Genomic DNA, 230,686 nt, shown 5'->3' on the forward strand with positions numbered 1-230,686 from the left:
TTTTTCGTCTTGCGACGTTAAGAATCCGTATCTTCGAGTGCCCACACAGATTGTCTGATAAATTGTTAAAGAGCAGTGCCGCTTCGCTTTTTCTCAGCGGCGCGGGGTGTGCATATTACGCCATCCCGCTACAGAGTCAAGCATTTATTTTTGCTTTCTCTGCCGGCGTTCTCAGTGGAACCCCGCTGACCCGGCGGCTTGCGTGCCGTTGTTCCGTGTCAGTGGAGGCGCATTATAGGGAGTTATTTCAGGCTGACAAGCGGAAATTTAAAATAACTTTCTGACTGTCTCTTTTTTCACCAAAATGGCCATTAAGATGCCACAAAATAAGCAAATTGTCGTTTTTGCAGCCGCAATCACACTTCCTGGTGGCATACTAAAGAGTGAGAATTCGAGAAAGGAAGACCATTCATGCCTTTAAGCGCACAACAGTTAGCCGCACAGAAAAATCTTTCCTATGTTCTGGCCGAAAAGCTGGCGCAGCGGATATTAAAAGGTGAATACGCCCCCGGCACCATTCTGCCCGGTGAAATAGAGTTAGGTTCACAATTTGGCGTAAGTCGTACCGCAGTGCGTGAAGCCGTGAAAACGTTAACCGCCAAAGGCATGGTTTTACCACGTCCGCGAATTGGTACGCGGGTGATGCCGCAGGCGAACTGGAATTTTCTCGATCAGGAGTTGCTCACCTGGTGGATGACAGAAGAAAACGTCCATCAGGTCATCGAACATTTTCTGGTGATGCGCATTAGCCTGGAGCCTCAGGCATGTTTACTGGCAGCAACGATAGGTACAGCTGAACAGAAGGCATATCTGAACGCATTAATGGAAGAGATGGTCGCGCTGAAAAAGAACTTTAAGCGTGAGCGCTGGGTTGAAGTCGATATGGCCTGGCATGAGCACATCTATAAGATGAGTGCTAATCCCTTTCTTATCTCTTTTGCGACCTTATTCCATTCTGTCTACCACACCTACTTTACCTCTATTACCTATAACGACGTGGTGAAGCTTGATTTGCACCAGGCCATTGTCGATGCGATAGAAAAAAGCGATGGCGATCTCGCCTTTAAGGCTTGTCAGGCATTACTCATTGCGCCAAACGAGCAACCAGACAAATAACGAGATACTGAATGTCAGAAAAAAAAGCGCGCAGTATGGCTGGGTTGCCGTGGATAGCAGCCATGGCCTTTTTTATGCAGGCCCTGGATGCCACAATCCTTAATACTGCCCTCCCCGCCATTGCGCAGAGCCTTAACCGTTCCCCGCTGGCGATGCAGTCTGCCATTATCAGCTACACCCTAACAGTCGCAATGTTGATTCCGGTGAGTGGATGGTTGGCAGACCGTTTTGGCACCCGCCGCATTTTTATGATTGCCGTCAGTTTATTTACGATAGGCTCTCTGGCATGCGCGCTTTCGGGATCGTTAACCGAATTAGTCATTTTTCGCGTGATACAAGGGATCGGCGGCGCAATGATGATGCCGGTCGCCCGTCTGGCATTATTGCGGGCATATCCTCGCAGTGAACTGCTCCCGGTACTCAACTTTGTTACGATGCCAGGCCTGGTCGGTCCAATCCTCGGTCCCGTGCTGGGGGGAGTACTGGTAACCTGGGCAAGCTGGCACTGGATCTTCCTGATTAATATTCCTATTGGCGTGGCCGGTATTTTGTATGCACGCAAATACATGCCTAACTTTACGACGCCACGTCGCCGCTTCGATATGACCGGTTTCTTTCTTTTTGGCTTGAGCCTGGTGTTATTTTCCAGCGGAATGGAGTTGTTTGGCGAGAAGATTGTCGCAAGCTGGATCGCACTGAGCATTATTGCCTGCAGTGTTGTATTGCTACTGACGTATATCCGTCATGCTCGCCGCCACCCTACTCCTTTAATCGCCCTACCTATTTTCAAAACGCGAACCTTTTCTGTCGGTATTGCAGGAAATCTCGCAACGCGCCTGGGTACAGGCTGTGTTCCTTTCTTAATGCCGCTCATGCTGCAGGTGGGGTTCGGTTATCCGGCGCTGATTGCCGGTTGTATGATGGCGCCGACGGCGTTGGGGTCCATTCTGGCTAAATCTACCGTTACGCAGGTGCTGCGTCGCCTTGGATACCGGAAAACACTGGTGGGTATTACGGTATTTATCGGCCTGATGATTGCTCAGTTTTCTCTGCAATCCCCCGCGATGCCAGTGTGGATGCTAATTCTGCCGCTGTTTGTGCTGGGGATGGCGATGTCTACCCAGTTTACCGCCATGAACACTATCACGCTTGCCGACCTGACCGATGACAATGCCAGTAGCGGGAATAGCGTACTGGCTGTCACACAACAACTGTCGATCAGTTTAGGCGTCGCCATCAGCGCCGCCGTGCTGCGCATTTATGAAGGAATGGAAGGCACCAACACGGTTGAGCAGTTCCATTATACCTTTATGACGATGGGCGCGATTACCGTGGTATCCGCACTGATGTTCATGCTGCTAAAAACCAAAGACGGTAGAAATCTGATCAAAGAGCGGCATACGTCTAAACCGACCCCCGCACCATCAAAACCGGAGTAAGCTGCAAACGCTGCTGTTGCAATGCGGGCTGAGCCATACGATGAATTAACACATCGATGGCCAGTTCGCCCAACTCATCTTTGGGTTGATGGATCGTGGTGAGCGGTGGCGTCATATAACGCGCCAGTTCAATGTCGTCATAACCAATCACCGCCATATCCTGCGGAATACGCAACCCAGCCTGATATAACGCCTGATAAGCACCAACGGCCATTGCATCATTACCGGTGAAGACCGCTTGCGGTCGTTCCTGATGTGACAGCAGTGTTTGCATCGCTTCAAACCCGCCGCCAAACTCAAAATCACCGGTGATCTCGTAACCTTCCGGGATAGTCAGTCCGGCACGGTTCATTGCCGCCCGATAGCCTTCCAGTCGCAAACGCGCCGGCGTTTTATCCAGCGGCCCGGTAATACACGCGATACGTGTAAAGCCTTTATCGATCAGGTACTGCGTCGCTAAATCCCCACCTAACAGCGAGTTATCCTGAATCAGATCGCTTTCGCCTTCACCATCAAAGGGGGACCAGTCCATCATGACTGTCGGAATGGAAGGATAGCGCTGCATGATCTCTCTGGAAGGCTGATGTGTTTCGGTACAAAGCAGCAGTAAACCATCGACCCGCTTTTGCATCAGCGTTTCCAGATTACGGTTCATACGTTGCTCATCGCCTTCGGTATTACATAACACCAGGCTATAGCCCCGCTCAAAGCAGCTACGCTCAACGCCGCGAACAAGTTCTGAATAAAAAGGGTTGGTACTGGCTGTGATCAGCATACCTATCGTGCGGGTCTGATTTAACTTCAGGCTACGCGCCAGGGCAGAAGGCGCGTAGTTTAATTCTTTAATTGCTGCTTCGACTTTCCCGGTAATGGTCTCGCTAACAAAGCGATCCTTATTAATTACGTGAGAGACTGTCGAAGTAGAAACGCCCGCCAGGCGGGCAACATCCTTCATTGTAGCCAAGCGTTACCTCTGCTGACCCAAAAACGCCTCAATCTCTTCGCGCCACGGAACAGAGGGCTGCGCACCTTTACGCGTTACCGCAATGGCGGCAGCGGCATGCGCAAAGCGAATGGCTTCAGGCAACGGAGTCTCTTCCAGTAACGCGGTAATCAGTGCGCCGTTAAAGGTATCTCCGGCTGCAATCGTGTCGACAGCGTCGACTTTAAAACCAGGAACCCGCTGACCTTCTCCATCCACACTGGCCCAGACACCACGGCTTCCTAATGTTATCAATACGGTATGAATACCTTTGGCATGCAGCGCCTGAGCAGCCTTCGCGGCATCTTCATCGTTTTCTACCCGAATACCGGTCAGCTTCTCAGCTTCCGTTTCGTTAGGCGTAATAATGTCCACCAGCGCCAGCAGTTCGTCGGAAAGTTCACGAGCTGGTGCCGGGTTAAGCGCCACAGTGGTTTTATGCTGATGGGCAATTTTGGCCGCCGCCAATACGCTTTCAATGGGAGACTCCAGCTGCATCAATAATGCAGATGCCTGGGCAATTCGCTCGCGTTGTGCATCCACCAGCTCAGGCGACAGCGCCGCATTTGCCCCCGCATGGATGGCGATGACGTTTTCCCCTTCGCCATTGACGAAAATCAGCGCCACTCCCGTAGCTTCACCCTTGATCACGCTAATTGGCGTGATATCGATATTGTCGCTGGCTAGCTGTTTGCGAACGCTTTCGCCAATATCGTCATCGCCCGTACAGGCAATAAACGCAATATTTGCACCACTACGGCCCGCAGCAACCGCCTGATTGGCGCCTTTTCCACCAAACGCCACCTGATAGTGGTTCCCTGTTACGGTTTCGCCTGGGGTTGGAAAGGATTTTAGATTAAGGATGTGATCGGCATTAATGCTGCCAAGAACAACGAGGTTGCCTGCGGTTTTCATGTTCGGAATGTCCAGTAAAGTGCGCCACCGTATTAGGGTGGCGCGTGCCCTGCTTTTCTTTTTACGCTTTCATCTTCAGAATGTTTGTACCTTCTGAGGATGGCGTATTTATGTCGCCATCAGGCAGTAAACTGCCTGAATCGCTTATTACTGCTTGATGACCAGCTTCAGGTCAACCGGATATTTAGCCTGAACCTTCTCACCTTTCAGCACTTTATCAGCGGTCTCAACACCTTTAGCACCGATTTGATCCGGCAACTGAGCAATGGTCGCAGCCAGTTTGCCATCATTTACTGCTTTTTCGCCATCCGGCGTGCCGTCAAATCCAACCACCATCACATCAGATTTACCTGCGGTTTGCAGAGCGCGCAGCGCACCGAGCGCCATTTCGTCGTTCTGAGCAAATACGGCCTGTACATCCGGATGCGCGGTCAGCAGGTTCTGCATCACGTTCAGACCTTTGGTACGGTCAAAGTCAGCCGGCTGGCTGGCAAGCACATTGAATTTGTGAGCCGCAACGGCCTGCTGGAAGCCTTCACCACGCTCGCGTGCGGCGGACGTCCCCGCAATCCCCTGCAGTTCAATAACTTTCGCGCCTTCACCCGCTTTCTTCGCGATGTAATCACCCGCAATCTTACCGCCCAGTACGTTATCTGAAGCGATATGGCTGACCACCTCGCCTTTAGACGCTACACGGTCCAGGGTGATGACCGGGATTTTGGCCTGGTTAGCCATCTTCACCGCATTACCTACCGCGTCGGAATCGGTTGGGTTGATCAACAGAATTTTGGTGCCGCGTACCGTTAAATCCTGCACGTTCGCCAGCTCTTTTGCCGGGTTATTCTGCGAATCCAGCACCACCAGGTTATAACCCAGTTTATCGGCTTCTTTCTGAGCCCCCTCTTTCAGGGTGACAAAGAACGGGTTGTTCAAAGTGGAGATAACCAACGCAATGGTGTCTTTTGCCATCGCATTCGCGCTCACGGTGGCGCTAAGCGCAACAGCAGATACCAGGGTAGCCAGTTTTTTCATGTTCATATTTAAGATGTCCTGTGGTCGTTGTTACTGCTTTTTGTTGTCTACCAGTACCGCCAGCAAAATCACCACCGCTTTGACGATCATCTGGTAATAGGAGGAAACACCTAACAAATTCAAACCATTATTAAGGAAGCCAAGGATCAGTGCGCCGATCAATGTCCCCACAATACGTCCTTTGCCACCAGCAAGGCTGGTACCGCCCAGAACGACTGCAGCGATGGCATCCAGCTCATATCCCGTACCTGCCGTGGGTTGCGCTGATGAAAGACGAGCCACTTCGATAATGCCCGCTAGTGATGCCAGTAGCCCACATAATGAATAGACGATAATTTTGACTTTGCTGACGCTGATACCGGACAAGCGCGTTGCCGCTTCGTTGCCGCCCAACGCGTAGATATAGCGACCCAGGCGGGTATGGTGCAGCATGTACCACGCCGCAAGGAAGACAATCCCCATAATCCAGACCGGCGTTGGGACGCCCAACGGACGACCAATCCCGAACCAGCCGAACAGATCCGCATTATCCGTAAATCCGGTATTTACCGGGCTACCGTTGGTATACACCATCGTGACACCACGCAGCAGCAGCATCATCACCAGCGTGGCGATAAACGCCTGAACGCGACCTTTCGCGACAATTACCCCGGTCACCGCGCCAATGGCGGCACCTAACGCCAGGGCCGCGGCAACGGCCACCAGCGCGTTAACTTCAATTCCGACAATCGACGCCGCAACAGCACCGGTGAGCGCCAACAGAGAACCGACAGACAAATCGATACCCGATGTCAGAATGACCAGCGTCATCCCCACCGCCATAATGGCGTTGACTGAGGTTTGCTGAAGAATGTTAAACAGGTTATTAACGGTAAAAAAGTTAGGACTCATCGTGGAAACAATCGCGATCAGCACCAGCAGGGCTATGAGCGACTTCTGCTCCATCAGCCACGCTTTGGTGAAATAACGGCGACCAGAAACAGCCTGGGTAGTCATCTTTTTTACTCCTGATTCACGCGATTAAGCTTGCCCACTGCGGCAGCCATTAATACTTCCTGGGTGGCCTGCTCGCGAGTGAATTCACCGCCGAGATGCCCTTCATGCATGACGATGATGCGATCGCTCATGCCTAATACTTCTGGCATCTCAGATGAGACCAGAATGATGCTCAGCCCATCGGCCTTAAACTGGTTAATAAGCTGATAAATCTCTTTTTTAGCGCCCACATCCACGCCACGGGTCGGCTCATCGAGGATCAGCACTTTTGGACGCGTCATTAAACCGCGGGCAATCGCCACCTTCTGTTGGTTTCCTCCGGAGAGTAAGCCAATCGCCTGTTCCATTGACGGCGTTTTCACGTTGAACAGGCGGATGAAATCACTGACCGCCTGTTGTTCATCTTTGTGTTTAAGGCTACCGCCAGTACGACTGAAGTAACCTAACGCGGTCAACGACATGTTCTCTTTCACCGACATACCAAGCACTAAGCCGTCACGCTTACGGTCTTCAGAAATGTAGACGATACCGTTCGCCAGGCCATCCTGCGGTGAGCGCACCACCACTTCATGACCGTCGAGAGTGACATAGCCACTGGTGCGAGGAAGCGCACCATACAGCACCTTCATCAGTTCGGTACGCCCGGCGCCCATCAAGCCCGAAATCCCCAGGATCTCGCCCTTGCGCAGCGTAAAGGAAACATCATTAACGCCGGGACCGCACAGATTATCCACTTTCAGGCGGACTTCTCCCGGCGCGTTATTCAGGCGCGGGTATTGATCCTCAAGCTTACGACCGACCATCATTTCGATGAGTGAATCTTCGGTCAAAGAGGCCACTTCACGCTCGGCAATAAATTGCCCGTCACGAAAAACGGTCACGTCATCGCAAATGTCGAAGATCTCTTTCATACGATGAGAAATATAGACAATCCCGCGCCCCTGCGACTTCAATTCGCGAATAACGCGGAACAGAGATTCCGTTTCGGTATCGGTAAGCGCATCCGTTGGTTCATCCATAATGATGACTCTGGATTCAAAGCTCAGCACTTTGGCGATTTCCACCATCTGCTGATCGCCAATCGACAGTTCGCCCACCAGCCTGTCGCTTTTAAAGCGCAGGTTGAGCTTTGAGAGCAGGACGTCGGCTTCGGCATACATCTTTTTCCAGTCGATTTTGCCAAAGCGATTCACAAACTCACGACCCAGAAAAATATTCTCGGCGATAGTGAGTTGCGGGATCAGGTTCAGTTCCTGGTGAATGATGCCGATCCCGGCTTCCTGAGAAGATTTAGGGCCGGTAAAGGTGGTCTCTTTTCCCAACCACAATAAAGAACCCGCATCACGTGAGTAGATGCCGGTTAACACTTTCATCATGGTGGATTTGCCCGCGCCGTTCTCGCCCACCAGCGCCATGACGCGACCTGGATAAACATTCAACGCGGCGCCGGATAGCGCTTTTACGCCCGGGAACGCTTTATCGATCCCTTTGAGTTGCAGTAATGCGTCCATGATGGCCTCAGAACGTGACGCCAGCACAGAGAATAATATTCGCGTACGGAGAACACTCTCCGCTGCGAATGACCGCCTGACTGTCTGCGGTTTGTTTTTTGAATTGTTCGTGCGTGGTGTAACGAATTTCTATGGTATTTCCCTGGTGTTGTTGCAGTTGCTCAATGTGTTTGAGCAACGTTTCGTGGAGCTGCGGATTATGTTGTTTGATTTCCGTCGCGAGAATAGCCGACTCGACCTGCATTTCACGGGTGACGACATCCAGTACCTGCATAAACGAAGGCACCCCCTGGGTTAATGCCATATCAATACGCGATGTGCTGCCCGGAATGGGTAAACCCGCATCACACACCACCAGCGTATCGGTATGCCCCAGACGGGAAATCACCGATGAAATTTCAGAATTGAGTACCGTGCCTTTCTTCATTTTCTTACCCCACTAGCGAAACGTTTCGCTGACGATAAGTTTAGTCGCAATAATGCTCAGATAACCACCTTGAGGTTATTGAAATGTGATCGGCATCGAAACGTTTCGCAAACCGCGTCATGGTGAGGAATAAAATCTGAGAAGGGATATACAAAACGCCCCCTTTCATCATGAAAGAGGGCGTTGTGGGGTTTAAATCTCGACCTGGGTACCCAGTTCAATAACCCGGTTAGGCGGGATCTCAAACTGATCCGGCGCACGCAGCGCATTACGCTGCAACAGCAGATACAGTTTGCCGCGCAAACGGAGATACCACGGGCGTTTTCCGACAATTAACGATTCGTGTGACATAAAGAAAGAGGTTTCCATCATTCGGCAGCTTAATCCTTCCAGACCGCAGCGATGGAAAACTTCCTCAACGTTCGGCGTTTCGCGCCAGCCGTAACTTGCCACCACGCGCCAGAAGGTTGGCGACAGTTGCTCAATCTGCACACGACGCACGTTGTGTACGTAAGGCGCATCTTCTGTGCGCAGCGTCAGCAGGATCACCCGCTCATGCAGTACCTTGTTATGCTTAAGGTTATGCATCAAGGCAAACGGGATAACGTTCAGTGCGCGCGACATATACACCGCGGTGCCTGGCACACGGACCGGCGGTGATTTCTCCAGTGAGGCGATCATCGCTTCCAGAGAGTTACCGTGCTCATGCATGCGCCGCAGCAGACGGAAACGCTCACTTTTCCAGGTCGTCATAATAGTAAACATCACCAGACCCAGGGTTAATGGCAACCAACCGCCTGAAAGCAGTTTATCGAGGTTCGCCGAGAACAGCGGTATATCAATACACAGGAACGCCACCAGAATCAGCGCGACGAAGTATTTGTTCCAGTGCCAGTTTTTACGCGCAACGGTAGTCGAGAGGATTGACGTCAATACCATTGTTCCCGTCACTGCAATACCGTATGCCGCCGCCAGATTGCTGGAGTGCTCGAAGCTGATAATCACAATCACCACAGCGACGTAGAGCATCCAGTTTACAAAAGGAATGTAGATCTGCCCCGACTCCATCTCTGAAGTGTGGATAATGCGCATTGGCGATAAATAGCCAAGGCGCACAGCCTGGCGCGTCAGAGAGAAAACGCCAGAGATGACGGCCTGCGAAGCGATAACCGTCGCCAGCGCGGCGAGAATCAGCAGCGGAATCAACGCCCAATCCGGCGCCAACAGGAAGAACGGGTTTTTGATGGCTTCCGGGTGTTTGAGCAACAACGCCCCCTGACCGAAATAGTTCAGCACCAGAGAAGGCAATACCACGGAGAACCACGCCAGGCGGATAGGCAGCTTACCAAAATGGCCCATATCGGCGTACAGCGCTTCGACACCGGTAATAGACAGCACCACAGCGCCTAATGCGATAAAGGATAAGGTTTTAAATTCCAGAAAGAAATGCACAGCCCACAGCGGATTTAAAGCTTGTAACACTTCTGGGTTGGCGATAATGCTGCGCAGCCCCAGCCCGGCAAGCACCAGGAACCAAATCAGCATGATTGGTGCAAACAGCTTACCCACCATCCCGGTACCATGCTTCTGAATCATAAACAGCAGGGTGAGGACGATAATAGAAAGCGGGACAATCCAGGTATCGAGCTGCGGCGCAATGATTTCCAAACCTTCAATCGCCGACATGACCGAGATTGCTGGAGTGATCACCACTTCACCATAGAAAAAACTCCCCCCGATCAGTCCGATAATGACCAACGCGGAAGTTGTTCTTGCCGATGTATTCCGCCCGGCTAGCGACATGAGTGTCAGGATCCCGCCTTCACCGGCGTTATCTGCACGCATGACAAACGTCAAATACTTGATGGAGACAACAAAAATCAACAGCCAAAAAATCAGCGACAGAAAGCCAAACACAGCGTCGCGCTCAACGCCAAAGCCGAACTGACCGGACAAACATTCGCGAAGCGTATATAGCGGGCTGGTGCCAATATCACCATAGACAACCCCAATCGCCGCGAGGGTAATCGCAGACAATGATTGCTTATTATCAGTGCTCATAGACTAGTCTTTCGTTTATATATGAAATGTGTGCGTAGTCCCTTGGCCCACAAAAAGCGCAAGTATGCACGATTAATCGCAAAATCGTACCCCTAAATTGCGGCAGATTAATCTGGCGCAAAGAAAATGAAACAGCACTTCAGTCTATTAATGCCCCTGGAGCGAAACGTCTATACTCGCTGTTTACATGGTACAACTGATGAAAGGACGCCACTCTATTATGGCTCACCCACATTTATTAGCGGAAAGAATTTCCCGTCTGAGCAGTGCTTTGGAAAAGGGACTTTATGAACGCAGCCATGCCGTACGCTTGTGTCTGTTGGCCGCGTTGAGCGGAGAGAGCGTTTTTTTACTCGGCCCCCCTGGTATTGCCAAAAGCCTGATTGCCCGTCGACTCAAATATGCTTTTCAGCACGCCAGAGCCTTTGAATATCTGATGACCCGTTTTTCCACGCCCGAAGAAGTCTTTGGCCCACTCTCCATTCAGGCCTTAAAAGATGAAGGGCGCTATGAGCGATTAACCACCGGATATCTGCCCGAAGCTGAAATCGTCTTTCTGGACGAAATATGGAAAGCCGGTCCGGCAATCCTCAATACATTGCTGACGGCCATCAACGAACGTCATTTTCGCAACGGCGCATACGAAGAAAAAATACCCATGCGTCTGCTGGTGGCGGCATCAAACGAACTGCCGGAAGCAGACAGCAGTCTTGAAGCGCTATATGACCGTATGCTGATCCGCCTGTGGCTGGATAAAGTGCAGGACAAAGCCAATTTCCGCTCAATGCTGATAAGCCAGTTGGATGAAAGCGAAAACCCCGTTCCGGCCACGCTACAGGTCACCGATGACGAATATAACCAATGGCAAAAAACCATTGGCACTATTTCGTTGCCCGATCACGTATTTGAACTGATTTTTACCCTGCGCCAACAGCTTGATGCGCTGCCAAATGCGCCCTATGTCTCGGATCGACGCTGGAAAAAAGCCATTCGCCTGTTACAGGCCAGTGCCTTCTTCAGCGGCCGCGAAGCCGTCGCGCCTATCGACCTGATTCTGCTCAAGGATTGCCTGTGGTACGACGTACAAAGCCTGAATCTGATGCAGCAACAGTTGGAAATATTGATGACCAGTCACGCCTGGCAGCAGCAGGCGATGCTGACGCGACTGGGTGGCATCACTCAACGCCGTATTCAGATACAACAACAGCAAAGTGACCAAACCGCGTTCACCGTTGTGCGTCTGGGGGGCATGTTCAGCCGTCGTCCGCATTACGATTTGCCGCCAGACGTCAGTGCCACCACCCTGACACTGCTTCTGCAAAAACCGTTGAAGCTGCACGATATGGAAGTGATCCATATTACGTTTGATCGTGGCGCCCTGGAGCTATGGCTATCGAAAGGCGGGGAGATCCGGGGCAAACTTAATGGGATCGGTTTTGCCCAAACGCTGAATATGGAAGTCGACAGCTCCCAGCATTTGGTTGTTCGCGATGTCAGCTTGCAGGGCACTCGCCTGGCACTTCCAGGTTTATCCGAAGACAATATGCCCAGCGAAATCAAACAACAGCTGGAAGCGCTGGACAATGACTGGCACCAGCAGCACAACCTGTTTAGCGAACAACAAAAATGTCTCTTTATCCATAGCGACTGGTTAGGTCGTATCGAAGCCAGTCTGCAGGATGTAGGCACTCAAATTCGTCAGGCACTGCAATGCTAACCCTTGATATGCTCAATATCATGCTGGCTGTCAGCGAAGAGTGGATCATCGAAGAGATGATCCTCGCGCTGCTTGCATCGCCAAAACTGGCGGTATTTTTTGAACGATACCCCCGGTTAAAAAATGCGATTACTGATGATTTGCCGCGCTGGCGCGAAGCGCTACGCAGCCGAATTAAGGAAACGCTTGTTCCCCCTGAATTGACGGAAGAGGTGATGAGCTATCAGCAAAGCCAGCTTCTCTCTACACCGCAATTTATTGTACAGCTCCCGCAAATATTAGCGCTGCTGCACCGGTTACACTCGCCCTACGCCGGACAGGCGCAACAGCTGGTGGACAGCAATAGCGTCTTTACCCCCTCTTTGCACACCCTTTTTCTACAACGCTGGCGTTTGAGCCTCGTGGTTCAGGCCACCAGCCTAAACCAGCAGATGCTGGAGGAAGAACGCGAACAATTGCTGAGTGAAGTCCAGGAACGCTTGACGCTGAGTGGACAACTGGAACCAGTACTGGCGGAAAACGACACCGCAGCGGGTCGCCTGTGGGACATGAGCGCAGGTCAGCTCAAACGCGGGGATTATCAGTTAATTGTTAAGTACGGCGATTTTCTGACTGAACAGCCCGAGCTCAAAAAACTGGCGGAACAATTAGGCCGATCGCGGGAAGCCAAATCCGTGCCGCGCAAAGATGCGCCGATGGAAACGTTCCGCACACTGGTTCGCGAACCCGCCACGGTGCCAGAGCAGGTGGACGGCATACAGCAAAGCGACGACATCCTGCGCTTACTCCCGCCAGAACTGGCAACGCTCGGCATCACCGAACTGGAATATGAGTTCTACCGGCGACTGGTGGAAAAACAGTTGCTCACCTATCGACTGCACGGTGAAGCATGGCGCGAGAAAATCACTGAACGTCCGGTGGTGCATCAGGATTTCGACGAACAACCCCGCGGCCCGTTTATCGTCTGTGTAGATACCTCCGGTTCAATGGGCGGGTTTAATGAGCAGTGCGCCAAGGCATTCTGTCTGGCGCTAATGCGTATTGCGCTCGCCGATAACCGTCGCTGCTTCATCATGTTGTTTTCCACCGAAGTGGTGCGCTACGAGTTGTCTGGCCGGGAAGGCATTGAGCAGGCTATTCGTTTTTTGAGCCAGAGTTTTCGTGGCGGTACGGATATTGCCAGTTGTTTTCGCGCCATTATTGAGCGCATGCAAGGCAGGGAATGGTTTGACGCAGATGCGGTGGTGATTTCCGATTTCATCGCTCAGCGGCTGCCAGACGATGTAGTGAGTAAAGTGGGAGAGTTACAACGGGTGCATCAACATCGCTTTCATGCGGTGGCGATGTCAGAACATGGAAAGCCCGGTATCATGCGTATTTTCGATCATATCTGGCGCTTTGATACCGGGATGCGTAGCCGCCTGCTGCGACGCTGGCGGCGTTAAATTCTTAGAGCAGAGAAGAGACGCTTTCACGCACCTGCGCTGGCCATACGCCGCATTGTACCTGACCAATGTGCGGCAGTTGCAGCAGTAGCATAGTCAGGCGTGACTGACCGATACCACCGCCGATCGTTTGCGGCATCTCGCCACGCAGCAGCGCCTGGTGCCACTCCAGACTCAATCGGTCTTCGTCACCGGTCAGCGCCAACTGATGTTTCAGCGCATCGGCGTCGACACGAATCCCCATCGAAGAAAGTTCAAACGCATCTTCCAGTACCGGGTTCCAGACCAGGATATCGCCGTTCAGACCGGCATAGCCCAGTTCGGAGGCGGAACTCCAGTCATCATAATCCGGCGCACGAACGTCATGACGGTGTCCGTCGCTCAGTTTACCGCCGATCCCCACCAGGAAAACGGCACCCAACTCTTTAGCGATTGCACGTTCACGGCCTTTCGCATCCAGATCAGGATAACGGGAAAGCAGATCCTGGCTATGAACAAAGTGGATCTGATCCGGCAGGAACGGTGCCAGGCCAAATTCTTTGCTTACTGCAGCTTCAGTGGCTTTAATTCCTGCCCAGATCGCCTCTACTGTGCTTTTCAGGGTAGAAAATAGGCGCTCACCGTCGCCCATTACGCGTTCCCAGTCCCACTGATCAACGTAGACCGAATGGAGCGGAGAAAGACGGTCTTCATCGGGGCGAAGCGCTTTCATGTGCGTGTACAGCCCTTCGCCCGCGCTGAAGTCGTGTTGTCCCAGAGTTTGCCGTTTCCACTTTGCCAGAGAATGCACCACTTCGAACTGGGCATCTGGCAATGCTTTCACTTTTACCTGTACCGCTTTTTCACAGCCCGACAAGTTATCTTGCGTGCCATCCCCAACACGGCTGAGGATCGGTGCCTGAACTTCAATCAGACCCAGACGCTCCTCCAGTTGACGAGAAAAGTGGGATTTCACGAAGCTAATTTGGCGTTGTTTGGCAATGTAAGCGGTTTTCATTATTTATACTCCTGCGTCCTGTTGGTTATGATTAAGCAACAGAATGCAGGTGATTTTCAATAATCATCAAACAAAAAGGCCGCTTAGGTTTTGATTCATTAATATAAGAGGCTAAAATAGAGTGAATCTCTAATCTACATAAGAAAAACCAATGGAAAATTATCAGATCGACAATCTGGACCGCGGCATCCTTGAGGCATTAATGGCAAATGCGCGTACGGCATACGCTGAACTGGCCAAACAATTTGGCGTCAGCCCTGGCACCATTCACGTTCGCGTAGAGAAAATGAAACAAGCGGGGATCATTACCGGAGCGCGTATTGACGTCAGCCCGAAACAGCTGGGATACGACGTCTGCTGTTTTATCGGCATTATTTTAAAAAGCGCGAAAGACTATCCATCGGCATTAGCCAAACTGGAAAGTCTGGATGAAGTGACGGAGGCGTATTACACCACCGGTCACTACAGTATCTTTATTAAGGTCATGTGCCGCTCGATCGACGCGCTGCAGCAGGTACTTATCAACAAGATCCAAACAATTGATGAAATTCAGTCCACTGAAACGCTGATCTCTTTGCAGAACCCGATCATGCGGACTATCCGCCCATGATCATTTTTTTAAATCCCCTGCTTTTCCACAGGTAGATCCCAGCTCGCTCACAGCGTACAATAGCCCATCTTTATCAGGATGGGCTCGTATGGCGGACATAACTCTTATTAGCGGCAGCACCCTTGGCGGTGCCGAATACGTTGCAGAACATCTGGCTGAAAAGCTGGAAGATGCGGGTTTTTCAACAGAAACCCTACACGGTCCGCTGGTAGAGGATCTCCCCACTTCAGGGATCTGGCTGGTAATAAGCTCTACGCACGGCGCGGGAGACATTCCAGACAACCTTCTTCCTTTCTATGAAGATCTCCAGTCTCAAAAAACCGATCTGTCCCAGGTGCGTTTCGGCGCCATTGGCATTGGTAGTCGCGAATACGACACCTTCTGTGGTGCTATCGATAAAATAGAGGCAGAACTGAAGCGTTCCGGAGCAAAACAGATAGGCGAGACACTCAAGATCAACATCCTTGAACACGATATTCCGGAAGATCCGGCAGAGGTTTGGCTGGGATCCTGGATTAATTTACTCAAAATAGTGTAAAGATCGTGCGATCAACTGTGGGTAAGTCTGGTGAAAAGCTTGGATCAACCCGTAGTTATCCAAAGAATAACTCTTGTTCAGTTTTTGAGTTGTGTATAACCCTTCATTCTGATCCCAGCTTATACGGACCAGGATCACCGATCATTCACAGCTAATGATCCTCTGCAATGTGTTGATCTTAATGACCGGATCCTGGTTATCCACAGATACTGGCGATCCTAATAAGAGATCACAATAAAACAGATCTCTAAATAAAAAGATCTTCTTTTTAATACCCAGGATCCCGGGGTCTTTCTCAAGCCGACAAAGTTGAGTAGAATCCACGGCCCGGGCTTCAATCCATTTTCACACCGCCGTAATGCGAGGCAATTACCATGTTTTATCCGGATCCTTTTGACGTCATCATCATTGGCGGGGGTCATGCAGGCACTGAGGCCGCTATGGCCGCAGCGCGTATGGGTCAACAAACCCTGCTTTTGACACACAATATCGACACGTTGGGGCAAATGAGCTGCAACCCCGCTATTGGCGGTATTGGGAAGGGACATCTGGTAAAAGAGGTGGATGCGCTCGGTGGGCTGATGGCCAAAGCAATCGACCATGCAGGCATTCAGTTTAGGATACTAAACGCAAGCAAAGGTCCAGCCGTTCGTGCAACCCGGGCACAGGCGGATCGCGTGCTCTATCGTCAGGCGGTACGCACCGCACTGGAGAACCAACCAAACCTGATGATCTTCCAGCAGGCGGTTGAAGATCTGATTGTCGAAAACGATCGTGTTGTTGGCGCAGTGACTCAAATGGGTCTGAAATTCCGCGCGAAAGCCGTCGTACTGACTGTCGGAACCTTTCTGGATGGCAAAATTCATATCGGGCTGGACAACTACAGCGGTGGCCGTGCTGGCGATCCGCCGTCGATCCCGCTCTCCCGACGTCTGCGTGAATTACCTTTGCGTGTGAGCCGTCTGAAAACCGGTACACCGCCACGTATCGATGCGCGCACTATCGATTTCAGCGTGTTGGGTCAGCAAAATAGCGACAATCCGCTGCCGGTCTTCTCATTCCTGGGCAACGCGTCTCAGCATCCACGTCAGATGCCGTGCTACGTCACCCACACCAATGAGAAAACCCATGACGTGATCCGTAATAACCTCGATCGTAGCCCGATGTATGCCGGTGTGATCGAAGGGATCGGCCCACGTTACTGCCCATCGATCGAAGACAAAGTGATGCGCTTTGCCGACAGAAACCAGCACCAGATCTTCCTGGAGCCGGAAGGGCTGACGTCTAACGAAATTTACCCGAACGGTATTTCCACCAGCCTGCCCTTCGATGTGCAGATGCAGATCGTCCGCTCCATGCAGGGGATGGAAAACGCGAAGATCGTTCGCCCGGGTTATGCTATCGAGTATGACTTCTTCGATCCGCGTGACCTGAAACCAACGCTGGAAAGCAAATTTATCCACGGTCTGTTCTTCGCCGGGCAAATCAACGGTACGACTGGTTACGAAGAAGCTGCCGCGCAGGGTCTGCTGGCCGGTCTGAATGCTGCCCGTCTGTCTGCGGACAAAGAAGGCTGGGCGCCAGCGCGTTCCCAGGCGTATCTGGGGGTATTGGTGGACGATCTGTGCACCCTGGGTACCAAAGAACCGTATCGCATGTTTACCTCCCGCGCGGAATACCGTTTGATGCTGCGTGAAGATAACGCCGATCTCCGCCTGACCGAAATGGGCCGCGAACTGGGCCTGGTGGATGATGAGCGCTGGGCTCGTTTCAATGAGAAGCTGGAAAACATTGAGCGTGAACGTCAGCGTCTGAAATCAACCTGGGTGGCCCCTTCCTCCGAATCTGCGGGCGAAGTGAATGCTCACCTAAGCGCGCCGCTCTCGCGTGAAGCGAGTGGTGAAGATCTGCTGCGCCGCCCTGAAATGACCTATGAACAACTGACCGCGCTGACGCCGTTTGCTCCATCTCTGGACGATGTTCAGGCAGCTGAGCAGGTTGAGATTCAGGTGAAGTACGAAGGGTACATCGCCCGTCAGCAGGATGAGATCGAAAAACAGCAGCGCAACGAAAATACCATTCTGCCCGCGACGCTGGATTACCGTCAGGTTTCGGGTTTGTCGAATGAAGTTATCGCCAAGTTGAACGATCATAAACCGGTCTCAATTGGCCAGGCATCGCGCATCTCCGGCGTTACGCCTGCGGCGATTTCTATTCTGCTGGTCTGGTTGAAAAAACAAGGCATGTTGCGCCGTAGTGCGTAAATGCGCAGCTTTGGCGGGTGACGCTTCGCTTACCCGCTCTACAGGTTCGTAAGGCCCGGTACGCGCTAGCGCCACCGGGCAAATTTTATAGACAGGTAATCACCGTGCTCAACAAACTCTCTCGTCTGCTGGATCAAGCAGGTATTTCGCTCACCGATCACCAGAAAAATCAGTTGGTCGCGTATGTTGATATGCTGAACAAGTGGAACAAGGCCTATAACCTGACCTCTGTCAGAGATCCCGGTGAGATGCTGGTCCGCCATATTCTGGACAGTATTGTTGTCGCACCGCATCTGCAAGGGCAACGTTTTATCGATGTTGGTACAGGACCGGGTTTGCCGGGAATTCCTTTGTCGATTGTACGCCCTGAGTCGCATTTCACCCTGCTGGACAGTTTGGGCAAGCGCGTGCGTTTTCTGCGCCAGGTTCAACATGAGCTTAAACTGGATAACATCACGCCCGTTCAGAGCCGGGTTGAGGAGTTTCCTTCCGAGCCGCCGTTTGATGGTGTGATCAGCCGTGCGTTCGCCTCACTCAATGATATGGTCAGTTGGTGTCATCATCTGCCGGGTGAGAATGGTCGCTTTTACGCGCTGAAAGGGCTGTTACCAGAGGATGAAATTGCCTCGTTGCCTGCTGAATTTAGTGTGGAATCGGTCGTTAAACTGCGGGTTCCACAACTGGAAGGTGAACGTCACCTGGTCGTCGTTAAGGCAAACAAAATTTAATATTTGTCAAAAAAAATAGAAAAAAAACGGGACCTCACGTGTTAAAAATCGTGGGGTATCGTGCCGTTATAACTGGTTACACTTAACGACAGCGTCACTATTTGTTTTCATTTCGACAAAGACCCTTTTTTTGTTAATGACAAAAGTAGTCAACATTGAAAATATCAGTCTGCTAAAAATCGGGTTTGCAAATCACTCTTTGATGTTAAATATTTATTATGAATGTCAATGGGGTGTTTTTATGTTGTAGTTCGATGTTTTTAAAATGGTGAGTGACTTTACTCTTAAATATCAAAAAGTTGAAAAGGCACCATTTGCCAAGTAAATAAATACTGTCAGGGCGAATATGCTCAATATGTGATCTGAAGCACGCTTTATCGCCAGTGTTTTCGCGCTATTTGCAGTTTTGCACGATCGTTCACACTTTGACTAAAAGTTAAAAATGCGGGGCAGAGAGAAATATTTAAACATTTATTCACCTTTTAGCTACTTATTGTTTGAAATCACGAGGACGCACCGTATAATTTGACCGCTTTTTGATGCTTGACTCCAGGTCTTAAAGAACGTTTTATACGACACGCGGCATACCTCGATGGTAGCAGGAGTAAAAACGTGATGTCTGTGTCGCTCTTGAGTCGAAACGTTGCTCGTAAGCTTCTGTTCATTCAGCTACTGGCTGTAATGGCAAGTGGATTGCTGTTTAGCTTCAAAGACCCCTTCTGGGGCATCTCCGCGATATGTGGAGGGATGGCAGTGTTTCTGCCTAATATGTTGTTTATGATATTTGCCTGGCGTCACCAGGCGCAGATTCCAGCAAAAGGCCGTGTGGCCTGGTCGTTCGCCTTCGGCGAAGCGTTTAAGGTGTTAGCGATGCTGGTTTTACTGGTGGTGGCGCTGGCGGTTTTGAAGGCGGTGTTTTTACCGCTGATCGTTACGTGGGTTTTGGTGCTGGTGGTTCAGATACTGGCGCCGGCTGTAATTAACAACAAAGGGTAAAAGGCATCATGGCTTCTGAAAATATGACGCCGCAGGATTACATAGGACACCATCTGAATAACCTTCAGTTGGACCTGCGTACATTCTCGCTGGTGGATCCGCATAACCCCCCAGCCACCTTCTGGACGCTCAATATTGACTCCATTTTCTTCTCGGTGGTGCTGGGTCTGTTGTTCCTGCTTATGTTCCGTAGCGTTGCGAAAAAGGCAACCAGCGGCGTACCAGGTAAATTTCAGACCGCGATTGAGCTGGTGATCGGCTTTGTGCATGGTAGCGTGAAAGACATGTACCATGGTAAAAGCAAGCTGATCGCACCGCTGGCCCTGACGATTTTCGTCTGGGTGTTCCTGATGAACATGATGGATTTACTGCCTATCGACCTGCTGCCGTACATCGGTGAGCATGTTCTCGGCTTGCCTGCACTGCGTGTGGTTCCGTCTGCTGACGTGAACATCACCCTGTCTATGGCTCTGGGCGTATTTATCCTCATTCTGTTCTACAGCATCAAAATGAAAGGCCTCGGCGGCTTCGCGAAAGAGCTGACGCTGCAGCCGTTCAATCACTGGGCGTTCATCCCTGTCAACTTAATCCTTGAAGGGGTAAGCCTGCTGTCCAAACCGATTTCTCTCGGTCTGCGACTGTTCGGCAACATGTATGCCGGTGAGCTGATTTTCATTCTGATTGCTGGCCTGTTGCCGTGGTGGTCACAGTGGATCCTGAATGTGCCCTGGGCCATTTTCCACATACTGATTATTACGTTGCAAGCCTTCATCTTCATGGTTCTGACGATTGTCTATCTGTCGATGGCGTCTGAAGAGCATTAATTTACCAACACTACTACGTTTTAACTGAAACAAACTGGAGACTGTCATGGAAAACCTGAATATGGATCTGCTGTACATCGCTGCCGCTGTGATGATGGGTCTGGCGGCGATCGGTGCTGCGATCGGTATCGGCATCCTCGGGGGTAAATTCCTGGAAGGCGCAGCGCGTCAGCCTGATCTGATTCCTCTGCTGCGTACTCAGTTCTTTATCGTTATGGGTCTGGTGGATGCTATCCCGATGATCGCTGTAGGTCTGGGTCTGTACGTGATGTTCGCTGTCGCGTAGTAAGCGTTGCTTGAATTAAGAGCAATATCAGAACGTTAACTAGATAGAGGCATTGTGCTGTGAATCTTAACGCAACAATCCTCGGCCAGGCCATCGCGTTTGTCCTGTTCGTTCTGTTCTGCATGAAGTACGTATGGCCGCCGTTAATGGCTGCCATCGAAAAACGTCAAAAAGAAATTGCTGACGGTCTTGCTTCCGCAGAACGAGCACATAAGGACCTTGACCTTGCAAAGGCCAGCGCGACCGACCAGCTGAAAAAAGCGAAGGCGGAAGCTCAGGTTATCATTGAGCAGGCGAACAAACGCCGCTCTCAGATCCTGGACGAAGCCAAAACTGAAGCAGAGCAGGAACGTACTAAAATCGTGGCGCAGGCGCAGGCGGAAATTGAAGCCGAGCGTAAACGTGCCCGTGAAGAGCTGCGTAAGCAAGTTGCTATCCTGGCTGTTGCTGGCGCCGAGAAGATCATCGAACGTTCCGTGGATGAAGCTGCTAACAGCGACATCGTGGATAAACTTGTCGCTGAACTGTAAGGAGGGAGGGGCTGATGTCTGAATTTATCACGGTAGCTCGCCCCTACGCCAAAGCAGCTTTTGACTTTGCCGTCGAACACCAAAGTGTAGAACGTTGGCAGGACATGCTGGCGTTTGCAGCCGAGGTAACTAAGAACGAACAAATGGCAGAGCTTCTCTCTGGCGCGCTGGCGCCGGAAACGCTCGCTGAGTCGTTTATCGCAGTCTGCGGTGAGCAGTTGGACGAAAACGGCCAAAACCTGATTAAGGTGATGGCTGAAAATAATCGTCTGAACGCGCTCCCGGATGTTCTGGAGCAGTATATTCAACTGCGTGCAGCCAGTGAGTCTACCTCTGAGGTAGAAGTCACTTCTGCGACCACGCTGAGTGAAGCACAGCTTGCGAAGATCAGCGCTGCGATGGAAAAACGTCTGTCACGCAAAGTTAAGCTGAATTGCAAAATCGATAAGTCTGTAATGGCAGGCGTTATCATCCGTGCGGGTGATATGGTCATTGACGGTAGCGTACGCGGCCGTCTTGAACGCCTTGCAGACGTCTTGCAGTCTTAAGGGGACTGGAGCATGCAACTGAATTCCACCGAAATCAGCGAACTGATCAAGCAGCGCATTGCTCAGTTCAGTGTTGTGAGCGAAGCTCACAACGAAGGTACTATTGTTTCTGTAAGTGACGGTGTTATCCGCATCCACGGCCTTGCCGATTGTATGCAGGGTGAGATGATATCCCTGCCGGGTAACCGTTACGCTATCGCACTGAACCTGGAGCGCGACTCCGTAGGTGCTGTTGTGATGGGTCCGTACGCTGACCTTGCCGAAGGCATGAAAGTTAAGTGTACAGGTCGTATTCTGGAAGTTCCGGTTGGCCGTGGCCTGCTGGGTCGTGTGGTGAACACTCTGGGTTCCCCTATCGACGGTAAAGGTCCTGTTGATAACGATGGCTTCTCGCCAATCGAAGTTATCGCACCGGGCGTAATCGAACGTCAATCCGTCGATCAGCCGGTCCAGACCGGTTATAAATCCGTTGATGCCATGATCCCAATCGGTCGTGGTCAGCGTGAATTGATCATCGGTGACCGTCAGACCGGTAAAACCGCGATGGCAGTCGATGCGATCATCAACCAGCGCGATTCCGGCATCAAGTGTGTGTACGTAGCTATCGGCCAGAAAGCGTCCACCATTTCTAACGTGGTGCGTAAACTGGAAGAGCATAATGCTCTGTCCAACACCATCGTTGTTGTGGCGACCGCGTCTGAATCCGCTGCTCTGCAATACCTGGCGCCATATGCTGGTTGCGCAATGGGCGAATACTTCCGTGACCGCGGCGAAGATGCACTGATCGTTTACGATGACCTGTCCAAACAGGCTGTTGCTTATCGTCAGGTTTCCCTGTTGCTCCGTCGTCCGCCAGGACGTGAAGCATTCCCGGGCGACGTATTTTACCTCCACTCCCGTCTGCTGGAGCGCGCATCCCGCGTTAACGCGGAATACGTTGAGAAATTCACCAACGGTGAAGTTAAAGGTAAAACCGGCTCCCTGACCGCTCTGCCGATTATCGAAACCCAGGCGGGTGACGTTTCTGCGTTCGTTCCGACCAACGTAATTTCCATTACCGATGGTCAGATCTTCCTGGAAACTAACCTGTTTAACTCCGGTATTCGTCCGGCGGTTAACCCGGGTATCTCCGTATCTCGTGTAGGTGGCGCAGCGCAGACCAAGATCATCAAGAAACTGTCCGGTGGTATTCGTACCGCACTGGCACAGTATCGTGAATTGGCTGCGTTCTCTCAGTTCGCTTCCGACCTGGATGACGCTACGCGTAAGCAGCTGAGCCACGGTCAGAAAGTAACTGAACTGCTGAAGCAGAAACAGTATGCCCCAATGTCTGTTGCACAACAGGGTGTGGTGCTGTTTGCGGCTGAACGCGGTTACCTCGAAGATGTGGAACTGGCGAAAATCGGTAGTTTCGAAGCTGCTCTGCTGGCTTACGTCGACCGTGACCACGCTCCGCTGATGCAAGAGATTAACCAGTCCGGTGGCTATAACGATGAAATCGAAGGCAAGCTGAAAGCTATCCTCGATTCCTTCAAAGCAACCCAGTCCTGGTAACGTCTGGCGGTCTGTCTTAGGGCAGACCGCAAGGCATTGAGGAGAAGCTCATGGCCGGCGCAAAAGAGATACGTAGTAAGATCGCAAGCGTCCAGAACACGCAGAAGATCACTAAAGCGATGGAGATGGTCGCCGCTTCCAAAATGCGTAAATCGCAGGAGCGCATGGCGGCCAGCCGTCCTTATGCAGAGACCATGCGCAAAGTGATTGGTCACCTTGCGAACGGTAATCTGGAATATAAGCACCCTTACCTGGAAGAACGCGACGTTAAACGTGTGGGCTACCTGGTGGTGTCGACCGATCGTGGTCTGTGTGGCGGCTTGAACACTAACCTGTTCAAAAAACTGCTGGCAGATATGAAAGCATGGTCCGAAAAAGGCGTTCAGTGCGAACTCGCAATGATCGGCTCTAAGGGCGTGTCTTTCTTTAGCTCCGTTGGCGGTAATGTGGTTGCTCAGGTAACCGGTATGGGGGATAACCCTTCCCTGTCCGAACTGATCGGTCCGGTTAAAGTGATGCTGCAGGCCTATGATGAAGGCCGTCTGGACAGACTGTACGTTGTCAGCAACAAATTTATTAACACCATGTCTCAGGTGCCTACTCTCACTCAACTGCTGCCATTACCGGCATCGGAAGATGAAGAGTTAAAACAAAAAGCCTGGGATTACCTGTATGAACCCGACCCGAAACCGCTGCTGGATACCCTGCTGCGTCGTTACGTTGAATCTCAGGTTTATCAGGGTGTGGTAGAAAACCTGGCCAGCGAGCAGGCCGCACGTATGGTGGCGATGAAAGCCGCGACCGACAATGGCGGCAGCCTGATTAAAGAGCTGCAGTTGGTATACAACAAAGCTCGTCAGGCCAGCATTACTCAGGAACTCACCGAGATCGTCGGTGGTGCATCCGCGGTATAACCAGGTTAATTCGTAGAGGATTCAAGATGGCTACTGGAAAAATTGTCCAGGTAATCGGCGCCGTGGTTGACGTCGAATTCCCTCAGGATGCCGTACCGCGCGTGTACGATGCTCTTGAGGTTATGAATGGTAATGAGAGCCTGGTGCTGGAAGTTCAGCAGCAGCTCGGTGGTGGTATCGTACGTACTATCGCCATGGGTTCTTCCGACGGTCTGCGTCGTGGTCTGGAAGTTAAAGACCTCGAACACCCGATCGAAGTCCCGGTAGGTAAAGCAACCCTGGGTCGTATCATGAACGTCCTGGGTCAGCCGATCGACATGAAAGGCGACATCGGCGAAGAAGAACGTTGGGCTATTCACCGTGCAGCACCTTCTTATGAAGAGCTGTCCAGCTCTCAGGAACTGCTGGAAACCGGTATCAAAGTAATGGACCTGATCTGCCCGTTCGCTAAGGGTGGTAAAGTTGGTCTGTTCGGTGGTGCGGGTGTAGGTAAAACCGTAAACATGATGGAGCTGATCCGTAACATCGCGATCGAGCACTCCGGTTATTCCGTGTTTGCAGGCGTAGGTGAACGTACTCGTGAGGGTAACGACTTCTACCACGAAATGACCGACTCTAACGTTCTGGATAAAGTATCCCTGGTTTATGGCCAGATGAACGAGCCACCGGGAAACCGTCTGCGCGTTGCGCTGACCGGCCTGACCATGGCTGAGAAGTTCCGTGACGAAGGTCGTGACGTTCTGCTGTTCGTTGATAACATCTATCGTTATACCCTGGCCGGTACTGAAGTATCCGCACTGCTGGGCCGTATGCCTTCAGCGGTAGGTTATCAGCCGACCCTGGCGGAAGAGATGGGTGTTCTGCAGGAACGTATCACCTCCACCAAAACCGGTTCTATCACCTCCGTTCAGGCGGTATACGTACCTGCGGATGACTTGACTGACCCGTCACCAGCCACCACCTTTGCTCACTTAGATGCAACCGTGGTACTGAGCCGTCAGATCGCGTCTCTCGGTATCTACCCGGCCGTTGACCCGCTGGACTCCACCAGCCGTCAGCTGGACCCGCTGGTCGTTGGTCAGGAACACTACGACACCGCGCGTGGCGTTCAGTCCATCCTGCAGCGTTACCAGGAACTGAAAGACATCATCGCGATCCTGGGTATGGACGAACTGTCCGAAGAAGACAAACTGGTGGTAGCACGTGCGCGTAAAATTCAGCGCTTCCTGTCCCAGCCATTCTTCGTTGCTGAAGTCTTTACCGGTTCTCCAGGTAAATTCGTATCGCTGAAAGATACTATCCGTGGCTTTAAAGGCATCATGGATGGCGAATACGATCACCTGCCAGAGCAGGCGTTCTATATGGTTGGCACCATCGAAGAAGCTGTCGAGAAAGCCAAAAAACTTTAACGCCTTAATCGGAGGGTGATATGGCAATGACTTACCACCTGGACGTCGTCAGCGCAGAGCAACAAATGTTCTCTGGTCTGGTCGAAAAAATCCAGGTAACGGGTAGTGAAGGTGAACTGGGTATTTACCCGGGCCACGCCCCGCTGCTCACCGCCATTAAGCCTGGTATGATCCGCATCGTTAAACAGTTCGGTCATGAAGAGTTTATCTACCTGTCCGGCGGCATTCTTGAAGTGCAGCCTGGCAACGTGACCGTACTGGCTGATACCGCGATTCGCGGACAGGATCTCGATGAAGCGAGAGCCCTGGAAGCGAAACGTAAGGCTGAAGAGCACATTAAGAGCTCTCATGGTGACGTGGATTACGCTCAGGCATCTGCGGAACTGGCCAAAGCGATCGCGAAACTGCGCGTTATCGAGTTGACCAAAAAAGCGATGTAACACCGGCTTGAAAGCATAAAAACCAGTCTGAATTCAGGCTGGTTTTTTTTTGCCTTTTCTTCGGTTTCCCGCTTTTTAAGCCCTTTCTTATCCTTTATTCATGGATCAAAAAAAGAGCAAAAACATTAGCCTAAAGACTTAATGAGAGGTATGTCTTACTTTTCAGAAGACAAAAGGCGCGACGATGGACGAAAATGTCTCATTATCTTGTGGGGAAAGTCCCCTGATGAGCATTTTATCTACACCCCATTTCACGGCGAAAAAAATGTAGTATTTTCAATGTGAAACGGTATAAATTCGTTCTCTTATCACAGTCAGGATGCGTATGTTGAACAGTGCTATGAGCGTAGTGATCCTTGCCGCAGGTAAAGGCACACGCATGTATTCCGATCTTCCTAAAGTGCTACATACTCTCGCGGGAAAAGCGATGGTTCAGCATGTCATTGATGCAGCTAATGAAGTTGGCGCATCTCACGTTCATCTGGTCTATGGCCACGGTGGCGATCTGCTTAAGCAGACACTGAAAGAAGACAACCTGAATTGGGTTCTGCAGGCCGAGCAGTTGGGTACAGGTCATGCGATGCAGCAGGCTGCGCCATTCTTTGGCGACGACGAAGACATTTTAATGCTCTATGGCGACGTACCGCTGATTTCGATCGACACATTGCAGCGTCTGCGTGATGCAAAACCGCAGGGCGGCATTGGTTTGCTGACGGTGAAGCTGGATGATCCAAGCGGCTATGGTCGTATTACGCGTGAGAACGGTAAGGTCACCGGCATTGTTGAGCACAAAGATGCAAGCGACGAGCAACGTCAGATCCAGGAAATTAATACTGGCATCCTGATTGCCAACGGCGCAGATATGAAACGTTGGCTGTCAAAACTGACCAATAACAATGCTCAGGGCGAGTATTACATCACCGACATTATTGCGCTGGCATATCAGGAAGGTCGCGAAATCGCGGCCGTTCACCCTGACAGACTCAGTGAAGTGGAAGGTGTGAACAACCGCCTGCAACTCTCTCGTCTGGAACGCGTTTACCAGTCTGAGCAGGCTGAAAAGCTGCTGCTGGCGGGCGTTATGCTGCGTGACCCTTCGCGTTTTGATCTGCGCGGTACGTTAACGCACGGGCGAGATGTCGAAATTGATACTAACGTTATCATCGAAGGCAACGTTACGCTCGGTCATCGTGTGAAGATTGGCGCGGGCTGCGTTATCAAAAACAGTGTGATTGGCGATGATTGTGAAATCAGCCCATACAGCGTAGTGGAAGATGCACATCTGGCAACGGCGTGTACAATTGGCCCGTTCGCGCGTCTGCGCCCTGGTGCCGAACTGCTGGAAGGCGCACACGTCGGTAACTTTGTCGAGATGAAAAAAGCGCGTCTGGGTAAAGGCTCGAAAGCCGGTCATCTGAGTTACCTGGGGGATGCTGAAATTGGCGACAACGTGAACATTGGTGCAGGAACGATCACCTGTAACTACGATGGCGCGAACAAGTTTAAAACCATTATTGGCGATGATGTGTTTGTCGGCTCTGATACCCAACTGGTGGCGCCAGTGACGGTGGGTAACGGTGTGACAATCGCGGCGGGTACCACCGTTACCCGTGACGTTGCTGATAACGAACTGGTGATAAGCCGTGTACCGCAGGTCCATAAGCAGGGCTGGAAGCGTCCGGTGAAGAAGAAGTAAATTCAATTTTTGTAGGCCGGACAACGCGTTTACGCTGCCTTCCGGCAAACAGGGATGAGGGGATAACATAATCCCCCGCCCAAAAAGCAGTACTTATAAAAATAACCCCACTCTCTACAAGGCTCGGGGCGCCCGAAAATACGGGCATACAGGTTGACCGACAACGACTGGCATATCGCCAAAATCGGAATTAAAAACTATGTGTGGAATTGTTGGCGCTATCGCGCAACGTGATGTAGCAGAAATCCTTCTCGAAGGTTTACGTCGTCTGGAATACCGCGGCTATGACTCTGCGGGCATGGCTGTGGTCGACAACGAAGGGCACATGACCCGTCTGCGTCGCCTCGGTAAAGTTCAGATGCTGGCACAGGCAGCGGAAGAACACCCGTTGCACGGCGGTACAGGTATTGCTCATACCCGTTGGGCAACCCACGGCGAACCTTCAGAAGCGAATGCGCATCCGCATGTTTCTGAGCACATTGTGGTGGTGCATAACGGCATCATCGAAAACCATGAACCGCTGCGCGAAGAACTGAAAGCGCGTGGTTATACGTTTGTTTCTGAAACTGACACCGAAGTGATTGCTCACCTGGTGCATTGGGAACTGGAACAAGGCGGCACTCTGCGTGAAGCAGTGCTGCGTACTATCCCACAACTGCGCGGCGCGTACGGTACGGTGATCATGGATACCCGTAAACCGGATACTCTGCTGGCGGCGCGCTCTGGTAGCCCGCTGGTGATTGGTCTGGGTATGGGTGAGAACTTTATCGCTTCCGATCAACTGGCGCTGCTGCCAGTCACCCGTCGCTTCATCTTCCTGGAAGAAGGTGATATTGCGGAAGTGACCCGTCGTTCCGTCTCTATTTTCGATAAAACGGGCGCGGAAGTGAAACGTCAGGATATCGAATCCAATCTGAAATACGACGCTGGTGATAAAGGTATTTATCGCCACTACATGCAGAAAGAGATCTACGAACAGCCTAACGCTATCAAAAACACCCTGACCGGACGTATTACTCACGGTGAAGTGGATCTGAGCGAGCTGGGTCCGAAGGCGAACGAACTGCTGGCTCAGGTTGAGCACATTCAGATTATCGCCTGCGGTACTTCCTACAACTCCGGTATGGTATCCCGCTATTGGTTTGAATCTCTGGCAGGGATCCCGTGTGACGTGGAAATCGCGTCTGAATTCCGCTATCGCAAATCCGCCGTGCGTCGCAACAGCCTGATGATCACCCTTTCGCAGTCTGGCGAAACGGCAGATACGCTGGCTGGTCTGCGTTTATCGAAAGAGTTGGGTTATCTGGGTTCCCTGGCGATTTGTAACGTTCCAGGCTCTTCCCTGGTTCGTGAATCTGACCTGGCGATGATGACCAATGCCGGTACCGAAATCGGTGTTGCCTCCACGAAAGCGTTTACCACTCAGTTGACCGTTCTGCTGATGCTGGTGGCGAAACTGGCGCGTCTGAAAGGTCTGGATGCCTCTATTGAGCACGACATCGTTCACGGCCTGCAGGCGCTGCCGAGCCGTATTGAGCAGATGCTGTCTCAGGATAAACGCATTGAAGCGCTTGCTGAAGATTTCTCTGACAAACACCACGCGCTGTTCCTGGGGCGTGGCGATCAGTATCCGATTGCGCTGGAAGGCGCGCTGAAACTGAAAGAGATCTCTTATATTCACGCAGAAGCCTATGCCGCAGGTGAACTGAAGCATGGCCCGCTGGCGCTGATTGATGCAGACATGCCGGTTATTGTGGTGGCTCCGAACAACGAACTGTTGGAAAAACTGAAATCCAACATTGAGGAAGTTCGCGCGCGCGGTGGTCAGCTGTATGTCTTCGCCGATCAGGATGCCGGATTCACCAGTAGCGATAACATGCACATTATTGAAATGCCGCATGTGGAAGAGGCCATTGCGCCAATCTTCTACACAGTACCGCTGCAATTGCTGGCGTATCACGTGGCGCTGATCAAAGGCACCGACGTGGATCAGCCGCGTAACCTGGCAAAATCGGTTACGGTTGAATAATCTGTGTAATGCCCTGCGAAAGCGGGGCATTTTTTATCCCCGTTTTTTTGAACAATTCCCCCTCCGTTTTTATGTGACAAAGCGTCATATTCAGCTACTGTTTCAGTGTCATAAAAAGAAAATCTCTGCGAAATATTAGTGCCATAAAAACACGTAACGCATTGTTTCTTTATGATGTTTTTTAGAAACTGAACACCATTTCTTTCTCTGTCATAAAACTGTCATATTTCGTACATTTAACTGTCACCTGTTTGTCCTATTTTGCTTATCGTAGCCACTTAACAATGATTTACGAATCTTGCAGGAGACATTATGAAAGTTATGCGTACCACTGTCGCAACTGTTGTCGCCGCGACCTTATCCATGAGCGCTTTCGCTGTAAACGCAGCGGCAAGCCTGACAGGTGCAGGTGCAACTTTCCCTGCGCCAGTGTATGCCAAATGGGCAGATACCTATCAGAAAGAAACCGGTAATAAAGTCAATTACCAGGGTATCGGCTCCTCCGGTGGTGTTAAACAAATTACTGCAAATACGGTTGATTTCGGCGCATCCGATGCCCCGCTGTCTGATGAAAAGCTGGCTCAGGAAGATCTGTTCCAGTTCCCGACCGTGATTGGTGGTGTGGTGCTGGCGGTGAATATCCCTGGTCTGAAGTCTGGTGAGCTGGTGTTGGATGGTAAAACACTGGGTGACATCTATCTCGGCAAAATCAAAAAGTGGGACGATGAAGCCATCACCAAACTGAACCCAGGTCTGAAACTGCCTTCCCAGAATATTGCCGTTGTGCGTCGTGCTGATGGCTCCGGTACTTCCTTCGTCTTTACCAGCTATCTGGCGAAAGTGAACGAAGAGTGGAAATCGAAAGTCGGTTCCGGCTCGACAGTAAACTGGCCGACCGGTCTGGGTGGTAAAGGCAACGACGGTATCGCTGCGTTCGTACAGCGTCTGCCGGGTTCCATTGGTTACGTTGAATACGCGTATGCCAAGCAGAACAGCCTGGCCTACACCAAATTGATCTCCGCCGATGGTAAGCCGGTAAGCCCGACTGAAGAGAACTTCGCCAACGCGGCAAAAGGCGCTGACTGGAGCAAATCGTTCGCGCAGGACCTGACGAACCAGAAAGGTGAAGAAGCGTGGCCAATCACCTCCACGACCTTCATCCTCGTGCACAAAGTGCAGAAAAAACCTGAGCAGGGTGCTGAAGTGCTGAAATTCTTCGACTGGGCATACAAAAATGGCGGCAAACAGGCTAATGACCTGGATTATGCCAGCCTGCCAGACAGCGTGGTTGAGCAGGTTCGCGCTGCATGGAAAACCAACGTGAAAGACAGCAACGGTAAAGCGCTGTATTAATAGAATATCTTTGACGAAATGGCGGATGGCGCTACGCTTATCCGCCCTACGGTTCAGACTGTAGGCCCGATAGGTAAGCCGGATAAGCGTAGCGCCATCCGGCTTGGGCAACTTCGTAAACGCGTTCAACGGAAAGAGTAATTTATGGCTGCAACTAAGCCTGCTTTTAACCCACCGGGTAAAAAGGGTGACATGATATTCAGCGCGCTGGTAAAACTGGCTGCGCTGCTTGTGCTATTGATGCTGGGGGGCATTATTGTCTCTCTGATCATCTCCTCCTGGCCAAGTATCCAGAAGTTTGGCTTTTCGTTCCTGTGGACCAAAGAGTGGGACGCGCCAAACGATATCTACGGTGCGCTGGTCCCCATTTATGGCACGCTGGTGACCTCTTTTATCGCATTGCTGATCGCCGTTCCGGTGAGTTTCGGCATTGCCTTATTTTTAACGGAGCTGGCGCCAAACTGGCTGAGACGTCCGCTGGGGATCGCGATTGAACTGCTGGCCGCGATTCCAAGTATCGTTTATGGCATGTGGGGCTTGTTCATTTTCGCCCCGTTGTTTGCGACCTGGTTTCAGGAGCCGGTAGGGAACGTCCTTTCCAACATTCCATTTGTTGGTGCACTGTTCTCGGGTCCGGCTTTTGGTATCGGTATTTTAGCCGCTGGCGTGATCCTCGCCATCATGATCATCCCGTACATTGCGGCGGTAATGCGTGATGTATTCGAACAGACCCCTGTGATGATGAAAGAGTCGGCCTACGGTATCGGCTGCACCACCTGGGAAGTTATCTGGCGTATTGTTCTGCCCTACACCAAAAATGGGGTGATTGGCGGCATTATGCTGGGCTTAGGTCGTGCGCTGGGCGAAACCATGGCGGTAACCTTTATCATCGGTAACACCTACCAGCTCGACAGTGCCTCGCTGTATATGCCGGGCAACAGTATTACCTCTGCGCTGGCGAACGAGTTTGCCGAAGCAGAATCGGGTCTGCATGTTGCCGCGTTGATGGAACTGGGCCTGATCCTGTTCGTCATCACCTTTATCGTCCTGGCGGCGTCTAAATTTATGATCATGCGCCTTGCTAAGAACGAGGGGGCACGTTAATGGCTACGATCGAAATGCAATCTACCGCCGCACTGGCGGAATCCCGCCGCAAAATGCAGGCGCGTCGTCGCATGAAAAACCGCATCGCGCTGACGCTCTCCATGGCGACAATGGCGTTCGGGTTGTTCTGGCTCATTTGGATCCTGTTCTCTACTGTGGTACGCGGTATCGACGGAATGTCGCTGGCGCTGTTTACCGAAATGACGCCGCCGCCTAATACAGCGGGTGGTGGTCTGGCAAACGCCCTGGCCGGTAGTGGTTTACTCATTCTGTGGGCGACCGTATTGGGTACGCCGCTGGGCATTATGGCGGGGATTTATCTGGCGGAATATGGCCGCAAATCCTGGCTGTCTGAAGTCATTCGCTTTATCAACGACATTCTGCTTTCTGCGCCGTCGATTGTGGTCGGTCTGTTCGTCTACACCATTGTGGTCGCGCAGATGGAACAATTCTCCGGCTGGGCAGGTGTGATTGCGCTGGCGTTGCTGCAGGTGCCTATCGTTATTCGAACTACAGAGAACATGTTGAAACTGGTGCCGGATAGCCTGCGTGAAGCGGCGTATGCGCTGGGTACGCCAAAGTGGAAGATGATCTCTGCGATTACCCTGAAGGCGTCAGTCTCCGGCATCATGACCGGTATCCTGCTGGCGATTGCGCGTATCGCGGGTGAAACCGCCCCGCTGTTGTTTACCGCGCTCTCGAACCAGTTCTGGAGCACCGACATGATGCAGCCGATCGCCAACTTGCCGGTGACCATCTTTAAATTTGCGATGAGTCCGTTTGCTGAATGGCAGCAACTGGCCTGGGCTGGGGTGTTGATTATCACCCTTTGCGTTCTGCTGCTGAATATTCTGGCGCGCGTCATTTTTGCGAAGAATAAACACGGTTAATTATTTACGCATTGCCGGATGGCGGCGTACGGATTGTACATATTTGTAGGCCTGATATGCGTAGCGCCATCAGGCACAATTTTGCGGCGCGGCGAATGCGGCGTCGAATGAGGAAGAGATTGAAATGAGTATGGTTGAGACAGCCCCAGGTAAGATTCAGGTTCGTGATTTGAACTTCTACTATGGCAAATTCCATGCCCTGAAGAACATCAACCTGGATATCGCGAAGAACCAGGTTACGGCATTCATCGGTCCGTCTGGCTGTGGTAAATCCACGTTGCTGCGCACCTTTAACAAAATGTATTCGCTGTACCCCGATCAACGTGCGGAAGGCGAAATTCTGCTGGATGGCGACAATATTCTCACCAATACCCAGGATATCGCGCTGCTGCGCGCTAAAGTGGGCATGGTGTTTCAGAAGCCGACACCGTTCCCGATGTCCATTTACGACAATATCGCGTTTGGCGTGCGCCTGTTTGAGAAGCTCTCCCGTGCCGACATGGATGAGCGTGTTCAGTGGGCTTTGACCAAGGCCGCATTGTGGAACGAAACCAAAGATAAATTGCACCAGAGCGGGTACTCTCTCTCCGGTGGTCAGCAACAGCGTCTGTGCATCGCGCGCGGTATCGCTATTCGTCCGGAAGTGTTGCTGCTGGATGAGCCATGTTCAGCGCTGGACCCTATTTCCACTGGGCGCATTGAAGAGCTGATCACCGAGCTGAAGCAGGATTACACCGTGGTTATCGTAACGCACAACATGCAGCAGGCGGCGCGTTGTTCCGACCACACGGCGTTTATGTATTTGGGCGAGTTGATTGAGTTCAGCAACACGGACGATCTGTTCACCAAGCCCGCTAAAAAGCAAACAGAAGACTACATCACCGGTCGCTACGGCTGATTCAGGAGTGCAACATGGATAACCTCAATCTCAATAAACACATTTCCGGCCAGTTCAACGCTGAACTGGAGAGCATTCGCACTCAGGTGATGACCATGGGCGGAATGGTGGAACAGCAACTGTCTGACGCCATTACCGCCATGCACAACCAGGACGGTGAACTGGCAAAGCGCGTGATTGAAGGCGACAAACAGGTCAACATGATGGAAGTCGCGATTGATGAAGCCTGCGTGCGCATCATCGCCAAGCGTCAGCCAACGGCCAGCGACCTGCGTCTGGTGATGGCGATCATCAAAACCATCGCGGAGCTGGAACGCATTGGCGACGTTGCCGATAAAATCTGTCGTACCGCGCTGGAGAAGTTCTCTTCTCAGCATCAGCCGCTGTTGGTGAGCCTGGAATCGTTGGGTCGCCATACCGTACAGATGCTGCATGATGTTCTGGATGCGTTTGCGCGTATGGATCTGGACGAAGCGGTACGTATCTACCGTGAAGACAAAAAAGTCGACCAGGAATATGAAGGCATCGTGCGTCAGCTGATGACGTACATGATGGAAGATCCGCGAACCATTCCGAGCGTGCTGACGGCGCTGTTCTGCGCACGATCGATTGAACGTATCGGCGACCGCTGCCAGAACATTTGTGAATACATCTTCTACTTCGTGAAAGGGCAGGATTTCCGTCACGTCGGGGGGGATGAGCTGGATAAACTGCTGGCGGGTAAAGACCCAAAAGAGTGATATTTGTGCTTTCTGTAGGCCCGGTAAGCATGCGCCACCGGGCAATTAGCCGGATGGTGCTAACGCTTATCCGGCCTACACTGAATTGACCATTCCGACGAAATTAACGCGTAATATCCCATCCGCGCGCCTTCCACAATTCCGGCAATTGCGCCAAATCGGTAAAGGTCGTTACTTTTGGATGATCGATCGGTTTGTTGTGCGGATCGGCGCAGAAGTAAAACACCTCCATACCCGCATCAATTCCTGACTGTGCGCCAGCTGAAGAGTCATCCACCAGAATGCAGTTCTCCACATTGACGTTCATCGCTTTCGCTGCGTGGAACATCAGCGCCGGATCAGGCTTCCAGCGTTGAATATCGTAGCCGCTGAACAGTTTTTCCGGGAAGTGGTGCAACATGCCCAGTTTTCCCAGCGAATGCTGCATTTTGCTGACCGGCCCGTTAGAGACTACGCAGATTGGCACCGCCATGCTGTCCAGCAATGCGTTTGCACCCGCGATCACCTCTAGTTCCGTGTCGAACAGGCGTGCGACCTCGGCGCGGAAGACGCGTTCCAGCTCAGTTTTCGCCAACTGAATATGATGCTCTTCGTTGATGATGTCGATGATCTCGTAGAGTTTTATGCCCTTAAAGCGTTCAAACACCTCTTCAAGATCGAGCTTTATGCCAAACTCCTGGAACATGGCGACATACGCACGGGAACAGATCACTTCGCTGTCGACCAGCGTACCGTCGCAGTCGAAAAATACCGCTTCAATCTGGGACATGCCTTTCCTTTTTTACAAGTTTAACGTTTACGTAATGCTGAATTGAGAGACGCAATCGTTGACGTATTAGTAAAATCAAAGAAAAAAAGTATCTCGCAACCGCCCCTATTGTCGCATTTTGGTATAGGATAGCGACGGATTTTTCCCTCCTTGTTCGGAAATTGATTATGAGTCAACAACACACAACCCAGGCTTCTGGTCAGGGTATGCTGGAACGCGTGTTTAAACTGCGCGAACACGGCACGACGGCCCGCACCGAAGTGATCGCCGGTTTCACGACCTTCCTGACGATGGTCTATATCGTTTTTGTTAACCCACAAATTCTTGGCGTTGCTGGCATGGATACCAGTGCTGTCTTCGTCACCACCTGTTTGATTGCTGCATTTGGTAGCATCCTGATGGGCCTGTTCGCCAACCTGCCGGTCGCGCTGGCGCCTGCAATGGGTCTGAACGCCTTCTTCGCGTTTGTTGTGGTTCAGGCAATGGGCCTGCCGTGGCAGGTGGGAATGGGCGCCATTTTCTGGGGCGCTGTTGGTCTGCTGTTGTTGACCATCTTCCGCGTACGTTATTGGATGATCGCCAATATTCCGGTTAGTCTGCGTGTAGGTATCACCAGCGGTATAGGCCTGTTCATTGGTATGATGGGGCTGAAAAATGCCGGTGTCATTGTCGCGAATAAAGACACGCTGGTGGCGATTGGAAATCTGACGTCGCACAGCGTTCTGCTGGGCGTGCTGGGGTTCTTTATCATCGCTATTCTGGCATCGCGCAACATTCACGCTGCGGTGCTGGTGTCTATCGTGGTCACAACGTTGCTGGGCTGGATGTTGGGTGATGTGCACTACAACGGTATCGTCTCTGCGCCGCCAAGCGTCACTACTGTAATTGGCCATGTGGATCTGGCTGGTTCGTTGAATCTGGGCCTGGCCGGCGTCATTTTCTCTTTCATGTTGGTTAACCTGTTTGACTCCTCCGGTACGCTGATTGGCGTGACCGACAAAGCGGGTCTGGCCGATGAGAAAGGGAAGTTCCCACGCATGAAGCAGGCGCTGTTTGTCGACAGCGTATCATCGGTGGCGGGTTCGTTTATCGGTACCTCTTCCGTGACGGCGTATATTGAATCTTCTTCCGGTGTTTCTGTCGGTGGACGTACCGGTCTGACGGCAGTAGTCGTGGGTTTGCTGTTCCTGCTGGTTATCTTCCTGTCGCCGCTGGCGGGAATGGTGCCGGGTTATGCGGCCGCGGGTGCGCTGATTTATGTCGGTGTATTGATGACCTCCAGCCTTGCACGCGTGAAGTGGGACGACTTGACGGAGTCAGTGCCCGCCTTTATCACCGCCGTGATGATGCCGTTCAGTTTCTCTATTACTGAAGGTATCGCGCTGGGCTTTATCTCTTACTGTGTGATGAAAATCGGCACCGGCCGCTTGCGCGATCTCAGCCCTTGCGTGGTCGTTGTGGCGTTGCTGTTCATTCTGAAGATTGTGTTTATCGACGCGCACTAAGGTGCGGCTTGTGGTGTCAGGTGGCGCTAACGCTTACCTGACCTACAGAAGAACGTAGGCCTGATAAGCGAAGCGCCATCAGTCATAACCACATTAATCATTTCAAATCAAAGCCCGGCAGTGTGCCGGGCTTTTTCTTTTACGCTTTCACGCGCTGAATGTAATCGCCAAACGCGGTCAGTTGACCGGTCAGATGATCCAGGGTGCTTTGGTCAATCACTTCACCGTTTTGCGGGTCCACTTTGTTTTGAATCACGCCGCCCATAAATTCAGGCTTATTCATTACCATGGCATCGAGGAAGACCAGAATCTGACGCAGATGATACTGACAGCGCGCGCCGCCGATAGCTCCCATTGAACTGGTCTGGATCAGCACGGGTTTTCCGGACAGTGGCTGGTCGGGTAGGCGGGACAGCCAGTCGATGGCGTTTTTCAGGCCACCCGGCACGGAGTAGTTATATTCCGGCGTCACAATGACCACCCCATCCGCTTGACGAATTTGATCCGCCAGCGCTTCTACGCTCTGCGGAAAACCTTCCTCTTGTTGCAGATCGGCGTCATACAATGGGATGTTGCCAATGGACGGCAATGGGTTGACTTCCATGCCTGTCGGGGCAATTTTTGGCAGAGTACGGGCAACCATCCCATTAAATGAGCCTTTGCGCAGGCTTCCCAGTAACGTAACAACCTTCAACGTTTCAGACATGATTACTCCTTTTTCATCATGATGGCCGGGATGTGGCCGGGTCAGTTATGTGTACAAGATTTAACGGTGGATAATTGGGCGAATCGCATCAGGCGACCGGTGGGTGCATTGGCGCGAGTCTGGATATCGGGCAGGCTTTTCCACCCCTGATGACTATCAAACTCCCAAACCTTCAGCTTTTCAATGGAGGGCGAGACGGCAACCGACCATACCAGCACATCTTCCGCATCACAGAGGGCTTCGATCTGCGCAACATGGGCACACTTAAGACGACCGGCAACGGGGATCAACTGGAGCTCTCGTGGGTCATCGTTGAGGACATCGCCAGTGAGTTTCAGTACGCTCTGGCGCAAGGTGATGAGCTGCGCACGTGCTTCATTAGGATCGTTTTGATTGTTGATCCACAGGGTTTCATTGCTGGAGAACACCGGGTTTCCTGCTGAATGTGGGCTGTGAAAGCCACGGGTTGCGCGTTGCAACTCCATGTCCAGACCGCATTCGCCTTCGGTTGTCAGCGCAATGCCGACCATATTTCCGGCGTACGCGATGGAGAAATCGGGCAGGTTGCGATCGCGAAACGTGGGTTTGCCTTTCGCCTGGATAGTGATCTCTGGTAGTTCGCTGATGCCATAAAGCATAAACATCAGTTCAGCGAGTAAGGCCCGGGAGGCAAGGAACCGCGTGCGGCGATGAGTGGGAAGATTGCTGGCCTCAATATGACATTGAGAAGGGAGCCGGACTGAAACCAGATGTCCCTCCGTAAGAATCCCTCTGGCAAAATGTGTCGCCATTTTTCGCTCCGTGATTAATGGTCCGTGATTATTACGAGAGTAACATTTACATGAATTATGGACAGACTTAACAGCTCAAAAGTTCGACTGAATCAGAATACCTTACGCGACATTTACATTTCCCTTACCTAAGTGGTGAATTTAGCGTCAGGAAAGGGGGCTGTAGAGGGCTTTAAGAGTTTCTCTTAACCAGACAATTTTCGGGTTATGGCTGTTGCGTTTATGCCAGAGGAGGGTGAACGGCACCATGAGTTTTTCCCGCTGTGCGGCGTCAAAAGGCAAGGGACGCGCAACTAACGGGAGTTGGTGGAGTTGGTTATAACGCTGGCAATAAAGCGGCGCGGTCGCCAGAAGCGAGTGATCGGGTTGTGCCGCCATAAACAACGATTGTTCAAATCCAGGCAGACTTAAGGCGATGTTGCGTTTACGCCCCATCTCCTGCAGCACGTCATCGAGCGCCCAGGTATCGCTTTGTTCCCAGCAGATGCTGATATGCGGATAGCGCAGGAAGGTCTCAAGATTCCACTCTTCCCGCAGCGCCGGATGATCTTCCCGCAACCATACCCACGGTAAGTCGGTGAACAGCACTTCAAAATCGATCGATAAAGGCAGCAGACTCAGTAACTCTCGCGAACGTGGATGGCTCTCACGCCCGGTAAAACCAATATCTACCTCACCGCGCGTGATGGCGTCCAGCGAGTCGTAATCCCAGTTGCGTACTTTAATGGAGGCCTGCGGATAGCGCTGATAGATCTGCTGCGACAACGTATTGAACATGATCATCATCAGGGGCGTCTCGGCGACCAGATCGAACTTCAGCCCTCGTGGCGTTTCGTTATGCGGCTTATCCAGCAGCTGATTGCCCATCTGCATCCAGTCTGCCAGATTCTGCTCCATACTCAGCATCAGCGGCGTTGGCGTCAGCCCGAGCGGCGTATTCACGAACAGCGGGTCGTCGAACCATGCCCGCAACTTCGACAGCGATTTGCTCACCGCCGAAGGGGTAACGCTCATCCGTTTCGCCGCTTTGGTTACGCTGCGCTCCTGCATCAGAAGCTGCAGGCATAACAACAAATTAAGATCGAGACTGGTGATGGATTTCTTCATGGTCGGGTGCAGACCTGTTGGGTGCGACGAGCATAATCAGCAAGAGGCTGACTATGCTACAACCAATCAGAATCCCGATCAGCATATTCAACGCATTGATGCCGACAATGGCTGCCAGCCAAATCCACAGCGACGAACCGCAGACCTGTGCAATACCCAGCGCTGAACTGGCGACACCAGCCCGCAAAGAAAAGGGACCCAGCGCCTGGCTCATTGCCACGCCAAAGCCGACCGAGAAACCCGCGCAGATAAGCGTCAGACCAAACAGTGTCACCGCGTTGCTGGTGGCGAGGCTGAGCACCACGCCTGCCGCCAGAAACAGCCCCTGTGAGGTAACCATTAATGTACGTGGCTTAAACACGCCTAACGCAAATGGCGTTGAGAACGAAACGGCCATACTGACACCTGCGGTCAGTGCCATGGTGGTGGCATATTCACCGCGATCAAACCCCATCACTTCCATCAGCAGAACCGGTGAGGTATTCACAAAAGTGAGGATCACGGAGACGCTCAGTGTGGTGATCGCCAGACGGCTGAGGAAAAAACGATTGATTAGCGACTCGGCACTCTGTGGCGAACATGAAGACGATGAATGTGTGGCTGGACGCGTTTCCCGCAGGATGAACAGCGACAGCAGACACACCGCGATGCCCATCGCAATCATGGTGTAAAACAGACTTTGCCATGGAAATCTGAGCATGATCAGATGTCCCAGAACCGGCGCCAGCACCGGGACAATACAGGTGATCCCGTTAAGCAGTGACAGCACTTTCGCCCGGCGGCGGTCGTCCAGGGTATCGCGCAAGATGGCAAAAGCCACCACATAACAGCTACCTGCGCCAATGCCCTGAATAAAGCGTCCGGTTAAAAACATCGAACCGTCCTGCGCGAACGAACAAAGCGTTGAGGCAAAAATGAATATCACCGCGCCGACAATAGCCACAGGTTTACGCCCGGAGCGGTCGGCCACTTTCCCGGCAAACAGCATGGCGGTTGCCATCCCGGCCAGATAGACGGAAAACGCAATATGCAACTGCGCTTCACTGGCATTCAGATCGGCGGCAATTCGCGGTAAACCCACCAGATACATATCAATACCGGCGGGATAGAGTAAAACCAGGGCAAAACTGCAGATTAGAAAGCGGGTCATAGCGTCCTCACGATAAGCGTGACGCTAAGCATACGGGGAGGTGTTCTGTGAGACGAGTTGCCATTTGGACAACAGTGATTTCCTGTAAGGAAATCGCCTATTGCCAGGTAACGCTTCGATTACTGAGCAATAGGCGTAGGGGAGGCCGGATAAGGCGTTAGCCGCCATCCGGCAATACTGCTTACTTGCCGATACAGAAGCTGGAGAAGATCCGCCCCAGCAGATCGTCGGAGGTAAACTCCCCGGTAATCTCACTCAACGCCTGCTGCGCCAGGCGCAGTTCTTCTGCCAGCAGTTCGCCAGCCCATGCGCCTAACAGTTGCGCTTTACCCTGCTGGAGATGCTCAGCGGCTTCGGCCAGCGCCTGCAAATGACGACGACGCGCCAGGAAGCCGCCTTCCATGTTGGTTTCAAAGCCCATGCTTTGCTTGAGATGGTTACGCAGTACGTCCACGCCTTCACCTGTCCGTGCAGAGAGGCGAACCAGTGAGTGCTCGTTCACTTCGCTAATACCCAGCGTCTCGCCGGTAATATCCGCTTTGTTGCGCACGACAGTGATCGGCAGCTTAGCAGGCAGACGAGCGATAAAGTCCGGCCAGATCTCTGTCGGGTCAGTCGCGGCGGTCGTTGTGCCGTCCACCATAAACAGCACGCGGTCGGCTTGTTCAATCTCCTGCCACGCGCGCTCAATACCGATACGTTCTACCTCATCATTAGCATCGCGCAGACCGGCGGTATCGATGATGTGCAGCGGCATACCGTCAATGTGAATATGCTCGCGCAGTACGTCGCGCGTTGTCCCGGCTATATCGGTCACAATCGCGGCTTCACGCCCCGCCAGCGCATTCAGCAGGCTCGATTTACCCGCGTTAGGGCGACCAGCAATAACCACCTTCATCCCTTCACGCAGCAGGCTGCCCTGACGCGCTTCAGCACGCACGGCATCGAGATCGGCGATAACGCCATTTAGCTGCGCTTCAATTTTGCCGTCCGACAGGAAATCGATCTCCTCATCCGGGAAATCGATCGCCGCTTCCACGTAGATGCGCAGGTGAGTGAGTGCTTCCACAAGATGATTTACACGCGCGGAAAACGCCCCTTGCAGAGAGTTCAACGCTGAACGCGCCGCTTGCTCTGAGCTGGCGTCAATCAGGTCGGCAATCGCCTCTGCCTGGGCCAGATCGAGCTTATCGTTGAGGAACGCCCGTTCGGAGAATTCACCGGGTTTTGCAATGCGCAGACCAGGGATCGTCAGAATGCGTTTTAACAGCAGGTCGAGAATCACCGGGCCGCCGTGCCCTTGCAGTTCCAGTACGTCTTCACCCGTGAACGAGTTCGGACCGGGGAACCACAGCGCGATCCCCTGGTCGAGCGCGGTGCCATCAGCATCTTTAAACGGCAGATAGTCGGCATAACGCGGTTTTGGCAGCTTGCCCAGTACAACTTCGGCAACCTCACGCGCCTTGAGGCCGGAGATACGCAGGATGCCGACGCCACCGCGTCCCGGTGGGGTAGCCTGGGCGACGATAGTGTCGTTGTGGCTCATGATATGTCTCGTTGAATACAAATAAAAAAGGCGGTCATTTGACCGCCTTCCATAGAGCTATGACTTACTGTCAGGAGCTTTTCTTCTCGCGGCTATGCAGGCCACGTTTCTCCAGACCACGGTAAATCAGCTGCTGCTGGATAATGGTCACCAGGTTGCTGACGATATAGTACAGCACCAGACCTGACGGGAACCACAGGAAGAACACGGTGAAGATGACCGGCATAAAGGTCATGATCTTCTGCTGCATCGGGTCGGTCACTGTGGTCGGCGACATCTTCTGGATGAAGAACATCGTCACGCCCATCAGGATCGGCAGGATGTAGTACGGGTCTTGTGCAGACAAGTCGTGGATCCACAGGGCGAACGGCGCATGACGCAGTTCAATGGAGCCCATCAGCATGTAGTACAGCGCAAGGAAGATTGGCATCTGGATGATCAGCGGGAAGCAGCCGCCCAGCGGGTTAACCTTCTCAGCTTTGTACAGTGCCATCATTTCCTGGCTCTGACGCTGTTTGTCATCGCCCAGACGCTCGCGCATTGCCGCAATTTTCGGCTGCAGCATACGCATCTTCGCCATGGAGGTGTACTGCGCTTTGGTCAGCGGGTACATGATGCCACGAACGATAAAGGTGATAACGATGATGGAGAAGCCCCAGTTACCCAGGAAGCTATGGATCCATTTCAGCAGCTTAAACAGCGGCTGAGAGATGAACCACAACCAGCCGTAATCCACGGTCAGATCCAGGTGCGGTGCAACGGCCGCCATTTTATCCTGAATTTCCGGGCCGACCCACAGGGTGCTGGTCATCGCGCCAGTCTGACCTGGCTGTACCAGCACCGGCTGAGATTTATAGCCGATGGCAGCAATGCCGTTACCCAGATTAGCGGTATAGAAGTTGTTGGTGCCGTCATTACGCGGAACCCATGCCGTTGCGAAATACTGTTGCAACATTGCCACCCAGCCGTTGTGTGCGCTGACGTTCAGGTTTTCGTTTTCGGCAATGGTCTCGAATTTGTATTTCTCATACTTCTCATCAGGCGTGGAGTACGCTGCGCCACGGAAAGTATGCAGCGCAAAGTTGCTGCTACCGGTGTCGCGATGAGATGGCAGATTGATGGATTGCTTCAGCTGACCAAAGGTGGAAATCTCCAGCGGTTTCTCGCCGGCGTTCTGCACGCTGTAGTTCACATTGACAGCATACTCACCGCGCTTCAGAACAAACGTTTTAGTAAACGTGTTGCCAGCGGAGTCAGTGTAGGTCATCGGGATCTGCAGTTCGTTCTGACCATCCGCCAGTACAAAGGCGTCTTTTTCGACGTTGTACTGTGGACGTGGGCCGTTAGCCGGGTTATCCGGACCGTCACGACCTGTCAGGCCGCTTTGTGCCTGATAAATGAACTGCGGAGTTGTTTCCAGTAACTGGAACGGCTCTTTAGAACCGAGCTCTTTCGGGTAAGCCGGCAGCTGGGCCTGCTCAACATCACCACCACGGGTGTTGATGGTCAGATCAAGCACGTCGGTTTTAACCGTAATCAGTTTCCCCTGGCCACTGGCCGGTACGCCCTGGTCTGCGGCGCTACCCGCTGCGGTGGTCGTTGTCTGCGTGGTCTGTTGAGTCTGAGGTTGCGGATTTTTATCCTGCTCCCAGGCTTGCCAGATCATGAAAGACACGAACAGCAAAGCGATGACTAAAAGATTGCGTTGCGAATCCATCGTTAGTGTTCTCTGGTATCAAATGGTCCGGGTGGGACGGGATCGTCACCACCAGGGTGTAAAGGGTGGCATTTTAATACGCGTTTCACCGTCAACCAACTGCCTTTTATCACTCCAAACCTGCGCAATGCCTCAATTCCGTAGCTTGAACAGGTTGGCGTGAAACGACAATGCGGCCCAAGCAGCGGACTGATCAGGCGTTGATAGACCCTAATAAGGGCTATCAGGACCCGCGAGCCAGGCGACAGTGGCGGCGCCATAATTTTTCCAACGCTTCCGAGAGAGCACGGTTATCGAGGTCAGCAACCCCTTTTTTCGCCACGACCACGAAATCCATTGCTGGAAGCTCGTGCTGACGCAGACGGAAGCTTTCACGCGTCAGACGTTTAATCCGATTGCGTTCATGGGCGCGTCGAACGTTTTTCTTGGCGACGGTAAGACCGATACGGGGATGCCCCAGCGAATTCAGGCGGCCGAGGATGGTGATTTGCGGCGTGCCAGCCCGTTGTGGCTGCTGGAAGACGAATGTGAAATGATTGGGAGTTAACAAACGTAACTCCCTGGGAAATGCGAGCTTAACCACTCAGGGGTTAGCTTTATTACTTGGAAACGGTCAGACGAGAACGGCCTTTAGCACGACGACGTGCCAGAACCTGACGACCATTTTTAGTAGCCATACGAGCACGGAAGCCGTGAGAACGGTTGCGCTTCAGTACAGACGGTTGAAAAGTGCGTTTCATGGCGATTTCTACCTAAACTTGAATAAATTCAATGGCTTTTACAGATATCCGAGCAAACATCGAACGACGGACGTCGAAGCCATGGGTGATTAAAGAGGCCGGATTGTAATAATTGTACACTCCGGAGTCAATTCTCTTTCCTTAAATCCCTGCGTTTTTCGCACGTTTTCGCGTGGAAAATGAGCAGCGTTAACGCCGTGATTACGGGCATTACGCGCCGGGGGGAAGATTATAAAGGCTGCCGGGCAAAGCGCAAGGATCGAGCGGGATCTTTATTAGATCGTTTAAGCAGTAAAGTGGCTTTACTCATTAATTTTTCCAATATGCGTGCGAAATCCTGCAGCACTTCCCCAGGATCGTTTACACTTACCCGCTTCTGGATCATCCTGTGGATAAATCGGGAAGAATCTGTGAGAAACAGAAGATCTCTCGCGCAGTTTAGGCTATGATCCGCGGTCCTGATCGTTTCAAAGGATCCTGGTCAGGCTTTAACGCGACATTCTTCAGGTGCGCCATGGTGTCGCCTTTAGGATCCCGTGTATAACCGCAGAAAGCGGTTCGTGCGTCACCCTCATGCAGGGTCTTTTCGACGTGCGCCAACAATCATGAATGTTTCAGCCTTTGTCATTATCGACTTTTGTTCGAGTGGAGTCCGCCGTGTCACTTTCGCTTTGGCAGCAGTGTCTTGCCCGATTGCAGGATGAGTTACCAGCCACAGAGTTCAGTATGTGGATACGCCCGTTGCAGGCGGAACTGAGCGATAACACGCTGGCTTTGTATGCGCCAAACCGTTTTGTGCTCGACTGGGTAAGGGATAAATACCTCAATAACATCAATGGACTGTTGAATAATTTTTGCGGCGCAGATGCCCCGCAACTGCGTTTTGAAGTGGGAACAAAACCCGTTACTCAGACGCTAAAGACGCCTGTTAATCATGTTGTTGCGCCGGCGCATGTTGCGCAAGTACAGCCACAACGCGCAGCGCCTGCGGCGCGCCCGGGTTGGGACAACGTACCGGCCCCGGCGGAGCCAACCTATCGCTCCAACGTCAACGTTAAACATACCTTTGATAACTTCGTGGAAGGTAAATCCAACCAGTTGGCGCGCGCGGCGGCACGTCAGGTCGCGGACAACCCAGGCGGCGCCTATAACCCGTTATTCCTTTATGGCGGTACTGGTTTAGGTAAAACGCACCTGTTACATGCAGTGGGTAACGGCATTATGGCGCGCAAGCCTAATGCAAAAGTGGTGTATATGCACTCCGAGCGTTTTGTACAGGACATGGTAAAAGCCCTGCAAAACAATGCGATCGAAGAGTTTAAACGCTACTACCGCTCCGTTGACGCGTTGCTGATTGACGATATTCAATTTTTCGCCAATAAAGAACGATCCCAGGAAGAGTTTTTCCACACCTTTAACGCCTTGCTGGAAGGTAATCAGCAGATCATTTTGACGTCAGATCGTTATCCAAAAGAGATCAATGGCGTTGAAGATCGTCTGAAATCCCGCTTCGGTTGGGGGTTAACGGTCGCGATCGAACCGCCGGAACTGGAAACGCGCGTCGCGATCCTGATGAAAAAAGCGGACGAAAACGACATTCGTTTGCCTGGCGAAGTGGCGTTCTTTATCGCCAAGCGTCTACGCTCTAACGTACGTGAACTGGAAGGCGCGCTGAACCGGGTTATCGCCAACGCGAACTTTACCGGCCGCGCTATCACCATCGATTTTGTGCGAGAAGCGCTGCGCGATCTGCTGGCGTTGCAGGAAAAACTGGTCACCATCGACAATATTCAGAAGACGGTGGCGGAGTATTACAAAATCAAAATTGCGGATCTGCTTTCTAAGCGTCGATCTCGCTCGGTAGCGCGTCCGCGTCAGATGGCTATGGCGCTGGCAAAAGAGCTTACTAACCACAGTCTGCCGGAAATTGGCGACGCGTTTGGTGGGCGTGACCACACTACCGTTCTTCATGCCTGCCGTAAGATTGAGCAGTTGCGTGAAGAAAGCCATGATATTAAAGAAGATTTCTCCAATTTAATCAGAACATTATCTTCGTGACGCTATGAAATTTACCGTTGAACGTGAACATTTATTAAAACCGCTTCAGCAGGTCAGCGGCCCGCTAGGTGGTCGTCCTACGCTGCCAATTCTCGGTAACCTGTTGCTGCAGGTTGCAGACGGTACGCTTTCTCTGACCGGCACCGACCTTGAAATGGAAATGGTGGCGCGCGTTGCGTTAATTCAGCCTCATGAAACAGGCGCAACCACCGTCCCGGCGCGGAAATTCTTTGATATCTGCCGTGGTTTGCCGGAAGGGGCTGAAATTGCCGTTCAGCTGGAAGGCGATCGGATGCTGGTGCGTTCAGGCCGCAGCCGCTTCTCGCTTTCCACATTGCCTGCCGCCGACTTCCCGAACCTGGATGACTGGCAGAGCGAAGTCGAATTCACCTTGCCGCAGGCGACGATGAAGCGTCTGATTGAAGCGACCCAGTTTTCCATGGCGCATCAGGACGTTCGCTATTACTTAAACGGTATGCTGTTTGAGACTGAAGGCGAAGAGCTGCGCACCGTGGCCACTGATGGTCACCGTCTGGCGGTCTGTTCCATGCCGGTCGGACAATCTCTGCCGAACCATTCGGTGATCGTGCCGCGTAAAGGCGTGATTGAACTGATGCGTATGCTTGATGGCGGCGATAACCCGCTGCGCGTGCAAATTGGCAGCAACAACATCCGTGCGCACGTCGGCGATTTTATCTTTACATCCAAGCTGGTTGATGGCCGTTTCCCTGATTATCGCCGCGTATTGCCGAAAAATCCGGACAAACATCTGGAAGCGGGCTGCGATATTCTGAAACAGGCGTTCGCCCGTGCGGCGATCCTCTCGAATGAGAAGTTCCGCGGCGTGCGTCTGTATGTGAGCGAAAACCAGCTCAAAATCACCGCCAATAACCCGGAACAGGAAGAAGCGGAAGAGATTCTGGACGTCACTTATCCGGGCACCGAAATGGAGATCGGTTTTAACGTCAGCTATGTGCTGGATGTTCTGAATGCGCTGAAGTGCGAAAACGTGCGCATTATGCTGACCGACTCGGTTTCCAGTGTGCAAATTGAAGATGCGGCGTCTCAAAGCGCAGCCTATGTTGTTATGCCAATGCGCTTGTAGTGTTGAAAGGGGCTGGTTTACTTGCCATTTCGCCTCCCGGCAGTGCTCAAAATGCTCACGTACTTCGTGTACGCTCCGCTTTTTGCGCGCTGGCGGCAGACGAACTGCCTGCGACACCGACGCCCCTGGAAAACGTACTGATATATGTCACTGACGCGATTACTCATCAAAGATTTCCGCAATATCGAAAACGCGGATCTCGCTTTATCTCCCGGCTTTAATTTTCTGGTGGGCGCGAACGGCAGCGGCAAAACCAGTGTGCTGGAAGCCATCTATACACTCGGCCATGGCCGGGCGTTTCGCAGTTTGCAGATTGGCCGCGTGATTCGCCACGAGCAGGAATCGTTTGTTCTTCATGGTCGTTTGCAGGGTGAAGAGCGCGAGACCGCCATCGGTCTGACCAAAGACAAGCAGGGCGACAGCAAAGTCCGTATTGACGGCACTGACGGCCACAAGGTCGCTGAACTGGCGCATCTGATGCCGATGCAGTTGATTACGCCAGAGGGGTTTACTTTACTCAATGGCGGCCCCAAATACAGAAGAGCGTTCCTGGACTGGGGATGCTTTCATAATGAGACCGGATTCTTCACCGCCTGGAGCAATCTCAAGCGTTTGCTTAAACAACGCAATGCGGCGTTGCGCCAGGTGAGTCGATATGAACAACTGCGTCCGTGGGATAAAGAGCTGATCCCGCTGGCGGAACAAATCAGCACCTGGCGCGCGGAGTACAGCGCCGGTATCGCTGCCGATATGGCGGATACCTGCCAGCAATTTTTACCCGAATTTTCACTCTCTTTCTCTTTTCAGCGAGGCTGGGAAAAAGAGACGGATTATGCCGAGGTGCTGGAGCGGAGCTTTGAACGCGACCGCATGTTGACCTATACCGCGCACGGGCCGCATAAAGCGGACTTCCGCATTCGCGCCGACGGTGCGCCGGTTGAAGATACCTTATCGCGTGGGCAGCTAAAGCTGCTGATGTGCGCCTTACGTCTGGCGCAAGGGGAGTTTCTGACTCGTGAAAGCGGGCGGCGCTGCCTCTACCTGATAGATGATTTTGCCTCTGAACTTGATGATGCGCGTCGTGGGCTGCTGGCCAGCCGCTTAAAAGCGACGCAATCTCAGGTCTTTGTCAGCGCAATCAGCGCTGAACACGTTCTTGACATGTCGGACAAAAATTCGAAGATGTTCACCGTGGAAAAGGGTAAAATAACGGATTAACCCAAGATAAAATGAGCGAGAAACGTTGATGTCGAATTCTTATGACTCCTCCAGTATCAAAGTCCTGAAAGGACTGGATGCGGTGCGTAAGCGCCCGGGTATGTATATCGGCGACACGGATGACGGCACCGGTCTGCACCACATGGTATTCGAGGTGGTAGATAACGCTATCGACGAAGCGCTCGCGGGTCACTGTAAAGATATCGTGGTGACGATTCACGCTGACAACTCCGTGTCCGTTACCGATGATGGCCGTGGTATCCCAACCGGTATTCACCCGGAAGAGGGCGTATCTGCAGCTGAAGTTATCATGACCGTTCTGCACGCAGGCGGTAAATTCGATGATAACTCGTATAAAGTGTCCGGCGGTCTGCACGGCGTAGGGGTTTCCGTAGTAAACGCCCTGTCGCAGAAACTGGAACTGGTGATTCGCCGTGAAGGTAAAGTCCATCAGCAAACTTACGTGCACGGTGTACCGCAAGCACCGCTGGCGGTGACCGGTGAGACTGAAGTGACCGGAACCCAGGTCCGTTTCTGGCCAAGCCATGAAACCTTTACCAACGTCGTTGAATTTGAATACGACATTCTGGCTAAGCGTCTGCGTGAACTCTCCTTCCTGAACTCCGGCGTTTCTATTCGTCTGCGCGATAAGCGCGACGGTAAAGAAGATCATTTCCACTATGAAGGCGGCATCAAGGCGTTTGTTGAGTATCTCAACAAAAACAAAACGCCGATCCACCCGAATATCTTCTACTTCTCCACCGAAAAAGACGGTATCGGCGTTGAAGTGGCGCTGCAGTGGAACGATGGCTTCCAGGAAAACATCTACTGCTTCACCAACAACATTCCGCAGCGTGATGGCGGTACTCACCTTGCAGGCTTCCGTGCGGCGATGACCCGTACCCTGAACGCCTACATGGACAAAGAAGGTTACAGCAAGAAAGCGAAAGTCAGCGCCACCGGCGACGATGCCCGTGAAGGTCTGATTGCCGTCGTTTCCGTGAAAGTACCGGATCCGAAATTCTCCTCCCAGACCAAAGACAAGCTGGTCTCTTCTGAGGTGAAATCGGCGGTTGAACAGCAGATGAACGAACTGTTGGCTGAATATCTGCTGGAAAACCCTTCCGACGCCAAAATTGTGGTTGGCAAGATTATCGACGCAGCCCGTGCGCGTGAAGCGGCACGCCGTGCCCGTGAAATGACCCGTCGTAAAGGCGCGCTGGACTTAGCTGGTCTACCGGGCAAACTGGCGGACTGTCAGGAACGCGACCCAGCCCACTCTGAACTGTACCTGGTGGAAGGGGACTCGGCGGGCGGCTCTGCGAAGCAGGGGCGTAACCGTAAGAACCAGGCAATTCTGCCGCTGAAGGGTAAAATCCTTAACGTTGAGAAAGCGCGTTTCGACAAGATGCTCTCTTCTCAGGAAGTGGCGACGCTGATCACCGCGCTCGGTTGCGGCATCGGTCGCGACGAGTACAACCCGGATAAACTGCGCTATCACAGCATCATCATCATGACGGATGCGGACGTCGATGGTTCACACATCCGTACGCTGCTGCTGACGTTCTTCTACCGTCAGATGCCGGAAATCGTTGAGCGCGGTCACGTCTACATTGCACAGCCACCGCTGTACAAAGTGAAGAAAGGCAAGCAGGAACAGTACATTAAAGACGATGAAGCAATGGATCAGTACCAGATCTCTATTGCTCTGGATGGCGCGACTCTGCACACCAACGCCCACGCTCCGGCGCTGGCGGGCGAAGCACTGGAAAAACTGGTTTCTGAGTACAACGCCACACAGAAAATGATTGGTCGTATGGAGCGCCGCTACCCACGCTCACTGCTGAAAGAGCTGGTCTACCAACCGACGCTGGCCGAAGCCGATCTGGCTGACGAAGCTAAAGTTACAGCCTGGGTTTCCCAGCTGGTTAACGTGCTGAATGAAAACGAAATGCACGGTAGCACCTGGAATAGCCTGGTTCGTAAAGACGCTGAGCTGAACCTGTTCGAACCGATCATTCGCGTGCGTACCCACGGCGTCGATACCGACTATCCGCTGGATCACGAGTTTGTGACCGGTGGTGAATACCGTCGTATCTGTACCCTTGGTGAAAAACTGCGTGGTCTGATCGAAGACGACGCGTTTATCGAACGTGGCGAGCGCCGTCAGCCGATTGCCAGCTTCGAGCAGGCGCTGGACTGGTTGGTGAAAGAGTCCCGTCGTGGCCTGTCTATTCAGCGCTATAAAGGTCTGGGCGAAATGAACCCGGAACAGTTGTGGGAAACCACGATGGATCCAGAGAGCCGTCGTATGCTGCGTGTAACGGTAAAAGATGCGATTGCTGCTGACCAACTGTTCACTACGCTGATGGGCGACGCCGTTGAACCGCGTCGTGCGTTTATCGAAGAAAACGCCCTGAAAGCAGCGAACATCGATATTTAACGTGTACCCAGGCCTGCTCCTGTAGGCCTGATAAGCGAAGCGCCATCAGGCAGTTCGTTAACGTTTGCCGGATGGCGGCTTAGGCCTTATCCGGCCTACAACCGATCTACAAAAGGGGAATCCCGATTCCCCTTTCCATCCCCCTTTTCGTTGCTGTTTTTTGAGCGGAATCGCGTTAGCATGAGGACAGACTCATCTAATCCGGGGAACTCATGGCTATCAAACTCATTGCTATCGATATGGATGGCACACTTCTGCTGCCCGATCACACCATTTCACCCGCGGTCAAAACGGCAATTGCCGCTGCACGCGCGCGAGGCGTTAACGTGGTACTGACCACAGGCCGACCGTTTGCGGGCGTTCACAGCTACCTGAAAGAGCTTCACATGGAACAGCCCGGTGATTACTGCATTACCTATAACGGTGCGCTGGTACAGAAAGCGAGTGATGGTAGTACTGTTGCGCAAACAGCGTTGAGCTATGACGACTATCGCTATCTTGAGCAACTCTCCCGTGACGTCGGTTCCCACTTCCATGCACTGGATCGCAACACGCTGTATACCGCAAACCGCGACATCAGCTATTACACGGTTCATGAATCTTTTGTCGCGACCATCCCGCTGGTGTTCTGTGAAGCGGAGAAAATGGATCCGGCAACGCAGTTCCTGAAAGTGATGATGATTGATGAACCCGCCATCCTCGATAAAGCCATCGCCCGCATTCCGGCAGAGGTAAAAGAGAAATACACCGTGCTGAAAAGTGCGCCGTACTTCCTCGAAATTCTGGATAAACGCGTGAATAAAGGCACGGGTGTGAAATCGCTGGCCGATGCTCTGGGTATTAAACGCGATGAGATCATGGCCATTGGCGATCAGGAAAACGACATTGCGATGATCGAATTTGCTGGCATGGGCGTGGCGATGGACAACGCAATTTCGTCGGTAAAAGAGGTTGCCAACTTCGTCACCAAATCTAACCTGGACGATGGCGTGGCGTACGCTATTGAGAAGTTTGTGCTGAACTAATCATTCATTGCCTGATGGCGCTACGCTTATCAGGCCTACCCAACAGTGTCATTATCGTCCAGATAAGGCGCAGTCACCCTCCGGCAAAAACACGCTTCCTGACCCGCATCTGCTGCGGGTTTTTTTATCCTGGGCGCAGGTCTACATCTCCGCTGCTGTATTGGCTGTCTGCTTGCATGGATTTCTGACGGGCTGCTGCCCGTGATTCTGCGGGATATGTGCGACACCGCTTTGCATAATCCATTTTCTGGTCAATGCCGAGGTTAACATCCGACTCTTGATAATCTTACCGTAGAGCTTCACGCGCAGTTTTCGGGTGGCGCTTCGATAGGCGTCATTCAGATTCTCCGTATCCCGCATAAAGACGGATTTCAGGATCTCCGCGCTGTCCAGAGCGTAGCTGATTCCCTCCAGCGAACTGGCGCTGATAAATCCCGCCGCTTCACCAATCAGAAACGCATTGTCTTTTCCGCAAACAAAATCCGCCCAGCGCGAAGGGAACAGCACGGTGCATTTTTCGCTTTTTAGCGGTTTGCCAAACTGAAAATGGAAGGCTTCCATTTTTGCTTTTAGCGCGTCAAAGCGCGCCTGCCCGTCTTTCATCGGGTAGGCACCGCCAAAGATAAAATAACCGTCTTTGCTGATACTCCATGAGTAGCAGTCCGTGACATCGTTATCAAAAATGCAGGAGTAAAATGGCTGAGGATGTTTTTCAGCGAACCATTGCTGAAGCGCGACGTATTTACGGATCTGATGCTCAGGATACAGATGGCGGCGAACCAGCGAATTTGCCCCGTCGGCGCCAACCAGATAGCGCGCGGTAATGTGTTGCTCCCAGCCGTCAGCGCGAAAAATCACGTGCCACATGTCGCCTTCTCGCCAGATTTTCCTGCACAGACTGTCGTGGTAAACCGCGACCTCATCAGGGATGAGTGATTTCATCCATAAATCAAACGCGTGGCGGTTGATATTGATGTAACTGCGTTGATAGTTACGCGTCAGCGCTGCTGCCACATCTACTGTTTTAACGCTGAAAATCTGCGGGTTCGCGATCACATCGACCGGTAAGGTGATGCCATCGCGAATAAACGAACGCTGGGCATCCGGAGCCAGCAGGCCGCCGCAGGGTTTGGTGAAGCCTTCCGTTCCGCACTGGCGCTTTTTATCCAGCGCAATGACACGCCTCTTTCCACTCAAATGCCGTGCCAGCGCCGCTCCTGCCGGGCCTAAACCGATAATTGCCACGTCAAAGTGTTCCATCTTTTTTACCCGCCGTCATTGAGATGGAGGCATGCTAAAACCTGAAAGTGAAGCCCTTGTGAAGTATGATGGCCGGAATTGTCTCGCATCAGGGTTCTTGCAATGAAACAAATCACCTTTGCGCCACGTCATCACCAGCTTACCAATATCAATACCTGGACTCCGGATAGCCAGTGGCTGGTGTTCGATGTACGCCCGTCGGGGGCCTCTTTTACCGGGGAAACCATTGAGCGGGTAAACGTTGAAACTGGGGCCGTCGAGGTGATTTATCGCGCCACGCAGGGTGCGAATGTGGGTGTGGTGACCGTTCATCCACGAGAGAATAAATATGTGTTTATTCATGGGCCTGAGAATCCAGATGCTGCGTGGTACTACGATTTTCACCATCGTCGGGGGGTCATTGCGCATCAGGGGAACGTTGCCAACCTGGACGCGATGGATATCACCGCCCCATACACACCCGGCGCGCTGCGCGGTGGTAGCCATGTGCATGTCTTCAGCCCGAACGGCGAGTTTGTCAGCTTCACCTATAACGATCACGTCCTGCATGAGCGAGACCCGGCGCAGGATTTGCGCAACGTCGGTGTCGCGGCACCATGGGGACCGGTCACGGTGTCGGGTCAGAATCCCCGTGAATACAGTGGTAGCCACTGGTGTGTGCTGGCCAGTCAAACGACACCCACCCCGAGGCCTGGCAGCGATGAGATTAATCGTGCCTATGAAGAGGGCTGGGTTGGGGATCATGCGCTGGCCTTTATCGGCGATACGTTGTCGGTGAAAGGCGAAAAGGTGCCGGAGCTGTTTCTCGTCGACCTGCCGCGTGAAGAAAGCGACTGGAAACAGGCGGGAGAAACGCCTCTGGCAGGAACAGAATCATTGATGCCCGCACCGCCAGTCGGCGTGACCCAGCGTCGTCTGACGTTTACTCAGGGTCGCGCTTACCCCGGACTGGTGAATGCGCCGCGTCACTGGGTGCGTAGCAATCCGCAGGCCACGGAGATTGCATTTTTGATGCGTGACGAGCGCGGTGTTGTTCAGCTCTGGCTGATCGCTGCGCAGGGGGGAGAGCCGCGTCAGCTTACCCATCACGCAACGGATATTCAGTCGGCGTTTAACTGGCATCCATCGGGAAAATGGTTGGGGTATGTGCTGGAGAACCGAATTGCCTGCTGTGACGCACACAGCGGAGATGTCTGTTTCCTGACGTCGGAGCATAGTAATCCGCCTTCTGCGGATGCTGTTGTTTTCTCACCGGATGGGCGACAAATTGCGTGGATGGAAGACGTACAGGGTTTCCGTCAGCTGTGGGTGACGGAAACCGGGCGTTAAATCAGGGCGTGGACATTTCTGCCGGGGGGATAACGGCGTTCGTTATCTGCGTTCTCTCCTCGCTTCTTTCGACGCGGGATCTGACGGAGTTATCTTTGCGGAAGAGATCCCATGGCAGGAGTAGGGTGTCCATTACGGCGGTGAACGGCATGTCGAGTATTGCCAGAGACTTTGTACCCCAGTTTGTATCACTCTCACTGATCATCGTAGCGCTGGCGCGTGTGCCAGGATAAGTCCCTTCTTTGCCGCCAGTATGTGACATTACGCTTGAGCAACCACCCAGTAAAACCATTCCGCCGCACATCACTAGCGGTAACAACACATTTTTTATCATGATTCATTCATCTGTTGATCAACGGTGTTTGCATGATGAGTTATAGCGTTCCATTGCCCGGAAGAATACCCTCAGCATGTCGCACTGTGGTGCTTATCGCACTTTAACGATCTGTGCTTCCCCCCCAGTCTATGCCATAGACAGCAAACTGCAAAAAAAGTCCCCATTAAACGCTTGAAAAGTTCATATCAGGACCCATTTTTAGGGTAAGGACAAATGAAGAACATGCCTGAGGGGTGTTCTGTCCGCCTGGCCTGTCCATGATGGAAGGTCTCATATTCTCGCTGATTTCAGGAGCTATTGATTATGCGTAATTTTGATTTATCCCCGCTGTACCGTTCCGCTATTGGTTTTGACCGTTTGTTTAACCTGCTTGAAAACAACCAGAGCCAGAGTAATGGCGGCTACCCTCCGTATAACGTTGAGCTGGTGGATGAAAACCATTACCGCATTGCGATTGCCGTGGCGGGGTTTGCGGAAAGCGAGCTGGAAATTACTGCCCAGGATAATCTGCTGGTGGTGAAAGGCGCTCATGCTGATGAGCAAAAAGAACGTACTTACCTTTATCAGGGCATTGCCGAGCGCAACTTTGAACGCAAGTTCCAGTTAGCAGAGAACATTCATGTTCGTGGCGCAAACCTGGTGAACGGTCTGCTGTATATCGAACTTGAGCGTGTGATTCCGGAAGCGAATAAACCACGCCGTATCGAAATCAATTAATTCTGTCGGGCCGCGCTGCGCGGCCTGTTATCCCCATGCTCGCCGTCAGGGAGCATATGCAAATCTGCGGATTTGCAGGTACTCACTCGCTTCTTAGAAGGAGATTATGATTATGCGTAACTACGATTTATCCCCGCTGCTGCGTCAATGGATCGGTTTTGACAAACTGGCCAACGCCTTGCAAAACACCGGTGAAAGCCAGAGCTTCCCACCCTATAACATCGAAAAAAGCGACGATAACCACTATCGCATTACCCTTGCGTTGGCCGGTTTCCGTCAGGAAGATCTGGATATTCAACTGGAAGGCACGCGCCTGACGGTGAAAGGTAGCCCGGAGCAGCCGGAGAAAGAGACCAAATGGTTGCATCAGGGGCTGGTCACACAACCGTTCAGTTTGAGCTTCACCCTCGCTGAACATATGGAAGTCTCTGGCGCGACGTTCACTAACGGATTACTGCACATTGATTTAACACGTAATGTGCCAGAAACCCTCGCCCCGCAGCGTATCGAGATTCAGGAACGACCTGCGTTAAATAGCTAATTTGCTGTTTGCCCTTGCCCCGCCAGAAATGACGGGGCTTTTTTGTGCTTTACCACCCATACATACCGCCTGTTCTCTGCGAAAATCCGGTTAAAATAATAATGTTATTCACAGGGAAACGAAGATGAGTGAGATAGCATTAACGGTTAGCGTTCTGGCGTTGGCGGCGGTTGTTGGATTATGGATCGGCAACATCAGGGTTCGTGGGGTAGGGCTGGGCATTGGAGGCGTGCTGTTTGGCGGGATTCTTGTCGGACATTATGCTGACCTGCTAGGCATCTCCCTTAGCGGCGAGATGCTGCATTTTATTCAGGAATTTGGCCTGATCCTCTTCGTTTACACCATTGGTATTCAGGTCGGTCCTGGTTTTTTTGCGTCGCTGCGCGTTTCAGGTTTACGTCTGAATCTCTTTGCTGTTCTGATCGTCATCATCGGCGGTCTGATCACCGCTATTCTGCATAAAGTGTTTGCGATTCCGTTACCGGTGGTATTGGGAATATTCTCCGGTGCGGTGACCAATACCCCGGCATTGGGGGCTGGCCAGCAAATTCTGCGCGATCTGGGCACTCCTGTAGAGGTGGTTGACCAGATGGGGATGAGCTATGCCATGGCGTATCCTTTCGGTATTTGCGGCATCTTACTCACCATGTGGCTGATGCGTATGATTTTTCGCGTCAATGTCGAGGAGGAGGCGCAACAGCATGAATCCACGCTCTCCCGCGGTCACTCGCTCATCCAGACCATGAACATCCGTGTTGAGAACCCGAATCTCAATAACATGGCGATTCAGGATGTGCCCATCCTCAATAGCGACAAAATCATCTGTTCACGACTTAAACGCGATGAAACGCTGATGGTGCCCTCGCCTGGGACGATTATTCAGGTTGGCGATCTGCTGCATCTGGTGGGGCAGTCAGGGGATCTGCACAATGCGCAGGTGGTGATTGGCCAGGAGGTGGACACCTCGCTTTCTACTCGCGGCACGGAGTTGCGTGTTGAACGTGTGGTCGTCACCAATGAAAAAGTGCTCGGAAAGCGCATTCGCGATCTGCGCCTAAAAGAGAACTATGATGTGGTTATCTCGCGGCTTAACCGTGCGGGTATTGAGCTGGTGGCAAGCGGTGAGATGAGTCTGCAGTTTGGCGATATTCTCAATCTGGTCGGACGGCCCTCTGCCATTGAAGCGGTCGCCAATGTCGTGGGCAACGCCCAACAAAAACTGCAACAGGTACAGATGTTACCGGTGTTCATTGGTATCGGGCTGGGTGTGCTGCTTGGGTCAATTCCGCTGTTTATACCGGGGTTCCCGGCGGCGTTAAAGCTGGGGCTGGCGGGCGGGCCGCTGATCATGGCGCTGATTCTGGGGCGTATTGGCAGCATTGGTAAGCTGTACTGGTTTATGCCGCCGAGCGCCAACCTGGCGCTGCGCGAGCTGGGAATCGTGCTGTTTCTTGCCGTGGTGGGGCTGAAGTCTGGCGGTGATTTTGTCGATACCCTGATGCAAGGCGAAGGCCTGAGCTGGATTGGTTATGGCATCGTTATCACCGCAATTCCGCTCATCACGGTGGGTCTGCTGGCGCGTATCTTCGCGAAGATGAACTATCTGACGTTGTGCGGGATGTTGGCCGGGTCGATGACCGATCCACCTGCGCTGGCATTTGCGAATAACCTGCATGCCACCAGCGGGGCGGCGGCGCTCTCGTATGCGACGGTATACCCGCTGGTGATGTTCCTGCGTATTATCACTCCGCAGCTGCTGGCAGTGATTTTCTGGGGAATAGGCTAGAAGAAATAATCCTGCTGACCGGCATCCTGTGGGTGCCGGTGATGATGTATCAACACTACTGACGGCGCATAATCCCTGCTTTGCTGAGAGTCTACCTTCACCTGACCCACGCAATCCCCTTCCTGCTTTCGTCGCGATAAGGCCAACTCAAGCTGGGCAGGGCGACCCTTTCAGCACAATCCGTGGGGCCTGCACCCGCGTTCGGTGGCACGAGACTGCGTACGCAAAGTGTGAACGTTGAGGGGAAAAAGCCGACGTTCTGATGCACTATTGTTATTTCTTTCTCTGATCCTCTGAATAGGGAATGTCATTAAAAGGAGCCCTGATGAAGATTTCTCGCCTTGGAGAAGCGCCGGATTACCGCTTCTCGCTGGCAAACGAGCGTACTTTTCTGGCGTGGATCCGCACCGCGCTAGGGTTTCTGGCGGCGGGGGTTGGTCTTGACCAGTTGGCTCCGGACTTTGCCACGCCCGTGATTCGTGAACTGTTGGCGTTGTTACTGTGTTTGTTTTCCGGTGGTCTGGCGATTTACGGCTACCTGCGATGGTTGCGTAATGAAAAGGCGATGCGTCTGAAAGAGGACCTGCCATACACCCACAGTTTGCTGATCATCAGTCTGATTTTGATGATCGTCGCGGTGATCGTTATGGCGCTGGTACTGTATGGCGGATAGCCGTAAAGCGCGCCGCATTGCCGATCCGGGACTTCAGCCAGAGCGCACGTCGCTGGCCTGGTTTCGCACGCTGCTGGGCTATGGCGCGCTAATGGCGCTGGCGCTGAAACATCACTGGCACCAGGCGGGATTCTTGTTCTGGGTTTCTATTGGCGTGCTGGCGATTGTAGCGATCATTCTCTGGCGCTATACCCGCAGTCGTAACCTGATGGACGTCGCCCATCACGATTTTTCTCAATCTCGCGCGGTGCGTGACAAATTTATGATCTCCCTCGCGGTGTTATCCCTCGCAATACTGTTTGCTGTAACGCATATCCGCCAACTTATCGCATTTATCGGGGATTTTGCATGACGGGAAATGAAAACAGGGATGTCCGTGAGGAGGCGTATCAGATCGTTGTCAATCGCCAGAATAGTCAACAAGCGCAAGAACTGTATCGAAACCTACAGCAGCTTGGTATCAGGGCCGTACAGTTTATTCCCCACATCGAGTTTGATAGGAATGGCCATTTATCCGCAGAGTCGGTAACCGCAGAAGGGTGGGGCCAGTTTTTAAATGCGGTATTTACTCTCTGGGTACGGGAAGATGTTAACCGGATATCCATTCAGCTTTTTGATAAGACCTTAAAGCAGTGGTGTGGTCGTGCGGATGCGGTGAATTTACAGGATATTTCGCATATCGGCGCGGAATGTCGGAGCTGTTACGTATTGCACTTCTGTGCTGGTGAATGCCTGAAACATCGTGATAGCAGCGGAAAAAGCGTGCTTTGTGCCGGGTATAAAACCTTTTTTAACGACTCTTCGCCGTACATGCGGGTGATGCGTGATCTTATTAAACAGCATCGCTCACCGATGGAACTGATGGCGATGCTGCGTCAAACTTAGCGACCTTTAGCCAGGTACTGCGCCATTTCGGCTTCCGGTACCATTCCGCCGCCCGTCGCCCATACCAGATGTGTGGCGTGGTTTAACTGCTCAGCAGTAAACCCATGCATTTGTTGGTATGCCGCTGAACCGCATACGCGCTGAGGTCCGCTCATCCCCGCCAGTGCAGATGGCTCCAGGCGAATACCGTCTTCCTGCGCCAGCCAGCCCAACATGTCATACATGGTTTGATCGTCAAGGGTATACAGCCCGTCCAGAAAACGCTCCATAGCCCGGCCCACAAAACCCGATGCACGTCCCACCGCCAGCCCGTCCGCCGCTGTCAGGTTATCAATGCCAATCTCCTGAACGGAAATAGCGTCGTGCAGGCCAGTGTAAACACCGAGCAGCATGCAAGGGGAGTGGGTCGGTTCGGCGAAGAAACAGTGAACGTTATCGCCGAACGCCAGCTTCAGGCCAAAAGCCACACCGCCAGGACCACCACCGACGCCGCACGGCAGATAGACAAACAGCGGATGATCGGCATCCACCACGCGCCCCTGCTGTGCGAACTGCGCTTTCAGGCGCTGTCCGGCCACCGCGTAGCCTAAGAACAAGGTGCGGGAGTTTTCATCGTCGATAAAGAAGCAGTTTGGATCGGATTCCGCCGCCTTACGCCCTTGCTCCACCGCCACGCCGTAATCTTCTTCGTACTCGACTACCGTCACACCGTGGCTGCGCAGCTTGGCTTTTTTCCACGCACGGGCATCGGCAGACATGTGTACGGTGACCTTAAAGCCGATGCAGGCGCTCATGATACCGATCGATAAACCCAGGTTGCCGGTCGAACCTACCGCGATGCTGTACTGGCTGAAGAACTGTTTGAATTCAGGTGAGAGCAGCACGCTGTAGTCATCTTCAGTGGTAAGCAGCCCGGCGGCCAGCGCCAGTTTCTCTGCGTGGGTCAGCACTTCATAGATGCCGCCACGGGCCTTAATCGAGCCGGAGATAGGCAGATGACTGTCTTTTTTCAGCAGAATTTCACCGCAGATAGACTGCCCGTACTCTTTTTCCAGCCGTTTTTGCATCGCAGGAATCGCGGCCAGTTCGGATTCAATAATCCCGCCGGTGGCGGCAGTTTCCGGGAAGGCTTTCGCCAGATACGGCGCAAAGCGGGTCAGGCGAGCATGGGCGTCCTGAACATCCTGTTCCGTCAGGCCGACATACGGTAAACCTTCTGCCAGAGAGGTCGTGGCCGGGTTAAACCAGGTCGTTTCTTTGAGAGCGGCCAGATCCTCCACCAAAGGATACTGGGCGATGAGATTTTGAATGTTTTCCATAGTACGTCTCTTTGCGCTTAGATAATAAAGGAAAGCAGGAATGTGCAAGCCAGTGCAATAACCGACGCGATAAATGTCGCGGTCGTATAGTATTTAAATGTTTCACTCAGGGTGGCGCCGCAGTATTGCTTCACCAGCCAGAAGAGGGAATCTGTCACAATCGTGCAGCCAATTGCGCCAGAACCGATGGCAATGGCGATGATCTCTGGGCTGACGTTGGGATAGAGCGGCAGCATCGGCGCGACAATCGCCGTTGCACCCATCATCGCGACAGTTGCCGAACCGACCGCTGCGTGCAGAATAAGCGCCACCAGCCAGGCCAGCAGGATGGGGTGCATATGCATATTGGAGAGGATCACCGCGAGGGTATCCGCCAGGCCGCTGCTCTTCAGGATGGCGTTGAACGCGCCGCCCGCACCGATAATCAGCAGAATGTTAGCAATGGAACCAAAACCGTTTTCGGTATGGGTGAGCAGCGTACCCATGCCGATATGCTGACGCAAACCGAGAATGTAATACGCCACGAAAACCGCGATAAACATGGCAGTAATCGGGTTGCCGATAAACTCCAGCAGGGTGTACAGCGTACTGCCTTTCGTCATGTTCAGTTCAGCGACGGTTTTCGCCAGCATCAGACCAATCGGCAGCAGGACGGTAAACAGGGTTGCGCTCAGTGATGGCAGCGTTTTTTCGTCACGGACTTTAAGGTCAGAAAACTCAGCGGGTACTGCTTTATACGGCAGACGGTTGCCGAGTAACTTCAGGAACAGCGGTCCGCCGATAAGCGACGCCATCAGCCCTACCAGCAACCCATAGACGATAACGGAACCCAGATCGGCGCCCAGTTTATTGGCGACGAACAGTGCGGCCGGATGAGGTGGCACCACGCAGTGCACGGCCATCAGGGCGGTACATAACGGGATCGCCAGTTTCAGCAATGAAGTATGGGTCTTTTTGGCGATGGAAAACGCCAGCGGAATTAACAACACCACGCCCACTTCCACAAACAGCGTGATACCGCAAATCAGCCCCACCAGCACCATAATGACGTCAGCGGAGAGCCAGCGACAGCGCTGGAGCGTTAAGCCAATACGTTCTGCCGCGCCGGAAACTTCCATCATTTTGCCAAGAATGGTTCCCAGGCCGATAACAGCTGCGAGGAAACCCAGCGTGCCACCGATACCACTCTCAATGGCATTGACCATCTCCAGCGGGCCCATGTCCATCATCGTGCCCACAAAGAAACTGGCTAACAGCAGCGCCAGAAACGGGTGGAATTTGAACTTCACGATGGTCAAAACGATTAACACGATGCTTATCAGCAGCGTGCTCACAACCCAGATTTGAGAGTGCATATCTCACCTTGCCCTGTGATTAACGTGGTTATATTGGACAAAAAAACGACGTAGGCTGACAAACGATATAATTCCCATTTCACATGAGCTAGATTGAATCAAAATGGTGATATGTGTCTAAAAATGACTATTTTATGCAATATGGTTCACGCTGATTCATCTTTGTGCTGATTTTTTCAGCGTCTTTTTTTACACTGCGGGCCATAGTCAGAGGTCTCAGAGGTGGTTATGGATCCCCTACGCGAAGTCAGAAATCGTCTACTCAACGGCTGGCAGTTATCAAAGCTCTACACTTTTGAAGTGGCGGCGAGGCATCAGTCTTTTGCGCTGGCCGCAGATGAGCTGTCATTAAGTCCCAGCGCCGTCAGTCATCGTATTAACCAGCTTGAAGATGAGCTGGGTATTCAGCTGTTTGTTCGCTCACACCGAAAAGTGGAATTAACGCACGAAGGGAAACGGGTGTTCTGGGCGCTGAAATCGTCGCTGGATACGCTGAATCAGGAGATCCTCGACATTAAAAACCAGGAGCTCTCCGGTACGCTCACGGTTTACTCGCGGCCTTCCATCGCCCAGTGTTGGCTGGTGCCTGCATTAGGTGATTTCACACGCCGCTACCCGTCTATTTCGCTGACCATATTGACCGGTAACGACAACGTGAATCTCCAGCGTGCGGGTATTGATCTGGCGATCTACTTTGACGACGCACCCTCCGCGCAACTGACGCACCATTTCCTGATGGATGAGGCAATCCTGCCAGTATGCAGTCCGGACTATGCCCGCCGTTTTGACCTGCAGGGTGCGTTGGTTAACCTGCGTCACTGTACGCTGCTGCACGATCGCCAGGCGTGGAGCAACGATTCCGGAACGGATGAATGGCACAGTTGGGCGCAACACTTTGGGGTTGATTTGCCGTTATCATCGGGGATTGGCTTCGATCGTTCGGATTTGGCGGTGATTGCCGCAATGAACCATATTGGCGTTGCGATGGGGCGTAAGCGGCTGGTGCAAAAACGACTCGACAGCGGGGAGCTTGTCGCGCCTTTCGGTGAGATGGCGCTGAAATGTCACCAGCATTACTACATGACCACGCTGCCTGGCAGGCAGTGGCCGAAAATTGAGGCTTTTATTGGCTGGCTACAAGAGCAGGTGTGATGAGATTTATTACGTTTTCACTCTACACCTGATGTCGGAGATTATGCTAAATACGTGATATCCCTCCCGGTTAATGACTGAGGACAACTGTGTTAAAACCGCTCATCTCTCTCCTGTTGCTCGCCAGCGCTGTCGTGTGCGCCGCTGAACGGCCACTCACGGCTTTGCAGTATGCGCAGCTATTGGGGGCAGGAATGGATGTCGACTGGGCGCGAACCGAAAGGGGCATCCGCGAATTTGATCCGCTGGTGGTCCGCGATTTCAGGGCAAAGGGATTAACCCATGTGCGTATCCGGGTCGCGGGCGAGCCAACGGAAGCGCGGTTGATTCACCTGCGTAAACTGGTTGAAGCCTGTAACCAGTATGGCGTGATCCCCATTATCGCGTATCAGGCCGATGAGTATAAAAACGATCCCAGCCCCGGAAACGAAAAAGAGGTGGAGAACTGGTGGATAGCCGTGGCGCACTATTTCGCGCAAAGTTCGCCGTTGCTGGGTTTTGACCTGATCGATGAACCGGCGGAGAAACTCAACCATAATCAGGCTTCCCTCAATCGGGTATATGAGAATACCCTGCGCGTGATCCATGCCATTGACCCGCAGCGCATGATTTTTATTGCCCCACGCATGCGCGCCGCCCCGGAGGCGTTGTCGGGTCTTAAACTGCCGCCGGGAAGCCAAAACTACGTGCTGGCACAATGGCATATCTTCCCGCGGGGTCCGCTAAAGAGTAATGGGAAATACCCCTGGACCTCCGGTACCGCGGCGGAAAAAACCGCCATCCGTGCGCGGATAAACGCCGCCATACATTGGCAGCAGAAAACCGGTCATGTCAGTTGGGTCGGGGGCTGGTCGCCGGGAGAAACCATCAAAAATGCGCCATCTCCGTCGCAGTTAGCCTTTGCCAGTTTTATGGCCTGTGAGCTGAAGAAAGCGAAAATTCCGTATGCTATCAACGCCGATACGCAGTTTTATGATGGGGAAGAGGGGGCGTGGCGGCCAGCGCTGGAACCGTTGTTGAACGCGATGATATCGCCGAAGTGTGAACAGCCCGGCGATAAGCCGGGCCATCATCTGATTAAACCGCCTGCTCCTGATGGGAGACACGAGACGCCAGCGGGAGCCAGCACAGTAAAATCAATAGCCCCATAAAGGTCATCAACATCCCAAGACTGGCTTGTCCGGTTTGCGGCATCATCGCGGAGAGCCACGCCAGCACGCCTGAGCCGATGTTTTGCAAGCCGCCCACCAGCGCGCCTGCAGTTCCGGCCAGGAACGGGAAAGGTTCCATCGCCCCGCTGGTTGCCAGCGGAAACAGCATGCCTGCGCCAAAGAAGAACAGGGCTGCCGGGATCAACAGCGTCCAGACGTTCATCACGCCGAACCAGCCTGGCACCCACATCATCACGCCTGCCAGCAGGCAGCTGACCACCGACTGCCACATCAGCGTGGAGAAGCGTTTATTGGGACGACCGGCAAACCATGCGCCGAAAAACGCCGCCGGGATCGGCAGAATAAACAAGACGCTCACCACCATGCTGCTTAAACCTAATACGGCACCCATCAGTACGCCGGAGCAGGCCTCGAAGACGGCAATCCCGGCCAGGCCGCCGATCAGCATCAGCAAATAACAGGTAAACGCGCCGTTGCCGAACAGGGTTTTGTAGCTGGTGATAAGCCGTGTGCGCGGTGCGCCCGTCGGACGGGTTTCTGGCATCCAGCGCGCCATGCTAACGGTGACGCCTGCGCAGAGGATCAGCAGAAAGATGTAACAGGCGCGCCAGTTCCACATAGTGTCCAGCAGACCGCCGATCAGCGGAGCCATCAACGGGCTGACCAAAATCCCCATATTCAGCAAGCTGTTGGCGTGGCGCAGTTGTGTGCCTTCATACAGATCACGCGGTAAGGTCCTCGCCATCACCCCGCCAACGCCGGTCCCCATGCCCTGCATCGCACTGGCGGCAATCAGCACCGTCAGGCTGTGGGTGGTGATGGCGACCAGCGTGGCCAGCATAAAGATGGACATGCCGACGAGGATCACCGGGCGACGCCCGACACGGTCAGAAAGCGGGCCGTAAACCAGCTGTGACAGACCGTACGTCAGCAGGTAGGCGGCCATCACGCTTTGTACGGCCCCTTCGCGGACATTCAGTTCACGCGCCATATCGGCAATTGCCGGGATATAGATGGTTTGCGCCATCTGACCCACTGCGACAAGTAATACCAACATCAACAACAAATTGACGCTTTTCTGCCTTTTCATTTCGCTGATTACTTTTTAAAAAGAGAAAAAAATAAGAATAAGTGGCTATGTATTGCCATAAATTAGAGTGAAATCTACCACACCAGTAAAAGAAGGCCAGATAGACGACTGGAATGGTGTGTCGGCGAACGGCAGGATATGTAAACAAAAAACGGCAACAAATGTTGCCGGATTGCATCATGCCAGGCGAAGCAGCATGGCGCCAGCGGCAATACCGCCTGCGGCGACGAGGCGCAACCCGACGACCCGCTCTTTGAGCAATAGCCACGCGATAAGCGCGCCGAACAAAATAGAGGTCTCGCGCAGCGCGGCGACCACCGCCAGGGGGGATTGCGTCATCGCCCACAGTGCCAGTCCGTAAGAACCCATAGTGCCGATGCCGCCAAAAATCCCCTTCTTCCAGTGCTGCACCAGGTAGCGTGCGGCCTCCTGGCGTCGGGCAATCATCGCCCAACTCAACAGGCAGGAGCCATTGAGGAAGAATGTCCACAACGTGTATCCCAGCGCAGTTTCTGACAGTCGTACACCTGTCCCGTCCACCAGGGTATATCCGGCAATAAAACAGGCGTTAATCAGGGCCAGAACCACGCCCTGCCGGGAACTGGCGTGGCCGTTGAAGGCCATACCGAGGATGGCAATGCAGATCACCACAATACCAATCCAGGCCAGTGAGGAGAGGCTATCGCCGAGAAACAGTACGCTGATTATCGCAACCAGTAGCGGAGCGGAACCGCGCATTAAGGGATACGTTTGGCTCATATCCGAAACCTGATAGGTTTTGGCGACCAGAACGGTATAGACCACCTGTAACACGGTAGAGGCGGCTAAAAAGGGGATGCTGGCAACGGCAGGCTGCGGGGAAAAAGGTAAACAAACCAACGCCATTAATGCCGCAGAGCCGCTGACGCCAATCGCCGAGTAGAGCTTGTCGTTTCCTGCTTTCACGATGGCGTTCCAGCTGGCGTGCAGCAGCGCGGCGAACAGCAAAATGCAGAAAACGGAAAGGGTCATGGCGACAGGTGTCTTAAGGGATGTAATAAAAATGTAACATACTCTTGAGGTACACGCACCAGGCAGAGGGTGAAAGGGGAGCGGTTGCCCGCTCCCCTTTAGTGCGGCTTGAATCTGAATCACTTGAGGTATTTCAGAACTGCATCAAGCAGTTGCAGTGCAGCAACAATGAGTTTCAGGATAAGAATAGCGATATCCACGAGGCTCATACGCGTCTCCTGTGGTGAAGGAGCACCGCCAGCTGACGTACCTTTCCGCTGCCTGTTGCCAGCTGCTGCGCACGCGATCTCTCTTGCGAGAAATGTTGTGCTTGTTGACGTAACACAGTGTGCTCACACGGGGTTAAGGCGCTGACGGCACCACCCGTTTCAGCCAGGGCTTTGTTGCGCCGGTTTACGATGCGGCCCCGCATAACACATTGCGTACAGTGATATTATAGATGAATTACTGTATAAATAAACAGTAATTTTTAGACAAAACACCCTCTCTGTACCATACTCAAAAGCGTCAAAATTCGTGCCGAAATTGCGTGTTTTTCGTGGAATGCGTATACTTCTGGTGTTGACATAACACAGTGTGCTTTGCGGTTACCAGCCGCATAACGCTGATAAAAACCTCGCTTCGGCGGGGTTTTTTGTTTTACATCGTTATCAGTGATAATGTGATCGTTGACGCATTTTTGCACAGATGAAATTTTTTCCATTGTCACATCTAAAAAGCTGTGCTTGTATAAATCCTGTTAATCAATAAACAGACAAGGTCCCTAATGAACCCTTCCATGCTAACTGCGACCCTACTAAAAACTGCGCAACCTGCCGCAGTGGTCGTCGTGCGTGTGGTGGTGGTCGTCGGCAATGCGCCGTAGGGTCCGGAACACACGATTCCAAAACCCCGCCGGCGCAAACCGGGCGGGGTTTTTCGTTTAAGCGACCCTCCCGGAGCCTCGGCCCAGAATAAAAGGACTGGAGCATGGCAAGTTCGGGCACAACATCCACACGTAAGCGCTTTACGGGCGCAGAATTGATCGTTCATTTACTGGAACGCCAGGGCATCACCGTGGTGACCGGGATCCCGGGCGGTTCGATTCTCCCCGTCTACGACGCCTTAAGCCAAAGCACGCAAATCCGTCATATCCTGGCACGCCACGAACAAGGCGCGGGGTTTATTGCGCAGGGTATGGCGCGAACTGATGGAAAACCCGCTGTTTGTATGGCCTGTAGCGGACCGGGGGCGACGAACCTGGTCACCGCCATCGCCGATGCGCGTCTCGACTCCATTCCATTGGTGTGTATTACCGGTCAGGTACCGGCCTCCATGATTGGCACCGACGCCTTCCAGGAAGTGGACACCTACGGCATTTCTATCCCCATCACCAAACACAACTATCTGGTCAGAGATATTCACGAATTGCCGCAGGTGATGAGTGATGCTTTTCGCATTGCCCAGTCGGGACGCCCGGGGCCGGTGTGGATAGACATTCCTAAGGATGTTCAGACCGCCACGATCGAGCTGGAAGAACTGCCGCCTGCGGCAGAGAAATCACCCTCGCCGGAATTCAGTGCTGAAAGTATCCGAGACGCCGCCGCGATGATTAATGCGGCAAAGCGCCCGGTGCTGTATCTCGGCGGCGGTGTCATCAATGCACCTGCCCGTGTGCGCGAACTGGCGGAAAAAGCGCAGTTACCGACCACCATGACCTTAATGGCGCTGGGTATGTTGCCAAAAGCGCACCCGCTGTCGTTAGGCATGCTGGGTATGCATGGCGCACGCAGCACCAACTTTATCCTGCAAGAGGCGGATTTGCTGATTGTTCTGGGCGCGCGTTTTGATGACCGGGCGATTGGTAAAACGGAGCAGTTCTGCCCGAACGCCAAAATTATTCATGTCGATATCGACCGCGCGGAGCTGGGGAAAATCAAGCAGGCGCACGTGGCGATTCAGGCCGATGTGGATGATGTTCTGGCCCAGTTGATCCCATTCATTGACGTGCAACCGCGTGAGGAGTGGCACCGGACGGTGGCGGATTTGCAGCGTGAGTTTCCGGGTGCGATCCCGCAAGAGTGTGATCCCCTCAGCCATTATGGGCTGATTAATGCCGTGGCGGCCTGTGTGGACGACAGCGCGATTGTCACCACCGATGTGGGGCAGCATCAGATGTGGACGGCGCAGGCGTATCCGCTCAACCGTCCTCGCCAGTGGCTGACCTCCGGTGGCCTGGGCACCATGGGCTTTGGTCTGCCGGCGGCGATTGGCGCAGCGCTGGCGAACCCTGACCGTAAGGTATTATGTTTCTCTGGCGACGGCAGCCTGATGATGAATATTCAGGAGATGGCGACCGCCAGCGAAAACCAGCTGGATGTGAAAATCATTCTGATGAACAACGAAGCGCTGGGGCTGGTCCATCAGCAGCAGAGTCTGTTTTACAAGCAGGGCGTCTTTGCCGCCACCTACCCAGGGATGATCAACTTTATGCAGATTGCTGCCGGATTTGGTCTGGAAACCTGTGATTTAAATAACGAAGCTGACCCGCAGGCGGCGTTGCAGGCGATTATCTCCCGTCCGGGACCGGCGCTGATTCATGTGCGTATTGATGCGGAACAAAAAGTGTATCCGATGGTGCCGCCGGGCGCGGCAAATACAGAGATGGTGGGGGAATAAACCATGCAGAAACAGTCACATGAAAACGTCATTCTGGAACTCACCGTGCGTAACCATCCCGGCGTAATGACCCACGTCTGCGGCCTGTTCGCCCGTCGTGCCTTTAACGTGGAAGGCATCCTCTGTTTGCCGATCCAGAACAGCGACCAAAGCCGTATCTGGCTACTGGTCAATGACGATCAACGTCTTGAACAGATGATTAGCCAGATAGATAAACTGGAGGATGTCGTGAAAGTCATTCGTAACCAGTCAGATCCGACCATGTTTACTAAGATTGCCGTCTTTTTCGAATAACAGCTCAAGGCTTGAACAGCAACGCGCGGGTACACAAAATCATTCAAGCTGCATCAAGGCGGCAAGTCTGAGACAAATTCGTAGGAACGAATTTGAACAGCCGGAGGCTGCCTTCGGTGTGGGACATGGATGTCCCACATTAATCCCCAGGAGCTTACTCAAGTAAGTGGCTGGGGTGAGCAGATGTAGCCAACGCAGAGGCAGCTTGAAGGATGAAGTGTATGTCGTTAAGGTAAGTGCGTTTTATTACCCGCCAGGACAGAACCATGATCACCGTTGCCCTTATTGACGATCACCTGATCGTCCGCTCCGGCTTTGCACAGTTGCTGGGGCTGGAGCCTGATTTGCAGGTTGTAGCCGAGTTCGGATCGGGACGAGAGGCGCTGGCGGGACTGCCGGGGCGGGGCGTGCAGGTCTGTATTTGCGACATTTCCATGCCGGATATCTCCGGGCTGGAGTTGTTAAGCCAACTGCCAAAAGGGATGGCGACCATCATGCTCTCTGTTCACGACAGTCCGGCGCTGGTGGAGCAGGCGTTGAATGCAGGCGCCCGTGGTTTCCTCTCCAAACGCTGTAGCCCTGATGAACTGATTTCTGCGGTCCATACGGTGGCGACAGGCGGTTGTTATTTGACGCCGGATATCGCGGTAAAGCTGGCGGCAGGGCGTCAGGATCCGCTAACAAAACGCGAACGTCAGGTGGCGGAAAAACTGGCGCAGGGTATGGCGGTCAAAGAGATTGCCGCTGAACTGGGGCTGTCGCCGAAAACAGTACACGTGCATCGCGCCAATCTGATGGAAAAACTGGGCGTCAGCAATGACGTTGAACTGGCTCGCCGTATGTTTGATGGCTGGTGATGAGCACCTTTTTCTCCCGGTTAATTACCGTTATCGCCTGTTTTTTTATCTTCTCCGCCGCGTGGTTTTGCCTGTGGAGCATCAGCCTGCATCTGGTTGAGCGCCCGGAAATGGCGGTGCTGTTGTTTCCATTTGGTCTGCGTCTGGGGTTAATGCTGCAGTGCCCGCGCGGCTACTGGCCGGTGTTGCTGGGTGCAGAATGGCTACTTGCTTACTGGCTGGCGCAGGAAGTGGCGCTTGCTCATCTTCCCCTTTTGATGATCGGAAGCGTGCTGACGCTGCTTCCGGTGGCGTTAATCTCCCGCTATCGCCATCAACGCGACTGGCGCACGTTGCTTTTGCAAAGCGCGGCACTTACGGCTGCGGCATTGTTACAGTCTTTACCGTGGATGGGTCAAGGCGAAGCGGCCTTTACCGCGCTGCTGTTGACGCTCACGGGCGGACTGACGCTGGCCCCCATTTGCCTGGTGTTCTGGCATTACCTCACCAGCACCACCTGGCTGCCGCTCGGTCCGGCGCTGGTTTCGCAGCCGGTAAACTGGCGCGGTCGCCATCTGGTCTGGTATCTGCTGCTGTTCACCGTCAGTCTGTGGCTGCAGCTTGGGCTGCCGGACGAACTTTCCCGTTTTACGCCGTTTTGTCTGGCGCTGCCGATTATCGCGCTGGCCTGGCACTACGGCTGGCAGGGGGCGCTGATCGCGACCCTGATGAATGCCATCGCATTGATTGCCAGCCAGACCTGGCACGATCACCCGGTGGATTTATTACTCTCATTGCTGGCGCAGAGCCTGACCGGGTTGCTACTCGGCGCGGGGATCCAACGCCTGCGCGAGCTTAATCAGTCGCTGCAAAACGAGCTGGCGCGTAATCACCGCCTGGCGGAACGTCTGCTGGAAACCGAAGAGAGCGTACGGCGCGACGTGGCGCGCGAGCTGCATGACGATATCGGCCAGACCATCACCGCGATCCGCACCCAGGCCGGTATTGTGCAACGACTGGCTCCGGAAAATGCGGGCGTGAAGCAGAGCGGCGCGCATATCGAACAGTTGTCGTTGGGCGTGTATGACGCGGTGCGCCGCCTGTTAGGGCGCTTGCGCCCCCGCCAACTGGACGATCTGACGCTGGAGCAGGCCATCCGTTCGCTGATGCGTGAAATGGAGCTGGAAAGCCGCGGTATCGTCAGCCATCTCGACTGGACAATAGACGAATCAACGCTCAGTGAAGGCCAGCGGGTGACCCTGTTTCGGGTGTGCCAGGAGGGGCTGAACAACATTGTGAAGCATGCCAGTGCCAGTGCGGTGACGCTCCAGGGCTGGCAGCAGGACGACCGCCTGATGCTGGTGATTGAGGACGACGGTTGTGGGCTGCCGCCAGGCTCTGGTCAGCTGGGTTTTGGCCTGACCGGAATGCGTGAACGTGTGACGGCGTTGGGGGGAATGCTGGCGATTTCCTGCACCCACGGCACGCGCGTGAGCGTCTCACTACCATTGCGTTACGTGTAAGGAGAGGGAATGCTGACGTTTCTGAAAGCCCCGGTGGATGCACCGTTACTTAACGATAAATGCGAAATCGACGCCCGTTACCGCTACTGGCGGCGACATATTCTGACCACCATCTGGCTCGGTTACGCGTTGTTCTACTTCACCCGTAAAAGTTTTAACGCCGCGGTGCCGGAAATCCTCGCCAGCGGCGTATTGACCCGCAGCGATATTGGTCTGCTGGCCACGCTGTTTTACATCACCTACGGGTTGTCGAAATTTGTCTCCGGTATCGTCAGCGACCGCTCCAACGCCCGCTATTTTATGGGGATGGGGCTTATCGCCACCGGAGTGGTGAACATTTTGTTCGGTTTCTCCACCTCGCTGTGGGCGTTTGCCCTGCTGTGGGCGCTGAATGCCTTCTTCCAGGGCTGGGGCTCGCCGGTGTGCGCCCGTTTGCTGACGGCGTGGTACTCGCGCACTGAACGCGGCGGCTGGTGGGCGTTGTGGAACACGGCGCACAACGTCGGCGGCGCGCTCATTCCTATCGTGATGGCCGCTGCCGCCCTGCATTATGGCTGGCGCGCCGGGATGATGATTGCCGGATTACTGGCGATTGCGGTGGGCATTTTTCTCTGCTGGCGACTGCGCGACAGGCCGCAGGCCATCGGTTTACCGCCGGTGGGCGACTGGCGGCACGACGCGCTGGAAATCGCCCAGCAGCAGGAGGGGGCGGGGCTGACCCGCAAAGAGATCCTCACCAAATATGTCTTGCTGAACCCTTACATCTGGCTACTCTCGCTCTGCTATGTGCTGGTGTACGTCGTGCGCGCGGCGATCAACGACTGGGGCAACCTGTACATGTCGGAGACGCTGGGGGTTGACCTGGTGACCGCCAATACGGCTGTGACCATGTTCGAGCTGGGCGGGTTTATTGGCGCGCTGGTGGCGGGCTGGGGCTCGGATAAACTGTTCAATGGCAACCGTGGGCCAATGAACCTGATCTTCGCTGCGGGCATTTTGCTTTCCGTTGGCTCGCTGTGGCTAATGCCGTTCGCCAGTTACGTGATGCAGGCCGCCTGCTTCTTCACCACCGGTTTCTTCGTCTTTGGCCCGCAGATGCTGATCGGTATGGCGGCGGCCGAGTGTTCGCACAAAGAGGCGGCAGGGGCGGCCACCGGATTTGTCGGATTGTTTGCCTATCTTGGCGCATCCCTCTCCGGCTGGCCGCTGGCGCAGGTGATGGAAACCTGGCACTGGACCGGATTTTTTGTGGTGATCGCCATTGCCGCCGGGATATCCGCGCTGCTGCTGCTGCCGTTTTTGAATGCTCAGGCGCCGCGCGAGGTCAATGAAGCGTGACGCACCTCACCTTTTTGCGCCGAGTCGGGCAAAACTAAGAAATTTTCCCGGTTCCGCCTGGACGCTGTCTCAGGCCGGGTTGGCTGCTGATTTTTACAATGACTGCCATAAAGCAGGTGTAAAAATCAGGAGATATCCATCCCATGCTGGCCTTCCTAAACCAGGTGCGTAAACCGACCCTCGATCTGCCGCTCGATGTACGGCGTAAAATGTGGTTCAAACCGTTCATGCAGTCCTATCTGGTGGTCTTCATCGGCTACCTGACCATGTATCTGATCCGCAAAAACTTCAACATTGCGCAGAACGACATGATCTCCACCTACGGGTTGAGCATGACGCAACTGGGGATGATTGGGCTGGGTTTTTCGATCACCTACGGCGTGGGTAAAACGCTGGTCTCCTATTACGCTGACGGCAAAAACACCAAGCAATTCCTGCCGTTTATGCTGATCCTCTCCGCTATCTGTATGCTCGGCTTCAGCGCCAGCATGGGTACCGGCTCTACCAGCCTGTTCCTGATGATCGCGTTTTATGCCCTGAGCGGTTTCTTCCAGAGTACCGGCGGTTCGTGCAGCTATTCCACCATCACCAAATGGACGCCGCGCCGTAAGCGTGGCTCTTATCTTGGCATGTGGAACATTTCCCACAACCTTGGCGGCGCGGGCGCTGCGGGCGTAGCGCTGTTCGGCGCGAACGTCCTGTTCGACGGTCATGTGATCGGCATGTTTATCTTCCCGTCGATTATTGCGCTGATTGTGGGCTTTATCGGCCTGCGCTATGGCAGCGACTCCCCGGAATCTTACGGCCTCGGTAAAGCGGAAGAGCTGTTCGGTGAAGAGATCAGCGAAGAAGACAAAGAGACTGAAGAAAATGAGATGACCAAATGGCAGATCTTTGTTGAGTATGTGCTGAAAAACAAAGTGATCTGGCTGCTGTGCTTCTCCAACATCTTCCTGTACGTGGTGCGCATCGGTATCGATCAGTGGTCCACCGTGTATGCCTTCCAGGAGCTGAAACTCTCCAAAGAGGTGGCGATTCAGGGCTTTACTCTGTTTGAAGTGGGCGCGCTGGTCGGTACGCTGCTGTGGGGCTGGCTGTCTGACCTGGCGAACGGGCGTCGTGCGCTGGTCGCCTGCGTTGCGCTGGCGCTGATCATTGCCGCGCTGGGCGTCTACCAGCATGCCAGCAACCAGTACGTTTATCTGGCGTCCCTGTTTGCCCTTGGTTTCCTGGTGTTTGGTCCGCAGTTGTTAATCGGCGTCGCGGCGGTTGGTTTTGTACCGAAAAAAGCGATCGGCGCCGCCGATGGTATCAAAGGCACCTTTGCTTATCTGATTGGCGACAGCTTCGCCAAACTGGGACTGGGGATGATTGCCGACGGTACGCCAATCTTTGGTCTGACCGGCTGGGCGGGCACCTTCGCTGCGCTGGATACTGCCGCCATCGGCTGTATCTGCCTGATGGCCATCGTGGCCGTATTTGAAGAACGTAAAATCCGCCGGGAAAAGAAAATTCGAGAATTGAAAGTAGCTTAAGTGTGTATTTGGTAACGCTTTGCCCGGCTTAATGCCGGGCTTTTTTATGCCTGAAGTCAGTCAGTCTCCAGGGATGTAAATGTAAATGTTTCGCCGTCAAAAAGTCCCTGGCTGGTGAGCTTTAACGCAGGGATGACCGGCAAAGAGAGAAACGCCATCTGGATAAACGGTTCGTCGGGCAGTGCACCGCACTCGCGACCCGCCGCCTTGAGCGCATCAATCTGCTTCGCCAGCGATTGTGCGGTGTCGGTGCTCATCAGACCGGCTATCGGTAGCGCTAAATGACTCTGTACGTGCCCGTGACGAACCACGCATAGCCCGCCGCCATCGGCGATCACCTGATTCACCGCGAGGGCCATCTCTTCGGCGCTGCGACCAACCACCACAATATTATGGCTGTCATGGCTAACGGTTGCCGCCAGCGCGCCTTCACGCAAGCCAAATCCGCCCAGCAAACCGCAGGCCGGGGAGAGCTGGTGCCCGTAGCGCTCAAGGACGGCGATGTAGCAGATATTATCGCGATCGAAGCCATCCGGGGTACACAGACAGGTGCTGGCGTGAGTAATTAATTCGTTAGGGATAACATCAATGACCCGATAGCGTTTTCCGGGCGTGAAATGCAGCGGGAAGTCGGCAGCGGATACCGGTTGCCGCGCAATGGTGTTGCCATAGGGAGGCGCGCTTCGCGCCAGTCTTGCGGGTTCTTCTGCTTTCAAAGCATCGGTGTTGATGGGCTCTCCTTTGACAAAGACCTGCTGTACCGTTACGTGACGGGCATCGCTAAGCAGAACGATATCCGCCTGTTTACCGGGAGCCAGCAGCCCAAGATGGTGCAGGCCAAAATGCCGCGCGGCTGACCAACTGGCGACGCGGTAAGCAACGTGAAGCGGTACGTTATGTTGTAAAATCAGCCGCCGAATAAGCGCGTCGATATGTCCCTCATGAGCAATTTCCCACGGGTTACGGTCATCAGTGCAAAGCATGCATTGCAGGCTGTTCATCTCATTGACAAGCGGTGCCAGCGCGTTGAGATTACGGGCTGCGGAACCTTCACGGATCATGAGTGCCATTCCGAGTTGCAGTTTGCGGCGACCCTCCTCCAGACGATAGCTCTCGTGGCAATTCTCGATCCCGGCGGCAATGTAGGCGTTAAGCGCTTTGCCGCTTAGTCCCGGGCAGTGACCGTCTAGCGTCAGGTGGCGAAAGGCATCCAGTTTATCGAGAAGCGCATTCTGTCCGGCAATGACGCCAGGATAATCCATCACTTCCGCCAGCCCGGTTACCAGCGGATGATCGCGCCAGGCGAGCATTTGCTCGAGGGTAAAAGAGGCTCCGTTCACATCACATCCCGCCAGGGCCGGAACGCAGGAACTGACCTGAAGGTACTGATTTTGCTTTGCCTGTTCTGCACAGCGGACAAACCAGGCAAATCCGGTTTCACCCATCACGTTGACGATTTCGTGCGGATCGCAGATGACCGTGGTGAGTCCGCGCGGCAGCGTCGCCGTTTCAAAGGTCACGGGCGTCATCATGCTGGATTCAATATGCAGGTGTGAATCGATAAAACCAGGCACTGCCGTTGCGCCGTGGGCATCCACGCGATGTAATACCGGGGCGCCGATATATTCTGGGCCGATGCCCGCGATATGCTGTCCTTTAATAACAATCGGCCCTGCCATTTCTCCGCCGTTGATGAGGTCGAGAAGAATGACATTATCAATAATATAATCGGCGACGGCTTCGCCACGAGAAACCGCCAACAATTCCTGCTGTTCCTGGCGGCTAATGTAATGAAACTTATAGCTAATAAAAGTATTCATATTTTTCTCATTTTGATTTTATCAATTTGATTGTTATTTATCATTAAGAAACACCAAATTATTATTTAAAGTTTATCGGCTTACGCACAATTGCAATGTGATAATTATCACTGAATTAAGTATGGGATATGTTTAAAAAAGAGATAGTTAATATTCTCGTTAATGGATGAAAAAAATGAATAATGAGATCAGTGATGACATAAGAGAGGATTCAGGTAGCCTTTCGCGATTCTTTAAAATTCACCAGCACGGTACAACCGTACGTACTGAAATGATCGCCGGTATGACGACATTTTTAACGATGGTGTACATTGTTTTCGTTAACCCTCAGATATTGGGGGCCGCGCAGATGGACCCCAAAGTGGTGTTTGTGACGACCTGTCTGATTGCCGGTATCGGTAGTATTGCGATGGGAGTGGTTGCCAATCTGCCTGTCGCACTGGCGCCTGCAATGGGGCTGAACGCGTTTTTCGCGTTTGTGGTCGTCGGGGCGATGGGCGTGAGTTGGCAAACCGGTATGGGCGCAATATTTTGGGGAGCCGTGGGACTGTTTTTGCTCACGCTCTTTCGCATTCGCTACTGGATGATTTCTAACATTCCTGTCAGTTTACGTATTGGTATCACCAGCGGCATCGGTTTATTTATCGCAATGATGGGGTTAAAAAACGCAGGTGTCATCGTTGCAAATAAAGACACGCTGGTGGCGATCGGTAACTTAAGCTCACATACAGTATTACTGGGTATTTTAGGCTTCTTTATTATTACCATTCTGTCATCCCGGAATTTTCATGCCGCCGTGCTGGTATCAATCGTGGTGACATCGTGCTGTGGGTTATTTTTCGGTGATGTGCATTTTAATGGCGTATATTCTGTTCCGCCCAATATCAGCGCTGTGATGGGCGAGGTAGATTTGAGCGGTGCATTATCGCTTAATTTGGCCGGTATCATTTTTTCCTTCATGCTAATCAATTTATTTGACTCATCAGGGACGTTAATTGGTGTAACGGATAAAGCAGGGTTAATCGATCAAGACGGTAAATTTCCTAACATGAATAAGGCGCTGTATGTCGACAGCCTGAGTTCGGTCGCTGGGGCGTTTATCGGCACCTCTTCCGTTACCGCCTATATAGAAAGTACCTCAGGCGTGGCGGTGGGTGGACGTACGGGCCTGACGGCGGTGGTGGTGGGGGTATTATTCCTGTTGGTGATGTTCTTTTCACCGCTGGTGGGGATGGTTCCCGCCTATGCGACGGCAGGGGCGCTTATTTTTGTTGGCGTTCTGATGACCTCGAGCCTGTCTCGCGTGAACTGGGACGACTTTACCGAATCGGTTCCTGCGTTTATCACGACGGTGATGATGCCGTTTACCTTTTCCATCACCGAGGGGATTGCGCTGGGTTTCATGTCGTACTGCATTATGAAAGTGTTTACCGGGCGCTGGCGTGAGCTAAACCTCTGTGTCATTGCCGTGGCGGTGCTTTTTGCGTTGAAAATCATTCTGGTGGATTAGTATTCACAGACGGTTTCCAGATATCATGAGTGCTGATAAAGCAGGAGAACTCATGGTCTGGATAATGCTGGCCACACTGGCGGTGGTGTTTGTTATCGGTTTTCGGGTGCTCACTTCCGGGTCCCGACGGGCGATTCGCCGTCTGAGCGAGCGTCTTGGTATTGATGTGGTGCCGGTGGAATCGATGATCGATCAAATGGGCAAAACGCAAGGCGAGGCGTTTTTACAGTATCTGCACCGCCCCGATGAATCGCATTTACAAAATGCCGCACAGGTGCTGCTGATCTGGCAGAACGTAATTGTAGACGGCAGCGATCAGAGCCTGCAACAGTGGCATCGTTTACTGCAAAAAGCCCGGTTGTCGGCGCCGATTACCGACGCGCAGGTGCGCCTTGCGCTGGGTTTTCTGCGCGAAATGGAGCCCGATATGCAGGAGATTAACGCCTTTCAGATGCGCTACAACGCGTTTTTTCAGCCCGAAGATGGCGTTCACTGGCTGCACTGATATCAATATTCGTGATGATGATTATCCTGGATCGTCATTATATTTATACCCCACCTCCCGCGCATGATGCCCCTCGTTAACGCTTACGACGAGGTTCATCATGTACCAGGCTATTCACCAAAACGCAATGACCTGGCCCGCACGGTACCGAATCCGATGATTAACGGACATCAGGAGAGGATCTCCGGCTGCGTATGATGCCGGACTGGCAAGCGTGTAACTAGTGTGACGAGACAGAGTGATTTTATAGCTAATAGGCTATAATTTATCTATAGCTTATTGGCTATGAGGGATCGCTTATGTGGGATGTTGAAACAACGGACGTTTTCGACAGGTGGTTTGACGAACAAACTGAAGCACTCAAGGAGGACATGCTCGCCGCTATGATTATTTTGTCCGAATATGGTCCCCAATTGGGAAGACCGTTTGCGGATACGGTGAACGACTCCGCTTTTTCGAACATGAAAGAGTTACGCCTTCAGCATCAAGGTAGCCCAATTCGGGCGTTCTTCGCGTTTGATCCTTCTCGTCATGGCATCGTGTTGTGCGCTGGAGATAAAACGGGGTTAAACGAGAAGAAATTCAATAAGGATATGATTAAGTTTGCAGATGCTGAGTACAGAAAACATCTTAATAAGTAAGGAAAAATTATGGCTACCCTCAAAGAGTTGATGGCTAAACAAACCCCGGAAAGTCAGGCGCGTATTGCTGAAAAAGTCGAGGAGATGCACCAGGCTATTGCGTTAAATATGTTAAGGGAAGAACTTAACCTGTCTCAGGCAGAACTGGCCGCGGCAATGGGCGTTAAGCAACCAACCATTGCAAAAATGGAACAGGCTGAAAATGATCCTCGCCTCTCTACGTTGAAACGTTACGTAGCAGCGCTGGGTGGCGAGTTAAGTATTGATGTTAAGTTGCCTACAGGTAAGAGAGTGGCGTTCCATATTTAATGCGCCGGGATGACGTATTCTTTCGGTGTAAGGCGTTTTAGTTGCTAAAACGTTAAGTTCGTCACATTTAAAATGTTACACTGCGTAACTTTTCTACAAAAAATAGACGCAGGTAACAAAATGAGTGAATGTATAGCTGAAAAATCCCGCGCTGGAGAAATGGCCCGACCTAACTGGTCTGCGGTATTTGCTGTGGCGTTCTGCGTCGCCTGTCTGATCACCGTAGAATTTCTGCCCGTTAGTCTGCTGACGCCAATGGCGCAGGATCTGGGGATCTCTGAAGGCGTTGCCGGTCAGTCGGTGACTGTAACCGCGTTTGTCGCTATGTTTGCCAGCCTGTTCGTTACCCAAATTATCCAGGCGACCGACCGTCGCTATGTGGTGCTCTTGTTTGCCATTCTGCTGACGATTTCATGCCTGCTGGTTTCGTTTGCCAACTCCTTCACATTACTGCTGATGGGTCGTGCTTGCCTCGGACTGGCGCTTGGCGGGTTCTGGGCGATGTCTGCGTCGCTCACTATGCGCCTGGTTCCGGCGCGTACGGTACCGAAAGCGCTGTCGGTGATTTTCGGCGCGGTCTCTATTGCGCTGGTGATCGCTGCGCCGTTGGGCAGTTTTTTAGGCGGTATTATTGGCTGGCGTAACGTCTTTAATGCGGCGGCGGTGATGGGGGTGCTGTGTATTCTCTGGGTGCTGAAAGCGTTGCCTTCTCTGCCTGGTGAACCGTCTCACCAAAAGCAAAACATGCTTAGCCTGCTGCAACGTCCTGGGGTGATGGCCGGAATGATTGCCATCTTCATGTCGTTTGCTGGCCAGTTCGCGTTCTTTACCTACATTCGCCCGCTGTATATGAATCTGGCGGGCTTTGACGTTGATGGTCTGACGCTGGTGCTGTTGAGTTTTGGTATTGCCAGCTTTGTCGGCACCTCGATCTCTTCCGTTATCCTCAAACGCTCGGTCAAACTGGCGCTGGCGGGCGCACCGCTGGTGCTGGCCGTGAGCGCGTTGGTGCTGACATTATGGGGGAGCGACAAAGGGGTCGCCGCAGGGATCGCCATTATCTGGGGGCTGGCGTTTGCGCTGGTGCCGGTCGGGTGGTCAACGTGGATCACGCGCACGCTTGCCGATCAGGCGGAAAAAGCCGGATCTATTCAGGTCGCGGTGATCCAACTGGCAAACACCTGTGGCGCAGCGGCAGGGGGCTACGCACTCGACAACCTGGGTTTACTGTCACCGTTGGTGCTGTCAGGCGGATTGATGCTGCTGACGGCGCTTTTGGTCGCCTCGAAAGTGCGCATAAAAAGCGCCCATCCGTAAGCGGGAAGGGTGACCCGGAGGTCACCCTTTGACTTAATTAAAGCCGTTATTTTCAGCCGTAGCGGCAAACCATTTGCCGCTCTGTTTAATGGTGCGCTGTTGAGTCTCTAAATCTAACTGCACAAAACCGTAGCGGTTTTTATAGCCGTTCAACCATGACCAGTTATCAATAAAGGTCCACATGTGGTAGCCAAGGCAATTGCAGCCTTCGCTAATGCCTTTGTGCAGCCACTTCAGATGTTCACTGACAAATTCAATGCGGTAATGGTCGTTAATGTGACCATCCTCGATAAAGCGCTGCTCGTTCTCGACTCCCATGCCGTTTTCAGAAATAAAGCAACGCGGGTTGCCGTAATGATCGCGCAGGTTAGTAATAATATCGTAAATACCCGGCTCATAAATTTCCCAGCCGCGGTAAGGATTCATTTTACGCCCCGGCATTTCGTAGTAATCAAATAATCCTTCCGGCATAAAGGGGGCGTCAGGATGGACGGCAGAATCCCGGCACTTCACACGGCGTGGCTGGTAGTAATTGATCCCCAGCAGATCAATCTTACCGTCGGCAATCAGTTCTTTGTCACCAGGCTGACACGCGGGGAGCTGATCGTACTCTTTCAACAATGCGATCAAGTCGGCGGGATATTCCCCTTTTAGTACCGGATCAAGGAAGCTGCGGTTAAACAGCAGATCCGCATGATGTGCGGCTTTAACATCTGCCGGATGTGCCGAGCGCGGGTAAGAGGGCGTTAAGTTCAGCACCACGCCAATTTCACCGTCGTGGCTTCCGGCACGGTAAGCGCGAACCGCTAAAGAGTGCGCCAGCACCGTATGATACGCCACGGTAGCTGCGCGTTTGAAATCCACCACGTTGGGGTAATGGAAGTCATACAAATAGCCCCCCTCGACCGGAACAATCGGTTCGTTGAAGGTAAACCAGTGCTTAACCCGGTTGCCGAACAGATCGAAACAGAGTTGCGCATAGCGACCAAAAGCCGCCACCACGTCTCGGTTTTCCCACCCGCCTTTCTCCTGCATCACCATCGGCATATCGAAGTGGAACAGTGTAATAAACGGCGTGATCCCCTGCGCCAGTAACTCGTCGATCACCTGATTGTAGAACTCAACGGCTTCAGGATTGACCTCGCCGGTGCCGTCGGGGATCAGACGCGACCAGCTCAGCGACGTACGGAAACTGTTATGTTTCAGCTGCTTTAGCAGTGCGATGTCCTGTTTCCAGTGCTGGTAAAAGCCAGAGGTATTCTCCGGACCAATCCCTTGATGGAAACGACCTGGCTGGCTGGCGAACCACGCATCCCATGTGGTCTGGCTTTTGCCGCCGTTCAGGCTGTCGCCTTCGGTTTGCAGCGCCGAGCAGGCACTGCCCCACCAAAAGTTTTCAGGAAAACGGTATCGCATTGTTTTTTCTCCTTGGTCAGCAACAAATGTCTGTTCCAAAGAGAATAGGCGAATTTAGAAAAAAGAAACCGGTTACAGCGCCCGTTTTCAAGGTAGAACGGGCGAAATAAACGATGCAATACCGTGTGTTACATATCAGGGCATTCAACCTTGCCCAGCGCTTCCCAGTAGTTGTTCTGGTTATTTCGCTCGATGGCGATAATCGCTTCACGGATATGCTGCTGATTGACTTCACCAGACATAATGCTTTTTTCCCATGCCGCATCCGACATTGAGGCCTGCGGTGTGCAGATTTTGCGTAAGTCGTTCAGCACTGTCGTCTTTTCATTCGCCGTCTGGAGCCCGCCGTAAGCCGAGTTGGCCTGCGCAATTCCCGGCAATACGAGCAGGGCGGTCACGAGCGGTAACATGATTCGTTTCATAGTCATCATCCTTTTATCAATGCGCATCATCACTAGAGTAAGTGTAGACAGTTCAGTGCTCTCTCATCAGCCTGTGCTACCTTCAATAATGCGTTCAACCATAAGTTGTAGTTTTTCAGAGGGATAAAATGCAGATACAGATTACCGATACGGTGACCGAAGAGGACCAGAATGCGCTCTTTAAGGGGCTGCGAGCCTATAACGCACAGTTTATTAAAACCACGAATTTCGGCGATCTTGCGGTCTACTGGCGGGATTCGCACGGTGAGATGCAGGGGGGATTAATTGCGAAAATCAAGGGCGACTGGCTGAGCATTGAGTATGTGTGGGTGAGTGAATCCTTACGTAAAGCGGGTTATGGCAGCAAACTAGTGCAGGCGGCGGAGCAAACTGCGCAGGCGCGGGGTTGCCTGCATGCACTGGTGGATACCTTCAGCTTCCAGGCGCTGCCGTTTTACCAGAAACACGGCTATACACAGCAAATGACGCTGCCGGACTTTCCGGAAAAAGGCATTTCCCGCCACTATTTGTCGAAAACATTTTGATGACCGGATGGCGGAGCCAGCAGAAAACCAGGACTTCTGCCATCCGGTATTTTCCCGTTATGCCTTTTTCTTCTTGCTGATGCTTTTTCGATTTTTAATCCGCCACGCCTCTCCCGTTATAGTCATTTCATTACCCTCTGGCGGTTATTTTAAAAGGATAAAAACGTGAAATTGACGATACCTCATGTCTGGACAGGCACGGCAGTATTGCTGGCGGGATTACTGCTGGCAGGCTGCGATCAACAAAGCAGCGACACAAAACACATCAAAGTGGGCGTGATTAACGGCGCTGAGCAGGATGTGGCGGAAGTCGCCAAAAAAGTGGCAAAAGAGAAATACGGCCTGGACGTCGAACTGGTCGGCTTTAGCGGCTCGTTGCTACCCAACGACGCCACCAACCATGGTGAACTGGATGCTAACGTCTTCCAGCATCGCCCATTCCTCGAGCAGGATAATAAGGCGCACAACTACAAACTGGTGACGGTGGGCAATACGTTTGTCTTCCCGATGGCGGGCTACTCGAAGAAAATTAAAACCGTAGATCAACTGAAAGAGGGGGCAACGGTGGCGATCCCCAACGACCCAACCAACCTCGGTCGCGCGCTGTTACTGCTGCAAAAAGAAAAGCTGATCACGTTGAAAGCGGGGAAAGGGCTACTGCCAACGGCGCTGGATATCACCGACAATCCGCGTCACCTGAACATTATGGAACTGGAAGGCGCACAGTTACCGCGTGTCCTGGACGATGCAAAAGTCGATGTGGCGATTATCAGCACCACTTATATTCAGCAGACCGGGCTGTCTCCGGTGCATGACAGCGTGTTCATTGAAGATAAAAACTCGCCGTATGTGAACATTCTGGTGGCGCGGGAAGACAATAAAGACGCCGAAAACGTGAAAGAATTTCTTCAATCCTATCAGTCGCCTGAAGTCGCTAAAGCGGCAGAGAAAATCTTTAACGGCGGCGCGGTGCCGGGCTGGTGATGCTCACCCGTTGCCGCGCCGGTGGACATCAGACCCCTCTGGCGCGGCGGCGGGAGTCCATTGAAATCAGCACTACTGAGGAGAGGATCAGCAGCGTACCCAGCCAGTCCGGCAGGGTGAACGTGATCCCCAGCAACAGCAGTGAGAGCAATGCGCTGCTCAATGGCTCTGCGCAGCTCAGAATACTGGCCCTCGGCCCGCCAATCATCTGCGCGCCTTTCAGGTACAGGCTGAACGTCAGCGACGTGCCGATCACCACCAGATAGAAAAACGCCAGAATCAGACTGCCATTCACCACGAAGTGGGTGCCCTCTCCAGCGTAAAACGGCAACAGGATCACCCCGCCGATTAACATACTCCAGCCGACAATCGGTAACGTGCCGTATCGCGCAATCAGCGTAGAGGGGTAGGTCGTATAAAACGCGGCGGCAAAGGCCGAGGCTATTCCCCAGAACAGCGCGGAAGGTGAAATTGTCAGCGACGTTGGGTTGCCGTGAGTCACCAGTAAAAAGGTGCCAATCAGCGAGGTGAGAATGGCGGTCAGCACCAGAATGCCGGGCCGTGCTTTACGCACCAGCGCGAACCACGCCACGATAATCGTCGGTGACAAAAATTGCAGCACCGTGGCGGTGGCGGCGTTGGATTTCTCGATAGTGAGCAGGAAGGTCAGCTGTACGGTGAGCGCGCCGGCGATGGAGAAGATCAGCAGGCTCAGGGCGTCTTTGCGATTCCTGAGGATGGAAAACACCTTATCGCCATGCACAAAGGAGAGCATGAGGAGAATCAGTCCGGCGAATATCAGACGCGTCATCGTTAGAAACTGCGACGACATCTGGCTTTGCTCCATGATGTACTGCGCGCATACCCCTGAACTGCCCCACAATACGGCGGCGATCAGGACGTTCATCATCCCTCTTCTGGTGGAACTCATTATTTCCTCTGCGTGTTGTTTTGTCTTTTTTATGTGCAGGCATCATAGCAGAGATAATGTGCAAGTCGTCACCGGTAACCGCGTGGATATCCTGTCTAAATAATTCGATGGCAAACCGACGGCAGAACGGGAAAAATAGCCTGATGGCGATCGGACTTATACTCGGGGAGTGCACATGTTCCGCCTTGAAGATCTCACGTTGTTTGTCCGCGCTGCGGCGTTAAACAGTTTTAGTGACGCCGCACGAGAAGCCGGCGTACCGCCTGCTCAGGTCAGTTCGGCTATCAAACGGCTGGAATCCATATTAAACATTCGCTTGTTCGCCCGCTCGACCCGCAGCCTGCGCCTGACGCCGGAAGGTGAAATCTGGCTACCCTACGCCCGCCAGATGCTGGAGGCGATGTACGCGGGGTTGCAAAAGATCCAGACGCCGGACGATGAGATTTCCGGGATGCTGCAAATTGCCGTGCCGTCCGACCTCGGGCGAAACCTGCTGTTGCCTGTTTTTCAGTCCTTCCGCCGTCGCCATCCCGCGCTACGGTTGCGGATATTTTTCTCCGATCAGATTGCCGATGTGTTCAAAGATCCGGTTGATGTCGCGTTTCGTTATGGGCATACCGAAGACGCCTCGTATATCGCGCTGCCTGTTGCCCCCGGCAATCGCCGCGTGCTGGTGGCCTCGCCAGACTGGATTGCGCAACATGGCGAACCGCACAGCCCGGAGGATTTGGCGCAGCGCAATGCGTTGACGTTCGTGCTGCGTGGGCGTCTTCACGACCGTTGGACGTTCATCCGCAACGGCGAAGTCAGTAGCGTGCAGGTGAATGGCGTCATGATGAGCGATGATGCCGAAGTCATCCGGCGGCTGGCGATTGCAGGAGAAGGGATTGCGTACAAGTCCTGGCTGGACGTCTGTGACGATGTGCGAGACGGAAAGTTGCAGGTGCTGATGCCGGAATATCAGGGCGAGAGCGCGCCATTAAACATGATCTGCCCGCACCGCAAACAGCTCTCCGCCGCCGTGCGTTTGCTGCATGAAGCGGTAAAAGCGCGCTGTGACGCGCTGGAGCCGTTACTTCCCTGAACCCGAACCAGACGCGAAATGTCGACCGTACCAAAAGTGTTCAGGTATGCGCTTTTGGTACAGTCTGTGAACGCCGCCGGTTACGCGTCCTGATCCATACTGTCTTTACTTTGAATTAGCCTGAGCGCCAGATAAAGGTCGGGAGCAAAGATAATATTACTCTCGTCCATCATCGGTCGGTGTTCAGTAAACCAGCGTGTTAACTCCGTTTTTCGGCCTGCCAGCACTAACATGATGTTGCGGGTCTGGAGTTCATTGATTAATTCATCAATGGTGGCTAATACGCTGATATCCGGATGGGTAAAGCACGCAACGGCGTCAATCACCACCCATTTGGGATCAAACGTGGCGCCATCAACCAGATTCAGTATCCGCCGTTTAAAATAGGCCGCATTAAAATAGGTCAGAGGTGAATTAAAGCGATACATCATGACACCAGGGACCATTTTGATATCGTTGGTATTACCTAAGGAATGGATCATCCCATTTTCATCTGTCCCGAGCAGTTGCTCAGTCGGACGAAATACGGTGCGCAAAAATTGCAGCAACCCCAGTAATACGGCAAGCCCGATTCCCTGAATAACGCCAATCAATAACACACAGACAAACGTAAAGCAGGCCAGACGGAAGGCTGGTTTATTTCGTTTTCTCAGCCCCCACAGCCCACGTAAATCGATCAACGACCATGAGGCAAAAATTAAAACGACGCCGAGGGCGGAGACCGGGATGTATTTTAAGGGGTCAGTGAAGAACAAGACGATAACCGCAATCACCAGCGCGGCGATAATAGACACCAGCTGGCTTTTACCGCCGTTGGCGTCATTTACTGCGGTGCGGGAGTCTGCGCCGCTAATAGCAAATCCCTGCGATAAACCGGACATGATGTTCGCAATGCCGAGGGCTCTGAATTCAACGTCGGCGTTAATCCCATAGCCGTTTTTGGCCGCAAAGCTGCGCGCTGTCAGCATCAGGCTGACAAAACTGACTAACGCCAGGTTGAGCGCCGGGATCACTAAATCACGCATTAAACCGGGCTGGAATGTTCCCCAGTGGACAACGGGCAGACCTGACTGAAAATTATCGCCGCCGATGGTGGCAACACCAAGCTGTTGTGCCGGGGTACACCACATCAGTAGTGTCATCAATATGATGGCAATTAAAGGGGCTGGCCACTGGCTGCGGAACTTCTTGACAGTAATGAGGATGGCGAACGTTAGCAGTGAAATCGCGGCGGTTAATAAATGGCTGTCCGGGATCCGACCCGGTAAGGCGATAATTTTCTCAATCACCTGCTCCTGGTTGAGCGTAATTCCCAGCACTTTTCCCAGTTGCCCCACGATAATGGTGATGGCAACACCGTTAAGTAAACCGGTCAGGATCGGGTGTGAAAGCAGGTCGGCAATGGCGCCAAGACGAAACTGGCTGGCAAGAATACACCACACGCCCATCATCAGTGTCATGACGATCGTTAGCTGCCAGTGAAGTTCAGGGTTTCCGGCGGCCAGAGGAATAACGACGGCCGCGATAACAGCGCAGGTGGTGGCATCGGGGCCCACAATCAGCTGTCGGGAAGAACCAAACAGCGCATAGGCAATCATCGGTAAAATGCAGGAATACAGCCCGACGACAGCCCCCACACCGGCCAGCTCGGCATACGCAATGGCAACAGGAAGCGCCACCGCCGCGACGGATAATCCAGCTCTAATATCCTGTTTTAGCCAGCTTTTTTCGTAATCTAATAAATTCTTTAAGCCTGGCATGTAATTTAAAAGAATATATTTGAGCATAGTATTCTCCGGAGCGGGTTAACTGCTCGACTGCATTTAGCGGACATATCATGCAATGTGAAATGCAACGCGTCGCTGATAGATTATGGATGCCAGCGACGTCACGCTCCAGCAGGAGCATGACTAACTAAGATCCGGCGGCAGGCATTGTAACAGAAGCGGCAGAACGCTGAGTAGGCGCGCCTTGGTGTATAGGTGCTATGGTGTAGCGGGCGCAAAGGTTGGATTCAAATACCGGGTAAGATAAATCGGTAGAGTCATGTGCATTCGCGAAAAATATGTTTGCTTGTTCAGGGGGGGGCTGGGCTACTTCTTCGCTTCGTTTTTCCACTGTAGCAAACTGGAAATATTCTTCTCGCCTTCGGCTTCTTTCAGTCGACGCTGCTGATTTTCAAACTGAATATATTCTGCCTGTGCTTTTTCATCCGCCATTTTCTTGCTGATCTTGCCTGAACCTTCCAGCACTTCACGGTCGTTAAACTGCAGGAACTGATCCAGCTTGTTTTGCCAGTCTTGTAAAAACACCTGCTGGCGACGTCTTGCCTGATCTTCGGCAAAGTCGAGCCACATATTGACGATCCGATTAAGCTCCTTCACTTCATTCTGATTAAGGTAATTTTTCGCGACGGTTACATCACTTTTACGGATCTCCTCGCCTTTATAGCTGGTTAAGCCCATATGCGGTTGATTAGCATCGGCACGCTGGTGAATCAACTCCGCAGCAGTATGGCCTGTGCAGGCAAAATGCAGTTTATTCTGGATGATCTGAAAAAATTGCGTCGTTTCGTTGAGTGAGGGTTGGTAGTCCGACGCTAGTGCAAAAATTTCCCGCACCCGTAAATAAACCCGACGTTCGCTTGCGCGGATATCACGGATGCGCTCCAGCATCTCATCGAAATAGTCGGGTACGGAAGATGAGTTGACCGGCGGATTCTTCAGCCGCTCATCGTCCATGACAAATCCTTTAACCAGATATTCCCGCAGCGTTCGGGTGGCCCACTGACGGAATTGCGTGCCGCGCACGGAGCGGACGCGATAACCGATGGCGAGAATGACGGGCAGGCTATAGTGAAGTGTGTTGCGATTTACCTGGCGCTGGCCTTCCTGTTGAACTTGTAAGTAAGCCTTACAAGTTGCTTGTTGTTCAAGCTCACCTTCTTCATAAATCGATTTAATATGTTGCGTAATGGCCTGAGGCGTTACCTGGTAAAGGTTCGCTATGGCTGCTTGTGAGAGCCATAGCGTTTCATGTTCAAAACGACAAGTAATATGAACAGTGCCGTCTTCACTGGCAAACATGACAAATTCCCCTGATGGGGATGGGGTTACGCTTTTATCTGCCATGTCGCCTCCGCTTTAATTCGACGTACTACGCTGTAGAACGCTTAGTATGCCAGAGATTGATTCTGATCCTGCTAATTCAAACGTGGTTTTGCGAGCAGCTTTCCAGAGGAATATCACCATATCTGGCTGACTGCAATTAGTGCGCGAACGACATCGCCCCTTCAATCTCTTTCAGCTTCCGTTGCGCCGCTTTCAACTCCGCAAGCAGCGTTTGCTCTTGTTCGCTCCCGGTCATCAGAACAAGACATCCCTCCGCGACTTTTACCGTCACCTGTTGCCCGGTATCAAATCCCGCGTCTCGTAACCATTTCCCTGAAAGCGTCAGGCTGGGTGTGCTTTTATTCGTTCCCTGCGGGCGATATCCCACAATGAGCGTGCGATCGGTTTTTGCAATCGGGGTGTCTGGGGTAGAATGCGGATCAGCCATAATCAACTCCTTGATAGTTGGTGAGGTTAGACGCCCTTTAGTGCTCCAACACTGCTGGGCGTTGTCAAAATTACGAACCCATGTGGTAGGTACCACATGCAGATAAACTAACCGAAATGGTACCTACCATGCAAGAGAAAAAGAAACCCAATTTTGACCGTACTAAAAGCACGATGAAGAACATCCGTTTTGAGGATGAGCTTCTGGAGCAGATCGAGAAAGCAGCGGGGAAAGGGAATTTTAGTAAGTGGGTTAAAGAGGCTTGCATGCTTAGACTGAAACACGAGTAAATGGAACCTATATCATTAACGGACTTTAAAGCTGTGCATGTTTAATAATATGCACAGCTTATTTAAAAGGATAGGATACATTAAAATAATGTAATCAATCTCAATATTTTTTTTGATGGGATATATTCTATCCCTGCCAATAACTTCACTGGTTTATTATTTTGTGTATTAATAAACTCTAAAAGGATATTGAATTTGGATGTGTTGTATTCTGTATTGTATGACATTGAGTATATATAATTTGAGTTAATTTTCTGTTTTATCTCATTAGCTAACTCTTGAGACGATATATTCTCCAACCCTGCGGACAGAAGAGAACCGATTTTATTGTCGCGAATATATTTTAGTTTGGCCTCATCGACGACAATATTCATTGTGTTTAGTTCTTGTATATCTAAATGAATTGCGTTTAGAGAAAATTGAGTATCGACTTTAAAACCATCTATCACAGGTCTTTCTATTTTATATGACAATAAAATACCATATAGATCAGAATTAACACTTTTACAAACAAAACCACTATTCTCAAATGGATAACCACTAATATTTACATCTTCGGAGTCAATTCTATCAGGCTCATGCCCTTGTATAATAATGTTTTTATGTTTTATAAATAAATCAACTAACATTGTAGACAAAACTGTCTTTAGGCGAGATGTGTAAGACATATCAGCATAGCCAATATATGGGAGGTAATTCTTTAAATTTTCATCAAAGGCATTAAACATCTCATTTGATAAGTTGTTTATATATACCATATAATACTGTGTGCTATGCTTATACTCTGAGTTATTTCTTATAACAAGAGTTTCAAGTAAAAATTCGCAGAGCAAACCTTGATCGAAATGATTGCCTAAATAATCGCCTACCAATATACTATGACTACTTTTTTTGTTAAATATCGGTATTATTTTTTTGAATACTTCATTTCCATACCAATCACTTTCTATTAGCGATGAGTCAAAAACCAAAACAATATCTTTTTTCTTTTTATCAGGTATTAGCGCATTCTTCAAATCATCATAATTAATATTTTTATTTTTCAGAGACTGTACAAGGTATTTTTTAAAATGATAGATTTGTACGCGAATATTTTCTGGAGTCAAAGAAAAATAATCACGAAAAACTTCTAGCATGATGTTACCTCGTGCATTTAACGTATGAATCACAGTATCCATGGTAATTCCTTTTAATTAGGCGATCTGAATATATTCCCTACATTAGTGTAACACGTTATCTTGAATAGGTTATTACCTCTCATATGAGAGGTGCAATTTAACTAATGCTTGAAATGATATCGAAGAATGAATTTTGGCGGAAGATCACAGGAGTCAGTTTTTATATATAACACACTGATAAAAAACGACAAATTGATTAAGGTGATATTTTTTTATACACATTCCTATACACATGAGCTTCGTCATATTCATTCGTATCTTTCGGCAAAAAAATAATTTTTAACTAAACCATTCACACTCTTCACTAAGCAATTTTTGGATTTAAAAACAGACGGTTAAGTGATGAATGGTTGATGAACAGTGAATGCTTTACTGTTCATCATTTTATCCATTATTGGCCCCACAGGCTAAGTTTATGGTGGCTTAATCTAAATAGAGATATTCTTTTGGTGCTTCTTTGTTGATGCCTAAGGAGTATGTTTTTATAAGGCAATTTTTATCTTGATCGAAAGTTATGTTTTTAGGGAGCATGCTATCTGCGACCTGAGGTTGGTCTTTTACTATCCTAATGAAGTTTTCTTTAATAATGTTTTGAGTGATTTTTTGTATAAAGATCAATTCTTTATCTTTTCTAATGAAATAATTTGGTTCGGTTTTTAATCCCAACACATTTAAAATCAGGCCTGCTATACGTGCATTTTTAAAGTTAGCTCTTCTAGTGATGTCCTTTATCTCATCGTACAGTTTTCTGATGAGTTTCTTTTTGGTCTTTTTGTAGAAGTCACCATCCATTCCTTCTGGAATAGAAAAAATACCATCCCAGACAATATTGTTTTGAACGTGCCATGTTGTGAAATTATTAGACTGACACTGAGAAGCGTTGAAAATAAGTTCTACTAAAACGTCTGAGACGAAATAGTGTATGTCAAAGATGTGTCTTTCTCTATCTCTGACACTATACTCATAAAAAGATTTGGTTTTAAATTTTGATGTTAACTTAATGAAGTTTTTTATAAATGTAACAGCTATTAATAACTTGCTAATTATTTCATTTTTAGCTATGTTATCTTCTAAGCTATCAATTAAATAAGTTTGCTGCGTGCACATTTTTATGTTTTCAAGGATTGAATTTAATGCGCAATTTGTATCAAGGAAATTATCATTTTTAAGTTTGTTCTCTAAATAAATAATTGCACCTCTAAAGTAAGCTTCCCACTGCTCGCTATCAAATTTCATGAAACACTTATAACTAAAGTTTAGTGGACATAAGTGACCACGATTTAATTCATCAACTAGCAAATAATTTCCGTAAATTGTTTTTGACCAATCTTGAAAGTGGCCGAGGAAACCCGAGTGATAGCCATCATCCTCATGGTAGATAATTGAATTTTTATTGTTAATTGCTTCTTGTGAAATATTTGCTGAGAACTGGTGAAGAGGTATGCGGTATTTATTATATCTTGTTGTGGCGAAGAATATGTATGCTGCTGTCTGCGGTGAAGTGGCAACAAGTACTCTGCAGAAATTTCTGTTCCCTATAAGATACAAAATATCATTTGCTGTTCCGGTTACTCTTTTTTCACCATCGCCAGCAAATTTTATTAATGAGTTTGCAGAACGAGATAGCTCATCACATACAATTGCCAGTTCAGACTCAATGCCTTTAACAATATATTTATAAAGCGCGTTAAAATATTTCTCACTATTCCTTTTCCCAAAAATAGGTGGAGCTAAAAACGCATAATAAATCCATAACATGAAGCATATTAAAAATGAAAGGCCGAGAACCGCTTGAATGGTTATTTTTATCTCGAAATTGGTGTCAAGTACCCACCATTTCGCAGAACTCCAAATGTCGGTTATTAAACTTATTAATCCAGCTAAAGCAATAATAAAAAATGTGATTTTATAAAGAGGGACTGGCGCTATAGAAATTCTAAATTTATATCGTATATCAGTTACTGTAAAAACAACCACTAGTAATGCAAGAGAGGCTAAAAACTCTGAGAAACCAAATATTTTCATACCAGAGGTTGTAAGATTGGGCGGAACAAAGCATAAAGCATGGAAAAAACAAGTAACTGGCTCCATAGGAATTCTTCTTTTGAAATAATGAATATGAAAGGCCTACGTAATTATAATCATTATGTAGGCTTTTTTTCAAGAGCAGGCATTTCTCATAATGTTGGCGGTTAAACATTAATGGAAATGCTTGCGACAGATCTTAAACCTTAAAACCAGCATCAGCTAGTATGCTTTGTTATTGATTGAAATTTGAATTACATTTTGGCATCCAGTCTGTATTGCTCTCTTCCCTAAGTGAGAGATTGGTTTGTACCCCCTGATTTGTTCGACGTTTCTCATAATCCAAACCATATTCTTTAAGCATAGATGCCAATCCTTTCCCAAAGGAGGTCAAGCTGAGTGTGTTTTTATATCCATGTGCTTCCATATAAACAAGATAGGCATGGTACAAGTACTGCCGAGGTTGGCGAGGCGCAAGGTTGGCATTTCCCATATACATGCCCTCCGCTTTAGGCAGCGTCTTAAGATAGCCGCAAAAATCAAACGTCGGATCAGCGTCGCGCTTGATACTGAGTGCCTCATCAGAGTTCTGCTGTGACTGGAGCAGCGTGCGCGCCGTCATCGGGTCGATGAACTGCTGCATAAGCTGGCGCACGATGACGGCCAGCTCGCGTGCGATTTTGTCTTTAAGCTGCGGATCGCGCTCCTCCGGGGCGATTTGCTCCGGGAAATGAATGATGACCCGGCGACGGGACACACCACCGCTGCGGTCAGTGAAGCGCATCGGATTATTGTTCACGGCCAGAATGACTGCCGGGATATAGGCCGAATAGGCGTCGCGGTATTTCGGGTCAACTGACACGGCATCGCCGCCGGTGATGGCTTTAAGTCCTGCGCCGTCCCCGCTCCATTTCTCCTGGTCTGGCAGGCGTATCAGCGAGAAGCCAATCAGCGCCGCGCGCTCACGTGGTGATTCCAGCGTCTCGATGGTCGCTGACGTGGCGTTGTCCTCCCCGGCGAGCAGGGTCGCAATTTCAGCCAGAATACTTTTCCCGCTGCCTCCGGGGCCGGTCACTTCGAGAAAGAGCTGCCAGTCGTAGCGGTTCGCCAGCACCATAAAAAGCGCAGCCAGAATCACGTCGCGCTTTTCAGCGTTGCCGCTGGCCGCACGGTCGAGCCAGCGCCAGAAATTCGGCGCGTGGGTTTCCAGCGTTTCACCCTCCACCGGCGGGGTAAAGTCCACGTCGCACAGCGTGCGCAGCCAGTGAGATTTGCTGTGCGGTCTGAACACGCCGGTGAAGGTATCTAGCACACCGTTGCGAAAGCCAATCAGGCGGCGCGCGGGAGCGGCCTGCTGGGGAATAATCAGTTTCAGGGTATCGACCACCGAGGCAATTCTCCCCGACGAGAACGGGGCGCGCAGGCGCTGGAAAAGCCCGGCCACGTCGCGCGCAAAATCCGACGGCGGGATGATTTTCCATGTCCCGGCCTCATACCGGGACAGGAGCTGGCCGTTCGCATCCACTGCCAGCGCTTCGCCGTAATGCTCATGCACCCGCATCGCTTTTTCACTGGTGCTCATGGCGGTAAACTCCGCCTCGCTCATGGTGTCGAAAGGGCTTTGCGCCGGTGGTCTGATGGCTCCGTAAATCGCTTTCCGTGTGGCGTCTGCCCCCTGCTGCACAAACGCATCATTCCAGTCACCGAACACCGGCGGGAGGGCAACCGTGCCCTCACAGGCCTGTGCCGCCGCTGCGGCTTTGGTCTGGCCGTTCCCGCTGAGGTCGCGGTCAGCAGCGAGGACAATCTGACAGGCCGGATGTTTCTGACGGGAAAGGCTCGCCAGAGAAAGAAGGTTCACGGACGACAGCGCCACCATGACGGTTTCGCCGGTCAGGTGATGCACGGTAAGCGCGGTCGCATAGCCCTCCGCTATCCACAGCCGTTTTCCCGCTTCTTTTTTCCCTTCGATAAGGTGATACGCCCCTTTTACCGCTCCGCCTTTCAGGGTGCGTTTGAGGCCGTCAGCATTAATAAGCTGAACGTTAACCAGCGCGCCGGTATCGTCCTGCAGCGGCATGACCACATCACCGGCGCGGTAGGTCACGCCGCCGGTTTTGTGCGTGGTGGTCAGCGTCAGGTATTCGAGCGCAGGAAAGCCCTTGCGGGTCAGGTAGGCGTTGCCGGTGGCCGGGCGGGTTTTCTCCAGAAGCTTTGCGGCAAGCGTGGCTGCAGCTTTGCGGCTGGCATCAGTTTCAGCCTCAGCGACAGCAATAATGTCCTCAGCAACCGGCGGCAGGCTGCCAGTCAGGGCGCTCACCTTCCCGGCCGCCTCGGAGGGCGACACGCCGAACACCTTCTCGACCAGTTTCAGCCCGTCACCCGCGCCGCACTGGTTGCAGAACCACGTCCCACGTCCCTCTTTGTCGTCAAAGCGAAAGCGGTCAGAGCCGCCGCACACCGGGCAGGCCTGATGCTGGTTTTTAATCACCTTCACACCCAGCGCCGGGAGAATGCGCGGCCAGTGGCCGCATGCCTGTTTTACAGTTTCCGTTACGTTCATTTTCATCGTTATTTTCTCCCTCAGTGCACAACCGGCGCGGCGATATGACGGGCGCAGAGCTCATCCATGACGGCCATCCCCAGAAAGGACAGCGAAGGCGCGGCTTTTAGTGGCCCGGCTTCCATTAAATCTTCCAGCAACGCACAGGCAATCTGGCGGCCTTTGTCCTCACCGTGCTGGCGCAGGTAAAACCCTTCCAGCTCGGCGGCCATGGCATTTTCCAGCGCATCAAGGGTGAGTTGCGGGTAGCGGTGCTGACGTTCGCACAGGGTCAGCCAGGCACAGGCCACGGCACGACGATACAGGGCGGCGCGTAATACCGGCGGTAACGGCTTTTTCATACGCTACCCTCCCCGGCCAGCCAGCGCTGATTGCAGCGTTCGACCACGCCGTCGAGCTGGGCGGTCATCAGGTAAATCACGGAGTTAAGCTGCGACTGCTGCGCGGGGTCGCGACGGAGGGTAGTGCAGTCCTGCTCCTGCATCATGGCACTGACAAAGTGGCCGACGTTGCGCAGGTGCTCAAGGCATTCGAGTTCTTTAATGCTGAGGGTGGTGTGTTTCATGCGTGTCCCTCCGCAACCGGCAGACGGCCAGCAAACGAGAGGACGTAATCACGAACGAGAGAAAGACGTGCGGCGTGCTCGTCACCGGCAACGGTGCGGAGCATACAGATACGGGGTTTACGGTCTGCGCGGCGAACGGCGGCAAACACGAAGATGAATTGTGGGTGTAATGGTGCGAGGGTAGTAGCCATAATGGCAGCCTCCTTGAAGTAGTTTGAAAAACTACCACCGGAAACGCCAATTTCACTGGTGGCAGCCCGAACGGGGTTGGCGTAACCGGCCTTCAAGGAAACCGGCCAGCCCGAAGGCTGCCCCGCCCGGACTACCATTATCAGAAAAGACCACTGGTGCACGAATAAACACCACAGCCCTGAAAATGGGTGTGCCTGAGCAACGACATAAAAAAACACGCATGGCGCGTGTCGTGTCGCCTTGAAGTTATTCGGAACGCCAATTCCGGCTGCCGATTTTGCGACAGCGGGAAAACTATACCTGGAAATGACGAGCGGAAGCAAGCCAGAAAAAGGGGCTTTCAGAAGAACGGCCATCATCATGCGTCACAGCTCCGGTTACGATCGGCGATCCGCTCGGCCATCCATGCAGTGATTTCTGACTGCGCCCACGCCACGTTTTTACCGCCAAGTGAGATCTGTTTCGGGAAAGCCTCCCGGCTGATGAGGTCATAAATTGTCGAACGGGACAGGCCGCACAGGTGCATCACTTCAGGCAGGCGAATAAAGCGCTCCTGAACGGCGTCAGAAAACGGCATTGGCGGGGCGACTGGCGCAGAAGACGGGGAAGAAAAAGCGGTGTGCATCGGGCTACCTCATAAAATCCATACAGTGCCGGTCGTGTCCGTCCGGCCTCGGGTAGCTCTCTATTTTGTGAATATTTTCTCTCAGGGCAACAAGTCATTTTGCACCGACTCACTGCACAACAAATTGTTAACAGGTGAATGGCAAACACTGGCAAAGCTATTGTATATGCTGGCATTTGGTTGCACCTGATTGCACTATTTATTATTCATTTTTGTGGTTGTTTTTACTTTTTTAATACAAAAATAGTCTAAGTCAAAAACTCAGCTGAACAGAAAGCCGGTGAACAATGGTGAACAGACGGTGAACAGTCACCCCCTCAACTGTTCACCCTTTAACATACTGTATTACTTATTTTTTTATTAAAGGTGAACAGTGGTGAATAGTTATCAGTAAAAAAACAAACAGAGAGAGGGTTTTCCTTCGACCCTTTTCTGGCCAGCCGGGTTTTACCCCCCTTGCTTGTGCCAGAACTGCCACAACCGCAATGAATCGAGATGTTGTGTGATGAAGGGCAGAATCATTTCAGGTTGAACATACGGAGAGCCTGATAATGAAACCCGAAACAGTCATTTCTGCCCTGCAGAACGTTGTCGCTAAACAGAACGCGGAAAGCGAAAAGCACATCACCGCTAAACTGACCGTATTCGCTGCGGCCAGAGACACCCACGCAGCCAGCATGGAAAAGCTGAAAGAGATTGATACATCAATTGAACGCTGTAAGCAGGAGCGACAGACAGCCCTCGATGAGAGCGCTGAGGCGGAACAGGACTGGCGCAGTCGCTTTCGTACCCTGCGCGGTAATCTCACTCCTGAAATGAAAGCGGAGCACAGCAAGCGTATCGCCAGTCGGGAGCTGGCCGACGAGTTCACCGGCCTGATTGTGGAGCTGGAGACTGACCGGAGTCGTGCCATGCTGAATGCCTGCTACACCGGCAATAATTATCGCTCTGCGCATGGCGAAGCATTTACCGCTTACGCCGGGGCGGAATGGGTTAAGGCTATCAACGCGGTTCCCGTCGCGCTCATTCGCGCTTTCCTGCTGCGCATTCGTGCCCTGGAAATGAAGGGGGAAAGCGCACCGCAATCTGTCGCCATCGGTGAACTGCGTGATGCCCTCAACCGTCAGGGTAGTCTGTATCACTTCGATATGAAACAGGAGCCGGTTTTATCCGTGACGGGTATGCAGCGACCAGAGATTACCGGCGTGGATATGGAACTGTTACGCAGTCCACTTAAGCGAAACATGCTCGCCCAGAAGCTGGCTGAACATGACAAAACTAAGGCGGGGGCATAAGTATGTTTCACTGTCCGTTCTGCAAAACCGGTGCGCACGCCCGTACCAGTCGCTATCTGTCTGAGAACGTCAAACAGCGCTATCACCAGTGCGTGAATATCGAGTGCTCGGCAACCTTCCGCACGCTTGAATCCGTTGACGGGGTTATCCGTTCACCGGCGACAGAGCCGGTCACTCCTGCACCCGCTCCGGCGGCCATCGTTAACCGTGCTGGCGCTTAAGCATGACCAGTCATCAGGAGAAACTTACGTGACCACACTGACGCTACAGAAAGCCTTTGAGGCCTGTGAGGCAAACAAATCCGCCTGGCTGCAACGCAGGGAAGAACTGACGCAGGCCGAACAGGCATACCGCGAACAGCCTGCCGGTGACGGCCACAGCGGCCAGAGTCTGCAAACTCGTCGCGATATTATTGGGGTAAAAAAATGGGAAATTAATCAGGCTGCCGGTCGCTATATCCGGTCGCATGAGGAGGTGCAGCGTATCAGCATCCGTAACCGGCTGAATGATTTTATGCAGGTGCACGGCGCGGAGCTGGTCGCAGCGCTCGCGCCTGAATTAATGGGCTATAGCAGTCAGCATCCCGCCGTCAGAAACTGCGCCATGCAGCACTCGGTCGACTATCTACGCGAGGCACTAAATGTCTGGCTGGCCGCCGGTGAAAAAATTAATTATTCTGCGCAGGATAATGACATTTTAACGGTCATCGGATTCAGGCCTGACGCGGCTTCACGAGATGATAATCGTGAAAAATTCACACCTGCACAAAACCAGAATTACGTGAATAAACGCGCTGAACTGGCCGCGTAGGAGCCCGTCAAAAAATCCCCGCAAATCCCGCCCTTTTTCCCGAATTAAGCCATGCATGCATAAGGTGCATGGTTTTGCATGCCTTTTCACGCCCCGGCCTCCCCCGCCAGCGCCAGCTCTGGCGCGGTCTGAGGCTGCTCTTACACCTGCATTAAAAGCGGTCCCTTAAGCGGGCAGGCGTGGCGGGGAGAGCATTGCGCGCTAAGATCGCGACAACAATTTATTTTTCCTTTATGGCATTTTCTAAAAAGTCGAAGAACTCTTTTACTAACTGATCATTGTTATCGCTAGTGAAGCTGCGTTTATAAAATCCAATGCATGCAGAGAAAATGGCTCTGCTTGTTAATTCGCTATATCTAGATGAATATAATGGCTCTACCCCACGATATATAGACCACGCGCCGTGAGTAATATTAGACCTGATTTCATACATTTCTTTCGAAACCTTAGCCCAGTCTTTTTCATCGGGATAATAAATGGAAACCAACGACGATACACGGCTTACGAAGTTTTTAGTTGTAGACTCATCCTTTTTCTCGCTTGGAAGGCTTACCAATCGTTCTAGAGCCGTTGCTAATTTTACTATACGTGAACTATCATCTTTATCTTGTTGAGCACTGCTAAATAAATAAATGGAATCAATCAATCGATCAGCAATTATTGTTCTCTCATTGGGTTCTATGGCTAGGTCTATTAGGAGAGACAATACCTTTCCTAAGTCTGAATTATAATCACTTTCAAATTTATCCCAGAATTTGTCGCTCCAAGTTATTCTTCCCTTGGATGAGTGATTATAGTTGAAATCATTATTTGATATTCTTGTGAAGTAAAAACTTTCATAATTAGGATATGGACTCGTTGAAAGGCTCAAAAAATCGGATGATATGTGATAATGCTCACTAAATAATTGGAGTATTCCAACTACAAACCCTGCAATATTTTTAGCAATTCTCTCTCGGCTTTTCTTAGAGCGCTTGCTAACTGGGATTCTTAAGAAATGTTCGTAGTGATATTTATGTACAGAGCAAAATCTTTTGGATAATAATATTTGTTCATCTGTAAGGTTATCATTAATTATTGAATACATATGCTTCGCTGATATAATCTCAGCGCGACCAATGGATATCTTCTCTTTATCAAGGCCATGCGCCAAGATAGGAAAAAAGAAATCCTCTTGTGCCATTTCTCTCTTTGTTTTTTTTAACGCTTTATTGAGAAGTTGAGTATATCCCTTTAGGCCATCTTCACTGTTATCGATAAAAACATGAATAAAAAGAAATTTCTTTATATTTTCAACAAATTCATCAACAGTGACAAGCATTTCTAATCTATTTGATTTTATGAATCTTTCAGATATTAAATGTAATTTCTCATTTGATGCGTATGAAAGATGTATTTGTCTTTTAGGGATTGTTATATCTTTTGAAATTAATTCAATCGGTGCATCTATTGTCATTCCGAACGAACCAAAATTCCTGTTGTACTCTTGATTATAAAAATCCCTAAAGTTAGGTGAGCCTAACTCAACATCTATTCGATATGCTTCTGCAAGAATAAAATCAAAATCTCTTACATCATCTAAACTTGCGCTCATAATTTTCACCTTTGGTGTTCAGTGAAAAGATCACTATACCATTGCATCATTTTTGCTCTATCTTCAATATATTGAGCATGATTGTAAATGCCGCGAATTTTATTTTTATCAACATGTGCTAACTGCATTTCAATCCAGGCACTATCAAAGCCCTGTTCATGTAGGATTGTCGACATTGAATGCCTAAAGCCGTGACCTGTAGCACGCCCCTTGTAACCAAGTAACTCAATCACCTGTGACACACTTTCTTTCGAGATTGGTTTACTACGGTTATTCCTGCCAATGAAAATGTAAGGGTAATGGCCGGTAATGGACTTGAGTTGCTTAAAGAGGTCAATGACTTGAGTAGATAAAGGAACAATATGAGGCCTACGCATTTTCATCCGCTCTGCCGGGATTTCCCATATACCTTTTTCGAGGTCAACCTCTTCCCACGTAGCAAAGCGCATCTCCTGCGTTCTTACACCAGTTAGCATGACTATCTTTGTAGCATTTTTGGTGATGATGCTGCCAGTGTAGGCTTCAAGATCTCGGAAAAAATGAGGTAATTCTTCGGCAGATAAAAATGGATGATGCTTTTGTTTAGGAACGGCCAGAGCGATGGCTAAATCAGGCGCAGGATTGTATTCAGCGCGGCCAGTTATGATTGCGTAGCGATAAACCTCACCACACCTCTGACGCACCTTACGTGTTTTCTCTAGTGCACCACGCTTCTCTATTCGTCGTAGCACCTCAAGCAGTTCCAGCGGTTTAATGTCACTTATAGGGCGCTTACCAATGTAAGGGAAAATATCTTGCTCAAATGTCTTAATGATTTCTTCGCGGTAGGCCACTGTCCAGCGATCGGCTTTATTTGAGTGCCACTCCCGACATATAGCTTCGAATGAGTTTTCTGTTGAGAGCTGCTGTGCCAGCTTTTGAGCTTTACGTTCTTCAACTGGATCAATGCCATTTGCTACCTGCTTGCGTGCTGTATCGCGTTTGTCGCGAGCCTCTGCAAGCGAGACGAGACTGTAGGAACCGAATGACATCAACCGGGCTTTTCCTGCAAACCGGTAGCGGAACCTCCATCCTTTGCACCCGTCGGGATTTATGAGCAAGGATAAGCCTTGTCCATCATTGAGGGTGTAGGGTTTGTCTTGTGCCTTAGCGCGTCGGATTTGTATGTCTGTAAGTGGCATGTGTATAAGTGAAATCTGTGTATAAAAAAATTATACACAACACTATACATATTTTCCGTGGATTTAGGGAGATCCCCTCGGACTGATACGGATGATGACACTAGGTAACTTGCTGTAAATAATGGGTTTAAAGGACTACGTCGGACATGGCGAGATGATATTTGGCGGAAGATCACAGGAGTCGAACCTGCCCGGGACCGCTGGCGGCCCCAACTGGATTTGAAGTCCAGCCACCTCACCGGAGATGACGATCTTCCGCGCCTCGATTGCTACATGGAGGCGGGGCGCATTATAGCTACTTCCTGGCGTTTCCACATCACTAATCACACTTTTTTCCGTACCGTTTCGTCTTACTATGATCGGTTTCATATAAATCCTTATAAAATCCATTAGTTACATCTTCACCTCTCCGGCAGCGCTACACCGATCACAGAAAACAAGAATCGTAAGTTGATAACAAAATAACGGAATACTCGCGCCCACAAGTATGGTTTACAACGTCTGTAACCGGTCTCATAGCACCAAGGATAAGCAGATGAAAAGTGAATTGTTATCCGTTAAAGAGAAGATTGGCTACGGCATGGGTGACGCCGCCAGCCACATCATTTTTGATAACGTCATGTTGTACATGATGTTTTTCTATACCGACATTTTTGGTATTCCCGCTGGCTTCGTCGGCACCATGTTCCTGCTGGCGCGTGCGCTGGATGCCATCTCTGACCCGTGCATGGGTCTGCTTGCCGACCGTACCCGCAGCCGTTGGGGCAAGTTCCGTCCGTGGATTTTGTTTGGCGCCATCCCGTTCGGCATTGTCTGTGTGCTGGCCTACACCACGCCGGATCTCAGCCTGAACGGCAAAATGATTTACGCCGCCGTTACCTACACGCTGCTGACCCTGCTTTATACCGTGGTGAATATTCCGTACTGCGCGCTGGGCGGCGTGATCACTAACGACCCGACGCAGCGTATCTCCCTGCAATCCTGGCGCTTTGTGCTGGCGACAGCGGGCGGCATGCTCTCCACGGTGCTGATGATGCCGCTGGTGAAACTGATTGGCGGCGACGACAAAGCTTTTGGCTTCCAGGGCGGGATCGCGGTGCTCTCCGTGGTGGCATTTCTGATGCTGGCGTTCTGCTTCTTTACCACCAAAGAACGTATCCAGGTGCCGCCGAGCACCACTTCCATGCGTGAAGACCTGCGCGACATCTGGCAAAACGACCAGTGGCGCGTCGTTGGCGCGCTCACCATTCTCAACATCCTTGCCGTCTGCGTGCGCGGCGGTGCGATGATGTACTACTGCACCTGGATCATGGGCTCGCCGGAAATCTTCGTCGCGTTCCTCACCACCTACTGCGTCGGCAACCTGATTGGCTCCGCGCTGGCAAAACCGCTCACCGACTGGAAATGTAAAGTCAGTATCTTCTGGTGGACCAACGCTGCACTGGCGGTAGTGAGCGTGGCGATGTTCTTCGTGCCGATGCAGGCCACAATCCTGATGTTCGCCTTTATCTTCGTGATTGGCGTACTGCACCAACTGGTAACGCCGATCCAGTGGGTCATGATGTCCGACACCGTCGACTATGGTGAATGGACCAACGGCAAACGCCTGACCGGCATCAGCTTCGCAGGCACGCTGTTCGTGCTGAAACTCGGCCTGGCGCTGGGCGGGGCGATGATTGGCTGGATGCTGGCAGGCGGTGGCTACGATGCCGCAGCCAAAACGCAGAACAGCGCTACCCTCAGCATCATCATTGGCCTGTTCACCCTGGCGCCAGCGGTCTGCTACGTACTGAGCGCGATTATCGCCAAACGCTATTACACGCTGAAAACGCCATTCCTGACCAAAATTATGGGTGAGCTGGCGCAAGGCGCGCGCCGCAACCAGCAGGCGTTTGAAACCCTGCCGGTCAGCAAAGAACTGCAGAACTAAGAGGATAAAAGTATGAAAATCAGTGACGGTAACTGGCTCATTCAGCCGGGCCTGAATGTGACGTATCCGGTTCAGGTGTTTGATGTGGAGCAGCAGGGCAACGACCTGGTGGTGTACGTTGCGCCGCGCGACGTGCGCGAACGCACCTGGCAGCTCGACACATTGATGTTTACGGTTCGCCTGTTCTCGCCGCAGGAAGGGATTGTCGGTGTACGCATCGAGCACTTCCAGGGTCAGCTTAATAACGGTCCGCACTATCCGCTGAACGTGCGAAAAGACGTGAAGGTTGAGATTGAAAACAACGCGGAATTTGCCGTGCTGAAAAGCGGCAACCTCAGCGTGCGTGTCACCAAGGGCGAGTTCTGGGCGCTGGATTTTCTGCGCGATGGGCAGCGCATCACCGGCAGCCAGCTGAAAAACAACGGCTACGTGCAGGACGGGAATACCGGCCGCAACTACATGTTTGAGCGCCTGGATCTGGGCGTCGGCGAAACGGTGTACGGCCTGGGCGAGCGCTTTACCGCGCTGGTGCGTAACGGTCAGACGGTTGAAACCTGGAACCGCGACGGCGGCACCAGTACCGAGCAGTCGTACAAAAATATTCCGTTCTATCTGACCAACCGCGGCTACGGCGTGCTGGTGAACCATCCGGAAAACGTCTCCTTTGAAGTCGGCTCCGAGAAAGTCTCTAAAGTGCAGTTCAGCGTCGAAGGCGAGTCTCTGGAATATTTCGTGATCGACGGCCCGACCCCGAAACAGGTGCTGAACCGCTATACGCAGTTCTCCGGGCGTCCGGCGCTGCCGCCCGCGTGGTCATTCGGCCTGTGGCTCACCACCTCGTTTACCACCAACTACGATGAAGCAACGGTCAACAGCTTTATCGACGGTATGGCGGAACGCAATTTGCCGCTGCATGTTTTCCACTTTGACTGCTTCTGGATGAAGGCCTTCCAGTGGTGTGATTTTGAGTGGGACCCGGTGACCTTCCCGGACCCGGAGGGGATGATCCGCCGCCTCAAAGCCAAAGGGCTGAAGGTCTGTGTGTGGATAAACCCGTACATTGGCCAGAAATCGCCGGTGTTTAAGGAACTGAAAGAGAAAGGCTATCTGCTCAAACGCCCGGATGGCTCTCTGTGGCAGTGGGACAAATGGCAGCCGGGCCTGGCGATTTATGACTTCACCAATCCGGATGCCTGTAAATGGTATGCCGACAAGCTGAAAGGCCTGGTGGATATCGGCGTCGACTGTTTTAAAACCGACTTCGGCGAACGTATTCCGACCGATGTGCAGTGGTTCGACGGTGCCGATCCGCAGAAAATGCACAACCATTATGCGTACATCTACAACGAACTGGTCTGGAACGTGCTCAAAGAGACCGTCGGCGAAGAGGAGGCGGTACTGTTTGCGCGCTCCGCGTCCGTCGGTGCGCAAAAGTTCCCGGTACACTGGGGCGGCGACTGCTACGCCAACTATGAATCGATGGCGGAGAGCCTGCGCGGCGGGTTATCTATCGGCCTCTCCGGCTTTGGTTTCTGGAGCCATGATATTGGCGGGTTCGAAAATACCGCACCAGCGCATGTCTACAAACGGTGGTGCGCGTTTGGGTTGCTCTCCAGCCACAGTCGCCTGCATGGCAGCAAATCCTACCGGGTGCCGTGGGCGTACGACGACGAATCCTGCGATGTGGTGCGCTATTTCACTGAACAGAAATGCCGGATGATGCCGTATCTGTACCGGCAGGCGGCGCTTGCTCGCGAGTGCGGTACGCCGATGCTGCGCGCCATGATGCTTGAATTCCCGGACGATCCCGCCTGCGATTACCTCGACCGCCAGTACATGCTGGGGGATTCCGTGATGGTGGCACCGGTGTTCTCTGAAGCGGGCGACGTGCAGTTTTATCTGCCGGAAGGCCGCTGGACGCACCTGTGGCGCAATGACGAGGTCGCGGGTGGCCGATGGCACAAACAGCTGCATGACGTCCTGAGTTTGCCCGTGTACGTGCGGGATAACACCCTGCTGGCGCTGGGCAGCAATAGCCAGAAGCCGGATTATGCCTGGCATGAAGGCACCGCCTTCCATTTGTTCCATCTGGAAGAGGGGCGTGAAACGTTCTGCGAAGTCCCTGCCGCAGACGGTTCGGTTATCTTCACGCTAAAAGCGAAGCGTACCCACAATACGCTCACGGTAACGGGCGAAGGCGACGCGCGCGACTGGACGCTGTGCCTGCGTAACATCCCGCAAGTCGCTGACGTGAAAGGCGGCTCTTACGCCAGCAGCGAGTGGGGTGTGGTGGTGAAAGCGGCAGGAAACGAGGTGGTGATTCACCTGTGATGCTGTTCCCCTCTCCTCAAAGGGGCGAGGGGATGTGTATGGTGCCGGAGTTTGATGTGTAGGCCGGGTAAGGCGAAGCCGCCACCCGGCGTTTTTGTTGGTCCCTGAGCCTAAAATTGCACGGTGGCGCTGCGCTTACCGGGCCTACGGTTCGTGGATTTGGTTTTGTAGGCCGGGTAAGGCGAAGCGCCACCCGGCGTTTTTGTTGGCACCTGAGCCTAAAATTGCCCGGTGGCGCTGTGCTTACCGGGCTTCGTTTCAGGGCTGGGGTGAGGGGGGAGTCGCAGTCGGAACTGCAGCCGGAACCGTCGACACTACGCCCCCCGTCATCGTCTGCTCGACCTGCTGTTTCTCTGTATTCAGAGCGTGTAACTGACCGTTCACCGTGGGTTTCAGCGGCGTATCGGCCTGAACTGTGCCGCTGGCGGTGAGCTGGATATTCCCGTCGCCAGAAATCGGCAGTGCTGGCCAGCCCCACGGCTGCAGGATGTTCACCGGAACACCTCGTCCGTTCAGGCTTATCTGGGTCTGGCGTTGCGGCACCTGTGAAACGCTGGCGGTAGCTTCCAGCAATCCTCTCTCGGTGTAGCCACTCAGTTCACTGATGTTAATCGTGCTGCTGTTTGCCGTCAGCGCCAGAGAGGGGCGACGCACATCCACGCGATTAAACGTACCCACCGCAGCGTTAAATGTGGCGTTTCCACTCCACACGCCCCACTGATGGTCCTGTACCAGCCCCAGGTTTGCGCCGTAGCTGTCCAGCGCGGTGAGCTGCCATGGAAACGTGGGATCAACATCAATCACCAGATTGCGGCTGGCGTTGAATTTCTTCAGCGTCAGACTGTTGAGCCAGCCTGGCAATGGTTTCATCCACAACTGTTTCCAGTTTGTCGGCAGGGTGTATTCCAGCCCGGCAATGGCAGTATCGTCGAGAACGAGTGCTTTACCGGAACGCAGCCAATGACCGGATGTGCGGATCATGCCGCCTTCCCAGCGGGTGGTGAACTGACGTAGCGCGATGCCTTGCGGAGAGAATTCCGCGTTTAAGATGGGGTCGAAGAGATGCAGCGAACCGTAGATGAACTCGCTGGCATTCATTGACAATTTGCCCTCCTGAGTTTGCCAGTCATCTTTGCTGAAGGTCAGGTTGCGCAAGCTGAGGTCAAGATCGGTCACTGCCCAGTCCGGACCTTGCAGGCGTGCGTCGGTCACCTCAAGGCGGCCAATCTGCAGGGAAGGAATACTTGTGAGCGGCGAAAAGAATTCCGCCAGCACTTTGTCGCTTTGTAAGCGGATGTCGTTCAGACGAAGGCTATCAACAATCCAACTGCCGTCCGCATTTCGTCGCGCTACGCCGGTTAATGCGCCGCGTGCGACGTCTGCGCCAATGTTGCTCAGTGTCACCTGTTCTTTGTCGATGCTGCCTTCAATCAGCACGTTAGTGGCGGGGATGTCGTTCAGCGTCAGCGAACCTGCACTGAGCTGGATCTGTGCTTTGCTGCCGAGCACCCGGCCTGCTTCAGGATTCCAGGGGATCACGCCACCGTCTACCCGTTGCGCGCTCAGGTTCCACTCGCTGCCGGGACTGTTGAACGCCATATCGTGCAGCTCTAAGCGATCGGCCCGGAAGGGAAGCGGCGCCGTTTGCGAGGAGATATTCAGCGTCCCGTCTTTAAGCAGGATGGTGTCAACATGCTGGGGATCGGTCAGTTGTCGGCTACTGAGTCCGATATCCACGGTTTTTGCGACTAACGTGGCAGGCTGACCATCCCGGCCAAAGGTGACGTTCTCCAGCAGGATGTGGGAAGGGGAGGAAAAACGGTGATCCATCGCATCAAAGGCCACGTGGTAGCCGCTATTTTCAGAGATCCAGTTGCTGACGCGTTCTGCTCCCCAGCGGGTTTGCAGCAGAAAATAGAGCACGATAACCGCCACCAAAAAGGCGATCAGCACGTAGATAAGCAGCTTTCCAATAAATTTCATGGTCTTCCATCCCGCGAAGTGCACATAACTGAGTTATGCACGATTTAGGCGTAATCCTCAAGGCGGGAATAGTGAAAGAGCGTTTCTGTGGCGGCGATTGTCGATCGCCGCCACATTCCGCTTACGGCTTTTCTGGCGGGAAAATCAGGTTCAGAACGATTGCGGTGATACCGCCTGCGGCAATCCCGGAGGAGAGCAGGTTTTTCACCCAGTCCGGTGCAAATTGCAGGATCAGCGGCTGTTGGGAAACGCCCAGACCTACCGCCAGCGACAGGGCGATAATCAGGATAGCGCGACGGTTTAACGGCTCACGCGACACGATACGCACCCCGGAGGCGGCGATAGTACCGAACATCACGAGAGTCGCACCGCCGAGCACGGGTTCTGGAATGTGTTGTACAAATCCGCTCACTGCCGGGAAAAGGCCCAGGACAATCAGCATCAACGCAACCACAAACCCAACATAGCGGCTGGCAACGCCCGTCAACTGGATCACGCCGTTGTTTTGACCGAAGCAGGAGTTCGGGAAGGTGTTAAACACCGCAGAGACAAACGAGTTCAGGCCGTTAGCCAGCACCCCGCCTTTTAGACGTTTCATATACAGAGGCCCGGAAACGGGTTGCTCAGAAACATCGGAGGTGGCGGTAATATCGCCAATGGTTTCCAGTGAAGTGATCATAAAGACCAGCATCAGCGGCAGCAGAAGATTCCAGTCAATGCCCAGTCCGTAATACAGCGGCGTTGGCACCATGATGACATCCTGCGTGGTCGGGGCGGTATTTTCCGGCAACATACCCATAAACCATGCCATCGCGTAGCCTGCGGCCATGGCTATCACCAGCGAAGCAACCCGCAGGTAGGGGTTACGCTGACGGTTAAGCAGAATGATCAATGCCAGTACGACGCCCGCCAGCAGCAGGTTTTTCGGTGAGCCGAAGGTGTTGTCGTTCATCGCGGCATAACCACCGCCGATGGACGTCAGGCCGACCTGAATCAGCGACAGGCCGATGATCATGACCACCACGCCGGAAACCAGCGGGGTAATGATACGGCGCGCGAGATGCAGTACGCGGGAGAGAATCATTTCGGTGCAGCTTGCCAGCATCAGTGTACCGAACAGCGCCGCCATCATGGTGGGAACATCTGCGCCCCCGGTTTTCAGCGCTGTGCCGCCCATAATCAGCGGGGCGACAAAGTTGAAGCTGGTTCCCTGAATCGAGAGCAACCCTGAGCCTACCGGACCCCATGCTTTAATTTGAATAATAGAGGCCACACCGGAGGCGAACAGCGACATGCTGATAATGTGTTGAGTATCCTGGGCCGGCAAACCGAGCGCCTGGCAGATTAACAGCGCGGGCGTGATGACTGCGACGAACATTGCCAGCAGGTGCTGAGAGGCGGCAAAAAGAGTTTGAGGAAGCGGCGGACAATCTTCAAGACGGTAAATCAGTTCGCTGTTTTGAGTCTGCGCAATCGGTTGCGCATTTTCTGACTCGACAGTGTTAACAGACATCAGAGGCAATCCCGTGGTGTAAAAGCGGGCATTTTATCCGACCTGGTGGCAAAAGCAAACGTTTGCTAATCGTTATTCTTAATATTTAAAACAGATAAAATCACCTTTTTATATAACTTTTGTACCTTTTCTGATTAAAATCCATGCCGATTACTCGTTAAGAGCTGAGAAATGACCGAGGAATACATCGTTCGCGATGAGCGATGCGTACTTAAAGGAGCTTAATATGTTTCATCTCGATACTTTATCGACACTTGTTGCCGCAACGCTGACGTTGCTGCTGGGACGCAAGCTGGTCCAGTCTGTCTCCTTTCTGAAGAAATACACCATTCCTGAACCGGTTGCTGGTGGATTACTGGTGGCAATCGCTCTGCTGGTGCTGAAAAAGAGCATGGGCTGGGAAATTGATTTTGATATGAGTCTGAAAGACCCGCTGATGCTGGCGTTCTTTGCCACCATTGGTCTGAACGCTAACATTGCCAGCCTGCGTGCAGGTGGCCGTGTCGTCGGCATCTTCCTGATCGTGGTGGTGGGTTTACTGGTGATGCAAAACGCCATCGGCATCGGTATGGCCAGCCTGTTGGGGCTGGATCCGTTGATGGGGTTGATTGCGGGTTCAATTACCCTTTCGGGTGGACACGGCACTGGGGCGGCATGGAGCAAGCTGTTCATCGAACGCTATGGCTTTACCAATGCGACGGAAGTGGCAATGGCGTGCGCAACCTTTGGTCTGGTGCTGGGTGGGCTGATCGGTGGCCCGGTGGCGCGTTACCTGGTGAAGCACTCCACCACGCCAGACGGTATGCCGGACGATCAGGAAGTGCCGACAGCGTTTGAGAAACCGGACGTTGGGCGCATGATCACCTCACTGGTGCTGATCGAAACCATTGCGCTTATCGCCATCTGCCTGACCGTCGGCAAAGTGGTTGCCCAGATGTTGGTGGGAACCGTGCTGGAACTGCCGACATTCGTCTGTGTACTGTTCGTTGGCGTGATCCTCAGTAACGGTCTGGCGCTAGCGGGCTTTTATCGCGTGTTTGAGCGGGCGGTTTCGGTGCTGGGCAACGTGAGTCTCTCACTGTTCCTGGCGATGGCGTTGATGAGCCTGAAGCTGTGGGAACTGGCTTCGCTGGCGTTGCCGATGCTGGCGATTCTTGTGGTGCAGACCATCTTCATGGCGCTGTACGCCGTGTTTGTGACCTGGCGCATGATGGGTAAAAACTACGATGCCGCTGTACTGGCTGCCGGGCACTGTGGTTTTGGTCTTGGCGCGACGCCGACGGCGATCGCCAATATGCAGGCGATTACCGAGCGCTTTGGTCCGTCGCATATGGCGTTTCTGGTGGTGCCGATGGTGGGGGCATTCTTCATCGATATCGTCAACGCGCTGGTGATTAAGCTGTACCTGTTGTTGCCGATTTTTGCGCAATAAGGACAATGCGGCGGTGTGAAAACCGCCGCGCTGTTTTAGCTTCAGGCGTTGGAGTAGCGTTCGGTTTCCGGCATCCAGCGCTCGATCAACGCCGTAGCCTGTTGTGGATAACGTTCGTGAATATGGCGCGCAATGCGCTGAACTTCCGGAATAATGGCCTGATCGCGCAGTAAATCCGCCACTTTAAATTCAGCGCTGCCCGTCTGACGGGTACCCAACAATTCGCCAGGTCCGCGGATCTCCAGGTCTTTTTGCGCAATCACAAAACCGTCGTTGCTGTCGCGCAGAACTTGCAGGCGTGTCTGCGCCGTTTTTGACAGGGGAGATTTGTAGAGCAGCACGCAGTGCGAGGCTACTGCGCCGCGTCCGACGCGTCCGCGCAGCTGGTGCAATTGCGCAAGCCCCAGACGTTCCGGGTTTTCAATAATCATCAGACTGGCGTTGGGGACATCCACCCCCACTTCAATGACCGTGGTCGCAACCAGAAGATGAAGCTCACCCTGCTTAAAGGCAGCCATGATCGCCTGCTTCTCGGCGGGTTTCATTCTCCCGTGCACCAGACCAATGTTCAGCTCAGGCAGGGCAAGTTTCAGTTCTTCACTTGTGGCTTCCGCCGCCTGCGCTTCTAACAGCTCCGACTCTTCAATCAGCGTACAGACCCAGTAAGCCTGGCGTCCTTCGTGCGTACAGGCGTTACGTACCCGGTCAATAATATCGCTGCGGCGGGTATCCGGAATGGCGACCGTGGTGACCGGCGTGCGGCCCGGCGGCAGTTCATCGATCACCGAGGTGTCGAGATCGGCATACGCTGTCATCGCCAGGGTGCGCGGAATAGGTGTCGCGGTCATGATCAACTGATGCGGGTGGAAGCCCTGCTGCTGACCTTTCTCCCACAGCGCCAGCCGCTGATGCACGCCGAAACGGTGCTGTTCGTCGATGATCACTAACGCAAGGCCGTTAAACTGCACCTGTTCCTGGAAAATCGCGTGAGTGCCGACCACCATTTGTACCTGACCGCTGGCGATGGCGTCCTGTTGCGCAAGACGCGCTTTGCCTTTTTGTTTACCGGCCAGCCAGCCCACTTCAATGCCAAGCGGAGCAAACCAGTGGCGGAAGTTATTGGCGTGTTGTTCAGCGAGCAGTTCGGTCGGCGCCATCATCGCCACCTGTTTGCCGTGGGCAATCGCCCGCAGCGCGGCGAGTGCCGCAACCAGTGTTTTACCGGAGCCGACGTCACCCTGCACCAGGCGCATCATTGGCACATCCATTGCCATGTCGCGTTCGATTTCCGCCACTACACGCGTTTGCGCCCCGGTCGGTTTAAAGGGCAGTGAATCAAGAAAACGATTTTTGAGTTCGCCTTGCGCACTGAGCGACAGCGCGTGATATCGCTGCGCTCCGGCGCGCAACGCCAGCATACTCAGGTTATGCGCCAGTAATTCTTCCAGGATCAGCCGCCGCTGCGCCGGGTGTTGCCCGGTTTCCAGGTCGCTGAGCTGGAGCGACGGCGGCGGGCGATGCAGGGTGCGTAATGCCTCCGGCAGACTCATCATACCCTGTAGAAGTTCTGGCGGTAACAGTTCGGCAATGGCGCAGGTATCCAGTAAATCCAGCGCCTGATCGGTGAGTTTGCGCAGCGTTGCTTGTTTTATCCCTTCGGTGGTCGGGTAAACGGGGGTGAGCGTCTCCTGCAACTCCGGCGTGCTGAGATCGCCCTGAACGCGGTATTCCGGGTGGAACATTTCAGCCCCGTATTTTCCGCGCTTTGCTTCTCCGTAGGCCAGTACGCGGCGACCTGTCGCCAGGCTGTTTTTCATTGCCGCACTGAAATTGAAAAAACGCATGGTGAGGATGCCAGAGCCGTCGCTGATCTGACAGGTCATCATCCGGCGACCGCCAAACGTGATGTTGCAGTTCAGCACTTCCCCTTCTACGGTGGCGTAAACGCCCGGCAGCAGTTCGCCTATCGGATAGAGATGGGTACGATCTTCATAACGCAGTGGAAGGTGCAGGAGGAGATCCTGTACGGTATGCAGGCCAATTTTCGCCAGTTTACTGCTTTGTGCTGCGCCAACGCCCGTTAGTGAACTGAGCGGTACAGCATCTAACAGGCGCCCTTTCATTTACGCTTTATCCTTCCCGCCGCCTCGATGCAACGTGAATGATTTTGCGTAATATTGGAAGCCTGCATGGTTGCCCACCATGCAGCATCGGCTTCAATTTCGCCTTGCGCATTCACATGGGGGTAAGGCAGGCCTTTGCGTTTAGCCACGTTCGCCAGTACCGGATAACCGCCTTCAAACAGCAGACGCTGCTGCTCGTCTTCCGGCAGCATACTGTTCTCACGTCGGTACATGCCCGCGTTTTGCCGCTGGCGCTGTGCTTCGTAGAGAATCAGTGCCGAAGCGACGGAGACGTTGAGTGACTGCACCATACCAATCATCGGGATGATAATGTCCTGATCCGCAAGGTCTAATGCTTCTTGCGTGATGCCGGTTTTCTCTTGCCCCATCAGAATACAGGTCGGGCGGGTGTAATCAATCTCGCGAAAATCGACGGCTTTGTCTGAAAGGTGAGTGGCCAGAATCTGCATGTCCTGGCTTTTCAGGTGGGAGACGGCGTCGCTAATGGTGCGGTGAGTCTTCACCTGCACCCAGCTGTTGCTTCCCGCCGCCGAAGAGGCCATGGTGCGCATACGGCTACCTGGCCAGACGGCGTGAACTTCATGTACGCCAACGGCATCTGCGGTACGGATAATCGCAGAAACGTTATGAGGTTTATGGACCTGCTCCATGCAGACGGTCAGATCAGGCTGACGCCTGGCGAGCATCTCGCAGATACGCGCATAACGCTGTGCATTCATAAGGCTAGTTTCGGTTACGGGTGACTTTTATCACGTCCGGCATCACACGGATTTTGCGCATGATATTCGCCAGATGCACACGATCGCGTGCGGTGAGACGAATAAAGGCGCTATAGACGCGACCATCTTTCTCTTCAGTATTCAAACTTTGAATATTGGAGGTGGTGGTGTTAATTGCCGCAGTCAGATTCGCCAGCGCACCCTGATGGTTAAACATGTCCACCTTGATTTCAGCGATGAACTCCTGCTCCGTCTCTTTATCCCATTCGACAGCCATAAACTTCTCTGGCTCTTTCTGGTAACCACGGATGTTACGGCAGGACTCATGGTGAATAACCAGACCTTTTCCGGGGCTGACGTGAGCGATAATCGGGTCGCCGGGAATCGGGCGGCAGCATTTGGCGAAGGTGATCAGCACGCCATCTGCACCTTTGATCGGCAGATGACCGTGGCTGGAGTGCGCTTGTGCGGTTGCCGATGCATCACCTTGCTGAAGATTCTTCGCCACTACGACGCTCATGGCGTTACCCAGACCAATTTCCGCCAGCAGATCTTCCAGCGTCGCGAGCTTCATACGCTCAATTTCGCGCTGGATGCTTTCCTGCGGAATTTCAGCCAGTTTACGGCTGCCGCCTAAGGCATGATTCAGCAAGCGACGGCCGAGGCTGACGGAATCGTCGCGCTTGAGATTCTTCAGCAACTGACGAATTTTGGCGCGCGCTTTAGAGCTGACGACAAAGTTGAGCCAGGCGGCATTCGGACGTGCGCCCGGTGCGGTAATGATCTCAACCGTTTGGCCGCTGGAAAGCGGTTGCGACAGCGGATAGGGCTGGCGGTCGACGCGCGCGCCGACGCAGGCATGACCGATATCGGTGTGTACCGCGTACGCGAAGTCGACAGGTGTGGCGCCGGCTGGCAGTTCGACAATTCGCCCTTCCGGTGTGAAAACGTAAATCTCATCCGGGAAGAGATCGGATTTAACGCTCTCGATAAATTCAAACGAACTACCGGCACTCTGTTGTAGCTCCAGCAGGCTCTGCATCCAGCGCTGAGCGCGGATTTGTGCGGTGGTGCTGGTCTCGCCGTGCTCTTTATAAGCCCAGTGCGCCGCAACCCCCATTTCCGCCATCTGGTCCATGTCTTCGGTACGGATTTGTACCTCAACCGGAACGCCATGTGGGCCGATCATCGAGGTGTGCAAAGACTGATAGCCGTTCGCTTTTGGAATGGCGATATAGTCTTTCACGCGCCCTGGACGCGGCTTATAGAGGCTGTGCATCTGGCCAAGCACGCGATAGCAGGTGTCGGAATCATGAACGATGACGCGGAACGCGTAGATGTCCATGATCGAGTGAAAACGCTGCTCTTTAAGCACCATTTTGCAGTAGATCGAGTACAAATGTTTTTCGCGACCGCTAACGCGACACGGAATTCCCGCTTCCTGCAAACGCCCTTCAATCTCTGAGAGGATTTTTTGAATCATCTCTTTACGGTTGCCGCGCGCAGCTTTCACCACTTCTTTAATAACGCGATAACGGTTCGGGTATAACGCTTCAAAACCCAGCTCTTCGAGCTCGGTTTTAATGTGATGAATACCTAAACGGTGCGCCAGCGGGCTGTAAATTTCGAGGGTTTCACGGGCAATGCGGCGACGTTTGTCCGGACGTAATGAGCCCAGCGTGCGCATGTTATGGGTTCGGTCAGCGAGTTTGATGAGAATGACGCGGATATCCTGCACCATCGCCATAATCATCTTGCGAAAGTTTTCGGCCTGCGCCTCTTTCTTATCGCGGAACTTGAGTTTATCAAGTTTCGACACCCCTTCTACCAGTTCAGCAACGCTTTTACCAAAAAGCTGTTCCATGTCCTGGTAGGTGGCGGGAGTGTCTTCAATCACATCATGCAGCAAAGCCGCCATTAGCGTTTCATAGTCGAGTTTCATCTCGGCCAGAATGCAGGCAACGGCAACTGGATGGGTGATATAGGGTTCACCGCTTGAACGTGTCTGGCCCTCGTGAGCGTCACGTGCAACGAGATACGCCTGCCGCAGACGCTTAATTTGGTCTTCCGGCAGGTAGTGTTGAATCAGTTGATTCAGGCTTTCAAACAGATACAAGGGCGACCCGCTGAGTAATTAACGACGACCTTCAGCAATAGCGGTAACGGCCTGTAATTCAGCGGCTTCCTGCTCTTGCTGTTCCTGGCGTTCACGTACGTCGAGGATCTGGTTGTTGATCAGACCTTCTTCGATTTCGCGCAGCGCGATTACGGTAGTTTTATCGTTTTCTTCCGGTACAAGCGGATCCTTTCCGCCTACCTGCATCTGACGAGCGCGACGCGCGGCGACCAGTACCAGGTCAAAACGGTTACCAATTTTCTCTACAGCGTCCTGAACAGTTACGCGTGCCATACTTAAAATGCTCCACAGGTGAAGAAATGACTGGGCATGATACTGAATGTGGGTTCAGTCTGCCAACAGTTTGCTGATTAAAGCGTCATGACGCTGCTTTTGGCGGCTCATGCGCAGACGTTCGGCGCGAATGATGGTTTTCAGATCGCCGAGGGCGGTATCAAAATCATCATTCACAATGAGGTAATCATATTCGGCGTAATGGCTCATTTCTGCAACAGCTTGCGCCATACGTTTTGCAATGACTTCCTCGCTATCCTGACCGCGACCGCGAAGACGGCGGTCCAGCTCAATTTTGGACGGCGGTAAAATAAAGATACTGCGTGCCTGTGGCATCTTTTCACGAATTTGCTGGGCGCCCTGCCAGTCAATATCAAGAAAAACATCCACACCGGAAGCCAGCACTTGCTCAATAGCTTCGCGAGACGTGCCGTAATAATTACCGAACACTTCGGCATGTTCGAGAAACGCCTCTCTGCCAATCATGGTTTTGAATTCATCATGATTCACAAAGAAATAATGTTCGCCATGCACTTCACCCGGACGCGGAGCGCGTGTGGTGTGTGAAACAGAAACCTGGGTGTCATACAACGGTTGGGTTTTCAATAAAGCCTGAATCAGGCTGGATTTACCCGCGCCACTGGGGGCAGAAACAATATAAAGCGTGCCTTGAGCCATGAGTATCTTATGTATGTGATTGTCGAAAGAGAGCCTACATACGAGCTTATTATACACGTCGCCGCTATATGACGTAGCCCTTGTCACACTTTTTGCCCCTGATTATTGCGTTTTGCGTACCTTTTTCCTGATTTACCCTGAAATTACTGCAATGAGTGAAAATGACAGGAATCCTGCTCGCAGGCTGTGTATTTGCCGCTCGGTGCCGAAATCATTCTGCGCTATACCTGCCGGACAACGTGCAGCGGAGGTGCAGATGACGTTATGGAAGAACATCGCAATCAGTGTATTGCTGTGCCATTCATCGGCTGGCGCGGTTTGCCCCGCCTGGTCGGCGACGAGGGCGGAAGAGGAAATCACCCGCTTAACGCGGCAAATCGCGCAGTGGAATGACATTTACTGGAAGCAGGGCGTTAGCGCTGTCGATGATACTGTTTACGACCAGCTCAGTGCGCAACTCACACAATGGCGGCGCTGTTTTGGCGAAGCGGTTCCTACCGATCCGTCTGCACCACCAAACAATGGCTCAATGTTGCATCCTGTTGCCCATACAGGCGTACGTAAGCTTGCAGATAAGCAGGCGATGCAGAAATGGATGCATCATCGAAGCGATCTGTGGGTTCAGCCGAAGGTGGATGGCGTGGCAGTGACGTTAGTGTACCGGGACGGCAATCTCATCAGGGCGATTAGCCGGGGGAACGGGCTGGAAGGTGAGGACTGGACGCAAAAGGTTCGCCATATACCGTCTGTGCCGCGCACCACAAAAGGAACGCTTGCCAATAGCATCCTGCAGGGCGAAATCTTCCTGCTTCAGGAAAACCATATCCAGCGGCAAATGGGGGGAATGAATGCCCGGGCGAAAGTCGCAGGGATGATGATGCGTGCAGAGCCTTCTTCCTCGTTAAGCGCATTAAGCATTTTTATCTGGGCGTGGCCTGATGGTCCGCAGTCGATGCCTGAACGATTGCAGAAACTGACCGATGCGGGGTTTGGTTTAACACAGCGCTATACCCAACCGGTGAATAACGTCGATGATGTTGAAAAAGCGCGAGAGAGATGGTGGACAACGAGCCTGCCGTTTGCCACCGATGGCGTCGTGGTACGGATGGGTAAAGAACCGGAAGCCCGAAGCTGGCTTCCTGGCGAAGGGGACTGGCTGGTTGCCTGGAAATACACCCCGGTGGCGCAGGTCGCAGAGGTGGCGGAAATTCTCTTCACCACGGGAAAGAGCGGGAAAACCGCAGTGGTGGCATCGCTTGCTCCGGTCATGTTGGACGATAAAAAGGTTCAGCGTGTCAATCTTGGCTCCGTCAGACGTTGGGAAGAGTGGGACATCGCACCTGGCGATCGCATTCTGGTCAGCCTTGCCGGGCAAGGTATCCCCCGTATCGATGATGTTGTCTGGCGTAGTACGCAGCGGACTAAACCAACACCTCCCGGAGGGCATTTGGGTTCATTGACCTGTTTTTATGCCTCATCTGAGTGTCGGGAACAATTCATTGCGAGACTGGTTTGGTTGGGGTCGAAATCGGTCTTGGATCTGGATGGTGTGGGAGAGGCTGGATGGCGAGCGCTTCATCAGGCACATCGCTTTGAGCATATATTTTCCTGGCTGGCGTTAACCCAGGAACAATTACAGAACACGCCAGGAGTAGGCAAAGGGAAAGGCGCGCAATTGTGGCACCAGTTCAATATGGCGCGCCGCCAGCCCTTTATCCGCTGGGTTATGGCGATGGATATACCGCTAACGCAGGCCGCGCTTAAGGTCAGCGGTATTCGTTCGTGGGAGTCATTGTTGGCGCAAACCGAGCCGTATTGGCGAATGCTGCCGTCAACGGGCGAGCGCCGCGCCAGAAAGGTCATACAGTGGAGGGATAACCCGGAGATAAAAACGCTGAGTCAGTGGTTAGCTGCTCAGCGTATTGCGGGGTTTATGCCTTAGTGGCCTTCGTGATGATAATAAAACACGGGCAAACCCAGCTTGAGACGCAGCGCCAGCAATCTCGCGGTGAAGCCAAAAATCAACGTGGAGATAACGACCACATCATGGCTGGAGACGTAGTGCTGAAGCGCTATGTAAAGCACGGCAGAAGCAAATGACACGCCAGCGTACAGCTCTTTCTGGAAGACGAGGGGAATGCGTTTACAGAACATGTCACGCAATACGCCGCCAAAGACGCCGGTGGTCACTGCGGCGACCACGGCAATGATCGGGCCATGACCCATATCCAGCGCAACCTGAGCACCGATGATGGAAAAAACCACCAAACCCAGCGCATCAAGCACTAGGAATAATTTACGCAGGTAAGGCATGACGGGGGCGACAATGGTCGTCAGCACCGCGGCCGTCGCCACGATAATGACATACTCAGGATGCTTCACCCAGCCGAGCGGATAATGCCCAAGCAAAATGTCGCGAACGGAACCGCCGCCAATGGCGGTCGCGGTTGCAATGATGATGACGCCGAAGGTGTCCATGCGACGACGACCTGCAGCAAGTGCGCCCGTCATGGCTTCTGCGGTAATGCCAATTAAGTACAAAACGTGTAACAGCATGCCTTCCCCCTGATTTTCTGGGGATAAAGGTTAGCGATTTGTGCGCAGTATCACGATTGAGATTTTCTAAGGCGAGGTGGTTTTAATAACTTTATCTTATGCAAAATTATGTTATTCATCATATCTCACGCCTTTTCAGGTTCTGATGATGAAAAAGAATGATGAAAATAACTAATAGAAAAAGAGGCGGGTGATTTGAAAAAATGGAAAAACACGTAGCACCGCTTCATTTTCACGGGCTACGTGGTGAAAAATGGCTTACTCGATGTTCTGAATCTGTTCGCGCATTTGTTCGATCAATACTTTCAGTTCAATGGCGGAATTAGTGACTTCTGCATTGATCGACTTAGACGCCAGCGTGTTCGACTCACGGTTGAATTCCTGCATCATGAAGTCCAGACGGCGGCCAACCGCCTCTTTTTTCTTCAGGATGTTGTAGGTTTCTTTCACGTGCGCTTCCAGACGGTCCAGCTCTTCTGCTACGTCGATGCGTTGCGCCATCAGCACCAGTTCTTGTTCCAGGCGGTTATTTTCCAGTTGGACCTGAGCGTCTTCCAGCTTGGCCACCAGACGTTCGCGCTGCCACTGTAAGATCTCCGGCATGTGCGAGCGTACTTTGACGACTTCTGCGCTGACGCCTTCAAGACGTTGCTCAATCAGGGCTTTCAGCGCCTGGCCTTCGGTTTCGCGGGCGACGATGAAGTCGTCCAGCGTACCGTCAAGGGCACTCAGGATTTCTGCTGCAATGGCGTCCAGATCCTGCTCCTGAGCGGCCATGACTCCCGGCCAGCGCAGAATATCAACCGGATTGATTTCCCCTTCATCACTCTGCATTTTGACCCAGTTAGCGGCGGTGACGAGTTGCTTTGCGAGCTTCTCATTCAGAATGAGTTCACCTTGTGCGCTTGCATCGGGTTCAAAACGCAGCGTACATTCGACTTTACCGCGCGTCAGGCGCGTGCGAATACGATCACGAACAACAGGCTCGAGGCTACGGAACTGTTCCGGCAGACGAAAATACGTTTCCAGATAACGCTGGTTTACCGAGCGCATTTCCCAGGTGGCGCTACCCCATTCACCCTTGATTTCACGCCGGGCGTAGGCGGTCATACTGCGGATCATAGACGTTCCTGTTTTTAAAGGAGAGATGGGGGGATTATAGCTATGCATGCCCTGTCAGGATAGGAATAACCGACGGAAGTCCGTATAATGCGCAGCCACATTCGTTTCAAGCCGGAGATCTCAATATGCGTCCAGCAGGCCGTAGCGCTAATCAGGTGCGTCCCGTAACCCTGACCCGTAATTATACAAAACATGCTGAAGGCTCGGTGCTGGTCGAATTTGGAGATACCAAAGTGCTGTGTACTGCCTCTATTGAAGAAGGCGTACCTCGTTTTCTGAAAGGGCAAGGGCAGGGTTGGATTACTGCTGAATACGGTATGCTGCCACGTGCTACGCATACGCGTAATGCGCGTGAAGCGGCGAAGGGCAAGCAGGGCGGCCGTACCATGGAAATTCAGCGTCTGATCGCTCGCGCATTGCGTGCCGCGGTTGATCTCAAGACGCTGGGCGAATTTACTATCACGCTGGACTGCGATGTTATTCAGGCCGACGGTGGTACTCGTACGGCTTCTATCACCGGTGCTTGTGTTGCTCTGGCCGATGCGCTGAAAAAGCTGGTCGAGAACGGTAAGTTGAAAACCAACCCGATGAAAGGAATGGTTGCCGCGGTATCCGTGGGTATCGTGAATGGCGAGGCGCTGTGTGATTTGGAGTATGTTGAAGACTCTGCTGCAGAAACCGATATGAATGTGGTGATGACTGAAGATGGCCACATGATTGAAGTGCAGGGTACGGCAGAAGGCGAGCCGTTCAGCCACGAAGAACTTCTCTCCTTGTTGGCGCTAGCCCGAGGGGGAATCGAATCTATTGTAGCGACGCAGAAGGCGGCGTTAGAAAATTGATTTTTAAGGCGACTGAGAAGTCGCCTTTTTTTTGTCTGAAATAAAGTGAGATGAGGAGCGAATCCATGAAACCGTATCAGCGCCAGTTTATTGAGTTTGCGCTTAACAAGCAGGTACTAAAGTTTGGCGAATTTACGCTGAAATCCGGGCGCAAGAGCCCCTATTTCTTCAATGCCGGACTGTTTAATACCGGGCGCGACCTGGCTCTGTTAGGTCGTTTCTATGCGGAAGCGCTGGTGGATTCCGGCATTGAATTCGATTTGCTGTTTGGCCCTGCATACAAAGGGATCCCGATTGCCACCACAACTGCAGTTGCGCTGGCGGAGCATCACGACAAAGACCTGCCATACTGCTTTAACCGTAAAGAAGCCAAAGACCATGGGGAAGGCGGCAATCTGGTCGGTAGTGCGCTACAGGGGCGCGTGATGCTGGTAGACGATGTGATTACTGCCGGCACCGCGATCCGTGAATCGATGGAGATTATTCAGGCGAATGGCGCAACGCTTGCGGGCGTGCTGATTTCATTGGATCGTCAGGAGCGTGGACGTGGCGAGATTTCAGCCATTCAGGAAGTGGAACGCGACTATCGCTGTCAGGTGATCTCTATTATTACGCTGAAAGACTTGATTGAGTACCTGAGTGAGAAACCAGAGATGGCTGAGCATCTGGCTTCCGTTCGCGCGTACCGGGAAGAATTCGGGGTGTAATTTCGCCTGAAATGCCCGGTAGCGTTTCGCTTACCGGGCAATAAAGAGTTACTGCAACTGTGCGGCAACCAGCGGCCAGCGGGCGTCGAAATCGTCCGTCGGTCGGTATTTGAATTCGCTGCGAACAAAACGTGACAGCATGCCTTCACAGAACGCCAGAATCTGGCTCGCCAGCAGCGTTTCTTCCGTGACGTAACCTTCGCCTTCACGCATTCTCTTTTCCCGCAAAACCTGGCGCAACTGCGCTTCGATACGTTCAAAGAGCTGATTGATTCGCCCTTGCAAGCGGTCTTGTTCAAACATTAATGCGTGTCCGGTGAGAATACGCGTCAGACCGGGATTGCGTTCGCCAAATCCCAAAATCAGCAACACAATCAAACGCAAGCGTGTGCTGGTGTCTTTCTCATCTTTCAAAATTAAATTGATACGGGTAATCAGACTATCTTCGATAAACTCAATCAGGCTATCGAACATGCGCGTCTTGCTGGGAAAATGGCGATACAGCGCAGCTTCAGAAACGCCGACGGAAGCTGCCAGTTTTGCTGTCGTGATGCGCTGGCTTCCATCGCTGGATTCCAGCATCAGAGCCAGAGACTGAAGTATTTCTTCGCGACGATTCCGTTTCGCAGTTTGTTTTTCTGCCATGTTACAAAATACCCCTGAAAATAAGCACTTGCCAGGCTGGCACCCACACTACGACCGCAAACTCAGGGTTTGCGGTAATATTATGACGTTATTGCGTAGTGGGATACGTGACGTACTACTTGCGTCCTGAATGGCCGAAGCCGCCTTCACCACGGTCAGTGGCATCAAAATCTTCCACCAGATTAAATTCGGCCTGCACAACAGGAACAAAAACCATCTGTGCGATACGTTCGCCAGGCTCAATGGTGAAGCTGTCCTGACCACGGTTCCAGACGGAAACCATCAACTGGCCCTGGTAATCTGAGTCGATCAAGCCGACCAGGTTGCCCAGCACGATACCATGTTTATGACCCAGGCCGGAGCGCGGCAGAATAACGGCTGCCAGAGAGGGATCGGCGATATGAATAGCCAATCCTGTCGGCAGCAACGTCGTTGCGCCAGGCGCCAGCTCTACGGCGGCGTCGAGACAGGCTCGCAGGTCAAGTCCGGCGGAACCGGAGGTGGCATATGTCGGAAGCGGGAACTGCTGTCCAACTCGCGGGTCCAGAATCTTAACGTCGATTTTTTTCATCATAACGGGTCACGATCTCGTCGAGTAATAATTGGCCGAGGAGTTCTTTACGCTCAAGCGGTAAGACTTTATCTCCATCCTGCCAGAAAAGGTGCAAAGCGTTGCTGTCGCTGTTAAAGCCTTGAGTTGTAATCGAAACATCATTCGCGCAGATCATATCAAGGTTTTTACGGATACGTTTTTGCCGGGCATATTCTTCCACATTATTCGTTTCGGCGGCAAACCCAACAACAAAGGGACGATTAGCATCAAGTGCGGCGACCCCGGCGATAATGTCAGGGTTTTTGACCATTTTTATTGTTAATTCATCACCCTGAGTGGCTTGTTTCTTGATTTTTTCATTCGCGACAGAGGCAGCCCGATAGTCAGCCACTGCGGCACAACCGATAAAAATATGCTGCTGTTGCGCTGCCGCCTGGACTGCTGCTTCCATTTCCAGCGCAGTCATCACATCAACACGCTGAACAAAAGGCGGTGTCGGCAGTGATACCGGCCCGGAAACCAGCGTTACATTAGCACCGCGCCGCGCGGCTGCGGCGGCAATCGCGAATCCCATCTTGCCGGAGCTGTGGTTAGAGATATAGCGCACCGGGTCGAGTGGTTCGCGCGTTGGACCCGCCGTAATCATGATGTTGAGATGTTGCAGATCGTTGACAGGCGAAAAATGTGCTGCGGCCATGTCCACAATCGTTAACGGGTCGAGCATGCGGCCAGGGCCCACATCTCCGCATGCCTGGCTTCCGCTGTCCGGGCCCCAAATCAGCAAGCCGCGGGAGGCAAGAATGCTCAAATTATGCTGCGTTGCCGTGGCGCGGTACATTTGCTGGTTCATCGCCGGGAGCACGGCAACCGGTGACGGCGTGGCCAGACAGATCGTTGAGACCAGATCATTCGCCATACCGGCAGCGACGCGGGCAATCAGGTCGGCCGTCGCCGGAGCGAGGATAACCAGATCGGCCCATTTCCCCAGCTCAATGTGACCCATGGCCGCTTCGGCTGCGGGATCCAGCAGGCTGTCGGAAACGGGGTAGCCCGAAACCGCCTGTAAACTCAGAGGGGTAATAAAGGCTTTTGCCGCTTCAGTCATTACCACGCGGACATCGGCGCCGCGTTCGCGCAAACGACGTACCAGTTCCGGGGTTTTATAGGCCGCAATGCCGCCGCTAACACCGAGAACGATTTTTTTACCGGCCAGGCTCATCATGATCTTTCCTGTGGGGTGTTGGGTTTCACCAGAAGGCGGATATTTTATCACAATCCTTAGCGCGTCGTGTTTTTGCCCGCGATTCACTTTGCGAAGCGGTACGCAGGGGTGATAACAGGGCGTCGAATCCCCTGAGTGGCTGTGCCAACATGTGGCATGACTAAGGGGAGGGTGCGTATGGATACCGCAGAAAGTTTGATGCCTCGGGAAAAAATGCTGCAGTCAGGAATTGGTTCTCTCAGCGATGTGGAGCTTCTGGCCCTCTTTCTGCGTACGGGAACGCCAGGAAAAGATGTGATGACGCTGGCGAAAGAGATGCTCTGTCATTTCGGTTCGCTCTACGGCCTGCTGACGGCTGATTTTATACAGTTCCGTTCCCTTTCTGGGGTGGGCATTGCTAAATATGCGCAGCTAAAAGGGATTGCAGAACTGGCCCGGCGTTACTACAACGTGCGGATGATGGAGGAAAATTCGCTGCTGAGTCCGGAAATGACGCGGGAATTTTTGCAAAGCCAGCTCATGGAAGAGGAACGGGAGATCTTTCTGGTGATCTTTCTTGATGCCCAGCATCGCGTCATTACCCACAGTCGTCTTTTTGCCGGAACGCTCAGCCATGTTGAGGTGCATCCGCGTGAAATCATCCGCGAGGCGATAAAATTAAATGCGTCGGCGGTGATCCTTGCACATAATCACCCTTCGGGGTGTGCAGAGCCGAGTAAAGCGGATAAACTCATCACCGAGCGTGTGGTAAAATGTTGCCAGTTCATGGATATCAGAGTACTTGATCACCTTGTGATTGGGCGCGGAGAGTACGTTTCTTTTGCCGAACGTGGCTGGATTTAGAGCACTTTGCGCGATCCAGTGGGATCTTTGTCTGTTCGGGACTTGAGCACACCGCTTACACAGCGTATACTACGCCACCTTTGAGAATCTCGGGTTTGGCATTTGGGCCTGGCAATCGAGAGTTCGCTTAGAACTGCGATAACCGGGCTGAGAAGCCTGACGAGGCGCCAATACCCCATACGAAGCTCGAGCTAATTTGATTTTTGGAGAATAGACATGTCCCGAGTCTGCCAAGTTACTGGCAAGCGTCCGGTGACCGGTAACAACCGTTCCCACGCACTGAACGCGACTAAACGCCGTTTCCTGCCTAACCTGCACTCTCACCGTTTCTGGGTTGAGAGCGAGAAGCGTTTTGTCACCCTGCGTGTATCTGCTAAAGGTATGCGTGTTATTGATAAGAAAGGCATCGAAACAGTTCTGTCTGAACTGCGTGCCCGTGGCGAAAAGTACTAAGTACTAAGAGGAAATAAATCATGGCTAAAGGTATTCGTGAGAAAATCAAGCTGGTTTCTTCTGCTGGTACTGGTCACTTCTATACCACTACGAAGAACAAACGTACTAAGCCGGAAAAACTGGAACTGAAAAAATTCGATCCAGTTGTTCGTCAGCACGTTTTATACAAAGAAGCGAAAATCAAATAATTTTCGTTTTGATGTAAAGAAAAACCCTGCCTCGGCGGGGTTTTTTGTTTTCTGGCTGTCCCCATAATAAAAACATATCAAACAGTACCGGAGACGCTATGCCTGAATTACCTGAAGTAGAAACCAGCCGTCGTGGGATTGAACCCCACCTGGTTGGGGCAACCATTTTGCACGCCAACGTGCGCAATGGGCGTTTACGGTGGCCTGTATCAGAAGAAATCTACCGTCTGAGCGATAAGCCCGTACTGAGCGTGCAGCGCCGTGCCAAATACCTGCTGCTGGAGCTACCGGATGGCTGGATAATCATTCATCTGGGGATGTCAGGCAGCTTACGTATCCTCCCCGAAGAACTCCCTGCAGAAAAGCACGACCATGTTGATTTGGTGATGAGCAACGGGAAAATTCTCCGCTATACCGATCCGCGTCGCTTTGGCGCATGGCTGTGGACGAAAGAGCTGGAAGGGCACAATGTCCTGGCACACCTTGGCCCGGAGCCGCTGAGCGACGATTTCAACGGCGAGTATCTGCAACAGAAATGCGCAAAGAAGAAAACGGCCATAAAGCCGTGGTTGATGGATAACACGTTGGTGGTGGGTGTCGGTAATATCTACGCCAGCGAGTCGCTGTTTGCGGCAGGCATCCATCCTGACCGTCTGGCCTCGTCATTGTCGCAGGATGAGTATGTGCGGCTTGTACGTGTGATTAAGGCTGTTTTACAGCGTTCTATCGAACAGGGCGGAACGACGTTGAAGGATTTCCTGCAAAGTGACGGTAAGCCAGGATATTTTGCGCAGGAATTGCAGGTATACGGACGGAAAGGTGAACCTTGTCGGGTCTGTGGCACACCGATTATCGCCACCAAACATGCTCAGCGCGCGACGTTTTATTGTCGTCAGTGTCAGAAGTGATTGAAGGGGTGAGTGGTTGCATGCCGGATTAGCGCCAACGCTATCCGGCATCGTCGTTACTTCAGCTTATCCATCAGTGCCTGATGGACGTTGGCTGGCAGGAAATGGGTAACATCGCCCTGATGACGTGCCACCTCTTTGACCAGCGAAGAAGAGATAAATGACCACTCTTTGGAGGGCATCAGGAAGACGCTTTCCAGTTCTGGCATCAGATGGCGATTCATGTGCGCCAACTGCATTTCATACTCAAAATCCGCCACCGCGCGCAGGCCACGAATCAGAATGCTCGCCTGTTGTTCGCGAGCGAAGCTCGCCATTAAGTCGCTAAACCCCATCACGTCGACGTTACCGAGATGCGCCGTCGCTTGTTGCGCCAGCTCCACACGTTCTTCAAGTGTGAACATCGGTTTTTTACTGGGGCTTGCGGCAATGGCCAAAATCACGCGATCGAACATTTGAGTCGCACGTGTCACGATATCGATATGACCGTTAGTAATCGGATCGAAGGTACCCGGATAAATTGCCCGTTTTTGCATGACAGCCCTCAATGCGTTTTAGGTGGCAGATAGGGTTCCAGCAGTTGTAGCAGACGCTGAAGCGCGCCCTGGTTTTGATACAGCACTTCAACAGCATGGCGACCATAGAAATTACGGTAATCGGCATCGGTCAGCAAAGAAGAGACTTCTTTTGCCAGTGTTATGTCATCGGTGACGGTGATAAGACCACTTGCCTGCTCCAGACGGGCGCAAATATCTTTAAAATTAAAGGTATGCGGTCCCATTAATACTGGGATAGCGTGCGCAGCGGCTTCCAGTGGATTATGCCCGCCCCGATCAACCAGTGAACCGCCGACGAAAGCGAGATCCGCAATACCGTAGAGCAACATCAACTCGCCCATGGTGTCGCCAATGACCACCTGAGTACTGGCAGAGGGCACTTCTCCTGAGGAGCGTGTGGTAAAGCTTAGTCCAGCCTGACGTACGAGGTTAATCGCATCCGGAAAACGTTCAGGATGTCGGGGAACCAGAATTAGCAGCAGATTGGGAAACTGGTGTAGCAACGCCTGATGCGCGGCGATAATCACGCTTTCTTCACCGTCATGGGTACTGGTGGCAATCCACACGGGACGATGCGGTGCCCACTGACGACGCAAGGTGATGGCTTTCGCCGCAAGCTGTGGGGTGACAGAAATATCGAACTTCAGGCTGCCGGTGACGGTAACTTGATTGCTTCTCGCCCCCAGCGTTACGAAACGCTCACCGTCTTCGCCATTTTGCGCCGCAATAAGCGTAATACGACGCAGTAGTATGCGGACAAATTTGCCCAGTTTTGCGTAACCCGCTGCTGACCGTGCAGAAAGGCGCGCATTGGCAATCACTAATGGAATATGGCGTTTGTGCAGTGCAGCAATCAGATTTGGCCACAGCTCAGTTTCCATGATCAACACCAGTTTGGGGTCGACTTTATTGAGGAAACGATTGAGTGCGTCAGGTAAGTCATAAGGCAGATAGACGTGCTGAACATCGCTACCAAAAGCGGACTGCACGCGCTCTGAACCCGTAGGCGTCATGGTTGTGACCGTGATCGGAAGATCCGGATAACGGTGACGCAGAGCGCGAACTAAAGGAATTGCGGCCAGTGTTTCACCCACGGAGACGGAGTGCAGCATGATCCCGCCGGGTTTCAGTGGGCGACGGTAAAATCCGTAGCGTTCACCCCAACGTTTTCGATAGGCTGGTGCCTTACGTCCGCGCAACCAAAGCCGTATCCAGATCAATGGCTGAATAAGGTAGAGAAGGGCGGTGTAAAGCAATTCGAGCATAATAAATAGCTGACTTAGGGATGTGCTGGGGATTCTATGTATTTAGCTCAGGCTTTACCATTACTTTTCCTATTTTTGAATCAAATAGCCTGAAACGTGGATAAAGAATGCAGGAGGCCACAGTTTTTTTGTATTTTTATGCGATTCATTGATTTTCCCCTGTAACGCAATCTTAAATGGCCGTATTAGCTCGGTGTGCTGTTTTTTATTCCACTGATTATAAAAGAAAAAAAATGCGACACGCTTAAAATTTATTCATATCGGATCGCGGCGAAAGAAGTGTTACACTAACATGCACAAAGTAAGTGCGCGTATCAGTATTCAGGTAGCTGTTGAGCCTGGGGCGGTAGCGTGCTTTTTTTCTGCTTACCTTTACCGGAAAATCACAACAAAAGAGTCGCTTGTGGATAAGCCATTTAGAAAAATCCTGGTCGTAAAGATGCGTTTTCACGGAGATATGTTACTCACGACTCCCGTTATTAGTACGCTAAAGCAGAATTACCCTGATGCAAAAATCGATGTACTGCTTTACCAGGACACAATGCCCATTTTGTCTGAAAATCCTGAAATTAATGCTCTTTACGGCATAAAAAATAAGAAAGCCGGCGCGATGGAGAAAATTTCAAACTTCATTCAACTGGTCAAAACGTTACGGGCAAACCAATACGATCTGATCGTAAATTTGACCGACCAGTGGATAGTCGCTCTGCTGGTGCGAATGCTGAATGTTCCGGTCAGGATTTCACAGGATTATAGCCACCGTCAGTCCTCATTTTGGCGAAATAGCTTTACTGCCATGGCGCCACTGCAGGGAGCGAATGTGGTGGAGAGTAACTTATCCGTTCTGGCTCCATTAGGGGTCACGTCGAACGTGGCTCGCACGACCATGAGCTATAACCCGTCTTGCTGGGAGCGTGTGCGCAGCGAGTTAGATAGGGCGGGGGTCGGCGAGCGTTATGTGGTGATCCAACCCACCGCACGCCAAATTTTTAAGTGCTGGAATAACGAGAAGTTTTCACAGGTCGTTGATGCTTTGCACGATCGTGGCTACGAGGTTGTGCTGACTTCCGGACCCGGGCAGGACGATTTGGCTTGTGTTGATACCATTGCTCGGGGCTGTAAAACACAACCTGTTACGGCGCTTGCCGGTAAGGTGACGTTTCCAGAACTGGGGGCGTTGATTGATCATGCCGATCTGTTTATTGGCGTAGATTCAGCGCCTGGACACATTGCCGCCGCCGTCGATACTCCGCTGATTTGCCTGTTCGGGGCGACGGACCATAATTTCTGGCGGCCGTGGTCGAATAATATGATTCAATTTTGGGCGGGTGACTATCGCGCCATGCCTCCACGCGAGCAGCGCGATCGCAATGAAATGTATCTTTCCGTTATTCCGGCAAGTGACGTTATTGCGGCTGTTGATAAGCTGCTGCCATCAGGTTGCGTTTCTTCTGTGGCGGATACCCCATCATGATCGTCGCATTTTGCCTGTACAAATATTTTCCCTTCGGCGGTTTACAGCGTGATTTTATGCGCATTGCGCAGACCGTCGCCTCGCGCGGTCATCATGTCCGGGTCTATACCCAGTCCTGGGAAGGCGAGTGCCCGGATGATTTTGAACTGATCCGGGTTCCAGTGAAATCGCGCACGAATCATGGTCGTAACGCTGAGTATTATTCCTGGGTGCAGGCGCATATGCGTGAGCATCCGGTTGATCGGGTTGTCGGGTTTAATAAAATGCCGGGGCTGGATGTCTACTACGCAGCCGATGTCTGTTATGCCGAGAAAGTCGCACAAGAAAAAGGTTTCTTTTACCGGTTGACGTCACGGTATCGCCATTATGCAGCTTTCGAGCGTGCAACCTTCGAACAAGGTAAGCCAACGAAATTGCTGATGCTAACGGATAAGCAGATAGCCGATTTTCAGAAGCATTATCAGACTGAAGCCGATCGCTTTCACATTCTCCCTCCGGGAATTTATCCGGACAGAAAATACAGCCAGCAAATTCCAGATAGCCGGGAAATTTACCGTCAGAAAAACGGTATCACAGAGCAACAGAATTTACTGTTACAGGTCGGTTCTGATTTCACGCGTAAAGGTGTCGATCGATCTCTCGAGGCGCTTGCTTCATTACCTGAGGCTCTGCGGCATAATACGCTACTGTTTATTGTGGGTCAGGATAAGCCGAGAAAATTTGAATCTCTGGCAGAAAAGCTGGGCGTAAGAGCAAATGTCCATTTCTTTTCTGGCCGTAATGATGTGGCTGAGTTAATGGCCGCCGCCGACATATTATTACACCCTGCTTATCAGGAAGCTGCCGGTATTGTTTTACTGGAGGCGATCACCGCGGGATTACCGGTTCTGACCACCTCCGTTTGCGGCTACGCACATTATATTGTGGATGCAAATTGCGGTGCAGTGATTGAAGAGCCTTACCGACAAGAAGGGTTAAATGAGATTTTACGCAAAGCGTTAACTCAACCTTCATTGCGTGCAGCCTGGGCAGAAAACGCCAGGCATTATGCTGATACACAAGATTTGTACAGTCTGCCAGAAAAAGCGGCGGATATTATTACAGGTGATTTGGATGGTTGAGCTGAAAGAGCCTCTGGCCACGCTATGGCGAGGTAAAGATGCGTTCGAGGAAGTGAAAACGTTGCAGGGTGAAGTCTTCAGAGAACTGGAGACCCGCAGAACACTGCGATTTGAACTGGCCGATAAAAGCTACTTCCTTAAATGGCATAGAGGCACGTCCCTAAAAGAGATCGTCAAAAATCTACTCTCACTGCGTATGCCAGTGTTAGGTGCCGACAGAGAGTGGAATGCAATTCATCGGCTCCGTGATTTAGGCGTAGACACGATGCACGGTGTGGGGTTTGGTGAAAAAGGGGTGAATCCTCTGACCAGAACCTCATTCATCATTACCGAAGATCTCACTCCCACTATCAGTCTGGAAGAGTATTGCGCTGACTGGGCAACGAATCCTCCTGATGTAAAAGTGAAGCGGATGATCATCGAGCGTGTTGCTACGATGGTGCAAAAAATGCATGCAGGCGGGATCAATCATCGTGATTGCTATATCTGCCACTTCCTTCTGCATCTGCCTTTCTCAGGTGAGGAAAAAGGCCTCAAGATTTCGGTTATTGACCTACATAGGGCGCAGATTCGTCATAGCGTTCCACGCCGCTGGCGCGATAAAGATCTGATCGGTCTCTATTTTTCCTCAATGAACATCGGCCTGACTCAGCGGGATGTTTTCCGCTTTATGAAGGTTTATTTTAGTTTACCCCTGAATGTCATCTTCCAGCGGGAAGATGAGCTTATTAAAAAAGCTAAAATAAAAGCAGAAAAAATCAGAGAAAGAACAATTCGCCGATCGTTATAAATAAATTATTGCGAGTATTGTCGATTTACAGGTCAGGATGAAGTTCAGCGCTTCATCTTTTTCCGAATTGAATAAAAGGCAGTGCAAAGTAATATCAATCGCACTTCCAAATATATTGGGTAAATATTAAATATGTCACAGTTTAGTGATAAAGACGTCATTCTTTCTGTTATGGAGTATAACTTTCATGACAGAATATCTGAAAATAATCTTAATATAGCGTTTGGCATAGATAAAAATTTTCTTTTTGGATGTGGTGTATCTATTGCTTCTATATTATTAAGCAATAAATCGATAAACTTTGACTTTCATGTTTTTACTGATCATTTTAGCGAAGATGATCAGAAAAGATTTTCTGCATTAGCCGAACAATATAAAACCTGTATCAAAGTCTATTTAATAGATTGTAATAAATTAAAGTCGTTACCCAGCACAAAGAACTGGACATATGCGACGTATTTCCGTTTTGTTATCGCCGATTACTTTTATGGTAAGCTAGAGAAGCTTTTGTACCTGGATGCTGATATCGCCTGTAAAGGCAGTATTCAGGAACTGGTTGATTATTCATTTACGGAGCATGAGATTGCTGCGGTGGTTGCAGAAAGAGATATCGAATGGTGGACTGACCGTTCTGTAACCCTGACTACTCCTGAGCTTGTATCTGGATATTTTAATGCAGGTTTTTTGCTTATTAATATTAATGAATGGCAAAAAAATGATATTTCAGTTAAAGCCATTGAGATGTTGCGAGTTCCTGAATGGGTGGCAAAAATTACGCATTTGGATCAGGATGTCTTAAACATTCTTCTTGTTGGTAAAGTGAACTTTATTGATGGGAAATATAATACTCGCTTTAGTATCAATTATGAATTGAAAGATAAAGTGGTAAACCCGGTCAATAATGATACTGTGTTTATTCATTATGTTGGACCGACAAAACCCTGGCATGAATGGGCAAACTACCCTGTTTCGCAAAGCTTTATTTATGCGAAAGAGCATTCTCCCTGGTGCAATGTCGCTCTGCTCCAACCTGCAAATAGCAACCAATACAGATATTGTGCCAAGCATAAATTTAAGCAGAAAAGATTTCTTCAGGGCGTGTTAAATTACATAAAATATTACAAGGCTAAAACGATTAAATAATAAAAGACCTTTTAATAGTAACTAATATAATGGCTATCCCATGATTCATAAAAAAAAGATTAAAGATTTAACTGTATTCATAAAAGATAATGATCCTTTTTATGAGAAAATATTAAATGATTTTCTCAATTTCGATCTCAAAATACTGAAGGTATTTCGCTCGATTGATGATACAAAAGTCATTTTGATTGACACACCTCGAGGTCCGATTGTATTAAAAGTCTTCGCACCAAAGCATAAAAAGATAGAGCGATTTCTTAAATCGTGTATAAAAAAAGACTATTATGAGAATTTGATCTACCAAACTAATCGAGTTCGTAGTGAGGGGGTCAATTCTATTAATGACTATTATTTGCTTGCAGAGTATAAAACATTAAATTTTGCACATTATTTCATAATGCTCATCGAGTATATTGAAGGCGTTGGACTAGAAGAATATAAAGAAATACCTGCAGATATAAAACTGCAACTTGCTGAGTCAATTAAAGAGTTACATGCTCACGGTATGGTTTCAGGAGACCCTCACAAGGGTAACTTTATTGTTTCTGAAAAAGGTCTTCGCCTGATAGATTTATCAGGTAAAAAAATAAGTCCTGTATTGAAGGCTAAGGACAGAATTGATCTTGAGCGCCATTACGGTATAAAAAACGAAATTCAAGATTCAGGATATAACTCGTTGCTCTTTAAAAAGAGATTGAAATCTATAATCAGGGATATAAAAGTAAAGCTCGGGTTGAAAAAATAGTAACAAAATTGAACGACTAAACTCCGACACAATATCAATGTATTGATGCTGTAATATCTATGAAAACGAAAGGTGAACGGGAATTGGATTTTAAAAATTTAACCAAATTTAAAGATATCATAGCATTAGACAGTCGTACGGTTAAATGCAATGACCGCGATACTTTTAATATTTCATGGGGAATTGATAGTAATTATCAAGTCGGTGCTGCAATATCGATAGCATCAATTCTTGAGAATAATAAGCAGAATGATATTGACTTTACATTTCATATTATTGCTGACTACCTTGACCAGGATTATGTCGAGCTCTTAACACAGTTAGCGGAACAGTATAAAACAGTCATTAAATTATATCATATCGACTCTGAACCATTGTCTACGCTACCAAAAACGAATATATGGCCAGTATCAATATATTATCGCTTACTTTCTTTCGATTATTTCTCTGAACGGCTGGATAAGTTACTCTATCTTGATGCAGATATCACATGCAAAGGTTCATTGATAGAGCTTTCCGAACTGGAATTCGATCACGAGTACGGAGCAGTAGTGGTTGATGTTGATTCAATGCAAGCTAAAAGCGCAGAACGACTGAATAACACAGAGTTTGAAGGTAATTATTTTAACTCTGGGGTGATGTATATCAATATGAAGCAATGGTTGCAATCAAATCTGACTGAGCGGTTTTTCGATTTACTTTCTCAGGAAGATATTGCTGCAAAAATAAAATATCCAGATCAAGATATTTTAAATATTATGTTCCTTCACCATGCTAAAATCTTGCCCAGAGAATATAACACTATTTATTCTTTAAAATCTGAGTTTGAGAAAAAAAATAAAGATTACTACAAATCAATCATCAACGCGAAAACCATATTTATACATTATACTGGTGTGACTAAACCATGGCATGATTGGGCAAATTATCCATCAGCACAATTTTTCCGCAGCGTGTATAAAATATCGCCATGGCGAGTGAAAAGTTTACTTCCCGCAGTACGGAAACATGAATATAGAGAAAAATACAAACACTTGCTTTATCAAAATAAAATAATCAGCGGTCTTTTTTCAGCAATTAAATATAACTTAATGAAGGGTTGATTTTATATGATTGATAAAATCATCTTTACGGTTACGCCAATTTTCTCTATACCGCCGCGTGGTGCGGCTGCAGTTGAAACATGGATGTATCAGGTCGCGCAAACTACCCGTATTCCAAACCGTATCGTCTGCATCAAAAATGAAGGGTATACTGATTATTCGAAGGTAAGTGAAAAGTGCTCTATTCATCGTATCGGATTTAGCAGAATATATAAGCGAATTTTTCAGAAATGGACCCGACTGGATCCTTTACCTTACTCTCAGCGCATATTAAACGTTGCTAAAGATTTTTCAATCACTGATAAAAGTGTTATTGCTGTACACAACAGCATGAAACTGTATCGACAGATTCGCCAGCGAGCCCCTCAAGCAAATGTCGTGATACATATGCATAATGCGTTCGAACCAAAAGGATTGGAGAAGAACGTTAAGATGATAGTTCCCAGCCTGTTTTTAAAAAACTACTATCATTCATATCTCCCTGAAGCAGATATTGCCATTGTTCCTAATGGAATTAATCTGGAAATTTATCAATCAGATTATGAGCCAATCTCCAGGTCGGACCTGAATATCACACCCGAAGATAAGGTGATATTTTACGCTGGGCGTATTGTACCTGATAAAGGTGTATTACTGCTTTTACAGGCATTCGAAAAACTCGTTGAGTCGCACCCGAACTTTAAACTGGTGGTGGTTGGCGATCATATGGAAGTCAGTAAAAGCGATAAAGGGGCTTATCAGCGTGAAGTCCGCGAAATTGCAGAGCGTTTGACGGATAACTGCATTATGTTGGGAAGTATCCCTCCCGAAAAAATGCACCGCTACTATCCACTCGGTGATTTAGTTGTGATCCCTTCTCAATTCCAGGAACCTTTCTGTATGGTTGCAATTGAGGCCATGGGGGCAGGTAAACCCGTGTTGGTGAGTACGCGCGGAGGAATGATTGAGTTTGTTAAAAGCAAGGATACTGGCTATCACTTAAGAGAGCCCATGACCGCAGAAACTATTGCGGAGGACATTGAGTGCGTACTGCATGACAGCGAACTATCGGCTATCGCGAAGCGCGGGCAACAGTATGTTTTTGAGCATTACAGTTGGACGAGTGTGACTCAGCGGTTCGAGGATGTTATTCACCGTTGGTTTGACTGAAATAAAAAAGGCTACCTAACGTAGCCTTTTTTATTGAGAATATCCAGCGTTATTTCTTCATGGCGAGTAACAGGCCAACAAGAATGCCCAGGTTATCCAATTCGATCTGTTCAACGTTTCCGCGAATAATAAAATACCCGAAGAAAGATAACAGAATAATCATGTGCGCATTATAGGGAGAGTCACGACCCTCTTTAAACGCCTTTGACACAGTTTCTTTAACGATTGCTGCGTAAACAAGTAGCAACCCAGCCAATCCGAGAAGACCGGTGCCAAACCAGACAAATAACGCGAGGTTATGGGGACCGATTGAGGTTCTAAATTTCCATAATGGATAATCTACGGCGCGATTGTTATAGACAGTTTTATAGGCGTTATTACCAAAGCCATAGCCGATAACCGGATTTTCGAGTATGAGATCCAGTGCACTGCCCTGAGTACCATTTCCATATCGGTATGAGCTGTCTGTCTGGTTGAGTTTAAAGGCCAACTTTGCCGACATTTCTTTGTGAGAGAAAATAGCGGTCGCCGCCAGAGCTGCGATAATCATTCCCACAGTCAGCATTTTCCATTTTTTATGCATCAATACCCACGCCAGCCCGATGATTAAGACTGAGAGCCATGCTCCACGAGAAAGCGTACCCAGCATCAGGAAAAGATAGAGTGCACTAAAAATAATAAAAGCGATTCTATGCTTTGTTGATTTAAATAACCAAAGATTCAGAAGTACCGGGAACAAAAAGACTAATGAATCTGAGATGCTACGGTGTCTGTAATCAATAAATGGCATAACTCCATTCTGATAATCCTTAATATAAAAGACGATCTCAGACAAGCATCGTAAACTTAAGGATGTGAGGAAAGAGATGAAAATGAATTTTGAAATAAATTCCACCTTCTCATCCCTTAATAATACGGGAATGGCAATGGTATACAACAACATATTTTCGATGACAGAATTATTAATTTCTTTCAGGCTGGCTTTTAAGTCTGGCGTCTGAAATAGCGAAAGAAGTACTGCTATGGTAAGAAATAAAATACTGCTGAAAAGGAATGTTTTGAAAATAGATGTATAATGTTTTGGTTGCTTACAAAGATAAACAATTGTTGTGATTGTCATAAGAATGACGATGAGATGTTTATAGCGTGTAATACCGCCTAAGAAATAGGTGGCGATCAACAAGAATATAAGTGTTCTATTCCAGTATGATTTCCAGTTTTTTTTCTCGTTGGAAAAAAACAATGTGAGGGCCATCTTTTCTCCGATGTCTGTTTACAATAGCTTATAAGTTTGAAACTAAGAGTTCAAATACGGCAGAGGCAGGCAAATCGGTAAGATTTCTGCTGGCGGAACGGCACTCTACCTGGTTCCTTCCATAACCACCAATTAACCCAGGGTCCGTTGGGCCGTATAGCGTTACATTTGGTCGATCTAGCGCGGCAGTCAGGTGACTCAGTCCTGTATCAACCGACACGACAAACGTTGCCCCCGCCAATACGCGCGCGACATCTTCCAGACTCATACGCGGTAAAACATCTACGTAATCAAACCCTTCTGCCAGTCTCTTCGCCCGGGCTTCTTCGTGAGCGGCTCCCCACGGCAATTTAATGCGTACTCCAGACTGACTCAGCAGGCCAATTAATTCCCGCCAGTTTGCCTCCGGCCAGTGTTTATCATCTCTGGTGGTGGCATGTAAAAATACAGCATATTGGTCCGCTTCGGTATTCATTTTGTTCAGGAAATGTTGCGCAATAGCATAATCGCCCTGAGTCTGCGGTTTGTTGTAACCCAGACTTTTGGCGAACAGTTCGCGGGTGCGCTCTACCGCATGCTGCTGTTTAGCAATATGATGTCGACAGTTGTAAAACAAGCTGGCCAGCGGCTCACGGGCTGTTTGCCAGTCCATGCCATGCTTAATGCCATGCGCCAGACGAGTGACCAAAGCCGCGCTTTTCACCAGCCCCTGCGCATCTATAATGGCATCATAATGTTGCGCCTGTACTGCCGCCTGAAAGGTTTTGCGTTCAGTTTTAATGGCGGCGGAAAACCAGGCTTTCCGCCAGCGTCGAATTGCCACCGGGATCACCCGATCAACCGCAGCATGCCATGACGGGATTTGTGCAAACCCCTCTTCCACCACCCAGTCAAAGCGAATTCCTGGAATAGCCTGCTGTGCATCAGTGAGCGCAGGAAGCGTATGTAACACATCACCCATCGATGATGTTTTGACGATCAGAACCCGCATTCGTCAGACTTCCTCTTGTAACAACAGACTGTTGAGTTCTTCCAGGACACGCTCCGGTGTAATGTCGATCAGGCTCTGGTGATACCCTTCTGCCGCATCTCCTTTCCGCACCCGGTGATAACCTGTAATCAGGCGGATCACGCGCGCTTTCTGTGACAGTGGCGGTGTGAAATCCGGGCTGCTTGGGCCATAAAGTGCGACCAGAGGGCGGTTCAGCGCCGCTGCCACGTGCATCAGGCCAGAATCGTTGGTGACAACGGCCTGACATGCCGCGAGGAGGATGACAGCCTGTTCCAGCTGCGTTTCGCCAGCCAGATTACGGCACCACGCCTGTTGTTCGGTGTTCAGAGCCGCCAGGATCTCGTTTCCGGACTCATGATCTTTCGCCGAGCCAAACAGGACAATTTGATAACCTTCATCAATGAGCTGTTTGGCCAGTTCCGCGTAGTGATAGTGCGGCCATCGTTTTGCCGGACCAAATTCAGCGCCGGGGCAAAAGCCGATTATCGGGCGTTCCGTTGAAAGTGCGAATTCTCTACAGGTGAGTGATTTTTCCCCTTCACTAACCTGCAATTGCGGCCAGAGTAGAGGTTGTGGCAAATCTTTTGCTGTCTGCATTACGCCTTTGTCGTAGGCCAGCGCAACATAGCGCTCGACCATCAATGGCCAGGCCTCTTTATCGAGCACACGCGCATCGTTAAGCAGGCCGTAGCGCATCTCGCCGCGCCAGCCCGTACGATGAGGAATGCTGGCAAAGAAGGGGACGAGTGCCGATTTAAACGAGTTTGGCAGCACGTAAGCGCGATCGTAACGTTTTTCACGCAAACTATGTCCGAGTTTGCGCCGCTCGCCAAGTTCCAGAGCGCCATGACCCAGCGGCATCGGGATCGCTTCATTGACTTCCGGCATCCGCGATAACAACGGACGGCACCACGCAGGAGCCATCACGTCGATTATCGCCTGGGGATAGCGCGCCTTGAGCGTGCGATAGAGACTTTGCGACATCATCATGTCGCCCACCCATGACGGGCCGATCACCAGTATCTTCATGCTTACTTCTTACGCGTCGCGGTTCAGCCAGGCCATATATTCCGTTACGCCTTCGGCAACGGTCTTGAACGGCTTGTCGTAGCCAGCTGCACGCAGGTTGGTCAGATCAGCCTGAGTAAACGCCTGATAGCGTCCTTTCAGTTTTTCCGGGAACGGAATGTATTCGATGTCGCCTTTTTTATGGTAAGCGAGAGCTGCATCCGCTACGGCCTGGAAGGATTCCGCACGGCCTGTTCCCAGGTTAAAGATGCCGGAAACGCCATTTTCGAGGAACCACAAATTCACGGCGGCAACATCGCCAACATAGACGAAATCGCGTTTGAAGTTTTCGCTGCCTTCAAACAGTTTCGGCGTTTCACCGTTATTGAGCTGGGTGTTCAGATGGAATGCGACACTTGCCATGCTGCCTTTGTGGCCTTCGCGCGGCCCGTAAACGTTAAAGTAGCGGAAACCTACAATTTGTGAGTTGGCTTCTGGAAGGATCTGGCGTACGTATTCATCGAACAGGAATTTGGAATAGCCGTAAACGTTCAGTGGTTTCTCGTATTCACGAGATTCAATAAAATCGGATGTGCGGCCGCCGTAGGTTGCTGCGGAAGAGGCGTACAGGAATGGAATTTCGCGCTCCAGGCAATAATGCAGCAGCTCTTTGGAGTATTGATAGTTGTTGTCCATCATATACTTGCCATCCCACTCTGTCGTAGAGGAGCATGCGCCTTCATGGAAAATCGCTTCGATATCGCCGAACTCTTCCCCTGCCATAATCTGGATCAGGAAATCTTCCTTATCCATATAGTCAGCAATGTCCAGATCCACCAGGTTCACAAACTTGGTGCCGTCTTTCAGGTTGTCCACCACCAGGATATCGGTGATGCCTTTATCATTCAGGGATTTAACGATGTTGCTGCCGATAAAGCCCGCGCCGCCGGTAACGATGATCATAACTGTAACCTTCGAATTATGGAGTCAGAGACAATCTCAGACACGAATATCCGTAATCATACCATCACATTGACTCCCCTTCAGCCATTTGCGTGGTGGATAGTGATGAGGAGAAGGAGGAACGCCTTTGCCATTAAACCCTTATGTGTATTTGTATATTTATTACAGAGGTCAGGTGAACTAATCTGTATTTTAGAATGGTAATGATTATTGCTATATCACACAAAGTTACACTCAGCATGCAGAGTGTAACTTTGTGTGATATAATGTTTCTTTTATATTAATGGTTTTTATTAGCGATGAAATCATCTACCACAATAGTAACGGCATATTTTGATATCGGTAGAGGGGAGTGGACTGCTAATAAAGGGTTCCGCGAAAAACTTTCCCGCTCAGTTGATGTCTATTTAAGTTATTTCGAACGACTGGCTGCATTAGAAAACGACATGGTCGTGTTCACGTCTCCTGATTTAGAAGCCAGGGTTGCAGAAATACGTAAGGGGAAACCGACAACAATTGTTACTGTTGATATAAAAAATAAATTCAAACACATTCGGAGCCGAATAGAGAAAATTCAGCAGGATGAAGTATTTACACGTAAATTAGAAACCCGTCAGTTAAAAAATCCAGAATATTGGTCCCCGGATTACGTGCTGGTTTGTAATTTAAAAGCATATTTTGTGAATAAAGCGATTAATTCTGGTCTGGTCAAAACCCCGCTGGTTGCGTGGATTGATTTTGGCTATTGCCGTAAACCGAAAGTCACACGCGGTTTGAAAGTATGGGACTTCCCTTTTAATCAAAATAAAATACACCTGTTCACGATCAAGAAAGGGTTAAGTGTTTCGTCATTGCAGCAATCTTTTGATTTTATGATTGGTAACCACGTTTATATTATTGGTGGTGCAATTGTTGGCTCTCAGGAAAAATGGAAAGAATTTTATCCATTAGTTACAGAGTGTCAGAAAGTCACACTAGAGAATAATATTGTGGATGACGACCAGGGCATCTTTGTCATGTGTTATTACAAACGACCTGATTTGTTTGTTCTTAACTATCTGGGCCGAGGCAAATGGTTTGATCTCTTCCGCTGTTTCAAACGAACTGCGCTTGGCGCGAAGCTCCAGTCATTAAGGCTCTTTCTTTCCAGAAAATAGTTGCCCGACATAAACGTAGAATCCGCATTTTTTGGCAAGGTACCTCCTGAGTGGGGATCTTGCCTTATCAACCTTGGTTCTCACGCCTTACACTCTGTAAATTCTAATAAATTCATGCCATTAATTGCTTTTTTGCGCAATGCATTCATTCTGAAAATCACCGATAAGCCATGTGGATACGCGTGATTTATGCTGCATTTTAAAGAAGTGATAACGCGTCATCTCGTATCAACGTATAGGTTTGGGTAATATGTGCTGAAATTTGCCCAGTCTGGAGAATCGCAATGCGTGGGGATTTTTATAAGCAGTTGAACAACGATCTGGAAACCGCTCGAGTGGAAGGATTGTTTAAAGAAGAGCGCATTATCACGTCTGCGCAGCAGGCGGACATCACCGTGGCAGATGGAAGCCACGTCATCAACTTTTGCGCCAACAACTATCTGGGGCTGGCGAATCATCCGGAATTGATTGCAGCGGCGAAAGCCGGCATGGATTCCCACGGCTTTGGTATGGCCTCGGTGCGTTTTATCTGCGGTACCCAGGACAGCCATAAACAGCTGGAGCAAAAACTGGCGAATTTTCTGGGTATGGAAGATGCCATTCTGTATTCCTCCTGCTTTGATGCCAACGGCGGCCTGTTCGAAACGTTGCTGGGTGCAGAAGATGCGATTATTTCCGATGCGCTGAACCACGCCTCTATTATTGATGGTGTACGTCTGTGCAAAGCGAAGCGTTTTCGCTACGCCAACAATGATATGCAGGAACTGGAAACACGTCTGAAAGAAGCACGTGAAGCCGGTGCCCGCCATGTGTTGATCGCGACCGACGGAGTGTTCTCCATGGACGGTGTGATTGCCAACCTGAAAGGGGTATGTGACCTGGCGGATAAATACGATGCGCTGGTGATGGTCGATGACTCTCATGCTGTCGGTTTTGTGGGTGAAGGCGGTCGTGGCTCTCATGAATACTGCGATGTGATGGGCCGTGTAGACATCATTACCGGTACGTTAGGTAAAGCACTGGGTGGCGCATCCGGCGGTTATACGGCTGCGCGTAAAGAGGTGGTGGAGTGGTTGCGTCAGCGTTCTCGCCCGTACTTATTCTCCAACTCATTAGCTCCGGCGATTGTTGCCGCCTCCATTAAAGTGCTGGAGATGGTGGAATCTGGTGGCGAACTGCGTGGTCGTCTGTGGGCGAATGCACGTCAGTTCCGTGAGCAGATGTCTGCAGCAGGCTTTACGCTTGCGGGCGCTGACCATGCCATTATCCCGGTCATGTTGGGAGATGCGGTGGTAGCGCAAGAATTTGCTCGCGAGCTGCAAAAAGAGGGTATCTATGTCACCGGGTTCTTCTATCCGGTGGTGCCAAAAGGTCAGGCGCGTATTCGTACCCAGATGTCTGCGGCGCATACGCCTGAGCAAATTACGCGTGCCGTTGCGGCGTTCACGCGTATTGGTAAACAACTGGGCGTAATCGCCTGAGGATGTGAGATGAAAGCGTTATCCAAACTGAAAGCGGAAGAGGGCATCTGGATGACCGACGTTCCTGAACCGGAACTCGGACATAACGATCTGCTGATTAAAATCCGTAAAACAGCCATCTGCGGGACCGACGTTCACATCTATAACTGGGATGAATGGTCGCAAAAAACGATCCCGGTACCTATGGTTGTTGGGCACGAATACGTTGGCGAAGTGGTCGGTATCGGCCAGGAAGTCAAAGGATTTAAAGTGGGTGACCGCGTTTCCGGTGAAGGTCATATCACCTGTGGTCATTGTCGTAACTGTCGTGGCGGACGTACTCACCTGTGCCGTAATACGACCGGTGTGGGTGTTAACCGCCCAGGCTGTTTTGCTGAGTATCTGGTTATTCCTGCGTTTAACGCCTTTAAAATCCCGGACAACATCTCCGACGATTTAGCCTCTATCTTTGACCCGTTCGGTAATGCGGTACACACCGCGCTGTCGTTCGATCTGGTGGGCGAAGATGTGCTGGTATCAGGCGCGGGCCCAATCGGTATTATGGCAGCGGCAGTGGCAAAACATGTGGGTGCGCGTCACGTAGTCATCACTGACGTCAATGAATACCGTCTGGAACTGGCACGTAAGATGGGCATCACACATGCGGTAAACGTCTCGAAAGAGAACCTGCCTGATGTGATGGCCAGACTCGGAATGACCGAAGGGTTTGACGTGGGTCTGGAAATGTCCGGTGCGCCGCCAGCGTTCCGTGCCATGCTGGATACCATGAACCACGGTGGTCGTATTGCCATGCTGGGGATCCCTCCTTCAGACATGTCTATCGACTGGACGAAGGTGATCTTTAAAGGCCTGTTTATCAAAGGCATTTATGGTCGCGAAATGTTTGAAACCTGGTACAAGATGGCCGCGTTGATCCAGTCTGGTCTGGATCTGACCCCGATCATCACCCATCACTTCTCAATTGATGAGTTCCAGAAAGGCTTTGATGCGATGCGCTCGGGTCAGTCAGGAAAAGTGATCCTGAGCTGGGATTAATATTAAAAGGGCTGGTTATCCAGCCCTTTTTTCTTAAAAACACCTGAACGCTGCGAAGGCGTTGCCATATAGTTAGTCACTTCGCAGGATTTTATCTTGCTGCTCATCTTCCGCTTAATTTGCGTTAGCGTTAATTCCGTTGGAGGAGGATGTTTTCCCCCAACCTTGCCACTGATGCTGGAAGTAAGTGACGACGGTGCTCTGGCGAATACTTTCACTCAATACGTTAAAGAACTGGTCGGCATAGACCGGCGCTAACGGTTGCTTCGGTTTACACAGCTTCACGCCACGGAACGGGTTGCGCGGTGCGTTGGGTTCGCTGTTGCCCGGTGGCGTCAGGTTCGGTGTGGAAGTATCCACCTGGGGTTCGTTGAGCAAGGTGCTTGGGCGCACCAACGTGATGTCGGCCGGTAGGTTATAGACCATCTGTTGCAACACGCGCACCGTTGATGGGTGGGGGTGTCCGATAGCAATGGCGGAACCATTACGGCGAGCTAACTCAATGGCACGATTAAACTGATGGCGGATGTCCGCTTCGTTTTGCGAGTCATCAAGGAACACTTTGCGTTTAATCACTTTCACGCCCGTTCCGGATGCGGCCCGCATTGCCTGGCTGTTGCCGATAGTCATGCTGTCGAGGAAATAGAGATCGTAACGCTCCAGTGCCTGCATCACTTTTTGCATACCAAACAGGCTGGAGGTCATCGCGCTGCCCATATGGTTGTTAAGCCCAACGGCGTACGGTACTTTGTCGACGGCATCGCGGATAATCCGCTCAATGTCGGCGCTGTTCATTTCCGGGCGTAGGGTGTCTTTCTCCAGCGGCTGCTTACTTAATGGTGCCATCGGCAGATGGATCAGGACTTCGTGGCCGCTATTGTGTGCTTTGGTTGCCATTTCACGCGCATGCGGCGCATTGGGCAGCACGGCGACAGAGATGTTGGAAGGCATCGCCAGCACCTGGTTTTCATTGTGCGGGCGATAGCCGAAATCATCGATGACGATGGCAAGTTTGCCAGCAAAAACAGGGGTTGCGAACGCCAGCAGGCTGACCAGTGAGAGCATGATACGGCGAAACTGAGGCAAAACTTATCTTCCCAACCACGGCTGTGGATTGACGGCCTGACCCTGGCGACGAATTTCGAAATAGAGCGCTGGTCGACCCTGACCACCGCTGCTGCCAACCAGCGCAATAGGCTGGCCTGCGCGCACTTGTGTACCGACACTGACCAACGCACTCTGGTTGTAACCGTAAAGGCTCATGTCGCCTTTGCCGTGTTCTACAACAACAACCAGACCGTAACCTTGTAACCAGTCCGCCAGAATGACCCGGCCATCCGCAATGGCTTTCACTTCAGTGCCTTCAGACGCACCGATAACCATCCCCTTCCACCGTAGCTCACCCTGCAGTTGTTCGCCATAACGGTGTAGCGTTGGACCGCGTACTGGCCAGAATGCCTGGCCGCGAGGCGCACCCAGACCGCCGGTACGTGATATCAGTGATTTTTCGCTTTCGGTAGGTTTATAGGTCGTGCCTTTGCGAGTCGCTTCCTGTTGGCGATTACGCACAGCTTGCGCTTCGTTGGCTTCACGTTCAGCCCGCGCTTTTGCTGCGGCTTCTGCCCGTGCAAGGCTGTTGCGCAGGCGGGATTCGTTAGCGCGCATTTCGCTCAGCTGCTGTTGGCCTTGCTGAATCGATGATTCCAGACCGGAGAGCGTTTTTTGGCGCTCATTACGCGCCTGTTCCAGTTTGGCCTGTTGGGCGCGCTGTTCGTACAGCAGCGTCTGCTGCTGGCTTTGCTTCTCTTCCAGCTCGGCCTTTTGCGAGGCCACTTCTTCACGGGTTTGCTTCAGTTCAGCGATGGTTTCCTGACGCGCCTGGTTCAAATAACCAAAGTAGGCTTGCAGACGTTGTCCACGCTGGCTCTCTTCGCCGCTGAGAATCAACTGAATTCCGGTATGTTCGCCCTGACGAAATGCGGCATCAAGCTGCGCGGCGAGGCTGCGTTCCTGACTGGCTTTTTGTTTCTCCAGTTTGGCAATGGACGCATTCATCTCGGCGATCTGTTTATTCAACTGGGCGAGGGTATTCTGGGTTTCACGCAGTTGACGGGCGGCGGCAGAAATGGCTTCTTCCTGGGCTTTTAACTGCGCAAGCAGGCTTGAGCGCTGCTGCTGTTGCTGACGTACGGCGCGTTCTTTCGCGGCGATGTCAGCCTGGATGGATTTGAGTTGGTCACGCTCATCTGCGTGTGCGGAAAAGGCGCACAACAATACGCCAGCGCTAATAACGCTGGCGTAGATCAGGGGCCTGACTGAAAACCTTTGCAGTTTCACGGCCCATGTAATGGAATTCAACGCCTTTCCCCTCATGGGGAGGGATTATTCCACGATGAACAGCGGCTTACCAGTCATCTCTTGCGGGATTTCCATACCCATCAGCGTCAGCATGGTCGGCGCGATATCGGAAAGTTTACCGCCTTCTACTGCTTTCACGTTTTTAGCACCGACATAAATCAGCGGAACAGGCAGGTTGGTATGCGCTGTATGCGCCTGACCCGTCGCCGGATCGCGCATTTGTTCAGCGTTGCCGTGGTCAGCGGTGATCAGCAACTGGCCGCCAACGGATTCAACGGCTTTGGTCACTTGCTCAACGCAGTGATCCAGCGCTTCAACCGCTTTAACCGCCGCGTCCATCACACCGGTGTGACCCACCATATCGCCGTTCGGATAGTTACAGATGATGGTGTCGTATTTACCGCTCTCAATGGCGGCAACCAGTTTTTCGGTCAGCTCTGCGGAGCTCATTTCTGGCTGCAGATCGTAGGTTGCCACTTTCGGTGAGTTGATCAGAATGCGATCTTCACCGTTGAACGGCTCTTCTACGCCGCCGTTGAAGAAGAATGTCACGTGCGCATATTTCTCGGTTTCAGAGATACGCAGCTGAGTTTTGTCGTTCTTCGCCATCCACTCGCCGAGGGTGTTCGCCAGCGATGCGGGCGGGTAAGCCACTGCGGTTTTGATGTCGGCTGCATATTCGGTCAGCATCACGAAGTTCAGATTGACCACTTTCTTACGGGCGAAACCGTCGAAGTCAGCGTTAACAAATGCACGGGTAATTTCGCGGGCACGGTCAGCACGGAAGTTCATGAAAATCAACGTATCGCCATCTTCCATCGCTGCGTCGGGCTGGCCTTCTGCACGAATCACGGTGGCTTTCACGAATTCGTCGTTTTCGTCACGCGCATAGGCGGCCTGCAGGCCTGCAACAGCGGTGTCGGTCTGGAATTCGCCCTGCGCCAATGTCATCAGGTCATACGCTTGTTCAACGCGATCCCAACGGTTGTCGCGGTCCATTGCATAGTAACGACCGATGATGGACGCTACGCGCCCTTTGCCCAGCGCGGCAAATTTGTCTTCGAATTTTTTCAGCGAGGATTCAGCGCTGCGCGGCGGGGTATCACGACCATCGAGGAAGGCGTGCAGGTAGATTTTCTCTGCGCCACGCTCGGCGGCCATTTCCACCATCGCCAGGATGTGATCTTCGTGGCTGTGTACGCCGCCCGCAGACAGCAGACCCATGATGTGCACCGCTTTACCGGTATTTTTCGCTTGATCAACGGCAGCGGTCAGCGTTGGGTTCGCAAAGAACGTGCGTTCTTTGATTTCAACGTCCAGGCGAGTCAGATCCTGATACACGATGCGGCCCGCGCCCAGGTTGACGTGACCCACTTCGGAGTTACCCATCTGGCGGTCAGGCAGACCCACTTCCAGACCGGAAGCATCGATCAGGGTATGCGGACGTTTTGCCCACAGAGCATCCATTACTGGGGTTTTGGCATTAAAAATGGCGTTATCCTGGCTGTCTTCGCGATAGCCATAGCCATCCAGGATCACCAGTACCATAGGTTTTTTAGAAACCGACATTGCGACAACCTCATACTCAAGAGACAAAAATAATTGCGTAATTTTACTACAGCTGAATCGATAAAATAGCCTCAGAAGATCAAAGAATGAAGTAGAGCGGTCTGAGGATGGCGCGGATTTACGGTTTTTTTTCCGTAGCACCCCGCAAAAATGCAATCCATTGCACGCTCTGGCTGTATTTGCGACAACGCGCAGGTATACTTCTTCCCTGGTTTTTTTAATCACTGAGTCGGGAGTTGTTACCCCCCATGCAAGAAATTATGCAATTTGTTGGCCGCCATCCTGTTCTAAGTATCGCCTGGATTGCGTTACTGGTGGCGGTATTATTCACCACGTTCAAAGGCCTGACCTCGAAAGTGAAGGTAATTACACGCGGCGAAGCGACACGTCTTATCAATAAAGAAGATGCCGTTGTTGTGGATTTACGTCAGCGCGACGACTTCCGCAAAGGCCATATCGCGGGCTCCACTAACCTGCTGCCAAGCGAAATCAAAGCCAACAACGTCGGCGAGCTTGAGAAGCACAAAGACAAACCGGTTATCGTGGTGGATGGCTCTGGCATGCAGTGCCAGGATTCTGCAACGGCGCTGATTAAAGCCGGTTTTGAGAACGTGTTTGTGCTGAAAGAAGGTGTTGCAGGCTGGAGTGGTGAAAACCTGCCTCTGGTACGCGGTAAGTAAGCTGTAGGTAAACAGGAGCAAAGTCATGGCCAATATTGAAATCTACACCAAAGCGACCTGCCCGTTTTGCCATCGTGCAAAAGCGCTGCTGAGCAGTAAGGGTGTGAGTTTCCAGGAACTTCCAATTGATGGCGATGCCGTTAAGCGTGAAGAGATGATCAAGCGTAGTGGTCGTACGACGGTTCCGCAGATTTTTATTGATGCGCAGCATATCGGTGGGTGTGACGACTTGTATGCGTTGGATGCGCGTGGTGGACTGGATCCCCTGCTGAGCTAACGCACGTCGTTAACATTGCATCAAGACAGTATTAAAGGACAACATTAAAGGGTTTTCTAAACATGTCAGAACAAAATAACACTGAAATGGCTTTCCAGATCCAACGTATTTATACCAAGGATGTCTCTTTCGAAGCGCCAAATGCGCCGCATGTTTTCCAGAAAGATTGGCAGCCAGAGGTTAAACTTGATCTTGATACGGCATCAACCCAACTGGCAGATGACGTGTATGAAGTTGTGCTGCGTGTCACCGTAACGGCTTCCCTGGGTGAAGAAACAGCGTTCCTGTGTGAAGTTCAGCAGGGCGGTATTTTCTCCATCAGTGGTATTGAAGGGACTCAAATGGCGCATTGCCTGGGTGCATACTGCCCGAACATTCTGTTCCCGTATGCCCGCGAATGCATCACCAGCCTGGTTTCCCGCGGTACATTCCCGCAACTGAACCTTGCGCCGGTCAACTTTGATGCGCTGTTCATGAACTATTTACAGCAGCAGACTGGCGAAGGTACTGAAGAACATCAGGATGCCTGATGAACCAAAGTAATGCTTCAATGACTGTGATCGGTGCCGGCTCGTACGGCACCGCTCTTGCCATCACGCTGGCAAGAAATGGCCACCAGGTTGTCCTGTGGGGCCATGATCCTAAACATATCGCGACCCTTGAACACGATCGTTGCAATGTCGCGTTCCTCCCTGATGTGCCTTTTCCTGACTCGCTTCTCCTGGAAAGTGACTTAGCCACTGCGCTGGCGGCCAGCCGTAATATTCTGGTCGTGGTGCCGAGCCATGTCTTTGGCGAAGTGCTGCGTCAGATCAAACCGTTGATGCGCCCGGATGCGCGCCTTGTATGGGCGACAAAAGGTCTGGAAGCGGAGACGGGACGCCTGTTGCAGGATGTCGCGCGCGAAGCGTTAGGACCGGAAATTCCACTTGCAGTGATCTCTGGCCCAACGTTTGCCAAAGAGCTGGCCGCAGGTTTACCAACGGCGATTTCCCTGGCCTCAACGGATGACACGTTTGCTGACGATCTGCAGCAATTGCTGCACTGCGGTAAAAGTTTCCGTGTCTACAACAACCCGGATTTCATTGGCGTACAGCTTGGCGGCGCGGTGAAAAACGTCATTGCGATTGGCGCGGGAATGTCCGACGGTATCGGTTTTGGCGCCAATGCGCGTACTGCGCTTATCACCCGTGGGCTGACCGAAATGTCACGTTTGGGGGCCGCTCTGGGCGCCGATCCGACCACCTTTATGGGGATGGCTGGGTTAGGCGATCTGGTACTGACCTGTACTGACAACCAGTCGCGTAACCGCCGCTTTGGCATGATGCTCGGACAGGGCATGGATGTTCAGGGTGCGCAGGACAAGATTGGCCAGGTGGTTGAAGGCTATCGCAATACGAAAGAAGTTCGTGAATTGGCGCACCGTTTTGGTGTCGAAATGCCAATAACCGAGGAAATTTATCAAGTATTGTATTGCGGAAAAAACGCGCGCGAGGCAGCATTGACGTTATTAGGTCGCGCACGCAAGGATGAGCTGAGCCGCCACTAGCCGCAAGGATCTGTCATCACAAAATGACCCGGCCCGCGAAGAACGGGCCGGTCGTTAGCCTCAATACCTGGAGTCTGCAATGCCGTGCGAAGAACTGGATATCGTCTGGAACAATATTAAAGCCGAAGCCCGTCAACTTGCGGACTGTGAGCCGATGCTGGCCAGTTTTTACCACGCCACGCTACTCAAGCATGAGAATCTGGGCAGTGCGCTCAGTTATATGCTGGCGAATAAACTGGCTTCGCCCATCATGCCCGCGATAGCCATACGTGAAGTGGTGGAAGAAGCCTACGCGGCAGACCCGGAAATGATCGCCTCGGCGGCCTGCGATATTCAGGCGGTGCGCACTCGCGACCCGGCGGTCGATAAATACTCAACCCCGCTTTTGTACCTGAAGGGTTTTCACGCCCTGCAGGCGTACCGTATTGGCCACTGGCTGTGGAATGAAGGTCGGCGAGCGCTGGCGATTTTCTTGCAAAATCAGGTATCAGTGAGCTTCCAGGTCGATATTCACCCGGCGGCAAAAATTGGCCGTGGGATTATGCTCGATCACGCTACCGGTATTGTGGTAGGTGAAACAGCGGTCATTGAAAACGACGTCTCCATCCTGCAATCCGTTACGCTGGGCGGGACCGGTAAATCGGGCGGCGACCGTCATCCGAAAATTCGTGAAGGCGTGATGATTGGCGCGGGGGCGAAAATCCTCGGTAATATTGAAGTCGGGCGCGGCGCGAAGATTGGCGCAGGTTCCGTCGTATTGCAGCCTGTTCCGCCGCACACCACCGCCGCAGGCGTTCCGGCACGTATTGTCGGCAAACCTGACAGCGATAAGCCGTCCATGGATATGGATCAGCATTTCAATGGGATACACCATACGTTTGAGTTCGGCGACGGTATCTGACTTTCGGGCTATCTTACTTGTCATCCTGAACCCGGGCTGTGCTCACCATCCTCACGTACTGCGTGTACGCTCCGGTGGCTGCGCGCAGTCCGTGTCCAATCTGACTGCGCCGATAACGCCCGAAAAATAAATGGCAAATGCGTTCACAGGTCGGATAAGGCGTCAGCCGCCATCCGACAAAAATCAACTACGCAATACCGCCCCAGGATACCCCAACTGTCTCCACGCTTCATACACCACCACTGACACTGCATTTGACAGGTTCATGCTGCGGCTGTCCGGCATCATTGGAATGCGAATTTTTTGTTCAGCGGGTAGGGCATCAAGAATGCTGGCGGGCAGACCTCGTGTTTCCGGACCAAACATCAAATAATCGCCATCCTGATAGCTGACTGCGCTGTGTGCCGGTGTCCCTTTGGTGGTCAGTGCAAACAGACGCTGGGGATTTTCCGCCGCCACAAAAGCGTCGTAATCGTGGTGGCGTTTTACCGCGGCGAACTCATGATAATCCAGTCCTGCGCGGCGCAAGCGCTTGTCATCCCATGTGAACCCCATCGGTTCAATAATGTGCAGACGAAAGCCGGTATTGGCGCAAAGACGAATGATGTTGCCCGTATTTGGCGGGATTTCTGGTTCGAATAGAACGATGTTTAGCATACTGCCCCCTTGAGTGCGGGGGGCAGAATAGCAGAAATCACGAGTATTATGCGACGGTCAGACGTTGTAGCTTGTAGCGTTGCAACTTATAAAGCGTGGCGGCAGCGGCCACGAGCGCTGGCAGGCTGAGAAACATCAGAATACTGTCGGCCTGCCATTGCAGAGAGAGTAACTGAGCGCTGGTCATGGTCCCAGCCACGCCGCCAAAGCGTCCGACCCCCTGCATCCATGCGATACCCGTTGCGCGGCAGTGGGTAGGATAGAACGTTGCCGCCAGTGTCTGCAGGCCGGATTGCGCGCCATTCATGGTGATCCCCATCAGGAAGATCAGCGCCCCAAACAGGATGATGTGGTTGTTTTCAAACCCGAGCGCAAGGGCGAACAGCATGGTCAGGATAAAACCGGTGGTGACCACTTTGTGCGCTTCCCAGCGGTCCATCATCCAGCCTGCCAACAGGATCCCTGCCGTACCGCCGAAGGTGAACAGCGAGGTGAGCCACGCCGATTCCGCGAGAGGGTAACCCATTCCCAGCATCAGCGTCGGCATCCAGCTCAGTAACACGTAGTAGATAACCAGCCCCATAAAGTAGGTCGTCCAGAGCATCAGCGTACCGGGTAGCCAGGGCATGCTGAACAGTTGCGCCACGCTGCCCTTTTTGTCTGCAGTGCGTTCTTCATCCAGATAAAATTGGGTGACCTGCTCAAGATTGCCCGTGATGAAACGCTGGGCGACACGTCTGATTTGCGCGATGTCTTTACCACGATGTACCAGATATTTGACCGACTCCGGCAGGAATAGCACCAGTAATACGGTTAAGACCAGCGGGGCGATCGCACCCGCCAGCAGCACGCTGTGCCAGCCGTAATGGGGGATAAGCCAGGAAGAGATTGCTCCGCCGCCCGCCGCGCCGAGAGGAAAACCGCAGTACATAGCGTTAATCGTCATCGAACGGCAACGCTTTGGCGCAAACTCTGACACTAACGTAATGGCGTTAGGCATCGCGGCACCCAGCCCGAGCCCGGTGAGGAACCGCCAGAGCGTCAGCATATTCAGCGATTGCGCATACGCGGTGCCCAGACTGGCAAGGCCAAAAAACAGACAGGAAAAGACCAGCACGCGCTTACGCCCCATGCGATCTGACATTGGCCCAGCAACCAGCGCCCCGAGTGACAGCCCCAGCAGCGCAGCGCTTAATACCGGCCCGAGATCCTGCTTCTGAATCCCCCAGTCGGCAGAGAGCGTGGGAGCAATATAGCCCATCGCCGCCGTATCGAATCCATCGATGGCCAGAACCAGAAATCCCAATACGATAATCACCCAGTGAAAGCGCGAAAAAGGAGTGTCATCTATCGCCTGCTGGATATTCACTTTGCCGGAATACACCATGTAACCCTCGCCCGTTGTGATGTTGGATGTGTGTGAATTGCTCTTGTATTTGCTTGTATATACATTTGCGATCGCACAAAAAATTGTCAAATTAATTTGGTGTAAATGTTAACCAATCGTTATTTTTGAATTAAAAATGGCCGGACTGAAAATCAGACCGGCCATTTGGGAACAGAGGATGTTAAGAGGGGCTGAGTTACGCGGCGTCACCACGGGTTAGTGACGTCAGCGCGGCAGGCAGGCTTTTTCCGAGCTCCTGCACCAGAGAATCGCGGCTGATTTCGCTAATCGTTTTTGCGCCGGTCAGCGTCATTGCTACTTTCATCTCTTTTTCGATCAGATTCAGTAAGTTGGCCACGCCCGCTTGTCCTGCCGTGGCCAGCGCGTATAGATACGCGCGCCCCAGCAGCACGGTATCAGCCCCCAGAGCGACCATGCGTACGACGTCCAGGCCGTTACGGATACCGCTGTCGGCCAGAATAGCGATATCGCCTTTAACGGCATCGGCAATGGCGGGCAGGGCGCGCGCGGAGGAGAGCACGCCATCGAGCTGACGACCGCCGTGGTTAGACACCACGATACCATCGGCACCGAAGCGCACCGCGTCGCGGGCATCTTCCGGATCGAGGATCCCTTTGATCACCATCGGGCCGTCCCAGAACTCACGGATCCACTCGAGGTCTTTCCAGGAGATAGAGGGATCGAAGTTGTTCGCCAGCCAGCCAATGTAATCTTCCAGTCCGGTCGGTTTTCCCAGATAGGTGGAAATGTTGCCTAAATCGTGCGGGCGACCGTTCAGGCCGACATCCCACGCCCATTGCGGATGGGTTACTGCCTGCCAGTAGCGGCGCAGTGCGGCATTCGGGCCGCTCATGCCTGAGTGAGCGTCACGGTAGCGTGCCCCCGGCGTTGGCATATCGACGGTAAAGACGAGGGTTGAGCAGCCTGCTGCCTTCGCGCGTTCCAGCGCGTTGCGCATAAAGCCACGGTCGCGCAGCACGTAAAGCTGAAACCACATCGGACGTTTGATGGTCGGCGCCACTTCTTCAATCGGGCAGACGGAAACGGTGGAAAGCGTAAACGGAATGCCGTGGGCATCAGCGGCGGCGGCGGCCTGCACTTCACCACGACGGGCGTACATACCGCACAACCCAACCGGGGCTAAGGCAACCGGCATCGACAGCTTTTCGTTAAACAGCGTGGTTTCCAGGCTTAAGTCAGACATGTTTTTCAGGACTCGCTGGCGAAGTGCCACCTCAGACAAATCTTCCACGTTGCGGCGCAGGGTGTGTTCCGCGTAGGCGCCGCCGTCAATATAGTGGAACAAGAAGGGGGGCAGAATGCGCTGGGCTGCGGCGCGATAATCGCTGGCTGCTGAAATAATCATGCTTTGTTCTCCCTGGAAATATCATTATGGTCTCCGGGCAGGCGGGTGATTCGCGCCTGGCGGGCCTGGTCTTCATCAAATCGTTTAATCGTGGTGTGGACAAAACCTAAGTGGGCCATCATCGCCTGACGAGCGCCTTCCGCGTCGCCTGCCACAATGGCGTCGAGAATGGCCTGATGCTGCTCTGTCAGACGAGCAAACACTGGCGGAACCAGATACATACGCTGGCGGCTCTGTTTCACCGAAGAGTGCAGTACATCGAAGAAACCTCGCATGGTCTGCAGCAGCACCACGTTGTGTGAGGCTTCGGCAATGGCGAGATGAAAGCGAACATCCGCCTGTGAGGCGATATCCGGGTCTTCACTCAGTGTGGCTTCAAAGCAGAGCTTAATTTTTTCTTTATCGATCTCAGTGGCGCGCATCGCGGCGTGCCAGGCGGTACTGGCCTCGATAGCGTGGCGGGCTTCCAGGATATCAAAACTGTAATCCGGGTCGTCTGCCATCAGGGTCTTCAGTGGCTGAACGATATTTTGTTCAGACCAGGATTCATGCTGCCAGCGGACAAATGTCCCACCGCCGCGACGGCTCAGCAGCACGCCCTCGCTCACCAGTTTTGCCAGCGCTTCGCGCAAGGAATTGCGCGACACGCCAAGCTGTACGGCCAGCTGGCGCTCAGCGGGCAATTTCATGCCCGCTTCCAGCTGTTGTTCTTCAATCAGCGCCCGCACACGAGAAGCGACCTCGTCCGACAGGCGTCTGGGCATCACAATCATGGAATCATCCAGGTCAGGACATAGGCCTGAAGCGTGGTGATCACGCCCACCATACAGGTGAAAATCAGGCTGTGTTTAACGGTAAAACGGAACAGATCCGACTCTTTGCCGACCAGCCCGACCGCCGCACAGGCGATGGCGATGGACTGCGGCGAAATCATCTTGCCGGTAACGCCCCCGGTGGTATTGGCGGCTACCATCAGCACATCAGAGACACCGATTTGCTGAGCGGCAGTCGCCTGTAGAGCGGCAAACAACGCGTTCGAAGAGGTATCTGATCCGGTCAGGAATACACCCAGCCAACCAAGGAACGGTGAGAAGAAGGTAAAAGCGCTGCCCGTGTGCGCCAGTGCCAATGCCAGTGTCGAGGAAAGGCCGGAATAGTTCGAGATAAAGGCGAACGCCAGCACCATCCCGATGGAGTAAATCGGCAGCGCCAGATCTTTCAGGGTACTGCCGAAAGTCTGGATGGCGGCAGACGGCTTCATTTTCAGCCAGACAACTGACAGTAATGCGGCAAACAGAATGGCGGTACCGGTGGCCGAGAACCAGTCGAACTTGTAGACCGCAGCGTAGGCGGTGGCTTCGTGTACCACCGGCGGCATACGGGCGACCAGTTTGTCGAGATATGGAACCGGAATGTTAACCACCCAGTGGTACATTGCGCCACCCGGCGCAAACAGCGCCTTAAACGGTGGGATACTCCAGAGAGTCACGGTCGCCGTCAGGAACAGGAACGGTGACCAGGCGCGAACCACTTGCCCCGCGGTGTAGTTTGTACGGGCCAGGGTCTGATCAACCTGTGACGCGCCCATATCGCCAAAGCGGAAGATGCGTACCGGCTGCCAGCGTTTCAGGAACAGGGTCAGACACACCAGAGAAACCAGTGACGAGATGATGTCAGGCAGCTCCGGTCCAATAAAGTTAGAGCTCAGATACTGGGCGATGGCAAACGAACCGCCAGCCACCATGACTGCAGGCCAGGTTTCCTTCACGCCGCGCCAGCCGTCCATAATCGCCATGATCCAGAACAGCACGATAATCGTCAGGAACGGCAGTTGGCGGCCCACCATCTGGCCAATTTCAAAGCTGTCCAGCCCGGTGACCTGACCGGCAACCAGAATAGGGATACCCATTGCGCCAAACGCCACAGGCGCGGTGTTCACTATCAGGCACAGTCCCGCTGCGTACAGCGGATTAAAACCCAGGCCGACAAGCAGCGCGGCAGTAATCGCTACCGGAGCGCCAAAACCTGCCGCCCCCTCAAGAAATGCACCGAAGCAGAACCCGACAATCAGCATCTGCAAACGCTGGTCAGGGGAGATCGACAATATCGATGATCGGATGATGTCGAACTGGCCTGTTTTCACCGAGATTTTATAGACGAATACCGCGGCAATAATTATCCAGGCAATTGGCCACAGCCCGTAGAAGAAGCCGTATACCACGGAGGCCAGCGCATGATCGACAGGCATTTTGTAGAACAGCAGCGCCACGGTAAGCGCAATAACCACCGTCCACGAGGCGGCAACATAGCCTTTCAGCTTGAGTTTAATCAGCGCGAAGAAAAAGAACAGAATGGGGAGCGATGCTACCAGACTGGAAAGCCAGATATTCCCGGCCGGATCGTAGTTTTGTTGCCAGAGATTCATTGCAGGTCTCCTGAGGGCCACGCACACAATGCAATGAGTCTGTGCTCATCTCTAAGTCACATTCTGTGTAAAAGTGGTCCTGCCAATATTGTTGTGTAGGGATAATGACAATGAATGGTTAACTAAATGTTATTTATTGGCAACGTTAGTGTAATGAAATTTTGGGGAAGTGTGAACCACTGAGCGGATTGGGCGGGAATTGGTAGGGCCAATCGGAGGGGCCGGGTAAGCATGGCTGCTACCCGGCTGAAGATCAGAATTCGGTCTTCGCGAAACCGGTCATCTCTTGCAGGTCCATTTCGCGACCTAACGCTGTCATCGGGTGTACGACCACCAGACCACGGACGCTTTTCTTCAGTTTGCCCATGTCAGCTTGTTCTTTTTTGGTAATCGCACGACGAAATGGCAGGTTCATCAATTTCTGTGCTTCTTTACTCAGCTTTTGACTGTGAACGTCGCGCAGACGCGCAATTTCAGCTTCCAGGGTTGTTTTTTCTTGTTCCAGTTCGGCGTACTTCTCGGCACCCTCGACAAGGGAGAGATCGGCCTGCTGGTGGCGGATGGCATCCAGGCGATCGCTGAGGCGTTTAATTTCGTTTTTTTCAATTTCTTTCATGGGATAGCTTCTGATGGAAATAGGATGAATATCTTATAGTATGCCCGCAGAGCGGTATTATTCACAACTAATGGGATAAAAATAATGAAACATGGTAAGTATTACGATGCTAATTATTTTTCGTAGTGGACTGATTAAATAAGATTTTTAGATTAAAAGGGGAGGATGTGAAGATTAATTAATCGGTTTACGATTAAGCACGTTTTCCTCAATCTCATTATTCATCTGATCCTAAACTGTAATAGGCAACCGCGTCTCTGAAACGCGGAGAATTCATGGAGGGTTTATCATGGGAAAAATCGGTGAGAATGCATCAGTTCTTATTGATAAGACTGTAGATTTCATGGCTTCAAGTCAGGCTTTCCGGGAATATCTGAATAAAACGCCGCCGCGTAATGTTGTCCCTACTGAGATACCGCAAGCGAATGTGGAGATGTATCTGCAGCGGCTGGAATATTATCGACAGATATACAGGCCAAAGCAGGACGAAAATCAGTAGGTCTGCGCCGGGCTATTTCTGAAATGCTTTTTTTAAGCTGATTTTGGAAATCAGCTCGGTCAGAGAAAGCACCATGGTTGAGCGCACTGCTTGTTGGTAGCGCTGAATTTGCATGGCATACAAACTGGGGTCAGTGGTGTCGAAATGCGGCGGCGGCGGAAGCGCCATCACGCAGTGTAGCTCACCAAATGGCCCGAGGATTTCGTCGTCCGTAAATGCGTACTCACTGCCGTCGTGATTCAGCTCTTCACGCAGCGCCATCAATAGCTCAGCATCTTCATATTCCGGACGGCTGAGAACACCTAAGCCATAGATGAGCTTCAGACGCACAGAAAGATCGCCCAGCGGTCCGTCGCCGTCGAGCAACGGTTCTACAGCATATTTCACCGCGTAATCGTCTTTGCGGAATACCTGGAGTACCAGAATATTCACCGCCTCGGTGAGTAGATCCACGGCGGTGATCAGGAAACTCCGTACGGTTTTGCCAGCATTCAGACGTTCAAGCACACGGTTTTCAAAGGCCTGGGTTTGTTCCATTATTGGCTGCATATCTGACAATCTATTATTCAGGCGCAGGATGCCCTGCGCCTGGTACGGCATCATAATTACTTTGCGTTATACGCGTTAACCGCCTCGGCAACGACATCGCTATTCGCATCCAGTCCGGAAACCTGTGCCAGCGCCGCCTGCGGGCCTTTCTCTTCAATCAGTGCAGCCAGTTCCTGAGCCTGTGGGTCTTCATCGCTGCGATAGTGCATCGCGCCGGCAATCCCTTTGACCAGATTGGCGTGCGGCAGCGCATATTCCAGCGTTCCGAGCAGCGGTTTGATCAGACGATCGCCCGCGCTCAGTTTACGCAGCGGCTGACGTCCCACACGCTCAACGTCATCTTTCAGATACGGGTTTTCAAAGCGACCGAGGATTTTCTGAATGTATGCTGCGTGTTTATCCGCATCAAAGCCGTAGCGTTTGATCAGCACCGCGCCGCTCTCTTCCATCGCGCCTTTTACCACCGCACGGATTTTCTCATCGAGAATCGCGTCACGGATGGTCTGATGACCTGCCAATTTTCCGAGGTACGCGGTTATAGCATGCCCGGTGTTCAGCGTGAAGAGTTTACGTTCGACAAATGCCATCAGGTTATCAGTTAATTCCATACCTGGGATGTTCGGCAGTTCGCCTTTGAACTGGGTCTTGTCGACAATCCATTCGCTGAAGGTTTCTACAGTCACTTCCAGCGGATCGTTGGTGGCCGAAGCCGAAGGCGGAACAATACGGTCTACGGCGGAATCCACAAAGCCCACATGTTGCTCAACCCAGGCTTTATCTTCCTCTGGCAGCGCATTCATCACATGGCCTTTCAGTTGGGTGGTGCCACGCACCATGTTTTCGCAGGCGATGATATTCAGCGGGGTTTCGATGCCCTGCGCTTTGCGTTTCACCAGACCTTTGGCAACCGCCGGCGCAATACGCTCCAGTACCACCGGCCCAACTGCAGTGGTCACGATATCGACGTGCGCGATCAGATCAATGACCTCGTCACCAATGCTGCTTACGGCATTCACGTTGGAAACGGTTTCGACCTGCTCATTTTCACCCACAACATGAACCTGATAGCTATGACGGGCATTCAGGGCGTCGAGCACCACCTGATTTACATCCGCGAAAGTCAGTTGTATCCCCGCGTCGGCCAGCAGTTTGCCGATAAAGCCACGACCGATATTACCTGCGCCAAAATGTAATGCTTTCATAGTGTTAACCTTCATTAATGTTTTTACCCGAGAGGGCTGGGGTGAGGGACAGCAAAACTTTCCCCCTCACCCTAACCCTCTCCCGTTACGGGAGAGAGTAGGACGTAGACCCGATTAACGTTAGCGTCATCGGGCTACGCGACTTACTTACAACCTGCCAGCAGTTCCAGGACTTCATCCACGCTGGTGGTGTGCGCCAGACGTTCGATCACGGATTCATCATCCAGTGCGTTGGTCAGGCTGGTAATGACCTGGATGTGCTCGTTGTTGCGTGCGGCGATACCAATCACCAGACGGGCAATGTCGTCTTCTTCTTCGCCAAAGCGAACGCCTTCCGGGTACTGGCAGAATACCACTCCCGTTTTCAGCACGCGGTCTTTGGCTTCAACAGTGCCGTGTGGAACTGCGATAGACTCGCCCAGATAGGTCGGGGTCAGCTTTTCGCGTTCAAGCATTGCATCAACATATTCCGGCTCTACGTAGCCGCCTTTTACCAGTTGCTCACCGGCAAAGAGAATCGCTTCTTCTTTCGTCGCCGCTTTGCGACCCAGGAAGATGTTTTCCGCACCCAGCTTGAACAGGTTGTTGTCGCCTTCGTCAAAGCTATCTTTCAGATGATCGCGAACTTTCTCTTCGTTGACGTTGTGGCGCTGTGCTGCAACCAGACGCTCGGTCAGGCTGGAGTACAGGCCGCTGTCCAGGAAGTTAGTCAGCGAAATATGCTGCGCCTGAGGCACCTGGCGCATTGCACGCTCGGTCAGATCGCGGTGGGTGATCACCAGATCCACATCTGGCGGCAGGCTGTTGATTGCGCTGTTGGTGACAGAGATGTGGCTCAACCCTGCATCCTGCACTTTTTTACGCAGTACACCGGCGCCCATGGCGCTGGAGCCCATACCGGCATCGCAGGCAACGATGATTTTACGCACGTGGCTCAGGTCGTTGGTGACATCACCTGCGGTCAGCGCAGATGCACCTTTAGACTCAGCTTTCATGTCGTGCATACGGCGGGTTGCCGCGTCGATATCGTCCTCTTCCTCTTTCACTTTGCTGGTTTTCAGCAGAATGGCAGAGACAACGAAGGAGACCGCCATCGCCGCACAGATTGCTGCGATGTTCGCGAAGTAGGCGCCTTTTGGCGTCATCGCCAGTACCGCCAGAATGGAACCCGGAGAGGCCGGAGAAACCAGACCGCCGTTGAGAATGGTCAGTGTGAACACACCCGTCATACCGCCAAGGATAACGGCGAGGATCAGACGTGGGTTCATCAGCACGTACGGGAAGTAAATTTCGTGAATACCACCCAGGAAGTGGATGATTGCCGCACCGCCAGCTGACTGCTTAGCGCTGCCGCGACCGAAGAACATGTATGCCAGTAGAACGCCCATCCCCGGACCCGGGTTCGCTTCAATCAGGAAGAAGATGGATTTGCCCATCTCATGGGACTGTTGAATGCCCAGAGGTGAGAAGATACCGTGGTTGATGGCGTTGTTGAGGAACAGGATTTTCGCCGGTTCAACGAAGATAGAGGCCAGCGGCAGCATGTCATGGACAACCATGAAGTTAACGCCAGCAGCCAGAATTTTGGACAGTGCTTCAACCAGCGGACCAATGCCGAGGAACGCCAGAATGGCGAGGATCATACCGATGATGCCAGCGGAGAAGTTATTCACCAGCATCTCAAAACCGGACTTGATCTTACCGTCTACCCAGCTATCGAAATGTTTGATTGCCCAGCCACCCAGCGGACCTGCGATCATCGCGCCGAGGAACATTGGCATATCCGCACCAACGATAACCCCCATCGTGGTGATTGCGCCCACCACACCACCGCGATCGCCACCGACCAGACGGCCGCCGGTATAACCTATCAGTAACGGCAACAGGTAGGTGATCATCGGTCCAACAAGCTTCGCCAGCGTTTCGTTCGGCAACCACCCTGTTGGAATGAATAATGCGGTGATAATACCCCACGCGATAAACGCGCCGATATTTGGCATCACCATGTTGCTGAGGAATCGACCAAAGCTTTGCACTTTGATCTTAATATCGGATGACATAAAAACACCCCTTCTTATGTTGCTGTCGCGCAGGCCGGAAGCCCGAGGATTATTGTTAATGTGGCGGCAGAGGTAGCCGGACCCTGTAGATACTGCGAAATCTGGCACTGAATCGTTCAACTGTCCAGTCGACGACCTGTTGTGTGATTTTTGTCACATAAATATAGGGGGTGGAGCGGTATTTGATGTGATATTGATCACGATAAGACTGTGTAAAAAAACAACAAAACGACCGAAGCGGCAAAAAATGGCAATTAAATGTGATGGTTGTCACCTTTATTCTTTGGAGGTTTGTTGAATTTTTGTGATGCTAGTCACAAGATATTTTCGCCATGGCGACGCATGGACGTGATCCTTCAGGGGTTCTACCCTTCACTTTAACGTCCCTGAAATTGAGCAACCTCTCACCCCGAAAATTTAGCTTTTCGTGCTATGGCGAAAATGGCAATTTCGAATTATGTTCAAAACACCAGCCATGACAGTCATCGGCTGCCTGCAATTTAAAACTCTTATTAAACGTGAACGCGAGGCAGGTATGTTTCTAAATTATTTCGCGTTGGGAGTGCTGATCTTCGTTTTCCTGGTTCTGTTTTACGGAATCATCGCGATTCACGATATCCCCTACTTGATTGCGAAAAAGCGCAATCACCCTCATGCCGACGCCATTCATACGGCAGGCTGGGTAAGCTTATTTACGCTGCATGTTATCTGGCCGTTTCTGTGGATTTGGGCAACGCTCTATCAGCCAGAACGAGGCTGGGGCATGCAATCACACGCCAGGCCGCCAGGGCAGGAGCCTGACCCCGACATTGCCGCGCTGTCAGAGCGTATTACACAGCTAGAACAAAAACTGGCCCGGGCACAAACCCCCGACGATGATTCCTCTGTGGAGCGCTAATCATGGATCTGCTGATTGTGTTGACCTACGTGGCGTTGGCGTGGGCGGTATTTAAGATTTTCAGGATCCCGGTCAATCAATGGACGTTGGCAACGGCAGCATTAGGCGGTGTATTTTTGGTGAGTGGGCTCATTCTCTTAATGAACTACAACCACCCCTACACCTTTACGGCACAGAAAGCGGTTATTTCCATCCCGATTACGCCGCAGGTCACCGGCATTGTTAGCGAAGTGACGGATAAAAATAATCAGTTGATTAAAAAGGGTGAGGTGTTGTTTAAACTCGACCCTGTTCGTTATCAGGCGCGAGTCGATCGCCTGCAGGCTGACCTGGTGACGGAAACGCATAATATACAGACGTTAAAAGCGCAACTCGCTGAAGCGCAGGCCAATACCACGCGGGTATCCGCCGAACGCGATCGGCTGTTCAAAGATTATCAGCGTTACCTGAAAGGCAGCCAGGCGAAGGTGAATCCTTTCTCTGAAAGCGACATCGATAATGCGCGGCAAAACTATCTGGCGCAGGATGCCATGGTAAAAGGCTCCGTTGCAGAACAAGCGCAAATTCAGAGTCAGTTAGACAGTATGGTCAACGGCGAGCAGTCGCAGATCGTCAGCCTGAGAGCACAACTGGCGGAAGCCAGGTATAACCTTGAACAAACGGTGATTCGCGCGCCCAGCAACGGCTATGTCACCCAGGTGCTTATTCGCCCTGGCACCTATGCGGCCGCGTTACCGTTACGCCCGGTGATGGTGTTTATCCCTGAGCAAAAACGGCAAATCGTTGCACAATTCCGCCAAAACTCATTGTTACGTCTTGAAGCGGGCGATGATGCGGAAGTGGTGTTCAACGCGCTGCCAGGGCAGGTTTTTCACGGCAAACTGAACAGCGTTTTGCCAGTGGTCCCCGGTGGCTCTTACCAGGCCCAGGGCGTATTACAGTCGCTGACGGTGGTACCGGGAACGGATGGCGTCCTCGCGCTGATTGATTTGGATCCGAACGCCGAAGTAGAAGCATTACCCGATGGTATCTATGCGCAGGTGGCTGTTTACTCTGACCATTTCGCCCACGTGTCCGTCATGCGTAAGGTATTGCTGCGCATGACCAGCTGGATGCACTATCTCTATTTGGATCACTAATGAAATGAAAGGCAGGAGTGCGATAAGCATCACCTGCCTTTTGCTCAATCCTGAGCCATACTGATATTTTTGTTGGCAAAAAGGACTGAACATGAAACTCATCGGCAGCTACACCAGCCCATTTGTACGCAAAATTTCCATTCTGTTGCTGGAAAAGGGCATCACCTTCGAATTTGTTAATGAACTCCCTTACAACGCAGAAAATAGCGTGGCGGATTATAACCCGCTGGGCAAAGTCCCCGCGCTGGTGACTGATGACGGGGAGTTCTGGTTCGATTCGCCCATCATTGCGGAATATATTGAATTGCTGGATATCGCTCCGGCCATGCTGCCGCGTGAACCGATGGCGTCACTGAAAGTTCGGCAGATTGAAGCGCTGGCGGACGGCATCATGGACGCTGGGCTGGTTTCTGTTCGTGAACAGGCGCGACCCGCAGCACAGCAATCAGAAACAGAACTGCTGCGCCAGCGGGAGAAGATCAACCGCAGCCTGGATGCGCTGGAAGGCTATCTCGCGAAGGGGACGATCACCACCGATACGGTGAACCTGGCCACTATCGCGATTGCCTGTGCGGTGGGTTATCTCAACTTCCGCCGCGTAGCGCCTGGCTGGTGTGTGGACAGGCCGCAGTTAGTCAAACTGGTCGAAGCACTCTTTAGTCGTGAAAGCTTCGCGCGCACAGAACCGCCAAAGGCTTGACGCGTATTATGTCCGCCTGAATAAACTCACGGTACAATCCCCCCCTATGTCTACCTCCCTCTCCGCACCGGAGAGGGCCACCAACAGCCAGGCTTTTTCATGACAACCGAAACGCGTTCGCTTTACAGTCAGCTTCCCGCTATTGATCGCTTATTGCGTGATAGCGCCTTTCATTCTTTGCGTGACATTCACGGGCATACCCAACTGGTGGAGCTGCTTCGCCAGATGCTCGATGAAGCCAGAGAGATGATTCGGGACGCGCAGGCATTGCCGGTATGGAGTGAAAACTGGGCGCAAGAGGCGAAAGCCCGGCTGGAAAAAGAGTCGCAAAGTGAGTTACGGCCGGTGTTCAACCTGACAGGAACGGTGCTGCACACCAATCTCGGGCGTGCGATACAGGCGCAAGAGGCGATTGACGCCGTCGCAGATGCGATGCGCTCTCCGGTAACGCTGGAGTATGACCTGGATGATGCCGGCCGCGGGCATCGCGATCGGGCGTTAGCTGACCTGTTGTGCCGCATCACCGGTGCGGAAGACGCCTGTATTGTTAATAACAACGCGGCGGCGGTGCTGCTGATGCTGGCGGCGATGGCCAGCGGCAAAGAGGTGGTCGTTTCCCGCGGTGAACTGGTCGAGATTGGCGGCGCGTTCCGCATTCCGGATGTCATGCGTCAGGCCGGGTGTACGCTGCATGAGGTGGGAACGACCAATCGGACGCATGCAGATGATTATCGCCAGGCGGTGAACGAGAACACGGGCCTGCTGATGAAAGTGCATACCAGTAACTACAGCATCGAAGGATTTACTCACTCGGTGGATGAAGCTGAACTGGCGACCATCGGGATGGAGCGGGATATTCCAGTGGTGACGGATCTGGGTAGTGGTTCACTGGTGGATCTGAGTCAGTATGGTTTGCCAAAAGAGCCGATGCCGCAGCAACTGATTGCGGCTGGCGTCAGCCTGGTGAGTTTTTCTGGCGACAAACTGCTGGGCGGACCGCAGGCCGGGATTATTGTCGGTAAGAAAGAGATGATTGCCCGTTTGCAACGTCACCCGCTGAAACGTGCACTGCGGGCGGATAAAATGACCCTCGCTGCGCTGGAAGCGACGCTGCGTCTGTACCTGCACCCGGAAGCATTAGCAGAGAAATTACCGACACTGCGGCTGTTAACCCGCAGCGAAGCGGCGATTCAGGCACAGGCACAGCGGTTACAGACGTTGATTGCCGCGCATTATGAAGGGCTGTTTGCCGTCAATGTCATGCCCTGTCTGTCGCAGATTGGCAGCGGTTCACTGCCTGTTGATCGGTTGCCCAGCGCGGCACTGACATTTACCCCGCATGATGGGCGGGGAAGCCATCTCGACGCGCTGGCGGCGCGCTGGCGTGCGCTACCTACGCCAATCATTGGCCGCATTTACGATGGCCGCTTATGGCTGGATTTGCGCTGTCTTGAAGATGAAACCCGGTTTATGGAGTTGATGTTGAAATGATTATTGCCACTGCCGGACACGTTGACCACGGTAAAACAACGTTATTACAGGCGATTACGGGTGTGAATGCCGATCGTCTGCCTGAAGAGAAAAAGCGCGGCATGACCATCGACCTGGGGTATGCCTACTGGCCGCAGGCGGATGGTCGCGTGCTTGGGTTTATTGATGTTCCAGGCCACGAGAAATTTTTGTCCAACATGCTGGCGGGGGTGGGCGGTATTGACCACGCACTGCTGGTGGTGGCTTGCGACGATGGCGTAATGGCGCAAACGCGCGAACATCTGCAGATCCTAAAACTGACGGGGAATCCGCAACTCACCGTCGCACTCACCAAAGCTGACCGGGTGGATGAGGCGCGAATTGAAGAGGTGCGTGAAGAGATCCAGACGACGCTGGCGCACTATGGTTTTTCCGGGGCTGAGCTGTTTGTGACCGCCGCCAGTGAAGGGCGCGGCATTGACACGTTGCGTGAACATCTGCAGCAATTATCGACGCGTGCCCATGCAAGTAATCAGAGTTTCCGTCTGGCCCTCGATCGCGCCTTTACGGTGAAAGGGGCGGGACTGGTGGTGACCGGGACAGCGCTCAGCGGCGAAGTCCATGTCGGCGACACGTTGTGGCTCACTGGCGTGAATAAACCGATGCGTGTACGTAGCCTGCATGCGCAAAATCAGCCGACTGAGTACGCCCATGCGGGGCAGCGTATCGCGTTAAATATCGCCGGCGACGCGGAAAAAGATCAGCTTAACCGTGGCGACTGGCTGCTCTCCGATGCGCCGCCCGAGGCATTCACCCGCGTCATTGTCTCTTTAGAACAACAGGCGCCGCTCACGCAGTGGCAGCCACTGCATATCCACCATGCCGCCAGCCATGTGACCGGGCGCGTCTCGCTGCTGGAAGGTTCGCTGGCCGAGCTGGTTTTTGATACTCCGCTCTGGCTTGCTGATAACGACCGCTTGGTATTGCGTGATATCTCCGCGCGCGCCACGTTGGCGGGAGCGCGTATTGTGATGCTCAATCCGCCGCGCCGCGGTAAACGTAAGCCCGACTATTTACAGTGGCTGTCGGCGTTGGAAAATGCGCAGGATGACAGCGCCGCGCTGGCGATTCATCTGGAGCGTGGGGCCGTCAATCTGCCCGATTTTGCGTGGGCCCGCCAACTCAATGGCGAGGGTATGCGTCAACTTATTGATCAGCCTGATTTTATTCAGGCCGGATACAGCCTGTTAAACGCCCCTGTCGCCGCCCGCTGGCAGCGTAAAATCCTCGATACGCTGGCGACCTACCATGAGCAGCATCGTGACGAACCGGGACCTGGACGCGAGCGGCTGCGACGCATGGCGCTGCCAATGGAAGACGAAGCGCTGGTACTGTTGCTGATCGAACGTATGCGGGAAAGCGGCGTTATTCATAGCCATCATGGGTGGTTGCATCTCCCCGATCACAAAGCCGGGTTCAGCGACGAGCAACAGGTCATCTGGCACAAAACCGAATCGCTGTTTGGCGATGAACCCTGGTGGGTGAGGGATCTGGCGCGGGAAACCGGAAGTGATGAACAAAACATGCGTCAGGTATTACGACAAGCTGCGCAGCAGGGGATGATCACGGCAATCGTGAAAGATCGTTATTACCGTAACGATCGGATTGTCTCTTTTGCCAATATGATCCGCGACCTGGATAGGGAAAAAGGATCAACCTGTGCGGCTGATTTCCGTGATCGACTCAATGTTGGGCGAAAACTGGCCATTCAGATTCTGGAGTATTTTGACAGGATTGGTTTTACTCGTCGCCGGGGAAATGATCACCTGTTACGGGATGCTTTATTATTTCCTGAAAAGAAATGATACGGTTAATATATGCACGACATAAATTAATACAAAAAATACATTGATTTGGATAAAGCATGTTCAGTTATTAACCGAATGTGCTTTTTTATTTTCATCATTATGAAAAAAACAACGCTGATCATATTTTGAGTAAACATTACTCCGTATGCTGCTTTTCTGATTTATTGATGAAATTAAGGATAGTTTTATGGCTGCTTCAACATTTTTTATTCCTTCCGTTAATATCATTGGCGCTGATTCACTGAAAGACGCGATGAACACAATGGCGGAATATGGATTTCGCCGCACGTTAATTGTCACGGATACCATGCTGACAAAATTAGGTATGGCGGGCGAAATTCAAAAAGCGCTGCAGGAACGTGATATTTTCAGCGTGGTTTATGATGGTACGCAGCCTAACCCAACCACTGGAAACGTTGCCGCCGGGCTGAAAATGCTTGAAGAAAATGCGTGCGACAGCGTGATTTCTCTGGGCGGCGGATCTCCGCACGACTGCGCAAAAGGTATTGCGCTGGTGGCGGCTAACGGCGGTGATATCCGTGATTATGAAGGCGTGGACCGCTCTGCGAAACCACAGCTGCCTATGATTGCCATTAACACCACGGCAGGAACTGCATCGGAAATGACCCGCTTCTGCATCATCACCGACGAAGCGCGCCACATTAAAATGGCGATTGTGGATAAACACGTCACCCCGCTTCTCTCCGTGAACGACTCTTCGCTGATGGTCGGTATGCCGAAATCGCTGACCGCCGCGACCGGCATGGATGCGTTGACCCACGCGATTGAAGCGTACGTTTCTATTGCCGCCACGCCGATTACCGATGCATGCGCTCTGAAAGCCGTCACCATGATTGCCGAGAATCTGCCGACTGCGGTTGAAGATGGCAGCAACGCGCAGGCGCGTGAAGCGATGGCCTATGCGCAGTTCCTGGCGGGAATGGCGTTTAACAACGCATCTCTTGGCTATGTCCATGCGATGGCGCACCAGCTCGGCGGTTTCTACAACCTGCCGCATGGCGTGTGTAACGCCGTATTGCTGCCGCACGTTCAGGTATTTAACAGCCAGGTTGCGGCAGGACGTCTGCGTGATTGCGCGGCGGCGATGGGCGTGAACGTGGCTGGTATGAGCGACGCGGAAGGCGCGCAAGCCTGTATCGCCGCGATTCGTGAACTGGCGCAGCAGGTGAACATCCCGGCGGGTCTGCGGGATCTGAACGTGAAAGAAGAAGACTTTCCGGTACTGGCGACCAATGCGCTGAAAGATGCTTGCGGTCTGACCAACCCGATCCAGGCGACCCACGAGGAGATCATGGCGATTTATCGTGCTGCCATGTAATTCGTGATACTTGTCGTAAAGCATGAAAAGGCTGGCGAAGATTTCGCCAGCCACGTCTACCCTTGTAGTACCTCTACAGCTAAGGAGACGTTCATGACCAATAATCCCCCTTCAACACGTATCCAGCCCGGCGAATATGGTTATCCTCTGAAGTTAAAAGCCCGCTACGACAACTTTATCGGTGGCGACTGGGTTGCGCCTGCAGACGGTGAGTACTATCAGAACCTGACGCCTGTGACCGGGCAACTGCTGTGTGAAGTGGCCTCTTCCGGCAAAAAAGATATCGATCTGGCACTTGATGCTGCCCATAAGATAAAAGACAAATGGGCGCATACCTCAGTGCAGGATCGCGCTGCCATTCTGTTCAAAATTGCCGATCGTATGGAGCAAAATCTGGAGCTGCTGGCAACGGCGGAAACCTGGGACAACGGCAAACCGATTCGTGAAACCAGCGCTGCCGACGTGCCGCTGGCGATCGATCATTTCCGCTATTTTGCCTCGTGCATCCGTGCGCAGGAAGGCGGTATCAGTGAAGTGGACAGCGACACGGTCGCTTACCATTTCCATGAACCGCTTGGCGTGGTGGGACAAATCATCCCGTGGAACTTCCCTCTGCTGATGGCAAGCTGGAAAATGGCGCCAGCGCTGGCGGCGGGCAACTGTGTGGTGCTCAAACCCGCACGTCTGACACCGCTTTCGGTGCTGTTGCTGATGGAAATCATTGGCGATTTGCTGCCGCCGGGCGTGGTGAACGTGGTTAACGGTGCGGGCGGGGAGATCGGTGAATATCTGGCAACCTCGAAGCGCATCGCAAAAGTAGCGTTTACCGGTTCGACGGAAGTTGGCCAGCAGATCATGCAGTATGCCACGCAGAACATTATTCCGGTGACGCTGGAGCTGGGTGGGAAATCCCCGAATATCTTCTTTGCTGATGTGATGGATGAAGAAGATGCGTTCTTCGACAAGGCGCTGGAAGGCTTTGCTCTCTTCGCATTTAACCAGGGCGAGGTCTGTACCTGCCCGAGTCGCGCGCTGGTACAGGAATCCATTTATGAGCGCTTTATGGAACGAGCGATTCGCCGGGTGGAGAGCATCCGCAGTGGTAACCCGCTCGACAGCGTGACGCAGATGGGGGCACAGGTCTCTCATGGTCAGATGGAAACCATTCTGAATTACATTGATATTGGTAAGAAAGAAGGGGCTGATGTTCTGACTGGCGGGCGGCGCAAACAGCTGGAAGGTGAGTTAAAAGAGGGCTACTACCTCGAGCCGACCATCCTGTTCGGTAAGAACAATATGCGCGTATTCCAGGAGGAGATCTTCGGCCCGGTGCTGGCGGTGACGACCTTCAAAACGATGGATGAAGCGCTGGCGCTCGCTAACGACACTCAATATGGCCTCGGCGCTGGGGTCTGGAGTCGCAATGGCAATCTGGCCTATAAAATGGGACGTGGTATTCAGGCCGGGCGCGTGTGGACCAACTGTTACCATGCTTATCCCGCGCATGCCGCGTTTGGGGGCTATAAGCAGTCGGGCATTGGCCGAGAGACACACAAAATGATGCTCGAGCACTATCAGCAAACCAAATGTCTGTTGGTGAGCTACTCTGATAAACCGCTAGGATTGTTCTGATATTTATTTTATAACATGCCCGGTGACCTTACGTTTACCGGGCATGAATCCCTTCAAATCCAACGCAGGTCCATCCGCAACACCACTGTAGTATATATAAAACTATATAGCTTTATATAAATATGGGCATTGCCTGGCGAGCGCCCCCCCCATTACTATCCTCCAGATGTATTTGTTTTTGTTAAAATGCTGATTGATATTTTTTGAGTTTTTGAGGGAAATATGTTCCTGAATTATTTTGCACTAGGTGTATTGGTTGTCGTATTCCTGGTTATTTTTTATGGGATTATCATTCTGCATGATATTCCTTACCTCATTGCGAAAAAACGCAATCATCCACATGCCGATGCGATACATGTCGCCGGTTGGGTGAGTTTGTTTACGTTACATATTATTTGGCCTTTCTTATGGATTTGGGCCACGCTGTATCGTCCGGACCGCGGATGGGGAATGCAGAGTCATAACCCTGACCTTATTGAGTTGCAACAACGTGTCGCCGGACTGGAAAAACAACTGGCTGAGGCTAAGTCCTCCCCAGCGGAGTAATTGTTATGGATTTACTGATTATTCTCACCTATGTGGCTTTTGCATGGGCCATGTTTAAGATCTTCAAAATTCCCGTCAATAAATGGACAATACCGACTGCGGCATTAGGCGGTATATTTATTGTGAGCGGTTTAATATTACTGATGAACTATAACCATCCGTATACTTTTAAAGCGCAGAAGGCGGTGGTTTCCATTCCGGTAGTGCCGTTGGTGACGGGTACTGTCATCGAAGTGACGGATAAGAAAGATACCCTGATAAAAAAAGGGGAAGTTCTTTTCAAATTGAATCCGGGACGTTATCAGGCTCGGGTTGATCGTTTGCAGGCTGATATTGTCACGGCGACCCATAAAGAGCAGACGCTTGTCGCGCAACTGGCAGAAATGCAGGCAAATACTCAGAAGGCGAAAGCCACGCGGGATCGAGTTGGGAAAGATTATCAGCGTTACCTGCAGGGCAGTCAGGCAAAAGTGAATCCGTTCTCGGAACGCGATATTGATGCTGCACGGCAGAACTATCTGGCTCAGGAAGCGGCAGTCAAATCATCCATTGCAGAAGAGCAGCAGATCCAAAGTCAGTTAGACAGTCTGGTTGAGGGCGAAAACTCGCAGGTCGCCAGCCTCAGAGCGCAACTTGCGGAAGCTGAATTTAACCTTGAACAAACCGTCGTGCGCGCGCCGAGCGATGGATATGCGACGCAGGTATTGATCCGTCCTGGCACCTATGCCGCCGCTCTGCCTCTGCGTCCGGTGATGGTGTTTATTCCCAGCCAGAAACGACAAATTATCGCTCAGTTCCGGCAGAACTCGCTGCTGCGTTTGAAGCCTGGCGATGAAGCTGAAGTGGTGTTTAACGCCTTGCCGGGAAGAGTGTATAGCGGGAAGCTCTCTTCCATTAGCCCCGCAGTACCCGGGGGGACATATCAGTCGATGGGCGCCTTACAATCTTTAAACGTCACGCCTGGAACAGATGGGGTGATCGCCAGCATCGAACTGAATGAGAATGTGGATTTCAACGCGCTGCCTGACGGTATCTTCGCCCAGGTTGCCGTCTATTCCGAGCACTTCAGCCACGTCTCCATTATGCGTAAAGTGCTGTTGCGAATGACCAGTTGGATGCACTACCTGTATCTCGATCATTGATCTGTTAACTGACAAGCTTGCTCAGGTGATTTCTGGATTACGTGAGCAAGCTGATGACGAATTTCGTTCAGCAACTCATCCAGCACATACTGCACCCGCCAGGGTTGATACTCACGCTTGCGGAAGATAACGACTAAATCCAGCCACCACTGATGTTGTTCCGGAAAACAGGGGAACAACGTTCCAGACTGAATATCCTGCTTCAATGTTGTATCTGGCGCAAAGACAATGCCCAAATGATTGCGGGCAAGGTCGAGTGCTGCTTGCGTATTGTCGCAAACATAATTTCCTTTCACCCGATACTCATGAATATCCACCCCGCCGTTTGATGCAAAACGCCAGATATTGGCATCATCAATCATCATTGAATCAATAAGAATACAGGAATGATTTTCAAGTTCCTGGGGGTGATTAATGGGATGCTTATTTAGATATTCACGACTGGCATAAGCGCTGACGGCATATTTTGCCAGGAATGAGGCAACCAACGTTTGATCTTTCGGTGGCGCATACGTCACCATAATGTCGCAGTCATCTGGAAAGTCGACACCTTCATAAAATGCTTTTCGTTCAAGGTTTGATGTTTTAAGTGTTAAAATAATGTCGCCAATATTTGATATATTAGCAATAACATTCTTAGATAAATAAGAAGTAATACCTGTAGGTGCATACACGGTAACGCGTCCGCTTTTTTCATGCTTATAATCAGCAATAAAATTAGTTAACTGATTATTTTTATCCAGGCAGGTGTTGATATACGGGAGAAGCGCGGCCCCAAACGGTGTGAGCGTCAGTTGTCGGGTGGTTCTGTCGAATACCTTTAATCCTATTTTTGATTCAAAATCAGCAAGGTACTTGCTAACGTTTGCCTGTGCGATACCCAGCGCTAACGCGGCATGGCTGATATTTTCGCTGGCAGCAATTACCGAGATAATCTTTAATTCTCTCAGCTTGAGTTGTTGTTTATTCATCATGGAATCCATGTATATATGAATTTATATATTACTATATAAATAAGTACATTGCATCGATGAAATTGTAAGCATTATTATGCACGTGCTTTGTAGCTTATTTTAAAATGGAAAGTTTGGCATGTTAATTAAACGTAATATTTTGGCAGTATTTGCAATGTCTTTTATGGCGAGTGCAACTGCTTCAGAATTCTCTCTTGGTGCCGGTGCTGTTTATAATGAATCACCGTATCGCGGCTATAATGAAAATGTTCACGCGGTGCCGCTGATCAGTTACGAAAGTGAGTCTTTTTATTTCAGACAAACATCCTTAGGTTATATTCTTTCAAAAAATGAAAAAAACGAATTTAGCATAACCGCTTCCTGGATGCCGCTGGAGTTTGATCCTGCCGACAACGATGAGCATGACATGAAGCAGCTGGATAAGCGCGACAGCACAGCCATGGTCGGTGCCGCATGGTATCGCCACGAGAAGTGGGGAAGCGTGAAAGTCTCTGCTGCCGCAGATGTTCTGGATAACAGCAATGGTTGGATGGGTGAGGTTTCTGTTTTCCGCCAAATGCCTGTGGGTAAATTCACCCTTACACCGTCTGCTGGTGTCTTCTATTACGACGAAAATTTCAACGACTACTACTACGGTGTATCGGGCAGCGAATCCCGCCGCAGCGGACTGTCCAGCTACTCGCCTGACGACAGCTGGATGCCGTATGTGGGTCTGACCATGAAGTATCCGTTAACCAACAATCTGGTGCTGGTTGCCAACGCAACCTATACCGTGCTGCCGGACGATGTTAAAGACAGCCCGATGGTGGATCGCGACGACAGTTTCGCTTTCATGACCGGACTGAGCTGGCGCTTCTGATAATGGTTTTAGCCCGGCTGCGTGCCGGCCGGGTTAATCCAGCGTCTTTACCTTAAGAGGACGAAAACGGCTGTAGATCCACAGTCCCAGGCAGGTGACTGAGCCCATGAATGCGGTAAAGATAACGGTAACAAACAGGGCGCTGAACATCGCTGCCGGAAGCGCAAGAATGCCATGTACCGGTTGATCGTTCCATTTCACCATGTCGGCCCCAAAGATACCCATCACACCGCACACCACCGCAAAAATTTGCAATGGAATACCAAGGCCAATCAGCATAAGCCGATAGATTGCTGACGGTTTGATTCGCTTCATGGAGATGTCGGTGGCGCTGTCCTTGCTCATTTTTATTTTCTCATCGAAAGGTAAAGTGCTGTGATTGTAGCATGAAGGGATGAGCCTGACCTGCAAGCGCCTGTTGTGCCGCCGGGTTGGTTTTATCTTTTATTTCTCTATGCCTTAAGCCGGTGAGAGAAAAGAATTTTCTTAAGTTGCTGCGTGAGGCCGCTTTGGCAAATTCGAATGAACTGGGTTTTAGTGTGAGGGATTAACGTCGTCAGACAAAACACCAGAACATGACGGGCATCTGACAAAAATGTGTGATTTCCGTTGTCGGATCAAAGCAGCGCTGGCGGCCACTCTGGCACTCTGGCGTTTTAGGTCGAAGGGAGCAGGTCATGAACCCATTTATTGTGGCGGATGCAACGAAGTGCATTGGATGTCGGACCTGCGAAGTTGCCTGTGTGGTCTCACATCAGGAGAACCAGGACTGCGCAGCAGTCTCCTCCGGAGAATTTGTCTCGCGAATTCGGGTCATTAAAGATAACGCATTCACCACAGCGGTCACCTGCCATCAATGTGAAGATGCACCGTGTGCGAACGTCTGCCCGACGCAGGCTATTCGTCGCGAACGTGGGCATATCTTCGTTGAGCAATCGCGCTGTATCGGGTGTAAAAGTTGTATGCTGGCATGCCCGTTTGGGGCGATGAATGTGGTTTCGACGTTGTCACGGACGCAGGCCATCAAGTGCGATCTTTGCTGGCATCGCGAGGCGGGGCCCGCCTGTGTCGAGGCCTGTCCAACCCATGCCTTAGCGTGCCTGGACGTCGTCACGCTACAACGTCATCGTCTGCTTTCCCAACCATTGTGAACACGACATTCCCGGCAATCATGACCGGGAATGTGACGTTCTGTCAGCCCTCAAGCCAGGCGCGTTCAATCTCTTCAGCCAGAATTTTTACGCCCGCTTCGATTTTTTCCGGTTCGGGAACGTAATTCATCCGCATACATTGATGCGTGTGCGGCCATGGCTTATCCAGCCCTGGGAAGAAATAGTCGCCGGGCACCATCAGGACGCCGCGTTTTTTCAGGCGCTGGTAGAGCAATTCTGTGGTGATGGGCAAATCCTTAAACCACAACCACAGGAAAATGGCGCCCTCCGGTTTATGGATCAGGCAGCGGTCTTCAGATAAATAGCGACGAATGATGGTAATCGTCTCCTGAACGCGCTGGTAATAAAACGGTTTGATCACGGTCTCTGACAGGCGCAGCAGATCGTTGCGTTTGATCATTTCACACATCATCGCGGGCCCCATCCCCCCAGGCGCCAGGCTGATAATGCCGTTCATGTTGGTGATGGCGGTGATGATTTCTTCATTGGCGATAATAATACCGCAGCGAGAACCGGGCAGCCCCAGCTTGGAGAGGCTCATACACAGAATAGTGTTGGGGTTCCACAACGGTCGTGCGTCGCTGAAAATAATTCCCGGGAAGGGGACGCCGTAGGCGTTATCAATCACCAGCGGGATGCTATGTTGATGCGCCAGAGCGTCCAGCTTCATGAGCTCTTCGTCGGTGATGACATTACCGGTTGGGTTTGTTGGGCGCGATACACAGATCATGCCCGTCTCTTCGCCGATATGCAGATGTTCAAAATCAACGTGATATTTAAACTGGCCTTCCGGCAGCAACTCAATATTCGGGCGTGCCGAAACGAAGAGATCTTCCTCCAGACCTGAATCGGCATAGCCAATGTATTCCGGCGCGAGCGGGAAAAGCACTTTTTTGGTCGTGCCGTCGGCGCGGCGTCCGGCAAAGAGATTAAACAAGTAGAAAAATGCGCTCTGACTACCATTTGTTAGCGCAATATTTTGTGGCCCGATATCCCAACCCAGCGTTTCACGGAGCAGTGCGGCGAGCGCGTCCAGTAATTCGGTTTTTCCCTGCGGACCGTCATAATTACAAAGCGCATCAGTGGCTTTGCCATTTTCCAGCATCCCGGTCAGCAGCGTGTGGAAGTATTCCTGCATCGCCGGGATTTGCGCCGGGTTACCGCCGCCAAGCATGATTGCGCCGGGCGTGCGTAAACCGTCGTTGAGGTCCTCCATCAGGCGGGTAATGCCTGAGTGGCGGGTAAATTTGTCGCCAAAAAGTGAGAATGTCATAGCAGATGGTCTGTCGGGCTGAGTAGTAAAGTGGCTAACCATAGCGCTACCTCTGGCAGGGTGCAAATCAGGCGACTGTGAAGAGAATCACACTTTATGCTGCCAGTTTCTGTCTGGTTAGTGTTTTGTTTTGCTAAAGGGTTCTGACACATGACGGGTGCCAGAACCCGGGAGAATCAGGGGCGGCCAGCCCAAATGACCATCACTTTATCGTCACCCTGCTCGCGCACGAAGCCGTATCCCTGCGTTAATGAAAGGGTCGTTTGTTTGCCTGCACCTATGGCGGAATGGCGGGCTCTGAACTGGCTGATACGCTGCCAGTGCGCAACGGTATCCGCCGCGTTACCGTTCACGTCCTGCCAGTTCATCTCTGACCGTGTACCTTGCAGAGGATCGGAGCCTGTCGGGCCGAAAGGTCGCGCAGACTCATCACCGTAAAAAATCTGCACAGCGCCAGGCGCCAGCAGCAACAGCTCCGCTGCTTTATCGCCACCTTCCCGGAACAGGCGAGTATCGTGCGATGAGAGATAGCTCAGGACGTTGAAATCCTGCAATTTTTCTGCCATTTGTTGCCAGGTAAGGTCCATGTCGGCCAGACAATCGACCGCTTTTGCCGCCTGTTCCTGGTAATCAAAATTGATCATCGCGTCGAAGCCGTGGCGGTAGTAGTTGCTTTGCATCACGCCATGACCCCAGGCTTCACCGGTCATCCAGAAGGGGCTGTTATCCAGCGCTTTGTCCGGATTGGCGCGTTTCCATTCAACCAGCGCAGCGCTGGCCTGCGTTTTCAGTTGTTGCCAGGCGGGAAGTTCGACGTGCTTGGCGGTATCGACGCGGAAACCGTCGATGCCGTAGCCTCGTACCCACTGACTTAACCAGTGGGTTAAATAATCTCGCGGTGTGTAACCCGCAATGGCTTTGGCGTGGGTATCCGGTTTGTGTTGATAGAAGACGGGCAGGCCAGAAGGAGTGATGGACTCGGTTTTGAGATCGGGCAGAAAGGCCAGGGACATGGTCAGGTCATCAAAGCCTGGCGCGTCGTAATCTCCGATGTCGGTGCGGATCCAATTTTTCCCCCACCATTTTTCCCATGCGGTTTTATCGCCGAAGTTGATGTAATCATTAAAGCTGTGCCAGCTTTGACCCGCTGCGGGTTTCCAGTCCGTCCAGCGCTCACCGAGCGTTTTCTTCAGCTCATCTCCCGATAAATACAGCGCGCCAAACTGGTACTCCTGCATATCTGCCAGCGTGGCGTAACCGGTATGGTTCATCACCACATCGAACAGAATTCGAATACCACGCTGATGTGCGCCGTCAACCAGCGCGCGCAGGTCGTCACCGGTACCCATATTGGCGTCAAGTGTGGTCCAGTCCTGGGTGTAATAACCGTGGTAAGCGTAATGAGGAAAATCGCCTTTGGTGCCGCCGCCGACCCAACCATGAATTTGCTCAAAGGGGGCGCTTATCCACAGGGCGTTGACGCCAAGCTGTTGGAGATAGTCCAGCTTGCTCACCAGCCCGCGTAGATCACCGCCATGAAAGGTACCGATCTCCTGCATACCGTCTTTATGGCGACCATAGCTGTTATCGTTTGTCGGATCGCCATTCTGGAAGCGGTCCGTCAGCACAAAATAGACGGTGGCGTTATGCCAGTCGAATGCGGCGGGAGCGTCGGTCTCTGCCCGCTCCAGCAGTAAAAGCCCATTGCTGGTCGCCGCGGGCTGGAGTGTGATGTGACCATTTTTAACCGTGACGATTTGCTGGCTGTAGAAATCACGTACTTTTGAGCCTTCCGCAAAGGTCCCGGCGACATCCAGGGTCAGCGGCGAACCGTCCCATTTCGGGCACTGGCGTATTGGGTTTTCGGCAGGTTCAGCGGCATTCTTTACCGACAGCATCAGTGTTGGTGTACCCGAGCGGGTATCCACCTCCAGCGTATAGTCGCCCTCTTTAAAAAGCCGCCATTGTGGAGGGGCTTCTTCGCACGGTTTGAGGGACAGCATCTGATTGAGCTTTATCGTCTCTGCAGGCTGCCAGCACTGTTGGTCAAACGTCAGCGTTAAAGGGCGAGTACCCTTCGTCAACGTGGTATGGCTGACAAACTTACCGGTTCCTTGTGCAGTAAAAGCCGGGAAGCCGGGCGTTGTCCATGATGCGGCGATCGCAATGCCGGGCATCAACGCCAAAGCAATGGCGGCAAGTTTCATAACGCGGTCCTTGTTGCTGCGATTTTAGTCAGTTTGCCAGTGAAATGGGGCGGCAAAATCATCCTTTGGATGAATACCTCTAGGATGAGGCGCGAGGATGAGCGATCGTGCGCAAAAAACAGCCTTATTTTGCGATAACCTCCACATTTTCATCGAATTAATGACATTCCTAACCGTTAGCGCGTGACATAGTTTCAGAATTGGACTATTCCTTTGAGTGCTCTTGACGGCTATTTTTGATATGATTTGAGATTCAACTCTCATTTTTGTGAAAAATATAAGGTGTTGGAATGTATAAATCCGACCAGGAGACCTAATGATATTGACTCCCATTCGACGATATGGGGCCATGATTCTTATGTTACTCACCATCGCATTTTCGGGTGAGGTGCTGGCAAAGACGCACACGACGACAACGAGTCAGAAGTCCCACGTAACCAAGACAAGTAATACACAGGCAAGCAGTAAACAAGAGTATTCTCGCAATAGTGCAAAGAGCAGTTCACTTCCTGATTTGCGAAAATACCCTTCCGGAACACCAAGGAAAAAAGCGTTTCTCCGGACGGTTATGCCTTATATTACCAGTCAAAATGCTGCCATTACGGCTGATCGTAATTGGCTGATTTCAAAGCAGTACCAGAACCGCTGGTCGCCTTCTGAGCGTGCGCGCATGAAAGATATCGCGAAACGCTACAAGGTGAGCTGGTCCGGCAATACGCGTAAAGTTCCGTGGAACACGTTGCTTGAGCGTGTCGACATTATCCCTACCAGCATGGTGGCGACAATGGCTGCGGCAGAAAGCGGCTGGGGTACCTCTAAGCTGGCCCGTAACAATAACAATCTGTTCGGTATGAAGTGCGGGAAGGGCCGTTGCAGCAACGCGCCTGGTAAGGTGAAAGGCTATTCTCAGTTCGACTCTGTTAAAGAGTCGGTCAGCGCCTATGTCATCAACCTGAATACCCACCCGGCTTACTCCTCCTTCCGTAAGTCGCGCGCGCAATTGCGCAAAGCGGATCAGGAAGTGACGGCTACCGCGATGATTCATAAGTTGAAAGGTTATTCAACGAAAGGACAGAGCTATAACAACTATCTGTTCGCCATGTACCAGGATAACCAGCGCTTAATTGCCGCGCATATGTAATCGTTACATGCCGGATGGCGCATTAGCGCCGCCATCCGGCAAGCACATCACAACAACACTTCACTGTTCAGGTCACGGTACTCTTTTGGGGTCGTGCCATACTCTTTTTTAAAGACCGAATAGAAATATTGCAGGGAAGGATAGCCGCACATCTGTGAGATTTCGTTGATCGACAGTGTGGTGGAAATCAACAGGCTACGCGCTTTTTCCAGTTTTTCAGCATGGATTACGGCGTGGATAGTCTCCCCCACCTCCTCTTTGAATCGCTTTTCCAGATTTGAGCGGGAAATTCCCACCGCGTCCAGCACCTGATCAACCTTGATACCTTTACAGGCATGATTGCGAATGAAATGCATGGCCTGAATGACGGCCGGGTCTGTGAGCGAACGATAGTCGGTCGACTGACGCTCCACGACGCGCACCGGAGGGACGAGGATGCGCTGTAAGGGCATCTCTTCGTTGGCCAGCAGGCGGTGCAGTATTTTGGCCGCCTGATATCCCATCTGCCGCGCGCCCTGTGCGACCGACGAGAGCGCGACGCGTGACAGGTAACGGGTGAGTTCTTCGTTATCAATCCCAATGACACTCAGCTTTTCAGGCACCGGGATGTGCAGATGTTCACAGACCTGCAGCACATGCCGCGCACGGGCGTCCGTCACCGCAATAATGCCGGTTTGTGGCGGAAGGGTCTGCAGCCAGTCCGCCAGGCGGTTTTGCGCGTGCTGCCAGTTTTCTGGCGCCGTCTCCAGCCCCTGATAGACCACGCCGCGGTATTTCTCTTCCGCCACTAATTGACAAAACGCGTATTCACGTTCTGCTGCCCAGCGTTTACCGCTGGAGGCGGGCAGGCCATAGAAGGCAAAACGGTTAATCCCTTTTTCTTTCAGGTGCAGAAAGGCGCTTTCCACCAATGCGAAGTTATCCGTGGCGACGTAATGGACCGGAGGGTAATGTTCAGGAAGATGGTAGGAACCGCCGACGCCGACGATGGGAACGTCAACGTCAGCAAGCAGACGGGCAATCTCATCGTCGTCGTAGTCGGCGATGACGCCATCTCCCAGCCACTCTTTGATGTTATCAATCCGGGCACGAAAGTCTTCTTCAATAAAGATATCCCACTCGGATTGCGACGCTTGCAAATATTCACCGACACCTTCGACGACCTGACGGTCGTAAGCTTTGTTGGCGTTAAATAACAGCGTGATACGATGACGTTTATCAAACATGGTTCTTTTCCTGCTGAATCATGCATAAAAACAATGCCGGTAGATATTTACCGGCATTGAAACTTCCCCATTTTCTTACATTCAGGCACGGCGTTTGGTTGCTGAGTCCATCCATACTGCCAGCAACAGAATCGCTCCCTTCACGATATACTGCCAGAAAGTGGGAACATCCATCATACTCATTCCATTGTCGAGAGAGGCCATAATAAATGCCCCCATAACGGCACCGGCGACACTCCCGATACCGCCCGCCAGGCTGGTTCCCCCAATTACACACGCGGCAATCGCATCCAGTTCCGCAATATTCCCGGCGGAAGGTGAGCCCGCGCCAAGTCGTGAACTGAGGATCAGCCCGGCAATCGCCACCATCAGGCCATTAATGGCGAAGACCGCGAGCTTGGTACGCTCGACGTTAATACCAGACAGACGTGCGGCTTCGATATTGCCGCCGATGGCGTAAATGCGACGACCAAAGGCGGTGCGCGTTGCCATAAACATGCCGCCGAGCAACAACAGCGTCAGCAGCAGCACCGGCGTCGGGACACCACGATAATCATTCAGCAGCCAGATCGCGCCTAATACGATAATGGCCGTCAACGCCTGGCGACCGACAACCGACGTCGCTACGGGAGATTCAAGGCCTAACGCCTGGCGGCGCATACGCCCACGCCATTGCCAGCCGATAAACGCCATTAACCCGAGTGCGCCGATGATAAAGCCAGTACCATCAGACAAGTAACTCTGGCCAATCTGCGACATGGCGGCGCTGGTGGGCGAGACCGTTGTGCCGTTAGTGATCCCGATGAGAATTCCGCGGAAAGCCAACATGCCGGCAAGCGTCACAATAAACGAAGGGACTTTGCGGTAGGCGACCCACCATCCGTTCCAGGTGCCGAGGAGCAAACCCAGAACCAGCGTGACGATCACCGTCAGCGGCAATGGCCAACCGAGCCAGACGTCGCAGATTGCCGCGACGCCGCCCAATAAGCCCATCATCGAACCGACCGAGAGATCGATTTCGGCGGAGATAATCACGAACACCATACCAACTGCCAGGATACCCGTGATCGCGGTTTGCCGCAGCAAGTTAGAGACGTTACGGGCGCTCAGGTAGGCACCCTCTGTGGTCCACGTGAAAAACAACATGATTACGATGATCGCCGCAATCATGACGAAGACTTGTAAATTAAGCGATTTGATTCCGGGGAAGCCGCCTGCCCGTGGGGCCGCAAGTTTCGCTTCAGACGGGGTGTTTTTCGACATGCTGTTCGCTCCTCAATGCGGCTTCCATGACCTGCTCCTGAGTCAGGTTATGATTCACCAGGTTAGCTTTCAGTTTTCCTTCATGCATCACCAGGATGCGATCGCTCAGTCCGAGCACTTCGGGTAATTCAGAAGAGATGACAATGACGGCGATACCTTGCTGCACAAGCTGGTTAATAAGCTTGTAGATTTCATATTTAGCGCCGATATCAATTCCCCGCGTGGGTTCATCAAGGATGAGAATGCGGGGATTTAACAGGAGACAGCGTGCCAGAATCGCTTTTTGCTGATTGCCTCCGCTCAGACGTCCAATGGCCAGATCGGGAGAGGAGGTTTTGACTTTGAGCTGCTGGAGAGATTCCAGAATGCATTTTTGTTCTGCGGCATCATCGAGATGGCTCAGTGTTCCGGTAAAGGTATCGAGGGCCGCCAGCGTGATGTTTTTCCCCACCGCCATCACGGGAACAATGCCGTCTCTTTTACGGTCTTCGGGAACCATGGCAATACCCTGAGCAATGGCTTGCTGGCAGTTACGAATATCTACCGGCTTGTCCTCAATGAATATTTTCCCCTCCCAACGGCCTGGCCAGACGCCAAACAGACACTGAACGGCTTCGGTACGCCCGGCCCCAACGAGTCCGGCAATGCCCAGAATTTCACCGCGCTTAAGGGAGAAGGAAATATCGTTAACCCGCTTAATATGGCGGTTCACAGGATGCCAGGCGGTAAGGTGCTCAACCCGTAAAATCTCCTCTCCCATTGTGTGCGGTTCACTGGGATAGAGCGCGGTTAGCTCACGACCGACCATCATGGTGATAATATCGTCTTCACTCATGCCAGTGGCATCACGGGTGCCAATATGCTGACCATCGCGAATAACGCAAATCGTATCCGAAATGGCTTTAACCTCATTGAGTTTGTGTGAAATGTAAATGCAGGCAATATCATGCTGTTGCAGATCGCGAATGATATTCAGCAGGATGGCGGTTTCCTGCTCGGTGAGTGAGGCCGTGGGTTCATCCAGAATGAGCAGGCGGACCTGCTTGTTCAGCGCCTTGGCGATTTCGACCAGTTGCTGTTGTCCCAAACCTAAATCACCGACTCGTGTATCGGGCGAAATGGACAAACTGACCTGTTCTAATAATTTTTGGCAACGCAGCGTCATCATGTCGTAATCCAACAGGCCATGACGCGTGATTTCGCTGCCAAGAAATATATTTTCCAGAACCGTCAGATGTTTAACCAGGGCTAATTCCTGGTGAATAATGGCAATACCTTTGCGTTCGGTGTCGCGAATATGGCTAGCCTGAATGGTTTCGCCCGCAAAAATGATCTCGCCTTCGTAAGTTCCATGCGGATAAATACCGCACAGCACCTTCATTAATGTCGATTTCCCGGAACCATTCTCGCCGCATAATGAAACGATTTCGCCAGCATTGACCCTGAGGCTCACGTTATCAACTGCCTTCACGACGCCGAATGTCTTGGTAATGCTCTTCATTTCAAGTAGATATGGCATAACTGCTCCACATAAGCCAATGAGAGAACCCTGCGTGTATACCTGTCGTTATTGTGCTGCAACGTCGGTATCGCCCTCTGATGGTTCAGAGGGCGTAACGCTTAAAGCTCGCTTTTCTTGTGGAACCCGTCTTTGATGACCGTTTCGGTAATATTGTCTTTGTTCACATCAATAGGTGTAAGGAGTCGGGAAGGGACATCTTTCAAACCATTGTTCAGCGTGGTATCTGCCTTGGGCTGTTGATCATTCCCCAATTCGACAGCGATTTCCGCAGCAGTGTTGGCGAGCAGGGTGATCGGTTTATACACCGTCATCGTTTGCGTTCCCGCCATAATGCGTTTGATACCGGCAAGGTCCGCATCCTGCCCGGAAATAGCGACTTTTCCTGATAAACCTTGCGCACTTAACGCCTGAACCGCACCGCCCGCCGTTGCGTCATTTGAGGCGACGACAGCATCAATTTTGTTATTGTTGGCGGTCAACGCATTTTCCATAATCTTCAACGCATTTTCAGGCAACCAGCCGTCAACCCATTGATCGCCGACGACCTTAATTTTGCCTTCGTCAATATACGGTTTTAATACTTTCATTTGCCCGGCGCGGAACAGTTTTGCATTATTATCGACAGGTGATCCTCCCATCAGAAAATAATTTCCCTGGGGTACAATATTGACCAGTGATTGAGCCTGTAATTCGCCTACTTTTTCATTATCAAAAGAGATATAAAAATCGATATCGGCATCGTTGATCATGCGGTCATAAGCCAGGACTTTTATCCCTTCTTGTTTCGCCTCTTTGATGACGTTGCTTAAGACTTGTCCGTTGTAAGGAATTATCACGAGGACGTCTACGCCACGGTTGATCATGTTTTCAATCTGCGACATTTGGGTTTCTTCATTCCCATTTGCAGACTGTACAAATACTTTTGCACCGAGCGATTCCGCTTTGCTGACGAAAATATCGCGATCTTTCTGCCAGCGCTCCAGGCGGAGATCATCAATCGCCATACCGATTTTAACTTCTTTGGCATGACCCGCGACGCTGGTGAGTAAAAGGGATGTGCAGACAGTCAGTAAAATATTTTTTATCTTCATCTTCATAATCGTGATGCCTTTTGTAGGAGAGGACGGCAGTAAAAGTAACAATCACAGCGTAAGACGTAGCAGATTTTTAACAGTTAATGCACGGAAGGCAATTATAGATTTTTATCTTCCGATTACGATTTTTGGTTTATTTCGTAATTTATGACCGGGATCTTATTTTAAATGAATTAGCGATTAACTTGCATTTAAGTTTGATATGTAACGTTTTTTTGATTGTTTGACTTTTATTTTGCGAAGTGGCGCACACTTGTGAATTATCTCAATGGCAGTGTGAAATAACATAATTGAGCAATGGTCAGGGAGTGCCCAATATTACGACATTATCAATCACCCGCCGCATTACCTGATTATGGAGTTCATTATGCAAGCCTATTTTGACCAGCTTGATCGTGTTCGTTATGAAGGCACCAAATCGACTAATCCATTAGCATTTCGTCACTATAATCCGGACGAAATCGTGTTGGGCAAACGCATGGAAGATCATTTGCGTTTTGCGGCGTGCTACTGGCATACCTTCTGTTGGAATGGCGCCGATATGTTTGGCGTTGGGTCGTTTAATCGTCCATGGCAGCAACCTGGCGACGCGATTGAACTTGCGAAGCGCAAGGCTGATGTCGCGTTTGAATTCTTCCACAAACTGAATGTGCCGTATTACTGTTTCCACGATGTGGATGTCTCACCTGAAGGCGCTTCGTTACAAGAGTACAAAAATAACTTTGCGCAAATGGTTGATGTTCTGGCGCAAAAGCAAGACCAGAGCGGCGTGAAGCTGTTGTGGGGGACGGCGAACTGCTTTACCAATCCTCGTTACGGCGCGGGCGCAGCCACTAACCCCGACCCGGAAGTCTTTAGTTGGGCAGCAACCCAGGTGGTGACGGCAATGGATGCCACCCATAAATTGGGTGGGGAAAACTACGTACTGTGGGGCGGTCGTGAAGGCTACGAAACCCTGCTGAATACCGACCTGCGGCAGGAGCGCGAGCAAATTGGTCGCTTTATGCAGATGGTGGTTGAGCATAAACACAAAATTGGCTTCCAGGGCACGCTGCTGATCGAACCCAAACCGCAGGAACCCACTAAACACCAGTATGACTATGATGTTGCTACCGTCTACGGCTTCCTCAAACAGTTCGGTTTGGAAAAAGAGATCAAAGTTAACATTGAAGCTAACCATGCCACGCTGGCGGGACACTCTTTCCATCATGAAATTGCCTCTGCTATCGCGCTGGGTATTTTTGGTTCCGTCGATGCCAACCGTGGTGATGCGCAACTGGGTTGGGATACCGATCAGTTCCCGATCAGCGTGGAAGAAAATGCACTGGTGATGTATGAGATCCTGAAAGCGGGCGGCTTTACCACTGGCGGCCTGAATTTTGACGCCAAAGTGCGTCGTCAGAGCACCGATAAATACGATCTGTTCTACGGCCACATTGGCGCAATGGACACCATGGCGCTGTCGCTGAAGGTGGCGGCGCGTATGCTTGAAGACGGTGAACTGGATAAACGCGTGGCGAAACGTTATGCCGGATGGAATGGCGAGCTGGGTCAGCAAATCCTGAAAGGTCAGTTATCACTCAGTGAGCTGTCGCAGTATGCTGAACAACGTAATCTGGCGCCGGTTCATCAGAGCGGCCATCAGGAGTTGCTGGAAAATCTGGTGAATCAATATCTGTTCGACAAGTAACCGGCTTCATTAGCTGCCCGTAAGCCCGGTAAGCGAGAACGCCACCGGGCATTTCTTTTAAAGGAATCATCGCTATGTATATCGGGATTGATCTGGGTACCTCCGGTGTGAAGGCCATTCTGGTGAATGAGCAAGGGGAGGTCGTTGCCTCACAAACAGAGGCGCTTACCGTCTCCCGGCCTCATCCATTATGGTCGGAGCAGGATCCTGAACAGTGGTGGCAGGCGACCGATCGTGCGGTAAAAGCGTTGAGTCAGCAGCACACCTTGAGCGGCGTGAAAGCCGTGGGTATCGCGGGACAGATGCATGGTGCCACGTTACTTGATAAACAACAGAAAGTATTACGCCCGGCGATTCTGTGGAATGACGGTCGCTGCGGCGAAGAGTGTGTATTACTTGAAAAACAAGTGCCAGCATCGCGCACCATTACCGGCAACCTGATGATGCCTGGTTTTACCGCGCCTAAAGTATTGTGGGTTCAACGCCACGAGCCGGAGATTTTTCGTCAGGTCGCCAGCGTGTTGCTGCCGAAAGATTATCTGCGACTGCGGATGACCGGTGAGTTTGGCAGCGATATGTCTGATGCTGCGGGTACGATGTGGCTGGATGTGGCGAAGCGTGACTGGAGTGACGTCATGCTTGAAGCGTGTGGGCTGACCCGTGCGCATATGCCCGCTTTATACGAAGGGAGCGATATCACCGGTACGCTGTTGCCAGAAGTGGCGCAGTCATGGGGGATGTCTGCGGTGCCCGTTGTGGCAGGCGGAGGCGATAACGCAGCCGGTGCTGTTGGCGTCGGGATGATGAATGCCGATCAGGCGATGCTCTCCCTGGGCACATCCGGCGTGTATTTTGCGGTGAGCGACGGCTTTCTCAGCAGACCCGAAAGCGCAGTACACAGTTTTTGCCATGCGCTGCCCGGACGCTGGCATTTAATGTCCGTCATGCTGAGCGCCGCTTCTTGCCTGGACTGGGCGGCAAAATTAACCGGGATGGCAAATGTTCCTGCGCTGATCGCCGCCGCGCAGCAGGCGGACGACAACGTCGAGCCTGTCTGGTTCCTGCCCTATCTTTCCGGTGAGCGTACGCCGCACAACAACCCGCAGGCTAAGGGGGTGTTCTTTGGTCTGACGCATCAGCATGGCCCGGCAGAGTTGGCGCGGGCGGTACTGGAAGGTGTCGGTTACGCGTTGGCCGATGGCATGGATGCGGTACATGCGTGTGGCGTGCAACCCAGCAGCATTACGTTGATTGGCGGCGGTGCCCGCAGTGAATACTGGCGGCAGATGCTCTCTGATATCAGTGGATTGCAATTAGATTATCGCACCGGTGGCGATGTGGGACCGGCACTAGGGGCGGCGCGTCTGGCACAAATTGCAGTGAATCCCGAAAAACCGTTATCCGATTTGCTGCCGCAGCTCCCGTTGGAACAGGCGCATTATCCGGATGCACAGCGCCATGCGCGCTATCAACAGCAGCGTGACACTTTCCGCCGCCTCTATCAGCAACTCTTGCCGCTGATGTCTTAACCCGCAATCCCTTTCGGTTCGTGTCGGAAGGGATTCGCCATATCTATTAATTCATTGAATATATAGAAATTAATATGTATGTTTTCTGATTTTCACGGTATGGCCACGCCATCGTCTTTCTCATCTCTATTTCTTGCCTTAATGTGAATCACCAAAGCATAAGGAGAGTGATATGGACGATAACATTGTGCGCAGGAAGCGGGCAGTGGGGTTACTACTGCTGGTCTGTGGAGCGCTGGTCTATCTGGCAGGACTATGGCCTGTTTGCCAAACGTTGTGCCAAAAAGGCTATTTTTTGGGCGTTATCGTCATGATGGGCTTTCCTGTGCTGATTCATTATGATCAGACCGACAGCGAACGTCTGCTTACTCACTGCAAGTATTTGTTATTGTTTGGTTCGGGAATGCTGTTCGTCGGGTTATGGAATATTGAGTTGTCACCGGTGATAAAAGTGACCTGCCTGTTGGCGGTGGGAGTGTGTCTGTACGGCACGGACATGTACGCGTCATATTGTGAAAGTGAATGATGGCCGGAGCCATCATTTGTCAGCTTAGCTGACCAGCCTGCGCGTATCCACTCGCTGCAATAGCATGGAAAGTAGCAAGCTCCCTGCCAGCGTGATACTGAAAATCCAGACGATATCCAGCGGCGGCCACTGTTTCATTTCAATCCCATTGGTGCGCAACGCATGGATAATGAGCGCGTGGAATCCATAAATGCCGAGTGAATGACGCGAAATCAGCCCCAGAACCGGAACGGTTTGTTTATTCAACGTATTCTTGACCAGCGTCAGCAGCGACATCGCGAAAATAAACACCGCAGGTCCGCAATAGACATACCAGGTATCGGCAAAATTTCCTCGCCAGCGAAGTTCATACAACGTGCCGCGAGAAATCACCACCACGGCAGTAATACAAAGCAGCGCGCTTATTACGGTGAGCGCTTTTTTTTGCGTGTCCATCATGCCAATGGCCCGACCGAGCATGCCGTACAGGATGTAATAGAAGGTGTCGCCATTGATATATAAATTAATCGGTAGCCACTCAAATCCCCCTATTTTCTGCGTCACGGTATTGGGATTCGCGATGATGCCAATCATTACCATCAGTACCAGCAACATTTTTCCACTGACATTTTTGACCTGTATCAGCGGTGATACCAGGTAGATAACGGCGATCGCGAAGAAAAACCATAAATGGTAGAACACCGGTTTTTGCAGCAGATTTTTCAGCGAGAGTTCTGCGTTGATAGAGGTAAACAACACGATATATGCCAGCGCCACGCCGCTGTAGAACAACAGGCAGAGCGCAATACGTAAAAAATGACGTGGCTGGGCGCTACGTTCCCCAAAAAAGAGAAAACCTGAAATCATAAAGAAAAGCGGAACGCTCACGCGTGAAGCAGAGTTCAGGATATTCGCAAGATCCCAATTCATCGGGCTGACGCTTTGCGCATTCGTGACATACCAGGTGGTGGTATGAATCATGACCACCATTAAACACGCTATCCCGCGCAGATTATCAATCCAATATATTTTGGGCTGCATCAGTGCCTCTGTTGCTGTTCTAAAAATAGTCTGACTGGTGATTTGCCGGTGTATCTCACTGGAATAATCTGAGTTTATACGCTAAAGCTTGTGATGCGTTGGCGAGATTCGCAAAATGCGCTGGCTACGCGAACGTTAATAATAATAAGACAGACCGGCATATAAGGCGGTAATAAAAATGATGATGAAGTCTCTCTTCCCGGCCATGTTGACTCTGGTGCTGGCGGGATGTGCTGGCGAGCAACCGCCGGTGCAAAAAGCGCAGAAGCTCAAAGTAAGCCCCTTGAGAACGCTGGATATGGAAGCGTTGTGCAAAGGTCAGGCGGCAAAGCGCTACAACACAGGCCCGCAAAAAATTGATGTTACCGGCTTTGAACAGTTTCAGGGCAGTTATGAAATGCGTGGCTATACCTTCCGCAAAGAGGGTTTTGTCTGTTCTTTTGACGCGGACGGGCAGTTTTTACACCTTTCCATGCGTTAAGCCCTGCCTTTTTCCCGTTTCGTACTGTATATCTTGCAGTCAGCGGGTATACTGATCCCTTCCTTTAAATCCACACGTATCCAGCACGAAATAATATGCAAAAGTTTGATACCAGGACCTTCCAGGGCTTGATCCTGACCTTACAGGATTACTGGGCTCGCCAGGGCTGCACCATTGTTCAACCATTGGACATGGAAGTCGGCGCGGGGACTTCTCACCCAATGACTTGCCTGCGTGCGCTGGGGCCAGAGCCGATGGCGACTGCCTATGTGCAGCCTTCCCGTCGTCCGACCGATGGCCGCTACGGCGAAAACCCGAACCGTTTACAGCACTACTATCAGTTCCAGGTGGTCATCAAGCCATCTCCGGACAACATTCAGGAGCTGTACCTCGGTTCCCTGAAAGAGCTGGGAATGGACCCGACCATCCACGACATCCGTTTCGTGGAAGATAACTGGGAAAACCCGACGCTGGGTGCCTGGGGTCTGGGCTGGGAAGTGTGGCTGAACGGGATGGAAGTGACTCAGTTCACTTACTTCCAGCAGGTGGGCGGTCTGGAGTGTAAACCGGTGACCGGCGAGATCACCTACGGTCTGGAACGTCTGGCGATGTACATTCAGGGCGTAGACAGCGTTTACGACCTGGTCTGGAGCGACGGCCCGCTGGGTAAAACCACCTACGGCGACGTGTTCCATCAGAACGAAGTGGAGCAATCCACCTATAACTTCGAATACGCGGACGTGGACTTCCTGTTCTCCTGCTTCGAGCAGTATGAGAAAGAAGCTCAACAGCTGCTGGCGCTGGAAAACCCACTGCCGCTGCCTGCCTACGAGCGTATTCTGAAAGCCGCTCACAGCTTCAACCTGCTGGATGCGCGTAAAGCCATCTCCGTCACCGAGCGTCAGCGCTATATTCTGCGCATTCGCACCCTGACCAAAGCAGTGGCAGAAGCTTATTATGCTTCCCGTGAGGCCCTTGGCTTCCCGATGTGCAACAAAGACAAGTAAGAGGCGGCCATGTCTGAGAAAACTTTTCTGGTGGAAATCGGCACTGAAGAGCTGCCACCAAAAGCCCTGCGCAGCCTGGCGGAGTCCTTTGCTGCGAACTTTACCGCGGAGCTGGATAACGCCGGCCTCGCACACGGCAACGTTGAGTGGTTTGCTGCTCCGCGTCGTCTGGCGCTGAAAGTCGCGAATCTGGCTGAATCACAGGCAGACCGCGAAGTTGAAAAACGCGGCCCGGCGGTCTCTGCGGCGTTTGACGCAGAAGGTAAACCGAGCAAAGCGGCAGAAGGTTGGGCACGTGGCTGCGGGATAACCGTTGACCAGGCCGAGCGTCTGACCACCGACAAAGGCGAATGGCTGCTCTATCGCGCCCACGTGAAGGGCGAAAGCACCGAAGCGCTGGTGCCGAACATGGTGGCAACCTCGCTGGCGAAACTGCCGATCCCTAAACTGATGCGCTGGGGAGCAAGCGACGTCCACTTCGTGCGTCCGGTGCATACCGTGACTCTGCTGCTGGGCGATAAAGTCATTCCGGCAACGATTCTGGGCATTCAGTCCGATCGCGTGATTCGCGGCCATCGCTTTATGGGCGAGCCGGAATTCACCCTCGACAATGCCGATCAGTATCCTGAAATTCTGCGTGAGCGCGGCAAGGTCATCGCGGATTACGAAGAGCGTAAGGCGAAGATTAAAGCGGACGCGGAAGAAGCAGCACGTAAGATTGGCGGTAACGCTGACCTGAGCGAAAGCCTGCTGGAAGAAGTTGCCTCGCTGGTGGAGTGGCCGGTTGTCCTGACCGCGAAATTCGAAGAAAAATTCCTCGCGGTGCCGTCTGAAGCGCTGGTACACACCATGAAAGGTGACCAGAAGTACTTCCCGGTTTACGCGAACGACGGCAAACTGCTGCCGAACTTTATCTTCGTCTCCAACATTGAGTCGAAAGATCCGCAGCAGATCATCTCCGGTAACGAGAAGGTGGTGCGTCCGCGTCTGGCTGATGCTGAGTTCTTCTTCAACACCGACCGTAAAAAACGTCTGGAAGATAACCTGCCGCGTCTGCAAACCGTGCTGTTCCAACAGCAACTGGGTACGCTGCGTGACAAGACTGACCGTATTCAGGCGCTGGCAGGCTGGATTGCCGGACAGATTGGCGCTGACGTAAACCACGCGACCCGCGCGGGCCTGCTGTCTAAGTGCGACCTGATGACCAACATGGTCTTCGAGTTCACCGACACCCAGGGCGTGATGGGTATGCACTACGCGCGTCACGACGGCGAAGCGGAAGATGTGGCCGTGGCGCTGAACGAGCAGTATCAGCCGCGTTTCGCGGGTGATGACCTGCCGTCAAACCCGGTGGCATGTGCTGTGGCGATTGCCGACAAGATGGACACCCTGGCGGGTATCTTCGGTATCGGTCAGCATCCGAAAGGCGACAAAGACCCGTTTGCGTTGCGTCGTGCTGCGCTCGGCGTGTTGCGTATCATCGTTGAGAAGAACCTGAATCTGGATCTGCAGACGCTGACCGAAGAAGCGGTGCGTCTGTACGGCGACAAGCTGACGAACACCAACGTGGTGGATGACGTTATCGACTTTATGCTGGGCCGTTTCCGCGCCTGGTATCAGGATGAAGGCTACACCGTCGACACCATTCAGGCAGTGCTGGCGCGTCGTCCGACCCGTCCGGCAGACTTCGATGCGCGTATGAAGGCGGTTTCGCACTTCCGTACTCTGGAAGCGGCATCTGCACTGGCTGCGGCTAACAAGCGTGTATCCAACATTCTGGCGAAATCCGACGAAACGCTGAACGAGCGTGTGAACGCCGCGACCCTGAAAGAGCCAGAAGAAATTAAGCTGGCGATGCAGGTTGTGGTGCTGCGCGATAAGCTGGAGCCGTTCTTCGCGGAAGGCCGCTATCAGGAAGCGCTGGTTGAACTGGCTGAACTGCGTGAGCCGGTCGATGCCTTCTTCGAGAAAGTGATGGTGAACGTCGAGGATAAAGACTTGCGTATTAACCGTCTCTCTATGCTCGAAAAACTGCGTGAACTGTTCCTGCGCGTTGCGGATATTTCGCTGCTGCAGTAAGCGTTTGCTCTGATGCAAAAAAACCTGCCGAATGGCAGGTTTTTTTATGCAGAAGGGTTAGCGCAGCTGCAACGAAGTCAGGCAGGTTTGGCTGTCATTCATGGTCTTAATAGGATGAACCGCTTTCTTGCCGTTGTAGCTCACTTCAATGGCGCCCTCCATCTTGCGTGGCAGCCACACGCCGACAAAGCCGTTCTGATGGCTTTTCATCTCTTTTTGGACGACAACGTCACCCTTGTTATCCGTTACTTTCACGTTAAATGTTGTGTTCGGCATCTCTCCCCGACAGCCGGAAAGGCTGTGGTTGAAGCAGGGATGCGTTTGCTGTTCATAAGGCGCAAAGGAGAGATAGAACTTATCACCCAGCGGTAACGTGTATGTCTGGTCTCCGTCCGATAACTTCAGCTCGGTACTGGTTATGGATGCAGAGTAAGGCAGCGGGCGGTTTTGCGGAGACTGATCAATGGTTTCGACGATCTGTTCAACGGATTTACCGGCAAGCCCATGCTCTGCAAGGAATGTGGATTCTGACGTCGCGGCGAATGCGGCGCTGCTGGTGAGTAATCCCAGGCATAACAAGAGTGAGGATTTCGGCATAGCTTCAATTCCATGTGAAAAACAGGGATTTCACTATAATGCTTGCCCTAAGGGGAGGGTCAAAGGTAACGCAGGTAAAGTAATGCAAAGACGGGTGAGAGAAGGACTGTGGGATTCAGATAAAAAAAATCCCCGCCATCTGGCAGGGATCTTGAATTCTGAGCTTTTTAAGCTTACAGGCTGGTTACGTTGCCAGCTGCCGGGCCTTTAGCGCCGCTTTCGATGGTGAAGGAAACTTTCTGACCTTCATCCAGAGATTTGTAACCTTCGTTCTGGATAGCAGAGAAGTGTACGAACACGTCTTTAGAGCCATCGTCAGGAGTGATGAAGCCGAAGCCTTTATCAGCGTTGAACCATTTTACGATACCAGTCATTTTACCGGACATAGTGTATTACCTTTTAAAAAATAAGTTTGCCTTTCGGCGATATGGCGTGCTTTACAGATTTTTTAAGCGTTAAGGAAATGCGCACTACGAGGGGTATCAACGATAACTCTTGAAGGGGACTTGCCTTACTAAACTGCTTTAATGGTCTGTACGTCAAACCGTTGAGTGCATTAACTCATGTAATGCGTATTGATGCAACTTTTATTTTCTCTTTTTGGAAACTAAGCGGGAAAACGGTCCCGATGCAGGACCGTTAAGTGAGGGAGTTTGCAGGTCGCTCACTCCATCAATTGCTTACTTAATCTCGGGTTCGCCTGGATGAGACGCATCAGTTTTAACTCGGTGGCAGAAGGCTTTACGCGTTTTGACTCCCACTCTTGCACCGTAGCAACTGTCACGCCCAACGCTCTGGCGAACTCATCTGTTTGCAACCCGGTTCCTCTTCGCAGTTGTTCAAATTCGGTGAAGGGACTGGGCTTATGCGTCAGGGTCATCTTTTGATATTCATCTTTAAAAACAATCTGTTCCAGGCTGCTCAGTAGCTCAGGCATGGGATCTTTATATTCCATTGATAACTCCTATAAATCACACAGCGGGATCGTGAATTTCATCGAAGCTCATTAAGAATAGTCGGGAAAAATAGGGCGGGGAGAAAGACACAGTGTGTTATCCCGAAGTGGATTCGTTTCAGCACAAGTCCGACGCGGATCAACCGTTTTCTAATGGCCTGATATCGGTCGAGATCTGCACAGTATCAGCAACATTTGTAAAGATTACGAAATTCTTACTATATCGCGAAGGTGGGGTCAGGGACCTGGTTCCCGGCAGCGCAGGATCAGCTTTCCGCGTCTCGTTGTATTGCAGCCTTCACTTGTGTAATTTTCCGCTACAAGATTACGTGGAAAGGGTATCTTGCAAGCCTGACCTGGACTATCCTTGTGAGCGTCAGGCACGCGGGTGTCGTTGTGCGCATTTATGGGTGAAAGGAGTATTAAAATGGCGACAGGTAAGTCCTGCTCTCGCTGGTTTGCGCCTGTTGTGGCGTTATTAATGGTAGTTAGCCTGAGCGGGTGTTTTGATAAAGAAGGCGATCAGCGCAAAGCGTTTATCGATTTCCTGCAGAATACTGCAATGCGTAGCGGGGAGCGTTTACCGACGCTGACAGCCGATCAGAAAAAACAGTTTGGTCCCTTTGTTTCTGATTACGCCGTTCTGTATGGCTTTTCGCAGCAGGTAAATCAGGCGATGGATGCGGGTCTGCGCCCGGTCGTTGATAGCGTCAATGCAATCCGCGTTCCTCAGGATTACTTAACCCAACGTGAACCGCTGCGTCAGGCAAATGGTTCGTTAGGTGTGCTTGCCCAGCAGTTGCAGAACGCAAAATTGCAGGCAGATGCTGCGCATAGCGCGCTGAAACAGGCTGACGATCTGAAACCTGTTTTCGATAAGGTTTACAGCAAAGTCGTTACCGCACCGGCAGATGCGTTGCAGCCGCTGATCCCAGCCGCGCAAATTTTTACGCAGCAACTGGTACAGGTCGGCGATTTTGTGGCGCAGCAAGAGGCGCAGGTGAGCTTTGTGGCGAACGGCATTCAGTTCCCTACATCTCAACAAGCCAGCCAGTACAACACGCTGATTGGCCCGCTGGCATCCCAGCATCAGGCATTTACTCAGGCCTGGACGGCTGCGGTGAACGCGACCGAATAAACGATTAATGCCCGAGAGGATCGGGCATTGAACCCGTTGATATGAAAAAGAGGCGAGCGATTCGCCTCTTTTTTATTACTACCTTGCGACTTGCGGGTTAACGCAATTCTTCTCTACCTTGCCTTGCAGCGCATCGATTAAATTATCCACGGCGCAGGCGGCCATGTTATAGCGCGTTTCATGGGTCGCCGATCCGATGTGCGGCACCGCCACCACGTTCGACAGAGACAGTAACGGTGAGTCTACCGGCAACGGCTCTTGCTCAAACACATCCAGGCCTGCTGCGTGAATCACGCCGTTTTGCAGAGCGGCAATCAGTGCGTTTTCATCGACAACCGGGCCACGCCCTGCGTTGATGAAAATGGCGGAAGACTTCATTTTGGCAAATTGTTCTGCACCAAACAGATGATGCGTTTCTTCTGTTAGCGGCAGGATCAGGCAAACAAAATCAGATTCCTGTAACAGTGTGTCGAGGTCGCAATAGCGCGCGTTAAAACGATCCTCCGCCTCCTGATGGCGGCGACGCGCGTTATAAAGAACCGGCATGTTAAAACCGAAATGGGCACGCTGCGCCAGTGCCAGACCAATGCGGCCCATGCCAACGATCCCCACTGTTTTGTGGTGAACATCGGTACCAAACCAATCCGGGCCAATACTGTTCGTCCATTCGCCCGCCTTCACGCGCTCTGCGACGTCCACCACGCGACGTGCCGTGCTCAGGATCAGCGCCATCACCGTATCGGCAACGGTTTCTGTCAGCACGGTGGGCGTGTGCATCAGCAGTACATTGCGTGCATTCAGGGCATCCACATCAAAATTGTCATAGCCTACTGAAATAGTTGATGTTGCGCGTAGGTTCGGCATCTTCTCCAGCAATGTGCTATTGACGGCTTCATTGGAACCCAGCAGGCCTTCTGCCGCGGCAAAGGCTTTGGCGTGTTGTTCTACCGTCTCCGGACGCAGGTTTGGCACCTGCGTAACGGTGAAGTGTGCTTCCAGGCGATGCAGTAAATCGTCAGGCAACGCTTTGTAGAGAATAATGGACGGCTTCATGCAAATCTCCGTGAGTTAAAATTTACGCGTGGCGTGCGCCAACCGGCAGCTGATGATTATTTGCGGGTTTAACGAGTAGAGTTAGCCATACTGGGGTAAAAAGCGCCACTCCCATAAACATGTAAGAGACGGAAAGCGTGCAGCTTTTGCTGCGTCGCTGATGGTGGGATGCGCTGATGTTGCCATAGGAGATTCCCACGCCTGAATGAGAGAACACCTTAGCGCGTAAATTTGGCTCATCAAGTATTTTGCCCGGCAGCGGGATGCTTACCGGGCTTGCGAATGTCTACCCGAGGCCGGACAAGACGCTGGCGCGTCGTTTTCCGGCAACAAAAATTACTGAATCGGGCTTAAGGTGATTTCGACGCGGCGGTTCTGCGCTTTGCCTTCTGCGGTGCTGTTGCTGGCAATTGGGTTTGCCGGGCCCATACCGCTGGTGCGGATACGGTTAGCTTCAACACCCTGGGTGATCAGCGAGCTGGCCACTGAGTCTGCGCGCTGTTGTGACAGACGCATGTTCAGATCCTGGCTACCGGTGCTGTCGGTGTAACCAATGACGTTGACTGCCGTTTTATTGTACTCTTTCAGTACCATCGCGACGCCTGTCAGGGTATTTGCACCCGCTGGTTTCAGGGTGGCGCTGCTGCTGTCGAAGGTCACGTTGTTTGGCATATTCAGGATGATGTTATCGCCACTACGCGTCACACTCACGCCTGTTCCCTGCATTTTCTCGCGCAGTTTTGCTTCTTGCGCGTCCATGTAGTAGCCAATACCGCCACCTAATGCAGCTCCCGCCGCGGCGCCAATCAGTGCGCCTTTACCGCGATCCTTTTTGGATGAGGAGAGGGCGCCGACGCCAGCGCCAACCAGCGTACCAATACCAGCGCCAATACCGGCTTTACCCGCTTCGCGCTCACCGGTGTAAGGGTTTGTTGTGCAGCCTGATACCGCCAGGGCGCCGCTCACAATGGCAGCAATCACAAATACACGTTTCTTCATCTTAATTCCTTAATGACTTTTTATTCTTTACCACAGCGACCGTGGCGATTGATTATGACGCGTGAACATGAAGAAAATTCCAGGGAAGACTCTTAAATTTGTAAGTAACATTGAACGGAACAATAAAAAAGCCGCCACACCTGCAGGAGCGTCTCACTTGTCCAACGCATCATCACGCTATTCAGTACTCACCGCTGCTCACTGGGGACCCGTTCTGGTCGAGACGGATGGTAACACCGTCTTTTCGTCCCGTGGAGCATTACCTACGTCACATCCTAACTCGCTGCAAACCGTCGTGCGCGATCAGGTCCACAGTAAAACCCGGGTCCGTTTCCCGATGGTGCGTAAAGGATTCCTCGCCTCGCCAGAATGCCCGCAGGGCGTGCGCGGACAGGATGAATTTGTCCGTGTCAGCTGGGATGAGGCGCTGGATCTGATTCACGCGCAGCACAAACGCATTCGCGACAACTATGGCCCGGCGTCGATTTTCGCGGGCTCGTACGGCTGGCGCTCGAACGGCGTACTCCACAAAGCGGCGACATTGTTGCAGCGGTATATGGCACTTGCTGGCGGGTATACGGGGCATCTGGGAGATTATTCTACCGGCGCGGCGCAGGCCATTATGCCGTATGTGGTCGGTGGAAATGAGGTCTATCAGCAGCAAACCAGTTGGCCGATGATTCTGGAACACAGTGATGTGGTGGTGTTGTGGAGCGCTAACCCGCTGAATACGCTTAAAATTGCGTGGAATGCGTCGGATGAACAGGGCATCGCCTATTTTGATGCGCTGCGTAAAAGCGGTAAACGACTGATCTGTATCGATCCCATGCGATCGGAAAGCGTCGATTTCTTTGGCGATAAAATGGAGTGGATCGCCCCGCATATGGGCACGGATGTCGCACTGATGCTGGGTATTGCGCATACGCTGGTCGAAAACGGCTGGCATGATGAAGCCTTTCTGGCGCGCTGCACGACCGGATATGAGCGCTTCGCTGACTACCTGCTGGGCGCGAGCGACGGGACAGCGAAGACGGCGGAGTGGGCAGCAGAGATTTGTGGCGTATCGGCAGCGAAAATTCGCGAACTGGCAGAAATTTTTCATCAAAACACCACCATGTTGATGGCCGGTTGGGGCATGCAGCGCCAGCAATTTGGCGAGCAAAAACACTGGATGATCGTCACGCTTGCCGCCATGCTTGGGCAGATTGGCACGCCCGGCGGCGGTTTTGGTCTGTCTTATCACTTTGCCAATGGCGGTAACCCGACGCGACACGCGGCGGTACTGGCTTCCATGCAAGGAAGCCTCAAGGGCGGGATCGATGCGGTGGATAAAATTCCGGTAGCGCGCATCGTGGAAGCGCTCGAGAACCCCGGCGGGTTTTACCAGCATAACGGTATGGACCGCCACTTCCCGGACATTCGCTTTGTCTGGTGGGCGGGCGGGGCGAACTTTACCCATCACCAGGACACCAATCGCCTGATTCAGGCCTGGAAAAAGCCGGAACTGGTGGTGATCTCCGAATGTTTCTGGACGGCGGCGGCAAAGCACGCGGATATTGTGTTGCCAGCCACGACCTCCTATGAACGCAACGATTTAACCATGACCGGGGATTACAGCAACCAGCACCTGGTGCCCATGAAGCAGGTTGTGCCACCGCGTGATGAAGCACGCAATGATTTTGATGTGTTTGCTGCGCTGTGCGAGCGCTGGGAAGCGGGCGGCTATGCGCGTTTCACCGAAGGAAAAAGCGAGCTGGAGTGGCTGGAGACGTTTTACAACATTGCCGGGAAACGCGGCGCCAGTCAGCAGGTAACGCTGCCCCCATTTGCATCGTTCTGGGCCGAGAACACTTTCATTGAAATGGCGGAATTCCCGGCCAATGCGCAGTTTGTTCGCTTCGCCGATTTTCGTCGTGATCCCAGGGCTTATCCGCTAAAAACAGACAGCGGCAAAATTGAGATCTACTGCCAGCGAATTGCCGGTTACGGTTATGCCGATTGTCCGGGACATCCGACGTGGCTGGCACCGGACGAATGGCACGGTAACGCTGAAGCGGATCAACTGCAGGTTTTATCTGCGCATCCGGCGCATCGCTTACACAGCCAGCTCAACTACAGCTCACTGCGCGAGCAGTACGCGGTGGCCGGGCGCGAGCCGATCACACTGCATCCACGGGATGCTCAGGCGCGGGGCATTGCCGATGGCGATACGGTGCGGGTCTGGAATCAGCGTGGACAAATCCTTGCGGGCGCGGTGGTAACGGAAGGGATTAAGCCTGGCGTTATGTGTATTCACGAAGGCGCGTGGCCAGACCTGGATAACACAGCGGGGGGAATGTGCAAAAATGGCGCGGTAAACGTGTTGACCAAAGATCTCCCCAGCTCGCGGCTGGGGAATGGTTGTGCAGGTAACACCGCACTGGCACGGGTGGAGAAGTACACCGGTCCGGCGTTGACGCTTACGGCGTTTGATCCGCCCGCCAACTCATGATCCAGGTCGGATGCCGGGTATCTTCCTGCCATGCGCTGTCTTCAATACGAAAACCCATCGCATGGTAGAAATTCACGGCAGACTGATTTTTCTGGTAGACCTCCAGACTGAGAACCGGAAAGCGCTGTTGAACGAACTGAACCAGCGCTTTACCGATCCCGCTTCTGATGGCCTCTGGCGCGACAAACAGCGCGCCCAAAAATCTCGCCTCCATGACGCTGGCGAAACCTTTCAGAATGCCGTCTTCTTCCCATACCCAGGTTTGCGCAGCAGGCAAATAGACATCGCGCACTAAATGCTCGCTCTCATGCCAGTAGCGCGCTTCAATGAACGGGTGGGCGTAAAGGGTGCTCTTCATCCATAGCGCCAGTAGCGACGCCATATCGTTACTCTGAGACTCGCGAATCATGAGGTTCTCCCGGATGGCAAAAACAGCCGGTCACATGGTCATTGACCAGTCCGCACGCCTGCATAAAGGAGTAGCAGATAGTGGTTCCGACAAACTTAAACCCACGTTTTTTTAACGCCTTAGAGAGCGCATCGGAGGCGGGGGTGGATGTGGGTATCTCACTCAGTTCGGCGGCACGCGTCACCTGTGGCGGGTTATCAACAAACGACCAGACAAAATCGGCAAACGATTCACCGTTTTGCTCCATGGCAAGGTAAGCCCGGGCATTGCCGATGATGGCCTGAATTTTTCCACGATGGCGAATGATGCCGGCATCCTGAAGCAGGCGTTCGACGTCCTCTTCCTGCATGGCCGCTACGCGAACGGGATCAAACTGATAAAAATTAGCGCGATAGTTTTCACGCTTTTTCAACACGGTTATCCAGGACAACCCAGCCTGTTGCCCTTCCAGGCAGATCATTTCGAACAGTTTTTTGCCATTGGTTTCGGGGACGCCCCATTCCTTGTCGTGATAAGCAATGTAAAGGGGATCCTGACTGACCCAGCCACAACGCTGCATATTCTTCCTCGCTTTTGACTACCGTAAATATTTCATTCGGCTCGCCTTGACGCGCCAGCTAAAAAGACAATATTTAATACAGGGCTAAGTTGCCCGATATCCTTCACACAATGACAATAATATCGCCGAATTCGGCTCTTCTCTGGAGTCGCGTTGATGATTATAAAAAAATGCAGTGGTCGCCGGGCGTTATGCGTGATGGCGAGCGTAGTAGTCTGTTCGTTTTACATCAACACAGCTTATGCCTGGCAACAAGAATATATCGTTGATGCCGTTTCGGGTCATACGACAGAACGTTATACATGGGATAGCGATCACCAACCAAGTTATAACGATATTCTGGCAGAACGTATTAGCGCTGCTCAGCATTCGCCTGGGCTGGTGGTCAGTCTGGCGGATGAATCGCCGGTAGAATCGACCAGCGGTATGAGCATGGGCTGGAACATCCCCGTTTCGGAGCGGGTCACCACAGGGCCCATTGCCGCCCTGCATTATGACGGCTCGACTACCACGGCGTACAACGAATTTGGCGATAGCGTGACGACGCAAACGCTGACCGATCCCTTGTGGCATGCCAGTGTCAGTACGCTAGGCTGGCGAGTTAATTCGCAGTTCGGCGATGTGCGGCCCTGGGCGCAAATTAGCTACAACCAGCAATTCGGGGAAAATATCTGGAAAGCGCAATCGGGGTTGAGCCGAATGACAGCCACAAGCCAGGAGAATAACTGGCTGGATGTAACCGTGGGCGCGGATATGTTGCTGAACCCTCATATGGCGGCCTATGCGGCGCTCTCGCAGGCGGAAAATAGCGCGAATACCAGTGACTATCTTTACACCATGGGGGTAAGCGCCAGATTCTGATCAATATGGATACGTAATTAAAACAATTTATTCACACGGCGCATTCAATATTTACACCGTTCTCAGCGATAGTGTGTACTAACTGACTCAAAAAAAATCAGCACATCGCTTATTTGTCTCGTCATTCATTCCGCAATCCAGGCATTTCATTCCGTTCTGATGGCATTTCATGCCGTTTTTTCCCTGCATAAAAAGCACTTCGTTATTGTGGTCAGCAGTGAATGACTCCATTTGTTTATGCAGGAAGACGGCCATGAAAAATTCTGATTATCAGCGCACCCGTTGGTTAACGCTTATCGGCACCATCATTACACAATTTGCGTTAGGCTCTGTTTACACCTGGAGCCTGTTTAATGGCGCGCTCTCTGAAAAACTGAATGCGCCCGTCAGTCAGGTCGCGTTCTCATTCGGTCTGTTGAGCCTGGGCCTGGCGATCTCTTCCTCCGTTGCCGGGAAGCTTCAGGAACGTTTCGGCGTGAAACGCGTCACGATGGCTTCAGGGATTATGCTGGGCGTGGGGTTCTTCCTGACCGCTCACTCTGACAACCTGATCATGCTTTGGCTAAGTGCCGGTGTGTTGGTCGGCCTGGCGGATGGCGCAGGATACCTGTTAACCCTCTCCAACTGCGTGAAGTGGTTCCCGGAGCGCAAAGGTCTGATTTCTGCTTTTGCGATTGGTTCTTATGGTCTGGGCAGCCTGGGCTTCAAATTTATCGATAGCCATCTTCTGGCAAGCGTCGGTCTGGAAAAAACGTTCATGATTTGGGGCGCGATTGCGCTGGTGATGATTGTCTTTGGCGCCACGCTGATGAAAGACGCACCGAATCAGGAAGTTAAAGCGAAAAACGGCGTAATGGAGAACGACTACACGCTGGCGGAATCCATGCGCAAACCTCAGTACTGGATGCTGGCAGTGATGTTCCTGACAGCTTGCATGAGCGGTTTGTATGTTATTGGTGTGGCGAAAGATATTGCTCAGGGTCTGGTGCATATGGACGTTGCGACGGCGGCAAATGCAGTGACCGTCATCTCTATCGCCAACCTGTCTGGTCGTCTGGTGCTGGGTATCCTGTCTGACAAAATGTCCCGTATCCGGGTGATCACAATCGGCCAGGTCATTTCACTGGTGGGTATGGCGGCCCTGCTTTTCGCCCCGCTGAATGAGGTGACGTTCTTTGCAGCCATCGCCTGTGTCGCGTTTAACTTTGGCGGTACGATCACGGTGTACCCATCGCTGGTCAGCGAGTTCTTCGGCCTGAACAATCTGGCGAAAAACTACGGTGTAATTTACTTAGGCTTTGGTATCGGCAGTATCTGCGGTTCGCTGATTGCGTCCCTGTTCGGTGGGTTTTACGTCACCTTCTGCGTTATCTTCGCGTTGTTGATTCTCTCTCTGGCGCTCTCCACGACGATTCGCCAGCCGAAACAAGAACGACTCGAAGCGGTGCATGCGTAACCCTCACATCTGATAAACACGTTGAAAAGGCCAGTGTAATGACTGGCCTTTTTTCGTATTCCCCGCCTGCCATCACTGATAATTTGTGCATTGATTCTTGCATTTTTGTAAATCTATGCTTTGATCACACACTTTGTAGACACTTTTTCCTCTTCTTGTGGTCTACTTAGCCGCGCTTGTAGATTGTCCTGATACTACTACTTCCGCATTTTCACCTGTCCGGTCTGTTTGACCGTTGCGCAGGCAGTTTTAATCCCGACTCCCAGGGTTTGTTTGCATGAGATACATTAAGTCGATAACGCAGCAAAGGCTTAGCTTCTTGCTGGCGCTTTATATCGGTCTGTTTATGAATTGTGCTGTATTTTACCGTCGCTTCGGTAGCTACGCGCAAGAATTTACCGTCTGGAAAGGACTCTCTGCGGCTGTCGAGTTGGCGGGCACTGTTCTCGTCACGTTCTTTTTGTTACGCCTTCTCTCGCTGTTTGGCCGACGAGCCTGGCGTGTACTCACTACGCTGGTCGTGCTCTTTTCCGCTGGCGCCAGTTATTACATGACCTTCCTGAATGTGGTCATCGGCTACGGCATTGTGGCCTCTGTCATGACTACCGATATTGATTTATCGAAAGAGGTTGTGGGGCTGCATTTCATTCTATGGTTAGTGGCGGTGAGCATCCTGCCGTTGTTTTTTATCTGGAGCAACCGCTGCCGCTACACGCTACTGCGCCAGTTGCGCACGCCGGGTCTGCGCGTTCGCAGCGTGGCCGTTGTCGTGCTTTCCGGGGTGATGGTCTGGGCGCCGATTCGTTTGCTTGACGTACAGCAGAAGAAAGTTGAGCGGGCGACGGGGGTCGATTTACCCAGTTATGGCGGCGTGGTGGCAAACTCTTACCTGCCATCAAACTGGTTATCCGCGTTGGGTCTGTACGCCTGGGCGCAGGTGGATGAATCCTCCGATAATAAGTCGTTAATGAACCCTGCCAAGAAATTCACCTACGTTGCGCCAAAAGACATTGATGATACGTATGTGGTGTTCATCATTGGCGAAACGACGCGCTGGGATCACATGGGTATTTTCGGCTATGAACGAAATACCACGCCGAAGCTGGCTCAGGAGAAAAACCTGGCGGCATTCCGTGGTTACTCATGCGACACCGCGACAAAACTCTCCCTGCGTTGCATGTTCGTGCGTCAGGGCGGGGCGGAAGATAATCCGCAACGTACGTTGAAAGAGCAGAACATTTTTGCGGTGCTTAAGCAGTTAGGTTTCAGCTCAGATCTGTATGCGATGCAGAGCGAGATGTGGTTCTACAGCAACACGATGGCCGATAATATCGCCTATCGTGAGCAGATTGGCGCCGAGCCGCGCAACCGTGGCAAGACTGTCGATGACATGCTGTTGGTTGAAGAAATGCAGCAGTCATTAAAGCGCAATACTGATGGTAAGCATTTGATTATTCTGCATACCAAAGGGTCGCACTTTAACTATACCCAGCGCTATCCGCGTAGCTATGCGCAATGGACGCCGGAGTGTGTCGGGGTGGATAACGGCTGTACCAGAGCCCAGATGATCAACTCTTACGATAACTCGGTGACTTACGTCGACCATTTTATTACCAGCGTTTTTGACCAGTTGCGCGATAAGAAAGCCATCGTGTTCTATGCTGCGGATCATGGCGAGTCGATCAATGAACGTGAGCATCTGCATGGTACGCCGCGTAATATGGCGCCGCCAGAGCAGTTCCGCGTGCCTATGCTGGTCTGGATGTCCGACAAGTATCTTGAGAATCCGCAACATGCGCAGATGTTTGCTCAGTTGAAGCAGGAAGCCGAAATGAAGGTGCCGCGTCGTCATGTTGAACTCTACGACACCATTATGGGTTGCCTCGGCTTTACCTCGCCAGATGGCGGAATCAATGAGAACAGTAACTGGTGCCGTATTCCTGAAGCGGGGAAAGCCGCAGCGAACTAACCGCGCTGCTGACTTTCTCGCCTATTAGATGGCATTTTGATACTAAGGGATTGACGGGCGCGCACCTCAGCAGTAATATGCGCCCCGCATTCGGTGATTGGCGCAGCCTGGTAGCGCACTTCGTTCGGGACGAAGGGGTCGGAGGTTCGAATCCTCTATCACCGACCAAATTCAAAAAGCCTGCTCTTGAGCAGGCTTTTTTGCATCTGTAGATGTGAGGATGAGAACCTCCGGGGGAAGAGGTTCGACTCGAGCGAAGCGAGAGAACGTTGCGCCAGCAACGGCCCGCAGGGCGAGCCACGCAGTGGCGAGTAATCCTCTATCACCGACCAAATTCAAAAAGCCTGCTCTTGAGCAGGCTTTTTTGCATTCGTAGGCCTGATAAGCGAAGCGCCATCAGGCAAAAACACCACATCGTACCCGGCATTGCCGGATGGCGGCGCAAGCGCCTTATCCGGCCTACGGGCGAAGTGTCACCAGGCAATTTGCGCGCCTAATCCCGCCTGTGACCGATCTGCACTATTGCGACAAAAACGCGCCCCAATTCTCACTGAGTGTTAACGATTTTGTGACATATTCCATTGTCTTTTTTGATATGTGCTTGAATCTTTTTCGGGTGTTACTTATGGCTGAACCCAGCATTTTCCGCTGTGCGCTTTAACGTTCATGATATTAATCGCTCAGATATGCAGCATCTCGTCAGAAATTTTTCATAATATGCACAAACGTTAACCACCAAATGTTGCGAAGTATGAAGAGATTAATTCTGGCGTTGTCCGCGTAGCACAAATTTCTCTGCTGAAAATAGTGGTCCGAAGTTTTTTTAATCTTTGTTTGTGAATTCTCACCATTGTTGTAAATCGTGGTTAGCTGTATTGACGTTTTCACATTCTGTTGACAGATTGTAGGGCATGAGGGGCATTTCATGGAGAATCCGCACTGCAACTCAGTCGTTTATGTGAACGGAATCCCCATCCTCTTAACGCCGACCCGGCCGGGTAAAAAACAAAAAAGGCCAGGCGGTGCAGCCCACTGCAAAGGGTAAAACAACAAAACATCACAATTGGAGCAGAAGAATGAGTATTTCCTTGAAGAAGTCAGGGATGCTGAAGCTTGGTCTGAGCCTTGTGGCTATGACTGTCGCAGCAAGTGTACAGGCTAAAACTCTGGTTTATTGTTCAGAAGGATCTCCTGAAGGGTTCAACCCGCAGTTGTTCACCTCTGGCACAACCTATGACGCCAGCTCAGTACCTATCTATAACCGTCTGGTAGAATTTAAAATCGGTACGACCGAAGTCATTCCTGGCCTTGCTGAAAAGTGGGAAGTCAGCGAAGACGGTAAAACCTATACCTTCCATTTACGCAAAGGCGTGAAGTGGCAGGACAACAAAGAATTTAAACCGACGCGTGACTTTAATGCTGATGACGTCGTGTTCTCCTTTGATCGTCAGAAAAATGCACAGAACCCGTACCACAAAGTCTCTGGCGGCAGCTATGAATACTTTGAAGGGATGGGTCTGCCTGACCTGATTAGCGAAGTGAAGAAAGTCGACGACAGTACCGTTCAGTTCGTGCTGACGCGTCCGGAAGCGCCGTTCCTTGCTGACCTGGCAATGGACTTCGCCTCTATTCTTTCCAAAGAATATGCAGACAACATGCTGAAAGCCGGTTCGCCGGAAAAAGTCGATCTGAACCCAATCGGTACCGGTCCGTTCCAGCTGCTGCAGTACCAGAAAGACTCCCGTATTCTCTACAAAGCGTTCCCGGGCTACTGGGGCACCAAGCCGCAGATCGATCGTCTGGTTTTCTCCATCACGCCTGATGCCTCTGTGCGTTACGCCAAACTGCAGAAGAACGAATGCCAGGTGATGCCGTACCCGAATCCGGCGGACATCGCGCGCATGAAGCAGGATAAAAGCATCAACCTGATGGAGCAGGCGGGTCTGAACGTCGGCTATCTCTCCTTCAACACCGAGAAGAAACCGTTTGATGATGTGAAAGTTCGTCAGGCGCTGACCTATGCGGTAAACAAAGAAGCAATCATTAAAGCGGTGTACCAGGGTGCTGGCGTTGCGGCGAAGAACCTGATCCCGCCAACCATGTGGGGCTATAACGACGACGTTAAAGACTACAGCTATGACCCGGAAAAAGCCAAAGCGCTGCTGAAAGAAGCCGGTCAGGATAAAGGCTTTACTGTAGAGCTGTGGGCAATGCCAGTACAACGTCCGTACAACCCGAACGCTCGCCGTATGGCCGAGATGGTTCAGGCCGACTGGGCGAAGATTGGCGTTCAGGCCAAGATCGTGACCTACGAGTGGGGCGAGTATCTGAAACGCGCCAAAGCGGGTGAACACCAGGCCGTTATGATGGGCTGGACCGGCGACAACGGGGATCCGGATAACTTCTTCGCCACCCTGTTCAGCTGCGCTGCGGCGAAAGACGGTTCCAACTATTCTCGCTGGTGCTACAAGCCGTTTGAAGACCTGATTCAGCCGGCACGCGCGACCGACGACCACAACAAGCGTATTGAGCTCTACAAGCAGGCTCAGGTAGTGATGCATGACCAGGCACCTGCGCTGATCGTTGCTCACTCCACCGTGTATGAGCCAGTGCGTAAAGAAGTCAAAGGCTATGTGGTTGATCCATTAGGCAAACACCACTTCGAAAACGTCTCTGTCGAATAATTAAAAGCAACGCCGGGAGGCGCTACGCACCGTTAAGTCGGTCCGCGTACCGCACCCGGCAGTAATGCTTTATCTCCTTCTCGCATGAGGGGGAGATAAGATTTGTGAGCAATACAGACGCACTGTCACCAGGCGGCGCGTCATTAGAGAGAATCCGGGTTATGTTGCAGTTCATTCTCCGACGTTTGGGACTCGTCATCCCCACGTTTATCGGTATCACTCTTCTCACCTTTGCCTTCGTTCATATGATCCCCGGCGATCCGGTGATGATCATGGCGGGTGAGCGTGGTATCTCCCCTGAGCGTCACGCTCAATTGCTGGCAGAACTCGGTCTTGATAAACCGATGTGGCAGCAGTACCTCCATTACATTTGGGGGGTTATGCATGGTGATTTGGGCATCTCGCTGAAAAGCCGCTTACCGGTGTGGGAAGAGTTCGTCCCTCGCTTTAAAGCGACGCTGGAGCTGGGTGTCTGCGCCATGATTTTCGCGACTGCGGTCGGGATTCCGGTCGGGGTACTCGCCGCCGTCAAGCGCGGTTCCATTTTCGATCACACCGCCGTTGGCCTTGCGCTGACCGGTTACTCCATGCCTATTTTTTGGTGGGGCATGATGCTGATTATGTTGGTCTCCGTGCACTGGAACCTGACGCCGGTTTCCGGGCGGGTGAGCGATATGGTGTTCCTTGACGACACCAATCCGTTGACCGGCTTTATGCTGATCGACACGGCCATCTGGGGTGAAGAGGGCAACTTTATTGATGCGCTGGCGCATATGGTCCTGCCTGCCATGGTGCTTGGCACCATCCCACTGGCGGTGATTGTGCGTATGACACGTTCCTCGATGCTGGAAGTGCTGGGTGAGGATTACATCCGTACCGCGCGCGCCAAAGGGCTCACCAGGATGCGCGTGATCGTCATTCACGCCCTGCGTAACGCCATGCTGCCTGTCGTGACCGTGATTGGTTTGCAGGTGGGGACGCTACTGGCAGGGGCGATCCTGACCGAGACCATCTTCTCGTGGCCTGGACTCGGGCGCTGGCTGATTGATGCGTTGCAACGTCGTGATTATCCGGTGGTACAAGGCGGCGTGTTGCTGGTGGCGACGATGATTATTCTCGTCAACCTGCTGGTCGATCTGCTGTACGGCGTGGTGAACCCGCGTATTCGTCATAAGAAGTAAGGGGCCATCATGTCACAGGTTACTGAAAATAAAGTTATTACTGCACCGGTGCCGATGACCCCGCTGCAGGAGTTCTGGCACTATTTTAAACGCAACAAGGGTGCCGTTGTCGGTCTGGCGTATGTCGTCATCATGATCCTGATTGCCGCCTTTGCAAACTTCCTCTCCCCCTATAATCCGGCAGATCAGTTCCGTGATGTGCTGCTGGCACCGCCTGCATGGCAGGAAGGCGGCACGATGGCGCACCTGCTGGGGACTGACGACGTGGGCCGTGATGTGCTGTCACGTCTGATGTACGGCGCGCGTTTATCGCTGCTGGTCGGCTGTCTGGTGGTGGTGCTGTCGCTGATCATGGGCGTCGTGCTGGGACTGGTGGCGGGATACTTCGGCGGTATCGTCGATAACATCATTATGCGCGTGGTCGATATCATGCTGGCCCTGCCAAGCCTGCTGTTGGCGTTGGTATTGGTGGCGATTTTTGGCCCTTCAATTGGTAATGCCGCGCTGGCGCTGACGTTCGTGGCGTTGCCGCACTACGTTCGTTTAACGCGCGCTGCGGTGCTGGTCGAGGTGAACCGCGATTACGTTACTGCTTCCCGCGTGGCGGGTGCTGGCGCGATGCGTCAGATGTTCGTCAATATATTCCCTAACTGCCTTGCGCCGTTGATCGTTCAGGCGTCGCTCGGTTTTTCTAACGCCATTCTCGATATGGCCGCCCTTGGCTTCCTGGGTATGGGCGCGCAGCCGCCGACGCCGGAGTGGGGCACCATGCTCTCCGACGTGTTGCAGTTCGCGCAAAGTGCCTGGTGGGTCGTGACCTTCCCGGGTCTGGCGATCCTGCTGACGGTGCTGGCATTTAACCTGATGGGTGACGGTCTGCGTGACGCGCTCGATCCCAAACTGAAGCAGTAAGAGGTTCGAGATGGCGTTATTAAATGTAGACAAATTATCGGTGCACTTCGGCGACGAAGGTACACCGTTTCGCGCCGTAGACCGTATCAGCTATAGCGTAAATCAGGGTGAAGTGGTCGGTATTGTGGGTGAGTCCGGCTCGGGTAAATCGGTCAGTTCGCTGGCGATCATGGGACTGATTGATTATCCCGGTCGGGTGATGGCGGAAAAGCTGGAGTTTAACGGCCAGGATCTGAAGCGGATCTCTGAGAAAGAGCGCCGCAACCTGGTTGGCGCCGAAGTGGCGATGATTTTCCAGGACCCGATGACCAGCCTTAATCCTTGTTATACCGTGGGTTTCCAGATTATGGAGGCCATCAAGGTGCATCAGGGCGGCAACAAGAAAACCCGTATTCAGCGTGCGATAGACCTGTTAAACCTGGTCGGCATTCCCGACCCGGCCTCGCGCCTGGACGTCTATCCGCACCAGTTGTCCGGTGGGATGAGCCAGCGTGTGATGATTGCGATGGCCATCGCCTGTCGGCCAAAGCTGCTGATTGCCGATGAACCGACCACCGCGCTGGATGTGACTATCCAGGCGCAAATCATCGAGCTGCTGCTGGAACTGCAGCAGAAAGAGAACATGGCGCTGGTGTTGATTACCCATGACCTCGCGCTGGTGGCGGAGGCTGCGCACAAAATCATTGTGATGTATGCCGGTCAGGTGGTGGAAACGGGCAATGCGCATGATATCTTCCGCGCCCCGCGACATCCGTATACTCAGGCGCTGTTACGCGCATTGCCTGAATTTGCGCAGGACAAGGCGCGGCTGGCCTCGCTGCCGGGTGTGGTGCCGGGAAAATACGACCGCCCGAACGGCTGTCTGCTGAATCCCCGCTGCCCGTATGCGACGGACAAATGCCGTGGCGAAGAGCCGGAACTGATGCAACTGGGTGAAGGTCGCCAGTCGAAATGCCACTACCCACTCGATGATGCCGGGAGGCCAACACTATGAGTACGCACGAGGCCACCTCGCAGCAACCGCTGTTGCAGGCAATCGATCTGAAGAAATACTATCCGGTGAAAAAGGGGCTGTTTGCCCCTGAACGGCTGGTAAAAGCGCTGGATGGCGTTTCGTTTACCCTTGAGCGCGGTAAAACCCTGGCGGTGGTGGGCGAGTCAGGCTGTGGGAAATCCACGCTTGGTCGCCTGTTGACGATGATTGAAACCCCGACCGGCGGTGAGCTGTATTATCAGGGGCAGGATCTGCTCAAGCACGATCCGCAGGCGCAGAAACTGCGTCGGCAGAAAATCCAGATCGTGTTCCAGAACCCGTACGGTTCTCTGAACCCGCGTAAAAAGGTGGGACAGATTCTGGAAGAACCGCTGCTGATTAACACCTCACTCAGCAAAGAGCAGCGCCGTGAAAAAGCGCTGGCGATGATGGCGAAAGTCGGTCTTAAAACCGAGCATTATGATCGCTATCCGCACATGTTCTCCGGCGGTCAGCGGCAGCGTATCGCCATCGCACGCGGGCTGATGCTCGATCCGGATGTAGTGATTGCTGATGAACCGGTCTCCGCGCTGGACGTTTCCGTGCGCGCGCAGGTACTGAATCTGATGATGGATTTGCAGCAGGATTTGGGGCTCTCTTACGTCTTTATTTCGCACGACCTGTCGGTGGTGGAACACATTGCCGATGAAGTGATGGTGATGTATTTAGGTCGCTGCGTGGAGAAAGGGACGAAAGAGCAGATCTTCAGCAATCCTCGCCATCCGTATACGCAGGCTCTGCTTTCAGCAACGCCGCGTCTGAACCCGGACGATCGCCGCGAGCGCATCAAACTGACCGGCGAACTGCCAAGCCCGCTGAATCCGCCGCCGGGGTGTGCCTTCAATGCTCGCTGTCGTCGTCGCTTCGGTCCCTGCACCCAGTTGCAGCCGCAGCTTAAAGACTACCGTGGTCAGCTGGTGGCCTGCTTCGCTGTTGATCAGGATGAAAACCCGCAGCAATAACTGCCGGGTATCCCCTCATAACCGGAGCCTTGTGCTCCGGTTTTTTTATATTTTATTTTTGAGTCCACAATGTGAGTCCATAGGCAGAAGATAATTCCGCGTAGGTTAGAATGTATGCAGATTTCGTAATGTCACAGAATTATCGGTTAAATCGCCGTTGCTGAATGAAATGGAGCAAACGTGGTCACGATACGTTGGGATATCAGGACAATCGATCGTCTGTCCATGGTTGAGGATGTCCTCAAGGAGTTCTCCTGCTGCGACATTAATATTATCTCGATGAAAGTCACGGCAGGCAGGATCCTGATTAAATCCTGGTGTCGCCATTTGCAGGATATTTCCAGCGTGCAGAAACGGTTATGCCAGCGCGCAGACATTATCAATGTTGCTTACCTTTCCGAAGATATGACTGAGCGATCGTCGTCAGAACTGGCACGCCCGCGCTATTTCTCCGATATTATTTGCAGCAGTCCGGGCATGCAGTCGCTGATTGAAAAAGCGATAAAAATTGCCGACAGCAAATATACGGTGTTGATCCGGGGTGAAACCGGAACCGGTAAGGAATTGCTGGCGCGCGCCATTCATAATTCCGGGCAACGTCGTTTTTATCCTTTTATCCCCGTGAACTGTTCCGCACTTCCTGAAACGCTGATGGAGAGTGAATTTTTCGGCTATGAAAAAGGGGCATTCAGCGGTGCTGATAGCAAAGGGAAAAAAGGGCTCTTCGAGATGGCGGACCACGGTACGCTTTTTCTGGATGAGTTCGGTGAAATGCCGTTGAATCTTCAGGTTAAATTGTTGCGTGTGTTGCAGGACGGTGGCATTCGCCGGGTGGGTGGTTCACACGTTATTCCGGTTAATGCGCGTATTATTGTCGCTACCAACGCTAACCTGGAAGAGATGGTTGAACTGCGCCAACTGCGCGCCGATCTTTATTATCGTATTAATGTCCTTTCGCTCACTATCCCTCCGCTTCGCGAGCGTCCGGAGGATATCGCCTTGCTGATCCGCCACTTTGTCCATAAATATGCAAAGGAATTTCAGCGGCGGCTTATTCTGGACAGAGCCTGTTTTTCATTTTTACTTCGTCATCGCTGGCCGGGTAATGTCAGAGAACTGGAAAACGCCATCATCCGGCTGATGCTAATGTCTGAGTGTGATGTGATAACGACGGAGGATTTACGCCTGGTGAGTTTGCCGGTTGATGAATGCCCAAATATAACGCAGGGAACGGCATTCCCGTTTAAAGAGCAGGTTCAGCATGCAGAGCGCAAAATCATTGAGCAGATGGTCGGCGAGAACGTCTCGTCACGGGATATTGCAAAAGCGCTTGGCGTTTCGCATACCACTGTGCTGAATAAGATCCGTAGTTATCAACTTGAGGATGTTCATTAAGCGCCGCCATTCGCAGGAGCCACTGACGGCGCTTAACCCGAATTATTCAATCAGCTTCAATAGCGGTGAAAGGCACAGCAGGATCCCGTACAGCAAAATCAGCCAGGTTCGCAGGCCGCGCAGTTTTTCCAGTTGCTTGACTTTATAGATCAGGAAGAAAGGAATGATACAGGAAACAATTCCATAGAGCGGGCTACCCAACTGGAAGAATAAAAGTACCGAGACGCGGAAAGAGACCCAAATAACCAGTGTGATGACAATAAAAGTACAAATACCCAGGGTGAGCGTCAGTGGGCTAATTTTCTCAACGTTAATTACGCGACTCAGTAAATTAAGGATAATGCCTTTCATCGCTTCATGAAAACCGAGATAAATACCAAAAAAGGCCGTTAGCACTGCGAAGATATTTAATATCGTAGAGGTGATGTGAATAATTTTCCCCGGAATCACCTGCGCCGCCAGCGCCAGTGCGGAGATATTTTGTTCAAAAGCGGAAACGGCTTCTTCGTGGCTAATCGAAAACGTAAACGAGAAGGAGAAGAATAAAATAACCGCAATCAGAGTGATGTAGCTAATACGGTGCGTACGGATCGCCATTCGGGTTGCCAGAACCCGGTCGGCCTCGCGTTTGCGGTAGGCGATATTCATCGGGTTTAGCACCTGAATAAATACCGCAGAGAAAAAGCAAAAAGGAACCGTCAGCAAAACGTCGCGGAAGAAGACCGACGCCTGTGGAAATGCCGTTATGTTACTGAAATTCCAGTGTGGAACCATGGCGAAACCAAACACGACAATGATGCCGACTTTCACCACCACCATCGGCCCTGAGATTTTAAACAGTAACTTTTCGCCGCCGGAGGCAATGGCGACAAGGAGGGCAAAGATCGCCACTTTGTAGAGGATGGATTGCGAGAGGTCTGCATCTGTCAGACCAAATGTTTTAATATACGATGCGCTGTCAAATACAACGGATAACGAGTAGATAAAAATACCGTGGATAATCATCAGGAAGTAAATTACTCCCAGAAATACACCCCAGTTTTTACCCAGATAGTGGCTGATAATATCGGTGTAATCGTTACAGGTTTCACTTTCAGATAATGTCTTTAAATAAATATCCTGCACAATATAGGTCGCAGGATAGGCAATAATAAAGGCGACGATAAATACCCAGATTCCGGTCAAACCGATTTGCACGGGCATCAGGACGGTTCCCGCGCCAATGGCCATACCGATGCATAATAACACCCAGCCAAAATCATATTTTGTAAACGGTAATTTTTTTGAGGATGGCGTAATGGTTGCTTTATTGTTACTTAATTGTATTGTGTTGTCCTGCATAGAGCCCCCTGCCCAAAATACACATCATCCTCCGGGGCGCTTCATGGCGAAGGATGAGGCGTATAGCCAGGCTGTTTGTGCCTTGATTTCATCCCCCTGGACCGGTGATGTCGGCCCAGGGCGTCATGGTCAGAACGTTGCCTTTCTGATGGCATTTTCAAGGTCGTTAATAATATCTTCGGGATCTTCAAGACCCACAGAAAGACGGATAAGTCCGTCGGTAATACCTGCTTTTAGCCGTTCCTCTGGTGCAACAGGCGAATGTGTCATAGACGCAGGATGCTGAATGAGGGTTTCGGTATCACCGAGACTGACCGCGAGGAGGCACAATTCTACAGAATTGATCATTCGTCTGCCAGCCTCGATTCCGCCTGCAATTTCAAAGCTAATAATGCCGCCCGGCAGGCTCATTTGCCGCTTACCAAGATCGTACTGCGGGTGTGATGGCAACCCGGGATAGTAAACACGCGTAATTGCCGGGTGATTTTCCAGAAAACGGGCAATTTTTAGCGCGTTTTCGCAGTGGCGTTCCATGCGGATACCCAGCGTTTTAATCCCGCGTAGCGTGAGCCAGGCGTTGAAGGGGCTCATACAGCCGCCGGTGATGTCTTTAAGACCGACAAAACGAGCCTGGTCGATAAATGCCTGCCCACCGACGATAACGCCGCCAATGACATCGCCATGACCGTTAATGTATTTCGTGACGCTGTGCACCACGATGTCCGCGCCCAGCTGCAGCGGTTGCTGGCAATACGGCGACATGAAGGTATTGTCCACGACCAGCAGCGCGCCATGCTGATGTGCAATCCCGGCGACCGTTTCAATGTCGACCAGTGAGAGTGTCGGGTTCGCGGGTGTTTCGATATAAACAACACGGGTTTCCGGGCGTATCGCTGCACGAATTTCATCGGGGTTGGCGGCATCGACAAAACTCACATTGATGCCGAACTTCGGCATGCTGTGCGACAGGAAGGCATGGGTGCAGCCATAAATCGCGCTGGCGGAAACGATATGGTCACCTTGCTGGCACAGGGTAAGCAGCGTGGTGGTGATTGCCGAAATACCCGAGGCCGTTGCCAGCGCCGCTTCGCCTCTTTCGAGCACCGCCAGCTTTTTCTCCAGCGCATCGGTTGTCGGGTTGCCAAGGCGGGTGTAAATGTACCCGGACTCTTCGAGAGCAAAGCGGGCGGCGCCTTGCTCGGCGCTGTCAAAAACAAATGTTGAGGTCTGGAAAATAGGTGTACTGAGCGCACCCGTGGAAGGATCGGGTTGTTGCCCCGCGTGAACGATCTGGGTGTTGAATCCGTAAGTACGACAGTCAGTCATGATATCTCCTTTGATTCGAAACAAAACAGCTCATACTCATATAGCAATCGCTGTGCCATGAAAGGAGTTCTTTAATATCAGTGTATTAGAGTGATTTATGTTGGGGCGAGTGTCAGGAAAGTTGCCAACTGGCAAGAATCTTTCCAGTGGTGGAGTGACCGTTCGTCATGAAAATCCCGTAAATGCGAGGCGTCACGCAGCGTGGGGATCGCGGGATGATAAGGAGTGGGGGTTGCCGTAGAATCCGCGTTAAGCCGGGCTTGCCCGGTGAGGCGCAATGTTGCGGGGGCTTGATCCCCGGCGGCATCGGTTGCTGGAAAGAGAAAACCCCCGCACGTTGTTCGGTATAAACCTGGCAACAAAACGGGGGCTAACTTGACTCCAGACAAGTTGAGAATAGCCGCGAACAGTTGTCATTGCAACACAGGCGGCTCTATGACGCTCATGCAACTGGGCACGGCCTTCTGGCACGATCTGGTGGCTCCGATCATCGCTGGCATTATTGTCAGCCTGGTAGTGAACTGGCTACGTCACCGGAAGTAATGTGCCTTGTGGGCGTCTGCCTGCCGTGATGGCAACATGCGCCCGAACCAGGCCGCAGGGGAGACTCTGCGGCCTTTTTCGGTTTACTGCGGATAAGGGACCCAGTCGCCGCCATTCAGGCGCACATACGGTTTACCCTGATACTGAATGACCACCGCGTTGGCGTTCTCGGAAACCGGTGCGGTCTGCGGCAGTCCACCCGTCAGCTGGTTCCAGTTAACGTTGTCTTCTGTAAACAGCTTCCCGTCAAGCGCGCGCACTACCAGTTCGGAGATCGCCTGGTAGCTGCTCGGCTGGTTTATATCGATCGGCGCACCCTGGTGAGGGGCTTTCATCCCGAAGAATTTCACCGCAGCCGGTACGTTGGTAATGGAAGGGCTCGGGATATCACGCAGACCGGAGACCTGCATTCTGTCGCCCTTCAGCGCGCCGCCGTGTTCCGGCACCATCACTACCATTACTTTACGGCCAGATTTTTCCAGCTCAGTGAAGAAGGCATCCATCTCATCGAACAGTTTTTGGGCGCGAACTTTGTAATCCGCCGTTTTGCTGACGCCAGGGAAGTGGTTTCCGTCGTGCAGCGGCAGGGTGTTGTAGAACGTCGCGCTCCGTGAGTTTTGATCTTTCTCGGTGGTTTCCAGCCAACGATCGAGAACTGCGGTATCGTCATAAACCGGGGAGCCATCAAAGCCCAGAAGGGTGACAGGCAGACCTTTCTGGTCCATAAGCTCGCTCTGCATACCGCCATTCTCACGAACTTCTTTCAGGAAGCCGCCAAACTCGCCGTTATGCCCCATCATCAGGTGTTGTGTGAAACCCAGCTTCGACAAATTATCGAACAGGTAGCAGTCATTACCCGCGGGTTGATACAAGTTCGTATGCGAAGGCTGACCGCAGCTGGCGCGCAGCAGGCGAATTGCCGCCGGGCCGCTGTAAGAGGTCGCGGAGTTAAAGTGTTTGAACAGGATGTCGAAATGCGCCCACAGCGGATGCGACGCCAGTCCTGCGGCTTCAACATCAGACCAGGAGAGCGAACAGATGTTGATCACCAACAGTTCGAACGGTTGAGCATCTGCAGGAAGTGAGCTTGGGAACGTCGTTTTCCGTTTCGCTTCGGCATTGTAGAAGGTATTCAGCCAGGCACTCAGATTCGCAGTGGTTGGCGGTGCCGTCTGGGCCGGAATATCACCCACGACTGGCGTATCGCCCGCAGTGGCTACGGTCGCTGCCGCCGAGCCGCCGGTGGTCGTGACCGTACTGGTGGGTTGATCTGCTGGCCACAGAGAGAAGTTCGGCCCCGCCAGCGTCAGAACGTTAAGCCAAACGAGGATCGCGACGACGAAAACCGTCACCCGAATCCACTGCGACAGGAACAGCCAGGCGATTAACAGAACGAATATCGCGCCAATCATCTGCCAGTTGATAAAACGGGTCACCAGATCAAGCATATAGTCGGCGCTAAATCCGGCAACCTGCGAACCCTGGCTCATAATGCTTTCCGGGCCGGGTAGCCAGGTATCATGCCAGAAAAGCGCAAAACCAATCGGAATAGCAATCCAGTGGCGAATGCGATGCAAACTGTACTTTGGTATTGGCATGAGCAAAAAAGCCATGAATACCAGGTTCTGTAATGGGTGGAAATTGAGATAGCCAGCCCAAAGCAGACCGAATTTCACCAGGAAGTAAAAATTCCAGCCAGAAAGCCCACGCCAGTATTGCCATAACGGCGAAGGTATTGATGAGGATTGAGTATACTGAGTCATTTGTTGTCTGCCTTGACTTTCGAAGCGCGGCGCAAGGTTCCGGCTGGTTTTACATAGCGAGGTTTGGCAAATAAAAGCCGGGCTGTGTCCCGAATACGGCGAAGCGAATGGCGTGCCAGATAGCCCAGCGGGAAGAAAATCAGTGCGCAGAAGACAATGATTTGAATGATATCATTGATATTCATCATGATGTTCGCTCCACGGCATCATCCTGCAGTCGCAATGGTTTCGGAATACGCCGCCAGACTCGCCCATCGTGTTCAGCGTTCAGTACGGGGTTCGGCCCTTGTGTTAGCGGCAGCGGTTTGCCCCACATCTCTGGCGACAGTAAGCGCATTTGCACCAGTTCGGCGCTGATCAGGCTGTCTTCGAACCAGACCATACGGTTGGAGAAAATATCGCCTGTCGGCAGCGGGAAAATATGGTTCAACGCGGTGTCCAAATCATTAACCCGGCAGAACGACAGAAACAGCACCAGACGGTTGCCGCCAATGGTCATGATGTCGCCGGTGCGGTTGGGACGGCATAATGTGAGTGCCTGCTCGACACGGATGCCAGGCACCGGTCGCAACGCCACCATGACCCCTTTCCCATCTGCGGGAAGCAGCGTATTGGCCATCATGTTATGCACTGCTTCGCAGAAGACATCCCATTTTTGAAAGCCACGCAGTTTTAGCGGTTGTGTCATGGAGAGAAGCGTGGTGATGTCTTCCGGTACGTAGCGGCTAAATTGTTGCCCCTGAACGCTTTCAATTAACGTCAGGCAGCGGGAGAGCGGCGCGTTCCACGGAACGACCATGTTGGCGCCGCAGCCTAATAACAGACGTTCGTCGGTGGCGCGTAAACTGGCGGTGTTTTCCCGCACAATGATTTTCAGCGCGCTGCCTCGCTGGCGACGCAGGGTATGGATGCTGCGCGCCATCGGTTCAATCTGGCTATTCTGGGCCAGAGAGAAAATGATTGTCGCCGCCTGAGCGGTACGCGCTTCGTTGAATAAGGTTTCGTTATTGTCGAAAAGCATCCAGTGCTCAGAGAGCGGAGGAGCGCCTTCGAGTACGGCAACGTTGCTGAGGATCCGTTTTTCATCGCTACGAGGCTGGATCGCCGCTTCTTCCTGCTGAGCCAGTTCCCAGCGATTATTCTGATGGCGCAAAGTGAGTTGCTGACGTGCGCTGACCCCTTTTTCATTGCACCAGTATGCGATATCGAACAGATGCTGATCGCCCTGAAAACGTAAACTGGCGAGACCGAAAAGTGAGCGATATTCTCCCATCAACAATGATGACTGTTTGTCATTATTGCTCCCAGGGTTAATGACCAGCAGTGAACAGTGATGGCGTTGGGTCCATTTATTCATTTTTTCCAGCCACTGACGCAACCGCTCGGAGGATATATTTTGCCACGCGTTATTTGCGCAAATAAGGATAAAAAGATAATGAGTGGGTTGGAGGGAACAAAGTAAATCGCGGGGCAAGGAGAATAGTCCCTTTTCAGAGTTCGGCATGGAAAATAACTGAATTTTTTCCGGGCCGTGAGCCTCATCTAATTTGACCGATTTTTCCTGATCGTTCCCCATGCAAATGACCGCGACTTTCGCGTTGCCCGTTTGAGACGCAATCGTTTGATTCACCATGCTGAGGGCGTCTTCATTGCGATCAGCGTTAAGCCACCAGACACCGCCGGCTGGCATATGGCGCAGTTCATCCCATAATGATGAGATACCGATAGAAAATACGGGGTCCACAGTGTCCCTCTTGTCACTATTTTATCTGCTTATCAGTTTACTAGCGAAAGCACAGAAATAAACCTAACATTGAAATTAAAACGCATCAGATTTAGCATGTAAATCCATCCGTCAGGCAGGAAGCCTTGCGACATCGGTCTCTGAGTTTTCATTTTCATTATAAATTGCGCACCAGGAAGTTCAAAAAATGAACAATTCTCTGTGCTGAAGATTAACGATGGGAAGGGACGGAATGCTGCCAGAAAAATGTCTGAAGCGTGGCGAGTATATTCAAAAGGGATAAATCAGAATGTATAACAATGAACCAGGTACTCAGTCTGATTCAGCTTTGGGCTATACCTTCCAAAATGATTTTCTGGCCTTAAGTCAGGCATTTTCGCTGCCTGAAATAGATTACACCGATATTTCCCAACGCGAGCAGCTCTCTGCGGCGATTAAACGCTGGCCGTTGCTGGCTGAATTTGCGCAACAACAATAAGGGAGCCGTGGATGGCTATTCTGGGATTGCAGGGCGTGCGCGGTGGTGTGGGTACCACGTCGATCACTTCGGCACTCGCCTGGGCGTTGCAGATATTAGGGGAAAACGTACTTGTCGTGGATGCCAGTCCCGATAATTTGTTGCGCCTGTCATTCAACGTGGACTTTGTTCATCGTGAAGGGTGGGCGAGGGCGATACTGGATAACCGCGACTGGCGTGATGCCGGAATGCGCTACACCTCGCAACTCGACCTGTTGCCATTTGGTCAACTGAGTGCGCAAGAGCGTGAAAACCCTCAGGAGTGGCAGGATAGACTGGGCGGTGTTTGCGAGGGGATCTCCGCGCTGAAAGAGAGCGGACGCTATTCATGGATTTTGCTGGACCTGCCCTCTGACACCTCACCGGTAACCCGCCAGTGGGTGAATCTTTGCGATCATACGCTGGCCGTAGTGAAAGCAGACACCAACTGCCATATCCGTCTTCACCAGCAGGCGCTGCCTACCGGCGCGCATATTCTGATTAATGACTTACGTATTGGCAGCCAGTTGCAGGATGACCTGTATCAGATTTGGCTGCAAAGTCAGCGTCGTCTGCTGCCGATGATTATTCATCGGGATGAAGCGATGGCGGAGTGCATGGCGTCGAAGCAGCCGCTGGGAGAATATCGCAGTGATTCGCTGGCGGCAGAAGAGATCCTGACACTGGCAAACTGGTGTCTGTTGCATTATGCCGATCATAAAACGTCTGTCGGGAGCCCATCATGAGTCTCCTGTCCCGGTGGTTGCTCATTCCGCCGGTTAGCGCGCGCCTGAGCGAGCGTTATCAGGGGTATCGTCGTCATGGCGCGTCGTGTTTCAGCGCCGCGATGGGCTGTTTTTGGGTGATTCTGGCATGGGTGTTTATTCCGCTTGAACATCCGCGCTGGCAGCGTATTCGCGGTCAGCATAAAGCGCTGTATCCGCATATTAACGCCACCCGCCCGCGCCCTTTGGATCCTGCCCGCTACGCCATTCAAACGCTCTGGCTGATGGCAACCTCACAGCGAAAAGAAAATAAACAACCGCGCTGGCGGTCCTTTGCCCGTTTCCAGGGTGTACGTGGCCGCTATCATCAATGGATGGATGCGTTACCTGAGCGTGTGAGTCAACGCACTCACCACCTGGACTCGCAGAAAGAGTTGGGGCATCTCAGTACTGGGGCGCGTCGATTCATTCTCGGCATTATCGTGACGTTTTCGCTGATTTTAGCGGTGATTTGTATTACCCAGCCGTTTAACCCGCTATCGCAGTTTATCTTCCTGATGCTGTTGTGGGGGGTAGCGTTGTGGGTGCGCCGACTGCCGGGACGTTTCTCGGCTCTAATGCTGATTGTGCTGTCGCTGACGGTGTCTTGCCGTTATATCTGGTGGCGCTACACCTCGACGCTGAACTGGGATGACCCGGTGAGTCTGGTCTGCGGTCTCGTTTTACTGTTTGCTGAAACCTACGCCTGGATCGTACTGGTGCTGGGTTACTTCCAGGTGATTTGGCCGCTTAATCGTCAACCTGTCCCGCTGCCAAAAGATATGGCGCAATGGCCGACCGTCGATATCTTTGTGCCTACATACAACGAAGATCTCAGCGTCGTGAAAAACACCATTTATGCGTCACTGGGTATCGACTGGCCAAAAGATAAGGTGACGATCTGGATTCTGGATGATGGCGGGCGAGAAGAGTTCCGCCAGTTTGCTCAGACCGTCGGGGTGCAATACATCGCCCGTACCACTCATGAACACGCGAAAGCCGGGAACATTAACAACGCACTGAAGTATGCGAAGGGCGAGTTTGTGTCGATCTTTGACTGTGACCACGTGCCGACGCGCTCATTCCTGCAAATGACGATGGGCTGGTTCCTCAAAGAGAAACAGCTCGCGATGATGCAGACGCCGCACCATTTCTTCTCGCCGGACCCGTTTGAACGCAACCTGGGACGTTTTCGCAAAACGCCGAACGAAGGGACGCTGTTCTATGGGCTGGTACAGGATGGCAACGATATGTGGGATGCCACTTTCTTCTGCGGTTCGTGCGCGGTGATCCGCCGTAAACCGTTAGATGAGATTGGCGGCATCGCGGTAGAAACTGTGACCGAAGACGCCCATACTTCGCTGCGTTTACACCGCCGTGGTTATACCTCTGCGTATATGCGTATTCCGCAGGCGGCAGGGTTGGCGACAGAAAGTCTGTCGGCGCATATCGGGCAGCGTATTCGTTGGGCGCGTGGGATGGTGCAAATCTTCCGTCTGGACAATCCGCTCACCGGTAAAGGCTTAAAACTGGCGCAACGGTTGTGCTATGTGAACGCCATGTTCCACTTTTTGTCCGGTATTCCCCGGCTTATCTTCCTCACGGCGCCGCTGGCCTTCTTGCTGTTACACGCCTATATCATCTATGCCCCTGCGCTGATGATTGCGTTGTTCGTGTTGCCGCACATGGTCCACGCCAGCTTGACCAACTCGAAGATTCAGGGGAAATACCGCCACTCGTTCTGGAGTGAAATCTACGAAACGGTGCTGGCCTGGTATATCGCCCCGCCGACGATGGTGGCGTTGATCAACCCGCACAAAGGGAAGTTTAACGTAACGGCAAAAGGCGGGTTGGTCGAAGAAGAGTACGTGGACTGGGTTATCTCCCGGCCTTATATCTTCCTGGTCTTGCTCAACCTGTTGGGCGTAGCGGTAGGCGTCTGGCGTTACTACTACGGCCCTGAAAACGAAATACTCACCGTGATCGTCAGCCTGGTATGGGTTTTCTACAACCTGATTATTCTCGGCGGCGCGGTGGCCGTCTCCGTGGAGAGCAAACAGGTCCGACGGGCGCATCGTGTTGAAATCTCAATGCCTGCCGCGATTGCCCGTGAAGATGGTCATCTGTTCTCGTGCACCGTACATGACTTCTCCGACGGCGGTCTGGGGATCAAGATCAACGGGCGGGCGCAGGTGCTGGAAGGGCAGAAGGTGAATTTATTGCTCAAACGCGGCCAGCAGGAATATGTCTTCCCAACGCAGGTCGTGCGCGTGCTGGGTAATGAAGTGGGGCTGCAACTGATGCCATTGACCACGAAACAACATATTGATTTTGTACAGTGCACGTTCGCCCGGGCAGACACCTGGGCGCTTTGGCAGGACAGCTTCCCGGAAGATAAACCTCTGGAAAGCCTGTTGGATATTCTGAAGCTGGGCTTCCGTGGTTATCGGCACCTCGCCGAGTTTGCCCCGTCTTCCGTCAAAGTAATTTTCCGGTCTCTGACGACGCTGATTTCCTGGATTGTGTCGTTTATTCCACGTCGCCCAGAGCGGGGCGTGGCGGTACAACAGCCGGATCAGGTTATGGCTCAACAATGATGATAACGCGATGAAAAGAAAACTTTCCTGGATTTGTGCAGTGGCAATAGGGATGAGCGCTTTCCCTGCTTTCATGACGCAGGCGACGCCTGCAATGCAACCACTGGTAAATGCTGAGCCAGAAGAGGCGCCAGCTGTGCCTGCGCCGGCAGATGAAAATCAGCCTGTCGGGCAGGTGATGCCGGGTGTGGCAGGGGCAAACGCGCCTATAGTCGCGCAGAATGCGCCTTCCCGTGACGTGAAGCTCACCTTTGCGCAAATTGCGCCGCCGCCGGGCAGCATGGTTCTGCGCGGCGTCAATCCGAACGGGGGGATTGAGTTCGGGATGCGTAGCGATGAAGTGGTTTCGAAAGCGGTGTTGAACCTCGAATACACCCCTTCGCCGTCGCTGTTCCCGATACAGTCTCAGCTAAAGGTTTACCTGAACGATGAATTGATGGGTGTATTGCCTATCACCAAAGAGCAACTGGGTAAAAAAACGCTGGCCCAGATGCCGATCAACCCGTTGTTTATCACCGATTTTAACCGGGTGCGTCTGGAGTTTGTCGGGCACTACCGTGATGTCTGCGAAAACCCGGCCAGCAGCACGTTGTGGCTGGATGTCGGTCGCAGCAGCGCACTAAATCTGACCTACCAGACGCTGCCGGTAAACAACGATCTCTCGCACTTCCCGATCCCGTTCTTTGACCCGCGAGATAATCGTCCTGTTACCTTGCCAATGGTATTTGCACAATCACCGGACCGGGAACTGCAACAGGCGGCGTCGATCGTCTCTTCCTGGTTTGGTTCGCGTTCGGGCTGGCGCGGCCAGCAATTCCCGGTGATGTATAACAAACTGCCGGATCGTAATGCGATTGTCTTTGCCACTAACGACAAACGTCCTGACTTCCTGCGCGAGCATCCGGCGGTGAAAGCGCCGGTTATCGAGATGATGAACCATCCGGATAACCCGTATGTGAAACTGCTGGTGGTCTTTGGCCGTGATGACAAAGACCTGTTACAGGCAGCGAAAGGGATCGCTCAGGGGAATATTCTGTTCCGTGGCGATAGCGTAGTGGTCAATGAAGTGAAACCGCTGCTGGCTCGTCAGCCCTATGACGCGCCGAACTGGGTACGTACTGACCGCGCGGTGACCTTTGGTGAGCTGAAAACCTATGAGGAGCAGTTACAGTCAACGGGGCTGGAGCCTGCGCCGATCAACATGTCGCTGAACCTGCCGCCGGATCTTTATCTGTTACGCAGTACCGGTATTGATATGAACCTCAACTACCGTTACACCACGCCGCCGCAGAAAGACAGTTCGCGGATGGATATCAGCCTGAATAACCAGTTCCTGCAAGCGTTTAGTCTGAACAGCGCGCAGGAAAGCAATCGCCTGTTGCTGCGTCTGCCAGTCCTGCAAGGGCTGCTGGACGGCAAAACGGATGTCGCGATCCCGGCGTTGAAACTGGGTGCGATGAACCAGCTGCGCTTTGACTTCCAGTATATGAACCCGATGCCGGGGGGATCGGTTGATAATTGCGTCACTTTCCAGCCGGTACAGAACCATGTCGTGATCAGCGACGATTCCACTATCGACTTCTCGAAGTATTACCACTTTATCGCGATGCCGGACCTGCGTGCTTTCGCGAATGCGGGTTTCCCGTTCAGCCGTATGGCTGACCTGTCCGAAACCATCATGGTCATGCCGAAAACCCCGAACGAAGCGCAGATGGAAACGCTGCTGGATGTGACCGGGACGATAGGGGCGCAAACAGGATTCCCGTCCATTAACCTGAACATCACCGACGATAGCAGCCAGATTCAGGGCAAAGACGTTGACATCATGTTAATCGGCAGCATCCCCGATAAGCTGAAAGATGATAAGCGAATCGATCTGCTGGTGCAGGCGACGCAGAGCTGGGTAAACACCCCGACGCGCCAGACTGCATTCCCGAGCATTATGCCGGATATGGCCGATCGCGCGGCGGATGTGCGTACGACCCTGACCTCCTCTGGCCCTATGGCGGCCGTGGTGGGCTTCCAGTCGCCGTTTAACGATCAGCGAAGTGTGATTGCGTTGTTGGCCGATAGCCCACGCGGTTATACGTTACTGAACGAAGCGATGAACGACAGCGGAAAACGGGCGGCGATGTTTGGTTCTGTTTCAGTGATTCGTGAGTCCGGTGTTAACAGCCTGCGGGTAGGGGATGTTTACTACGTCGGGCATTTACCGTGGTTTGAACGTCTGTGGTATGCCCTGTCGAATCACCCGGTACTGCTGGCCATTCTGGCGGCGGTGAGTGTCGTGCTTCTGGCCTGGGTGCTGTGGCGTCTGCTGCGTATCATTAGCCGCCGCCGTCTTGATCCGGACAATGAGTAATTAACGATGAACGCGCTTCGTGGATGGACGTTAACGGTGTTAATGGTGGCCGCCGTGAATGTGCAGGCAGCCTGCACATGGCCTGCCTGGACACAGTTCAAAAAAGATTACATCAGCCAGCAAGGGCGGGTAATCGATCCCAGTGATGCGCGTAAAATCTCCACCTCGGAAGGGCAAAGTTACGCGTTGTTCTTTGCCCTCGCCGCGAATGACCGCCCGGCGTTTGATCTTCTGCTGGACTGGACGCAGAACAACCTGGCGCAAGGTGCTTTGCAGGAGCATCTACCTGCCTGGCTCTGGGGGCAAAAAGACCCGAAAACGTGGAGCGTACTAGACAGTAACTCCGCGTCTGACGCCGATGTCTGGATTGCCTGGTCTTTACTGGAAGCTGGCAGACTGTGGAAAGCGCCGCGCTATACCGACATCGGCACTGCGCTGTTAAAACGGATTGCCCGTGAGGAAGTGGTCACCGTGCCGGGGCTGGGCTCCATGCTGTTGCCAGGTAAAGTGGGTTTCGCGGAAACGGCAAGCTGGCGTTTTAATCCCAGCTATTTACCGCCGCAACTGGCGCAGTACTTTACCCGTTTTGGCGCACCGTGGACCACTCTGCGCGAAACCAATTTTCGTTTGCTGCTGGAAACGGCCCCGAAAGGCTTTTCGCCGGACTGGGTGCGTTATGAGAAAAACAAAGGCTGGCAGTTGAAGCCGGAAAAAACGCTGGTCAGCAGCTACGATGCCATTCGCGTCTATATGTGGGCGGGCATGCTGCATGATGGCGACCCGCAAAAAGCGCGTCTGCTCGCGCGATTTAAACCGATGGCTACCCTGACAACAAAAAACGGCCTTCCGCCGGAGAAAGTGGACGTCGCCAGCGGCAAAGCGCAGGGCAATGGCCCGGTAGGCTTCTCTGCCGCTATGCTGCCTTTCCTGCAAAACCGCGATGCGACAGCGGTGCAGCGACAGCGTGTGACCGACGACTTTCCTGGCAGCGATGCCTATTACAGCTACGTGCTGACCCTTTTTGGACAAGGCTGGGATCAGCATCGTTTTCGCTTCACCCTTCGTGGTGAGTTACTACCTGACTGGGGCCAGGAATGCGCAAGTTCACACTAAGTTTACTCAGTATATCGCTCGGCCTGACGTTAATGCCGATGGTTCATGCTGCGCCTTCCGCGCAACAGCAACTGCTGGAGCAGGTGCGGCTCGGCGAAGCCTCGCACCGTGAAGATCTGGTGCGCCAGTCTTTGTACCGTCTGGAACTGATGAACCCGAATAGTCCGGACGTGATTGCCGCCCGTTTTCGCTATTTACTGCGTCAGGGCGATATCGCAGGGGCACAGAAGCAGCTCGACCGACTCTCCCAGTTAGCGCCGAGTTCCACCGCGTATAAATCGTCCCGCACGACCATGCTGCTCTCCACGCCGGAGGGAAGACAGTCCTTGCAGGAGGCGCGCCTGCAGGCCACCACCGGGCATCCGGAAGAAGCGATTGCCGCTTACGATAAGCTGTTCAAGGGAAATCCGCCGGACGGTGAACTGGCCGTCGAATACTGGACGACGGTGGCGAAATTACCCGCGCGGCGCAATGACGCCATTAATCAGCTCAAAAAAATCAATGCCAGCAACCCGGGCAACAACGGTTTACAAAACTCACTGGCGCAGTTGATGTTTGACAGCGGACGGCGCGAAGAAGGGTTTGCGGTATTA

The 230,686-nt window shown here is 52.2% G+C and carries 214 protein-coding genes, 2 tRNA genes, 1 other RNA gene, 3 pseudogenes and 1 other annotated feature (1 of these 221 cut by a window edge); of the genes and pseudogenes, 124 read left to right on the forward strand and 96 right to left on the reverse strand.

Annotated elements, in window-relative coordinates; translation table 11 throughout:
- The 3 genes from AC07UY_RS04375 to mdtD form a co-directional block, all read left to right on the forward strand.
- Positions 1-284, forward strand: a 284-nt coding sequence (locus tag AC07UY_RS04375) for a hypothetical protein (protein WP_494659559.1), incomplete at its 5' end; no start/stop codon positions are given.
- Positions 285-411: 127 nt separating this feature from the next.
- Positions 412-1,116 carry a FadR/GntR family transcriptional regulator gene (locus AC07UY_RS04380; protein ID WP_203359485.1) on the forward strand — a complete coding sequence of 235 codons (705 nt, stop codon included), beginning with the start codon at positions 412-414 and terminating at the stop codon, positions 1,114-1,116.
- 11 nt (positions 1,117-1,127) lie between these two features.
- Entirely contained in the window at positions 1,128-2,555 is a 1,428-nt protein-coding gene (gene mdtD / locus AC07UY_RS04385; RefSeq protein WP_494659560.1) for a multidrug transporter subunit MdtD, read from the forward strand.
- Here mdtD and rbsR read toward each other — a convergent pair.
- The 7 genes from rbsR to kup form a co-directional block, all read right to left on the reverse strand.
- On the reverse strand, positions 2,521-3,519 hold the full coding sequence (gene rbsR / locus AC07UY_RS04390; protein WP_494700905.1) for a ribose operon transcriptional repressor RbsR: 999 nt from the start codon (positions 3,517-3,519) through the stop codon (positions 2,521-2,523). The two genes, mdtD and rbsR, sit on opposite strands and share 35 nt — an antisense overlap.
- 3 nt (positions 3,520-3,522) lie before the next feature.
- Positions 3,523-4,452: a ribokinase gene (gene rbsK / locus AC07UY_RS04395; protein WP_494700904.1), complete on the reverse strand. Its 930-nt coding sequence runs from the start codon at positions 4,450-4,452 to the stop codon at positions 3,523-3,525.
- A gap of 147 nt (positions 4,453-4,599) precedes the next feature.
- On the reverse strand, positions 4,600-5,490 hold the full coding sequence (rbsB, locus tag AC07UY_RS04400; RefSeq protein ID WP_192614002.1) for a ribose ABC transporter substrate-binding protein RbsB: 891 nt from the start codon (positions 5,488-5,490) through the stop codon (positions 4,600-4,602).
- 24 nt (positions 5,491-5,514) lie between these two features.
- Complete coding sequence (gene rbsC, locus AC07UY_RS04405; protein ID WP_271445614.1) at positions 5,515-6,480, reverse strand: ribose ABC transporter permease; 966 nt, start codon at positions 6,478-6,480, stop codon at positions 5,515-5,517.
- A 5-nt stretch (positions 6,481-6,485) separates the two neighbouring features.
- Positions 6,486-7,991, reverse strand: coding sequence for a ribose ABC transporter ATP-binding protein RbsA (gene rbsA / locus AC07UY_RS04410; RefSeq protein WP_494659564.1), 1,506 nt, complete (start codon positions 7,989-7,991; stop codon positions 6,486-6,488).
- 7 nt (positions 7,992-7,998) lie between these two features.
- On the reverse strand, positions 7,999-8,418 hold the full coding sequence (gene rbsD / locus AC07UY_RS04415; protein WP_192614005.1) for a D-ribose pyranase: 420 nt from the start codon (positions 8,416-8,418) through the stop codon (positions 7,999-8,001).
- 192 nt (positions 8,419-8,610) lie between these two features.
- Positions 8,611-10,479, reverse strand: coding sequence for a low affinity potassium transporter Kup (gene kup, locus AC07UY_RS04420; RefSeq protein ID WP_203359490.1), 1,869 nt, complete (start codon positions 10,477-10,479; stop codon positions 8,611-8,613).
- Between the two features lie 220 nt (positions 10,480-10,699).
- Between kup and ravA the strand changes: the two genes are divergently transcribed.
- Both ravA and viaA read left to right on the forward strand, forming a co-directional pair.
- A complete protein-coding gene (gene ravA, locus AC07UY_RS04425; RefSeq protein ID WP_494700903.1) occupies positions 10,700-12,196 on the forward strand; it encodes an ATPase RavA in 1,497 nt (498 codons plus the stop codon).
- Positions 12,190-13,641 carry an ATPase RavA stimulator ViaA gene (viaA, locus tag AC07UY_RS04430; RefSeq protein WP_203359492.1) on the forward strand — a complete coding sequence of 484 codons (1,452 nt, stop codon included), beginning with the start codon at positions 12,190-12,192 and terminating at the stop codon, positions 13,639-13,641. The genes ravA and viaA overlap by 7 nt, the downstream gene beginning before the upstream one ends.
- A 4-nt stretch (positions 13,642-13,645) precedes the next feature.
- On the opposite strand, the gene asnA is transcribed toward viaA, so the two are convergent.
- Positions 13,646-14,638 carry an aspartate--ammonia ligase gene (asnA, locus tag AC07UY_RS04435; RefSeq protein ID WP_494700902.1) on the reverse strand — a complete coding sequence of 331 codons (993 nt, stop codon included), beginning with the start codon at positions 14,636-14,638 and terminating at the stop codon, positions 13,646-13,648.
- A 151-nt stretch (positions 14,639-14,789) separates the two neighbouring features.
- Here asnA and asnC point away from each other — a divergent pair, with 151 nt between their 5' ends.
- From asnC to phoU, 20 genes are all read left to right on the forward strand, one after another.
- Entirely contained in the window at positions 14,790-15,248 is a 459-nt protein-coding gene (asnC, locus tag AC07UY_RS04440) for a transcriptional regulator AsnC (RefSeq protein ID WP_013368348.1), read from the forward strand.
- Positions 15,249-15,336: 88 nt separating this feature from the next.
- Complete coding sequence (gene mioC / locus AC07UY_RS04445) at positions 15,337-15,786, forward strand: FMN-binding protein MioC (protein ID WP_203359494.1); 450 nt, start codon at positions 15,337-15,339, stop codon at positions 15,784-15,786.
- Positions 15,787-16,160: 374 nt separating this feature from the next.
- The gene (gene mnmG / locus AC07UY_RS04450) at positions 16,161-18,050 is read left to right on the forward strand and encodes a tRNA uridine-5-carboxymethylaminomethyl(34) synthesis enzyme MnmG (RefSeq protein WP_494659567.1); all 1,890 of its coding nucleotides are present in this window, start codon (positions 16,161-16,163) and stop codon (positions 18,048-18,050) included.
- 104 nt (positions 18,051-18,154) lie between these two features.
- Complete coding sequence (gene rsmG / locus AC07UY_RS04455; RefSeq protein WP_203359496.1) at positions 18,155-18,778, forward strand: 16S rRNA (guanine(527)-N(7))-methyltransferase RsmG; 624 nt, start codon at positions 18,155-18,157, stop codon at positions 18,776-18,778.
- A gap of 615 nt (positions 18,779-19,393) precedes the next feature.
- Positions 19,394-19,774, forward strand: a complete 381-nt coding sequence (atpI, locus tag AC07UY_RS04460) for a F0F1 ATP synthase subunit I (RefSeq protein ID WP_192614013.1) — start codon at positions 19,394-19,396, stop codon at positions 19,772-19,774.
- 8 nt (positions 19,775-19,782) lie between these two features.
- Positions 19,783-20,598 carry a F0F1 ATP synthase subunit A gene (gene atpB, locus AC07UY_RS04465; protein WP_203359497.1) on the forward strand — a complete coding sequence of 272 codons (816 nt, stop codon included), beginning with the start codon at positions 19,783-19,785 and terminating at the stop codon, positions 20,596-20,598.
- A 46-nt stretch (positions 20,599-20,644) separates the two neighbouring features.
- Positions 20,645-20,884: a F0F1 ATP synthase subunit C gene (atpE, locus tag AC07UY_RS04470; protein ID WP_003023794.1), complete on the forward strand. Its 240-nt coding sequence runs from the start codon at positions 20,645-20,647 to the stop codon at positions 20,882-20,884.
- 59 nt (positions 20,885-20,943) lie between these two features.
- Entirely contained in the window at positions 20,944-21,414 is a 471-nt protein-coding gene (gene atpF / locus AC07UY_RS04475; RefSeq protein ID WP_073511767.1) for a F0F1 ATP synthase subunit B, read from the forward strand.
- A gap of 14 nt (positions 21,415-21,428) precedes the next feature.
- On the forward strand, positions 21,429-21,962 hold the full coding sequence (gene atpH, locus AC07UY_RS04480) for a F0F1 ATP synthase subunit delta (RefSeq protein ID WP_203359498.1): 534 nt from the start codon (positions 21,429-21,431) through the stop codon (positions 21,960-21,962).
- A 12-nt stretch (positions 21,963-21,974) separates the two neighbouring features.
- Positions 21,975-23,516, forward strand: a complete 1,542-nt coding sequence (gene atpA, locus AC07UY_RS04485) for a F0F1 ATP synthase subunit alpha (protein WP_301699930.1) — start codon at positions 21,975-21,977, stop codon at positions 23,514-23,516.
- A 50-nt stretch (positions 23,517-23,566) separates the two neighbouring features.
- Positions 23,567-24,430 carry a F0F1 ATP synthase subunit gamma gene (atpG, locus tag AC07UY_RS04490; RefSeq protein ID WP_192614017.1) on the forward strand — a complete coding sequence of 288 codons (864 nt, stop codon included), beginning with the start codon at positions 23,567-23,569 and terminating at the stop codon, positions 24,428-24,430.
- Positions 24,431-24,456: 26 nt separating this feature from the next.
- On the forward strand, positions 24,457-25,839 hold the full coding sequence (atpD, locus tag AC07UY_RS04495) for a F0F1 ATP synthase subunit beta (RefSeq protein WP_162382300.1): 1,383 nt from the start codon (positions 24,457-24,459) through the stop codon (positions 25,837-25,839).
- Positions 25,840-25,859: 20 nt separating this feature from the next.
- Positions 25,860-26,279 (forward strand): F0F1 ATP synthase subunit epsilon, encoded by a 420-nt coding sequence (locus tag AC07UY_RS04500; protein WP_162382301.1) that lies wholly within the window; start codon positions 25,860-25,862, stop codon positions 26,277-26,279.
- Positions 26,280-26,604: 325 nt separating this feature from the next.
- Positions 26,605-27,975, forward strand: coding sequence for a bifunctional UDP-N-acetylglucosamine diphosphorylase/glucosamine-1-phosphate N-acetyltransferase GlmU (gene glmU / locus AC07UY_RS04505; RefSeq protein ID WP_494659568.1), 1,371 nt, complete (start codon positions 26,605-26,607; stop codon positions 27,973-27,975).
- A 199-nt stretch (positions 27,976-28,174) separates the two neighbouring features.
- Complete coding sequence (gene glmS / locus AC07UY_RS04510; RefSeq protein ID WP_494659569.1) at positions 28,175-30,004, forward strand: glutamine--fructose-6-phosphate transaminase (isomerizing); 1,830 nt, start codon at positions 28,175-28,177, stop codon at positions 30,002-30,004.
- Positions 30,005-30,316: 312 nt separating this feature from the next.
- Entirely contained in the window at positions 30,317-31,357 is a 1,041-nt protein-coding gene (pstS, locus tag AC07UY_RS04515) for a phosphate ABC transporter substrate-binding protein PstS (protein WP_203359501.1), read from the forward strand.
- A 144-nt stretch (positions 31,358-31,501) separates the two neighbouring features.
- Positions 31,502-32,461, forward strand: a complete 960-nt coding sequence (pstC, locus tag AC07UY_RS04520) for a phosphate ABC transporter permease PstC (RefSeq protein WP_490469198.1) — start codon at positions 31,502-31,504, stop codon at positions 32,459-32,461.
- Complete coding sequence (gene pstA, locus AC07UY_RS04525) at positions 32,461-33,351, forward strand: phosphate ABC transporter permease PstA (RefSeq protein ID WP_192614023.1); 891 nt, start codon at positions 32,461-32,463, stop codon at positions 33,349-33,351. The genes pstC and pstA overlap by 1 nt, the downstream gene beginning before the upstream one ends.
- A gap of 124 nt (positions 33,352-33,475) precedes the next feature.
- Positions 33,476-34,249, forward strand: coding sequence for a phosphate ABC transporter ATP-binding protein PstB (pstB, locus tag AC07UY_RS04530; protein WP_162382307.1), 774 nt, complete (start codon positions 33,476-33,478; stop codon positions 34,247-34,249).
- A gap of 14 nt (positions 34,250-34,263) precedes the next feature.
- Complete coding sequence (gene phoU / locus AC07UY_RS04535) at positions 34,264-34,989, forward strand: phosphate signaling complex protein PhoU (protein ID WP_162382308.1); 726 nt, start codon at positions 34,264-34,266, stop codon at positions 34,987-34,989.
- A gap of 103 nt (positions 34,990-35,092) precedes the next feature.
- Here phoU and yieH read toward each other — a convergent pair whose 3' ends face one another.
- Entirely contained in the window at positions 35,093-35,758 is a 666-nt protein-coding gene (yieH, locus tag AC07UY_RS04540) for a 6-phosphogluconate phosphatase (protein ID WP_494659570.1), read from the reverse strand.
- 167 nt (positions 35,759-35,925) lie between these two features.
- Between yieH and adeP the strand changes: the two genes are divergently transcribed.
- Positions 35,926-37,263, forward strand: coding sequence for an adenine permease AdeP (gene adeP, locus AC07UY_RS04545; protein ID WP_203359504.1), 1,338 nt, complete (start codon positions 35,926-35,928; stop codon positions 37,261-37,263).
- Between the two features lie 139 nt (positions 37,264-37,402).
- Here the strand turns inward: adeP and AC07UY_RS04550 are convergent, their stop codons facing one another.
- The 10 genes from AC07UY_RS04550 to AC07UY_RS04595 form a co-directional block, all read right to left on the reverse strand.
- A complete protein-coding gene (locus AC07UY_RS04550; RefSeq protein WP_494700901.1) occupies positions 37,403-37,969 on the reverse strand; it encodes an NADPH-dependent FMN reductase in 567 nt (188 codons plus the stop codon).
- Positions 37,970-38,010: 41 nt separating this feature from the next.
- Positions 38,011-38,760 carry a 4'-phosphopantetheinyl transferase family protein gene (locus AC07UY_RS04555; protein WP_494659572.1) on the reverse strand — a complete coding sequence of 250 codons (750 nt, stop codon included), beginning with the start codon at positions 38,758-38,760 and terminating at the stop codon, positions 38,011-38,013.
- A 147-nt stretch (positions 38,761-38,907) separates the two neighbouring features.
- Positions 38,908-39,867 (reverse strand): HTH-type transcriptional regulator YidZ, encoded by a 960-nt coding sequence (gene yidZ, locus AC07UY_RS04560; RefSeq protein ID WP_494659573.1) that lies wholly within the window; start codon positions 39,865-39,867, stop codon positions 38,908-38,910.
- Entirely contained in the window at positions 39,836-41,017 is a 1,182-nt protein-coding gene (locus tag AC07UY_RS04565) for an MFS transporter (protein ID WP_494659574.1), read from the reverse strand. Before AC07UY_RS04565 ends, yidZ begins: the two co-directional genes overlap by 32 nt.
- A gap of 181 nt (positions 41,018-41,198) precedes the next feature.
- Positions 41,199-42,563, reverse strand: coding sequence for a tRNA uridine-5-carboxymethylaminomethyl(34) synthesis GTPase MnmE (mnmE, locus tag AC07UY_RS04570; protein WP_494659575.1), 1,365 nt, complete (start codon positions 42,561-42,563; stop codon positions 41,199-41,201).
- Between the two features lie 70 nt (positions 42,564-42,633).
- Positions 42,634-44,280 (reverse strand): membrane protein insertase YidC, encoded by a 1,647-nt coding sequence (gene yidC / locus AC07UY_RS04575; protein ID WP_203359510.1) that lies wholly within the window; start codon positions 44,278-44,280, stop codon positions 42,634-42,636.
- A 2-nt stretch (positions 44,281-44,282) separates the two neighbouring features.
- Entirely contained in the window at positions 44,283-44,540 is a 258-nt protein-coding gene (yidD, locus tag AC07UY_RS04580) for a membrane protein insertion efficiency factor YidD (protein ID WP_001307474.1), read from the reverse strand.
- On the reverse strand, positions 44,504-44,863 hold the full coding sequence (gene rnpA, locus AC07UY_RS04585) for a ribonuclease P protein component (RefSeq protein WP_042287256.1): 360 nt from the start codon (positions 44,861-44,863) through the stop codon (positions 44,504-44,506). Before rnpA ends, yidD begins: the two co-directional genes overlap by 37 nt.
- Before the next feature lie 16 nt (positions 44,864-44,879).
- On the reverse strand, positions 44,880-45,020 hold the full coding sequence (gene rpmH / locus AC07UY_RS04590; RefSeq protein WP_003849659.1) for a 50S ribosomal protein L34: 141 nt from the start codon (positions 45,018-45,020) through the stop codon (positions 44,880-44,882).
- Positions 45,021-45,249: 229 nt separating this feature from the next.
- Positions 45,250-45,405, reverse strand: a complete 156-nt coding sequence (locus AC07UY_RS04595) for a hypothetical protein (protein ID WP_494659576.1) — start codon at positions 45,403-45,405, stop codon at positions 45,250-45,252.
- Positions 45,406-45,677: 272 nt separating this feature from the next.
- On the opposite strand from AC07UY_RS04595, the gene dnaA reads away from it, so the two are divergent.
- The 5 genes from dnaA to yidA all read left to right on the forward strand — a co-directional run bounded on the left by dnaA (position 45,678) and on the right by yidA (position 52,869).
- Positions 45,678-47,078, forward strand: coding sequence for a chromosomal replication initiator protein DnaA (dnaA, locus tag AC07UY_RS04600; RefSeq protein ID WP_162382320.1), 1,401 nt, complete (start codon positions 45,678-45,680; stop codon positions 47,076-47,078).
- Positions 47,079-47,082: 4 nt separating this feature from the next.
- Positions 47,083-48,183, forward strand: coding sequence for a DNA polymerase III subunit beta (gene dnaN, locus AC07UY_RS04605; RefSeq protein WP_494659577.1), 1,101 nt, complete (start codon positions 47,083-47,085; stop codon positions 48,181-48,183).
- 144 nt (positions 48,184-48,327) lie between these two features.
- A complete protein-coding gene (gene recF / locus AC07UY_RS04610; RefSeq protein WP_494659578.1) occupies positions 48,328-49,401 on the forward strand; it encodes a DNA replication/repair protein RecF in 1,074 nt (357 codons plus the stop codon).
- 28 nt (positions 49,402-49,429) lie between these two features.
- Complete coding sequence (gene gyrB, locus AC07UY_RS04615) at positions 49,430-51,844, forward strand: DNA topoisomerase (ATP-hydrolyzing) subunit B (protein WP_494659579.1); 2,415 nt, start codon at positions 49,430-49,432, stop codon at positions 51,842-51,844.
- Positions 51,845-52,056: 212 nt separating this feature from the next.
- On the forward strand, positions 52,057-52,869 hold the full coding sequence (gene yidA, locus AC07UY_RS04620) for a sugar-phosphatase (RefSeq protein WP_494659580.1): 813 nt from the start codon (positions 52,057-52,059) through the stop codon (positions 52,867-52,869).
- A gap of 141 nt (positions 52,870-53,010) precedes the next feature.
- Here the strand turns inward: yidA and cbrA are convergent, their stop codons facing one another.
- Positions 53,011-54,129, reverse strand: a complete 1,119-nt coding sequence (gene cbrA / locus AC07UY_RS04625) for a colicin M resistance lipid reductase CbrA (RefSeq protein ID WP_494659581.1) — start codon at positions 54,127-54,129, stop codon at positions 53,011-53,013.
- Between the two features lie 102 nt (positions 54,130-54,231).
- On the opposite strand from cbrA, the gene AC07UY_RS04630 reads away from it, so the two are divergent.
- Positions 54,232-55,458: a YidR family protein gene (locus tag AC07UY_RS04630; RefSeq protein ID WP_494659582.1), complete on the forward strand. Its 1,227-nt coding sequence runs from the start codon at positions 54,232-54,234 to the stop codon at positions 55,456-55,458.
- A gap of 1 nt (position 55,459) precedes the next feature.
- Here the strand turns inward: AC07UY_RS04630 and AC07UY_RS04635 are convergent, their stop codons facing one another.
- Entirely contained in the window at positions 55,460-55,792 is a 333-nt protein-coding gene (locus AC07UY_RS04635) for a YceK/YidQ family lipoprotein (protein ID WP_494659583.1), read from the reverse strand.
- Positions 55,793-56,032: 240 nt separating this feature from the next.
- Positions 56,033-56,105 (forward strand) — a sequence feature (ROSE (Repression Of Heat Shock gene Expression) occurs in the 5'-region of heat shock genes and acts as an RNA thermometer to modulate expression.).
- On the opposite strand from AC07UY_RS04635, the gene ibpA reads away from it, so the two are divergent.
- The 6 genes from ibpA (at position 56,099) to AC07UY_RS04665 (ending at position 60,397) form a co-directional block, all read left to right on the forward strand.
- The gene (gene ibpA, locus AC07UY_RS04640) at positions 56,099-56,512 is read left to right on the forward strand and encodes a small heat shock chaperone IbpA (RefSeq protein ID WP_001532742.1); all 414 of its coding nucleotides are present in this window, start codon (positions 56,099-56,101) and stop codon (positions 56,510-56,512) included. (Overlaps the previous feature by 7 nt.)
- A 112-nt stretch (positions 56,513-56,624) precedes the next feature.
- On the forward strand, positions 56,625-57,053 hold the full coding sequence (gene ibpB / locus AC07UY_RS04645) for a small heat shock chaperone IbpB (protein WP_276293415.1): 429 nt from the start codon (positions 56,625-56,627) through the stop codon (positions 57,051-57,053).
- Between the two features lie 124 nt (positions 57,054-57,177).
- Entirely contained in the window at positions 57,178-58,839 is a 1,662-nt protein-coding gene (locus AC07UY_RS04650; protein ID WP_494700900.1) for a putative transporter, read from the forward strand.
- A 325-nt stretch (positions 58,840-59,164) separates the two neighbouring features.
- Positions 59,165-59,512: a YidH family protein gene (locus tag AC07UY_RS04655; RefSeq protein WP_494659585.1), complete on the forward strand. Its 348-nt coding sequence runs from the start codon at positions 59,165-59,167 to the stop codon at positions 59,510-59,512.
- Positions 59,502-59,864, forward strand: coding sequence for a DUF202 domain-containing protein (locus tag AC07UY_RS04660; RefSeq protein ID WP_203359520.1), 363 nt, complete (start codon positions 59,502-59,504; stop codon positions 59,862-59,864). Before AC07UY_RS04655 ends, AC07UY_RS04660 begins: the two co-directional genes overlap by 11 nt.
- On the forward strand, positions 59,861-60,397 hold the full coding sequence (locus AC07UY_RS04665; protein WP_494659586.1) for a radical SAM protein: 537 nt from the start codon (positions 59,861-59,863) through the stop codon (positions 60,395-60,397). The genes AC07UY_RS04660 and AC07UY_RS04665 overlap by 4 nt, the downstream gene beginning before the upstream one ends.
- On the opposite strand, the gene dsdA is transcribed toward AC07UY_RS04665, so the two are convergent.
- Both dsdA and dsdX read right to left on the reverse strand, forming a co-directional pair.
- Complete coding sequence (gene dsdA, locus AC07UY_RS04670; protein ID WP_494700899.1) at positions 60,394-61,716, reverse strand: D-serine ammonia-lyase; 1,323 nt, start codon at positions 61,714-61,716, stop codon at positions 60,394-60,396. The two genes, AC07UY_RS04665 and dsdA, sit on opposite strands and share 4 nt — an antisense overlap.
- Positions 61,717-61,733: 17 nt before the next feature.
- A complete protein-coding gene (dsdX, locus tag AC07UY_RS04675) occupies positions 61,734-63,071 on the reverse strand; it encodes a D-serine transporter DsdX (protein WP_494659588.1) in 1,338 nt (445 codons plus the stop codon).
- A 228-nt stretch (positions 63,072-63,299) separates the two neighbouring features.
- On the opposite strand from dsdX, the gene dsdC reads away from it, so the two are divergent.
- On the forward strand, positions 63,300-64,223 hold the full coding sequence (gene dsdC / locus AC07UY_RS04680; RefSeq protein WP_494659589.1) for a DNA-binding transcriptional regulator DsdC: 924 nt from the start codon (positions 63,300-63,302) through the stop codon (positions 64,221-64,223).
- A gap of 89 nt (positions 64,224-64,312) precedes the next feature.
- On the forward strand, positions 64,313-65,374 hold the full coding sequence (locus AC07UY_RS04685) for a cellulase family glycosylhydrolase (protein WP_494700898.1): 1,062 nt from the start codon (positions 64,313-64,315) through the stop codon (positions 65,372-65,374).
- Here the strand turns inward: AC07UY_RS04685 and emrD are convergent.
- The 4 genes and pseudogenes from emrD to AC07UY_RS04705 form a co-directional block, all read right to left on the reverse strand.
- Positions 65,301-66,485, reverse strand: coding sequence for a multidrug efflux MFS transporter EmrD (gene emrD, locus AC07UY_RS04690; RefSeq protein WP_203359526.1), 1,185 nt, complete (start codon positions 66,483-66,485; stop codon positions 65,301-65,303). The two genes, AC07UY_RS04685 and emrD, sit on opposite strands and share 74 nt — an antisense overlap.
- A 177-nt stretch (positions 66,486-66,662) precedes the next feature.
- The gene (locus AC07UY_RS04695; RefSeq protein WP_494700910.1) at positions 66,663-67,523 is read right to left on the reverse strand and encodes an EamA family transporter; all 861 of its coding nucleotides are present in this window, start codon (positions 67,521-67,523) and stop codon (positions 66,663-66,665) included.
- 92 nt (positions 67,524-67,615) lie between these two features.
- Complete coding sequence (gene tisB, locus AC07UY_RS04700) at positions 67,616-67,705, reverse strand: type I toxin-antitoxin system toxin TisB (protein WP_000060506.1); 90 nt, start codon at positions 67,703-67,705, stop codon at positions 67,616-67,618.
- A pseudogene (locus tag AC07UY_RS04705) lies at positions 67,702-67,813 on the reverse strand (hypothetical protein); the annotation flags it as partial. The pseudogene AC07UY_RS04705 and the gene tisB, both read right to left, overlap by 4 nt.
- A 449-nt stretch (positions 67,814-68,262) precedes the next feature.
- Between AC07UY_RS04705 and ivbL the strand changes: the two are divergent.
- From ivbL to uhpT, 7 genes are all read left to right on the forward strand, one after another.
- On the forward strand, positions 68,263-68,361 hold the full coding sequence (gene ivbL, locus AC07UY_RS04710; protein WP_047460165.1) for an ilvB operon leader peptide IvbL: 99 nt from the start codon (positions 68,263-68,265) through the stop codon (positions 68,359-68,361).
- Between the two features lie 104 nt (positions 68,362-68,465).
- A complete protein-coding gene (gene ilvB, locus AC07UY_RS04715; protein ID WP_494700897.1) occupies positions 68,466-70,154 on the forward strand; it encodes an acetolactate synthase large subunit in 1,689 nt (562 codons plus the stop codon).
- A gap of 3 nt (positions 70,155-70,157) precedes the next feature.
- The gene (ilvN, locus tag AC07UY_RS04720) at positions 70,158-70,448 is read left to right on the forward strand and encodes an acetolactate synthase small subunit (protein ID WP_494659592.1); all 291 of its coding nucleotides are present in this window, start codon (positions 70,158-70,160) and stop codon (positions 70,446-70,448) included.
- A 266-nt stretch (positions 70,449-70,714) separates the two neighbouring features.
- The gene (uhpA, locus tag AC07UY_RS04725; RefSeq protein ID WP_203359529.1) at positions 70,715-71,305 is read left to right on the forward strand and encodes a response regulator transcription factor UhpA; all 591 of its coding nucleotides are present in this window, start codon (positions 70,715-70,717) and stop codon (positions 71,303-71,305) included.
- Positions 71,305-72,807 (forward strand): signal transduction histidine-protein kinase/phosphatase UhpB, encoded by a 1,503-nt coding sequence (uhpB, locus tag AC07UY_RS04730; RefSeq protein WP_494700896.1) that lies wholly within the window; start codon positions 71,305-71,307, stop codon positions 72,805-72,807. The genes uhpA and uhpB overlap by 1 nt, the downstream gene beginning before the upstream one ends.
- Positions 72,808-72,816: 9 nt before the next feature.
- A complete protein-coding gene (locus AC07UY_RS04735; protein WP_494700895.1) occupies positions 72,817-74,145 on the forward strand; it encodes an MFS transporter in 1,329 nt (442 codons plus the stop codon).
- A 143-nt stretch (positions 74,146-74,288) separates the two neighbouring features.
- Positions 74,289-75,680 (forward strand): hexose-6-phosphate:phosphate antiporter UhpT, encoded by a 1,392-nt coding sequence (gene uhpT / locus AC07UY_RS04740; RefSeq protein ID WP_494700894.1) that lies wholly within the window; start codon positions 74,289-74,291, stop codon positions 75,678-75,680.
- Between the two features lie 56 nt (positions 75,681-75,736).
- Here uhpT and adeD read toward each other — a convergent pair whose 3' ends face one another.
- Positions 75,737-77,500, reverse strand: a complete 1,764-nt coding sequence (gene adeD, locus AC07UY_RS04745) for an adenine deaminase (RefSeq protein WP_494700893.1) — start codon at positions 77,498-77,500, stop codon at positions 75,737-75,739.
- Positions 77,501-77,675: 175 nt separating this feature from the next.
- Here adeD and AC07UY_RS04750 point away from each other — a divergent pair, with 175 nt between their 5' ends.
- From AC07UY_RS04750 to nepI, 5 genes are all read left to right on the forward strand, one after another.
- Positions 77,676-79,010 (forward strand): NCS2 family permease, encoded by a 1,335-nt coding sequence (locus tag AC07UY_RS04750; protein WP_494700892.1) that lies wholly within the window; start codon positions 77,676-77,678, stop codon positions 79,008-79,010.
- Positions 79,011-79,062: 52 nt separating this feature from the next.
- Positions 79,063-79,515, forward strand: a complete 453-nt coding sequence (locus AC07UY_RS04755; RefSeq protein WP_203359535.1) for a DUF1198 domain-containing protein — start codon at positions 79,063-79,065, stop codon at positions 79,513-79,515.
- Between the two features lie 299 nt (positions 79,516-79,814).
- Entirely contained in the window at positions 79,815-80,156 is a 342-nt protein-coding gene (locus AC07UY_RS04760; RefSeq protein ID WP_494700891.1) for a type II toxin-antitoxin system RelE/ParE family toxin, read from the forward strand.
- Between the two features lie 9 nt (positions 80,157-80,165).
- Positions 80,166-80,465, forward strand: coding sequence for a helix-turn-helix domain-containing protein (locus tag AC07UY_RS04765; RefSeq protein ID WP_494700890.1), 300 nt, complete (start codon positions 80,166-80,168; stop codon positions 80,463-80,465).
- A 120-nt stretch (positions 80,466-80,585) separates the two neighbouring features.
- A complete protein-coding gene (gene nepI, locus AC07UY_RS04770; protein ID WP_494659598.1) occupies positions 80,586-81,782 on the forward strand; it encodes a purine ribonucleoside efflux pump NepI in 1,197 nt (398 codons plus the stop codon).
- Positions 81,783-81,815: 33 nt separating this feature from the next.
- Here nepI and AC07UY_RS04775 read toward each other — a convergent pair whose 3' ends face one another.
- Together AC07UY_RS04775 and AC07UY_RS04780 are read right to left on the reverse strand one after the other, a co-directional pair.
- Positions 81,816-83,198, reverse strand: a complete 1,383-nt coding sequence (locus AC07UY_RS04775; protein WP_494659599.1) for a glycoside hydrolase family 1 protein — start codon at positions 83,196-83,198, stop codon at positions 81,816-81,818.
- A gap of 128 nt (positions 83,199-83,326) precedes the next feature.
- Positions 83,327-83,620: a YicS family protein gene (locus AC07UY_RS04780; protein ID WP_203359540.1), complete on the reverse strand. Its 294-nt coding sequence runs from the start codon at positions 83,618-83,620 to the stop codon at positions 83,327-83,329.
- 128 nt (positions 83,621-83,748) lie between these two features.
- Between AC07UY_RS04780 and AC07UY_RS04785 the strand changes: the two genes are divergently transcribed.
- Together AC07UY_RS04785 and nlpA are read left to right on the forward strand one after the other, a co-directional pair.
- The gene (locus tag AC07UY_RS04785; protein WP_494659600.1) at positions 83,749-84,165 is read left to right on the forward strand and encodes a GNAT family N-acetyltransferase; all 417 of its coding nucleotides are present in this window, start codon (positions 83,749-83,751) and stop codon (positions 84,163-84,165) included.
- A 165-nt stretch (positions 84,166-84,330) separates the two neighbouring features.
- Entirely contained in the window at positions 84,331-85,149 is an 819-nt protein-coding gene (gene nlpA, locus AC07UY_RS04790) for a lipoprotein NlpA (RefSeq protein ID WP_494659601.1), read from the forward strand.
- 28 nt (positions 85,150-85,177) lie between these two features.
- Here nlpA and AC07UY_RS04795 read toward each other — a convergent pair whose 3' ends face one another.
- Positions 85,178-86,080 carry a carboxylate/amino acid/amine transporter gene (locus AC07UY_RS04795; RefSeq protein WP_203359543.1) on the reverse strand — a complete coding sequence of 301 codons (903 nt, stop codon included), beginning with the start codon at positions 86,078-86,080 and terminating at the stop codon, positions 85,178-85,180.
- 175 nt (positions 86,081-86,255) lie between these two features.
- Here AC07UY_RS04795 and AC07UY_RS04800 point away from each other — a divergent pair, with 175 nt between their 5' ends.
- Entirely contained in the window at positions 86,256-87,164 is a 909-nt protein-coding gene (locus AC07UY_RS04800; protein ID WP_494659602.1) for a LysR family transcriptional regulator, read from the forward strand.
- An 80-nt stretch (positions 87,165-87,244) separates the two neighbouring features.
- On the opposite strand, the gene AC07UY_RS04805 is transcribed toward AC07UY_RS04800, so the two are convergent.
- The 3 genes from AC07UY_RS04805 to AC07UY_RS04815 all read right to left on the reverse strand — a co-directional run bounded on the left by AC07UY_RS04805 (position 87,245) and on the right by AC07UY_RS04815 (position 90,722).
- Positions 87,245-88,951, reverse strand: a complete 1,707-nt coding sequence (locus AC07UY_RS04805; protein ID WP_494659603.1) for a SulP family inorganic anion transporter — start codon at positions 88,949-88,951, stop codon at positions 87,245-87,247.
- A 306-nt stretch (positions 88,952-89,257) separates the two neighbouring features.
- The gene (locus AC07UY_RS04810) at positions 89,258-90,295 is read right to left on the reverse strand and encodes a virulence RhuM family protein (RefSeq protein ID WP_494659604.1); all 1,038 of its coding nucleotides are present in this window, start codon (positions 90,293-90,295) and stop codon (positions 89,258-89,260) included.
- Positions 90,296-90,431: 136 nt separating this feature from the next.
- Positions 90,432-90,722 (reverse strand): SymE family type I addiction module toxin, encoded by a 291-nt coding sequence (locus tag AC07UY_RS04815; protein WP_301700247.1) that lies wholly within the window; start codon positions 90,720-90,722, stop codon positions 90,432-90,434.
- A gap of 128 nt (positions 90,723-90,850) precedes the next feature.
- Here AC07UY_RS04815 and AC07UY_RS04820 point away from each other — a divergent pair, with 128 nt between their 5' ends.
- The gene (locus AC07UY_RS04820; RefSeq protein ID WP_494659605.1) at positions 90,851-91,012 is read left to right on the forward strand and encodes a YlcI/YnfO family protein; all 162 of its coding nucleotides are present in this window, start codon (positions 90,851-90,853) and stop codon (positions 91,010-91,012) included.
- Between the two features lie 80 nt (positions 91,013-91,092).
- Here AC07UY_RS04820 and AC07UY_RS04825 read toward each other — a convergent pair whose 3' ends face one another.
- The 7 genes from AC07UY_RS04825 to AC07UY_RS04855 form a co-directional block, all read right to left on the reverse strand.
- A complete protein-coding gene (locus AC07UY_RS04825) occupies positions 91,093-92,190 on the reverse strand; it encodes a hypothetical protein (protein ID WP_494659606.1) in 1,098 nt (365 codons plus the stop codon).
- A gap of 423 nt (positions 92,191-92,613) precedes the next feature.
- Complete coding sequence (locus AC07UY_RS04830; RefSeq protein WP_494700889.1) at positions 92,614-94,281, reverse strand: hypothetical protein; 1,668 nt, start codon at positions 94,279-94,281, stop codon at positions 92,614-92,616.
- Positions 94,282-94,450: 169 nt separating this feature from the next.
- Positions 94,451-96,784, reverse strand: a complete 2,334-nt coding sequence (locus AC07UY_RS04835; RefSeq protein ID WP_494700888.1) for a primase-helicase zinc-binding domain-containing protein — start codon at positions 96,782-96,784, stop codon at positions 94,451-94,453.
- 14 nt (positions 96,785-96,798) lie between these two features.
- Entirely contained in the window at positions 96,799-97,119 is a 321-nt protein-coding gene (locus AC07UY_RS04840) for a DUF5375 domain-containing protein (protein ID WP_494700887.1), read from the reverse strand.
- Positions 97,116-97,343 carry a hypothetical protein gene (locus AC07UY_RS04845; RefSeq protein ID WP_063157516.1) on the reverse strand — a complete coding sequence of 76 codons (228 nt, stop codon included), beginning with the start codon at positions 97,341-97,343 and terminating at the stop codon, positions 97,116-97,118. The genes AC07UY_RS04840 and AC07UY_RS04845 overlap by 4 nt, the downstream gene beginning before the upstream one ends.
- The gene (locus AC07UY_RS04850) at positions 97,340-97,897 is read right to left on the reverse strand and encodes a host cell division inhibitor Icd-like protein (RefSeq protein ID WP_494700886.1); all 558 of its coding nucleotides are present in this window, start codon (positions 97,895-97,897) and stop codon (positions 97,340-97,342) included. Before AC07UY_RS04850 ends, AC07UY_RS04845 begins: the two co-directional genes overlap by 4 nt.
- The gene (locus tag AC07UY_RS04855) at positions 97,894-98,160 is read right to left on the reverse strand and encodes a helix-turn-helix transcriptional regulator (protein ID WP_063160807.1); all 267 of its coding nucleotides are present in this window, start codon (positions 98,158-98,160) and stop codon (positions 97,894-97,896) included. The genes AC07UY_RS04850 and AC07UY_RS04855 overlap by 4 nt, the downstream gene beginning before the upstream one ends.
- Positions 98,161-98,711: 551 nt before the next feature.
- Between AC07UY_RS04855 and sid the strand changes: the two genes are divergently transcribed.
- Genes sid through AC07UY_RS04870 form a run of 3 tightly spaced genes read left to right on the forward strand, consistent with a single transcriptional unit; the run spans position 98,712 to position 100,265 of the window.
- Positions 98,712-99,455, forward strand: a complete 744-nt coding sequence (gene sid, locus AC07UY_RS04860) for a capsid size-determining scaffold Sid (protein ID WP_494700885.1) — start codon at positions 98,712-98,714, stop codon at positions 99,453-99,455.
- 2 nt (positions 99,456-99,457) lie between these two features.
- Positions 99,458-99,676, forward strand: coding sequence for an ogr/Delta-like zinc finger family protein (locus tag AC07UY_RS04865; RefSeq protein ID WP_494700884.1), 219 nt, complete (start codon positions 99,458-99,460; stop codon positions 99,674-99,676).
- Between the two features lie 28 nt (positions 99,677-99,704).
- A complete protein-coding gene (locus tag AC07UY_RS04870; RefSeq protein WP_494700883.1) occupies positions 99,705-100,265 on the forward strand; it encodes a phage polarity suppression protein in 561 nt (186 codons plus the stop codon).
- A 220-nt stretch (positions 100,266-100,485) separates the two neighbouring features.
- Here AC07UY_RS04870 and AC07UY_RS04875 read toward each other — a convergent pair whose 3' ends face one another.
- The 3 genes from AC07UY_RS04875 to AC07UY_RS04885 form a co-directional block, all read right to left on the reverse strand.
- Complete coding sequence (locus AC07UY_RS04875) at positions 100,486-101,859, reverse strand: hypothetical protein (RefSeq protein WP_494700882.1); 1,374 nt, start codon at positions 101,857-101,859, stop codon at positions 100,486-100,488.
- 5 nt (positions 101,860-101,864) lie between these two features.
- Complete coding sequence (locus tag AC07UY_RS04880; protein ID WP_494700881.1) at positions 101,865-103,040, reverse strand: tyrosine-type recombinase/integrase; 1,176 nt, start codon at positions 103,038-103,040, stop codon at positions 101,865-101,867.
- A 162-nt stretch (positions 103,041-103,202) separates the two neighbouring features.
- Positions 103,203-103,297 (reverse strand) — tRNA-Sec (locus AC07UY_RS04885).
- Positions 103,298-103,575: 278 nt separating this feature from the next.
- On the opposite strand from AC07UY_RS04885, the gene AC07UY_RS04890 reads away from it, so the two are divergent.
- Both AC07UY_RS04890 and yicI read left to right on the forward strand, forming a co-directional pair.
- Complete coding sequence (locus AC07UY_RS04890) at positions 103,576-104,970, forward strand: glycoside-pentoside-hexuronide family transporter (RefSeq protein ID WP_494659607.1); 1,395 nt, start codon at positions 103,576-103,578, stop codon at positions 104,968-104,970.
- A 12-nt stretch (positions 104,971-104,982) separates the two neighbouring features.
- Complete coding sequence (yicI, locus tag AC07UY_RS04895; protein ID WP_494700880.1) at positions 104,983-107,301, forward strand: alpha-xylosidase; 2,319 nt, start codon at positions 104,983-104,985, stop codon at positions 107,299-107,301.
- A 258-nt stretch (positions 107,302-107,559) separates the two neighbouring features.
- Here yicI and AC07UY_RS04900 read toward each other — a convergent pair whose 3' ends face one another.
- Together AC07UY_RS04900 and xanP are read right to left on the reverse strand one after the other, a co-directional pair.
- Entirely contained in the window at positions 107,560-109,284 is a 1,725-nt protein-coding gene (locus AC07UY_RS04900) for an AsmA family protein (protein WP_494700879.1), read from the reverse strand.
- Between the two features lie 121 nt (positions 109,285-109,405).
- A complete protein-coding gene (xanP, locus tag AC07UY_RS04905) occupies positions 109,406-110,797 on the reverse strand; it encodes a xanthine/proton symporter XanP (protein WP_192614080.1) in 1,392 nt (463 codons plus the stop codon).
- Positions 110,798-111,023: 226 nt separating this feature from the next.
- Between xanP and gltS the strand changes: the two genes are divergently transcribed.
- Positions 111,024-112,229, forward strand: coding sequence for a sodium/glutamate symporter (gene gltS, locus AC07UY_RS04910; RefSeq protein WP_203359563.1), 1,206 nt, complete (start codon positions 111,024-111,026; stop codon positions 112,227-112,229).
- A gap of 41 nt (positions 112,230-112,270) precedes the next feature.
- On the opposite strand, the gene recG is transcribed toward gltS, so the two are convergent.
- Genes recG through gmk form a run of 5 tightly spaced genes read right to left on the reverse strand, consistent with a single transcriptional unit; the run spans position 112,271 to position 118,180 of the window.
- The gene (recG, locus tag AC07UY_RS04915) at positions 112,271-114,352 is read right to left on the reverse strand and encodes an ATP-dependent DNA helicase RecG (RefSeq protein ID WP_494700878.1); all 2,082 of its coding nucleotides are present in this window, start codon (positions 114,350-114,352) and stop codon (positions 112,271-112,273) included.
- Entirely contained in the window at positions 114,349-115,092 is a 744-nt protein-coding gene (gene trmH, locus AC07UY_RS04920) for a tRNA (guanosine(18)-2'-O)-methyltransferase TrmH (RefSeq protein WP_494700877.1), read from the reverse strand. Before trmH ends, recG begins: the two co-directional genes overlap by 4 nt.
- Positions 115,093-115,096: 4 nt before the next feature.
- Positions 115,097-117,208, reverse strand: coding sequence for a bifunctional GTP diphosphokinase/guanosine-3',5'-bis pyrophosphate 3'-pyrophosphohydrolase (gene spoT / locus AC07UY_RS04925; protein ID WP_494659612.1), 2,112 nt, complete (start codon positions 117,206-117,208; stop codon positions 115,097-115,099).
- An 18-nt stretch (positions 117,209-117,226) separates the two neighbouring features.
- Positions 117,227-117,502 carry a DNA-directed RNA polymerase subunit omega gene (rpoZ, locus tag AC07UY_RS04930; protein ID WP_000135058.1) on the reverse strand — a complete coding sequence of 92 codons (276 nt, stop codon included), beginning with the start codon at positions 117,500-117,502 and terminating at the stop codon, positions 117,227-117,229.
- A 54-nt stretch (positions 117,503-117,556) separates the two neighbouring features.
- Positions 117,557-118,180: a guanylate kinase gene (gene gmk, locus AC07UY_RS04935; protein ID WP_203359566.1), complete on the reverse strand. Its 624-nt coding sequence runs from the start codon at positions 118,178-118,180 to the stop codon at positions 117,557-117,559.
- A 256-nt stretch (positions 118,181-118,436) separates the two neighbouring features.
- Here gmk and ligB point away from each other — a divergent pair, with 256 nt between their 5' ends.
- Complete coding sequence (gene ligB / locus AC07UY_RS04940) at positions 118,437-120,122, forward strand: NAD-dependent DNA ligase LigB (RefSeq protein ID WP_494659613.1); 1,686 nt, start codon at positions 118,437-118,439, stop codon at positions 120,120-120,122.
- On the opposite strand, the gene AC07UY_RS04945 is transcribed toward ligB, so the two are convergent.
- Together AC07UY_RS04945 and AC07UY_RS04950 are read right to left on the reverse strand one after the other, a co-directional pair.
- Positions 120,119-120,736: a trimeric intracellular cation channel family protein gene (locus tag AC07UY_RS04945; RefSeq protein ID WP_203359568.1), complete on the reverse strand. Its 618-nt coding sequence runs from the start codon at positions 120,734-120,736 to the stop codon at positions 120,119-120,121. The two genes, ligB and AC07UY_RS04945, sit on opposite strands and share 4 nt — an antisense overlap.
- Before the next feature lie 258 nt (positions 120,737-120,994).
- Positions 120,995-121,858: a YicC/YloC family endoribonuclease gene (locus AC07UY_RS04950; RefSeq protein ID WP_494659614.1), complete on the reverse strand. Its 864-nt coding sequence runs from the start codon at positions 121,856-121,858 to the stop codon at positions 120,995-120,997.
- Between the two features lie 125 nt (positions 121,859-121,983).
- Between AC07UY_RS04950 and rph the strand changes: the two genes are divergently transcribed.
- Together rph and pyrE are read left to right on the forward strand one after the other, a co-directional pair.
- Positions 121,984-122,700, forward strand: coding sequence for a ribonuclease PH (gene rph / locus AC07UY_RS04955; protein WP_494659615.1), 717 nt, complete (start codon positions 121,984-121,986; stop codon positions 122,698-122,700).
- A gap of 65 nt (positions 122,701-122,765) precedes the next feature.
- Entirely contained in the window at positions 122,766-123,407 is a 642-nt protein-coding gene (pyrE, locus tag AC07UY_RS04960; protein WP_203359570.1) for an orotate phosphoribosyltransferase, read from the forward strand.
- Between the two features lie 48 nt (positions 123,408-123,455).
- On the opposite strand, the gene slmA is transcribed toward pyrE, so the two are convergent.
- The 3 genes from slmA to coaBC all read right to left on the reverse strand — a co-directional run bounded on the left by slmA (position 123,456) and on the right by coaBC (position 125,824).
- Complete coding sequence (slmA, locus tag AC07UY_RS04965; protein WP_203359571.1) at positions 123,456-124,052, reverse strand: nucleoid occlusion factor SlmA; 597 nt, start codon at positions 124,050-124,052, stop codon at positions 123,456-123,458.
- Positions 124,053-124,167: 115 nt separating this feature from the next.
- Positions 124,168-124,626, reverse strand: a complete 459-nt coding sequence (gene dut, locus AC07UY_RS04970; RefSeq protein ID WP_203359572.1) for a dUTP diphosphatase — start codon at positions 124,624-124,626, stop codon at positions 124,168-124,170.
- Positions 124,604-125,824 carry a bifunctional phosphopantothenoylcysteine decarboxylase/phosphopantothenate--cysteine ligase CoaBC gene (gene coaBC, locus AC07UY_RS04975; RefSeq protein WP_301700525.1) on the reverse strand — a complete coding sequence of 407 codons (1,221 nt, stop codon included), beginning with the start codon at positions 125,822-125,824 and terminating at the stop codon, positions 124,604-124,606. The genes dut and coaBC overlap by 23 nt, the downstream gene beginning before the upstream one ends.
- A gap of 180 nt (positions 125,825-126,004) precedes the next feature.
- Here coaBC and radC point away from each other — a divergent pair, with 180 nt between their 5' ends.
- From radC to mutM, 4 genes are all read left to right on the forward strand, one after another.
- Positions 126,005-126,670 carry a RadC family protein gene (gene radC / locus AC07UY_RS04980; RefSeq protein ID WP_203359573.1) on the forward strand — a complete coding sequence of 222 codons (666 nt, stop codon included), beginning with the start codon at positions 126,005-126,007 and terminating at the stop codon, positions 126,668-126,670.
- A gap of 216 nt (positions 126,671-126,886) precedes the next feature.
- The gene (rpmB, locus tag AC07UY_RS04985; protein ID WP_003024071.1) at positions 126,887-127,123 is read left to right on the forward strand and encodes a 50S ribosomal protein L28; all 237 of its coding nucleotides are present in this window, start codon (positions 126,887-126,889) and stop codon (positions 127,121-127,123) included.
- A 20-nt stretch (positions 127,124-127,143) separates the two neighbouring features.
- Positions 127,144-127,311 carry a 50S ribosomal protein L33 gene (gene rpmG / locus AC07UY_RS04990; RefSeq protein ID WP_003024094.1) on the forward strand — a complete coding sequence of 56 codons (168 nt, stop codon included), beginning with the start codon at positions 127,144-127,146 and terminating at the stop codon, positions 127,309-127,311.
- A gap of 98 nt (positions 127,312-127,409) precedes the next feature.
- Positions 127,410-128,219 carry a bifunctional DNA-formamidopyrimidine glycosylase/DNA-(apurinic or apyrimidinic site) lyase gene (gene mutM, locus AC07UY_RS04995; RefSeq protein WP_203359574.1) on the forward strand — a complete coding sequence of 270 codons (810 nt, stop codon included), beginning with the start codon at positions 127,410-127,412 and terminating at the stop codon, positions 128,217-128,219.
- Between the two features lie 56 nt (positions 128,220-128,275).
- Here mutM and coaD read toward each other — a convergent pair whose 3' ends face one another.
- Positions 128,276-128,755 carry a pantetheine-phosphate adenylyltransferase gene (coaD, locus tag AC07UY_RS05000; protein WP_203359575.1) on the reverse strand — a complete coding sequence of 160 codons (480 nt, stop codon included), beginning with the start codon at positions 128,753-128,755 and terminating at the stop codon, positions 128,276-128,278.
- An 8-nt stretch (positions 128,756-128,763) separates the two neighbouring features.
- Positions 128,764-130,041 carry a lipid IV(A) 3-deoxy-D-manno-octulosonic acid transferase gene (gene waaA / locus AC07UY_RS05005; RefSeq protein ID WP_494659616.1) on the reverse strand — a complete coding sequence of 426 codons (1,278 nt, stop codon included), beginning with the start codon at positions 130,039-130,041 and terminating at the stop codon, positions 128,764-128,766.
- A gap of 403 nt (positions 130,042-130,444) precedes the next feature.
- Between waaA and rfaQ the strand changes: the two genes are divergently transcribed.
- The 7 genes from rfaQ (at position 130,445) to AC07UY_RS05040 (ending at position 137,566) form a co-directional block, all read left to right on the forward strand.
- Positions 130,445-131,515 (forward strand): lipopolysaccharide core heptosyltransferase RfaQ, encoded by a 1,071-nt coding sequence (gene rfaQ / locus AC07UY_RS05010; RefSeq protein WP_203361184.1) that lies wholly within the window; start codon positions 130,445-130,447, stop codon positions 131,513-131,515.
- On the forward strand, positions 131,512-132,636 hold the full coding sequence (locus AC07UY_RS05015; RefSeq protein WP_203359576.1) for a glycosyltransferase family 4 protein: 1,125 nt from the start codon (positions 131,512-131,514) through the stop codon (positions 132,634-132,636). Before rfaQ ends, AC07UY_RS05015 begins: the two co-directional genes overlap by 4 nt.
- Positions 132,629-133,426, forward strand: a complete 798-nt coding sequence (rfaP, locus tag AC07UY_RS05020) for a lipopolysaccharide core heptose(I) kinase RfaP (RefSeq protein WP_494659618.1) — start codon at positions 132,629-132,631, stop codon at positions 133,424-133,426. The genes AC07UY_RS05015 and rfaP overlap by 8 nt, the downstream gene beginning before the upstream one ends.
- Before the next feature lie 132 nt (positions 133,427-133,558).
- On the forward strand, positions 133,559-134,569 hold the full coding sequence (gene waaO / locus AC07UY_RS05025; protein ID WP_494700876.1) for a lipopolysaccharide 3-alpha-galactosyltransferase: 1,011 nt from the start codon (positions 133,559-133,561) through the stop codon (positions 134,567-134,569).
- 40 nt (positions 134,570-134,609) lie between these two features.
- The gene (gene rfaY, locus AC07UY_RS05030) at positions 134,610-135,314 is read left to right on the forward strand and encodes a lipopolysaccharide core heptose(II) kinase RfaY (protein WP_494700875.1); all 705 of its coding nucleotides are present in this window, start codon (positions 134,610-134,612) and stop codon (positions 135,312-135,314) included.
- Positions 135,315-135,397: 83 nt separating this feature from the next.
- Positions 135,398-136,417, forward strand: coding sequence for a glycosyltransferase family 8 protein (locus tag AC07UY_RS05035; RefSeq protein ID WP_494700909.1), 1,020 nt, complete (start codon positions 135,398-135,400; stop codon positions 136,415-136,417).
- A 6-nt stretch (positions 136,418-136,423) separates the two neighbouring features.
- On the forward strand, positions 136,424-137,566 hold the full coding sequence (locus AC07UY_RS05040) for a lipopolysaccharide N-acetylglucosaminyltransferase (RefSeq protein WP_494700874.1): 1,143 nt from the start codon (positions 136,424-136,426) through the stop codon (positions 137,564-137,566).
- A 49-nt stretch (positions 137,567-137,615) separates the two neighbouring features.
- Here the strand turns inward: AC07UY_RS05040 and rfaL are convergent, their stop codons facing one another.
- Genes rfaL through rfaD form a run of 4 tightly spaced genes read right to left on the reverse strand, consistent with a single transcriptional unit; the run spans position 137,616 to position 141,804 of the window.
- Positions 137,616-138,821 (reverse strand): O-antigen ligase RfaL, encoded by a 1,206-nt coding sequence (gene rfaL, locus AC07UY_RS05045; protein WP_494700873.1) that lies wholly within the window; start codon positions 138,819-138,821, stop codon positions 137,616-137,618.
- A gap of 28 nt (positions 138,822-138,849) precedes the next feature.
- Positions 138,850-139,812, reverse strand: a complete 963-nt coding sequence (rfaC, locus tag AC07UY_RS05050) for a lipopolysaccharide heptosyltransferase RfaC (RefSeq protein ID WP_494700872.1) — start codon at positions 139,810-139,812, stop codon at positions 138,850-138,852.
- A 3-nt stretch (positions 139,813-139,815) separates the two neighbouring features.
- Positions 139,816-140,862, reverse strand: a complete 1,047-nt coding sequence (rfaF, locus tag AC07UY_RS05055; RefSeq protein ID WP_494659623.1) for an ADP-heptose--LPS heptosyltransferase RfaF — start codon at positions 140,860-140,862, stop codon at positions 139,816-139,818.
- A gap of 9 nt (positions 140,863-140,871) precedes the next feature.
- Positions 140,872-141,804, reverse strand: a complete 933-nt coding sequence (rfaD, locus tag AC07UY_RS05060; RefSeq protein ID WP_203359584.1) for an ADP-glyceromanno-heptose 6-epimerase — start codon at positions 141,802-141,804, stop codon at positions 140,872-140,874.
- 299 nt (positions 141,805-142,103) lie between these two features.
- Here rfaD and yibB point away from each other — a divergent pair, with 299 nt between their 5' ends.
- From yibB to tdh, 3 genes are all read left to right on the forward strand, one after another.
- Positions 142,104-142,961: a protein YibB gene (gene yibB, locus AC07UY_RS05065; RefSeq protein ID WP_494700871.1), complete on the forward strand. Its 858-nt coding sequence runs from the start codon at positions 142,104-142,106 to the stop codon at positions 142,959-142,961.
- A gap of 284 nt (positions 142,962-143,245) precedes the next feature.
- On the forward strand, positions 143,246-144,442 hold the full coding sequence (gene kbl / locus AC07UY_RS05070; protein ID WP_494700870.1) for a glycine C-acetyltransferase: 1,197 nt from the start codon (positions 143,246-143,248) through the stop codon (positions 144,440-144,442).
- Between the two features lie 9 nt (positions 144,443-144,451).
- Positions 144,452-145,477, forward strand: coding sequence for an L-threonine 3-dehydrogenase (tdh, locus tag AC07UY_RS05075; RefSeq protein WP_192614107.1), 1,026 nt, complete (start codon positions 144,452-144,454; stop codon positions 145,475-145,477).
- 114 nt (positions 145,478-145,591) lie between these two features.
- On the opposite strand, the gene AC07UY_RS05080 is transcribed toward tdh, so the two are convergent.
- The 3 genes from AC07UY_RS05080 to gpmM are packed head-to-tail and all read right to left on the reverse strand — an operon-like array spanning position 145,592 to position 149,404.
- Positions 145,592-146,542, reverse strand: coding sequence for a divergent polysaccharide deacetylase family protein (locus tag AC07UY_RS05080; protein WP_494659768.1), 951 nt, complete (start codon positions 146,540-146,542; stop codon positions 145,592-145,594).
- A 24-nt stretch (positions 146,543-146,566) separates the two neighbouring features.
- Entirely contained in the window at positions 146,567-147,826 is a 1,260-nt protein-coding gene (gene envC / locus AC07UY_RS05085; RefSeq protein ID WP_494659769.1) for a murein hydrolase activator EnvC, read from the reverse strand.
- Positions 147,827-147,859: 33 nt separating this feature from the next.
- On the reverse strand, positions 147,860-149,404 hold the full coding sequence (gpmM, locus tag AC07UY_RS05090) for a 2,3-bisphosphoglycerate-independent phosphoglycerate mutase (protein WP_494700869.1): 1,545 nt from the start codon (positions 149,402-149,404) through the stop codon (positions 147,860-147,862).
- Between the two features lie 248 nt (positions 149,405-149,652).
- Here gpmM and AC07UY_RS05095 point away from each other — a divergent pair, with 248 nt between their 5' ends.
- The 5 genes from AC07UY_RS05095 to cysE all read left to right on the forward strand — a co-directional run bounded on the left by AC07UY_RS05095 (position 149,653) and on the right by cysE (position 152,811).
- The gene (locus tag AC07UY_RS05095) at positions 149,653-150,084 is read left to right on the forward strand and encodes a rhodanese-like domain-containing protein (RefSeq protein ID WP_494659627.1); all 432 of its coding nucleotides are present in this window, start codon (positions 149,653-149,655) and stop codon (positions 150,082-150,084) included.
- Between the two features lie 25 nt (positions 150,085-150,109).
- Positions 150,110-150,361: a glutaredoxin 3 gene (gene grxC / locus AC07UY_RS05100; protein WP_152400605.1), complete on the forward strand. Its 252-nt coding sequence runs from the start codon at positions 150,110-150,112 to the stop codon at positions 150,359-150,361.
- Between the two features lie 62 nt (positions 150,362-150,423).
- A complete protein-coding gene (secB, locus tag AC07UY_RS05105) occupies positions 150,424-150,891 on the forward strand; it encodes a protein-export chaperone SecB (RefSeq protein ID WP_096759097.1) in 468 nt (155 codons plus the stop codon).
- Complete coding sequence (gene gpsA, locus AC07UY_RS05110) at positions 150,891-151,910, forward strand: NAD(P)H-dependent glycerol-3-phosphate dehydrogenase (RefSeq protein WP_494659628.1); 1,020 nt, start codon at positions 150,891-150,893, stop codon at positions 151,908-151,910. Before secB ends, gpsA begins: the two co-directional genes overlap by 1 nt.
- A 79-nt stretch (positions 151,911-151,989) precedes the next feature.
- The gene (cysE, locus tag AC07UY_RS05115; protein ID WP_192614113.1) at positions 151,990-152,811 is read left to right on the forward strand and encodes a serine O-acetyltransferase; all 822 of its coding nucleotides are present in this window, start codon (positions 151,990-151,992) and stop codon (positions 152,809-152,811) included.
- 183 nt (positions 152,812-152,994) lie between these two features.
- Here the strand turns inward: cysE and trmL are convergent, their stop codons facing one another.
- The 6 genes from trmL to AC07UY_RS05145 form a co-directional block, all read right to left on the reverse strand.
- On the reverse strand, positions 152,995-153,468 hold the full coding sequence (gene trmL / locus AC07UY_RS05120; protein ID WP_494659629.1) for a tRNA (uridine(34)/cytosine(34)/5-carboxymethylaminomethyluridine(34)-2'-O)-methyltransferase TrmL: 474 nt from the start codon (positions 153,466-153,468) through the stop codon (positions 152,995-152,997).
- Positions 153,469-153,514: 46 nt separating this feature from the next.
- On the reverse strand, positions 153,515-154,855 hold the full coding sequence (locus tag AC07UY_RS05125) for an MFS transporter (protein WP_490469277.1): 1,341 nt from the start codon (positions 154,853-154,855) through the stop codon (positions 153,515-153,517).
- A gap of 196 nt (positions 154,856-155,051) precedes the next feature.
- Positions 155,052-156,242, reverse strand: coding sequence for an FMN-dependent L-lactate dehydrogenase LldD (gene lldD / locus AC07UY_RS05130; protein ID WP_203359594.1), 1,191 nt, complete (start codon positions 156,240-156,242; stop codon positions 155,052-155,054).
- On the reverse strand, positions 156,239-157,015 hold the full coding sequence (gene lldR, locus AC07UY_RS05135) for a transcriptional regulator LldR (RefSeq protein ID WP_192614117.1): 777 nt from the start codon (positions 157,013-157,015) through the stop codon (positions 156,239-156,241). The genes lldD and lldR overlap by 4 nt, the downstream gene beginning before the upstream one ends.
- Positions 157,012-158,667: an L-lactate permease gene (gene lldP, locus AC07UY_RS05140; protein ID WP_203359595.1), complete on the reverse strand. Its 1,656-nt coding sequence runs from the start codon at positions 158,665-158,667 to the stop codon at positions 157,012-157,014. The genes lldR and lldP overlap by 4 nt, the downstream gene beginning before the upstream one ends.
- A 253-nt stretch (positions 158,668-158,920) precedes the next feature.
- Positions 158,921-159,283, reverse strand: coding sequence for a YibL family ribosome-associated protein (locus AC07UY_RS05145; protein WP_203359596.1), 363 nt, complete (start codon positions 159,281-159,283; stop codon positions 158,921-158,923).
- A gap of 289 nt (positions 159,284-159,572) precedes the next feature.
- On the opposite strand from AC07UY_RS05145, the gene AC07UY_RS05150 reads away from it, so the two are divergent.
- Positions 159,573-159,782, forward strand: coding sequence for a hypothetical protein (locus tag AC07UY_RS05150; RefSeq protein WP_192614120.1), 210 nt, complete (start codon positions 159,573-159,575; stop codon positions 159,780-159,782).
- Positions 159,783-159,794: 12 nt separating this feature from the next.
- Here the strand turns inward: AC07UY_RS05150 and mtlR are convergent, their stop codons facing one another.
- The 3 genes from mtlR to mtlA form a co-directional block, all read right to left on the reverse strand.
- Complete coding sequence (mtlR, locus tag AC07UY_RS05155) at positions 159,795-160,382, reverse strand: mannitol operon repressor MtlR (RefSeq protein ID WP_203361186.1); 588 nt, start codon at positions 160,380-160,382, stop codon at positions 159,795-159,797.
- Between the two features lie 5 nt (positions 160,383-160,387).
- On the reverse strand, positions 160,388-161,533 hold the full coding sequence (mtlD, locus tag AC07UY_RS05160; protein WP_276293494.1) for a mannitol-1-phosphate 5-dehydrogenase: 1,146 nt from the start codon (positions 161,531-161,533) through the stop codon (positions 160,388-160,390).
- Positions 161,534-161,676: 143 nt separating this feature from the next.
- A complete protein-coding gene (gene mtlA, locus AC07UY_RS05165) occupies positions 161,677-163,593 on the reverse strand; it encodes a PTS mannitol transporter subunit IICBA (protein ID WP_494659632.1) in 1,917 nt (638 codons plus the stop codon).
- A gap of 535 nt (positions 163,594-164,128) precedes the next feature.
- Between mtlA and AC07UY_RS05170 the strand changes: the two genes are divergently transcribed.
- The 9 genes from AC07UY_RS05170 to AC07UY_RS05210 all read left to right on the forward strand — a co-directional run bounded on the left by AC07UY_RS05170 (position 164,129) and on the right by AC07UY_RS05210 (position 174,327).
- Positions 164,129-164,491 (forward strand): DUF3302 domain-containing protein, encoded by a 363-nt coding sequence (locus AC07UY_RS05170; RefSeq protein ID WP_203361187.1) that lies wholly within the window; start codon positions 164,129-164,131, stop codon positions 164,489-164,491.
- Between the two features lie 2 nt (positions 164,492-164,493).
- Positions 164,494-165,630 (forward strand): HlyD family secretion protein, encoded by a 1,137-nt coding sequence (locus AC07UY_RS05175; protein ID WP_203359599.1) that lies wholly within the window; start codon positions 164,494-164,496, stop codon positions 165,628-165,630.
- A gap of 91 nt (positions 165,631-165,721) precedes the next feature.
- Positions 165,722-166,330, forward strand: a complete 609-nt coding sequence (locus AC07UY_RS05180) for a glutathione S-transferase (protein ID WP_494700868.1) — start codon at positions 165,722-165,724, stop codon at positions 166,328-166,330.
- A 99-nt stretch (positions 166,331-166,429) separates the two neighbouring features.
- On the forward strand, positions 166,430-167,821 hold the full coding sequence (gene selA, locus AC07UY_RS05185; RefSeq protein WP_494700867.1) for an L-seryl-tRNA(Sec) selenium transferase: 1,392 nt from the start codon (positions 166,430-166,432) through the stop codon (positions 167,819-167,821).
- The gene (selB, locus tag AC07UY_RS05190; protein WP_494700866.1) at positions 167,818-169,665 is read left to right on the forward strand and encodes a selenocysteine-specific translation elongation factor; all 1,848 of its coding nucleotides are present in this window, start codon (positions 167,818-167,820) and stop codon (positions 169,663-169,665) included. The genes selA and selB overlap by 4 nt, the downstream gene beginning before the upstream one ends.
- A 190-nt stretch (positions 169,666-169,855) precedes the next feature.
- The gene (gene yiaY, locus AC07UY_RS05195) at positions 169,856-171,007 is read left to right on the forward strand and encodes an L-threonine dehydrogenase (RefSeq protein ID WP_203359603.1); all 1,152 of its coding nucleotides are present in this window, start codon (positions 169,856-169,858) and stop codon (positions 171,005-171,007) included.
- A gap of 93 nt (positions 171,008-171,100) precedes the next feature.
- On the forward strand, positions 171,101-172,639 hold the full coding sequence (gene aldB, locus AC07UY_RS05200; RefSeq protein ID WP_192614128.1) for an aldehyde dehydrogenase AldB: 1,539 nt from the start codon (positions 171,101-171,103) through the stop codon (positions 172,637-172,639).
- Between the two features lie 222 nt (positions 172,640-172,861).
- Entirely contained in the window at positions 172,862-173,185 is a 324-nt protein-coding gene (locus tag AC07UY_RS05205; RefSeq protein WP_203359604.1) for a DUF3302 domain-containing protein, read from the forward strand.
- A gap of 5 nt (positions 173,186-173,190) precedes the next feature.
- A complete protein-coding gene (locus AC07UY_RS05210) occupies positions 173,191-174,327 on the forward strand; it encodes an HlyD family secretion protein (RefSeq protein WP_494700865.1) in 1,137 nt (378 codons plus the stop codon).
- On the opposite strand, the gene AC07UY_RS05215 is transcribed toward AC07UY_RS05210, so the two are convergent.
- Positions 174,321-175,298, reverse strand: a complete 978-nt coding sequence (locus tag AC07UY_RS05215) for a LysR family transcriptional regulator (protein ID WP_203361188.1) — start codon at positions 175,296-175,298, stop codon at positions 174,321-174,323. The genes AC07UY_RS05210 and AC07UY_RS05215 overlap by 7 nt on opposite strands.
- Before the next feature lie 121 nt (positions 175,299-175,419).
- Between AC07UY_RS05215 and AC07UY_RS05220 the strand changes: the two genes are divergently transcribed.
- On the forward strand, positions 175,420-176,160 hold the full coding sequence (locus AC07UY_RS05220) for a MipA/OmpV family protein (protein WP_203359606.1): 741 nt from the start codon (positions 175,420-175,422) through the stop codon (positions 176,158-176,160).
- A gap of 33 nt (positions 176,161-176,193) precedes the next feature.
- On the opposite strand, the gene AC07UY_RS05225 is transcribed toward AC07UY_RS05220, so the two are convergent.
- Positions 176,194-176,505, reverse strand: coding sequence for a hypothetical protein (locus tag AC07UY_RS05225; protein ID WP_203359607.1), 312 nt, complete (start codon positions 176,503-176,505; stop codon positions 176,194-176,196).
- Between the two features lie 113 nt (positions 176,506-176,618).
- Between AC07UY_RS05225 and AC07UY_RS05230 the strand changes: the two are divergent.
- Together AC07UY_RS05230 and AC07UY_RS05235 are read left to right on the forward strand one after the other, a co-directional pair.
- Positions 176,619-176,711, forward strand: a pseudogene (locus AC07UY_RS05230) (IclR family transcriptional regulator); the annotation flags it as partial.
- 126 nt (positions 176,712-176,837) lie between these two features.
- Positions 176,838-177,311 (forward strand): 4Fe-4S dicluster domain-containing protein, encoded by a 474-nt coding sequence (locus tag AC07UY_RS05235; RefSeq protein WP_494659637.1) that lies wholly within the window; start codon positions 176,838-176,840, stop codon positions 177,309-177,311.
- A 43-nt stretch (positions 177,312-177,354) separates the two neighbouring features.
- Here AC07UY_RS05235 and avtA read toward each other — a convergent pair whose 3' ends face one another.
- Positions 177,355-178,605, reverse strand: a complete 1,251-nt coding sequence (gene avtA / locus AC07UY_RS05240; protein ID WP_494659638.1) for a valine--pyruvate transaminase — start codon at positions 178,603-178,605, stop codon at positions 177,355-177,357.
- 176 nt (positions 178,606-178,781) lie between these two features.
- Complete coding sequence (gene malS / locus AC07UY_RS05245) at positions 178,782-180,812, reverse strand: alpha-amylase (protein ID WP_494700864.1); 2,031 nt, start codon at positions 180,810-180,812, stop codon at positions 178,782-178,784.
- A 316-nt stretch (positions 180,813-181,128) separates the two neighbouring features.
- Between malS and AC07UY_RS05250 the strand changes: the two genes are divergently transcribed.
- Positions 181,129-181,953 (forward strand): protein bax, encoded by an 825-nt coding sequence (locus tag AC07UY_RS05250; protein WP_203359611.1) that lies wholly within the window; start codon positions 181,129-181,131, stop codon positions 181,951-181,953.
- 47 nt (positions 181,954-182,000) lie between these two features.
- On the opposite strand, the gene xylR is transcribed toward AC07UY_RS05250, so the two are convergent.
- From xylR to xylF, 4 genes are all read right to left on the reverse strand, one after another.
- Complete coding sequence (gene xylR / locus AC07UY_RS05255) at positions 182,001-183,179, reverse strand: D-xylose utilization transcriptional activator XylR (RefSeq protein WP_494700863.1); 1,179 nt, start codon at positions 183,177-183,179, stop codon at positions 182,001-182,003.
- A gap of 81 nt (positions 183,180-183,260) precedes the next feature.
- Positions 183,261-184,442, reverse strand: a complete 1,182-nt coding sequence (gene xylH, locus AC07UY_RS05260; RefSeq protein WP_494700862.1) for a xylose ABC transporter permease XylH — start codon at positions 184,440-184,442, stop codon at positions 183,261-183,263.
- Positions 184,420-185,961: a xylose ABC transporter ATP-binding protein gene (locus tag AC07UY_RS05265; protein WP_494700861.1), complete on the reverse strand. Its 1,542-nt coding sequence runs from the start codon at positions 185,959-185,961 to the stop codon at positions 184,420-184,422. The genes xylH and AC07UY_RS05265 overlap by 23 nt, the downstream gene beginning before the upstream one ends.
- A gap of 101 nt (positions 185,962-186,062) precedes the next feature.
- Positions 186,063-187,055, reverse strand: coding sequence for a D-xylose ABC transporter substrate-binding protein (xylF, locus tag AC07UY_RS05270; RefSeq protein WP_203361189.1), 993 nt, complete (start codon positions 187,053-187,055; stop codon positions 186,063-186,065).
- A gap of 370 nt (positions 187,056-187,425) precedes the next feature.
- Here xylF and xylA point away from each other — a divergent pair, with 370 nt between their 5' ends.
- From xylA to AC07UY_RS05285, 3 genes are all read left to right on the forward strand, one after another.
- On the forward strand, positions 187,426-188,748 hold the full coding sequence (xylA, locus tag AC07UY_RS05275; protein WP_203359615.1) for a xylose isomerase: 1,323 nt from the start codon (positions 187,426-187,428) through the stop codon (positions 188,746-188,748).
- Between the two features lie 74 nt (positions 188,749-188,822).
- Positions 188,823-190,277, forward strand: coding sequence for a xylulokinase (gene xylB, locus AC07UY_RS05280; RefSeq protein WP_494659643.1), 1,455 nt, complete (start codon positions 188,823-188,825; stop codon positions 190,275-190,277).
- A 172-nt stretch (positions 190,278-190,449) separates the two neighbouring features.
- Entirely contained in the window at positions 190,450-190,803 is a 354-nt protein-coding gene (locus tag AC07UY_RS05285; RefSeq protein WP_494700860.1) for a YiaA/YiaB family inner membrane protein, read from the forward strand.
- A gap of 24 nt (positions 190,804-190,827) precedes the next feature.
- Here AC07UY_RS05285 and AC07UY_RS05290 read toward each other — a convergent pair whose 3' ends face one another.
- Positions 190,828-191,823, reverse strand: coding sequence for an acyltransferase (locus tag AC07UY_RS05290; protein ID WP_494700859.1), 996 nt, complete (start codon positions 191,821-191,823; stop codon positions 190,828-190,830).
- 178 nt (positions 191,824-192,001) lie between these two features.
- On the opposite strand from AC07UY_RS05290, the gene AC07UY_RS05295 reads away from it, so the two are divergent.
- The 3 genes from AC07UY_RS05295 to glyS all read left to right on the forward strand — a co-directional run bounded on the left by AC07UY_RS05295 (position 192,002) and on the right by glyS (position 195,390).
- Entirely contained in the window at positions 192,002-192,304 is a 303-nt protein-coding gene (locus tag AC07UY_RS05295; RefSeq protein ID WP_494659646.1) for a YsaB family lipoprotein, read from the forward strand.
- 95 nt (positions 192,305-192,399) lie between these two features.
- Complete coding sequence (glyQ, locus tag AC07UY_RS05300; RefSeq protein WP_006817708.1) at positions 192,400-193,311, forward strand: glycine--tRNA ligase subunit alpha; 912 nt, start codon at positions 192,400-192,402, stop codon at positions 193,309-193,311.
- 9 nt (positions 193,312-193,320) lie between these two features.
- Positions 193,321-195,390, forward strand: coding sequence for a glycine--tRNA ligase subunit beta (gene glyS / locus AC07UY_RS05305; protein ID WP_494700858.1), 2,070 nt, complete (start codon positions 193,321-193,323; stop codon positions 195,388-195,390).
- A gap of 57 nt (positions 195,391-195,447) precedes the next feature.
- Here the strand turns inward: glyS and cueP are convergent, their stop codons facing one another.
- From cueP to AC07UY_RS05320, 3 genes are all read right to left on the reverse strand, one after another.
- The gene (gene cueP / locus AC07UY_RS05310) at positions 195,448-195,987 is read right to left on the reverse strand and encodes a copper-binding periplasmic metallochaperone CueP (protein WP_203359621.1); all 540 of its coding nucleotides are present in this window, start codon (positions 195,985-195,987) and stop codon (positions 195,448-195,450) included.
- A gap of 173 nt (positions 195,988-196,160) precedes the next feature.
- A complete protein-coding gene (cspE, locus tag AC07UY_RS05315; protein WP_004126446.1) occupies positions 196,161-196,373 on the reverse strand; it encodes a transcription antiterminator/RNA stability regulator CspE in 213 nt (70 codons plus the stop codon).
- A 278-nt stretch (positions 196,374-196,651) separates the two neighbouring features.
- Positions 196,652-196,942: an HTH-type transcriptional regulator gene (locus AC07UY_RS05320; RefSeq protein ID WP_494659648.1), complete on the reverse strand. Its 291-nt coding sequence runs from the start codon at positions 196,940-196,942 to the stop codon at positions 196,652-196,654.
- A 427-nt stretch (positions 196,943-197,369) separates the two neighbouring features.
- On the opposite strand from AC07UY_RS05320, the gene AC07UY_RS05325 reads away from it, so the two are divergent.
- Complete coding sequence (locus AC07UY_RS05325) at positions 197,370-198,080, forward strand: DUF3053 domain-containing protein (RefSeq protein ID WP_494659649.1); 711 nt, start codon at positions 197,370-197,372, stop codon at positions 198,078-198,080.
- A gap of 78 nt (positions 198,081-198,158) precedes the next feature.
- On the opposite strand, the gene ghrB is transcribed toward AC07UY_RS05325, so the two are convergent.
- The 3 genes and pseudogenes from ghrB to AC07UY_RS05340 all read right to left on the reverse strand — a co-directional run bounded on the left by ghrB (position 198,159) and on the right by AC07UY_RS05340 (position 200,132).
- Entirely contained in the window at positions 198,159-199,133 is a 975-nt protein-coding gene (gene ghrB, locus AC07UY_RS05330) for a glyoxylate/hydroxypyruvate reductase GhrB (RefSeq protein ID WP_494700857.1), read from the reverse strand.
- 22 nt (positions 199,134-199,155) lie between these two features.
- A pseudogene (locus tag AC07UY_RS05335) lies at positions 199,156-199,266 on the reverse strand (hypothetical protein); the annotation flags it as partial.
- Between the two features lie 203 nt (positions 199,267-199,469).
- Positions 199,470-200,132, reverse strand: coding sequence for an OmpA family lipoprotein (locus AC07UY_RS05340; RefSeq protein ID WP_162382626.1), 663 nt, complete (start codon positions 200,130-200,132; stop codon positions 199,470-199,472).
- Positions 200,133-200,289: 157 nt separating this feature from the next.
- Here AC07UY_RS05340 and AC07UY_RS05345 point away from each other — a divergent pair, with 157 nt between their 5' ends.
- A complete protein-coding gene (locus AC07UY_RS05345) occupies positions 200,290-202,623 on the forward strand; it encodes a molybdopterin guanine dinucleotide-containing S/N-oxide reductase (protein WP_494700856.1) in 2,334 nt (777 codons plus the stop codon).
- Here the strand turns inward: AC07UY_RS05345 and AC07UY_RS05350 are convergent.
- Both AC07UY_RS05350 and tag read right to left on the reverse strand, forming a co-directional pair.
- A complete protein-coding gene (locus AC07UY_RS05350; RefSeq protein ID WP_494659652.1) occupies positions 202,592-203,032 on the reverse strand; it encodes an N-acetyltransferase in 441 nt (146 codons plus the stop codon). The genes AC07UY_RS05345 and AC07UY_RS05350 overlap by 32 nt on opposite strands.
- Positions 203,010-203,591 (reverse strand): DNA-3-methyladenine glycosylase I, encoded by a 582-nt coding sequence (gene tag, locus AC07UY_RS05355; protein WP_203359628.1) that lies wholly within the window; start codon positions 203,589-203,591, stop codon positions 203,010-203,012. Before tag ends, AC07UY_RS05350 begins: the two co-directional genes overlap by 23 nt.
- 156 nt (positions 203,592-203,747) lie before the next feature.
- Between tag and AC07UY_RS05360 the strand changes: the two genes are divergently transcribed.
- From AC07UY_RS05360 to AC07UY_RS05410, 11 genes are all read left to right on the forward strand, one after another.
- On the forward strand, positions 203,748-204,452 hold the full coding sequence (locus tag AC07UY_RS05360; protein ID WP_494659653.1) for an autotransporter domain-containing protein: 705 nt from the start codon (positions 203,748-203,750) through the stop codon (positions 204,450-204,452).
- Between the two features lie 253 nt (positions 204,453-204,705).
- Positions 204,706-205,908, forward strand: coding sequence for an L-lactate MFS transporter (locus AC07UY_RS05365; RefSeq protein WP_192614153.1), 1,203 nt, complete (start codon positions 204,706-204,708; stop codon positions 205,906-205,908).
- A 277-nt stretch (positions 205,909-206,185) separates the two neighbouring features.
- Positions 206,186-207,877 carry a kdo(2)-lipid A phosphoethanolamine 7''-transferase gene (gene eptB / locus AC07UY_RS05370; RefSeq protein ID WP_203359631.1) on the forward strand — a complete coding sequence of 564 codons (1,692 nt, stop codon included), beginning with the start codon at positions 206,186-206,188 and terminating at the stop codon, positions 207,875-207,877.
- A gap of 91 nt (positions 207,878-207,968) precedes the next feature.
- Positions 207,969-208,045: transfer RNA gene (locus tag AC07UY_RS05375), tRNA-Pro, on the forward strand.
- Between the two features lie 30 nt (positions 208,046-208,075).
- A non-coding RNA gene (locus tag AC07UY_RS05380) (RtT sRNA) lies at positions 208,076-208,209 on the forward strand.
- A gap of 744 nt (positions 208,210-208,953) precedes the next feature.
- Positions 208,954-210,561 carry a dipeptide ABC transporter periplasmic-binding protein DppA gene (gene dppA / locus AC07UY_RS05385; RefSeq protein ID WP_494700855.1) on the forward strand — a complete coding sequence of 536 codons (1,608 nt, stop codon included), beginning with the start codon at positions 208,954-208,956 and terminating at the stop codon, positions 210,559-210,561.
- A 161-nt stretch (positions 210,562-210,722) separates the two neighbouring features.
- Positions 210,723-211,742 carry a dipeptide ABC transporter permease DppB gene (gene dppB, locus AC07UY_RS05390; RefSeq protein ID WP_192614156.1) on the forward strand — a complete coding sequence of 340 codons (1,020 nt, stop codon included), beginning with the start codon at positions 210,723-210,725 and terminating at the stop codon, positions 211,740-211,742.
- 9 nt (positions 211,743-211,751) lie between these two features.
- Positions 211,752-212,654 carry a dipeptide ABC transporter permease DppC gene (gene dppC / locus AC07UY_RS05395; RefSeq protein WP_494659656.1) on the forward strand — a complete coding sequence of 301 codons (903 nt, stop codon included), beginning with the start codon at positions 211,752-211,754 and terminating at the stop codon, positions 212,652-212,654.
- A 10-nt stretch (positions 212,655-212,664) separates the two neighbouring features.
- Entirely contained in the window at positions 212,665-213,648 is a 984-nt protein-coding gene (dppD, locus tag AC07UY_RS05400; protein WP_494659657.1) for a dipeptide ABC transporter ATP-binding protein, read from the forward strand.
- Entirely contained in the window at positions 213,645-214,649 is a 1,005-nt protein-coding gene (dppF, locus tag AC07UY_RS05405) for a dipeptide ABC transporter ATP-binding subunit DppF (protein ID WP_494659658.1), read from the forward strand. Before dppD ends, dppF begins: the two co-directional genes overlap by 4 nt.
- A gap of 180 nt (positions 214,650-214,829) precedes the next feature.
- A complete protein-coding gene (locus tag AC07UY_RS05410; RefSeq protein ID WP_494659659.1) occupies positions 214,830-216,044 on the forward strand; it encodes a sigma-54 interaction domain-containing protein in 1,215 nt (404 codons plus the stop codon).
- 42 nt (positions 216,045-216,086) lie between these two features.
- Here the strand turns inward: AC07UY_RS05410 and AC07UY_RS05415 are convergent, their stop codons facing one another.
- A complete protein-coding gene (locus AC07UY_RS05415) occupies positions 216,087-217,385 on the reverse strand; it encodes an aromatic amino acid transport family protein (protein ID WP_494659660.1) in 1,299 nt (432 codons plus the stop codon).
- Between the two features lie 129 nt (positions 217,386-217,514).
- Positions 217,515-218,711: a methionine gamma-lyase gene (megL, locus tag AC07UY_RS05420; protein ID WP_494700854.1), complete on the reverse strand. Its 1,197-nt coding sequence runs from the start codon at positions 218,709-218,711 to the stop codon at positions 217,515-217,517.
- Positions 218,712-219,146: 435 nt separating this feature from the next.
- Between megL and AC07UY_RS05425 the strand changes: the two genes are divergently transcribed.
- Positions 219,147-219,254, forward strand: coding sequence for a type I toxin-antitoxin system toxin Ldr family protein (locus AC07UY_RS05425; protein ID WP_494700853.1), 108 nt, complete (start codon positions 219,147-219,149; stop codon positions 219,252-219,254).
- An 83-nt stretch (positions 219,255-219,337) separates the two neighbouring features.
- Here AC07UY_RS05425 and bcsG read toward each other — a convergent pair whose 3' ends face one another.
- The 3 genes from bcsG to bcsE are packed head-to-tail and all read right to left on the reverse strand — an operon-like array spanning position 219,338 to position 222,761.
- The gene (gene bcsG, locus AC07UY_RS05430; RefSeq protein WP_494659663.1) at positions 219,338-221,017 is read right to left on the reverse strand and encodes a cellulose biosynthesis protein BcsG; all 1,680 of its coding nucleotides are present in this window, start codon (positions 221,015-221,017) and stop codon (positions 219,338-219,340) included.
- Positions 221,014-221,205, reverse strand: a complete 192-nt coding sequence (bcsF, locus tag AC07UY_RS05435; RefSeq protein WP_192614165.1) for a cellulose biosynthesis protein BcsF — start codon at positions 221,203-221,205, stop codon at positions 221,014-221,016. The genes bcsG and bcsF overlap by 4 nt, the downstream gene beginning before the upstream one ends.
- On the reverse strand, positions 221,202-222,761 hold the full coding sequence (bcsE, locus tag AC07UY_RS05440; RefSeq protein WP_494659664.1) for a cellulose biosynthesis c-di-GMP-binding protein BcsE: 1,560 nt from the start codon (positions 222,759-222,761) through the stop codon (positions 221,202-221,204). Before bcsE ends, bcsF begins: the two co-directional genes overlap by 4 nt.
- Positions 222,762-223,050: 289 nt before the next feature.
- Between bcsE and bcsR the strand changes: the two genes are divergently transcribed.
- The 6 genes in view from bcsR to bcsC are tightly spaced (at most 11 nt apart) and all read left to right on the forward strand, a layout consistent with a single transcriptional unit that may run on beyond the window.
- A complete protein-coding gene (gene bcsR / locus AC07UY_RS05445) occupies positions 223,051-223,239 on the forward strand; it encodes a cellulose biosynthesis protein BcsR (RefSeq protein WP_162382606.1) in 189 nt (62 codons plus the stop codon).
- Positions 223,240-223,250: 11 nt separating this feature from the next.
- Positions 223,251-224,003, forward strand: coding sequence for a cellulose biosynthesis protein BcsQ (gene bcsQ, locus AC07UY_RS05450; RefSeq protein WP_494700852.1), 753 nt, complete (start codon positions 223,251-223,253; stop codon positions 224,001-224,003).
- The gene (bcsA, locus tag AC07UY_RS05455) at positions 224,000-226,618 is read left to right on the forward strand and encodes a UDP-forming cellulose synthase catalytic subunit (RefSeq protein WP_494700851.1); all 2,619 of its coding nucleotides are present in this window, start codon (positions 224,000-224,002) and stop codon (positions 226,616-226,618) included. Before bcsQ ends, bcsA begins: the two co-directional genes overlap by 4 nt.
- A 10-nt stretch (positions 226,619-226,628) precedes the next feature.
- On the forward strand, positions 226,629-228,980 hold the full coding sequence (gene bcsB, locus AC07UY_RS05460) for a cellulose biosynthesis cyclic di-GMP-binding regulatory protein BcsB (protein WP_494659667.1): 2,352 nt from the start codon (positions 226,629-226,631) through the stop codon (positions 228,978-228,980).
- A 6-nt stretch (positions 228,981-228,986) separates the two neighbouring features.
- Positions 228,987-230,093: a cellulose synthase complex periplasmic endoglucanase BcsZ gene (gene bcsZ, locus AC07UY_RS05465; protein WP_494659668.1), complete on the forward strand. Its 1,107-nt coding sequence runs from the start codon at positions 228,987-228,989 to the stop codon at positions 230,091-230,093.
- Positions 230,075-230,686: the 5' portion of a cellulose synthase complex outer membrane protein BcsC gene (gene bcsC, locus AC07UY_RS05470; protein WP_494700850.1), read on the forward strand. It continues 2,871 nt past the right edge of the window; the window shows 612 of its 3,483 coding nt (coding positions 1-612); its start codon is at positions 230,075-230,077; the stop codon falls past the right edge of the window. Before bcsZ ends, bcsC begins: the two co-directional genes overlap by 19 nt.

Source organism: Citrobacter sp. GW821-FHT02E08 (assembly GCF_059421685.1).

Excerpts from the sequence above, each read along its gene's own strand:
- AC07UY_RS04380 (WP_203359485.1), top strand. The coding sequence starts at position 412 with ATGCCTTTAAGCGCACAACAGTTAGCCGCACAGAAAAATCTTTCCTAT.
- mdtD (WP_494659560.1), top strand. The coding sequence starts at position 1,128 with ATGTCAGAAAAAAAAGCGCGCAGTATGGCTGGGTTGCCGTGGATAGCA.
- rbsK (WP_494700904.1), bottom strand. The coding sequence starts at position 4,452 with ATGAAAACCGCAGGCAACCTCGTTGTTCTTGGCAGCATTAATGCCGAT.
- rbsB (WP_192614002.1), bottom strand. The coding sequence starts at position 5,490 with ATGAACATGAAAAAACTGGCTACCCTGGTATCTGCTGTTGCGCTTAGC.
- rbsC (WP_271445614.1), bottom strand. The coding sequence starts at position 6,480 with ATGACTACCCAGGCTGTTTCTGGTCGCCGTTATTTCACCAAAGCGTGG.
- rbsA (WP_494659564.1), bottom strand. The coding sequence starts at position 7,991 with ATGGACGCATTACTGCAACTCAAAGGGATCGATAAAGCGTTCCCGGGC.
- rbsD (WP_192614005.1), bottom strand. The coding sequence starts at position 8,418 with ATGAAGAAAGGCACGGTACTCAATTCTGAAATTTCATCGGTGATTTCC.
- kup (WP_203359490.1), bottom strand. The coding sequence starts at position 10,479 with ATGAGCACTGATAATAAGCAATCATTGTCTGCGATTACCCTCGCGGCG.
- ravA (WP_494700903.1), top strand. The coding sequence starts at position 10,700 with ATGGCTCACCCACATTTATTAGCGGAAAGAATTTCCCGTCTGAGCAGT.
- viaA (WP_203359492.1), top strand. The coding sequence starts at position 12,190 with ATGCTAACCCTTGATATGCTCAATATCATGCTGGCTGTCAGCGAAGAG.
- asnA (WP_494700902.1), bottom strand. The coding sequence starts at position 14,638 with ATGAAAACCGCTTACATTGCCAAACAACGCCAAATTAGCTTCGTGAAA.
- asnC (WP_013368348.1), top strand. The coding sequence starts at position 14,790 with ATGGAAAATTATCAGATCGACAATCTGGACCGCGGCATCCTTGAGGCA.
- mioC (WP_203359494.1), top strand. The coding sequence starts at position 15,337 with ATGGCGGACATAACTCTTATTAGCGGCAGCACCCTTGGCGGTGCCGAA.
- mnmG (WP_494659567.1), top strand. The coding sequence starts at position 16,161 with ATGTTTTATCCGGATCCTTTTGACGTCATCATCATTGGCGGGGGTCAT.
- atpI (WP_192614013.1), top strand. The coding sequence starts at position 19,394 with ATGTCTGTGTCGCTCTTGAGTCGAAACGTTGCTCGTAAGCTTCTGTTC.
- atpB (WP_203359497.1), top strand. The coding sequence starts at position 19,783 with ATGGCTTCTGAAAATATGACGCCGCAGGATTACATAGGACACCATCTG.
- atpE (WP_003023794.1), top strand. The coding sequence starts at position 20,645 with ATGGAAAACCTGAATATGGATCTGCTGTACATCGCTGCCGCTGTGATG.
- atpH (WP_203359498.1), top strand. The coding sequence starts at position 21,429 with ATGTCTGAATTTATCACGGTAGCTCGCCCCTACGCCAAAGCAGCTTTT.
- atpA (WP_301699930.1), top strand. The coding sequence starts at position 21,975 with ATGCAACTGAATTCCACCGAAATCAGCGAACTGATCAAGCAGCGCATT.
- atpG (WP_192614017.1), top strand. The coding sequence starts at position 23,567 with ATGGCCGGCGCAAAAGAGATACGTAGTAAGATCGCAAGCGTCCAGAAC.
- atpD (WP_162382300.1), top strand. The coding sequence starts at position 24,457 with ATGGCTACTGGAAAAATTGTCCAGGTAATCGGCGCCGTGGTTGACGTC.
- AC07UY_RS04500 (WP_162382301.1), top strand. The coding sequence starts at position 25,860 with ATGGCAATGACTTACCACCTGGACGTCGTCAGCGCAGAGCAACAAATG.
- glmU (WP_494659568.1), top strand. The coding sequence starts at position 26,605 with ATGTTGAACAGTGCTATGAGCGTAGTGATCCTTGCCGCAGGTAAAGGC.
- glmS (WP_494659569.1), top strand. The coding sequence starts at position 28,175 with ATGTGTGGAATTGTTGGCGCTATCGCGCAACGTGATGTAGCAGAAATC.
- pstS (WP_203359501.1), top strand. The coding sequence starts at position 30,317 with ATGAAAGTTATGCGTACCACTGTCGCAACTGTTGTCGCCGCGACCTTA.
- pstC (WP_490469198.1), top strand. The coding sequence starts at position 31,502 with ATGGCTGCAACTAAGCCTGCTTTTAACCCACCGGGTAAAAAGGGTGAC.
- pstA (WP_192614023.1), top strand. The coding sequence starts at position 32,461 with ATGGCTACGATCGAAATGCAATCTACCGCCGCACTGGCGGAATCCCGC.
- pstB (WP_162382307.1), top strand. The coding sequence starts at position 33,476 with ATGAGTATGGTTGAGACAGCCCCAGGTAAGATTCAGGTTCGTGATTTG.
- phoU (WP_162382308.1), top strand. The coding sequence starts at position 34,264 with ATGGATAACCTCAATCTCAATAAACACATTTCCGGCCAGTTCAACGCT.
- yieH (WP_494659570.1), bottom strand. The coding sequence starts at position 35,758 with ATGTCCCAGATTGAAGCGGTATTTTTCGACTGCGACGGTACGCTGGTC.
- adeP (WP_203359504.1), top strand. The coding sequence starts at position 35,926 with ATGAGTCAACAACACACAACCCAGGCTTCTGGTCAGGGTATGCTGGAA.
- AC07UY_RS04550 (WP_494700901.1), bottom strand. The coding sequence starts at position 37,969 with ATGTCTGAAACGTTGAAGGTTGTTACGTTACTGGGAAGCCTGCGCAAA.
- AC07UY_RS04555 (WP_494659572.1), bottom strand. The coding sequence starts at position 38,760 with ATGGCGACACATTTTGCCAGAGGGATTCTTACGGAGGGACATCTGGTT.
- yidZ (WP_494659573.1), bottom strand. The coding sequence starts at position 39,867 with ATGAAGAAATCCATCACCAGTCTCGATCTTAATTTGTTGTTATGCCTG.
- AC07UY_RS04565 (WP_494659574.1), bottom strand. The coding sequence starts at position 41,017 with ATGACCCGCTTTCTAATCTGCAGTTTTGCCCTGGTTTTACTCTATCCC.
- mnmE (WP_494659575.1), bottom strand. The coding sequence starts at position 42,563 with ATGAGCCACAACGACACTATCGTCGCCCAGGCTACCCCACCGGGACGC.
- yidC (WP_203359510.1), bottom strand. The coding sequence starts at position 44,280 with ATGGATTCGCAACGCAATCTTTTAGTCATCGCTTTGCTGTTCGTGTCT.
- yidD (WP_001307474.1), bottom strand. The coding sequence starts at position 44,540 with ATGGCGCCGCCACTGTCGCCTGGCTCGCGGGTCCTGATAGCCCTTATT.
- rpmH (WP_003849659.1), bottom strand. The coding sequence starts at position 45,020 with ATGAAACGCACTTTTCAACCGTCTGTACTGAAGCGCAACCGTTCTCAC.
- AC07UY_RS04595 (WP_494659576.1), bottom strand. The coding sequence starts at position 45,405 with ATGATCCAGAAGCGGGTAAGTGTAAACGATCCTGGGGAAGTGCTGCAG.
- dnaN (WP_494659577.1), top strand. The coding sequence starts at position 47,083 with ATGAAATTTACCGTTGAACGTGAACATTTATTAAAACCGCTTCAGCAG.
- recF (WP_494659578.1), top strand. The coding sequence starts at position 48,328 with ATGTCACTGACGCGATTACTCATCAAAGATTTCCGCAATATCGAAAAC.
- gyrB (WP_494659579.1), top strand. The coding sequence starts at position 49,430 with ATGTCGAATTCTTATGACTCCTCCAGTATCAAAGTCCTGAAAGGACTG.
- yidA (WP_494659580.1), top strand. The coding sequence starts at position 52,057 with ATGGCTATCAAACTCATTGCTATCGATATGGATGGCACACTTCTGCTG.
- cbrA (WP_494659581.1), bottom strand. The coding sequence starts at position 54,129 with ATGGAACACTTTGACGTGGCAATTATCGGTTTAGGCCCGGCAGGAGCG.
- AC07UY_RS04630 (WP_494659582.1), top strand. The coding sequence starts at position 54,232 with ATGAAACAAATCACCTTTGCGCCACGTCATCACCAGCTTACCAATATC.
- AC07UY_RS04635 (WP_494659583.1), bottom strand. The coding sequence starts at position 55,792 with ATGATAAAAAATGTGTTGTTACCGCTAGTGATGTGCGGCGGAATGGTT.
- ibpA (WP_001532742.1), top strand. The coding sequence starts at position 56,099 with ATGCGTAATTTTGATTTATCCCCGCTGTACCGTTCCGCTATTGGTTTT.
- ibpB (WP_276293415.1), top strand. The coding sequence starts at position 56,625 with ATGCGTAACTACGATTTATCCCCGCTGCTGCGTCAATGGATCGGTTTT.
- AC07UY_RS04650 (WP_494700900.1), top strand. The coding sequence starts at position 57,178 with ATGAGTGAGATAGCATTAACGGTTAGCGTTCTGGCGTTGGCGGCGGTT.
- AC07UY_RS04655 (WP_494659585.1), top strand. The coding sequence starts at position 59,165 with ATGAAGATTTCTCGCCTTGGAGAAGCGCCGGATTACCGCTTCTCGCTG.
- AC07UY_RS04660 (WP_203359520.1), top strand. The coding sequence starts at position 59,502 with ATGGCGGATAGCCGTAAAGCGCGCCGCATTGCCGATCCGGGACTTCAG.
- AC07UY_RS04665 (WP_494659586.1), top strand. The coding sequence starts at position 59,861 with ATGACGGGAAATGAAAACAGGGATGTCCGTGAGGAGGCGTATCAGATC.
- dsdA (WP_494700899.1), bottom strand. The coding sequence starts at position 61,716 with ATGGAAAACATTCAAAATCTCATCGCCCAGTATCCTTTGGTGGAGGAT.
- dsdX (WP_494659588.1), bottom strand. The coding sequence starts at position 63,071 with ATGCACTCTCAAATCTGGGTTGTGAGCACGCTGCTGATAAGCATCGTG.
- dsdC (WP_494659589.1), top strand. The coding sequence starts at position 63,300 with ATGGATCCCCTACGCGAAGTCAGAAATCGTCTACTCAACGGCTGGCAG.
- emrD (WP_203359526.1), bottom strand. The coding sequence starts at position 66,485 with ATGAAAAGGCAGAAAAGCGTCAATTTGTTGTTGATGTTGGTATTACTT.
- tisB (WP_000060506.1), bottom strand. The coding sequence starts at position 67,705 with ATGAGCCTCGTGGATATCGCTATTCTTATCCTGAAACTCATTGTTGCT.
- ivbL (WP_047460165.1), top strand. The coding sequence starts at position 68,263 with ATGAACCCTTCCATGCTAACTGCGACCCTACTAAAAACTGCGCAACCT.
- ilvB (WP_494700897.1), top strand. The coding sequence starts at position 68,466 with ATGGCAAGTTCGGGCACAACATCCACACGTAAGCGCTTTACGGGCGCA.
- ilvN (WP_494659592.1), top strand. The coding sequence starts at position 70,158 with ATGCAGAAACAGTCACATGAAAACGTCATTCTGGAACTCACCGTGCGT.
- uhpA (WP_203359529.1), top strand. The coding sequence starts at position 70,715 with ATGATCACCGTTGCCCTTATTGACGATCACCTGATCGTCCGCTCCGGC.
- uhpB (WP_494700896.1), top strand. The coding sequence starts at position 71,305 with ATGAGCACCTTTTTCTCCCGGTTAATTACCGTTATCGCCTGTTTTTTT.
- AC07UY_RS04735 (WP_494700895.1), top strand. The coding sequence starts at position 72,817 with ATGCTGACGTTTCTGAAAGCCCCGGTGGATGCACCGTTACTTAACGAT.
- uhpT (WP_494700894.1), top strand. The coding sequence starts at position 74,289 with ATGCTGGCCTTCCTAAACCAGGTGCGTAAACCGACCCTCGATCTGCCG.
- adeD (WP_494700893.1), bottom strand. The coding sequence starts at position 77,500 with ATGAATACTTTTATTAGCTATAAGTTTCATTACATTAGCCGCCAGGAA.
- AC07UY_RS04750 (WP_494700892.1), top strand. The coding sequence starts at position 77,676 with ATGAATAATGAGATCAGTGATGACATAAGAGAGGATTCAGGTAGCCTT.
- AC07UY_RS04755 (WP_203359535.1), top strand. The coding sequence starts at position 79,063 with ATGGTCTGGATAATGCTGGCCACACTGGCGGTGGTGTTTGTTATCGGT.
- AC07UY_RS04760 (WP_494700891.1), top strand. The coding sequence starts at position 79,815 with ATGTGGGATGTTGAAACAACGGACGTTTTCGACAGGTGGTTTGACGAA.
- AC07UY_RS04765 (WP_494700890.1), top strand. The coding sequence starts at position 80,166 with ATGGCTACCCTCAAAGAGTTGATGGCTAAACAAACCCCGGAAAGTCAG.
- nepI (WP_494659598.1), top strand. The coding sequence starts at position 80,586 with ATGAGTGAATGTATAGCTGAAAAATCCCGCGCTGGAGAAATGGCCCGA.
- AC07UY_RS04775 (WP_494659599.1), bottom strand. The coding sequence starts at position 83,198 with ATGCGATACCGTTTTCCTGAAAACTTTTGGTGGGGCAGTGCCTGCTCG.
- AC07UY_RS04780 (WP_203359540.1), bottom strand. The coding sequence starts at position 83,620 with ATGAAACGAATCATGTTACCGCTCGTGACCGCCCTGCTCGTATTGCCG.
- AC07UY_RS04785 (WP_494659600.1), top strand. The coding sequence starts at position 83,749 with ATGCAGATACAGATTACCGATACGGTGACCGAAGAGGACCAGAATGCG.
- AC07UY_RS04795 (WP_203359543.1), bottom strand. The coding sequence starts at position 86,080 with ATGAGTTCCACCAGAAGAGGGATGATGAACGTCCTGATCGCCGCCGTA.
- AC07UY_RS04800 (WP_494659602.1), top strand. The coding sequence starts at position 86,256 with ATGTTCCGCCTTGAAGATCTCACGTTGTTTGTCCGCGCTGCGGCGTTA.
- AC07UY_RS04805 (WP_494659603.1), bottom strand. The coding sequence starts at position 88,951 with ATGCTCAAATATATTCTTTTAAATTACATGCCAGGCTTAAAGAATTTA.
- AC07UY_RS04810 (WP_494659604.1), bottom strand. The coding sequence starts at position 90,295 with ATGGCAGATAAAAGCGTAACCCCATCCCCATCAGGGGAATTTGTCATG.
- AC07UY_RS04815 (WP_301700247.1), bottom strand. The coding sequence starts at position 90,722 with ATGGCTGATCCGCATTCTACCCCAGACACCCCGATTGCAAAAACCGAT.
- AC07UY_RS04820 (WP_494659605.1), top strand. The coding sequence starts at position 90,851 with ATGCAAGAGAAAAAGAAACCCAATTTTGACCGTACTAAAAGCACGATG.
- AC07UY_RS04825 (WP_494659606.1), bottom strand. The coding sequence starts at position 92,190 with ATGGATACTGTGATTCATACGTTAAATGCACGAGGTAACATCATGCTA.
- AC07UY_RS04830 (WP_494700889.1), bottom strand. The coding sequence starts at position 94,281 with ATGGAGCCAGTTACTTGTTTTTTCCATGCTTTATGCTTTGTTCCGCCC.
- AC07UY_RS04835 (WP_494700888.1), bottom strand. The coding sequence starts at position 96,784 with ATGAAAATGAACGTAACGGAAACTGTAAAACAGGCATGCGGCCACTGG.
- AC07UY_RS04840 (WP_494700887.1), bottom strand. The coding sequence starts at position 97,119 with ATGAAAAAGCCGTTACCGCCGGTATTACGCGCCGCCCTGTATCGTCGT.
- AC07UY_RS04845 (WP_063157516.1), bottom strand. The coding sequence starts at position 97,343 with ATGAAACACACCACCCTCAGCATTAAAGAACTCGAATGCCTTGAGCAC.
- AC07UY_RS04850 (WP_494700886.1), bottom strand. The coding sequence starts at position 97,897 with ATGATGATGGCCGTTCTTCTGAAAGCCCCTTTTTCTGGCTTGCTTCCG.
- AC07UY_RS04855 (WP_063160807.1), bottom strand. The coding sequence starts at position 98,160 with ATGCACACCGCTTTTTCTTCCCCGTCTTCTGCGCCAGTCGCCCCGCCA.
- sid (WP_494700885.1), top strand. The coding sequence starts at position 98,712 with ATGAAACCCGAAACAGTCATTTCTGCCCTGCAGAACGTTGTCGCTAAA.
- AC07UY_RS04865 (WP_494700884.1), top strand. The coding sequence starts at position 99,458 with ATGTTTCACTGTCCGTTCTGCAAAACCGGTGCGCACGCCCGTACCAGT.
- AC07UY_RS04875 (WP_494700882.1), bottom strand. The coding sequence starts at position 101,859 with ATGAGCGCAAGTTTAGATGATGTAAGAGATTTTGATTTTATTCTTGCA.
- AC07UY_RS04880 (WP_494700881.1), bottom strand. The coding sequence starts at position 103,040 with ATGCCACTTACAGACATACAAATCCGACGCGCTAAGGCACAAGACAAA.
- AC07UY_RS04890 (WP_494659607.1), top strand. The coding sequence starts at position 103,576 with ATGAAAAGTGAATTGTTATCCGTTAAAGAGAAGATTGGCTACGGCATG.
- yicI (WP_494700880.1), top strand. The coding sequence starts at position 104,983 with ATGAAAATCAGTGACGGTAACTGGCTCATTCAGCCGGGCCTGAATGTG.
- AC07UY_RS04900 (WP_494700879.1), bottom strand. The coding sequence starts at position 109,284 with ATGAAATTTATTGGAAAGCTGCTTATCTACGTGCTGATCGCCTTTTTG.
- xanP (WP_192614080.1), bottom strand. The coding sequence starts at position 110,797 with ATGTCTGTTAACACTGTCGAGTCAGAAAATGCGCAACCGATTGCGCAG.
- gltS (WP_203359563.1), top strand. The coding sequence starts at position 111,024 with ATGTTTCATCTCGATACTTTATCGACACTTGTTGCCGCAACGCTGACG.
- recG (WP_494700878.1), bottom strand. The coding sequence starts at position 114,352 with ATGAAAGGGCGCCTGTTAGATGCTGTACCGCTCAGTTCACTAACGGGC.
- trmH (WP_494700877.1), bottom strand. The coding sequence starts at position 115,092 with ATGAATGCACAGCGTTATGCGCGTATCTGCGAGATGCTCGCCAGGCGT.
- rpoZ (WP_000135058.1), bottom strand. The coding sequence starts at position 117,502 with ATGGCACGCGTAACTGTTCAGGACGCTGTAGAGAAAATTGGTAACCGT.
- gmk (WP_203359566.1), bottom strand. The coding sequence starts at position 118,180 with ATGGCTCAAGGCACGCTTTATATTGTTTCTGCCCCCAGTGGCGCGGGT.
- ligB (WP_494659613.1), top strand. The coding sequence starts at position 118,437 with ATGACGTTATGGAAGAACATCGCAATCAGTGTATTGCTGTGCCATTCA.
- AC07UY_RS04945 (WP_203359568.1), bottom strand. The coding sequence starts at position 120,736 with ATGCTGTTACACGTTTTGTACTTAATTGGCATTACCGCAGAAGCCATG.
- AC07UY_RS04950 (WP_494659614.1), bottom strand. The coding sequence starts at position 121,858 with ATGATCCGCAGTATGACCGCCTACGCCCGGCGTGAAATCAAGGGTGAA.
- rph (WP_494659615.1), top strand. The coding sequence starts at position 121,984 with ATGCGTCCAGCAGGCCGTAGCGCTAATCAGGTGCGTCCCGTAACCCTG.
- pyrE (WP_203359570.1), top strand. The coding sequence starts at position 122,766 with ATGAAACCGTATCAGCGCCAGTTTATTGAGTTTGCGCTTAACAAGCAG.
- slmA (WP_203359571.1), bottom strand. The coding sequence starts at position 124,052 with ATGGCAGAAAAACAAACTGCGAAACGGAATCGTCGCGAAGAAATACTT.
- dut (WP_203359572.1), bottom strand. The coding sequence starts at position 124,626 with ATGATGAAAAAAATCGACGTTAAGATTCTGGACCCGCGAGTTGGACAG.
- coaBC (WP_301700525.1), bottom strand. The coding sequence starts at position 125,824 with ATGAGCCTGGCCGGTAAAAAAATCGTTCTCGGTGTTAGCGGCGGCATT.
- radC (WP_203359573.1), top strand. The coding sequence starts at position 126,005 with ATGGATACCGCAGAAAGTTTGATGCCTCGGGAAAAAATGCTGCAGTCA.
- rpmB (WP_003024071.1), top strand. The coding sequence starts at position 126,887 with ATGTCCCGAGTCTGCCAAGTTACTGGCAAGCGTCCGGTGACCGGTAAC.
- rpmG (WP_003024094.1), top strand. The coding sequence starts at position 127,144 with ATGGCTAAAGGTATTCGTGAGAAAATCAAGCTGGTTTCTTCTGCTGGT.
- mutM (WP_203359574.1), top strand. The coding sequence starts at position 127,410 with ATGCCTGAATTACCTGAAGTAGAAACCAGCCGTCGTGGGATTGAACCC.
- coaD (WP_203359575.1), bottom strand. The coding sequence starts at position 128,755 with ATGCAAAAACGGGCAATTTATCCGGGTACCTTCGATCCGATTACTAAC.
- waaA (WP_494659616.1), bottom strand. The coding sequence starts at position 130,041 with ATGCTCGAATTGCTTTACACCGCCCTTCTCTACCTTATTCAGCCATTG.
- AC07UY_RS05015 (WP_203359576.1), top strand. The coding sequence starts at position 131,512 with ATGATCGTCGCATTTTGCCTGTACAAATATTTTCCCTTCGGCGGTTTA.
- rfaP (WP_494659618.1), top strand. The coding sequence starts at position 132,629 with ATGGTTGAGCTGAAAGAGCCTCTGGCCACGCTATGGCGAGGTAAAGAT.
- waaO (WP_494700876.1), top strand. The coding sequence starts at position 133,559 with ATGTCACAGTTTAGTGATAAAGACGTCATTCTTTCTGTTATGGAGTAT.
- rfaY (WP_494700875.1), top strand. The coding sequence starts at position 134,610 with ATGATTCATAAAAAAAAGATTAAAGATTTAACTGTATTCATAAAAGAT.
- AC07UY_RS05040 (WP_494700874.1), top strand. The coding sequence starts at position 136,424 with ATGATTGATAAAATCATCTTTACGGTTACGCCAATTTTCTCTATACCG.
- rfaL (WP_494700873.1), bottom strand. The coding sequence starts at position 138,821 with ATGGCCCTCACATTGTTTTTTTCCAACGAGAAAAAAAACTGGAAATCA.
- rfaC (WP_494700872.1), bottom strand. The coding sequence starts at position 139,812 with ATGCGGGTTCTGATCGTCAAAACATCATCGATGGGTGATGTGTTACAT.
- rfaF (WP_494659623.1), bottom strand. The coding sequence starts at position 140,862 with ATGAAGATACTGGTGATCGGCCCGTCATGGGTGGGCGACATGATGATG.
- rfaD (WP_203359584.1), bottom strand. The coding sequence starts at position 141,804 with ATGATCATCGTTACCGGCGGCGCGGGCTTTATCGGCAGCAACATCGTT.
- yibB (WP_494700871.1), top strand. The coding sequence starts at position 142,104 with ATGAAATCATCTACCACAATAGTAACGGCATATTTTGATATCGGTAGA.
- kbl (WP_494700870.1), top strand. The coding sequence starts at position 143,246 with ATGCGTGGGGATTTTTATAAGCAGTTGAACAACGATCTGGAAACCGCT.
- tdh (WP_192614107.1), top strand. The coding sequence starts at position 144,452 with ATGAAAGCGTTATCCAAACTGAAAGCGGAAGAGGGCATCTGGATGACC.
- AC07UY_RS05080 (WP_494659768.1), bottom strand. The coding sequence starts at position 146,542 with ATGCTCTCACTGGTCAGCCTGCTGGCGTTCGCAACCCCTGTTTTTGCT.
- gpmM (WP_494700869.1), bottom strand. The coding sequence starts at position 149,404 with ATGTCGGTTTCTAAAAAACCTATGGTACTGGTGATCCTGGATGGCTAT.
- AC07UY_RS05095 (WP_494659627.1), top strand. The coding sequence starts at position 149,653 with ATGCAAGAAATTATGCAATTTGTTGGCCGCCATCCTGTTCTAAGTATC.
- grxC (WP_152400605.1), top strand. The coding sequence starts at position 150,110 with ATGGCCAATATTGAAATCTACACCAAAGCGACCTGCCCGTTTTGCCAT.
- secB (WP_096759097.1), top strand. The coding sequence starts at position 150,424 with ATGTCAGAACAAAATAACACTGAAATGGCTTTCCAGATCCAACGTATT.
- gpsA (WP_494659628.1), top strand. The coding sequence starts at position 150,891 with ATGAACCAAAGTAATGCTTCAATGACTGTGATCGGTGCCGGCTCGTAC.
- cysE (WP_192614113.1), top strand. The coding sequence starts at position 151,990 with ATGCCGTGCGAAGAACTGGATATCGTCTGGAACAATATTAAAGCCGAA.
- trmL (WP_494659629.1), bottom strand. The coding sequence starts at position 153,468 with ATGCTAAACATCGTTCTATTCGAACCAGAAATCCCGCCAAATACGGGC.
- AC07UY_RS05125 (WP_490469277.1), bottom strand. The coding sequence starts at position 154,855 with ATGGTGTATTCCGGCAAAGTGAATATCCAGCAGGCGATAGATGACACT.
- lldD (WP_203359594.1), bottom strand. The coding sequence starts at position 156,242 with ATGATTATTTCAGCAGCCAGCGATTATCGCGCCGCAGCCCAGCGCATT.
- lldR (WP_192614117.1), bottom strand. The coding sequence starts at position 157,015 with ATGATTGTGATGCCCAGACGCCTGTCGGACGAGGTCGCTTCTCGTGTG.
- lldP (WP_203359595.1), bottom strand. The coding sequence starts at position 158,667 with ATGAATCTCTGGCAACAAAACTACGATCCGGCCGGGAATATCTGGCTT.
- AC07UY_RS05145 (WP_203359596.1), bottom strand. The coding sequence starts at position 159,283 with ATGAAAGAAATTGAAAAAAACGAAATTAAACGCCTCAGCGATCGCCTG.
- AC07UY_RS05150 (WP_192614120.1), top strand. The coding sequence starts at position 159,573 with ATGGGAAAAATCGGTGAGAATGCATCAGTTCTTATTGATAAGACTGTA.
- mtlR (WP_203361186.1), bottom strand. The coding sequence starts at position 160,382 with ATGCCGTACCAGGCGCAGGGCATCCTGCGCCTGAATAATAGATTGTCA.
- mtlD (WP_276293494.1), bottom strand. The coding sequence starts at position 161,533 with ATGAAAGCATTACATTTTGGCGCAGGTAATATCGGTCGTGGCTTTATC.
- mtlA (WP_494659632.1), bottom strand. The coding sequence starts at position 163,593 with ATGTCATCCGATATTAAGATCAAAGTGCAAAGCTTTGGTCGATTCCTC.
- AC07UY_RS05170 (WP_203361187.1), top strand. The coding sequence starts at position 164,129 with ATGTTTCTAAATTATTTCGCGTTGGGAGTGCTGATCTTCGTTTTCCTG.
- AC07UY_RS05175 (WP_203359599.1), top strand. The coding sequence starts at position 164,494 with ATGGATCTGCTGATTGTGTTGACCTACGTGGCGTTGGCGTGGGCGGTA.
- AC07UY_RS05180 (WP_494700868.1), top strand. The coding sequence starts at position 165,722 with ATGAAACTCATCGGCAGCTACACCAGCCCATTTGTACGCAAAATTTCC.
- selA (WP_494700867.1), top strand. The coding sequence starts at position 166,430 with ATGACAACCGAAACGCGTTCGCTTTACAGTCAGCTTCCCGCTATTGAT.
- selB (WP_494700866.1), top strand. The coding sequence starts at position 167,818 with ATGATTATTGCCACTGCCGGACACGTTGACCACGGTAAAACAACGTTA.
- yiaY (WP_203359603.1), top strand. The coding sequence starts at position 169,856 with ATGGCTGCTTCAACATTTTTTATTCCTTCCGTTAATATCATTGGCGCT.
- aldB (WP_192614128.1), top strand. The coding sequence starts at position 171,101 with ATGACCAATAATCCCCCTTCAACACGTATCCAGCCCGGCGAATATGGT.
- AC07UY_RS05205 (WP_203359604.1), top strand. The coding sequence starts at position 172,862 with ATGTTCCTGAATTATTTTGCACTAGGTGTATTGGTTGTCGTATTCCTG.
- AC07UY_RS05210 (WP_494700865.1), top strand. The coding sequence starts at position 173,191 with ATGGATTTACTGATTATTCTCACCTATGTGGCTTTTGCATGGGCCATG.
- AC07UY_RS05215 (WP_203361188.1), bottom strand. The coding sequence starts at position 175,298 with ATGAATAAACAACAACTCAAGCTGAGAGAATTAAAGATTATCTCGGTA.
- AC07UY_RS05220 (WP_203359606.1), top strand. The coding sequence starts at position 175,420 with ATGTTAATTAAACGTAATATTTTGGCAGTATTTGCAATGTCTTTTATG.
- AC07UY_RS05225 (WP_203359607.1), bottom strand. The coding sequence starts at position 176,505 with ATGAGCAAGGACAGCGCCACCGACATCTCCATGAAGCGAATCAAACCG.
- AC07UY_RS05235 (WP_494659637.1), top strand. The coding sequence starts at position 176,838 with ATGAACCCATTTATTGTGGCGGATGCAACGAAGTGCATTGGATGTCGG.
- avtA (WP_494659638.1), bottom strand. The coding sequence starts at position 178,605 with ATGACATTCTCACTTTTTGGCGACAAATTTACCCGCCACTCAGGCATT.
- malS (WP_494700864.1), bottom strand. The coding sequence starts at position 180,812 with ATGAAACTTGCCGCCATTGCTTTGGCGTTGATGCCCGGCATTGCGATC.
- AC07UY_RS05250 (WP_203359611.1), top strand. The coding sequence starts at position 181,129 with ATGATATTGACTCCCATTCGACGATATGGGGCCATGATTCTTATGTTA.
- xylR (WP_494700863.1), bottom strand. The coding sequence starts at position 183,179 with ATGTTTGATAAACGTCATCGTATCACGCTGTTATTTAACGCCAACAAA.
- xylH (WP_494700862.1), bottom strand. The coding sequence starts at position 184,442 with ATGTCGAAAAACACCCCGTCTGAAGCGAAACTTGCGGCCCCACGGGCA.
- AC07UY_RS05265 (WP_494700861.1), bottom strand. The coding sequence starts at position 185,961 with ATGCCATATCTACTTGAAATGAAGAGCATTACCAAGACATTCGGCGTC.
- xylF (WP_203361189.1), bottom strand. The coding sequence starts at position 187,055 with ATGAAGATAAAAAATATTTTACTGACTGTCTGCACATCCCTTTTACTC.
- xylA (WP_203359615.1), top strand. The coding sequence starts at position 187,426 with ATGCAAGCCTATTTTGACCAGCTTGATCGTGTTCGTTATGAAGGCACC.
- xylB (WP_494659643.1), top strand. The coding sequence starts at position 188,823 with ATGTATATCGGGATTGATCTGGGTACCTCCGGTGTGAAGGCCATTCTG.
- AC07UY_RS05285 (WP_494700860.1), top strand. The coding sequence starts at position 190,450 with ATGGACGATAACATTGTGCGCAGGAAGCGGGCAGTGGGGTTACTACTG.
- AC07UY_RS05290 (WP_494700859.1), bottom strand. The coding sequence starts at position 191,823 with ATGCAGCCCAAAATATATTGGATTGATAATCTGCGCGGGATAGCGTGT.
- AC07UY_RS05295 (WP_494659646.1), top strand. The coding sequence starts at position 192,002 with ATGATGATGAAGTCTCTCTTCCCGGCCATGTTGACTCTGGTGCTGGCG.
- glyQ (WP_006817708.1), top strand. The coding sequence starts at position 192,400 with ATGCAAAAGTTTGATACCAGGACCTTCCAGGGCTTGATCCTGACCTTA.
- glyS (WP_494700858.1), top strand. The coding sequence starts at position 193,321 with ATGTCTGAGAAAACTTTTCTGGTGGAAATCGGCACTGAAGAGCTGCCA.
- cueP (WP_203359621.1), bottom strand. The coding sequence starts at position 195,987 with ATGCCGAAATCCTCACTCTTGTTATGCCTGGGATTACTCACCAGCAGC.
- cspE (WP_004126446.1), bottom strand. The coding sequence starts at position 196,373 with ATGTCCGGTAAAATGACTGGTATCGTAAAATGGTTCAACGCTGATAAA.
- AC07UY_RS05320 (WP_494659648.1), bottom strand. The coding sequence starts at position 196,942 with ATGGAATATAAAGATCCCATGCCTGAGCTACTGAGCAGCCTGGAACAG.
- AC07UY_RS05325 (WP_494659649.1), top strand. The coding sequence starts at position 197,370 with ATGGCGACAGGTAAGTCCTGCTCTCGCTGGTTTGCGCCTGTTGTGGCG.
- ghrB (WP_494700857.1), bottom strand. The coding sequence starts at position 199,133 with ATGAAGCCGTCCATTATTCTCTACAAAGCGTTGCCTGACGATTTACTG.
- AC07UY_RS05340 (WP_162382626.1), bottom strand. The coding sequence starts at position 200,132 with ATGAAGAAACGTGTATTTGTGATTGCTGCCATTGTGAGCGGCGCCCTG.
- AC07UY_RS05350 (WP_494659652.1), bottom strand. The coding sequence starts at position 203,032 with ATGATTCGCGAGTCTCAGAGTAACGATATGGCGTCGCTACTGGCGCTA.
- tag (WP_203359628.1), bottom strand. The coding sequence starts at position 203,591 with ATGCAGCGTTGTGGCTGGGTCAGTCAGGATCCCCTTTACATTGCTTAT.
- AC07UY_RS05360 (WP_494659653.1), top strand. The coding sequence starts at position 203,748 with ATGATTATAAAAAAATGCAGTGGTCGCCGGGCGTTATGCGTGATGGCG.
- AC07UY_RS05365 (WP_192614153.1), top strand. The coding sequence starts at position 204,706 with ATGAAAAATTCTGATTATCAGCGCACCCGTTGGTTAACGCTTATCGGC.
- eptB (WP_203359631.1), top strand. The coding sequence starts at position 206,186 with ATGAGATACATTAAGTCGATAACGCAGCAAAGGCTTAGCTTCTTGCTG.
- dppA (WP_494700855.1), top strand. The coding sequence starts at position 208,954 with ATGAGTATTTCCTTGAAGAAGTCAGGGATGCTGAAGCTTGGTCTGAGC.
- dppB (WP_192614156.1), top strand. The coding sequence starts at position 210,723 with ATGTTGCAGTTCATTCTCCGACGTTTGGGACTCGTCATCCCCACGTTT.
- dppC (WP_494659656.1), top strand. The coding sequence starts at position 211,752 with ATGTCACAGGTTACTGAAAATAAAGTTATTACTGCACCGGTGCCGATG.
- dppD (WP_494659657.1), top strand. The coding sequence starts at position 212,665 with ATGGCGTTATTAAATGTAGACAAATTATCGGTGCACTTCGGCGACGAA.
- dppF (WP_494659658.1), top strand. The coding sequence starts at position 213,645 with ATGAGTACGCACGAGGCCACCTCGCAGCAACCGCTGTTGCAGGCAATC.
- AC07UY_RS05415 (WP_494659660.1), bottom strand. The coding sequence starts at position 217,385 with ATGCAGGACAACACAATACAATTAAGTAACAATAAAGCAACCATTACG.
- megL (WP_494700854.1), bottom strand. The coding sequence starts at position 218,711 with ATGACTGACTGTCGTACTTACGGATTCAACACCCAGATCGTTCACGCG.
- AC07UY_RS05425 (WP_494700853.1), top strand. The coding sequence starts at position 219,147 with ATGACGCTCATGCAACTGGGCACGGCCTTCTGGCACGATCTGGTGGCT.
- bcsG (WP_494659663.1), bottom strand. The coding sequence starts at position 221,017 with ATGACTCAGTATACTCAATCCTCATCAATACCTTCGCCGTTATGGCAA.
- bcsF (WP_192614165.1), bottom strand. The coding sequence starts at position 221,205 with ATGATGAATATCAATGATATCATTCAAATCATTGTCTTCTGCGCACTG.
- bcsR (WP_162382606.1), top strand. The coding sequence starts at position 223,051 with ATGTATAACAATGAACCAGGTACTCAGTCTGATTCAGCTTTGGGCTAT.
- bcsQ (WP_494700852.1), top strand. The coding sequence starts at position 223,251 with ATGGCTATTCTGGGATTGCAGGGCGTGCGCGGTGGTGTGGGTACCACG.
- bcsA (WP_494700851.1), top strand. The coding sequence starts at position 224,000 with ATGAGTCTCCTGTCCCGGTGGTTGCTCATTCCGCCGGTTAGCGCGCGC.
- bcsB (WP_494659667.1), top strand. The coding sequence starts at position 226,629 with ATGAAAAGAAAACTTTCCTGGATTTGTGCAGTGGCAATAGGGATGAGC.
- bcsZ (WP_494659668.1), top strand. The coding sequence starts at position 228,987 with ATGAACGCGCTTCGTGGATGGACGTTAACGGTGTTAATGGTGGCCGCC.